The sequence below is a fragment of the Pyxidicoccus xibeiensis genome (genome assembly GCF_024198175.1).
Classification (GTDB): Bacteria; Myxococcota; Myxococcia; order Myxococcales; family Myxococcaceae; genus Myxococcus; species Myxococcus xibeiensis.
This window is the reverse complement of sequence record NZ_JAJVKV010000003.1, coordinates 1,036,488-1,221,745: the sequence shown is the minus strand read 5'-3', so window position 1 is coordinate 1,221,745 and position 185,258 is coordinate 1,036,488. Positions and strand designations below refer to the sequence as shown.

At 71.8% G+C, this 185,258-nt stretch carries 158 protein-coding genes and 1 pseudogene (1 of these 159 only partly in view); 78 read left to right on the top strand and 81 right to left on the bottom strand.

Translation table 11 applies throughout. The features are described from left to right. From LXT23_RS17875 to LXT23_RS17865, 3 genes and pseudogenes are all read right to left on the bottom strand, one after another. A pseudogene (locus tag LXT23_RS17875) lies at positions 1-312 on the bottom strand (RDD family protein); the annotation flags it as partial. A 170-nt stretch (positions 313-482) separates the two neighbouring features. After that, positions 483-749, bottom strand: a complete 267-nt coding sequence (locus tag LXT23_RS17870; protein ID WP_253981376.1) for a GlsB/YeaQ/YmgE family stress response membrane protein — start codon at positions 747-749, stop codon at positions 483-485. Positions 750-860: 111 nt separating this feature from the next. Further along, positions 861-1,595, bottom strand: coding sequence for a 16S rRNA (uracil(1498)-N(3))-methyltransferase (locus tag LXT23_RS17865; RefSeq protein ID WP_253981375.1), 735 nt, complete (start codon positions 1,593-1,595; stop codon positions 861-863). A gap of 131 nt (positions 1,596-1,726) precedes the next feature. On the opposite strand from LXT23_RS17865, the gene LXT23_RS17860 reads away from it, so the two are divergent. Beyond that, positions 1,727-2,725: an asparaginase gene (locus LXT23_RS17860; protein ID WP_253981374.1), complete on the top strand. Its 999-nt coding sequence runs from the start codon at positions 1,727-1,729 to the stop codon at positions 2,723-2,725. 38 nt (positions 2,726-2,763) lie between these two features. After that, entirely contained in the window at positions 2,764-4,089 is a 1,326-nt protein-coding gene (locus LXT23_RS17855) for an adenylate/guanylate cyclase domain-containing protein (protein WP_253981373.1), read from the top strand. Between the two features lie 38 nt (positions 4,090-4,127). On the opposite strand, the gene LXT23_RS17850 is transcribed toward LXT23_RS17855, so the two are convergent. The 5 genes from LXT23_RS17850 to LXT23_RS17830 all read right to left on the bottom strand — a co-directional run bounded on the left by LXT23_RS17850 (position 4,128) and on the right by LXT23_RS17830 (position 7,358). After that, the gene (locus LXT23_RS17850; RefSeq protein WP_253981372.1) at positions 4,128-4,643 is read right to left on the bottom strand and encodes an Mpo1-like protein; all 516 of its coding nucleotides are present in this window, start codon (positions 4,641-4,643) and stop codon (positions 4,128-4,130) included. 11 nt (positions 4,644-4,654) lie between these two features. Continuing rightward, a complete protein-coding gene (locus LXT23_RS17845) occupies positions 4,655-5,143 on the bottom strand; it encodes an Mpo1 family 2-hydroxy fatty acid dioxygenase (protein WP_253981371.1) in 489 nt (162 codons plus the stop codon). 106 nt (positions 5,144-5,249) lie between these two features. Further along, entirely contained in the window at positions 5,250-6,302 is a 1,053-nt protein-coding gene (locus LXT23_RS17840; protein WP_253981370.1) for an AraC family transcriptional regulator, read from the bottom strand. Between the two features lie 65 nt (positions 6,303-6,367). Next, positions 6,368-6,817, bottom strand: a complete 450-nt coding sequence (locus LXT23_RS17835) for a response regulator (protein ID WP_253981369.1) — start codon at positions 6,815-6,817, stop codon at positions 6,368-6,370. An 85-nt stretch (positions 6,818-6,902) separates the two neighbouring features. Further along, the gene (locus LXT23_RS17830) at positions 6,903-7,358 is read right to left on the bottom strand and encodes an HIT family protein (protein ID WP_253981368.1); all 456 of its coding nucleotides are present in this window, start codon (positions 7,356-7,358) and stop codon (positions 6,903-6,905) included. 58 nt (positions 7,359-7,416) lie between these two features. Between LXT23_RS17830 and LXT23_RS17825 the strand changes: the two genes are divergently transcribed. Continuing rightward, positions 7,417-8,541 carry a metal-dependent hydrolase gene (locus tag LXT23_RS17825; RefSeq protein WP_253981367.1) on the top strand — a complete coding sequence of 375 codons (1,125 nt, stop codon included), beginning with the start codon at positions 7,417-7,419 and terminating at the stop codon, positions 8,539-8,541. 3 nt (positions 8,542-8,544) lie between these two features. On the opposite strand, the gene LXT23_RS17820 is transcribed toward LXT23_RS17825, so the two are convergent. Next, the gene (locus tag LXT23_RS17820) at positions 8,545-9,411 is read right to left on the bottom strand and encodes a 50S ribosomal protein L11 methyltransferase (protein ID WP_253981366.1); all 867 of its coding nucleotides are present in this window, start codon (positions 9,409-9,411) and stop codon (positions 8,545-8,547) included. Positions 9,412-9,451: 40 nt separating this feature from the next. Here LXT23_RS17820 and LXT23_RS17815 point away from each other — a divergent pair, with 40 nt between their 5' ends. The 7 genes from LXT23_RS17815 (at position 9,452) to LXT23_RS17785 (ending at position 19,051) form a co-directional block, all read left to right on the top strand. After that, entirely contained in the window at positions 9,452-9,814 is a 363-nt protein-coding gene (locus tag LXT23_RS17815) for a hypothetical protein (RefSeq protein ID WP_253981365.1), read from the top strand. Further along, the gene (locus LXT23_RS17810; protein ID WP_253981364.1) at positions 9,811-10,752 is read left to right on the top strand and encodes a hypothetical protein; all 942 of its coding nucleotides are present in this window, start codon (positions 9,811-9,813) and stop codon (positions 10,750-10,752) included. The genes LXT23_RS17815 and LXT23_RS17810 overlap by 4 nt, the downstream gene beginning before the upstream one ends. A gap of 261 nt (positions 10,753-11,013) precedes the next feature. Next, on the top strand, positions 11,014-11,781 hold the full coding sequence (locus tag LXT23_RS17805) for a pilus assembly FimT family protein (protein ID WP_253981363.1): 768 nt from the start codon (positions 11,014-11,016) through the stop codon (positions 11,779-11,781). Between the two features lie 5 nt (positions 11,782-11,786). Beyond that, entirely contained in the window at positions 11,787-12,383 is a 597-nt protein-coding gene (locus LXT23_RS17800; protein ID WP_253981362.1) for a type IV pilus modification PilV family protein, read from the top strand. Beyond that, a complete protein-coding gene (locus tag LXT23_RS17795; RefSeq protein ID WP_253981361.1) occupies positions 12,383-13,504 on the top strand; it encodes a hypothetical protein in 1,122 nt (373 codons plus the stop codon). The genes LXT23_RS17800 and LXT23_RS17795 overlap by 1 nt, the downstream gene beginning before the upstream one ends. A 3-nt stretch (positions 13,505-13,507) precedes the next feature. Further along, on the top strand, positions 13,508-14,029 hold the full coding sequence (locus LXT23_RS17790) for a hypothetical protein (protein ID WP_253981360.1): 522 nt from the start codon (positions 13,508-13,510) through the stop codon (positions 14,027-14,029). Between the two features lie 69 nt (positions 14,030-14,098). Further along, positions 14,099-19,051 (top strand): pilus assembly protein, encoded by a 4,953-nt coding sequence (locus LXT23_RS17785; RefSeq protein WP_253981406.1) that lies wholly within the window; start codon positions 14,099-14,101, stop codon positions 19,049-19,051. 10 nt (positions 19,052-19,061) lie between these two features. Here LXT23_RS17785 and LXT23_RS17780 read toward each other — a convergent pair whose 3' ends face one another. Further along, entirely contained in the window at positions 19,062-21,665 is a 2,604-nt protein-coding gene (locus tag LXT23_RS17780; RefSeq protein WP_253981359.1) for a M16 family metallopeptidase, read from the bottom strand. A 201-nt stretch (positions 21,666-21,866) separates the two neighbouring features. Here LXT23_RS17780 and LXT23_RS17775 point away from each other — a divergent pair, with 201 nt between their 5' ends. From LXT23_RS17775 to LXT23_RS17760, 4 genes are read left to right on the top strand one after another with little or no spacing between them, the layout of a single operon-like run. Continuing rightward, positions 21,867-24,320 carry a coiled-coil domain-containing protein gene (locus LXT23_RS17775; protein WP_253981358.1) on the top strand — a complete coding sequence of 818 codons (2,454 nt, stop codon included), beginning with the start codon at positions 21,867-21,869 and terminating at the stop codon, positions 24,318-24,320. Between the two features lie 13 nt (positions 24,321-24,333). Next, entirely contained in the window at positions 24,334-25,539 is a 1,206-nt protein-coding gene (gene hemW / locus LXT23_RS17770; RefSeq protein WP_253981357.1) for a radical SAM family heme chaperone HemW, read from the top strand. A gap of 33 nt (positions 25,540-25,572) precedes the next feature. Then, positions 25,573-26,391 carry a hypothetical protein gene (locus tag LXT23_RS17765; RefSeq protein ID WP_253981356.1) on the top strand — a complete coding sequence of 273 codons (819 nt, stop codon included), beginning with the start codon at positions 25,573-25,575 and terminating at the stop codon, positions 26,389-26,391. A gap of 25 nt (positions 26,392-26,416) precedes the next feature. After that, a complete protein-coding gene (locus LXT23_RS17760; protein WP_253981355.1) occupies positions 26,417-27,973 on the top strand; it encodes a DUF4388 domain-containing protein in 1,557 nt (518 codons plus the stop codon). Positions 27,974-28,209: 236 nt separating this feature from the next. Here LXT23_RS17760 and LXT23_RS17755 read toward each other — a convergent pair whose 3' ends face one another. After that, the gene (locus LXT23_RS17755) at positions 28,210-28,881 is read right to left on the bottom strand and encodes a hypothetical protein (protein WP_253981354.1); all 672 of its coding nucleotides are present in this window, start codon (positions 28,879-28,881) and stop codon (positions 28,210-28,212) included. A 205-nt stretch (positions 28,882-29,086) separates the two neighbouring features. On the opposite strand from LXT23_RS17755, the gene LXT23_RS17750 reads away from it, so the two are divergent. Genes LXT23_RS17750 through LXT23_RS17725 form a run of 6 tightly spaced genes read left to right on the top strand, consistent with a single transcriptional unit; the run spans position 29,087 to position 33,820 of the window. Next, positions 29,087-29,848 carry a TadE/TadG family type IV pilus assembly protein gene (locus LXT23_RS17750; RefSeq protein ID WP_253981353.1) on the top strand — a complete coding sequence of 254 codons (762 nt, stop codon included), beginning with the start codon at positions 29,087-29,089 and terminating at the stop codon, positions 29,846-29,848. Further along, positions 29,830-31,380, top strand: coding sequence for a hypothetical protein (locus LXT23_RS17745; RefSeq protein ID WP_253981352.1), 1,551 nt, complete (start codon positions 29,830-29,832; stop codon positions 31,378-31,380). Before LXT23_RS17750 ends, LXT23_RS17745 begins: the two co-directional genes overlap by 19 nt. Next, a complete protein-coding gene (locus LXT23_RS17740) occupies positions 31,377-32,492 on the top strand; it encodes a hypothetical protein (protein ID WP_253981351.1) in 1,116 nt (371 codons plus the stop codon). The genes LXT23_RS17745 and LXT23_RS17740 overlap by 4 nt, the downstream gene beginning before the upstream one ends. Next, positions 32,492-33,349: a hypothetical protein gene (locus LXT23_RS17735; RefSeq protein WP_253981350.1), complete on the top strand. Its 858-nt coding sequence runs from the start codon at positions 32,492-32,494 to the stop codon at positions 33,347-33,349. Before LXT23_RS17740 ends, LXT23_RS17735 begins: the two co-directional genes overlap by 1 nt. Before the next feature lie 20 nt (positions 33,350-33,369). Continuing rightward, on the top strand, positions 33,370-33,651 hold the full coding sequence (locus LXT23_RS17730) for a hypothetical protein (protein ID WP_253981349.1): 282 nt from the start codon (positions 33,370-33,372) through the stop codon (positions 33,649-33,651). Beyond that, entirely contained in the window at positions 33,635-33,820 is a 186-nt protein-coding gene (locus tag LXT23_RS17725) for a hypothetical protein (RefSeq protein ID WP_253981348.1), read from the top strand. Before LXT23_RS17730 ends, LXT23_RS17725 begins: the two co-directional genes overlap by 17 nt. Before the next feature lie 54 nt (positions 33,821-33,874). Here LXT23_RS17725 and LXT23_RS17720 read toward each other — a convergent pair whose 3' ends face one another. Next, positions 33,875-35,080, bottom strand: a complete 1,206-nt coding sequence (locus LXT23_RS17720; protein ID WP_253981347.1) for an ABC transporter substrate-binding protein — start codon at positions 35,078-35,080, stop codon at positions 33,875-33,877. Between the two features lie 186 nt (positions 35,081-35,266). On the opposite strand from LXT23_RS17720, the gene LXT23_RS17715 reads away from it, so the two are divergent. The 7 genes from LXT23_RS17715 to sufT are packed head-to-tail and all read left to right on the top strand — an operon-like array spanning position 35,267 to position 41,573. After that, entirely contained in the window at positions 35,267-35,785 is a 519-nt protein-coding gene (locus tag LXT23_RS17715; RefSeq protein WP_253981346.1) for an SUF system Fe-S cluster assembly regulator, read from the top strand. Next, entirely contained in the window at positions 35,782-37,218 is a 1,437-nt protein-coding gene (gene sufB, locus LXT23_RS17710) for a Fe-S cluster assembly protein SufB (RefSeq protein ID WP_253981345.1), read from the top strand. Before LXT23_RS17715 ends, sufB begins: the two co-directional genes overlap by 4 nt. Positions 37,219-37,221: 3 nt before the next feature. Beyond that, a complete protein-coding gene (gene sufC / locus LXT23_RS17705) occupies positions 37,222-38,013 on the top strand; it encodes a Fe-S cluster assembly ATPase SufC (protein ID WP_253981344.1) in 792 nt (263 codons plus the stop codon). Continuing rightward, entirely contained in the window at positions 38,010-39,347 is a 1,338-nt protein-coding gene (sufD, locus tag LXT23_RS17700; protein WP_253981343.1) for a Fe-S cluster assembly protein SufD, read from the top strand. The genes sufC and sufD overlap by 4 nt, the downstream gene beginning before the upstream one ends. Then, entirely contained in the window at positions 39,344-40,567 is a 1,224-nt protein-coding gene (locus LXT23_RS17695) for a cysteine desulfurase (protein WP_253981342.1), read from the top strand. The genes sufD and LXT23_RS17695 overlap by 4 nt, the downstream gene beginning before the upstream one ends. Beyond that, on the top strand, positions 40,564-41,016 hold the full coding sequence (gene sufU / locus LXT23_RS17690; protein ID WP_253981341.1) for a Fe-S cluster assembly sulfur transfer protein SufU: 453 nt from the start codon (positions 40,564-40,566) through the stop codon (positions 41,014-41,016). The genes LXT23_RS17695 and sufU overlap by 4 nt, the downstream gene beginning before the upstream one ends. A 14-nt stretch (positions 41,017-41,030) precedes the next feature. Next, positions 41,031-41,573: a putative Fe-S cluster assembly protein SufT gene (sufT, locus tag LXT23_RS17685; RefSeq protein WP_253981340.1), complete on the top strand. Its 543-nt coding sequence runs from the start codon at positions 41,031-41,033 to the stop codon at positions 41,571-41,573. 43 nt (positions 41,574-41,616) lie between these two features. On the opposite strand, the gene LXT23_RS17680 is transcribed toward sufT, so the two are convergent. Further along, positions 41,617-42,291: a type 1 glutamine amidotransferase domain-containing protein gene (locus LXT23_RS17680; RefSeq protein WP_253981339.1), complete on the bottom strand. Its 675-nt coding sequence runs from the start codon at positions 42,289-42,291 to the stop codon at positions 41,617-41,619. Between the two features lie 284 nt (positions 42,292-42,575). On the opposite strand from LXT23_RS17680, the gene LXT23_RS17675 reads away from it, so the two are divergent. Next, entirely contained in the window at positions 42,576-43,706 is a 1,131-nt protein-coding gene (locus LXT23_RS17675) for an isoaspartyl peptidase/L-asparaginase family protein (protein ID WP_253981338.1), read from the top strand. 18 nt (positions 43,707-43,724) lie between these two features. Here LXT23_RS17675 and LXT23_RS17670 read toward each other — a convergent pair whose 3' ends face one another. Next, complete coding sequence (locus LXT23_RS17670; protein WP_253981337.1) at positions 43,725-44,594, bottom strand: DUF6463 family protein; 870 nt, start codon at positions 44,592-44,594, stop codon at positions 43,725-43,727. A 123-nt stretch (positions 44,595-44,717) separates the two neighbouring features. Here LXT23_RS17670 and LXT23_RS17665 point away from each other — a divergent pair, with 123 nt between their 5' ends. Beyond that, a complete protein-coding gene (locus LXT23_RS17665) occupies positions 44,718-45,374 on the top strand; it encodes a TetR/AcrR family transcriptional regulator (protein ID WP_253981336.1) in 657 nt (218 codons plus the stop codon). Between the two features lie 574 nt (positions 45,375-45,948). Here LXT23_RS17665 and LXT23_RS17660 read toward each other — a convergent pair. The 3 genes from LXT23_RS17660 to LXT23_RS17650 form a co-directional block, all read right to left on the bottom strand. Next, a complete protein-coding gene (locus tag LXT23_RS17660; RefSeq protein ID WP_253981335.1) occupies positions 45,949-48,579 on the bottom strand; it encodes a PQQ-dependent sugar dehydrogenase in 2,631 nt (876 codons plus the stop codon). Between the two features lie 99 nt (positions 48,580-48,678). Next, complete coding sequence (locus LXT23_RS17655) at positions 48,679-49,740, bottom strand: hypothetical protein (RefSeq protein ID WP_253981334.1); 1,062 nt, start codon at positions 49,738-49,740, stop codon at positions 48,679-48,681. 168 nt (positions 49,741-49,908) lie between these two features. Next, on the bottom strand, positions 49,909-50,940 hold the full coding sequence (locus LXT23_RS17650) for a zinc metalloprotease (protein WP_253981333.1): 1,032 nt from the start codon (positions 50,938-50,940) through the stop codon (positions 49,909-49,911). Positions 50,941-51,148: 208 nt separating this feature from the next. Between LXT23_RS17650 and LXT23_RS17645 the strand changes: the two genes are divergently transcribed. Beyond that, positions 51,149-52,099, top strand: coding sequence for an ankyrin repeat domain-containing protein (locus tag LXT23_RS17645; protein WP_253981332.1), 951 nt, complete (start codon positions 51,149-51,151; stop codon positions 52,097-52,099). 6 nt (positions 52,100-52,105) lie between these two features. Here LXT23_RS17645 and LXT23_RS17640 read toward each other — a convergent pair whose 3' ends face one another. The 4 genes from LXT23_RS17640 to LXT23_RS17625 all read right to left on the bottom strand — a co-directional run bounded on the left by LXT23_RS17640 (position 52,106) and on the right by LXT23_RS17625 (position 59,116). After that, positions 52,106-55,885, bottom strand: a complete 3,780-nt coding sequence (locus LXT23_RS17640) for a tetratricopeptide repeat protein (protein WP_253981331.1) — start codon at positions 55,883-55,885, stop codon at positions 52,106-52,108. Positions 55,886-55,981: 96 nt separating this feature from the next. Continuing rightward, complete coding sequence (locus tag LXT23_RS17635; RefSeq protein ID WP_253981330.1) at positions 55,982-57,826, bottom strand: serine/threonine-protein kinase; 1,845 nt, start codon at positions 57,824-57,826, stop codon at positions 55,982-55,984. A gap of 132 nt (positions 57,827-57,958) precedes the next feature. Next, positions 57,959-58,549: a GAF domain-containing protein gene (locus LXT23_RS17630; RefSeq protein WP_253981329.1), complete on the bottom strand. Its 591-nt coding sequence runs from the start codon at positions 58,547-58,549 to the stop codon at positions 57,959-57,961. A gap of 315 nt (positions 58,550-58,864) precedes the next feature. Next, entirely contained in the window at positions 58,865-59,116 is a 252-nt protein-coding gene (locus tag LXT23_RS17625; RefSeq protein WP_253981328.1) for a hypothetical protein, read from the bottom strand. A gap of 332 nt (positions 59,117-59,448) precedes the next feature. On the opposite strand from LXT23_RS17625, the gene LXT23_RS17620 reads away from it, so the two are divergent. The 3 genes from LXT23_RS17620 to LXT23_RS17610 are packed head-to-tail and all read left to right on the top strand — an operon-like array spanning position 59,449 to position 62,732. Further along, positions 59,449-59,910 carry a hypothetical protein gene (locus tag LXT23_RS17620; RefSeq protein ID WP_253981327.1) on the top strand — a complete coding sequence of 154 codons (462 nt, stop codon included), beginning with the start codon at positions 59,449-59,451 and terminating at the stop codon, positions 59,908-59,910. 48 nt (positions 59,911-59,958) lie between these two features. Continuing rightward, complete coding sequence (locus LXT23_RS17615; RefSeq protein WP_253981405.1) at positions 59,959-61,392, top strand: sensor histidine kinase; 1,434 nt, start codon at positions 59,959-59,961, stop codon at positions 61,390-61,392. Then, entirely contained in the window at positions 61,389-62,732 is a 1,344-nt protein-coding gene (locus LXT23_RS17610; RefSeq protein WP_253981326.1) for a sigma-54-dependent transcriptional regulator, read from the top strand. The genes LXT23_RS17615 and LXT23_RS17610 overlap by 4 nt, the downstream gene beginning before the upstream one ends. Here LXT23_RS17610 and LXT23_RS17605 read toward each other — a convergent pair. Next, the gene (locus LXT23_RS17605) at positions 62,693-63,412 is read right to left on the bottom strand and encodes a hypothetical protein (protein ID WP_253981325.1); all 720 of its coding nucleotides are present in this window, start codon (positions 63,410-63,412) and stop codon (positions 62,693-62,695) included. The genes LXT23_RS17610 and LXT23_RS17605 overlap by 40 nt on opposite strands. Positions 63,413-63,553: 141 nt before the next feature. Here LXT23_RS17605 and LXT23_RS17600 point away from each other — a divergent pair, with 141 nt between their 5' ends. Continuing rightward, positions 63,554-65,218 carry a hypothetical protein gene (locus tag LXT23_RS17600; protein ID WP_253981324.1) on the top strand — a complete coding sequence of 555 codons (1,665 nt, stop codon included), beginning with the start codon at positions 63,554-63,556 and terminating at the stop codon, positions 65,216-65,218. Then, positions 65,215-66,285, top strand: coding sequence for a hypothetical protein (locus tag LXT23_RS17595; RefSeq protein ID WP_253981323.1), 1,071 nt, complete (start codon positions 65,215-65,217; stop codon positions 66,283-66,285). Before LXT23_RS17600 ends, LXT23_RS17595 begins: the two co-directional genes overlap by 4 nt. A gap of 60 nt (positions 66,286-66,345) precedes the next feature. Here LXT23_RS17595 and LXT23_RS17590 read toward each other — a convergent pair whose 3' ends face one another. The 4 genes from LXT23_RS17590 to LXT23_RS17575 all read right to left on the bottom strand — a co-directional run bounded on the left by LXT23_RS17590 (position 66,346) and on the right by LXT23_RS17575 (position 71,448). Next, a complete protein-coding gene (locus tag LXT23_RS17590) occupies positions 66,346-66,720 on the bottom strand; it encodes a hypothetical protein (RefSeq protein WP_253981322.1) in 375 nt (124 codons plus the stop codon). A 95-nt stretch (positions 66,721-66,815) separates the two neighbouring features. Then, positions 66,816-69,083, bottom strand: a complete 2,268-nt coding sequence (locus tag LXT23_RS17585; protein ID WP_253981321.1) for a hybrid sensor histidine kinase/response regulator — start codon at positions 69,081-69,083, stop codon at positions 66,816-66,818. A 175-nt stretch (positions 69,084-69,258) separates the two neighbouring features. Then, positions 69,259-70,827: an SDR family NAD(P)-dependent oxidoreductase gene (locus LXT23_RS17580; protein WP_253981320.1), complete on the bottom strand. Its 1,569-nt coding sequence runs from the start codon at positions 70,825-70,827 to the stop codon at positions 69,259-69,261. Between the two features lie 117 nt (positions 70,828-70,944). After that, entirely contained in the window at positions 70,945-71,448 is a 504-nt protein-coding gene (locus LXT23_RS17575) for a nuclear transport factor 2 family protein (RefSeq protein ID WP_253981319.1), read from the bottom strand. A 148-nt stretch (positions 71,449-71,596) separates the two neighbouring features. On the opposite strand from LXT23_RS17575, the gene LXT23_RS17570 reads away from it, so the two are divergent. From LXT23_RS17570 to LXT23_RS17560, 3 genes are all read left to right on the top strand, one after another. Then, a complete protein-coding gene (locus tag LXT23_RS17570; protein ID WP_253981318.1) occupies positions 71,597-73,060 on the top strand; it encodes a S28 family serine protease in 1,464 nt (487 codons plus the stop codon). Positions 73,061-73,156: 96 nt separating this feature from the next. Next, positions 73,157-74,410, top strand: coding sequence for a peptidase C39 family protein (locus LXT23_RS17565; protein ID WP_253981317.1), 1,254 nt, complete (start codon positions 73,157-73,159; stop codon positions 74,408-74,410). 42 nt (positions 74,411-74,452) lie between these two features. Next, positions 74,453-75,277 (top strand): class I SAM-dependent methyltransferase, encoded by an 825-nt coding sequence (locus LXT23_RS17560; protein WP_253981316.1) that lies wholly within the window; start codon positions 74,453-74,455, stop codon positions 75,275-75,277. Positions 75,278-75,295: 18 nt separating this feature from the next. On the opposite strand, the gene LXT23_RS17555 is transcribed toward LXT23_RS17560, so the two are convergent. Beyond that, on the bottom strand, positions 75,296-76,027 hold the full coding sequence (locus LXT23_RS17555; RefSeq protein WP_253981315.1) for a TIM44-like domain-containing protein: 732 nt from the start codon (positions 76,025-76,027) through the stop codon (positions 75,296-75,298). A 408-nt stretch (positions 76,028-76,435) separates the two neighbouring features. Here LXT23_RS17555 and LXT23_RS17550 point away from each other — a divergent pair, with 408 nt between their 5' ends. Both LXT23_RS17550 and LXT23_RS17545 read left to right on the top strand, forming a co-directional pair. Continuing rightward, positions 76,436-78,418 carry a L,D-transpeptidase family protein gene (locus LXT23_RS17550; protein WP_253981314.1) on the top strand — a complete coding sequence of 661 codons (1,983 nt, stop codon included), beginning with the start codon at positions 76,436-76,438 and terminating at the stop codon, positions 78,416-78,418. Positions 78,419-78,548: 130 nt separating this feature from the next. Then, on the top strand, positions 78,549-79,010 hold the full coding sequence (locus LXT23_RS17545) for a SprB repeat-containing protein (RefSeq protein WP_253981313.1): 462 nt from the start codon (positions 78,549-78,551) through the stop codon (positions 79,008-79,010). Between the two features lie 19 nt (positions 79,011-79,029). Here LXT23_RS17545 and LXT23_RS17540 read toward each other — a convergent pair whose 3' ends face one another. The 3 genes from LXT23_RS17540 to LXT23_RS17530 are packed head-to-tail and all read right to left on the bottom strand — an operon-like array spanning position 79,030 to position 80,952. Further along, positions 79,030-79,443 carry a secondary thiamine-phosphate synthase enzyme YjbQ gene (locus LXT23_RS17540; RefSeq protein ID WP_253981312.1) on the bottom strand — a complete coding sequence of 138 codons (414 nt, stop codon included), beginning with the start codon at positions 79,441-79,443 and terminating at the stop codon, positions 79,030-79,032. 4 nt (positions 79,444-79,447) lie between these two features. Then, positions 79,448-80,197 (bottom strand): alpha/beta hydrolase, encoded by a 750-nt coding sequence (locus LXT23_RS17535; RefSeq protein ID WP_253981311.1) that lies wholly within the window; start codon positions 80,195-80,197, stop codon positions 79,448-79,450. Then, positions 80,197-80,952, bottom strand: a complete 756-nt coding sequence (locus tag LXT23_RS17530; RefSeq protein ID WP_253981310.1) for a peptidylprolyl isomerase — start codon at positions 80,950-80,952, stop codon at positions 80,197-80,199. Before LXT23_RS17530 ends, LXT23_RS17535 begins: the two co-directional genes overlap by 1 nt. 178 nt (positions 80,953-81,130) lie before the next feature. Here LXT23_RS17530 and LXT23_RS17525 point away from each other — a divergent pair, with 178 nt between their 5' ends. Both LXT23_RS17525 and LXT23_RS17520 read left to right on the top strand, forming a co-directional pair. After that, positions 81,131-82,102 (top strand): hypothetical protein, encoded by a 972-nt coding sequence (locus LXT23_RS17525; RefSeq protein ID WP_253981309.1) that lies wholly within the window; start codon positions 81,131-81,133, stop codon positions 82,100-82,102. Between the two features lie 83 nt (positions 82,103-82,185). Further along, positions 82,186-83,280 carry a trigger factor gene (locus LXT23_RS17520; protein WP_253981308.1) on the top strand — a complete coding sequence of 365 codons (1,095 nt, stop codon included), beginning with the start codon at positions 82,186-82,188 and terminating at the stop codon, positions 83,278-83,280. A 10-nt stretch (positions 83,281-83,290) separates the two neighbouring features. Here LXT23_RS17520 and LXT23_RS17515 read toward each other — a convergent pair whose 3' ends face one another. Then, positions 83,291-84,277, bottom strand: a complete 987-nt coding sequence (locus LXT23_RS17515) for a lipase family protein (RefSeq protein ID WP_253981307.1) — start codon at positions 84,275-84,277, stop codon at positions 83,291-83,293. A 110-nt stretch (positions 84,278-84,387) separates the two neighbouring features. Here LXT23_RS17515 and speD point away from each other — a divergent pair, with 110 nt between their 5' ends. Genes speD through LXT23_RS17485 form a run of 6 tightly spaced genes read left to right on the top strand, consistent with a single transcriptional unit; the run spans position 84,388 to position 90,251 of the window. Continuing rightward, a complete protein-coding gene (speD, locus tag LXT23_RS17510; RefSeq protein ID WP_253981306.1) occupies positions 84,388-84,774 on the top strand; it encodes an adenosylmethionine decarboxylase in 387 nt (128 codons plus the stop codon). Beyond that, positions 84,771-86,669 (top strand): DUF4178 domain-containing protein, encoded by a 1,899-nt coding sequence (locus LXT23_RS17505; RefSeq protein ID WP_253981305.1) that lies wholly within the window; start codon positions 84,771-84,773, stop codon positions 86,667-86,669. The genes speD and LXT23_RS17505 overlap by 4 nt, the downstream gene beginning before the upstream one ends. A 25-nt stretch (positions 86,670-86,694) precedes the next feature. Then, complete coding sequence (locus LXT23_RS17500; RefSeq protein WP_253981304.1) at positions 86,695-86,859, top strand: hypothetical protein; 165 nt, start codon at positions 86,695-86,697, stop codon at positions 86,857-86,859. Further along, on the top strand, positions 86,859-87,086 hold the full coding sequence (locus LXT23_RS17495) for a DUF350 domain-containing protein (protein ID WP_253981303.1): 228 nt from the start codon (positions 86,859-86,861) through the stop codon (positions 87,084-87,086). Before LXT23_RS17500 ends, LXT23_RS17495 begins: the two co-directional genes overlap by 1 nt. 43 nt (positions 87,087-87,129) lie before the next feature. Next, positions 87,130-88,626: a polyamine aminopropyltransferase gene (locus tag LXT23_RS17490; protein ID WP_253981302.1), complete on the top strand. Its 1,497-nt coding sequence runs from the start codon at positions 87,130-87,132 to the stop codon at positions 88,624-88,626. Beyond that, positions 88,617-90,251, top strand: coding sequence for an FAD-dependent oxidoreductase (locus LXT23_RS17485; RefSeq protein WP_253981301.1), 1,635 nt, complete (start codon positions 88,617-88,619; stop codon positions 90,249-90,251). Before LXT23_RS17490 ends, LXT23_RS17485 begins: the two co-directional genes overlap by 10 nt. A gap of 59 nt (positions 90,252-90,310) precedes the next feature. Here LXT23_RS17485 and LXT23_RS17480 read toward each other — a convergent pair whose 3' ends face one another. Together LXT23_RS17480 and LXT23_RS17475 are read right to left on the bottom strand one after the other, a co-directional pair. Then, positions 90,311-90,703 (bottom strand): LysM peptidoglycan-binding domain-containing protein, encoded by a 393-nt coding sequence (locus LXT23_RS17480; RefSeq protein WP_253981300.1) that lies wholly within the window; start codon positions 90,701-90,703, stop codon positions 90,311-90,313. Between the two features lie 158 nt (positions 90,704-90,861). Then, positions 90,862-92,052, bottom strand: coding sequence for an acyl-CoA dehydrogenase family protein (locus LXT23_RS17475; RefSeq protein ID WP_253981299.1), 1,191 nt, complete (start codon positions 92,050-92,052; stop codon positions 90,862-90,864). A 50-nt stretch (positions 92,053-92,102) separates the two neighbouring features. Between LXT23_RS17475 and LXT23_RS17470 the strand changes: the two genes are divergently transcribed. Further along, positions 92,103-93,140, top strand: coding sequence for an NADP-dependent oxidoreductase (locus LXT23_RS17470; RefSeq protein WP_253981298.1), 1,038 nt, complete (start codon positions 92,103-92,105; stop codon positions 93,138-93,140). On the opposite strand, the gene LXT23_RS17465 is transcribed toward LXT23_RS17470, so the two are convergent. The 3 genes from LXT23_RS17465 to LXT23_RS17455 all read right to left on the bottom strand — a co-directional run bounded on the left by LXT23_RS17465 (position 93,112) and on the right by LXT23_RS17455 (position 96,259). Continuing rightward, on the bottom strand, positions 93,112-93,423 hold the full coding sequence (locus LXT23_RS17465) for a hypothetical protein (RefSeq protein ID WP_253981297.1): 312 nt from the start codon (positions 93,421-93,423) through the stop codon (positions 93,112-93,114). The two genes, LXT23_RS17470 and LXT23_RS17465, sit on opposite strands and share 29 nt — an antisense overlap. Before the next feature lie 122 nt (positions 93,424-93,545). Next, the gene (locus tag LXT23_RS17460) at positions 93,546-94,154 is read right to left on the bottom strand and encodes a hypothetical protein (protein ID WP_253981296.1); all 609 of its coding nucleotides are present in this window, start codon (positions 94,152-94,154) and stop codon (positions 93,546-93,548) included. Positions 94,155-94,159: 5 nt separating this feature from the next. Further along, the gene (locus LXT23_RS17455) at positions 94,160-96,259 is read right to left on the bottom strand and encodes a BamA/TamA family outer membrane protein (protein WP_253981295.1); all 2,100 of its coding nucleotides are present in this window, start codon (positions 96,257-96,259) and stop codon (positions 94,160-94,162) included. Here LXT23_RS17455 and LXT23_RS17450 point away from each other — a divergent pair. Beyond that, positions 96,248-96,811: a hypothetical protein gene (locus LXT23_RS17450; protein ID WP_253981294.1), complete on the top strand. Its 564-nt coding sequence runs from the start codon at positions 96,248-96,250 to the stop codon at positions 96,809-96,811. The genes LXT23_RS17455 and LXT23_RS17450 overlap by 12 nt on opposite strands. A 260-nt stretch (positions 96,812-97,071) precedes the next feature. Here the strand turns inward: LXT23_RS17450 and LXT23_RS17445 are convergent, their stop codons facing one another. After that, complete coding sequence (locus LXT23_RS17445; protein ID WP_253981293.1) at positions 97,072-97,392, bottom strand: hypothetical protein; 321 nt, start codon at positions 97,390-97,392, stop codon at positions 97,072-97,074. After that, positions 97,389-98,843: a DUF6209 family protein gene (locus tag LXT23_RS17440; RefSeq protein ID WP_253981292.1), complete on the bottom strand. Its 1,455-nt coding sequence runs from the start codon at positions 98,841-98,843 to the stop codon at positions 97,389-97,391. The genes LXT23_RS17445 and LXT23_RS17440 overlap by 4 nt, the downstream gene beginning before the upstream one ends. Positions 98,844-99,104: 261 nt before the next feature. On the opposite strand from LXT23_RS17440, the gene LXT23_RS17435 reads away from it, so the two are divergent. Together LXT23_RS17435 and LXT23_RS17430 are read left to right on the top strand one after the other, a co-directional pair. Continuing rightward, positions 99,105-102,272: a hypothetical protein gene (locus LXT23_RS17435; protein ID WP_253981291.1), complete on the top strand. Its 3,168-nt coding sequence runs from the start codon at positions 99,105-99,107 to the stop codon at positions 102,270-102,272. 64 nt (positions 102,273-102,336) lie between these two features. After that, a complete protein-coding gene (locus tag LXT23_RS17430; protein ID WP_253981290.1) occupies positions 102,337-103,110 on the top strand; it encodes an SIR2 family NAD-dependent protein deacylase in 774 nt (257 codons plus the stop codon). A gap of 15 nt (positions 103,111-103,125) precedes the next feature. Here LXT23_RS17430 and LXT23_RS17425 read toward each other — a convergent pair whose 3' ends face one another. The 3 genes from LXT23_RS17425 to sitI6 all read right to left on the bottom strand — a co-directional run bounded on the left by LXT23_RS17425 (position 103,126) and on the right by sitI6 (position 106,532). After that, positions 103,126-104,478 (bottom strand): sigma-54-dependent transcriptional regulator, encoded by a 1,353-nt coding sequence (locus LXT23_RS17425; RefSeq protein ID WP_253981289.1) that lies wholly within the window; start codon positions 104,476-104,478, stop codon positions 103,126-103,128. Next, positions 104,475-105,677 (bottom strand): sensor histidine kinase, encoded by a 1,203-nt coding sequence (locus LXT23_RS17420; protein WP_253981288.1) that lies wholly within the window; start codon positions 105,675-105,677, stop codon positions 104,475-104,477. Before LXT23_RS17420 ends, LXT23_RS17425 begins: the two co-directional genes overlap by 4 nt. 132 nt (positions 105,678-105,809) lie before the next feature. Continuing rightward, positions 105,810-106,532: a SitI6 family double-CXXCG motif immunity protein gene (sitI6, locus tag LXT23_RS17415; RefSeq protein WP_253981287.1), complete on the bottom strand. Its 723-nt coding sequence runs from the start codon at positions 106,530-106,532 to the stop codon at positions 105,810-105,812. 380 nt (positions 106,533-106,912) lie between these two features. Here sitI6 and leuS point away from each other — a divergent pair, with 380 nt between their 5' ends. From leuS to LXT23_RS17395, 4 genes are all read left to right on the top strand, one after another. Then, entirely contained in the window at positions 106,913-109,432 is a 2,520-nt protein-coding gene (gene leuS / locus LXT23_RS17410) for a leucine--tRNA ligase (RefSeq protein WP_253981286.1), read from the top strand. 244 nt (positions 109,433-109,676) lie between these two features. Then, entirely contained in the window at positions 109,677-110,825 is a 1,149-nt protein-coding gene (locus tag LXT23_RS17405; RefSeq protein WP_253981285.1) for a hypothetical protein, read from the top strand. Between the two features lie 14 nt (positions 110,826-110,839). Then, the gene (locus LXT23_RS17400; protein WP_253981284.1) at positions 110,840-113,008 is read left to right on the top strand and encodes a bifunctional alpha,alpha-trehalose-phosphate synthase (UDP-forming)/trehalose-phosphatase; all 2,169 of its coding nucleotides are present in this window, start codon (positions 110,840-110,842) and stop codon (positions 113,006-113,008) included. A gap of 108 nt (positions 113,009-113,116) precedes the next feature. After that, the gene (locus LXT23_RS17395) at positions 113,117-114,349 is read left to right on the top strand and encodes a serine hydrolase domain-containing protein (RefSeq protein ID WP_253981283.1); all 1,233 of its coding nucleotides are present in this window, start codon (positions 113,117-113,119) and stop codon (positions 114,347-114,349) included. 34 nt (positions 114,350-114,383) lie between these two features. Here the strand turns inward: LXT23_RS17395 and LXT23_RS17390 are convergent, their stop codons facing one another. The 13 genes from LXT23_RS17390 to rsfS all read right to left on the bottom strand — a co-directional run bounded on the left by LXT23_RS17390 (position 114,384) and on the right by rsfS (position 131,421). Then, the gene (locus LXT23_RS17390) at positions 114,384-118,043 is read right to left on the bottom strand and encodes a DUF3857 domain-containing protein (protein WP_253981282.1); all 3,660 of its coding nucleotides are present in this window, start codon (positions 118,041-118,043) and stop codon (positions 114,384-114,386) included. Positions 118,044-118,248: 205 nt separating this feature from the next. Further along, entirely contained in the window at positions 118,249-118,752 is a 504-nt protein-coding gene (locus LXT23_RS17385; protein WP_253981281.1) for a chemotaxis protein CheW, read from the bottom strand. A gap of 171 nt (positions 118,753-118,923) precedes the next feature. Next, complete coding sequence (locus tag LXT23_RS17380; RefSeq protein ID WP_253981280.1) at positions 118,924-119,667, bottom strand: arylamine N-acetyltransferase family protein; 744 nt, start codon at positions 119,665-119,667, stop codon at positions 118,924-118,926. A gap of 69 nt (positions 119,668-119,736) precedes the next feature. Then, positions 119,737-122,463, bottom strand: coding sequence for a M1 family metallopeptidase (locus tag LXT23_RS17375; protein ID WP_253981279.1), 2,727 nt, complete (start codon positions 122,461-122,463; stop codon positions 119,737-119,739). Positions 122,464-122,644: 181 nt separating this feature from the next. Beyond that, positions 122,645-123,748, bottom strand: coding sequence for a chemotaxis-specific protein-glutamate methyltransferase CheB (cheB, locus tag LXT23_RS17370; protein WP_253981278.1), 1,104 nt, complete (start codon positions 123,746-123,748; stop codon positions 122,645-122,647). Continuing rightward, complete coding sequence (locus LXT23_RS17365; RefSeq protein ID WP_253981277.1) at positions 123,745-124,002, bottom strand: CheR family methyltransferase; 258 nt, start codon at positions 124,000-124,002, stop codon at positions 123,745-123,747. Before LXT23_RS17365 ends, cheB begins: the two co-directional genes overlap by 4 nt. 19 nt (positions 124,003-124,021) lie before the next feature. Further along, positions 124,022-125,650 carry a chemotaxis protein CheA gene (locus LXT23_RS17360; RefSeq protein ID WP_253981276.1) on the bottom strand — a complete coding sequence of 543 codons (1,629 nt, stop codon included), beginning with the start codon at positions 125,648-125,650 and terminating at the stop codon, positions 124,022-124,024. 252 nt (positions 125,651-125,902) lie between these two features. Continuing rightward, positions 125,903-126,604 carry a double zinc ribbon domain-containing protein gene (locus tag LXT23_RS17355; protein ID WP_253981275.1) on the bottom strand — a complete coding sequence of 234 codons (702 nt, stop codon included), beginning with the start codon at positions 126,602-126,604 and terminating at the stop codon, positions 125,903-125,905. Positions 126,605-126,682: 78 nt separating this feature from the next. Continuing rightward, complete coding sequence (gene gpmI, locus LXT23_RS17350; protein WP_253981274.1) at positions 126,683-128,224, bottom strand: 2,3-bisphosphoglycerate-independent phosphoglycerate mutase; 1,542 nt, start codon at positions 128,222-128,224, stop codon at positions 126,683-126,685. 81 nt (positions 128,225-128,305) lie between these two features. Then, a complete protein-coding gene (locus tag LXT23_RS17345; RefSeq protein ID WP_253981273.1) occupies positions 128,306-129,127 on the bottom strand; it encodes a GNAT family N-acetyltransferase in 822 nt (273 codons plus the stop codon). 26 nt (positions 129,128-129,153) lie between these two features. Next, positions 129,154-130,308: an RNA ligase RtcB family protein gene (locus LXT23_RS17340; protein ID WP_253981272.1), complete on the bottom strand. Its 1,155-nt coding sequence runs from the start codon at positions 130,306-130,308 to the stop codon at positions 129,154-129,156. A 64-nt stretch (positions 130,309-130,372) separates the two neighbouring features. Then, complete coding sequence (locus LXT23_RS17335; protein ID WP_256560936.1) at positions 130,373-130,837, bottom strand: 23S rRNA (pseudouridine(1915)-N(3))-methyltransferase RlmH; 465 nt, start codon at positions 130,835-130,837, stop codon at positions 130,373-130,375. Beyond that, entirely contained in the window at positions 130,834-131,421 is a 588-nt protein-coding gene (rsfS, locus tag LXT23_RS17330) for a ribosome silencing factor (RefSeq protein ID WP_253981271.1), read from the bottom strand. The genes LXT23_RS17335 and rsfS overlap by 4 nt, the downstream gene beginning before the upstream one ends. A gap of 61 nt (positions 131,422-131,482) precedes the next feature. Here rsfS and LXT23_RS17325 point away from each other — a divergent pair, with 61 nt between their 5' ends. After that, positions 131,483-131,794, top strand: a complete 312-nt coding sequence (locus tag LXT23_RS17325) for a tetratricopeptide repeat protein (RefSeq protein WP_253981270.1) — start codon at positions 131,483-131,485, stop codon at positions 131,792-131,794. Between the two features lie 4 nt (positions 131,795-131,798). On the opposite strand, the gene LXT23_RS17320 is transcribed toward LXT23_RS17325, so the two are convergent. Further along, positions 131,799-132,827, bottom strand: a complete 1,029-nt coding sequence (locus LXT23_RS17320) for a hypothetical protein (protein WP_253981403.1) — start codon at positions 132,825-132,827, stop codon at positions 131,799-131,801. Between the two features lie 157 nt (positions 132,828-132,984). On the opposite strand from LXT23_RS17320, the gene LXT23_RS17315 reads away from it, so the two are divergent. Further along, a complete protein-coding gene (locus LXT23_RS17315) occupies positions 132,985-133,521 on the top strand; it encodes a hypothetical protein (protein WP_253981269.1) in 537 nt (178 codons plus the stop codon). Positions 133,522-133,528: 7 nt separating this feature from the next. Here the strand turns inward: LXT23_RS17315 and LXT23_RS17310 are convergent, their stop codons facing one another. Both LXT23_RS17310 and LXT23_RS17305 read right to left on the bottom strand, forming a co-directional pair. Next, complete coding sequence (locus LXT23_RS17310; protein WP_253981268.1) at positions 133,529-134,587, bottom strand: coiled-coil domain-containing protein; 1,059 nt, start codon at positions 134,585-134,587, stop codon at positions 133,529-133,531. A gap of 174 nt (positions 134,588-134,761) precedes the next feature. Next, on the bottom strand, positions 134,762-136,168 hold the full coding sequence (locus LXT23_RS17305; protein ID WP_253981267.1) for a sigma-54-dependent transcriptional regulator: 1,407 nt from the start codon (positions 136,166-136,168) through the stop codon (positions 134,762-134,764). Positions 136,169-136,329: 161 nt separating this feature from the next. Here LXT23_RS17305 and LXT23_RS17300 point away from each other — a divergent pair, with 161 nt between their 5' ends. The 3 genes from LXT23_RS17300 to LXT23_RS17290 all read left to right on the top strand — a co-directional run bounded on the left by LXT23_RS17300 (position 136,330) and on the right by LXT23_RS17290 (position 140,027). Continuing rightward, complete coding sequence (locus LXT23_RS17300) at positions 136,330-136,911, top strand: NUDIX hydrolase (protein ID WP_253981266.1); 582 nt, start codon at positions 136,330-136,332, stop codon at positions 136,909-136,911. 284 nt (positions 136,912-137,195) lie between these two features. After that, on the top strand, positions 137,196-137,993 hold the full coding sequence (locus LXT23_RS17295) for a TenA family transcriptional regulator (RefSeq protein WP_253981265.1): 798 nt from the start codon (positions 137,196-137,198) through the stop codon (positions 137,991-137,993). Positions 137,994-138,236: 243 nt separating this feature from the next. Further along, positions 138,237-140,027, top strand: coding sequence for a methyl-accepting chemotaxis protein (locus LXT23_RS17290; protein ID WP_253981264.1), 1,791 nt, complete (start codon positions 138,237-138,239; stop codon positions 140,025-140,027). On the opposite strand, the gene LXT23_RS17285 is transcribed toward LXT23_RS17290, so the two are convergent. The 3 genes from LXT23_RS17285 to LXT23_RS17275 all read right to left on the bottom strand — a co-directional run bounded on the left by LXT23_RS17285 (position 140,011) and on the right by LXT23_RS17275 (position 143,252). Then, the gene (locus LXT23_RS17285; protein ID WP_253981263.1) at positions 140,011-141,495 is read right to left on the bottom strand and encodes a sensor histidine kinase; all 1,485 of its coding nucleotides are present in this window, start codon (positions 141,493-141,495) and stop codon (positions 140,011-140,013) included. The genes LXT23_RS17290 and LXT23_RS17285 overlap by 17 nt on opposite strands. A 58-nt stretch (positions 141,496-141,553) precedes the next feature. Beyond that, positions 141,554-142,405, bottom strand: a complete 852-nt coding sequence (locus tag LXT23_RS17280; protein ID WP_253981262.1) for a peptidoglycan-binding domain-containing protein — start codon at positions 142,403-142,405, stop codon at positions 141,554-141,556. Between the two features lie 160 nt (positions 142,406-142,565). Continuing rightward, entirely contained in the window at positions 142,566-143,252 is a 687-nt protein-coding gene (locus LXT23_RS17275) for a DUF4476 domain-containing protein (protein ID WP_253981261.1), read from the bottom strand. Positions 143,253-143,618: 366 nt separating this feature from the next. On the opposite strand from LXT23_RS17275, the gene LXT23_RS17270 reads away from it, so the two are divergent. Beyond that, positions 143,619-144,212 carry a dihydrofolate reductase family protein gene (locus tag LXT23_RS17270; protein ID WP_253981260.1) on the top strand — a complete coding sequence of 198 codons (594 nt, stop codon included), beginning with the start codon at positions 143,619-143,621 and terminating at the stop codon, positions 144,210-144,212. Positions 144,213-144,268: 56 nt separating this feature from the next. Here the strand turns inward: LXT23_RS17270 and LXT23_RS17265 are convergent, their stop codons facing one another. The 4 genes from LXT23_RS17265 to radA all read right to left on the bottom strand — a co-directional run bounded on the left by LXT23_RS17265 (position 144,269) and on the right by radA (position 150,363). Then, entirely contained in the window at positions 144,269-145,450 is a 1,182-nt protein-coding gene (locus LXT23_RS17265; RefSeq protein ID WP_253981259.1) for a PAS domain-containing sensor histidine kinase, read from the bottom strand. A gap of 220 nt (positions 145,451-145,670) precedes the next feature. Then, positions 145,671-147,845 (bottom strand): glycosyl hydrolase family 18 protein, encoded by a 2,175-nt coding sequence (locus tag LXT23_RS17260; RefSeq protein WP_407692892.1) that lies wholly within the window; start codon positions 147,843-147,845, stop codon positions 145,671-145,673. Positions 147,846-148,284: 439 nt separating this feature from the next. Then, a complete protein-coding gene (locus LXT23_RS17255; protein WP_253981257.1) occupies positions 148,285-148,941 on the bottom strand; it encodes a hypothetical protein in 657 nt (218 codons plus the stop codon). A 54-nt stretch (positions 148,942-148,995) separates the two neighbouring features. Next, a complete protein-coding gene (gene radA, locus LXT23_RS17250) occupies positions 148,996-150,363 on the bottom strand; it encodes a DNA repair protein RadA (RefSeq protein ID WP_253981256.1) in 1,368 nt (455 codons plus the stop codon). A 179-nt stretch (positions 150,364-150,542) separates the two neighbouring features. Between radA and LXT23_RS17245 the strand changes: the two genes are divergently transcribed. The 6 genes from LXT23_RS17245 (at position 150,543) to LXT23_RS17220 (ending at position 155,543) form a co-directional block, all read left to right on the top strand. Then, a complete protein-coding gene (locus LXT23_RS17245; protein ID WP_253981255.1) occupies positions 150,543-150,812 on the top strand; it encodes a GlsB/YeaQ/YmgE family stress response membrane protein in 270 nt (89 codons plus the stop codon). Positions 150,813-150,973: 161 nt separating this feature from the next. Beyond that, positions 150,974-152,008: a biotin synthase BioB gene (bioB, locus tag LXT23_RS17240; protein WP_253981254.1), complete on the top strand. Its 1,035-nt coding sequence runs from the start codon at positions 150,974-150,976 to the stop codon at positions 152,006-152,008. 76 nt (positions 152,009-152,084) lie between these two features. Continuing rightward, the gene (bioF, locus tag LXT23_RS17235) at positions 152,085-153,272 is read left to right on the top strand and encodes an 8-amino-7-oxononanoate synthase (protein WP_253981402.1); all 1,188 of its coding nucleotides are present in this window, start codon (positions 152,085-152,087) and stop codon (positions 153,270-153,272) included. Continuing rightward, a complete protein-coding gene (gene bioD, locus LXT23_RS17230; RefSeq protein ID WP_407692888.1) occupies positions 153,214-153,942 on the top strand; it encodes a dethiobiotin synthase in 729 nt (242 codons plus the stop codon). Before bioF ends, bioD begins: the two co-directional genes overlap by 59 nt. Positions 153,943-154,074: 132 nt before the next feature. Continuing rightward, positions 154,075-154,353 carry a hypothetical protein gene (locus LXT23_RS17225; RefSeq protein WP_253981252.1) on the top strand — a complete coding sequence of 93 codons (279 nt, stop codon included), beginning with the start codon at positions 154,075-154,077 and terminating at the stop codon, positions 154,351-154,353. After that, the gene (locus LXT23_RS17220) at positions 154,350-155,543 is read left to right on the top strand and encodes a pyridoxal phosphate-dependent aminotransferase (RefSeq protein ID WP_253981251.1); all 1,194 of its coding nucleotides are present in this window, start codon (positions 154,350-154,352) and stop codon (positions 155,541-155,543) included. Before LXT23_RS17225 ends, LXT23_RS17220 begins: the two co-directional genes overlap by 4 nt. Here LXT23_RS17220 and LXT23_RS17215 read toward each other — a convergent pair. The 3 genes from LXT23_RS17215 to LXT23_RS17205 form a co-directional block, all read right to left on the bottom strand. Next, positions 155,524-156,954: an ABC transporter substrate-binding protein gene (locus LXT23_RS17215; RefSeq protein WP_253981250.1), complete on the bottom strand. Its 1,431-nt coding sequence runs from the start codon at positions 156,952-156,954 to the stop codon at positions 155,524-155,526. The genes LXT23_RS17220 and LXT23_RS17215 overlap by 20 nt on opposite strands. Next, complete coding sequence (locus tag LXT23_RS17210) at positions 156,954-157,778, bottom strand: tetratricopeptide repeat protein (protein ID WP_253981249.1); 825 nt, start codon at positions 157,776-157,778, stop codon at positions 156,954-156,956. The genes LXT23_RS17215 and LXT23_RS17210 overlap by 1 nt, the downstream gene beginning before the upstream one ends. Positions 157,779-157,919: 141 nt before the next feature. Then, entirely contained in the window at positions 157,920-159,713 is a 1,794-nt protein-coding gene (locus tag LXT23_RS17205) for a phosphoenolpyruvate carboxykinase (GTP) (RefSeq protein WP_253981248.1), read from the bottom strand. Between the two features lie 254 nt (positions 159,714-159,967). On the opposite strand from LXT23_RS17205, the gene LXT23_RS17200 reads away from it, so the two are divergent. Beyond that, positions 159,968-161,842, top strand: a complete 1,875-nt coding sequence (locus tag LXT23_RS17200) for an SLC13 family permease (RefSeq protein ID WP_253981247.1) — start codon at positions 159,968-159,970, stop codon at positions 161,840-161,842. Positions 161,843-161,848: 6 nt separating this feature from the next. Here the strand turns inward: LXT23_RS17200 and miaE are convergent, their stop codons facing one another. The 6 genes from miaE to LXT23_RS17170 form a co-directional block, all read right to left on the bottom strand. Then, positions 161,849-162,472 carry a tRNA-(ms[2]io[6]A)-hydroxylase gene (miaE, locus tag LXT23_RS17195; protein WP_253981246.1) on the bottom strand — a complete coding sequence of 208 codons (624 nt, stop codon included), beginning with the start codon at positions 162,470-162,472 and terminating at the stop codon, positions 161,849-161,851. Between the two features lie 83 nt (positions 162,473-162,555). Further along, entirely contained in the window at positions 162,556-163,392 is an 837-nt protein-coding gene (locus LXT23_RS17190; RefSeq protein WP_256560931.1) for a GNAT family N-acetyltransferase, read from the bottom strand. A 39-nt stretch (positions 163,393-163,431) separates the two neighbouring features. Then, complete coding sequence (locus LXT23_RS17185; RefSeq protein ID WP_253981244.1) at positions 163,432-164,085, bottom strand: AgmX/PglI C-terminal domain-containing protein; 654 nt, start codon at positions 164,083-164,085, stop codon at positions 163,432-163,434. A gap of 210 nt (positions 164,086-164,295) precedes the next feature. Then, positions 164,296-165,222: a hypothetical protein gene (locus LXT23_RS17180; RefSeq protein WP_253981243.1), complete on the bottom strand. Its 927-nt coding sequence runs from the start codon at positions 165,220-165,222 to the stop codon at positions 164,296-164,298. A gap of 141 nt (positions 165,223-165,363) precedes the next feature. Beyond that, positions 165,364-166,311: a tRNA glutamyl-Q(34) synthetase GluQRS gene (gene gluQRS / locus LXT23_RS17175; RefSeq protein ID WP_253981242.1), complete on the bottom strand. Its 948-nt coding sequence runs from the start codon at positions 166,309-166,311 to the stop codon at positions 165,364-165,366. Next, positions 166,308-167,531, bottom strand: coding sequence for a PEGA domain-containing protein (locus tag LXT23_RS17170; protein ID WP_253981241.1), 1,224 nt, complete (start codon positions 167,529-167,531; stop codon positions 166,308-166,310). The genes gluQRS and LXT23_RS17170 overlap by 4 nt, the downstream gene beginning before the upstream one ends. 124 nt (positions 167,532-167,655) lie before the next feature. On the opposite strand from LXT23_RS17170, the gene LXT23_RS17165 reads away from it, so the two are divergent. Together LXT23_RS17165 and LXT23_RS17160 are read left to right on the top strand one after the other, a co-directional pair. Then, complete coding sequence (locus LXT23_RS17165) at positions 167,656-168,510, top strand: metallophosphoesterase family protein (protein WP_253981240.1); 855 nt, start codon at positions 167,656-167,658, stop codon at positions 168,508-168,510. Between the two features lie 32 nt (positions 168,511-168,542). Next, entirely contained in the window at positions 168,543-170,168 is a 1,626-nt protein-coding gene (locus tag LXT23_RS17160) for an adenylate/guanylate cyclase domain-containing protein (protein ID WP_253981239.1), read from the top strand. Between the two features lie 20 nt (positions 170,169-170,188). Here LXT23_RS17160 and LXT23_RS17155 read toward each other — a convergent pair whose 3' ends face one another. Next, the gene (locus tag LXT23_RS17155) at positions 170,189-170,566 is read right to left on the bottom strand and encodes a hypothetical protein (protein ID WP_253981238.1); all 378 of its coding nucleotides are present in this window, start codon (positions 170,564-170,566) and stop codon (positions 170,189-170,191) included. 163 nt (positions 170,567-170,729) lie between these two features. Then, positions 170,730-171,809: a 23S rRNA (adenine(2503)-C(2))-methyltransferase RlmN gene (rlmN, locus tag LXT23_RS17150; protein ID WP_253981237.1), complete on the bottom strand. Its 1,080-nt coding sequence runs from the start codon at positions 171,807-171,809 to the stop codon at positions 170,730-170,732. Positions 171,810-171,925: 116 nt separating this feature from the next. Between rlmN and LXT23_RS17145 the strand changes: the two genes are divergently transcribed. From LXT23_RS17145 to LXT23_RS17135, 3 genes are all read left to right on the top strand, one after another. Further along, the gene (locus tag LXT23_RS17145; protein WP_253981236.1) at positions 171,926-173,413 is read left to right on the top strand and encodes a glutamate--cysteine ligase family protein; all 1,488 of its coding nucleotides are present in this window, start codon (positions 171,926-171,928) and stop codon (positions 173,411-173,413) included. 105 nt (positions 173,414-173,518) lie between these two features. Beyond that, entirely contained in the window at positions 173,519-174,949 is a 1,431-nt protein-coding gene (locus tag LXT23_RS17140; RefSeq protein WP_253981235.1) for a hypothetical protein, read from the top strand. A 205-nt stretch (positions 174,950-175,154) separates the two neighbouring features. Further along, positions 175,155-175,979, top strand: a complete 825-nt coding sequence (locus LXT23_RS17135) for a TolB family protein (protein WP_253981234.1) — start codon at positions 175,155-175,157, stop codon at positions 175,977-175,979. Positions 175,980-176,177: 198 nt separating this feature from the next. Here the strand turns inward: LXT23_RS17135 and LXT23_RS17130 are convergent, their stop codons facing one another. The 4 genes from LXT23_RS17130 to hemG form a co-directional block, all read right to left on the bottom strand. Continuing rightward, on the bottom strand, positions 176,178-176,984 hold the full coding sequence (locus tag LXT23_RS17130) for a LytR/AlgR family response regulator transcription factor (RefSeq protein WP_253981233.1): 807 nt from the start codon (positions 176,982-176,984) through the stop codon (positions 176,178-176,180). Next, positions 176,981-178,036: a sensor histidine kinase gene (locus LXT23_RS17125; RefSeq protein WP_253981232.1), complete on the bottom strand. Its 1,056-nt coding sequence runs from the start codon at positions 178,034-178,036 to the stop codon at positions 176,981-176,983. The genes LXT23_RS17130 and LXT23_RS17125 overlap by 4 nt, the downstream gene beginning before the upstream one ends. Before the next feature lie 28 nt (positions 178,037-178,064). Beyond that, positions 178,065-178,190, bottom strand: a complete 126-nt coding sequence (locus LXT23_RS49700) for a hypothetical protein (protein WP_256560825.1) — start codon at positions 178,188-178,190, stop codon at positions 178,065-178,067. A 112-nt stretch (positions 178,191-178,302) separates the two neighbouring features. Next, positions 178,303-179,688 carry a protoporphyrinogen oxidase gene (gene hemG / locus LXT23_RS17120; protein WP_253981231.1) on the bottom strand — a complete coding sequence of 462 codons (1,386 nt, stop codon included), beginning with the start codon at positions 179,686-179,688 and terminating at the stop codon, positions 178,303-178,305. 158 nt (positions 179,689-179,846) lie between these two features. Between hemG and LXT23_RS17115 the strand changes: the two genes are divergently transcribed. Next, positions 179,847-180,536: an SDR family oxidoreductase gene (locus tag LXT23_RS17115; protein WP_253981230.1), complete on the top strand. Its 690-nt coding sequence runs from the start codon at positions 179,847-179,849 to the stop codon at positions 180,534-180,536. A gap of 12 nt (positions 180,537-180,548) precedes the next feature. On the opposite strand, the gene pdxH is transcribed toward LXT23_RS17115, so the two are convergent. Further along, entirely contained in the window at positions 180,549-181,133 is a 585-nt protein-coding gene (gene pdxH / locus LXT23_RS17110; protein WP_253981229.1) for a pyridoxamine 5'-phosphate oxidase, read from the bottom strand. A gap of 77 nt (positions 181,134-181,210) precedes the next feature. Here pdxH and glgA point away from each other — a divergent pair, with 77 nt between their 5' ends. From glgA to LXT23_RS17095, 3 genes are read left to right on the top strand one after another with little or no spacing between them, the layout of a single operon-like run. Then, entirely contained in the window at positions 181,211-182,644 is a 1,434-nt protein-coding gene (gene glgA, locus LXT23_RS17105) for a glycogen synthase GlgA (RefSeq protein WP_253981228.1), read from the top strand. Between the two features lie 35 nt (positions 182,645-182,679). Further along, on the top strand, positions 182,680-183,597 hold the full coding sequence (locus LXT23_RS17100; protein WP_253981227.1) for a serine/threonine protein kinase: 918 nt from the start codon (positions 182,680-182,682) through the stop codon (positions 183,595-183,597). Next, complete coding sequence (locus LXT23_RS17095) at positions 183,597-184,082, top strand: DUF4424 domain-containing protein (RefSeq protein WP_253981226.1); 486 nt, start codon at positions 183,597-183,599, stop codon at positions 184,080-184,082. The genes LXT23_RS17100 and LXT23_RS17095 overlap by 1 nt, the downstream gene beginning before the upstream one ends. A gap of 4 nt (positions 184,083-184,086) precedes the next feature. On the opposite strand, the gene LXT23_RS17090 is transcribed toward LXT23_RS17095, so the two are convergent. Next, on the bottom strand, positions 184,087-185,258 hold the 3' portion of the coding sequence (locus tag LXT23_RS17090; RefSeq protein ID WP_253981225.1) for a hemolysin family protein. The gene runs 226 nt beyond the window's last position; 1,172 of the gene's 1,398 nt are visible here — the last part of the coding sequence; its start codon lies off the right edge, out of view; it ends in the stop codon at positions 184,087-184,089.

Below are 185,258 nucleotides of genomic sequence, written 5' to 3'. Positions count from 1 at the left end.
CGGCTGCGGCGCGGGCGGGCGCGGAGCGGCGACACCGGGCTGGGGCGCGGCGGCGCGGGGCGCGGCGGGCGGCGGCAGCGGCGCGGCGAGCGGGGCCACGGAGGGAGGAGGCGGCGCCTGCGGGCGCAGGTCCGCGAAGGCCGGCAGGTCCTGGCGGGGCTGCACGGCCGCGGTGCGCTCCGGCGTGCGGCGGTCGATGCGGATGTCCCGGTCGAGCAGGCTCGGCACCGGGGTGTCATGGACGGTGATGGCACACGCGGAGCAATCACCCACGGGTGGAAGCGTGGCACCGCACTTCAGGCACTTGGACAACGGATTCCTCCCGGCTGGACGACGGGGGCCATGAAAAGACGTCCACGCGCGGGGAGCAAGAAAAGTGCGAGCCCCTGAGGCCCCTCGCTTGAGGAACCGTCAGGGGCTCGTCAACCGCTGCTTTCAGCACGTCCCCTTGGGGACGTTGCCAGTGTTGGGGGAGTTCACCCCTAGGCATGTACGCGCCGGCGTCCCGCTGCCCCGACCAACAAGAGAACCGCGATTGCGCCAATCACCGACATGATGATGCCCGACGGATGCAGGTCGAACAGCCGCCCGTCACGCTGGAAGAGGGAGCCGACCAGGCCGCCCACGAGCGAGCCCACCATGCCCAGCAACGTCGTGGCCACCAGACCCATGCTCTGCCGTCCCGGAAGGATGGCGCGGGCGATGAGACCCGCGATGAGGCCGATGACGATGAATGCGATGATCCCCATGAGTGTCTCTCCTAGGTTGAGGGACCTCATGAGGTCCCGGACGGCAGAAACCTAGGAATGACCAATGGACATAGGGAACCCGCCCACCCCAGGCGTCAGGTTCCTTGCCTGCTACCCGAGTTCGCCGTCCAGATGCATCATGACGGACAGTGCCGCCAGGGCAGCCGTCTCCGTGCGGAGGATTCGCCGGCCCAGGGTGACACCGCGAGCCCCCAGTCCCTTGAGTGCTTCCACCTCCTCGCGCGCCAGCCCGCCCTCCGGTCCCACCACCAGCGCCACGGGCGTGCCCGGGCCCGCCGCGCGGAAGGCCTCGCCCAGCGGCACCGCGGACTCCTCCTCGTCCAGCACCAGCAGCACCGTGCCCGGCGCCAGCGCGCGCGCCGTCTCCAACAATGGCGCCGGTGTGGCCACGCGCGGCACGTCGTCGCGCCGGCACTGACGCGCGGCCTCCTCCACGATTTTCGTCCACCGCGCGGTGCGCTCCTCCGCGCGCTTCGGCTCCAGCTTCACCACGCTGCGCGCCGTCGCCACGGGGAGGAAGGCCGTCGCGCCCAGCTCCGTGCCCTTCTGCAGCACCCACTCCAGCTTGTCCCCCTTGGGCAGCCCCTGCAGCACGCTCACCGCCCGGCGCGCCGGGGCCACGCGCGCGGTGCCCAGCGTCACCCACACCGCCTCCGCGCCCACGCCCGTCACGCGCGCCTCGAAGGCGCGGCCCTTGCCGTCGAAGACCTCCAGCGAGTCCCCCGCCTCCAGCCGCAGGACATGGAGGAGGTAGTGGCGGCGCTCGCCGGTCAGCTCCACCTCGGCGGGGGCGGGCTCGGGCAACGGGACGAAGAGGCGGACCACGGCGGCTTCCTCCAGCGGTGCGGGAGGACCTGCACCTCCCGCGTCAGGGGGCGCGACTTGAGCACAGTCGGGGCGGCCGGGGGAGTCGCGGGCCGCGCAAAGCGGTGGGGCTCCTGGTATGGCGCCGTGCCATGTCCACGCTCACCATCGAGACCACCCGCTCGGGCCTCGTCGAGTCCGTCCACGCCGTCTCCGTCGCGGTGGTGGACTCGGAGGGCGCGCTCGTCGCGTCGGCCGGGGACCCCCAGCGCTTCACGTTCTGGCGCTCCGCGGCCAAGCCCTTCCAGGCCATGTCGCTGGTGCGCGACGGCGCGGCGGAGCGCTACGGCTTCGGCTCGCGCGAGCTGGCCCTGGCGTGCGGCTCGCACTCCAGCGAGCCCATGCACCGCGCGCTGGCCGCGTCCATGCTGCGCGCGTGCGGCTGCGAGGAGCACCAGCTGGCCTGCGGGCCGCACCCGCCGCTGTCGCAGGCGGTGGCGGACGAGGCGCTGCGCGCGGGCGTCGTCATCACCCCGCGCTGGAGCAACTGCTCGGGCAAGCACGCCGGCATGCTCGCGCTGGCGCGCCACCACGGCTGGAACACCGCGGGCTACGAGCGCGCCGGCCACCCCGTGCAGGAGCGCGCGCTGGACGAGGTGCTGCGCTGGACGGGCGAGCCGCGCGACGCGGTGCGCCTGGGCGTGGACGGGTGCACGGCGGTGTGCTTCGCGCTGTCCGTGCGCGCCATGGCCACCGCGTATGCGCGCTTCGGGACGTCGACGGAGGCGGCGGCGCGCACGCTGCGCGAGGCCATGCTGGCGCACCCGGAGCTGGTGGCGGGCACCGGCCGGCCGTGCACGGACGTCATGTCGGCGGCGCGCGGCGCGGTGGTGGCCAAGGTGGGTGCGGAGGGCATCTACTGCGCGGCCCTGCCCGGGCTGGGGCTGGGGGTGGCGCTGAAGGTGGAGGACGGGGACATGCGCTGCTCGCCCCCGGCGCTGCTCTCGGTCCTCCGGCAGGTGGGCGAGCGGCGGGGGCTCGGGTTGGGAGGCGTGGCGGACTTGAGGCAGCATTCGGAGCCGGTGCTGCGCACCACCCGTGGTGAGCCGGTGGGCGCGCTGCGAGCCACCGGCGCGCTGCGCTTCCATTGAGGCTTCCCGGCCCGGACCGGGCGGAGGAACACGTCAGAATGCGCCGACGCGACAAGGGCCGCCAGCACGGCCGCGACACCACCGTGGCCCGCTTCGCGCAGCGCCGCGCCAACGAGGTGCTGGTGATGGCGGAGAGCTCGCTGAAGGGCGAGCGCCGCGTGGCCATCATCCGCATCGTGCTGGTCGTGCTGCTGACGCTCAGCCAGATGGTCATCGCGCAGTTCTTCGGTGACGAGCGGCCGCCGTTCGACCTGCTGCGCGGCTTCATCATCGCGGCCTACGCGTCGTTCGCCGTGGGGGCCCTCATCGTGCTGCGCTTCCAGCAGCCGCACGCGCGCCGGGCCAAGTGGCTGCCGCTGCCCACGACGGTGGCGGACACCGGCTTCTTCGCGTTGATGGCGTGGCACACCTTCTCGCGCACGAAGCAGTTCGACCCCGGGATGCTGGCCGCCAGCCTGGGCATGGTGCTGGCCTTCTCGGTGGCCCGCTACTCGTGGCTGCACGTGGTGCTGTCCACGACGCTGTCGTCCATCGCGTACCTGACGCTCTCGGTGATGACGGGGCACTTCTCCCCGATGCGCGGCAGCTTCGTCGTCTTCTGCTTCGTGGCCCTGGGCGGGCTCATCGTCCTGACGAACGCGGAGGTGGGGGGCATGTTCCTCATCCTGCGCCGCCGCGATGGTCTCTCGCGCTTCCTGCCGAAGCAGGTGGTGGAGCGGGTCATGCGACTGGGGGACGAGTCGCTCCAGCCGGTGCAGCGCGAGGTGACCATCCTCTTCAGCGACATCCGTGACTTCACCGCGCTGAGCGAGACGCTGCAGCCGCGCCAGGTGCTGGAGCTGCTGGACGAGTACTTCGGGCACATGGGCCACATCGTCATGGCGCACGACGGCGTCGTGAACAAGTTCTTGGGGGATGGGATGCTCGCGTGCTGGGGCGTGCCGGACCACCGCGCCGACCATGCGGAGCTGGCCATGCGGGCAGCGCTGGACATGCGCGCCAAGCTGGAGGAAATCAACGCGCACCGGGAGCAGCAGGGCCAGCCGCGGCTGCGCATCGGCATCGGCCTGCACACCGGCGTGGTGGCGGCGGGCATGCTCGGAGGCGTCGAGCAGTACGAGTACACCGTCATCGGCGACGCGGTGAACCTGGCCTCGCGCGTGGAGGGGCTCACCAAGGTCCACGGCGTGGACATCCTGGTGAGCGAGAGCACCTGGAAGAAGGGCGGCGGCCGCTTCTCCGGCGAGTGCCTGGGGCAGACGAACGTGAGGGGCCGGCGCGAGGCGGTGGTCGTCTACACGCTCGAGGCGCGGCTCCCCGCGAGCGAGGCGCTCCCCGTCCTGGCCGCGGCGAGCGGGACGTAGCGGGCCGTGCGGTGCGCGCGGCCCGGGCCTCACCTCCGTCACGTCGCCAGCGGGGCCACGGGCGCGCCGCCCGCCATCACCCGGGCGTACAGGCCGCGCTTCAGGCCCACCGCGAACAGGGCGAGCGTGAGCAGGTACACGGGCTCGATGAAGAAGAGCTGCGGCCCGCCCAGCGACAGGCCGTGGGTCTTCTTCTCGAAGACGACGTGCGCGGCGATGACGAGCGCGAAGCGCACCACCATGACGCCCACGGCCACGATGGCCACGGTGACGCCGGGCAGGGTGCCCACGGAGGTGGCCGCCGCGAGCAGGGGCGCCAGGGGCAGGGCCATCAGCAGCCCCGCCGTCCACTCCAGGGTGATGGCGTAGAGGACGACTGCCACGACCAGGGTGTGCGCCGCCGTGAGCTCCAGGCCGGCCACCGGCAGGTGCACCCGGCTCAGGGGCACCAGCAGGGCGAAGAGGAACATGTACGCGCCCACGAAGTGCACGGCGCGGCTGACGCCGTTCTCGTGCAGGGGCATCCAGGCGCGCAGCTTGTCGGCGAAGCTCATGGGGGCGGAACCTAGGCGCGGACCGGGGTGCCGGCGGGCTGCTGGGCCTTGAGGGAGTAGTCCCCGAAGAGCACCGCGACGAAGAAGAGCGGCCCCACCAGCGCGTGGACGAGGTTGGTCAGGAACGAGGGGGACTTCTTCTCCCAGACGCTGTGGCCGGCGAGCTGCACCAGCCAGCCGAACACGGCGATGGCCACCACGCTCCACACGGGCATCAGCCGGCCCACGGGGATGCAGGCAATCATGTACACCATCACCACCGAGCCCAGCTTCACGTCGGCGCGCAGGTACCAGATGGCCGTCGTCACCATCGCCACCATGCTCAGCGTGAGGACGCCTCCCGGCAGCGCCGGCACCGTCGCCAGCTTCACCCAGTCCAGCATCGCGACGATGTGCAGCACGATGAGGGGAATCGCAATCTTGTGCGTGAGGCGGTTGGTGGGGTGCTGGTGAGAGGAGTAGTACTCATCGAACAGGGCGACCACCTTGGGCTTGAGCATGGGTCCTCCGGCAGAAAGGGATGTGGGGGGTACGCAAGGTAGGTGAAGTCGCGCCACGTTTCCTGGCCGGACGCGCCAATCTCCTGGCAAGGGACGCCAGCGCGCTTCAGCCGCCCTCGGCGCCTTCACGCCAGACGCGGGGCGTCATGCCCGTCCACCGCTTGAAGGCGCGGTCGAAGGTGCTCAGCTCCGAGTAGCCCAGGAGGAACGCCACCTGGCTGACGCCCAGGTGCGGGTCCTTCAGGTACTGGAAGGACAGCGCACGGCGCACTGCGTCGACCTCGTCCTGGAAGGACGTGCCGTGGTCGGCGAGGCGGCGCTGGAGGGTGCGGAGGCTGACGTGGAGTCCCCGGGCCACGTCGCCTACCTGGGGCGGGCCCTCCTGGAGCGAGGCACGGATGGCGTCGCGCACGTGCTGGACGAAGTCGGGTACCGGCGGGTCGGCGGGAGGGGCGGCTGCCAGGGGCGCACCGGCGGCGCGCTCCAGCACGGAGAGCAGGACGGGGTCGGCGCCCACCACGCGCAGGTCCAGCGTGGCCGCGTCCAGCGTGAGGGCGTTGCGACCGCCGCCGAACTCCGGAGTGACGCCGAAGTGCTCCACCAGAGGGCGGATGTCTGCCGGGGCGGGGTGGGCGAAGGCGACGGCCGCGGGACGGCGCCAGGGCTGCTCGGTGAGCTGGCGACCCACGTGGACGAAGAGGGCCAGGCCGTATTCGCTGGCGTGGCGACCATAGGCCAGCGGCTCGCCGGGGATTCCGTAGGCGAAGGTTCCGCTCCCGTCGGCCGCGTCCTGGAAGGAGGCCTGCCACGCGGGCTCCAGCAGGGCCATGTAGCGGGCCAGGGCGCGGAAGGTGTCACGCACGGTGGCCGAAGCCCGGGCGATGTACTCCACCAGGCCGTAGGTGCCCCGGGGCACCCGCTGCGCCACGTGCAGGCCGAGGAAGGCGTCCCCTGAGAGGGCCTCGGCCGCATCGAGGAAGGCATGCAGCGTGGTGAGGGGGAGGCTGACCTCGGGGAGGGACGCGGCGTTGGCGGGCAGCCCGAAGCGCGCCACCAGCGGCATGGGGTCGTGCCCCGTCGCCCGCAGGTACGCGAGCAGCGGGCCCACGAGCTGGGACCGGACGTCGGCCGGAGGCCGGAAGGGGGGCTGCGTCTCCACGCGGCACGGACGCTACCGCGTCCCGGGCGCCGGGCCCAACCTGTCGCGGCGGTTCCGTGACGTGTTCACGACGGCAGGTCAGCGGCGCCGGTCTGCTCCATCCGCGGCTCCCGGGACAGGCTCTTGCTGGGGGCGTGGCTCAGGGCCTCCTTCACCGCGCCCAGGAACTGGCCGATGTCATAGGGCTTGAGGAGCAACTCGATGACATCTGCCCCCGTATACTCCCTGGCCCCCTCCCGGTTGGTGGTGGTGAGGACGAAGGGGCGGCCGGTGACCTCTGGGCGGCCGGACAGCTCCTGGAAGGTGGCCCAGTTGCGGCCGAAGGGCACGCTGACGTCGAACACGATGACCGACGGGTCGTACTCCTGCACCAGCTGGCGGAAGTCCTCGCGGCCCCGCTCGATGTCGGGGATTCGGACGCAGACCGCGGCCAGGCCCTCGGCCCGGAGCAGCTCGCTGAGGACGTCCAGCAGGTCCTCGTTGCCATTGAGAATCAGCACCGTGGGACGTGTCATGGTGGGGGCAATCTGCGTCGGTCGCGGCGAGGCGCCACCCGGCAACCCCCCTCTTCGTACACCCGCCAACAGGCTGCCCGGCCGCTCAGCCAGCGAGCGCCGCGCGGACGCGCTGCTTCAGCGCCTCGCACTCTCCGGGCGCGTAGACGGGCCCCTTCACCGCGCGGGGGTTGATGGGGCCGCCCTCGAATGCGTCTCCCACGTAGCGGGGGAACAGGTGCATGTGGAGGTGGGGCAGGGTGTTGCCGTGCACCTCGTAATTGAGCTTCACCGCGCCCGTGAGCGACTGGAGGATGCGGGAGACGCGCTGGATATCGTGCATGAAGGCGGCGCCCTCGTCCGGCGTCAGGTCGTGCAGCTCCACGGCGTGCCGCCGGAAGACGAGGCAGCAGTAGCCCTGCATGGGCGACTCCTCGCCCATCGTGACCCAGCACGACTCCAGCTCGGCGATGACGTCGTGGGGGACGCCCTGGCGGCAGATGACGCAGGCCTCGCCGCTGCACAGCCGTGCCCACTCCTCGGGGTTGGTCCACCTGCTCATGCACCCGCTCCTATATGGTGGACGATAGACCTGTCACCACCCGGAGCGACTCGCGCGCATGGACAATCTGGCCCACTCACTCGTCGGCGCGTGGATGGCGGAGGCGGGGCTGAAGCGCACCACGCCGCTGGCCACGGCAACGCTCGTCATCGGCGCCAACCTTCCGGACGTGGACGCCGTCTTCGCCCTCGGAGGCTCCGACGTGTCGCTGTACTGGCGGCGGGGGTGGACGCACGGCGTGCTCGCGCTGTCGCTGTGGCCCTTCGTGCTCGCGGGGCTGATGATGCTCTATGACCGCTACGTGCGCAGGCGCAGGCACCCGGAGCTGCCCCCCGCGCGCTTCGGCCCGCTGCTCGTGTGCTCGGTGCTCTCCGTGCTCAGCCACCCGGCGCTGGACTGGCTCAACACCTATGGCGTGCGCCTGCTGATGCCGTTCGACGGGACGTGGTTCTACGGCGACACGCTCTTCATCATCGACCCGTGGGTGTGGCTGCTCGCGGGGGCCTCCGTCATCATGGCGGACGCGAGGACGCGCAAATCCGCCGCGGGCTGGCTGGTGCTGGGCGCTGCCACCACCGCGCTCATCACCATTCCCCCCTTCGCGCCGTGGCCCGCCAAGGTGCTGTGGGTCGTCGGCGTGGCGGCCATCCTCTGGCTGCGGCTGCGCGGCACGCACGTGCTCTCCGTCCAGCGCGTGGCCACGGTGTGCGGCGTGTCGCTGGTGCTCTACCTGGGCGCCATCCTGCTGGGCTCGCAGGTGGCGGCGCCGGGCGCGCAGGCGTGGCTGCGGGGGCAGGGGCTGCAGGTGGAGCGCACCATCGCGGGCCCGCTGCCGGCCAACCCCTTCGTGCGCGACATCATCGCGCTGGGGCCGGACCGGTATCACTTCGTCCGCGCGGACTTCCTGAAGGGCGGCGGCGAGCGCTACCGCACCTCCGACCCGAGCCAGCCGCGCCAGCCCGAGCCCGGCCCCGTCATCCAGGCCGCGCTCGCGGCGCCGGAGCTGCGCGGCCTGGCCAACTGGCTGCGCCTGCCCACCTTCCGGCAGGAGGAGACGCCGGACGGCTGGCGCGTCACCATCCACGACGTGCGCTACTCGCGCATGCAGAGCGGCGGGCTCGGCTCGGCCGTCGTCGAGCTGGACCGCGAGCTGCGGCCCGTGAAGGTCGGCAGGCCCGAGTAGCCGTCAGCGCTTCAGGTCGATGCGCACCCACTCGCCCTGGCTGTCGCCGGGCAGCAGGGTGAGGCCCAGCTTCTGGTAGGCCGCCTCCACGTCCGTGCGCTGGTGCGCCAGCACGCCGGCGAGCACCAGCCGGTCCTTCACCTTGGCGGCGATGAGGGGCGCCAGCTCGATGAGGGTGTTGGCCAGGATGTTGGCCAGCACCAGGTCGAAGGTGCCGTCCACCGCGGTCAGCTCCTTGCCGGACACCTCGATGTCCGGGGTGCCGTTGTCCGCCTGGTTCTCCTGCGCCAGCTCCACGGAGACGGGGTCGTTGTCGGTGGCCACCACCCGGCCCGCGCCCAGCTTCTTCGCGGCGATGGCCAGCACGCCCGTGCCGGTGCCCACGTCCAGCACGCTCGCGCCGGGGTGGTCCTTCATGTACGCGTCCACCGCCGCCAGGCACAGCGCCGTCGTCGGGTGGTCACCGGTGCCGAAGGCCATCTTCGGTTCAATCACCAGCCGCACCGCGGCCTCCGGCGCGTTCTTCACGTCCCACGGCGGCCCCACCCACAGCCGGCCCACGTGCACGGACTTGATGAGCGACTTCCACTCGTTGCTCCAGTCCTGCTGCGGCTGCTCGCTCAGGCCCACCCGGGCCTCGGGGAAGGCCTCCTGGACCTGCTCCTGCGCGTCCTCGGCCGTCTCCCGCTCGTCGAAGTAGCCGATGACGATGGCCTCTCCCGCCTGGGGGGCGCGCACGCCCGGCATCAGGGGCCCCTCGCGGTCTCGCACCTCGAGGCCCAGGGCCCCGGCTTCATGGAGGAGGTCCTGTACGGACTCGGACGCTTCCTCGGGCAACTCCACGGTGAGTGACAGATAGGTCTGGGACATGCGGGCCCTTTTATCCCGACGTGAGTAGCGTGGAAGCGCCGTGAGATACCCCTTCGCAACGTGGCCCCTGCTCTGCCTGGCCGCCTGCTCCGGCCCCGACGCGCCGGATGCAGCGGTCTGTCAGGATGTCGTCATCCGTCTGTGCCAGACGGCCGCCTGCCCGGGCGTCTCGGACGGGCTCGGCGTCCCCATCCCCTGCGAGTCCACCCTGCTGGAGCGCACCGGGTGTGGCGCGGAGGAGTTCACCTTCAGCACGCCCACGCGCGAGCGCTTCCTGGACTGCCGCGAGCCGCTGCTGAGCCGGGGCACCACCACCGAGCGCCCTCCGGCGTGTGAGGACACGACCCGGTTGCTCACCACCTGCCCGGACGTGGCGGACTTCTTCCGCGGGGGGCAACCATGAAGCGGCTGGGCACGGCGGCACTGGTGCTGGCGGTGGGCTGCGCGCCGCTGGACGTGGAGCGGCGCACGGAGCGCGGGGCGGTGCTGCGCACCTATACCCAGGAGAAGACGCTGGGCGAGCGCCTGCCCTTCGCGGACGTCCAGGCGCAGTGGCCCCAGCTCACCGTGCGCTTCACCACGGCGGACATCTGCCGCACGGAGCAGCACGCCGAGTACGCCGAGGAGGTCATCTCCACCCGCTCGTCGCCGGGCGCGGCGGCCGCCACGAGCAGCGGCGCCGTCCTCGCCGCGGTGGGCGGGGGCCTGCTGCTGGGGCGCACGCTCTTCTCCGACGTGCCGGACCGGAGCTCCATCGACCGCGAGGGGCGCTTTGGCGCGTCCAGCCGCGACGTGGCCACCGGGTGGGGCACGGGGCTGCTCATCCTGGGCGTGCCCGCGCTGGTGGCCGGCATCGTCCAGATGGCCCGGGGCGGCGAGGCGCGCGAGACGCGCAAGGCGGACGAATTGCTCTCCCTGCGCGAGGTGCCCTGCAAGCCCGAGCCCGCCGACGGCGTGGTGGAGCTGGGTGGCGGCAGCGGCCCCCCGCCGCAGCCCCGGATGACCTCCAACGGCGCGCTGGTGCTCACCGCCGAGGAGGTGCGCGGCATGACCTTCACCGGTCTGGTGCTGGACGGTACCCCCGTCCTCCTGGACGACGACGACCGGGACCGGCTGGAGACGTTCCGCACCTGCGCCACGCTGCTGTCCATTCCCGTGAACCCGGAGGCGCTGGCCCAGGAGGCGCGGGGCCACCCGGAGCGGGTGCGCATGCGCCGCGAGCTCACCCGCACCTGCAACACCCTCCCGGGCGCTCCGACGGGGCCGCTGCTGGAGGCCCTCGACGCGGCGCTCGGGGACGCAGCTGACTCCGGGCCGACACCCGCGCCGCCGCCGGGCTGACACCCGCCCCGTCCCACCGGACAGTCACCGTCCTCAAACGCACGCACCTGCCCTCCGGTACGGGGCGCAGCCCGAGCAGCGTACCCACCGTCTGCCTGGGCGAGGCGGTTGGCGTCGGCGAGCGGGCGCGCACGTGGTGGGTGCGCATTCCGCACAAGTCCTACAGCTCGGGGGGCTGGGGCGGGGCGTCGGCGTGACGTGCTCCGGAGGTGTTCCTGTCTCCCGCGGCGGGTCCGGCTGTTCAGCCGTTGCGGAGTGCCGATGCGAAGCCGTCCTGGGGGATTCACACTCATCGAGGTCGCGGTCGTCCTGACCCTCCTCTCCATCCTCGTCACCCTGTCCGTCATGGCGCTGGGCGTGCTGCCCGCGAAGGCGCGGATGTCCGGCGGGGTGATGGAGCTGAACGCGGCGCTGTCCGCGGCGCGCGCGCACAGCCTGGGGCGCGGGGTGCGCACCGCGGTGCTCATCGACACCGCGGAAGGGGCCACTGAAGACGACGCGCGCATCCGCCACTGGACGGTGGTGGACCCGTGGTTCCTGCTGGACGAGGCCATGGCGGCCAGCCCCGCGTGGCGCTCCCCGGAGACGCTGGTGCCGCCGCTGCCCGCGCCGGCCGGGGCGTACTTCCGCCTGCTGGACTCGGGGCACTTCGGCACGGCCGTGCGCCTGGCGCCCGCGGGCTTCCGGCACCTGGCGCGGCCCACCATCCAGCCCGGCTGCGTCGGCGCGGGCGCTCCCGCCGTGGAGCTGACCTCTGGCACGGCCGAGGGCTCGCGGGCCTTTCCTCCCCCGTTCTGCCAGGTGCCGGACGACGCGCCCTGCACCTTCTGCTCGCTGGCCGGGAGCACGATGAGAGGCGCCGTCTTCTTCGAGCCGGACGGGCGCGTGGTGCTCGTCGACGCCGTGGGCCAGGAGGACGCGCGCGGCGCGGGCTCCATCGTCTTCGGTGGGCAGGCCCCGGACGCGGACGTGCGCGCCCTGGTGCTGCTGGACACCGGCCTCTTCCGCTCCTTCGACCGCAACCCGTGAACGCCATGTCCCGACTCCCTTCGCGCCGCAACGCCAGCGGCTTCACCCTCATCGAGGCGATGGTCGCCTCCGTCGTCTTCATGCTGGGCATGGCGGGCCTGCTCGGCGCCATCATCCACGCGCGCGCGTCCACCTCCACCGCCCGCCGTCACACCCACGCCGTCGCGGTGGCCACCGACCTGGTGGCGCAGGCGCAGCTGTGGGCGTACGACGACGCGCGGCTGGTGCCCTCGGCGTCGCCGTGCGCGGAAGACCCCACCGACGCGGCGGGCGCGCTGCTGGACCCGGCGGCGCCGGGCCACGCGGCCTTCCTCGCCTGCCTCCACGCGGAGCCCTGGCTCCAGTCGCGCCCGTGGGGTGGGCTGCCGGAGGCGGACTTCCCGGTGGGGCAGGGCGCGTGGGACCGCTACCGCCGCTACTTCGTGGTGAACGAGGTGGACGCGGCCGGCCGCCCGGTGACGGCGGCGCAGGCGCACTCCGGCGCGCGCAAGGACGTCTGGGTGCTGGTGACGTGGAGCGAGGGCGGCACCGTCCGCCGCGTCACCAGCCAGGTCATCAAGTTCAACCCGGTGGCGCTGACGGGACTCGGGGGAGGTCGGTGATGCGGGCGCGCTCGGGACGGGGCTTCACGCTGATAGAGATGTTGATGGGCACCGCGGTGGCCATGCTCACCGTGACGGCCGTGGCCGCGGCCTTCATCGCCTTCACGCGGGGCGTCTACACGCAGGAGGGCATTCGCGGTGGACAGGCCGGCCTGCGCCAGGGCCTGCATGACCTGACGCGCGAGCTGCGGATGGCCGGCTACGGCCTGGAGCCCGAGTACGCCTTCGGCCTGCCGGAGGGCTGGGCGGGCTCGGGGCCCAATGCGTCGGACCGGCTGGTGGTGCGCTCGAGAGACCTGCGGTTCAGCGCGGCGGTGGCCCAGGACGGCGCGTCCGCCGGCAGCGTGAGCGTGGCGTCGCTGCCCATGGCGCTGCGCCGGGGGCAGGTGGTCCAGGTGGTGTGCCCCGGGGCGCTGCGCTGGGGCTATGCGCGGCTGGCGGCGGACGTGGAGCGCTCCAACGGCCCCACGACGCTGTCGCTGGCGCCCGCCACGGGCACCTTCCCGGACCTGGGCGCGGTGCTCGACGAGCCCTGCTTCGACGGAGTGGCCGGACTGCCCGCGCGCGTCTTCAAGGTGGACGTGCGCGACTACACCGTGCGGCTGCTGGACGACGACGGAGACGCGGCCACACCGGAGCGGCCCTACCTCTTCCGGGGGCACGGGCTGGGCGGGCGGCCGGACGCGCTGGGCGCGCCGGTGGCCGACGGCATCGAGTCGCTGCGCATCACCTTCCTGCGCGAGGACGGCACCGCCTTCGTCCCGGAGTGGAGCGCGGCGCACCCGCCGCCCACGTACGAGACGCCCTCCAGCTCGCCCCTGCGCCGCAACCGCAACCCGGCCAACGTGCGCGCGGTGCGCCTGGGCGTGGTGGCGCGCGCCTCGCTGTCGGACTCCGTGCTGCGCGGCGCGGGGATGGAGGCCAGCATCCCCGCGTTCGGCGGCGAGCCGGAGCTGCCCGCGCCGCCCGGCTTCCGGCGCTTCCTCTACGAGACCACCGTCTTCCCCCGGAACCTCCGCTCCACGGAGCTGCCGCTGCCGTCCTACTCCCAGGACACCACCACGCCCGGCGCGTGCTCGGGCCGCATGCCCGCCGACGGGCTCCTCTGCGCTGGAGGCTGAACCATGAAGAACACCCCCAAGGACGCTGCCCGTGGCTCGGTGCTGCTGCTGGTCGTGGTGCTGCTGGCGGTGGTGACGGTGCTGGCCATGGCCGCCATCGGCTTGTCCGGTGCCGAGCGCGGCGCGGCCAGCAGCTTCCGCTCCAGCGAGGAGCTGGTGGCGTGCGCCGACGCCGGCCGCCAGTACATGCTGTCCCGCTTCCGGCTCCTCGGTCAGTCCCCCACGCAGCTCACGCCCACCAACCAGCGCCTGGACGTGGCGGGCCTGCCCGGGTGCGAGGGCGGCGTGACTGGTGACGACGGGCGCTGCATCCGCAGCGGGCACCTGGGCGAAGCGCCCACCATCAGCGGCGTGAGGCTGGTGCCGCAGCTCACGCTCGGGCGCCGCTCCAGCGCCAGGGACCTCACCAACGTCATTGCCCCGGCGGCCGGCCTCGGCGGGCAGACCTACCAGGTCATCGTCCACTGCGTGGACAGCCGCGGCGCGGAGAGCGAGGTCGAGTTCACCCTCCGCTTCGGCCTGTAGCGCCCACCCGGCCCGGCCTCCCCGCCCCGGCCCGCGTCACTTCCCCAACGTCTCCGCAGGAGCCACCCCATGCGCCTGTCCTCCCCGTTCCTCCGTCATGCCTCGCGCCGCCGCGCCGCCCTCGTGGGTGGCCTGGCCGGCGCCGCCGTCCTGCTCACCGCCGGGCTCGCCGTCTCCGGCGCCATGGACCCGCCGCCCTACGCCGCCTGCTGCACCGGCCCGCTGGCGGTGGGGGACGCGATGCTCCAGCCCCCCTCCGGCGCCGACAAGGAGTTCTTCGAGGCGCAGACGACGCCCCCCGCGGCCATCTTCCTGCTGGGCAACAACGCCACCATGCAGGACTTCCACACGCCGCTGCCGGAGGTAAGCCCGGATGCCACCGGCTGCTCGGACCCGGCGCTGCGCGGGGCCATGTCCTGGTTCGACCTCCAGTCTTCCGATGCGCGCCTCAACGGCTCGCGCATCGCCGACCCGGACGCGCAGTTGGGAGGCGGACGCGGCTTCTTCGACCCGGACAAGTACTACCTCTCCTATGGCACGCGGCTGCCGCTGCAGCGGGACGTCAGCCGCAACGACAACGTCGGTGACTCGCCCTTCAACTACACCGTGCTGCGCGACTTCCAGGGCGCCGAGGGCACCCCGCGGCCGGAGGCCATCTGCGACAACAACTGGGTGGGGAACGCCGCGATGCGGGCGGCCTGTGAGACGTGCCTGCGCACCGTGGGCTGGTTCCGGGGCAACGCGGAGAACGGCGGCAAGCGCCACCGCCGCTGGGTGGTCAGCGGGCGCGTGCTGAACGTGCGGCCGCCCAAGTTCGTCGCCGCGCGCAAGGTGCTCAAGGACGTTATCAACACGGTGCCGGACCTGCGCATGGGCGTGGCCACGTTCAGCCACAGCGATGACCTCTTCGACCCCGCGTGGCTGCTGCGCCCCCTGAAGCCCTCGTGCGAGAAGTCCTGGCCGCTGTTCTCCGAGCAGGACCTGGAGCGCGGCGGGCTGGTGACGCAGGTCAACGCCATCGAGTTCATCAACAGTGAGCGCTCCATCGGCGAGTCGCTCTACAGCCTCGGGGCGTACTTCTCCTCGCAGCGGCAGGACAACGTGTGGGGCCGGTGGTTCACCAACCCGCTGGGCTCCACGGCGGGCTACCCCGGCGCCCCGGGCGGCACGCGAGACGACAGGGATGGGCGCGGTGACACGTGGGCGCGCAAGACGCACGACTTCACCCACCTGGGGGGCGATTACCAGGACCCGCTGCCACTGGAGGGCACGGGCGACGACAAGTCGGTGTGCGCCGCCTGTCAGGCCAGCGCCGTCATCGTCCTGTCCGACGGCCAGCCGGACAACGACAACACCGTGCCCGTCTACAAGATGCTCAGCCTGCTGATGGAGGCGGGCGCGAAGCACCCGGATGGCACGCCGCTGACCTTCAACCCCGGCGTGGATGGGAACCCGGGTGGGGTGAACTACTGCGACCGCTACGGCGCCACCAAGGTGGACTGCGACTACTTCCTCGACACCGATGGTGACGGCCTGGATGACGACGACAGCGGGCCCAAGGGCGGCGACGCGCACAACCGCAACTACATGGATGACGTCGCCTTCTTCCTCGCCAACACGGACCTGCGCGGGGACCTGACCGGGGTGCAGTCGGTGCGCACGTACACCATCGGCTACGGCGACAACAGCCCCATGCTGCGCAGCATGGCGCACGCGGGCGCCGGCCGCTTCTACCGCGCGGACGAGCCGGGGCAGCTGCGCGACGCGCTGATGACGGCCATCGGCGACCTGCGGGAGACGGCGACGTCGTTCTCCTCCGCGAGCGTCGCCAGCGTGCAGGCCGGCAGCGCGCAGACGTCCGCCTACGTGCCGCGCTTCATCCCGCGCCAGGGCCAGCCGTACGAGGGCCACCTGTACCGCTTCTACTTCTATGGCGAGTTCGCCCAGGGCTGCGACGCGGCCCGGGCCCGCACCCAGGACGGAGACCCGCTGGACCTCAACGGCGACGGCGACTGCGATGACTCGTTCTACCTGGACCGGCCCGCGGGCTTCACGCCCGGGCCTGGCGCGGTGCCTTCCCCCACCGCCTTCACCGCGAACAACATCGTGGAGGAGAACGTCTCCGGCGAGTGGGTGAAGGCCGCCAGTGCCCGCCGCAACGCGCAGGGCCGGCTGGAGGGCGGAGACCCGGCGGTGCCCTTCTGGGATTTGGGCGAGACGCTCGGCCGCCGCAGCGCGTCCGCGCCGTGCGAGCAGCTCGGCAACCCGGGCGCGCCCATAAGCGAGACGGGAGGCCGCTGCCTCTTCACCCTGCGGGACAGGGATGGGAACGGGCGCTTCGACCAGGAGGACAACCCGCCGGTGCCCTTCGACGTGCAGCACGCGGACGAGCTGCGCCCGCTGCTGCTGTCGGGCGGTGACGGCTTCTGCTCGGACGTCTTCGCGCGGCTGGACCGGGTGTGGAATGGCGGCGCGGCGGAGGAGGCGGAGTGCGCGCGCGCCGTCATCCGCTTCGTGCGCGGGCAGGACGTCTTCGACGCGGACGGAGACCGGGACAGGGACGAGGACCGGCCGTGCGCCGAGGACAGCGGCCGCTCGTGCAAGCTGGGCGACATCTTCCACTCCTCGCCCATCCTGGTGGAGCCGCCCGCGGAGCCCTTCCTCTGCGACCTGGGCCTGGCCCCGCAATGCCTGCGCACGCTGTACGCGGACTACGTGCAGGAGGGCACGCCGCCCACGTCGGAGCCGGTGTGCGGGAGCGGTGCGTCCGCGAAGCCCTGCTACCAGGCCACGCCCATGCGGCCCCCGCTGAACGTGGGGGACGGGGACTACGGCGCCTATGGCCAGTACCTCCAGGCCCAGGGGCGCAGGGACCGCTTCCTGCTGGTGGGCTCCAACGGCGGCATGCTGCACGCGGTGCATGCGGGCCGGGCCCTGGCGTCACCCGGGCGCACCAGCGCGCTGGAGGACCTCTACGATTTAGGCACCGGCCAGGAGCTGTGGGGCTTCATCCCGCCGGACCTGCTGCCCCGGCTGGGCCTGCTCGTCCGCGGGCACGAGTACCTGGTGGACGGCACGCCCATGGTGCGCGACGTCTGGGTGGACGGGCTCGACGACAACCGGGTGGAAGGGACGGAAGGGGAGGGCCGGGGCGACGGCGTGAAGCAGGCGTCGGAGTTCCGCACGCTGGCCATCCTCACCGAGCGGGGCGGCGGACAGCGCTACAGCGCGCTGGACGTGACGGACCCCTACGGGATGCTGGGCAACGTGGCCGGCGCGGCCGGGCCCTTCCGCTGGATGTTCCCCCAGGCGTGCGATTCGGAGGCGGCCCACATGGGGCAGGCGTGGATGAACTTCGCGCCCAAGCCGCCGCCCATCGGCCCGGTGCGCCTCGCGAGCGCGCGGGAGTCGCGTGGGTGGGAGGAGCGCTGGGCCGTCTTCCTCAATGGCGGCTACAGCGCCGACCTCACGCGCGGGCGCGGCCTCTACGTGCTGGATGCGTGGACGGGGCAGAAGCTCTGGTCCTTCGCCTCGCGTGCGGGCGCCGGGGGCGGGGACAGCTACCAGGCCATGGCGGACCAGCTGATGCCGGTGGCCGCGGCGCCCGCGCTGGTGGACGTGGGCCGGGCGCTGGACCTCAAGGCGGACCAGGACGGCTTCTTCGACACGGTGGTGGTCGGGGATTTGGGCGGACAGGTGTGGACGTTCCGCCTCTTCGAGCCCGGCGAGGACTCCAGCGGCACGGTGACCAACTGGCATGGCGCACGCACCTTCGAGGTGGCGCGAGGCCAGCCGGCGCACCAGAAGACGCCCTTCTTCAACATCGCCTCCAACACGCTCCAGCCGGAGACGGGCTGGCTGCGGACGTACCTGGGCACTGGAGACCGGCAGCACCTGCGCGACACGGAAGGGGAGGCGTGCGGCCCGGACAACCTGCTGGCGTGCGTGCGCATGAAGTGCGACGTGTCCCTCACGCTCGCAGGCGCGGTGTCCGGCGTGTCGCGCACCAGCGTGCTCGAGTACTCCGGCGGTGTGCTCACGCGGAATGAGGACACCGTCACGGGGGCGCCGGTGAACGTGTGCGCCCCGGGCCGGCTGGAGCTGACGCAGCTGTCCATCGACTGCGGTGGCGGCGCGCTGGGCTCCGGCCAGTACCGCTTCCCTCCCAACCCCAGCGTGCCCTCCGGCTCGCGCAGTGAGTGCACGCTCCAGAATGGCCGCTGGAGCTGCGAGTCCCGGCGGCTCGCCACCGGGAGCAAGGGCAACCTGCGGCTGGGGGAGGGGGACCGGAGCCAGGTGCCGCACAACACCTACGTGGGCTTCTACAACTACGGCGGCGCGCGCGCCTTCACGGACAGGGCCTCCGCGCTGGCGCTGGACGGCCGGCGCTGGACGGACGTGGATGACGCCTGCCCCACCGGCCGGGACTGCGGCCTGCGCGACGTCACCATTCCTCCAGCCCAGCTGCGGGCACGGCGGATGCCGGATGGCTCGCTGCAGAGCTACGTGACGCCGGAGGCGCTGGCCGCGCTGCCGCGCGCGTCCACCACGGGGGCCGGCTGGTTCGTGCGCTACGGCGGCCTGGACGAGAAGACGGCCGCGGGCTCCAGCCTCCTGGGCGGCATCGTCTTCTGGCCGTCCTACGCGCCGCCGGTGACGGTGCCCGGGGCGTGCCGGACGACGGGCGCTGGCGACCTCGGCCGCTCGTGGCAGATGGACTTCATCACCGGCTGGCCGGACCAGGCGGAGAGCTTCAAGCTGTACGACGACGACGGCAGCCTCGCGGGCTACCTGCCCTTCAAGACGCGCGACGTGCTGTCGCCTCCGCCGGAGCCGGCCAGCGTCATCACCGTCTCCCGGACGGGCGCCGTCCGCTACACCACGCTGGACACGGGCGTGGGGCAGTCACCCAACCAGGAGACGCTGCGGCAGAACGACCACCCCGTCTCGGACATCTCCTGGGTGGAGGTGCCCAGCAGCGTCCACGTCTGCCGCCACGTGGACGCCAGGGCCTGCAAGTAGGGCCGGAGCCCTACGGACCGACGATGGCGAGCGCGCTGCGGTCGAAGTCGATGACCCGGCGCGCCACCTCGCGCACCTCCGCGGATGTCACCGCGGCCACGTGGTCCGCGTAGTGGAGGAAGTTGTCCAGGCCCAGGCCGTAGCACGAGTCCAGGGCCAGCAACCCCGCGCGCGCGCCGTTGCGCTGCAGGCCAATCTCGTGCGTGCCGATGAGGTGCTGCTTGGCGCGCGCCAGCTCCTCCTCGGGGATGGGCTCGTCGCGGATGCGCTCCAGCTCCGTGCGGATGCCGGCCAGCGCCGCGTCCACCTTCTCCGGGCTGGTGCCCATGTAGACGGCGAAGTACCCCGGGTCGAAGCCTTCAATCGCGAACGAGCTGACGCTGTAGGCCATGGAGCGCTTGTCGCGCAGCTCCACGAAGAGCCGCCCGCCCTGGCCGGACAGCACCGTGGAGAGCACCTCCAGCGCGTGCCGCCACTTGTCCCACAGGCGCGCGCCCGGGAAGCCCAGCACCAGGTGCGACTGGGCGCGGTTGAGCACCCGCTTCTCCTGGCGCGGAGAGGACGGAGGCGCCTCCACCTCCACATGGGGCGGCGGGGCGGCCTTCCCGCGCGGGGTGCCGAAGTACTCGCGCGCCAGGGCCAGCACCTCGTCCACCTTCACGTCACCCACCACGCTGAGCGTCAGCTGCGACGGGTCCATGTGCGCCGCGTGCCACGCGCGCAGCTTCTCCGGGGTGAGCTTCTCCACGGACTCCTGCTCACCCAGCTGCGGCATGCGGTACGGGTGCGCGCGGTACATCGTCTTGCTGAAGAGGTCGAAGGCCAGGCTGGACGGCTTGTCCTCGCGGGTGAGGATGTCCTGGAGCATCAGCGTGCGCTCGCGGGCGACCTCCACCTCGGGGAAGGACGGGTTGAGGAGGCAGTCCGCGAACAGGCGGAAGGCCGGCTCGAAGTGGCGCGTGAGGAACTCGCCGCGCAGGCTCACCGAGTTGCGCCCGCCCTGGCCGCCCATGCTGCCGGCATACGCGTCGATGAGCTGGGAGATGTCCTCCGCTTCGTGCGACGGCGTGCCCCGCGTGAGGCAGCGGGTGAGCAGCGTGGAGATGCCGTTGTCGGCGGGCGTCTCGTAGCGCAGGCCGCCCTGGAAGGCCGCGCGCATGGCGAACAGCGGCACCGCGGGCTCCACGCGCACGACGATGGTCGCGCCGGAGGGCAGCTTCTCGGTGATGATTTCGCTGGGGCCCGCGCCCGCGCTCCGGGCGAGGCGCGGCGAGGGCTCGCCGGCCGGCACCTTGCGCGGCTTGCGCTCTGGCGGCGGGGCCACGGGGCCGCGCTCCACGCCGTCCAGCACCGCGTGAAGCTGCTCCTCGGTGAGCTCGGTGCCCGCGGGCAGCAGGCCGGTGATGACGGCGCGGTCGAAGCGCAGGTAGCGCTCGGCGGCCGAGCGCAGGTGCTCGGGCGTCAGGCCGCGCACGGCCTCGTAGTACCGCGCCTCCGCCTCCAGGCTGCCCATGCCGGACTGGTAGGAGCCCATCTTCCGGGCCACGCCCTGCACCGTCTCGCGCTGGTACACGGCCTCGGCCTCCACCAGCGCCTTCGCGGTGGCCAGCTCGTCCGCCGTCACCGGCGTGACGCGCAGGGTGGCGAGGATGCGCGCCGTCTCCTCCAGCGCGCGCGCCGCGTTACCCGGCGGCGCCGTCAGCGACGCGGAGAACAGGCCCGGGTCCCTCGGCGTGTAGGCGAAGGCGTGGACGTCATTGACCAGATTGTGCTTGCGCTTCACGTGGCGCGTGAGCCGGGACGCGTCGCCCTGGCCGGCAATCATCGCCAGCACGTCCAGCGCGGGCGTGTCCGGGTGGTCCGCCTGGGGAATGGCGAAGGACAGGTGGAGCCAGGCCTCCTTCACGTCGTCCGGGCGCAGCTTCACGCGCCGGCCCGTGGGCGCGGGCTCCACCGGGCGCGTCACGCCGCCCTCGTATGGGCGGCCCCAGTCGCCGCCGAAGATTTCGTCCACCCACTGCCGCAGCTCCGCCTCGCGCAGGTCTCCCGACACGGAGAGCACCAGGTTCTTCGGCGTGTAGTGCCGGTGGTAGAACTCCAGGACCTTCTCCCGCGTGAAGCTGCGCACGCTCTGCTCGGTGCCGATGACGGGCAGCCGGTAGGGGTGCACCTGGAAGGCGGTGGAGAAGAGGTCTCGCGAGGCGCGCCGCGACGGGGTGTCCTGGCTGCGCTTTATCTCCTCGCACACCACCTCGATTTCGCGCGCCAGCTCCTCCGCGTCGAAGGAGGAGCGCCGCACCGCGTCGCCCAGGATGTCCAGGCCCGTGCGGGCGAACTGGCTGGCGATGACGATGTGGTAGACGGTCTGGTCGTAGGACGTCCACGCGTTGATTTCGCCGCCGTGTGACTCCACGTCGCGGGCGATTTCACCGGGCCCGCGGTTCTCCGTGCCCTTGAAGAGCATGTGCTCGTGCAGGTGGGCCAGGCCCGCCTGGTCCGGCCGCTCGTCCGCGCTTCCTACTTTCACCCAGACCTGGAAGGCCGCGACCTTGGCGGCATGCTGTTCCTCGAAGACGACGGTGAGCCCGTTGGGAAGCGTGTAGCGGATGGCCATAAGGAACGTCCGAAGCTGGCACCGGCCCCAGTCGAGGGCAAGGCGAGGTGAGATGTTTTCCCCTACTGGCTAACGTCCGGGGGCCCCCACGTCGAGAGGACTGTATGGCTGCCGTGCGGCCGGAAGTGGGGGCCTCGCACGCTTCCTCCCCCTACGCGTCCCTGGTGATGCGCGCTTCCGGGCGGTAACCTGCACTGGCCCATGCCGTCACCTCCGGAAGAGGTGGATCCTTTCGCGGACCTTCGCGACAGCCTGGGGTTGGACGACACCGTCGCCGGAGCGGCTCCCCCCGCCCCCGTCGCCGCTGCGGCCCGGCCCCAGCCCAAGCCCCCGCCCTCGGCTCCACCACCCGCTGCTCCGCCGCCGCTGCCCCCCCGTCGTCCGGCCACCCCCCTGGCCGCCACGCCCGCCGGGACGGGAGCGCCTGCTTCCCCGGCAGCCCCCGTCGCACCTGCCGCGGGTGCGGCTCCTGGTGCGGCCGCGGCGTCACGCGCCGTGCGGGTGCCTGGAAGCGACCCCTTCGGAGAGCCGCCCGACATCCGGATGCCCATGGGGGGCTCGCCGGACGACAAGCTGGAGTACTTCCGCGCCGTCGTGCGTCAGAAGACGGAGACGCTGGCGCGTGCGCGCACGCTGTACGCGGAGCGCGACGGCGAGCTGAACGGCGTGAAGCAGTCGCTGACGCTGGCGCGCAAGGAGGCGGCGGAGGCGAAGGCGCAGCTGGCGGCGGTGAAGGACGCGCCGGCGAAGCTGTCGCAGGCCGAGACGGCCCTGGCGCGCGCGGAGGCGCGGGCGGCCGAGGCCGAGGCGAAGGTGGCCTCGCTGGAGGCGGAGCTGTCCTCGGCGGAGGCGGAGCGCAAGGACCTGTCCCGCGCGCTGGCGGAGGTGGAGTCGGAGCTGCCGCGCCTCACCGCGGAGCTGCAGGAGGAGCGCGAGTCCCGCGGCTCGGTGGCCGAGGAGCTGGTGGGCGCCAAGGAGGCGCTGTCGCTGGCGCAGGACCGCGTGGCGGAGCTGGCCGCGCAGAAGTCCGAGTCGCAGGGCGCGCTGGAGGCCGTCCAGGAGCAGTACCAGCAGGCCATCGCCGACGTGGAGCGGCTGGGCGGCGAGCTGGAGGCCGTCACCGCGGAGAAGGACTCGCTGGGGCTGCGCACCGAGCAGCTCGAGGCGGCGCTGGCGGAGGCCCAGGCCGGGCTGAGCGCGCTGGAGAGCGAGAGCGAGTGGTCCAAGAGCTCGCTGGAGGAGGCGCAGGAGCGCTCGCGCACCCTCGAGTCCGAGCGGGACGAGGCGCGCAAGCAGCTGGCCGTGGTGGAGGACGGGCTGCGCGGCCTGCAGGCGCAGGTGGCGGAGCTGGAGCGGGCGCTCGCGCTGAAGGACGCCGAAATCATCGGCCTGCGCGCGGCGCTCACCGCTCGCACGGCGGAGGCGGCGGAAGTGCCCGTGCTGCGCCAGGCGCTGGAGGGCCGCACCGCGGAGCTGGCGCGCGCCGGAGAGCGGCTGGAGGCGGAGGTCGCCAAGGCCGCCGAGCGGGCGCAGGCGCTGGAAGAAGGGCTGTCCCAGGCCAGCGAGCGGGCGGCGGTGGCGGAGGGTGAGGCCGCCGCGCTGAAGGAGGCGCTGGAGGCGGCCGAGGTCGAGCAGGTGTCGCTGCGAGACCGGATGGAGTCGGACGCGGCGGCGCTGGGCGAGGCCGTGCACCAGGCCGAGGCCAAGGTGGCCGAGCTGTCCGCGGCCGTGGAGGCCGCCCAGGCCGAGCGCGAGGAGCTGAAGAAGCAGCTCGCGGCGGCGGACATGAAGGTCGCCACCAAGGACGCCGAGCGCGTGGGCCTGTCCGCGCGCGTGTCCATGCTGGAGACGGCGTCCGCGCAGCGCGAGGCAGAGCTGGTGCGGCTGCAGGGCGCGGTGGCCCAGGCCGAGGCCGCCCTGGCCCAGGCCCGCGGCGCGCTGACGCAGGCGCAGCACGCCGCGGCGCAGGCGCAGGAAGAGGTGGCGCTGGAGCGGGTGCGCCGCGAGGCGGCGGAGGCCGAGCGCGCGGACGCCGAGGTGAAGGCGGCGGAGGCCGAGGCGCGGGTGGACACGCTGTCGTCGGGGCAGGGTGACGCCCAGGTGCAGGTGGCCGCCCTCACCGAGGAGCTGGAGGCGGCGCGCTCCGAGGCGGACAAGGCGGAGCGCCTGCAGCAGCAGGTGAAGATGCTGGAGGGCGCGCTCCAGGCTGCCAAGGCCCAGACGGCGGCGGCCGGCAAGACGGACGCGGCCCGCGCGGAGGCGGAGGCGAAGCTCACGCAGGCGGGCCTGGCCCGGGCTGAGGCCGAGGCGAAGCTGACGAAGGCGGACGCCTCGCGCGCGGAGGCCGAGGCGAAGCTGACGAAGGCGGACTCGGCCCGCGCGGAGGTCGAGGCGAAGCTGGCGAAGCTGGAGGCCTCGCTGAAGGCCGAGCAGGAGGCCCGGAAGGGGCTCGAGCAGAAGCTCGCCGGGGCGGCGGCCGCACCGGCGGGAGCGTCGGCGGCTCCGGCGGACTGGGAGGCGGAGCGCGACGGCCTCAAGGCGGACGTGGCCAACCTGAAGCGCAAGCTGATGACGGCCGAGACGGCGCTCGAGACGGCGGCGGGTTACAAGGCGAAGATTGCCCGCCTGGAGGCGCAATTGAAGGGCAAGAAGTAGGGGTTTCCCTCTCATGCCCTTCGACGCACCAGTGGACCCACTCACCGGGATGCAGGCAGCCCGCTTCGGGCTGTACCTGCACTTTCCGTACTGCCTGGCGAAGTGCCCCTACTGCGACTTCGCGGTGGCGGTGGCAAAGCAGGTGCCCGAGGAGCGCTACGCGGACGCGGTGCTGGCGGAGCTGGACGCCCGGCTGGCTATCCACCCGGCGCTCCGGCACAAGCCGCTGCAGTCCATCTTCCTCGGGGGCGGCACGCCGTCGCTGTGGCACCCCCGCCACGTGGCGCGGGTGCTGGAGGGCCTCGCCGCGCGGCTGTCAGTGGCGCCCGGCGTGGAGGTGTCGCTGGAGGGCAACCCGGAGCGCGCGGACGCGGAGCGCTTCAAGGGCTACCGGGCGGCGGGCGTCAACCGGCTGTCGCTGGGGGTGCAGTCCTTCCAGGCCCAGACGCTGAAGGCGCTGGGGCGCGCGCACGACGCGGCCATGGTGGAGGGCGCGGTGGAGTCGGCACGGCGGGCAGCGTTCCCGGTGGTCTCCATGGACTTCATCTACGGCGTGCACGGGCAGACGGTGGCGCAGGTGGAGGCGGACGCGCGGCGCGCGGTGGCGCTCCAGCCCGAGCACCTGTCCACCTACGCGCTGACGGTGGAGCGCGAGGTGCTGGCGGAGGACACGCCGCTGTCGAAGCGGCTCAAGCGCGGCGAGCTGGAGCTGCCCCCGGACGACGAGGTGGTGGCCATGGCGCGGGTGGTGCGCGGGGTGTACGGGGCGGCGGGCCTGCACCGCTACGAGGTCTCCAACCACGCGCGCGAGGGCTTCGGCTCGCGGCACAACGCGCTGTACTGGACGGGCGGCGAGTACCTGGCGCTGGGCGTGGGCGCGTCGGGCATGCTGCTGGAGCCGGAGCCGCACCGGTATGTGAATCTGCGCAGCCCGGAGAAGTACCTGGTGGAGGTGGAGGCGGGCCGGCTGCCGGAGGAGGACCGCGAGGCGCTGGGGCCCCAGGAGCTGTTCGCGGAGCGGCTGGCCATGGGCCTGCGGCTGGTGTCGGGGGTGGACTGGGAGGCGGTGTGCGAGCGGTACGGCCAGCCGGTGGCGCCGAGGCGGGCGGAAGTCGCGCGGCTGGTGGAGCACGGCTTCGCGACGCTGCGGGACGGGCGGCTGGCCTTGACGGAGAAGGGCGCGGACGTGCACAGCGCCGTCTGCGCGCGGCTGCTCTAGCGGGGCGGTCGCCATGAGGACTTCGAGGAGCGCATGAGCAAGTGGATGTTGTGGATGTTCCTGACGCTGCTGACCGGCAGCCCCCTGCTGTCGCTGGGGCTGGTGCTGGTCCTCATCCTCGTGGCGGACCGCTTCACGCTCCAGGTGCTGCCCAGCCCGGTGCGGCTGCTCAAGCGCTTCCAGCGCGCCGGGCACCTGGCGGGGGTCATCCTCACCAACCCGCACGAGCGCCGGGCCCGGCACGAGCTGGCGGACATCCGCGTGGCGCAGAAGCGGTACGCGGAGGCGGTGGACATCCTCAAGCCCAACCTGGAGGCGGGCGACGAGGACGTGGACACGCTGTACCTGCTCGGCGTGGCGTACCTGGGCGCGGGCGACGCGCAGCGCGGCGAGCTGCTGCTGGACGAGGCCCAGAAGCTGGACGCGGACTTCCAGCTCGGCGCCATCCACCTGGAGCGCGGCCGCTTCCGGCTGAAGCGCGGGGACGCGAAGGGCGCGGTGGAGGCGCTGGAGCGCTTCTGCACCGTGCGGCACGGCTCGGTGGAGGGGCGCTACCTCCTGGCGCAGGCGCTGGCCCGGGCGGGCCGCGCGGACGACGCGAAGCGGGCGCGCGAGCTGGCGTGGAACGACTACGCGGTGGCGCCGCGCTTCCAGCGCCGCCGCGAGCGCCGGTGGGCCTGGCGCGCGCGGCCCAGCCGGCCGCTGATGTACGGGGCCGCGCTGGCGCTGGTGCTGGGCCTGGGCGCGGCGGTGCTCAGCCGCATGGAGCCCACCCCGCGCTCTCGGGGCTACGGCCGCTACTACAATGAGGCGCCCTCGGCCGCGGGCCTGGAAGAGGACGTGGGCGAATAGCCCCGGGACGGAAGGCACCTACCGAATGTTCCCCACGCCATCGCAGGTGCTCCGCCAGAGGGACGGGACGCTGGCCGACACGCCCTTCCCCCTGCTCCTGCACTCCCTGATGGTGGAGGAGCGCACCTGCACGCTGGAGCTCAAGGTCCGCCAGCGCGAGAAGCGCATCGTCTTCGAGGACGGCTCGCCGGTGGGCTGCCAGTCCAACCTGCTGCACGAGACGCTGGGCAAGTTCCTGGTGGAGAAGGGGCGGCTGACGGAGGCGGACTACCAGAAGGCCCTGGGGGAGAGCGTGTCCTCGGGCCAGCAGATGGGCGCGCTGCTCATCCAGAAGGGCCTCATCAGCCCCTTCGACCTCTACAAGCAGCTCCAGGCCAACCTCGCGCACAAGCTGCTGGACTGCTTCCGGTGGACGGACGCGAAGTACCGCCTCATCGCGGACGTGGACCCGCCGGACGCCACCGTGCGGATGAACACCGGGCAGCTCATCCTCACCGGCGTGGCCAACGTCATGCCCTTCGACGCGGTGGCCACCCACTTCACCTTCACCGACGAGCGCTGCTTCGGGCAGATGCCGGGCGTGGACGCGGGCCTCAAGCTGTCCTCCAAGGACGCGCGCCTGTTCCAGGCCCTGCGCCAGCGCCCCACCTTCAACGAGCTGCAGGAGCGCACGGGCTTCGACACGGAGACGGTGCTGCGCCGGCTGTACGCGCTGTGCCTGCTGGACGTCGCCGGCTTCGTGGAGGACGTGGACGCCCGCGCGGCGAAGCTGGCCGCGGTGCCCGCGCCCGCCGCCCCCGCGCCGGAGCCCGTCCCCGCGGCGCCTGTCGTCCCCGTCGCCTCGGCGCAGCCCCTGCCGGGCGGGACGCCGTTCTCGGACGAGGACGTGGCCGCGCGCGACGCGCTGGTGAGCGCCTTCCTCGCGCACCGGAGCAAGGACCCCTTCGCGCTGCTGGAGGTGCCGGAGGACGTGCAGCCGGTGCCGCTGCGCAAGGCCTTCTTCGCGTGGGCGGACCGCTACTCGCCGCTGCGCTTCCACACCCCGGAGCTGCGGGAGAAGGCGGAGGCCCTGCTGGCCGCGTACGCCAAGGCCTTCGGCGCGCTGTCGGACGCGGAGCAGAGCCTCCTCTGGCGCAAGCGCCGGGCGGCCCAGCGCGAGAAGGAGCGGGGCTCCACCCGGCCCAGCACCGCGGAGCAGTTCCGCATCCGCACGGACCTCTTGGACGCGACGACGCAGTTCTCCGAGGCGAAGCGCCGGCTGGAGGCCCGCAACTTCGCCGGCGCCTTCGAGTACTTCGAGTACGCGTGCGACATCGACCCGAGGCCGCTGTACCAGGCCCACCGCGCCTTCGCGCGCTACCTGATGAAGCCCGACGCCCACGGCCGGCTGGCCCTCCAGGAGCTGCAGGAGGTGGTGCGCCAGGAGCCGGGCATGGAGGAGGGCTGGGCCTTCCTGGGCGAGGTGGCCCAGGGCGAGAGCCAGTGGGCCCTGGCCGAGGACGCCTTCCGCAAGGCCTTCAAGCTGAACCCGAAGAACCGCCGCTACGTGGAGCTCATCCAGGAAATCGTGAAGCGGCGCTGAGCGGCAGGGCCCTTCGTGTCCCCGATGTGACAATTCCCCGCGGAGGGGGACAGGGCTGGCAGGTTCGCCGCAATCCCTCACATCCAAAACCGGGCCAGACGTCAATACGACAACTGGCCCGCGCAAACCCTGTCACATTTGATTCCGGGCCAGACGTCAATACGACGACTGGCCCGGCGAAGCGCTGTTACATGTCTGCTTTTCTCAAGAAGTGTGACTCGCTTGAGGGGCGGTGTCTACAGGTTCGAGATGAAGTTCCGGTCGCCCGACGTCAGCGACTCGCCCTCGGACAGGCGCCACACCGCCGTCTGGAGCTCCGCGTACTGCTCCTCGGGGTCCAGCGTCTTCTGCTCCAGCAGCCGGTAGAGCTCCTGGAAGTCCGTGTACTGGATGGTGGGCCCCAGCTGGAACGTGGCCGCCGTGCTGCTGGGGTCTCTATTTTCATTCAGGCAGAAAAGATACAGTGGAAGGTAGATTGTCTGGCCCGGAGTCACCACCACAGTCTGCCTCTGGAGGATGATTCCGTTCTGGGTGCTCAGGTTATCCGAGATGACGGTGAAGCCCGGGGGGAGGGTGATGGAGATGGGCAGGGGGTTGCCCGTCGTGTTCGTCGTGTTTCGCAGGGGCAGGCACACCCGCACGAGGGCCCCGGCGCCCTTGGGCTCCTCGGCGGGGAAGCACTTGTCCGGCTCGAACGCGCTGTAGCCCTTGATGGGCCCCGCCAGCTCCACCCCGGTGGGCAGCGTGAAACGCTGTCCTTCCGGGGGTTTATCCGAGCTCCCCAGCCCCGGCCGGTCCTGCTGGCCCGGGGTGCCCGAATCGGGGTTCTGGGTGCCGTCCCCGTCGTCTCCGCACGACCACGCCAGCAACATCAGCCCCACCAGACCGAAAATACGCCATGTCTTCACGTGAATCTCCCGTGCTGTCGCTCGCGACCTCAGCCGCCGAGCGTGCCTGAATGCCGGCCCTCATCCAGGGTGTTGCCCGCTACCTGTGGAATACCAGATAGACTTTCTTTTAATGTCAGCCTCATGATCTGCAATACTCGGAGTGAACAGCAGAGACTTTGCTACAGTCAACCGCTCTGACGAGCTCCGGGAGGCCAGGGTACCCATGAAACGTGAGTCGGGGCAGGCAGCCGTCGAAGCAGCGCTCATCCTGCCGCTCTTCGTGTTCCTCATCCTGGGCATCCTGCAGCTGGGGCTCATGCATCAGGCGCGGCTGATGACGAAGTACGCGGCCTACAAGGCCGTGCGCGCGGGCTCTCTCCACAACGCGAACAAGAACAAGATGGAGCGCGCCGCGCTGGCGGTGCTGCTGCCGCTCATCAGCCAGGGCAGCAGCGGGGCCGAGCACATCAAGACGGTCAACAGCGCCACCGACTTCCAGACCAAGTGGATGTGGCCCGGCGTCGTGGCCAACAGGATGATGGACACCGGCATCCCGTACGCGGAAGTTACCATCTGCGGCCCCTTGAGCAGCGAGCTGCCCAGCGGCCCGGAGGTGGACTTCGATGACCCATCCATCACTTCCAGCGACAACTGGCGCGACAGCCAGCGCACCAAGCTGCGCGTCCAGCTGACCTTCAACTACCGCATGCCCATCCCCTTCGCGAACATGGTCATCTTCAACATCACCCGCGCGCGGGACGTGCCCACCGTCTTGATGATGGGGACGGTGAAGGCCGCGGAGCGCGGCAAGGTGGCCGGCCGCCGCTTCGGCGTGGGGACCTCCGACGCCCTCTACACCGCCGCGGCCGCCAGCCGCACGTACGTGATGCCCATCCGGGCCACGTACACCATGCGGATGCAGTCGAACCTCTACCCCCAGGCCAACCCTCTTCCCTCGAGCAACCAATGCGTATTCGCGTACTGAAGTCGAAGCCGCGGTCGGCGCGGGGCCAGGCGCTGGTGCTCGCCTGCCTGTCGTTCCTGGTGCTGGCGCTGATGACGACGCTGAGCTTCAACCTCAGCCATGCGCTGCGACAGAAGGTGAGCCTGCAGCAGCACAGCGACTCGCTGGCCTACTCCATGGCGGTGATGGAGGCGCGCGCGCTCAACTACTACGCGGTGAGCAACCGGGCCATCGCGGCGTCGTACGTCGCCATGAACAGCCTGCACGCCTACATGGCGGTGGCCAGCGTGACGGGGCAGATCATGCGCGCCTCGCGCAACAACTTCTACATCATCGCGGCCATGGAGTTCGCCCAGTGCGCCTGCTGGACGTGCTTCATCCACTGCATCCACGGCATCCAGGCCATCCGCGTCGCCAGTAAATACGGCAACGCGGGGCGCGACTACGACGGCAAGGCCAAGAACCTGGAGAACAGCTTCAACCAGGCCAACAAGGGCCTGGACATGCTGGTGGAGACGGTCCACGCCTCGCAGATGGCCGTGCACGCGAGGACCGTGCAGTCGGTGATGAACGGCAACGCCAACGGGCTGTCGGAGCTGACCAACTACAACGCGCCGGGCGCCAGCAACGTGCCGGGCGGCGTGGGCGCGCTCAACACCAACGAGTTCAACTGCGCCATTGACGGCATGGTCTGCATGGGCGGCCAGGGCAACAGCTCCAACGAGGCGCTCGCGCGGGTGATGACGGAGGTCTCCAACGCGAGCCGGCCCGGCTGGACGGCCAACCGCGACTTCGACCTGCCCAAGCCCCTCTACCTGCACCCCAGCTTCCTGCAGGAGATGATGATGGACATCCCGGGTGAGGGCCTGCACTACCCCATTCCCTTCGTTCACAAGGGCACCGCCAAGCTGGTGGAGACCCGCTCCAACATCCACGGCCCCGGCCAGGTGGGCGGCAACACGGGCAAGGTGATTGCCGCGGACGAGGAGGGCGCCATGTTCAACCAGTGGAAGCACGGCGTCGGTCCGTACATGCCCTTCAACTCGCGCATCCACAGCGACACCAACGGCGGCGGGCACACCCCGAACGGCGCGCACTCGGACGAGCACGAGTTCGACGGCGTCAACACCCAGTCGTTCATGAGCTGCATCGGCCAGGGCAACTGCTTCATGAAGTTCCGCGCCGACCCCGACGCCAACGACGACTACGGCCAGCCGAGCGTCTACAGCTACGTCACCCGCCAGTTCCGGGTGGGCAACCCCAACCAGGCGCCCTGGGAGCTCAACGCCAACAGCGAGCTGAACTTCACGCACGGCGGCCAGGGCACCGCCCGGCTGACGCTGGCCGCGGGCGAGGGCTCCGGCCTGTCCAAGGCGCTCGTCTACTACCACCGCTTCGGCTCGAACGGCTGGCGCGAGGCGCCCAACATGTTCAACCCGTACTGGCGCGCGAAGCTGCATCCGTTCCGCGCCACGGAGGCGGCCACGGTGCTCGGCGCCGCCGGCAACACCGACGCGGCCCAGCTCGCCGTCACCCCGGGGGTGTCCCTGTGATTCGCCACCCGCTCCGCGCCCGTGCCGCTCGCGGCGCCGCTGCCGTGGAGATGGCCATCAGCCTGTTGGTCATCATCCCGGTGTTCATGTACGCCATCTTCCTGGACGACCTGCTGCGCTACTCGCTGGACGCGCAGGAGGCCGCGGTCTCCACGGTGTGGGACTTCGCCGTGCAGGACTACACCCGGGACCTGAAGCCGGCCGACAGGGCGCCCACCGCGCCCCAGGGTGGCAGCACCATGGTGCAGCAGCACGCGCGCTACATGTTCTGCGACCACGAGTCCGGCAAGGACCGCTACGACGCGTATACCAACGGCGTGCCCTCGGACTGCTCGGACACCGACCACCACCAGGCGCTGGTGGCCCACACCTGCTGGCTCAACGACAACGCGAGGCAGGTGACGTGCGAGGCCCCGGAGCGAGGCGCCGGCAACCTCGGCATCCCCGTCCACAACCAGTTCATGAGCAACTTCACCCGCGGCGGCCTCATCCGCTGCTCGGCCCGGGCCGTGGTGGAGAACTACCTGCTGCCCGAGGGGTTCCTCCAGGAGTTCAGCAAGACGAAGCTGACCGTCAAGAAGTGGGACGGCGACGTCCACGGCAACTCCCAGTCGGGCGTCGCCACCACGAACGGCGTCGACGGCAACGCCTACTTCCTAGGCATGGAGCAGATGGCCATCCTCACGGACACCTGGGCGCTGACGACCAACGCCAACACGATGCCGGGCACCAAGAGCGGTGAGATGTACGACCGGGTGGCCAACGTCTACATGAACCCGCAGAACCTCGGGCACCCCATCCTGCGCGCCACGTCCGCGGCCTTCTTCGGGCAGGCCATCAGCAACAACCTGCTCAACCCGCTCTTCGCCGCGCAGCTCGCGGCGACGACGGGCGACGCGATGGGCGCGGACAACCCGCAGACGCCCAACATCGCCATCGCGCCGCAGGCGGTGGGTGACAGCACCACGCCCAGCAACCGCGTCACCCAGGAGGGCTCCAACCGGCGCTACTTCAACACCGAGTGGCGCGACTGGGACCAGAACAACAACTATCGCTCGTACCAGAACCGGGGCGTCTACTACATGGGCTGCAAGCAGCCGGGAACCTGCTGATGGCCGTGTGGTGGGAGAGGTCGGGCGTCCGGGTGGGGCTGTGGCTGTTCTCGCTGGCCGTGGTGGGCGGGCTCATCGGCTTCGGCTGGGAGCGCGCGGCGTATCCGGAGGAGCCGGTGGAGCTGGAGCAGCTCCAGGCCCGGGCGGACGAGGAGTTCGCGGCCACCGGCCCGCGGCGCACGCCGGAGGAGCAGGCCGTGCTGGCGCGCGCGCTGTCGCACTTCCCGCCGTATCCCAACGCCAATGGCGCCCCGGAGGTGCTGGCGTCCGACTACCTGGGGCCCAACACGCCCATGGCGGTGGCGTGGTTCTCCACCAAGGACACCCCGGACCAGGTGCTGGCGCACTACCAGGGCACGCTGGCGGACGCCGGCCTGCCTCCGCTGAGCAAGCGCTACGGGCAGAATGGCGGCTACGTGGGCTACTGGACGCCCTCCACCAAGGAGGTCCACCTGGTGTCCGTGCTGGCGCAGGGCGGTGAGACGTTCGTCTTCGTCTCCTCGGGGCAGGTGGGGCCGCTGCTGGAGGGCACCGCGTCCGTGCCCGCGTGGGTGCCGCTGCCGCCGGGCGTGAAGGACCCGGTGGTGCTCACCTTCCGGATGGAGGGCGTCACCTACTACACGGTGTCCGGCCAGGTGCCGGAGGGGCGGCTGGCGGACGTGGGCGGCGCCTACCAGGCCACGCTGAAGGAGAAGGGGTGGCAGTCGGGCTCGGCCTCCGAGTCCGGCCACCAGTCGCTCAGCTTCGATGTGAATCACCAGGCGAAGCGCGGGCAGGTGCTGCTGCGCCAGCCCTCACTGCAACCCGGGGTAGAGTTCCAGCTGTCGCTCATGGAGCGGGCAGTGGCCTCGGAATGAGACACACGGAGGATACAACGATGAAGACGCTCGCGACGTGGACCCTGGGGTGGCTTGCCGGTGCGGTGCTGCTGCTGGGGACACCGGCCCTCGCGAATCGGGCCTGCCAGCGCGGCTGCGACGACGACGTCAAGGAGTGCAAGGCCGTGTGCAAGAAGCACGCGAAGGGCATGGAGGCCAAGTGCAGCAAGGCCTGTGACGACGAGAAGCGGGCGTGCTCCGAGGAGTGCTCCGGCCGCCCCGCGCAGCGCGAGAAGCTGAACGAGGGGAAGGAAGAGGAGCACCATGACGACGACCATTGAGCGGCGCCGCCGCCCCGCGCGCGGCCAGGCGATGGTGGAGTACGCCATCATCACCGCGGCGCTGATGAGCTTCACGGTGATGAGCTGGCCGTTCCTCGTCGAGCTCATCAACGGCCTGCACCGCTACTTCCAGTCCATCTATTACATCATCCAGTCGCCCATCCCCTGAGGAGGGCGTCCCGCCCGCGCGGGTGCTTTCCGCGGGCGGGCCCTGGCTGAGCCGCTACGGCTTCACGGTGGTGACGAACTCCGCCTTGCCACCGGACACCTTGAGGACGACGGCCTCCTTCACCGCGTCCCGGTTCGCGTCCAGGGTGATTCGGCCCGAGACGCCCGGGAAGTCCTTCGTCCGGGCAATCGCCTCGCGCAGGGCCGGGCCGCTCAGGTCCGGGGCGCGCTTCATGGCTTCAATGGCCACGCGGGCCGCGTCGTACGCCAGCACGCCCACGCTGTCCGGCACGCTGCCGTAGCGCTCCTTGTACTTCTTCAGGAACTGCTGGAGCGCCGGGTCCGGGTTGTCCGGCGAGTAGTGGTTGGAGAAGTAGCTGCCCTCGAGCGCCGAGCCACCCAGCTCGTACAGCTTGTCGGAGTCCCAGCCGTCGCCGCCGAGCAGCGGCACCTTGAGGCCCACCTCGCGCGCCTGCCGGGCGATGATGCCCACGTCCGTGTAGTACCCCGGGACGAAGACGGCCTCCGGCTTGAGCTGCTTGAGCGCGGTGAGCTGCGCGCGGAAGTCCGTGTCGCCCTTCGAGTAGCTCTCGTCGCCGAGAATCTTGCCGCCGAACTCCGCGAACTTCTGGTTGAACACGTCCGCCAGGCCCATGGAGAAGGCGCTCTTGTTGTCGCGCAGCACCGCCACCTTGTTCAGCTTCAGGTTCTCCCGGGCGAACTTCGCCATCACGAAGCCCTGGAACGGGTCGATGAAGCAGACGCGGAAGATGTAGTCGCCCCGCTTCGTCACCTCGGGGCTGGTGGAGGTGGGCGTAATCATCGGCACCTTCGCCACCTGCGCCTTCTCCGCCATCGCCATGGACACCGACGAGGCCGCCTCGCCGAGGATGACCACCACCTTGTCCTGGGTGATGAGCCGCGTCACGGCCTGGGCCCCCTCCTCGGGCCGGCCCTGGCTGTCGTACACGCGCACGGCCAGCCTCTTGCCCTTCACCCCGCCCGCGGCGTTGGCCTCGTCGATGGCCAGCTCGATGCCATTGCGCGCGGAGATGCCGAACGTCGCCTCGCTGCCCGTCAGGCTGCCGACCTCACCCAGCAGGATGGTGTTGGCGTCCACGGGCGCGGCGCCGGGGGGAGGGGCCGTCGCGGCGGGCGCCTGTCCGCCCGGCGTGGGCTCCGTGGGCGCGGGCGCGGACTTCTTCTCGCAGGCCACCGCGGCCAGGGCCAGCGTGGCGAGCAGCATCAGGGGACGACGCATCGGTGGAATTCCTCCGGGGAGCGGGGGGCTCCCACCCTAGCCCTCTCCCTCCTGCCCTCCAACCAGAGGCTCCCGGCGCCTTGTGTGAAAAGCAATGTGGACTGAAACGGTCCACATTACATATGACGCCCCCGGTGGCCCGGTGGCCCCGGCAGGACTGAATCTGGAGAGGAGACACCCGCACCCATGCTTCGGATGAGCAAGATGACCGACTACGGCATCGTGCTGATGACCGAGCTGGCCCGCGCGGAGGGTGACACGCGCACCACTCGCGAGCTGGCGGCGCGCACCCGTGTGCCGTTGCCCTCGGCCAGCAAGGTGCTCAAGGGCCTGCTTCAGGCGGGCCTGGTGGTGTCCCACCGTGGGGCCAGCGGCGGCTACGGGCTGGCGCGCCCCGCCGCCGAGCTGTCCTTGGCGGAGCTGGTCGCCGCGCTGGAGGGCCCGGTGGCCCTCACCGAGTGCGGCGTCCACACCACGGGCGGTGCGCCCTGCGAGCTGGAGGCCGTCTGCCAGGTGCGTGGGCACTGGCGCCTCATCAACACCGCCATCCAGGACGCGCTGGGCCGCCTGTCGCTGGCGGACCTGGTTGCCCCCGCGCCGCGCGTGCCCGAGCGCCTGGTGGGCCTGGGCGTCCCGTCGCGGCCCGCGCCTTCGGCCAGCACCGCCTCACCTTCCACTGCTTCCGCATCAGGAGTCCGTTCATGACCACCGACACCCTCCAGGAGCTGACCCGCCGGCCGTACGAGGCCGGCTTCGTCTCGGCGGTGGAGTCGGACACGTTTCCGCCCGGGCTGAGCGAGGACGTCATCCGCCAGATTTCCGAGAAGAAGGGCGAGCCGGCCTTCCTGCTCGAGTGGCGCCTCAAGGCGTACCGCCACTGGCTCACCATGAAGGAGCCGAACTGGCAGGCCGTGAAGTACGCGCCCATCGACTACCAGGCCATCAGCTACTACTCGGCGCCGAAGCAGAAGCCGAAGAAGGGCAGCCTGGACGAGGTGGACCCCGAAATCCTCCGCACCTACGAGAAGCTCGGGATTCCGCTGCACGAGCAGAAGCTGATGCAGAACGTCGCGGTGGACGCCGTCTTCGACTCGGTGTCCGTGGCCACCACGTTCAAGGACAAGCTGGCGAAGGCGGGCGTCATCTTCTGCTCGTTCTCCGAGGCCGTGCGCGAGCACCCGGAGCTGGTGAGGAAGTACCTGGGCACGGTGGTGCCGTACTCGGACAACTTCTTCGCGGCGCTCAACTCGGCCGTCTTCAGCGACGGCTCGTTCGTCTACATCCCCAAGGGCGTGCGCTGCCCCATGGAGCTGTCCACGTACTTCCGCATCAACACGGCGGAGACGGGCCAGTTCGAGCGCACCCTCATCGTCGCCGACGAGGGCTCCACGGTGAGCTACCTGGAGGGCTGCACCGCGCCCCAGCGCGACACCAACCAGCTGCACGCGGCGGTGGTGGAGCTGGTCGCCCTGGACGGCGCCAACATCAAGTACTCCACGGTGCAGAACTGGTACCCGGGGGACGCGCAGGGCCGCGGCGGCATCTACAACTTCGTCACCAAGCGCGGAATCGCCCACCGGGCCTCCAAGATTTCGTGGACGCAGGTGGAGACGGGCTCGGCGATTACGTGGAAGTACCCGAGCGTCATCCTCAAGGGGGATGACTCGGTGGGCGAGTTCTACTCCGTCGCGCTCACCAACAACCTGCAGCAGGCGGACACGGGCACGAAGATGGTGCACATCGGGAAGAACTCCCGCAGCACCATCGTGTCCAAGGGCATCTCCGCGGGGCGCGGGCAGAACACGTACCGGGGCCTGGTGAAGGTGCTCAAGAGCGCGGAGAACGCGCGCAACTACACGCAGTGCGACTCGCTGCTCCTGGGTGACAAGTGCGGCGCCCACACGGTGCCGTACATCGAGGTGAAGAACGCGTCCGCGCAGGTGGAGCACGAGGCGTCCACGTCGAAGATTGGCGAGGACCAGCTCTTCTACTGCCGGCAGCGCGGAATCTCGCAGGAGGACGCGGTGTCGATGATCGTCAATGGCTTCTGCCGCCAGGTGTTCAAGGAACTCCCGATGGAGTTCGCGGTGGAGGCGCAGAAGCTGCTCGGGGTGAGCCTCGAGGGGAGCGTGGGGTAGGTCATGGCTTTGCTGTCTGTTCGCAACCTGCACGCCCGCGTGGCGGGCAAGGACATCCTGAAGGGCATCGACCTGGAGGTGCGCCCCGGAGAGGTGCACGCCATCATGGGCCCCAACGGCTCCGGGAAGAGCACGCTGGCCAGCGTGCTGGCGGGCCGTGACGGCTATGAAGTCACGCAGGGCGAGGTGCTGTTCGACGGCAAGCCCCTGCTGGCGCTGTCGCCCGAGGAGCGCGCCACGTCGGGCGTGTTCCTCGCCTTCCAGTACCCGGTGGAGATTCCGGGCGTGGGCAACCTGCACTTCCTGCGCACCGCGCTCAACGCGCAGCGCCGGGTGCGGGGGCTGGAGGAGCTGGACGCGATGGACTTCCTCCAGCTCGCCCGGGAGAAGTCGAAGCTGGTGCAGCTGGACGCGGCCTTCATGAACCGCTCGGTGAACGAGGGGTTCTCCGGCGGCGAGAAGAAGCGGAACGAAATCTTCCAGATGGCGGTGCTGGAGCCGCGGCTGGCCATCCTCGACGAGACGGACTCCGGCCTGGACATCGACGCGCTGCGCACGGTGGCCGGCGGCGTCAATGCGCTGCGCTCGCCGGAGCGGGGCATGGTGCTGATCACGCACTACCAGCGGCTCCTGGACTACATCGTCCCGGACCACGTGCACGTCATCGCGGCGGGGCGCATCATCCGCTCGGGCGGGCGCGAGCTGGCGCTGGAGCTGGAGGAGAAGGGCTACAGCTGGCTGGGGCTGCAGGACGGCAAGACGGCCGCGCCGAAGGGCGGGGAGGCCCGGCGATGACGGCCGGCCTGGCGCACTTCCTGGACGTGGCCTCGCGCTTCCATGCGCGGGAGGCGTCCACGCCGGCGTGGCTGCGGCGCGTGCGCGCCGAGGGGCTGGCGCAGCTGGAGAAGCAGGGCCTGCCCACGACGCGCGACGAGGCGTGGAAGTACACCAACCTGGCGCCCCTCGCGGAAGGAACGTTCATTCCAGCCGCGGAGGCGCGCGGCGCGGGGGACCTGGCGGCGGTGGTGGAGGGGCTCGCCCTGCCAGGAGGGCCCCGGCTCGTCTTCGTGGACGGGCGGCTGGCGCCGGAGCTGTCGTCCGTGGCGGGCCTGCCGCGCGGGCTGACGCTGAAGCCGCTGCGGGACGCGGTGCGCGAGGACGGGGAGCTGCTGGAGTCCATGCTGGGCCAGCGGGCCCCGGCGGGGGAGCACGCCTTCACCGCGCTCAACGCGGCCCTGCTGGACGACGGCGCGCTGCTGCGGCTGGCGCCGGGCACGGTCAGCGAGGTGCCGGTGCAGCTGGTGTTCCTCACCCGAGGGGACGCGCCGGTGCTGGCCAGCCCGCGCATCCTCGTCCTGGCGGGGGAGAACAGCGAGGCGACGCTGGTGGAGACGTACGCGGGCGTGGCGGGTGGCTCCGGACCGGGGGCCACCTTCACCAACGCGGTGACGGAGGTGACGCTGGAGGACAACGCCAGCCTGCACCACTACAAGCTCCAGGCGGAGTCGGACGCGGCGGTGCACGTGGCCGGCCTGCACGCGCGGCAGGGGCGGGACAGCCGCTTCGCGTCGCATGCCTTCTCCTTCGGCGGGGTGCTGGCGCACAACGAGGTGCACTCGGCCTTCGCGGGCGAGGGTGGCGACGCCACGCTGAATGGCCTGTACGTGGGCCGGGGCTCGCAGCACCTGGACAACCGGACGGCGCTGGACCACGCGGCGCCCCGCTGCACCAGCCGCGAGCTGTACAAGGGCGTGCTGGATGACCGCTCGCGCGGGACGTTCCACGGGCTCATCCGGGTGCGGCAGGACGCGCAGCGCACGGACTCGCGGCAGCAGAACCGGAACCTCCTGCTGTCGGAGTCGGCGCAGGCGGACACGCGGCCGCAGCTGGAAATCCTGGCGGACGACGTGAAGTGCGCGCACGGCGCGGCGGTGGGGCGGCTGGATGCGCAGGCGCTGTTCTACCTGCGCTCGCGCGGCATTCCCCGGGCGGAGGCGGAGTGGCTGCTGACGTTCGCCTTCGCGCGCGAGGTGGTGGAGGCGGTGCCGCAGGCCGCGGTGCGCGCCCGGGTGGAGGGCCTGCTGGCCCTGAAGCTGCCGGGCACGGCCCGGCGCGAGGTGACGGCATGAGCGGCTTCGACGTGCAGCGCGTACGGGCTGACTTCCCCATCCTCCGCCAGGAGGTGCGGGGCCGGCCCCTGGTGTACCTGGACAGCGCGGCGACGGCGCAGAAGCCCCAGGCCGTCATCGACGCCATCGTCCACTTCTACCAGCACGACAACGCCAACGTGCACCGCGGTGTCCACGTGCTGTCCGAGCGCGCCACCGAGGCGTACGAGGGCGCGCGGGAGACGGTGCGCCGCTTCATCAACGCGCGGGACGCGAAGGAGATCATCTTCGTGCGCGGCACCACCGAGGCCATCAACCTGGTGGCGCAGACGTACGGGCGCAAGCACATTGGCCCGGGTGACGAGGTGCTCATCACCCACATCGAGCACCACGCGAACATCGTCCCCTGGCGGATGCTGTGCGAGCAGACGGGCGCGGTGCTCAAGGTGATTCCGGTCGATGACCGGGGCGAGCTGGTGATGGACGCGGTGGACGCGCTGATGACGGAGCGCACGCGCATCCTCGCGGTGACGCACGTGTCCAACGCGCTGGGGACGGTGAACCCGGTGAAGGAGCTGACGCGCCGGGCGCACGCCAAGGGCATCCCCGTGCTGGTGGACGGGGCGCAGGCGGTGACGCACTTCCCGGTGGACGTGCAGGATATCGGTTGCGACTTCTACGCCTTCAGCGGGCACAAGACGTTCGGCCCCACGGGCATCGGCGTGCTCTACGGCCGCCTGGAGCGCCTGGAGCCGCTGCCGCCGTACCAGGGCGGCGGGGACATGATCCTCTCCGTCACCATGGAGAAGGTGACCTACAACCGGGTGCCGCACCGCTTCGAGGCCGGCACGCCCAACCTCGAGGGCGCGGTGGGGCTGGCGGCGGCCATCCGCTACCTGGAGGCGCTGGGGATGCAGAACGTCGCGGCGCACGACCGGGAGCTGATGGCGTACGCCACGAAGGCGCTGGAGTCGGTGCCGGGCCTGCGCCTGGTGGGCACGGCGCGCGAGAAGACGGGCGTGCTGTCCTTCATGCTGGAGGACATCCACCCGCACGACGTGGGGACCATCCTGGACCGCGAGGGCGTGTGCATCCGCACGGGGCACCACTGCGCGCAGCCGGTGATGCAGCACTTCAAGGTGCCGGCCACGTCGCGGGCGTCGCTGGCGCTCTACAACACGCGCGAGGACGTGGACGCGCTCGTGCGCGGGCTGCACAAGGTGCTGGAGGTGTTCAAGTGAGCTCGGACCTGTCGGACCTCTACCAGGAGGTGGTGCTGGAGCACTCCAAGCGCCCGCGCAACTACCGGGTGGTGGAGGGGCACAACCGCGAGGCGGCGGGGCACAACCCGCTGTGCGGCGACCAGCTCACGGTGACGCTGAAGGTGGAGGGTGACGTCATCCGCGACATCGGCTTCCAGGGGCAGGGCTGCGCCATCTCCAAGGCGTCCGCGTCGCTGATGACGGGCGCGGTGAAGGACCGGACGCGCGCGGAGGCGGAGGCTCTCTTCGAGCGGGTGCACAAGCTGGTGACGGAGGGGCCGGAGGGCCTGGACGTGGACGCGCTGGGGAAGCTGGCCGTGCTGTCCGGGGTGAGTGAGTTCCCGGCCCGGGTGAAGTGCGCGAGCCTCGCGTGGCACACGCTGCGCGCGGCGCTGGAGGGACGCGGCGAGGCCGTGTCCACGGAGTAGGGAGGGAGGGCGGCATGCGAGGAAATCTGGCGGTGCTTCAGCAGGACGTGTCCGCGACCATCATCCCCAGTGGTGACAGGGTGTCGCTGCCCGCGGGCGCGGAGCTGCGGGTGATGCAGACTTTGGGCGGCAACATCACGGTGCAGGACCCGTACGGGCAGCTGTTCCGCATCGACGAGAAGGACGGCGGCGCGCTGGGCGAGGAGTACGCGCCCAAGGAGAGGGCGGCGGCGGACGACGGCACCTTCAACGAGGAGCAGGTCTGGGAGCAGCTGCGCACGGTGTACGACCCGGAGATTCCGGTGAACATCGTGGAGCTGGGCCTGGTGTACGCGTGCAAGGCCGAGCCACTGCCGGAGGGCGGGCAGCGGGTGGACATCCAGATGACGCTGACGGCGCCCGGCTGCGGCATGGGACCGGTGCTGGTGGACGACGTGCGGCAGAAGGTGTCGTCGGTGCCGGGCGTGAAGGAAGCCAACGTCGAGCTGGTGTGGGAGCCGCCGTGGGACCAGGGGCGGATGACGGACGTGGCGCGCCTGCAGCTCGGGTGGATGTGACGGTGCGGGCCCGGTAGCCCGGGCCCGTCGCCAGGCCGGGACGTCAGCGCATGGCCGCCAGCCTGCGCACGCCGAAGCCGAGCGCCGCCGTGGCCAGGCTGCCGGCGAGCAGCTTCGGCCACCTCCGCCGGGGCGGGGCTTCTGGCAGCGCGCTCTCGAGGCGGCCCTCCACCTCCGGCATCTTCTCCAGGAAGAGCTCCACCATGGCCGCGTTGAAGGCGGGCAGGTCGTGCGGGCCCCGGCTGGACACCCAGTTGCGGTCCCGGACGACGGCCTCGTCCACCCACTCGCCGCCCGCGTTCTTCACGTCGTCATGGATGCCGGGCCAGGAGGTCAGCTTGCGTCCCTCCACCAGCCCCGCGGACACCAGCACCCATGGGCCGTGGCAGATGACGGCGATGGGCAGGTCGAGCATGTCCGCGTCCTGCACGAAGTCCCGCGCCAGCGCGCTCTGCCGCAGGGCGTCGGGGTTCATGAAGCCGCCGGGGATGAGCACCGCGTCATAGTCCGCCGCCTTCACCTCCGGCAGCGTCGCGTCCACGGGCACCTTCTTCCCGGGGTACATCAGGTTCATCCCCCGAATCTTCCCCTTGTGGAGCGAGACGACCGTCACCTCCGCGCCCTCGCGCTTCAGCTTCTTGACGGGGATGGTCAGCTCCACCTGCTCGAAGCCATCCATCGCCAGCACCGCCACTCGCAAGCCCTTCAGCTTCTTCATCACGCGCACCTTCTTGTCCCGGAAGTCTGTCGCTCCTGACCCTGTGCATGCCCCGCGGGCGCGTGAATGCCGGGGGCGGCAGGTCCTCGAGCCGCTCTCTCCCTCCGCTCAGGGGGCAGGCAGGCGACGCAGGCTCTCGGGGCGCTCCGGTTGTACCTCCCTGGAGGGCGTGCTACCGACCGGGCGGTCCGCTCGATGGAAGGTGGCGCGGTGCGCCCCGTCCAGGCGGTTGCGGTTGATGACTCGCGGTCCTCGTCCCCTGGACGCCCCCGGAGGCCCACCGAATGTCCGCTTCGCTCTCTCCCCTTCATCGCGGTCTCATCGCGAGCACCGCGCTCCTGCTCACCCCCGTGGGCTGCACCAGCGTCGAGTCCGCTCGCGTGGACGAGGCCCGCCTCACCACGGGTGACGCGCCGGCCCGGAAGCCGAAGTGGGGCCTGGTCATCCACGGCGGCGCGGGCGTCATCTCCCGGGAGAACCTCTCCCCCGAGCGCGAGGCCGAGGTCCGCGCCGCGCTCACCCAGGCGCTCCAGGCCGGCCATGCCGTGCTGGCCAGGGGCGGCACCAGCCTGGACGCGGTGTCCGCCGCCATCCGCGTGCTGGAGGACTCGCCGTACTTCAACGCCGGCAAGGGCGCCGTGTTCAACCACGACGGCATCAACGAGCTGGACGCCGCCATCATGGATGGGAAGACGCGCATGGCCGGCTCGGTGGCGGGCTTGCGGCACGTGCGAAACCCCATCGACCTGGCTCGGCGGGTGATGGAGCAGTCCCCGCACGTGATGATGATTGGCGAGGGCGCGGAGACCTTCGCGAAGGCGCAGGGCCTGGAACTGGTGGACCCGAAGTACTTCTACACGGAGGAGCGCTGGCAGGGGCTCCAGCGCGCGCTGGAGAAGGAGCGCCAGCAGCAGCAGGCCGCTCCGCCGGGGCAGCCGACGTCGTCGCTCCCGGCGGGGCATGACCCCATCACCGGCGACCACAAGTTCGGCACCGTGGGCGCGGTGGCGCTGGACCAGGCCGGCAACCTCGCCGCGGGGACGTCTACCGGGGGCATGACGAACAAGCGCTACGGCCGTGTCGGTGACGCGCCCATCATCGGCGCCGGGACGTATGCGGACCCGCGCTGCGCCGTCTCCGCCACCGGGCATGGCGAGTTCTTCATCCGCTACACCGTGGCGCGCGACATCTGCGCCCGCGTGGAGTACCAGGAGCTGCCCCTGCCCGAGGCCGCCAACCACGTCGTCAACGACGTGCTGGTGAAGGCGGGCGGCGAGGGCGGCATCATCGCCATGGACCACCAGGGCAACGTGGCCATGCCGTTCAACTCCAGCGGCATGTACCGCGGCTACATGGGCGAGGATGGCCAGCCCCACGTGGCCATCTTCAAGGACGCGCCTGCCACCACGAAGTAGGGCGAGAGGCGTCCCGGGTCAGGCCGGGTGCGCGGCGGGTGCGGTGCTCGCCGCCGCTCGCGCCATGGCGCCCACCACGAGGTGATGGAAGGGCCGGATGACGTTGAAGTACACCGGCCCCGTCCACTTCCGGTAGTGCACCACCGTCACTACGTGGAAGCGCCGCCGGGAGCCTTCGCCCGGCTCCACCACGACCGCCAGCAGGGCCTCCAGGTGCGTGTCGGCCGCGCTCGCCACCCAGACGTGCTCCTCCTCGGCGTGGCGCACCGTGAAGAAGGACGCGGCGCTGCCCTGGGCCATGGGGATGTCCTCGGGACGTGAGCGCAGGGGGCCAGGCATGCCGTGCTGGCGCATCCCGAGCAGCCGGACGAAGACGGCGCGCACCCCGTACAGCGCCGTCACCCACGCGGGCTGGTAGGACAGCAGCCCCGCGAGGAAGGCGCGCAGCGAGGCCTCGGACTCCACCGTCTTCACGTCCACGTGGTCCGCGCCCTCGGTGAAGGGCCGCAGCACCTCCGGCAGCGCCGGCTTCGGAGCCCGGGCCCGGAACAGCGCGAGCACGCCCAGCGGGAAGAGCGTCCAGCCGCCGGTGTCGGGCATGGGCACGACGAAGAAGAGCCCGAGGCCGAGCAGGCCCCAGGCGAAGCCCGCCGGGGGCGGGCGGCCCACCGCACGCTCCACCCAGCGGCACAGCGCTCCGGCGAGAATCATGAAGAGGCCCGTCGCCAGGAACCAGAAGGCGGCCGCCCGGGGGCTGGTGTCCTCGCCGACGGTGTCGAACACGCCTGCTCGCACCATCTCCAGCAGGGGCTCCCGGAAGAGCACCAGCCCCACGGCCTGGTGCAGCGCCCCAATGACCATCAGCAGCGTCCCCGTCGTCACTCGCATCGGCGGCCTCCATTCCTGTCATCGGATACGGTGCCGTATCGCGATACGGTACCGTATAGGACAGGGCTGACGGGGAGACAGCCCTGGACGCCAGGAAAGGGGTCCTCCAGACTGGGTTGAACGATGAGCCGCGCTTCTTCCCGCCCGCCCCCCTCCGCCCCCTTCAGGAGTTTCGAGGACATCCGCGAGCGGCGCCGGGGGCCCGGCCTGTCGGCCGAGGACTGGGCGGATGCCGCGCTCTGGAGCCTCGCGGACGGCGTGGAGGCCCTCTCCGTCGAGAGGCTGGCCCGGCGGCTGGGGGTGACGAAGGGGGGCTTCTACTGGCACTTCAAGGACCGGGCCGAGCTGCTCCAGGCCGCGCTCGCGCGCTGGGAGCAGCTGGCGACGGGGGAGGTCATCGCCCGGCTGGAGGCACTGTCCGACCCTCGGGAGCGGCTGCACCGGCTGCTGGCGCTGACCTTCGAGGACGGCCCGCACGGGAAGATTGAGGTCGCCATCGCGGTGGGCGCTTCGGACCCGCGCATCCAGCCGGTGCTCGAGCGCGTCTCGAAGCGGCGCATCGACTACCTGGTGAAGCTGTACCGGGCGCTGGGGCTGCCGGTGCGCGAGGCGCGCCACTGGGCGCTGCAGGCGTATTCCACCTACGTGGGCCTGCTGCACCTCGCCATCGCCAGCCCGGACACGCTGGGCTCCGAGCGGGCGCGCGCTGAGTACGTCAAGCACGTCGCCCGGTCGCTGATACCGGGCTCCGCCGCGCTTCCGAGCGAGCGAGGCCCGTAGCGGAGCGCGCACGGCGGGCGACCGGACTGTACGCGTCCGTGGAGCAGCTCAGCTGATGGGGGCGTGCCCACGCTGGGGCGGAGCGGGCGGCCAGCTTGGAAGGAGCGTTCCTTCCAGGCCGCAGGGCGGAGCGGGCGGCCAGCTTGGAAGGAACGCTCCTTCCAAGCGGCGGTGGCGCGGACGGTCCGCGTGGAATGAGCGTTCCTTCCAGGTCTGGGGGCGGAGCTGGCGGCCAGCCTGGCATGAGCATTACTGGCGGGCTTGGGAGGCACGGGGGCTGCCCGTACGGAATGAGGGTTCCTTCCAGGTCTGGGGCGCGGAACTGGCGGCCAGCCTGGCATGAACGTTCCTGGCAGGCTCGGGAGGCACGGCGTGCCGCCCGGGCGGAATGAGCGTTCCTTCCACGCGATGGGCCGGAGCGGGCCGAGTTCCTTGGCGGTGGATGGCCCCGCCCGCCGGGGGCGTCTTGTCGTCGGTAACGCGCCTCGGAACGTCCCCGCCAGCGCGTCAGCTTCGGTGTTCCGGGGGCCACCACCCACGGAGCCGGGCTGACGCGCTGGCAGAGCCTTCGCGGCTACTCCTGCTGCTCGACGTCGATGAAGTTGATCTTGTTGTTCGCCGCGCCGCTGCCGCTGGTGAGGCTCAGCCGGCCGTCGGTGACGGTGACGCTCGCGGTGGACGTGAAGAACCGCGTGCTGGTGTTGGGCGTCCCGGACAGCGCCAGCTGCCCCTCCAGCGCCAGCCGGAAGACGCTGTCGAAGTGGTCAGGGTCCCCCGCGGCCAGCGTCACGGAGTACCGGCCCGACGGCACCGCCAGCTCCCACGAGGCATTCGGGTTCTCCGCCTTCTGCAGGTGGTTGAACGTGTCGTAGCGCTGGTCCGGCGACGTCGCGCTGTTCCGGTCCCGCGCCAGCGCGCTGTTGTCCGCGTTCCACCCGTAGCTGAAGCCATTGCCCCGCGCCCCGAAGACGAGGCCCGCGTCGGCGACATAGCCCGCGGGCACCGGCGCACCGGCCGGCTGGAAGTTCACCCGCGCCCGCAGGCCGTCCTTGTACGTGGCGGTGAGGCTGGATGCCCCATCCGGCGTCAGGTAGCCGTGCGCTCGCGCCCCGCCGTCGGACCACGCGCTCCACACCTTCCACGCCCCCGTGGAGTCAGCCTGCGCCGGCGCGGAGACGTTGAGCGTGTAGCCCGGCCACGACTTCACCGTCGCCGGCGTGGTGAAGCTCGTCCCGTTGACCTGGAGCGTCAGCCCCGACGGCACCGAGCCCAGCGCCACGTCCACGATGATGGGCAGCACGTCGCGCGTCACCGTGGTGCTCCGGCCCTGCGAGTCCGTCGCCGTGAGGATGATCTCCACGTAGTTCGTGTTGACGGCGGCCAGGTCCTCCGGCGAGGGCGCGGCGAGGGTGAGGTTGTTGCCGGTGGTGGGCGTGAGCAGCGGGTGGGTGTGCTCGTCATGGTGCAGCAGTGCCTCCCAGCGGAGGCTGCTGTCCGGCAGCTGGCCGTCCTCGGCGTCCGTGGCGCTGCCCGTCAGCACCAGCGTCTGGCCCACCCGGAAGCGCAGGCCGGCGGCCGGCGAGGTGATGGTGACCACCGGCGCCGTGTTGCCCGCGTCGATGCGCACCGTGGCCGCCTGGGTGGACGAGGCCCCCCGCGCGTCGCGCACCGTGAGGGACGCGGTGAACGCGCCCGCCGTCGTGTAGACGTGGCTTGTCGTCGGCGTGGTCGTCTGCACCACCGCGCTGCCGTCGCCGAAGTTCCAGAGGTACGTCAGCGCGTCCCCATCCGGGTCGCTGCTGCCACCGCCGTTGAAGGAGACGGTGAGCGGTGTGGAGCCCGCCGTGGGAGACGCCGTGACGGCGGCCACCGGCGGCCGGTTGGTCGTGCCGCTGTAGTTGATGCGGCGCACCTCGCCGCCATTCGCATAGGTCGTGTAGTAGAGCGCCTGGCCCGCGCTGGAGGGGCCGAAGCGCAGCGTCACCGCGGAGCTGCCGCCCAGGCCGGTGGCGAACGCGCTCACCGACACCGCGCCGCCCGCGCCGCGCGTCAGCTTGAAGACCTTGCCGCAGACGTAGTCGCTGAAGAAGTAGGCGTTGTCGTCACCCGGCGCCCACGCACCCACGGGCGCAAAGGTACCGCCCGTAATCGAGTTGCAGTTCTGGAAGGGCGAGCTCGCGTCGTTGGTGCCGTGCTTGTAGTCGAAGATGGGGTTGGTCATCCCCGCCGGAGGCGCGCCGCAGCTCGTGGTGGAGTTGTTCGCGCAGTGGCCCTCGCGCGTGTTCCAGCCGTAGTCCGCGCCCTTGATGCCCTCGTCGATTTCCTCCCACACGCCCTGGCCCACGTCGTTGATGAAGAACGTGTTGGTGCCGGGCTGGAAGGCGAAGCGGAACGGGTTGCGCAGGCCGGTGGCGTAGTTCTCCTGGCACGGCCCGGTGCCCGTCGGCACGCCCGCGGGGTTGCCGCAGCGGCGGCTGCCAGCGGCCGCGTACCAGGGGTTGTCCGTGGGGATGCTCCCGTCCTTGCGGATGCGCAGCATCTTCCCCAGCATCACGTCCAGCCGGCGCGCGGTGGTGTTCTGCCCCGCGCAGCGCGTCGGGTCGCCCAGTTGGCACCCGCCGTCACCTACGCTGATGTAGAGCAGCCCGTCCTGCCCGAAGTGCAGGTCCCCGCCGTTGTGGTTGCCCGCGGTGGAGGGGATGTTGTCCAGCAGCACCAGCTCGCTGGACGCGGCCACGACGTTGGTGTCCGGCAGCGTGAAGCGCGACACGCGGTTGACGGCCACGTTGGTGATGTTCGTCGTGCACGTGTTGAACTTGTTGAACGTGTAATAGACGTAGATGTAGCGGTTGGTGGCGAAGGCCGGGTCCACCGCGATGCCCAGCAGGCCGCGCTCGGAGTTGGTGCAGAGCCGCGCCGTCAGGTCCAGCGCCGGCGTGGGCAGCAGCGCGCCATTCGCGTAGACGCGGAGCTGGCCAGGCTGCGTGGTGATGAGCAGCCGGCCATCCGGCGTGAAGGCGAGCGCCGTGGGCCGCGCAATCGCCGTCACCTGCGCGTCCGTGTACGACGGCGGCAGGGTGATGGCGGCTTCAGCGCTCTCCAGCTCGGCGCCTTCGGGCACCTCGGGAGAGGGCTCCGGCGCGCAGGCCACGGCCAGCAGGAGCAACCAGGTGAGACGGAGGGGGGACGCCAGTCGAGGTGTCATGGATGACTCCGGTGAGGGTCATTCGGCACCTGTTGTTTTGCTGGTTAGTCCTGCTTTACGCGAGTGTCATTTCAATGCGTGTCGAGCAGTGAACGCTGGTCAGTCGCGACGCCGGTCCCGGTTGCGCTGATGGGAGTTGCCAGGAGACGCGGAGTGGTCCCGGTTGCGAGGCCCGCTCCAGCCGCCGCGGTCGTGATTCCGGGAGCCGTCATCACGGCTCCGGTAGCGGTTGCCAGGAGGGCTCCGGTCGCCGGAGTCGTAGCGCCGCGGGCCGGAGTCATGGCGCCGCGGACCGGAGTCGTAGCGCCGGTAGCCGTAATCGGGACGCCGGTAGCCATAGTCATGCCTCCGGTGGCCGTAGTCATGGCTGCGGTAGTGGTGGCGGACGCGGTAGTCGTAGTAGCGCACCACCGGATAGCGGCGCCACGTATGGGCGAAGTAGTACGGGTGCCCCCAGCTCACGCGCACGCTCGCGTGGCGGTAGACGGGGACGCTGACCCGGACCGAGCCCCGGACGGCCCAGCCGCCGCACGAGAAGAACCAGGACGGCCCGCGCCGCACCCACCGGGGCGAGACGTAGACGAGGTTCGGCTGCGGAGGCGCGACCCACGCACCGTCCACCCAGACATGGGTGGCGCCCGTCCAGTACCAGTAGCCCGGCGTCCAGACGAGGTCCGGCGCGGGTGCCGGAGGAGCCGCCTCCACCCGGACCGGGGGAGGGGCCTGCACGGTGGAGAGCGTCTCGCTCGACGGCGCGACGGGAATCTCCACCATGTTCGAGTCCAGCCGCGCCCACCCTCCGGACACCCAGCGCCAGCCCTGGCTGTCCTGCTCCCAGTAGCCGTTGATGAAGCGGTAGCCCGCCATGGGGGCAATCCACGTCCCCGGGTTGTAGCGCCACTCGTCGCCGTCCCAGAACCAGTGGCCGTTGACCCACACCGCCCCCGCGAAGGGGCGGGGCGTCGGGTTCTCCGCGGGCAGCTCGGGAGGCGCGGTGGGGGCGGTGGGGACGGCGTCCTCCTGGGGCGCGGCGTCTTCGTAGGCGCCCTCGTCCTGGTACTCGGAATACTCGGGGTCCTCATAGGGGACCGGGGTCGTCTGCGCCTGCACCGAGGGCGCCGCCAGCAGCGCCGCGAGGTAGAGCCAGGTTCGAGGAGTCATGACGTCGTCTCCGTTGGATGCGCAACACACTCCGCGCCAGGGCGGGCCCTGACGCGAAGGTGAGACGGACCCGCTCCTGTTCTATTCACGCCCCCCGGAGCCCCGGAGCCCCGGAGCCGGGAGGGGCCGCTCGCCGGCCCGGCGCACCGGGGAGCGCGGGGACGGGGCCTACGGCACGTCCGGGAAGAACGGCGTGACGTACCAGGGCTGCGGGCCGGTGGTGCACACCTTGTCGCCGTTGGCGTTCGGCTGGCAGTAGCCCGTGGCGCACTGGCTGGCGGTGCGGCAGGTGAAGCCGGCGGGGATGGCGGCGGCCTCCTTGGGGTACTGCGCGGTGGGCAGGCACCACAGCCGGTTGCCGCTCCAGTTGCCGCCACAGCGCTTCGTGGCGCACTGGTAGTCGATGCCGCAGAAGGACCAGTTCTCCTGCTTGGCCTGCGTGGCGGGGCTGGCCTCCACCGTGGCCGGCGCGGTGCCGGTGAAGTGCTTGTTCGTGTAGTCGCCGTGGAAGTTCATGATGGAGGCGGGGTCCGCGTCATGTGGCAGCGTGAAGCCGTGCCCCAGCTCGTGCGCCACCGTGCCGTGCCAGAACTCCTGCGTGCACCACCACTCGCCCGCGCACTTCGACTGCTCCACCAGCGACTCCAGCCCGAGGATGGCCAGGCCCCGGCCGTCGTTGTAGCCATTGCCGCCGGCCCAGCCCAGCAGGTCGCGCCCGATGACCAGCGCGATGTGGTGGGACGTGCCGGTGTACGTCCACGGGTTCCAGCCCAGCTTGGCCTGGATTTCGCCTGGGATTTCCGCCCAGACGTTGTTGTTGGTGAGGTAGTACGCGGCCGTCTTGTCGCCGGCCATCGTCACCAGCGGCTCCCAGCGCACGTTCTTGTTGGGCAGCTCTCGCTGGTACCAGCGCCGCACGTTGCCGAGCGCCTGCGTCAGCGTGGTGACCTGCTGCGGGGTGACGGAGCTGCCCTGGGGCACGAGCAGGATGGGCGTGACGACGGACGTCACCGCCAGCTGCGCCCGGGGGCCTTCCGCGCCCGGCGTGCTCTCCAGCACCTCCGGCAGCGGCTGCTCACAGTCCAAAAGCGGCGCGGGTGCGGACGCCAGCTCCGCGGTCTCCGCCGCGGCGGAGCCGCAGGCCGCCAATCCCAACATCCCCAGCGCCGGCACCGCACGAACCCACTTCTTCCAGTTCATTCGCTGCTCCTCGGTTGCACGGACGTGCCCCCGTCCGTGATGCGGGGAGTTGATATGGGATTGGGCTGACACGGCCACCCGCAAGCAGCGAATGGCGCCACGCAATGCCGCCAGCGGGCATTGGAAACGCAGCCGGTCCGGAAAAGACGCACCCCACCTGAAACGGGAGGACTATTGCAAGGCGCCGGTTTCCGGGGAGACTGCCGGCATGTACTACGTCGCCGCGCTGGTGGCCCTGGTGGTCCTGTTCCTGCTCGTTCACCGCGCCCTTCGCTCCCGGAGAGACCTGGTGGCCACCATCCGCCAGGGTGACGCCTCGCGGGTGGAGGCCCTGCTGCGCCGCAGGCCGGAGGCGCTCGTCCAGGCCCGCGAGGCCGTGCGCGGGCCGCTCCAGGCCGCGGCGGCCGTGGGGCGCCGCGACATCGTCGACGTGCTGCTGGCCCGGGGCGTGGACCCGGCGGGCATCGACGGCTGGGGGCAGAGCGCGCTGCACGTGGCGGCGCTGCACGGGCATGCCGACCTGGTGCGGCGCTTCGTGGAGCTGGGCGTGGATGTGAACCAGCGGGCGGGGCGAGCCACCTCGGACAAGGTGCCGGCGCGGCCGGGCGCCACCGCCTTCCACTTCGCCTGCGGCGCCGGCCAGCTCGCCGCGCTGGAGGTGGTGCTGGAGAAGGGGGGCGCATGGGACGCGGTGGACGAGCGGGACCTCACCGGCCTGCACGAGGTGGCGGCCCGCTCCGGCTCGGTGGAGGTGGCGCGGCGGCTGCTGGAGCTGGGCTGTCCCGTGGACGCGGTGGACTGCCTGGGGCAGACGCCGCTGATGCTGGCGCTGGCCTACAAGCGCACCGGGCTGGCCTCCCTGCTGGTGACGCGCGGCGCCAGCCCCCACGCCCGGGGCCCCATGGAGTTCACCCCGCTGCACCTGGCCGCCCTGCGCGGGCTGGAGGACCTGGTCTCCGCGCTGCTCGCCGCGGGCGCGGACCCGCTGGCCCGCAACGACTTGAAGCAGACGCCGCTGGACGTGGCCCGCGCGGAAGGGCACGGGGGCGTCGTGGCCCTCCTCGAGCGGGCCATGCCTCCGGGCGCGGCGGCGGCCCCCGAGGCCGCGCAGCCGGAGGCGGTGCTGGCACCGCCCCGGCCCCGGTCGTCAGAGGGCTAGCGCCGGCTACTGCTTCACCAGCACCAGCTCGCGCGTCTGGATGAGGTCCACGTCGCCGGTGAAGCCGGCGAACTGCTCGTACTTGTTCGGCGCGACGCGGGTGCGCGGCACGCGCAGCGACTCGGTGATGGTGAGGGTGCCGCCCTCCTGCTTCTCCGCGCGGGTGAAGCGGCCGAACGGGCTGTCCACGTTCAGCGACGCCTGCGGGTCCGTCAGCCGCCAGCCGCCCGGCAGCGCCAGCGTCACCTGCGTGCGGCTGGCCTCCGTGTTGTCGATGTAGAGCGGCGTGCGGCGCGAGCTGAGCTGCACGTAGCGCCGGCCCAGCTGCGCGGGGAAGGTGAGGGGCCCCAGCGCCATCCGCTTGTCCCCCTCCAGCCGGCCGAAGCGAGGCACGGTGAACTCGTAGCGCAGCACGAAGGGCGCGCCCACCTGCTCCTGGTAGTCAATCTTCACGCTCGACAGCGAGGCACCGCCGAAGTACCGCGCCACCGCGCCCTGGAGCGCCTGGTTGCGGCTCTCCGCCGACAGCTGGTTGAAGGCCTCCGCCAGCTGCGCCGCCTCGAAGCCCGAGTACACCTCCTCGCCCTTGCCGGTGAGCTTCCCGTCCTCGGCGAGCTGCAGCGACAGCCGCACCTCCTTGCCGGGCACCTCCTTCAGCGGCGGCGTCTCCACCTTCTGCGCCGGCAGGCCGGGCTCCGGCAGCAGGTACGCCTCGCGCCCGCCCATGGCGGACTCCGGCAGCTCGCCGAAGGGGCCGTTGCGCACCGACGTGTCCACCCACACCGGCTCGCCCCCCGGCAGCTCCACGCGCAGCGCCGCGAAGGGCAGCAGGCTGTCGTTGGGGAAGAGGTACTGCGCGGGGTCCACGGTGAAGGTGCGAATGGCCACCACGCGCGCCGGAATCCCCAGCGTGTCCAGCCCGGCCTTCATCACCATCAGCCGGCTGCCCCGGTCCTGCGCCACCGTGGACGCCGCGGACTGGCCCAGCCCCGAGTCCCTGCCGCTGAAGCGCTGGTTCGCCGCCGCGTGCAGCGCCTTCACCGCCTCCAGGCCCTCCTTGCCCTCGGCCGCCTTGCGCGCGAAGGCCTCCACCTCCGCCGTGCGCTGCCACCGCTCCTGGAAGACGTCGCCGTAGATGCGCACCAGCCCGTCGTTGCCCGTGGCCCCGGCGCCCACCATGACGAAGGGCAGGTACTCGTTGCCCGACGGCGGCGAGTCCGGCTCCGCGATGAACGGCGGCACCCGGCGCGCCTCGTAGTGGAAGACCTCCACGTCGCCAGTCACCTTCGGCGCGGGCGCCTTCATCCCGTGCGCGTCCACCTTCATGCCGCTGCCCTTGGGCGCGACGACGGTGTACGTCGTCCAGGCGTTGGGCTGGTTGGCAATCTGGAAGTAGAAGGCGGACGCGGTGAAGCCCGGCTGCGCGGGGCCGCGCGGGTTCTCCGCCAATAGATATTCCACCTCCACGTAGTCACCCACCGCCACGCCGGGCAGGCTCACCGTGTCCTTGCCCTCGATGTTCTCCGGCTCCAGCACCCGGCCGTCCGCCTTCAGCGTGCGCAGCGCCAGCACCTGCGCGCCGCGGGGCACCGTCACCTCCGCGATGTCCTGCACGCCGGACTGCTCCAGCGCCTTCTGCACGGTGTGGATGCGGTTGACGATGCTGCCGTCCGGGTACACGCGCACCGCGGCCGCATCCAGCACGAAGACGGCCGCGCTGCCGCTGGACATGGGCTCGGCCTCGTAGGCGCGGATGGCCTCGCGCCCGTCGATGGCGTGCTCCTGCAGCAGCTCGCGGCCCGTCTTCGCCCGCTCCACCGCGCGGCGCAGGGCCAGGTCGTCTCCCTCCATGGCCAGCGCCTTCTCCCGCAGCGCCAGGGCCTCGGCCGGCTGGCCCGAGTACTCGCGCACGTCCGCCATCCGCTTCACCAGGTCCGCGCTGCGCGGCCACACCTTCGCCAGCTCGCGCAGCACCGCCATGGCGTCGTCGTAGCGGCGCAGGGCCACGTACACGTTGGCCAGCGAGGTGCCCGTGCTCACGCTGCTCGGGTCCTGGGCCACCAGCTGGGCGTACAGCTTCGCGGCGGTCTCCATGTCGCCGCGCGTGCGCGCGTGCTCCGCCTCCCGCACCGTCGTCCCGGGGCAGCCCTGCTGCGCCGCCACCAGCTGGTCGCCGCGCTCCACCGCGTCGCGCCGGCGGGCCAGGTTGTACTGCAGCCCCAGCGCCTCACACAGGCCGGGGCGCACCTCCAGCGCCGCCGCCAGGGACTCCTCGGCCAGCGCCTCCACGTCCAGCGCCAGCGCCGCGCGCGCCCGCGCCATGGACACCGCGGGGCTGACGGGGCCCTGCGTCGAGTCCACCGCCTTCAGGGCCTCCAGCGCCGGGGCATTCTGCCCGTCATCCAGGAAGAGGTCCGTGCGCACCAGCACCGCGGCCACGTTGCCCGGGTCCTTCGCCAGCACCACCTCCAGGTCCCGCGTGGCCCGGCCCCGCGCCACCTTGCTGGGCACGGTGCGGTCCGTCGCCGCCAGCTCCGCGCGCAGCGCCAGCAGGGCCGGCGTGTTGGCGTCCACCGCCGCCATCAGCCGCCGCGCGCCGTCCGCGTCCCGGCCCATGCCGTCACGCACCGCCAGCACGGTGGACAGCAGGTCCCCCGCCTCCTCCGCCAGCGCCGCCTTCAGGCTCTGCGTCGTGGGGTACACGCCCGGCGTCTCCTCGGAGGCGCCATGCGCGCGGCCCCAGGCCTGCGGCGCGGCGCCCGAGGCGGGCGTGACGCGCACGCCCGAGGGCCGGCCATCCGCGCGCAGCAGGGAGAAGGTGAGCACGCCGGAGGTGCCGGCCTTGAGCTGGCGGATGAGGAAGCGGTGCTTGCCCGCGGGCAGCTCCACCGTGCGCGCGGTGATGGTGGAGGTGGCTCGCTCCCAGGAGCGGCGCTCCATCAGCGGCGTGCCGTCCAGCAGCACCTGGTGCGACGTGCCGCTCACCGAGCGGGCCACGTAGGTGCCCGGCTCCGTCACCTCCGCGTCGAAGGCGTGCACGTACAGGTCGCCCTCGCCGGGCTCGCCGCCCAGGTCCAGCCGTCCGTCGGGCGCGCGCAGCGTGCGCACGGCCACCGGGCCGAAGGGGCCGGTGAAGGGGCCCGCCAGCGAGCCGCTCCTGCTCACCGGGTCCGCGTCGTCCCACGCCAGGATGTGGAAGGCCGAGAAGGGCCCCACGAGCGACACCTCACCCACGCCGCCCAGCTCGCGCAGCGCCGCGTCCCGCGCCTTCGCGTCGCCCCGCACCGTGTGCACGGACAGCCGCGCGCCGCGCAGCAGGTAGGCCGCCTCGCCCGTCGCGCCCGCCGCCAGCGCCCGGTCCACGCCCTTGAGGATTTCGTCGTCCTGGGCCTTGGACGCGCCCACCGCGTCCAGCATGTAGCGCGCGGCGAAGACGGCCAGCGGGTGCCCGGGGGCGCGCACCGCCAGCTCCACGGCGGCCGCCAGCGCCCGGTCGCCCCGGGCCGCCCGCCGCGCCATCAGGTGCTGCCCGGCGAGCGCGTACACGTCGCCCGCGTCCTTCGCCACCGCCGCGTCGAAGCGCTGCTGCGCCAGCGTGGCGTCAGCCGCCACCAGGTACGCGTGGAAGCCCGCGAACGCGAGCGTGCGGGCCTCGTCATTGCCCTTCTCCGCCCGCTCCGCGGCGGACTCGAGGACGCGAGGGGTGACGGAGGTGGAGGAACGGGGGCAGCCGGACAGGGCTGCGACGAAGGCGAGCGCGGCGAGTCCGCGGCGGAAGGTGCGCATAGGAGGGCCGAGGGATAATTCAATCCCTCGTCAGTGGCCATATTCCCCTGCGCTGGGATGTCCGCCGCGGGCGCTCGGCCCGGGAGCGCCGCCGTGCTACCGCCTCTTGCCACCCTTCGGGGGCGGCTTGACGGGCTGCTTCTTGGGGGGAGGCGGAGGGGGACGCTTGGGCGTCACCGCCTTGGCGGGCACCGCGTTGGCCACCACGGGCCGGGCCATGGGAGGCACCACCACTGGCGCCGTCGTCCCTGGAGGCGGGGACTTGCGGACGATATAGGTGAAGCCCTCGGCACGGCAGGCGCCCTCGTTGCAGCCGAAGCCGGGCACGGGCGCGTTGCCGAAGTGCTCCATCCACCCCGGGCCCAGGTTCAGGGGCTCGCCGATGGCGCGCTGGTCCTTCCCCTTGCCCACGTACCCCTGGAGGAGGCCCTCGGCGTCCACCTTGAGCTCCAGGTGCGCCTCTCCCTCGGGCGAGGCCAACCCCAGCATGGCGCCCCGGCGCTCACCCAGGACCCACTCCAGTGCCATGGGCTCGCCGGCACCGTTGTAGGTGAGTGCCACATAGCGGCCCGTGCTGCCCGTCAACAGCAGCGCGGCCACGGGGTCCGGCGCAGGGCTGTCCAGTTTCAGCGCGGTGCGCAGGCGGCGCTCCCAGGAGGGAGGTTGGGCGTCTACTCGAACGCGAGCGCTGAGCGAGAGGATGTCGCCCTCGAAGCCCACCACGTCCACGATGGTGCGGCCTACCCGGGGCTGCTCGTCCACCAGCGGGTAGACGAGCGCCTTCCCCTCGAACTGGATCGGCCGGCCCGTCACCAGCAACGCCATCGCGTCCGGTCCATCACCCAGGTTCACCGTGAACTTCTCGGCGCCAGTTTCCTTCCGTCCGGGCCCCGAGCCCGAGCTAGCCGTCCCCAGGTCCGACATGATTGCCACGCCGGGCCTGGCGCGTGAGGGCTGGTTGCCGCGCAGCAGCGCGAGGCCCAGCACGACCGCGGCTGCCAGCACCAGCAGCACGGCCGCCACCTGCAGCGTGCGGTTCACCACCTTGCGCACGCCCTGGCGGAAGCGCTGCATGCGCGTCTGCTTCGTCGGCAGCAGCGAGGGCAGGCTGCCCGGCACCAGGATTTCCAGGTCCGCGATGAGCGCCGTCACCGAGGGGTAGCGGTCATCCGGGTCCGGCTTGAGGCACCGGGTGACGATGGCGTCCAGCCGCGTGTCCACGCCCTGGCGCTTGCGCGAGGGCGGGTCGAAGGTGCCCAGCGGCACCTCGCCGGTGAGCCACTCGTAGAGGATGACGCCCAGCGAGAAGATGTCCGCGCGCGCGTCCGCGTTCTTCGCGTCCACGCGCTGCTCGGGCGCCATGTACGACAGCGTGCCCATGGACACGTGCGTGGAGGTGAGCGCGTAGCGCGAGGAGGGGCTGGCGTCCGCCAGGAAGGAGGCGAGCCCGAAGTCCGACACCTTGGCAATGCCGCCGGCCTGCTGGTCCAGCAGGATGTTCTCCGGCTTCAAGTCCCGGTGGATGACGCCGCGGCCGTGCGCGTACTCGATGGCCCGGCAGATTTCGAGCATCCGCCGCAGCGCGACGGGGACATTGAGGTCCGGTGCGCGGATCAGCTCGCGCAGCGACGGGCCGTCCACGAACTCCATCACCAGGTAATAGGTGGTGTCCGTCTTCCCCTTGTCGACGATGGAGACGACGTGGGGGTGGCTCAGGGCGGCCAGCGCGGCGGCTTCCTTCTGGAAGCGCGCGATGAAGGACGGGTCCTTGGCCAACTCGGGGTTGAGCAGCTTTACGGCCACCGTCCGGCCGAGCGAGAGCTGGGTGGCCTTGTGGACTTCACCCATGCCTCCGCTACCGACCAGCTTCTCGAGGTGGTAGCCGCTGATGAGGTCCGGAGAGCGTGGCCGGCTGATCGCGGTGGGGTCGATTGAGGACATGGCGGTGGGCGAGGGGGGCCGCCAGGGTAGCAGAAACGCGGCAGCGTTCTATCCGCTCGCGTCACGGGTCGTCGCTGCCCCCCCAGGTGGGCAGCCAGGCGTCGTTTCGCAGGACGCCGCCAGGGCCCCGGGTCAGTGCCCGGACGCCGGCGTGCGGCTCACGGCCTGCCGCAGGCTGTTGCGCACCTGGTCCAGCGAGGAGCGCATCTGCCCGTGACGGATGGACGCCGCCACCGCGCGCGCCAGCGACTTGAGCAGGTTGACCTCCTCCGGCTTCCAGGCGCGGGGGCCGCGGCAGTCCTCGAAGGCTACCACTCCCCACCACTGCTGCCGGGAGGGGTTGATGGGGCACAGCAGCACCGACTGTGTTCCCTGGCGCTCCAGCAGCTCGCGCATCGTCGGCGGCGCGTCGCGCGTGGGGCACGCCACCACCATGCCCGCCTCCAGCATGTCCACCCAGCCCGGCGCGAAGTCGCGGAAGGAGAAGGCGCGCAGCACCGGGTTGGCCAGCGCCGACGGCGTGGGCGGCTCCGCCCAGGCGTAGCGCATGTCGGTGATGAAGCGGCCGTACGTGCCCTGCGTGCGGTTCTCGAAGATGTAGGCGCGGTGGATGCCCAGCGCGTGGCCCACCATGCTCAACGCCTCGACGCCGGTGCTCGGGCCCAGGCCCTTCTCCAGCAGCAGCTTCGAGGCTTCGGACACCTTCGAGAAGGCTTCGATCATTTGAGAGGGCTCCAGAAGTACGACTGTCTCGATGAGTTCCGTCACTATCCGGAACGGTCTGTCATCCGCTTAAGTCACATTAAGCAGGATTCTTCTATCTCTGTCAAATCTCAAACTCACTGAAGACGCCGGAATCATCGCGGCAGCAATGACTCGGGAGGGGTGTAACCGACCTCCAGCCTGTTTTCGAGGGAAGCCCCTCCAGAGTTGCGAGCGTGGGTGAAAGGACACCCGGAAAAGGTCACGGGGGTGCCCCCCTTGGAAAGGGCACCCCCGTGCGTGGGGTACTGCGGTCCGGTAATCAGTAAATCAGGACTACTTGGTGTCCGCGGCCGTCTCGGCCTTGGGAGCGGCCTTCTTGGCCTTCTTGGCGGGCTTGGCCTCGGCCTTGGGGGCCTCGGCGGCGGGGGCGGGAGCAGCCTCGGCGGCGGGGGCGGGGGCAGCTTCGGCCTTCGGAGCCTCGGCGGCGGCGGCCGGCTTGGTCTCCGCGGCGGCGGCGGCCGGGGCGGGGGTGTTGGCGAACGCGGTGGCGGCGGCGAGGAGGGCGGCGGCGAAGACGGTCTTCATGGAAAGCTCCGTTCGGGGGGGACGACGCTGGATTGCGTCGCTGTTGGTGGGCAGTCCCCTGAGCAGCCGGCGTGCCAGGGGCCCCTCCAGAGGGAAGCCGGGGTGCAAGGGGCCGCGGTCTGGGGAGAAACTCCCCGGTTGGCCGCAAGACAGTGGGGGCCTGCTCCCCAGGCAGGCACTTGTCGCTTTGACGACACCGGAGCAGTTGAGCAAGCTGCACGCGCTACCGTGTTGCGCGGCGGCGGGCCCAGGCCCGCCATCCCGTTGCAGGGTGGCAGGCCCGGGCCTTTCGCCGCGCATGTCGCGCAGCCACGGTACGGGAGAGACGGTGTATGCGGTACCTGCGGGTCGCTACGGCGGTGGCATGGCTGGGAGCCGGATGTGCGGGAGTGCCGCCCGCGCTGCACGAGGCCCAGGTGCTCGAGACGGAGCGGTGGCGCCGCGAGTACGAGGCGGAGCGCGAGCGCACCGAGCAGCTGGCGGCGCGGCTGGCGGCGCTCGAGTCCACCATGGAGCGGCTGGCGCTGGAGCGCGCCGAGGCGGAGCAGGGCCGCGCGGTGATTCTGGAGGAGCTGGTGCGCACGGAGGCGGACCGGCACGCGCTGGAGGAGCACAACCAGCAGCTGCTGGCGCTGGAGCGCGAGCTGAACGAGCTCAAGGCCCTGAAGGAGGTCCACGAGGAGCTGTCGGACGTCTGGTACGAGTCCGCGCTGGAGCGCGCCCGGCGGCGCGTGCAGCCTCCGCAGCCGTCCGGCCCCACCCCGGAAGGGGCCAACGGGGCCGCGGCCCCATGAAGGACGGGCGGTCCCGCGACGCGGGGGCGCCGTGGTAGAGGACTCGGCCTGGTGAGCTCCCGCACCCCCATCCGCGGCTACCGCGCCGGCTTCTTCTTCGTGGTGGCCCTGCTGTCCGCCGTCACGGCCTTCACGCTGTGGACGGAGGTCCGCACGGGCCAGCAGGTGGACGCGCTGGTGCGCGAGGCGCTGGAGCGCGCGAGCCTCATCGGCCGCATCCGCGTGGACGCGCTGTCGCTGGAGTCGGCCATCGAGGCGCACATCCGCGCCACGGACGACGCCGAGCGCCGGGCGGCGGACGCGGTGATGGAGGAGATTCTCGGGGACATCCGCGCCGCGTCGGAGGCGTACACGCGCAACCTGCCGCCGGGTGACACCGCGGCATGGGAGCGCTTCAACGCCGCGTGCCAGGGGCTGGCGAACCAGGTGCGCGCGGCGGCCGTCTTCTCGCAGCGGCGCGAGGCGGAGCGGGCACGGCGCCACCTGGCCGAGCGCATCCGCCCGCTGGCGGCGGAGCTGGACGCGCTGGCCGGCACGCTGTCCCGGGAGAACGCGGACGAGGCCCAGTCGCTGGTGGGCCGGCTGGCGGACCTGCGCGTGGGCAACACGGCGCTGGGCGCGAGCGCCACGCTGCTGGCCATCCTCGTGTCGCTGGCCGTGGGGCTGCAGATTACGTCCGTGCTCAAGCGGCAGGACGCCACCATCCAGGGGCAGCTGGAGGAGCTGGGCCGGCACAACCAGGAGCTGGACGCCTTCACCCGGCGCGTGGCGCACGACCTCATCTCCCCGCTGGCGCCGCTCAAGGGCTACCTGACGCTCATCCGCCGCACCGGCGCGGTGAAGGACGCGGGGGCGCTGGAGATGCTGGCGCAGTGCGAGTCCAGCGCGGTGCGCATGGGCGAGCTGATTGAAGCCCTGCTGCGCTTCTGCCGGGCGGGCACGCGCGGGGAGCGCACGGTGGGGGAGCTGGACACGGCCGTCACCACGGTGCTGCTGGAGGTGGCGCAGACGGCGGCGGCGCAGGGTGTGGCGCTGGAGCGGCAGCTGGAGCCCGGCGTGGCGGTGGACTGTCCGGGCCAGCTGCTCCAGGTGAGCGCGCGGAATCTGCTGTCCAACGCGGTGAAGTACACGGCGGGGCGGCCGGAGCCGAAGGTGACGGTGCGGGTGGCCACGGAGGGGAGCGACGCGGTGCTGGAGGTGACGGACAACGGCCTGGGCATGTCGGCGGCGACGCAGGCCTCGCTGTTCCAGCCCTTCTTCCGCGCGCCCGAGGTGCGCGGGTTGCCGGGCCACGGCCTGGGGATGGCCACCACGAAGCGCGTGGTGGAGGCGCACGGCGGCACGCTGGTGGTGCGCTCGGAAGAGGGGAAGGGGACGCACGTGGTGGTGCGCTTCCCCCGCGTGGTGCGCCCGGTGGCGGCGGGGAGCACCGGTGAGCCCATGACTTCGTCCGCCGCTTCGATGCGCAAGGTGGGGACATGAGCACGGCCCGCATCCTCGTGGTGGACGACGACCCCCAGGCTCGCGACCTGCTCCAGCGGCTGTTGGGCACGCTGGGCGCGGTGACGCAGGCGCCGGACCCGAAGCGGGCCGCGGAGCGCATCGCGGAAGGGCCGTTCGATTTGGTGATGACGGACATGGCCATGCCCGAGCCGGGGGATGGCCTCAAGGTACTGCAGGAGGTGAAGTCGCAGCTGCCGGACACGCCGGTCATCGTGGTGACGGCGTTCGGCAACATCGAGGGCGCGCTGGACAGCATCCAGCAGGGCGCCTTCGACTACCTGGCCAAGCCGTTCGACGTGGACGCGATTCTTCGCGTGGCGCGGCGGGCGCTGGAGCAGAAGCGGCTGGTGGAGGAGAACCGCTCGCTGAGGCAGCAGGTGGAGCGCACGTCGCTGGTGCTGGTGGGGCGCAGCCCCGCGCTGCTGGAGGTGTACAAGCAGGTGGCGCGCGCGGCGGCGAGCAACGTGCCGGTGCTGATTACGGGCGAGACGGGGACGGGGAAGGAGATGGTGGCGCGGGCGCTGCACAAGCGCTCGCCCCGGGCGCCGGGGCCGTTCATCCCGGTGGACTGCGGAGCGATTACCGAGTCGCTGATGGAGAGCGAGCTGTTCGGCCATGCGAAGGGCAGCTTCACGGGCGCCTCGGGCGCGCGGCGGGGCGTCTTCGAGGAGGCCAACGGCGGCACGCTCTTCCTGGACGAGATTGGCGACGTGGGGATGAAGGTCCAGTCGCAGCTCTTGCGCGTGCTGCAGGAGGGCGAGATTCGCCGGGTGGGCGAGAGCCTGCCGGTGAAGGTGGACGTGCGGGTGGTGGCGGCGACGAACAAGGACCTGAAGGCGCGGGTGGTGGAGGGGCTGTTCCGCGAGGATTTGCTCTACCGGCTGGACGTGGTGCACCTGCACCTGCCGCCGCTGCGGGAGCGGCGCGAGGACGTGCCGGCGCTGGTGGAGCACTTCGCGGGGCGGCACGCGCGGGGCGGGGTGCGGCCGGTGGTGACGCCGGACGCGATGGCGCGGCTGACGGGCTACGACTGGCCGGGCAACGTGCGGCAGCTGGAGAACGTGGTGGCGCGGGCGCTCGCGCTGAACGTGACGGGCGTGCTGGGCCCGCAGGACTTCCCGGAGCCCATCGGCGATGCGACGCAGAAGCTGACGGGGCTGGCGGGGGACCTGCCCAGCCTGGCGGAGCTGTCACGCCGGTACGCGGCGCACGTGCTCCAGCACGTGGGTGGCAACAAGAGCGAGGCGGCGCGCCTGCTCGACGTGGACCGGAAGACGCTCTACAAGCTGCTGGAGACGCCCGAGGCCGGGGCGGAGTGAAGCCAGTAGAACGCGTGGATGCGCTCATCCTCGTGGAAGTCGAACATGCAGCCGTCGCGGTGCCGCGCGCCTGGAACCCAGATGACTTGCATTCCGAAGTGGGGGACCACCCGGTACTCCACCCCTCGGGACGTCAGCGCCTGTTCGAGCTGACGCCTCGTCGTCGATGGCTCCAGGAACCAACCCCCGAGGTGCAGGCTGGTGAACTCGCCCAGCCCATCGTCGATTTCGAAGTAGAGGAGTGCATCGTCCTGCAGGTACAGCTGCACGGAGCCGTAGAGCCAGCCGACGAAGCCGGGCCCAGACAATGGCGTGACGCCTTCGGGAAGTCCCAGCAGCGCCACCAGGGCGTCGGCTGACATTCCCGCGCACAGCGGCTCGAGGGTGCCCCGCTTCAGTGCCTCCACGAAGTCGATGTCCACGCGGCGTCCCAGGTGGATGTCCTGGAACGCGCTCGCCTCGACTCGCAGCGTCCGGTGGACCTGCTCCAGCGCCTCCTCCTCCGATGCGAACTCCTCCGGAAAGCCCCTGGGGAGGGGCAGCTGTCGGGGAGCTGGCGTCAGGTAGTCCCGGTACAGGGTGACCTCATGGCTGGGGGACTCTCCCGGCGACTCGAAGCTGCGGAGGAGGACGGTCTGCCCTCCAGGCATCGTGGCGAACAGCGTCCTGCGGCAATCCATGGGCAGCTCCGCCTTTCCTGGCCACCGTACGCAAGTGAAGGAGTCGCGACGAGGCCTCGGCACTGACGGGTGCCGGGCCACCCACTGACAGCGGGCCCTCGATTGCGCGATGCTCCCCGGCACAGAGGGGGACTCCAGAACATGGGTCGTCTGCGTATCACCGGGCCCGCCCTGGCGCTGCTGGCGCTGGGTGCGTGCCGCGACAAGGAACTCGAGCAGAAGCAACAGGAGGTCGCCGCGGCGGAGAAGCAGCTCGCCGAGGCCCGCTCCTTCCGGGAGGGACTCGAGCGCGAGAAGGCGCTCCTGTCCCAGAAGCTCTCGGAGACGCGCACCCAGACGGATGCCACCGTCGCCGCGTACCACCGCACCCTGGCCGCCAGCTCCTGGCTGGTGGAGCCGGACGCCGAGGCCCGCCTGGACGGGCTCGACGCGTCCCTGCGCTCCGCCCGGGCCGGCTTCCTGCTCGAGGAGGCCACCCGGAAGAAGGACGCCAAGGCGCTGCACGCCCTGGTCTCCGGGCTGCTCGCCTCCGAGCGCCCCTGCGTCGAGGTTCCGAAGCAGGAGTCCGAGGAAGGCGAAGGGGAGGGCGACGCCGAGCCCGAGTCCGCCAGCAGCTGCGACCCCAGCTGCGATGCCGAGCCCTACGAGAACAGCTGCGAGGACGTCCCCGAGCGGCTGTCCCAGTGGCCGGACTGGAACTGCGAGACGCTGGCCCGCACGGGCGAGGGGCTGCCACCCGCCGCCTTCTGCCGCGCCACCTTCGAGCACCCGGAGCCCTCGGACGCCCGGGAATCCCCCCATGCCATCAATTACCTGCCCACCTCGCGGGAGGTGGTGCGCATCGCCTTCGAGCACGGAGGGAAGCTGTACGCCAGCGACTGGCCGGAGCCCGACGTCGACCTCTACCACCCGCCCAACACCCTGGGGCTCGCCAGGTGCGAGGCGGCCAACGGCGAGCTCTCCTGCACCCACCAGTGCGACCTGAAGTTCGGCCGCTACGAGGACCCGTGCGCCTGCACGCCCGGGGATGACCCCGACGACTTCGACCACTCGGACGACGAAGAAGTGGGGGAGACCAACGAGTCCCCCGACGTCTATCAGGCGCGCCGTGCCGCCGAGGCGGCCGAGGAAGAGGCCGCCGACGCCCAGCGCCGCGCCGAGGAGGCCGCGCAGGAGCTGAGCTACCAGGAGTGTGTGGCGTCGTGTGTGCCGGACACCCCAATGATGTCGGACTCCGAGGCCGGCGATTCCGGCGAGCCGACGCCCGCGCGCATGACGCGCACCGCCCGGCTGGAGGCCACGCCCGCCCCGGGCATCTTCGTGGTGGCGGTGGACACGCGCACGCTCGCGGCGGACGGCAAGGAGCTCCTGAAGGTCTCCACCACGCACGTGCTCGAGCACACGGTGCTGCGCTCGGTGAAGGGGCTCAAGCCCAACGAAGCCCCGCCGGACGCCGTGAAGCTGTCCTCGCTGACCGAGCACCTCGAGTTCGATGACGTGCTCCGCCAGGGCGGCAAGGTGTCCCTGGCGCCGCTGTCCGGCCTGAAGGAGCAGGGCCCCATGGTGGTAGGCCTCTTCACGGGACGGGTGGTGGCCGTCAGCTTCCCTACGGACCCGGAGAAGGACGCCGTCGAGATGTGGGAGAGCAGCGAGGTCTGCGCGGCGCTGGAGAAGGAGCCCGCGCGCCTGCCGGCCGCCTACAAGGAGGCCTGCGCGAAGAAGCCCGAGCCACCACCGGCGCCCGCCGTCACGGCGCCAGCGGATGCGGGGACTGATGCCAAGGTGGCTGGAGAGGTGACGCCATGAAGCGCCTGTTCGGAGTGTGCGCGGTGGGGCTCGCGCTCGTGGGCTGTGGGGGAGAGGCCGCGCGCGCGGAGGCGCGCAAGAAGCTGGAGGCCACGCAGGCCACGCAGCGCGAGGAGGAGGCCCGCGCGCAGGCGCTGTCCGCCGAGGTGGAGCGGCTGAAGACGAAGCTGGACGAGGCCGGCACCACCCGGGCCACCGAGCGACGCACGCTGGAGGAGCTGCAGAAGCGGCTGGCCGCGGGCTGGCGGGGCGACGCCTCCATCCTGAAGACCCAGGTGGAAGCCGCGGACATGCCGGCGGCCCTGGCCGCGACGCTGGAGGAGGCGCAGAAGGCCATGGGCGGCGAGGCGCTGGAGCAGCGCTACCGCCAGGGCGTCGCCAAGGGCGACCTGGCGCTGGTGTCGACGGTGGTGTCCCAGTGGTCCTCGGCCGACGGCGTGACGCCCGTGCCGGAGGAGGCCGCCGAGCCGGAGGCTCCCCAGGCCGAAGCGGCGGAGGCCTGCGAGCAGGTGAAGGGCGACTTCCGCTGCTCGGTGCTGCCGCTGGGCGGCGCCGGGGACGGGGTGACGCAGGTGTGCCGCCTGGAGGGGACGGGGCGGGCCTGGGTGGTGCGCTCGGACCGCGGCCGGCTGGCCTCCGCGCAGCTGGTGCCCGGGGACCGCGCCGCGCGCTACCGCCCGGTGCGGATGCTGGGGCCGGACGTGTGGATGCTGCGGGACGACGCGGGCGAGGGCAAGCCGGGCGTGCTGGACGTGTTCCAGGTGTCCGGGACGCAGGCGCTGCGGCGACTCTCGGTGGACCTGCTGCGCAACGGGAAGACGGCCTCGCTCGTGGACCTGGACCTGGACGCCGACGGCGTGACGGAGACGCTGGTGGTCGCCGGCAACGAGGTCGAGGCCGTGCACCTCGACAGCGGCTCCGGCGCGCTGTCCCTCTGGCGCGATGCCGTCCTCTGCCCGCTGGTGGAGAAGCGCACGGAGAAGGAGCTGGAGGGGGCGCTGGCGGCCTGCGCGACGTGGCGCAAGTCGCTTCCCGCCGCACCCGCGCCGGCTCCGGCCACGCCGTAGCGGACGCTCCGGGGCCTCACGGGAGCGGGCGGGTGCCCGCTCCCACCGCCGTGGAAGGCCTCAGTTCGCCAGGTACGTCGTGTGGAGGATGCCCTTGCCGTCGGTGCCCTCGACGGAGAGGGTGACGCGGGTCTGCTGGGTCGCCGCCTGCTTCGCCTGCTCGAAGAGCTGGAGCCGCTCCGCCTCGCTGTACTGGTACCCCGCGAAGGCCGCGCTCTCCCCCAGGTAGTAGTAGTGGCCGAGGTCGGCCCCGGTGCACCCCACCCCGGAGCGCACGGTCACCCCCACGAAGCCCTGGAGGCCCAGGTTGAGATTGGGCTGCCTCGTGTACGACGCCGAGCAGATGTAGCCATTCACCGTGATGGGGGCCGCGTCGGCCGCTCCGGCGAAGAGGGTGGACAGCAGCACCGCGGAAAGAACTGACACTCGCTTCATGACTTGCCCCCTGGGCCGTGGGCCCGACTGCGTTCCTGCGAGTCATGACGGAGGCCGGCGCCGGAGTTCCTCACCCCTTTCTTCGCGAGCCGCCCTCAGGCGGCGCCGCGGCGTGACTTCCGGTGCTGCTCCAGGAAGGCCACCAGCTCCTCCAGCCTCACGGGCTTCACGAAGTGGTGCTGGAAGCCGGCGGCCTCGCTGCGGGAGCGGTCCTCCCGCTGGCCGTAGCCGGTGAGCGCGGCGAAGACGGGGCTCGCCTCGCCCAGGCGCTCGCGGAGGCTGGCGGCCACGCCATAGCCGTCCACCTCCGGCAGGCCGATGTCGAGGATGGCCACGTCCGGTGTGAAGGACTCCAGCCGCTGCAGCGCCTGACGGTGGTCATGCGCCACGGCGACCGGGTACCCGGACATCTCCAGCAGGTCCGCCAGCGCCTCGGCCGCGTCCACGTTGTCGTCCACCAGCAGCACCCGGGGCTTCGCCGCCAGGGGCGCCTCGGCGGCGACGGCTTCCTGCCCCGCGCGCTCCTCCCGTGCCGGAGGCGCCTCGGCGGGCGGCTCGGCGGCCGTGTGGCGGGGCAGCCAGACGGTGAAGGTGCTGCCCGTGCCGGGCCCCTCGCTGTGCAGCTCGACGCGGCCACCGTGCGCCGTCACCACGCTCTGCACCAGCGCCAGCCCGATGCCGAGCCCGCCCACGGTGCGGTCCACCGAGCGGGGCCCCTGGACGAAGGGGGCGAAGATGCGCTCCGCGAGCTCGGGGGCGACGCCCTCGCCATTGTCCTCGACGGAGAGGCAGACCTGTTCGGGGAGCGCCTCCACCCACAGCTTCAGCATTCCCCCGGGAGGCGTGTACTTCGCCGCGTTGGTGAGCAGGTTGCTCACCACCTGGGTGAGCCGGTCCGCGTCGCCGAAGACCGTCAGTCCGGAGCGCGGCACCTCCAGCTCGAGCGTGTGCTTGCGCTGGGAGATGAGCGGCGCCACCGCCTCCGCCGCCCGGGCGACCACGTCCGCCAGCTCCACCGGCTCGCGGTGCAGCGACATCTGCCCGCGGACGATGCGCGCCAGGTCGAGCAGGTCGTCCACCAGCCGCACCACGTGGTTGAGCTGGCGGCCGATGACCTCGTGCTCGGGCGTCTCGGCCAGCCCGCGCAGGCGCAGCCGCTCCATCGAGCTGACGATGGGGGCGAGCGGGTTGCGCAGCTCGTGCCCCAGCATGGCCAGGAAGGCGTCCTTGGCCCGGGTGGCGGAGATGGCCTCGGCACGGGCCACCTCGGCCTCGGCCAGGAGGGCGTCGCGCTCGCGCTCTCGCGCCTCCAGCAGGCTCCCGGAGCGCTCCAGGGCCTCGTTGAGCCGCGCCAGCTCGCGCACCTCCGCCAGCCCCATCCGCACCGGGGTGCCGCGCGCGAGCGCATCCGCCGCGTCCGCCGCCTCGGAGATGGAGCGCTCGATGCGCCGGGCGAGGGCCCAGGCCCCGATGATGCTCAGCAGCAGCATGGCCAGGCCGAGCAACCCTCCCGCCAGCAGCGAGCGCCGCGCGGCCGCATCGAGCACCCGCCGCGGGCTGACGACGGTGGCCGTCCACCCGGACTCCGTCCGGCTGAATGCGGCATGGACGGGCTCGCCCTCCAGCGAGCGGTCCGCGTAGACGCCCTCGTGCGAGGTGCGCGTGCGCTCCAGGAAGGACGGCGTCGCCTGCCTGCCCACGAAGCGGGCGGGGTCCCGGGTGCGGGCGGCCACGTAGCCCCGGCCATCCACGAGCGTGCGCGTCCACTCCACGTCGTCGGAGGCCTGCCGCGCCACCACGTCGCCCAACGCTTCGGCGGCGACGACGGCCGTGAGCACGAAGCGCAGCTCGCCGTCGCGCAACACCGGAACGCGCAGGGGGACGGCGAGCCGCTGCTGGGGGCCGCGCCCGGAGGCGAGGTTCCCCACCACGGGGCGCAGCGTCTGGCTCACCCGCGCCAGGCTCTCCGGCTCCGCGACGGGGGGCAGGGGGCTGCCCCACGGGAAGCTCGTGTTGAGCAGGGGGGCGCCGTCGGGAGTGGCGAGGATGACGGTCAGCCACCCGCGCTGCGTCTTCAGTACCCGCGCGCACTGCTCCTGGAAGTCCTGGAGGTGGCCCGCATCCAGCAACGAGGAGGCGGCCAGCGCCTCCAGCGTGCTCACCGAGCCGGCCATGTCGCTGTCGAACGCCTCCGCCAGCGAGCGCGCCGAGGTGAGCACCCGCCGCTCCGCGGCCTCACGCTCCGCGCGGGCGAAGAAGAAAAAGAGGCCGCAGGCGAAGGCCACGATGGGCAGCAGCGTGCCCACCACCAGCCGCACCAGGTGCCAGCGCAGCGGCAGGGAAGGGCGGGGGCGTGAGGGCATGGGCGGAGCGCGGCGGGTCAGCGGGAGAGCGCTCCAACGCGGGCCAGGCCCGGAGCGACCGGAGCGGAGCACCCAACCGGGTCCGGCTGCAAGTCGGCGACACCCCGGGTGGGATGCCGCCGCCTCCTGCAACGGCATTGCACACCCGGAGTACGGGTGTGCGAGGGCGCCGCACTCACCAGGCGGTGTGGCTGTAGTCCTTGAAGAAGTTGCCGAACACGAACTGGCCGCTGTTCTCCGAGGCGATGACGGGGTCCACCACGCGCGCCGCGCCGTCGACGATGTCCAGCGGGGGCTGGAAGTCGAGCTCCTGCACCTTGCGCTCGGCGTGCATGGCCGGGTCCTCGTCGGTGACCCAGCCAGTGTCGACCGCGTTCATGAAGATGTTGTCCTTCGCGTAGTCGGGCGCGGCGGTCAGCGTCATCATGTTCAGCGCGGCCTTGGCCATGTTCGTGTGCGGGTGCTTGTCCGTCTTGGTGCCGCGCGAGAAGCTGCCCTCCATCGCCGAGACGTTGACGATGTGGCCGGGCGTGGAGCGGTCTCGCAGCATCAGCGGCTTGAGCTTGCCGCAGAGGATGAAGGGCGCCACCGCGTTGACCAGGTGGACCTCCAGCATCTCCGCCGTCTGGACCTCCGCCAGCTTCAGCCGCCAGGAGTTCGTCTCCCGCAGGTCCACCTGCTGCAGGTCCGCGTCCAGCCGCCCCTGCGGGAAGAGGGCCTGCACGTCACCCTCCTGCTCCGTGGTGTACGGCAGGAGCGACAGCGCGGCGGACGAGTGGATGCCGAGCGCGGGGTCGTTGCTGCGCCACGTGGTGGTCAGCGCCGAGCTGCCGCCAGCGCCGAGCAGGGGCTGCAGCGCGGAGATGCAGGCCTCGTGGCCGGCCAGCAGCGGCCGCAGCTTGGAGGGGAGCGCGTCGAAGCCGCGCAGCTCGCCGTCCAGCAGGTGCGCGTAGAAGCCGGGCGGGCGGCGCACCGTCTGGGCCGCGTTGTTGATGAGGATGTCCAGCCTGGGGTGCGTCTGCTCGATGTACTTCGCGAACAGCTCCACGCTGGGGGCGTGGCGCAGGTCCAGGCCGTGGATGTGCAGCCGGTGGGACCAGTCCGCGAAGTCGGGCTCCTGCGCGTAGCGCTCCGCGGAGTCCTTGGGGAAGCGCGTGGTGGCGATGACGCGCGCGCCCGAGCGCAGCAGCATCAGCGAGGCCTGGAAGCCAATCTTCACGCGGGCGCCGGTGATGAGCGCCACCTTCCCGTCCAGCGACGCGCGCTGGGTGCGCTTGGCGTAGTTGAAGTCCGCGCAGGGGATGCACATCGAGTCGTAGAAGAAGTGCAGCTTCCGGTACTCGGCCTTGCACACGTAGCACTTGCGCGGGACGGCGAGCTCCCGCTCCGGCACGTCGGTGGGCGGCGGCGGCGGGAGCATCGGCACGGTGAAGATGGCGGAGCGGCGCAGGGTGCGAATCTCCGTCGAGGCGCGCACCTCGCGGTCATGCTGCTGCTTCGCCTGCTTGCGGCCGCGCCGGAGCGCCTTGGCCATCCGCGACTTCGTGGTGCGGTCCGGGTTCACCACCCGGCCGGCGGCGGCGAGGAACGCGATGCGGTCATCCTCGGGGAGGCTGGCCAGCAGGTAGCGGTCCTCGGCAATCCGCTCGAGGAGGTTCGTGACCTGACGCACCTCGTCCGGGGAGAGGGGCGTGGCGGGGGGAAGTGACTCGGGGAGGCGCTGGGCTGTCTCTGCGTGCTTCATTCCGAAGGTGCATACCTGCCGGGGCGCCGCAAGGAAAGGGCGGAGGCGGGTGCGGGCCTGGCGGGCGGGTGGGATGCCGTGCGACCAGGCTCGGCCGCCCGGCCAGCGGCGGAGCACTCACGGCGCGGGAGGCGCGGTGGGCTTTGCCTCCTTCGGAGCCGCCTCCTTCGGCGGCGCCTCCTTCGGCTTCGGGCGCGGGGACACGTGGGAGGCGACGATTCGCCACTTCCCGTCCTGCTTCACCAGCGTGTCGGTGAACTGGAGCTCGGCGGCGAAGGGCTTGCCCCCCGAGGTGCCCTTCACGGTGGTGATGCCATTGACCACCGCCGTGGTGCCATAGAGCCGCACCTTCATGTCGTGGTTGCGGAAGACCTCGTAGCGGGGCTCCTTGTTCCGTATCTCCGTCAGGGTCTCCTCCCGCGTCGTCACGTTCCCGGACGAGTCGGTGAGGGTGAAGCCCTCGCCCAGGAAGTCGTTCACCAGGCGCACGTCGCCGATGCGGAAGGCCTCACACCCCGCATGGAGCGCGTCGAGCACGGCGGTCTCCTCGGTCGGCGAGGCGGCCACGGCGGGCGCCACGAGCGCGAGCAACACGAGACAGGCGGCGGCGGGCTTCATCATCGGCTCATCCTCCTTGCTGCGGTTGGGGGTGAGCCTACTCCGGGCCCCGGCCAGATGACGGCTGGCCGCTCCAGACGACGCTGGTACCGTGGGTGGCTCCAACAACAGGGTTGCCATCGGGCATGGGCGCCCTCTCGAGGAGACACGCATGCGGAACGGGTGGTGGTTCGACGAGGGACGCCGCTGGGGGGGAGCGCTGCTCACCGCGGCGCTGGTGGCCTGCGGTGGCGCGGCCGGGCCGGAGTCGCTGGCGCCGGAGGCCCCGGGCCCGGAGCTCCAGACGGAGGCACCGGCACTGGAGGCAGGAGCCGAGGACATCCGCGTCCAGCTGGAGGCCATCCCCGGCCTCACGGTGCTGGACGACATCTGGGTGAACGGGTTCCGCTTCTTCACCCTGGACTACGAGCAGCCGGTGGACCACCTCCGTCCCGGGGGCGCACGCTTCCAGCAGCGCATGACGCTGATGCACCGCTCGGCGGCGGCGCCCATGGTGCTCGACACGGAAGGGGCCACCATCTTCGCCGAGCCGGTCCCCAGCGAGCCCGCGGACCTGCTCCAGGCCAACCAGCTCACGGTGGAGCACCGCTTCTTCGGCACCTCGCGGCCGCAGTCGCTGGACTGGAGCAAGCTGAACGTGTGGCAGGCCGCGGCGGACATCCACCGCGTCGCCCAGGCCTTCGAGCCGCTGTACCCGGGCCGCTGGCTGTCCACCGGCGTCTTCAAGGGGGGCACCGCCGCGCTGACCCACCGCTTCTTCTTCCCGGACGACGTCCACGCCACCGTGCCCTACTCGGCACACCGCAGCCGGGGCCTCCGGGACGAGCGTCACGTGCGCTTCGTCCGGACGCAGGTGGGGGACGCGGCCTGCCGCGAGCAGCTGGAGACGGTGCAGCGGGAGACCCTGTCCCGGCGCGAGGCGCTGCGGCCCTTCCTCGAGGCGCTGGAGGCGCAGGGGCTCACCTTCGAGGTGCTGGGCGCGGACCGGGCCCTCGAGTTCGCCGTCGTGGAGCTGCCCTTCCACTTCTGGGAGTTCTACGGCTTCGGCTGGACGTGTGAGGACGTCCCCGCGGCGGACGCGTCCGACGAGGAGCTGTTCGCCTTCTTGAACTTCGTCTCCGCGCTGGACTTCGCCTTCTCCGACCAGGGCCTGGAGGAGGCGGCGCCCGGCTACTACCAGTCCGCCACGCAGCTGGGCGGGCCCGGCTACGCGGAGGCGCACCTGCGGCCGCTGCTGCGCTACCCGGGCGAGGACGTCGCCACGCGCTTCCCGCCGTCCGGCGTCCGCAAGCACTACGAGCCGTGGACGCTGGCCGCGGCGGAGGTCTGGACGCGCTACGAGGCGAAGCGCGTGCTGCTCGTCTACGGGGACCTGAGCCCCTGGTCCGCGAGCGCCTTCGACGTGTCCGCGCGCAAGGACTCGTACCGCGTCATCGCCGGGGACAGCATCGGGTTCTACTCGACGCTGAGCCTGCTGCCGGAGCCCCAGCGCGGCTTCCTGCTGGGCCGGCTGTCCGAGTGGGCCGGCGTGCCCGTCCACCTGCCCGACGAGCAGGAAGCCGGCAAGCACCCCGCGGCTGGCGCCCCGCTGCTGAAGGCGCGACGGGCGCGGTAGGCGCGAGCGTCCCCGGACTGTCCGTGGCGGGCGGACGCTCTCTTCCCGGTGCGATGCGTCTTGTCCGCGGACTGCAGGCCTTACACACTTCGCGGCATGAACGTCCGTCCGCTCTCCACTGTGGGTCTCCTGCTTGCCTCGACACTGACGGCCTGTGTCTCGCCGCCCAAGGGCCCCGAGGCCGCGCCGGAGGAGGTGGGGACCCCGGCCCGCCTGTGGCGGCGCAGCGCGGCGGAGCGGGACTTCGAGCGCTTCACCCGCGAGGGCACGGCGCTCGCGGCGGACGGCGCGCTGGAGCTGGATGCCACGGCACGCACGGGCAGCGAGCCGGTGCCCGCCGGCCCGGCGGCGGACGGCGGCACGCGCTTGCACACGGAGGGCTACCGCTACGGCGTCGCCGTCTCGGACACGCAGCTCGTCCCGGGAGGCTTCACCACGGTGGTGCCGTCCTTCGACGCGCTCACCCCGCCCGGGACGTGGCTGAAGGTGACGCTCGCCGCGCGCATCGAGGGCACCTGGACGAAGGACTACGAGCTGGGCGTGTGGGCCTTCGACAAGGAGCCCGTGGCGCGTCACAGCGTGGACGGGCAGGAAGACGCGGACGGAAGGGTCTCCACGGACACGCTCAACCTCCGCCGCCGGGCGGACGCGCTGCGGATGACGGTGTGGCTCTACTCGTCGCGCCCGGAGGCCACGCCGCGCGTGCGGGCGCTGTCGGCGGCGGTGAGTGACAAGCACGGCCTGCCCCAGGACGCCGCGTCGGAGCGCGTGGCGTGGGGCAAGGTGCTGGACGTGCCGGGCTACTCGCAGATGCTCTATCCGGAGGGCGGGCCGGTGTGGTGCTCGCCCACGTCCACCACGATGCTGCTCGCCTACTGGAGCCGGAAGCTGGAGCGGCCGGAGCTGCTCACCACGGTGCCCGCGTCGGCCGACCGGACCCATGACTACGTCTACGGCGGCACGGGCAACTGGACCTTCAACACGGCCTACGCGTCGGCCATGGGCGGCGGCGCGTTGCACGGCATGGTGCTGCGCCTGGACGGCTTCGCCCAGGTGGAGCGGCTCATCGCCGTGGGCATCCCGGTCAGCATCAGCATCGCCTACGAGGAGGGGACGCTGAAGAGCTCGCCGGTGCGCCGCTCGGATGGGCACCTCATCGTGGTGAAGGGCTTCACGCCGGAAGGCGACGTGGTGTGCAACGACCCCGCCTTCAAGACCGACGAGACGGTGGAGGTGACCTACTCGCGCGAGGAGCTGTGGCGGGCGTGGCAGCACTCGCGCGGTGCGGCCTACGTGGTATGGCCGGCGGGCACGTCGCTGCCGGCGGACGTGGTCGGACTCCTGAAGTAGCAGCTGGCGACGACGCTTCCCCATTCTCTTCGTGAGGCCCCCATGTCGACGTCTTCGCCCCTCGCCGTGCCCGAGCCCTGGGACCTCGTCGCGCCGGAGTACGCGCGCGAGCTGATGCCCGTGTTCGAGACGTTCTCCGCCGACGCACTCGCGCGCACGGGCGTGGGGCGGGGGACGCGCGTCCTGGACGTCGCGGCCGGCCCCGGGACGCTCGCGCTGCTGGCGGCGCGGCGCGGTGCGCGGGTGACGGCGATTGATTTCTCGCCCCGCATGGTCGAGCTCCTGCGGGAGCGGGTGGCAGGGGAGCGACTCGAGGTCGAGGCGCGCGTCGGCGATGGAATGGAGCTTCCATTCCAGGACCGGGCGTTCGACGCGGGGTTCTCGATGTTCGGGCTGATGTTCTTCCCGGACCGGGCGCGCGGCTTCCGGGAGCTGCACCGGGTGCTCGTCCCGGGCGGCCGGGCCGCCGTGTCGAGCTGGCTTCCCCTGGAGCGCTCGCCGGCGATGAACGTGGTCTACAAGAGCTTCGCCGAGCTGATGAGCGCGGGAGGGGGCAGCAGCGGGGCCCCGCGTGACGGCATGATGCCGCTGTCCGACGCGGAGACCTGCCAGCGCGAGATGTCCGAGGCCGGCTTCGTCGACGTGGCCGTGCACGAGGTGGTGGGCAGCGTGGAGTACCCGTCGACGGTGGCGCTGGTGGATGCGATGGCGAGGTCGGCCGCGCCCATCGTCCTGGCGCGCAAGGCGATGGGGGCGCAGTGGGACGGCGTGGTGCGGGCGTGGCGCGAGCGGGTGGAGGCGACGCTCGGCACAGGCCCGCAGACGAGCCTCTTCAACGCGTACCTCACGGTGGGCACGCGGAAGTGACTCCGGGGCGCGGAGCGCCTACCGCGCGTCCCTGGCCCGGGTGACCTGGCTGCTGGGGGCCAGCAGGGCCTCCAGCTCGTTCCCGACGCTCGCGTAGGTGAGCGTCATGGCGTCCGGCTCGATGTTGTTCACGCGCCAGCGGCCATCATGGAGGACGAACGTCCACACCGTGGTGGCCTCGGTGAAGCCCTTCTTTCCCTCCACGATGTGGCCGGTGATGCAGGACTCCAGGTAGTCCTCCATCTCCGCGGTGATGGCCACCACCACGCGTGAGCCGCCGCCCTGGCCGTCCTCGTTCCGGCACGCCACCATGAGGGGCCGCACGCGCTTCACCTCGTTCACCGTGCAGCGATTCACCAGCCCCTCCCGCTCCCAGCGGTCCAGGTGGACGAGCTGCTGGTTCTGCCAGTACCAGTCGGTCATCCAGTCGGAGGCCTCCCGCATGGCCGCGCGCCGCCAGGCGGAGTGGATGCGGTGGAAGCACTCCACGACGCGGTCGTTCAGGGTCAGCCAGTCGAACTCCGGCCGGATTGCCCCCAGCGTCTTCAGGGCCGCCCGGGTCCGCCGCTCCGCGCGCCACTCCTTCACCGCCACGTACACCAACAGCGGCAGCAGGATGAGGGCGAGCGCGATGAGCACCACCCTCCCCAGGGGCGAGCGGAAGGCCGCGGAGACAATCTTCCCGCCCGGCCCGGCCAGCGCGGGCAGGGGGAGCAGGACGGTCAGGAAGACCAGGAGGCGCAGGAGCATGCCGGGACTCCAAGAAGGATGGTGGGGTGGAACGCTAACATCTCCCCCCTCGTATTCGAGACGGGGCGCTGGCCCTGGTCGTGGTGGATTCGAATAGCCGGCTCGATGCCAGCTGCGAAGCCGTGGCCTCCGACGGCCCGGAGCGTCTCGAACGCTCCCAGGCGGGAGTGGGCTGACGGAGCGTCCGGGCATTTGAGACATCATTTCCGTTACATGTGACAACCGCCGTTGCAGACGCACGGAATGCGCACTCGCGCGGAGTCCTACGCAGGCGATCTCACCTGTGACGACGTTGAGTCCCGCCGCACTCCTCCGTACCGTGCGACATACATGCGTCGTTGGCTTCCGCTCGTTCTCCTCCTGTCCGCTCCTGCCTGCGCTCCTCCGTCCCATCCGGAGGTATCACGCGTGGATGGCGGCGTCGGCGTGCAGGGGCCGGTGGCCCTGGAGGCGCGGGATGGCGCCGCAGGCGCGGGTGGGCAGGGGGTGGCGGGTGCGTCGCCTGCCGTCCACGGCGCTCTTCCCGGCGCAATGGCCGCTGAGGCGGGAGGCGCTGGTGCGCCTTCAGCCACGAGCGGCGCTCCGTCGGAGGCCCTGCTCGCGGATGCCGGTACGCGGGTCGGTGAGGCCAGCCCGACAGCCGCTGGAGCCGTCACGCCGGTGGAGGCCGCCGATGGTGGCGCTTCCGCCAGCGCAGCGTCGGAAGCGCTGCTCGCGGAGTGGCAGCGGACCGGGGCTGCGACGAGCACGGACGGCGGTGTGGAGCCCGAGCCCGGGCCTCGTCCCATGCAGGACCTCGCGGAGGTCGCCGCCTTCGAGTCGGCAGCCGCGCTCGTGGTGGCCTCCGCGCTGCCGGGCTTCGACGGCTCGCGCGCCCATGCGCCCGCGCTCTCCAGCGACCCCGCGATGAACGTCATGCCCAAACCCCCGCCCCGCGACGAGGCCGGCGAGGGCGCGGAGCCTCCTCCCGCCGAGCAGCTCGTCGTCATCTCCGACCGGAAGAACCCGGGCGTGGAGCTGGTGCTCGGTCCGGACGGGGAGCCGCTGGAGGACTCCACCCTGGTGCTCGACGACATCGACCCGTCCCTGGACCCGGAGGACTACGAGCCCGGCCTGGAGCCCGCGAGCGGCGCGGACGCGGGGACGGAGCTGGCGCCCTACGCGGTGCCCTATGCGCCGGACGCGGGCTCGCTGCGGGTGCGGCGCTCCATCGCCGTGCGCCAGGAGCCCCGCCGGGACGCACCGCCGCTGGGCACGGTGGCCCAGGACATGCGCGTGCGCTGGAAGGGCACCACGGCGATGCGCGGGCCGGACTGCGACGCGTGGGTGGAAATCGAGCCGCGCGGCTGGGTCTGCGAGCGCTACCTGGAGCCCAACTTCCGCGAGCCCCGCGTGAGAGACCTGCCCAAGCTTCGCGAGGGCGAGCTGACGCCGGGCATCTACGCGCGCGTGGTGGGCAAGCGCGTGCGCGCCTTTCCGAGCCTCGCCCTGGCCCGCGCCCGGAGGAAGGGCGTGCTGCTGAAGGGCTCGGTGACGGTGCAGCTGCGAGGGCAGGTGCGCGTGGGCCGCCGGACGTTCTGGCGCACCACGGAGGGCCAGTACCTGGAGGCGCGCGTGCTGCGCGAGTACCGGCCGTCCTCCTTCGAGGGCGTGGATGCGGAGGCGCTCGCGGAGCTGTCCACCCCCTTCGCTTGGGCCCAGTCCCGCACCCGGCCCGGGGCCGACGTGGAGGTGCGGGTGGCGCCGGATGCGAGCGCGGCGCGCGAGACGGTGCTGCCGCCTCGCACGCTGGTGGCGGTGCGGGAGCTGTCGGCGGATGGCAACTGGGTGCTCATCGCGGAGGACCACTGGGTGGCGCGCGAGGACCTGCACGTGGCCTGGTTCACGCCCGCGCCTCCCGGAGTCGAGCCGGGAGACCGGTGGCTGGACGTGGACCTGGATGCGCAGGTGCTGGTGGCCTACGAGGGCGAGCGGCCCGTGTACGCGACGCTCATCTCCTCCGGGAAGGCGGGCACGGACACGCCGGAGGGGCTGTTCCGCATCTGGATAAAGTTCGCCGAAGCCGACATGACGGGCAACGGCACCGCGGGCAACGACACCTACCGGGTGGCCACGGTGCCGTGGACCATGTTCTTCCAGGACGACTACGCGCTGCACACCGCCTACTGGCACGACCGCTTCGGCGAGCCGATGAGCCATGGCTGCATCAACCTGGCGCCGAAGGACGCGAAGGCGCTGTACACGTGGGCGGCGCCGGAGGTGCCCACCGGCTGGTCCATGGTCCACGCGACGCCGGACGCGCCCGGCTCCTGGGTGCGGATTCGCGGCCAGGCCCGGCCGCCGGAGAAGGCGCGCAAGGTGGTGGTCGCCGCGACGCGGCACGGACGCTAGGGAAGGCAGACGTGTCGGTTCGCCAACCCCGAACCGAAACGTGCTCGCGGTTTCCTTGAGTTAATGACTGGTCGTGTTTTCATGCGCCTGGAGCGCATTCCCGCGCTCTCATCTGTCTGGAGTTGACTCGATGCGGCGCTCCGCGATTCGTGACTGGCTTTGCCTGGGTTCGGCCGTACTGCTGTTGGGGGCTTGCGGTGGTGCTCCGGAAGACCTGCGGGAGTCCAGCGAGCCGGTGGCCGATTCCGCGGCCGCGCAGGCTGACGGGGAGGTCGCTTCGCTGTCGGCTCCGACAGTCTCCATCTCGTGCGCGCGTCCGGCTGCCTCGAACGTGACCTGCACCGCGTCGGCCTCGGGGGGCGTGCCTCCCTACAGGTACTTCTGGTCACAGACGACTTACCGGTACGACACCAACAGGAACTACCACGGGGTCGCCCAGGAGGGAGGCGCGAGCAGGACCTACTTCATCTGCACTGAGCCCAACGACATCTGGCCCGCGGAATTCAACATCAAGCCGTGGGTCTATGTGCTCGATGCCACGGGAGTGCAGTCGATGCTTGCCTACAATGCCCAGTGGTTCACCTGCATGTGATTCGCGCGCCTGACGCCCCTCAGCCCACCACGGACACTGTGACGCGGCGGCGGTGCGGTGACGTGCGGTGCTCCCAGACGTAGACGCCCTGCCACGTCCCCAGGTCCGCCGCCCCGTCCTTCACGGGGATGCTCAGCGAGTTCTGCGTGAGCACCGTCCGCACGTGCGCGGGCATGTCGTCCGGCCCCTCCGCGTCGTGCACGAACAGCGGGTCCCCGTCCTTCACCAGGCGCGCGAAGAAGGACTCCAAATCCTTCCGCACGTCCGGGTCCGCGTTTTCACACAGCAGCAGGGACGCGCTGGTGTGGTGCAGGAAGACGGTGCACAGCCCCTGCCGGGCGCCGCTGTCCGCCACCGCCCGCTGCACGTCGCCGGTGATGTCGGTGAAGCCGCGCCCCCGCGTGGACACCGTCAGCTCCCTCGCGTGGTACATGCCCTCAGCGCCCTCCCAGCCGCGCCACCAGGAACGAGGCCAGCCGCTCCAGCTCCTCCGGCGCAATCGTGTGCGGCCCGTCGAAGGGCAGGAAGTCCACTTCCAGCCCTGACTCCACCAGCACGTCGCGCAGGCGCTCGGCGGTGGCGATGGGCAGCAGGTCGTCATACCGGCCGTGGCCCTGGAACACCGGCAGCCCCTTGCGGGCCTTCGCCTTCTGCCGCCACTCCGGCTCGGACGTCAGCGTCCCGGACAGGATGGCCAGCCCCGCGGGCGCCTCCTCCAGCCGCAGCGCCACGTCCGTGGTCACCATGCCGCCCTGGCTGAAGCCCCCCAGGACGATGCGGCCATAGGGCAGCTTCATCGACGTGGACAGGGCGTCCACCACGCTCATCAAGGCCCGGCGCGCCGCGGGGAGGCCTGGAGGCACCTCGCGGGCGAACAGGTCCCAGTCCCGCAGCTGCCCGCGCATGATGGCGTCGGGCAGGTGGAACCAGGCACGCCCCTGCGGCATGCCATACGCCTCCATCGTCAGCGGAGCACCTGGGAAGACGAAGCGCACCCGGTCGGCCAGCGCCGCCTCCAGCGACATCAACTCCGGCGCCAGCGGCACCAGGTCCGTGGCCGGCGCGCCGAGGCCGTGGCAGAGCACGACGGCCAGGTCGGCAGTGGCGCCCTCGGGGAGCGCGTCCACGACGTGGCAGTCCAGCTCCCCCAGCCGCGTGGCGATGCGTCGCGCGGTGCGGCTGCCCATTACTTCTTGCCCGCCGGGGCCTGGTCGCTCATCACAACCTTCTGGATGACCACCGGCTGCAGCGGCCGGTCGTTCCTGTCGCGCTGGACGTTGGAGATCTTCTCCACCACGTCGTAGCCCTGCACCACCTCACCGAAGATGGTGTGGCGGTTGTTGAGGAAGTCCGGCGTGGAGGTGGTGATGAAGAACTGGCTGCCGTTGGTGCCGGGGCCCGCGTTGGCCATGGCCAGCAGACCGGTCTTGTTGAAGGTGCGGCCGCTCTGGAACTCGTCCTCGAAGCGATAGCCCGGGTCGCCGCGGCCGGTGCCCGTGGGGTCTCCACCCTGAATCATGAAGCCCGGAATCACGCGGTGGAAGATGACGCCCTCGTACAGCGAACGGCCCCGCTCGAGCTTGTTTGTGTCCGGGTTCGTCCACGGCTTCTCGCCCGTGGCCAGGCCCACGAAGTTGGCCACCGTCTTCGGCGCGTCCTTGGAGAACAGGCGCACGACGATGGCACCCTGGTTGGTGTCCAGCGTGGCGTAGACGTCCTGGCCGGCTTCCACCTTCTTCATCCACTCGCCCGAGGCGGCGGCCTCGGTCGGGGGCGGCTTGGCGGCGGGCGGGGCCGGAGGCGGGGTGGCCGGCTCGGCGGGCTTCACCGGAGTGGTGGGGGAAGGCGTGGCACCGCTGGCGGGCTCCTTCTTCTCGGAGTCCTTGGTGCAGGCGGCGAGGGACAGGCAGAGGAGGACGGTCGTCAGGATTCGGGTACGCATGGCGGGGGCAGACTAGCGCAACTCCGCCGGATTCCAGGGGCTTGCGTGGGCCCGCGCCTCCCTGCCGTGCCGCACGCATGGTAAAAAACACACGACAAGCCGCTCACGACGCAACTCGTCGTCAGAAAGAGCGATGATCCGGGTCCAGATTCGCCAGAAGACCCTCTTTGGAGCTGCCATGGCGCCCGTCCGTCCCACCTCCGGTTCGACCGCGCGCCCGGCGCCCACCACGATTCGCGCGGAGGGCCGCGCTCAGCAGCCGGCTTCGCGGTCGGACAGCTTCGAGCAGACCCACAAGCCGGTGAGCCAGGCCACCAGCGGCTTCGGCCCCCTCTCCGACGGCGGGGCCTCCACACAGGTGCGCCGCGCTCCCGGCCCGCAGCAGCTGGGCTCCTTGGACGTCCCCGGCCGGGCGAACAGCGGCACCGTGGAGGGCGTCAACACCCGGGGCGCGCGCTGGGCCAGCGCCGAGGGCACCGCCGCCAGCGTCTCGCAGCTGCCGGGCGCCGGCTACCTGACCTTCCGCGACACGCGTGACTTCTTCCGCAACCCCTCGGGCGTCATCGCCAACAAGGCGTCCGGCGCCGTGGCCAGCCCCACCTCCACCGGCCCCGGTGTGGCGAAGGGCATCTTGGAGCCGGCCGGCAACGTCAGCGCCTACCGCGCCGCCGCCAACGCGGCTCGCACCGCCCTCGCGCAGGTGGCTCCGGACGTAGCCAACGCGGCTCGCACCGCCATCACGCAGGCGGCCCCGGACGCGGCTCGCGCGGTGGCCAGCCGTGTCGCCACCTCCGCCGCTCGCGAGGCGCTGGAGGGCGGCTCGCGCGAGATGGCGCGCGCCGCGGGTGAGGGCCTGGAGGCCGCCGGCCGCCTGGGCGCCAACGCCGCCCGCGCCGCCGTGCATGGCGATGGCACCGCGGTGGCTCGCGCCGCCAGCCGCTTCGCCCCGGGCCTCAACATGGCCATCGCCGTGGCGGACACCTCCGCTGCCGCGAGCACCATCGCCGACCCGAGCGCCGCCGCCGGCAGGAAGGTCACCGCTGGCATCACCGCGCTGGGCTCCATCGCCGCCGGCACCCATGTCCCGGTGGTCAGCCAGGTGGGCGCCGCGGCCTCCACGGTGTCTGGCTTCATCGGCTCCTTCGTCTAGCGGACGGCCAGGTGGGCTCGTTGCTCCGGAGCTTCGGTGCTCCCTGACGGGTGTGCTATCCGAGGCGGCTGGAGCGAGCGACCATGACCACGAAGGATGACCCGAAGGGCGGTGGTGCCGCGCGCTCCCTGGCCGAGCTCCATGCGCTCGGCATCATGAAGCGGATGCCCGCCGCCTACTCCCTGGACAGCACGGAGCCGGTGGACCTGCCTCAGGTGACGGCGCCCTCGCTGGACGGGCTGACGGTGCCCCGGGTGGCCCCCGTCCCGCTCGCCGAGCAGGACCTGGTCGACCGCTTCGATGCGCTCCGCCGCCAGCACGCCGACCGCCGCAACCGGGCGCCGGGCGAGGACGTGGGCGCGGACGACGAGGTGCTGCTGGACGTGCTCGGCTTCGCCAACGGCCGGCTGATGCCCTTCTCCACGCGGGAGAGCTGGTGGGTGCAGGTGACGCCCGACCCGCTGCTGCCGGGCTTCTTCGAGGCCCTCGTCGGCGCGAAGGTGGGCCAGTCCTTCGGCATCGAGCTGAAGCTGCCGGACACCTACGTGGTGGAGTCCCTGCGCGGCCAGACGGCCCGCTTCCTCCTGGACGTGAAGCAGGCGCGGCAGCTGAAGCTGCTGGCGGACGACTCGCCGGAGCTGCTGAAGCGGCTGGCCCTGGGCACCCTCACGGACGTCATGCGCCACCTGGCCAATGACGTGGCTCGCGAGCACACCGAGGCGGCGGACCGTCTCACCCAGGAGCGGGTGCTGGACGCCCTGGTGGAGCGCGCCCAGGTGGGGTTGTCCAAGGCGCTGGTGGACGAGGAGATTCGCCGCCGCTGGGCGGACACCGAGCGTCCCATCCTCGCTCGCAAGAGCCTCCAGCCGGACGAGCTTCAGGAAGCGCTGGAGGGCTGGCTGCAGGAGCCGCTCACCCGCGCGGACGCTGCGCGGCGGCTGACGCTGGCCCTGGTGCTGCGCGCCATCGCCTCGCGGGATGGCGTCCAGCCCGAGCGTGCCACCACCGACGCGCTCATCGACGACCTGGCCCGCCTGTCCGGCGTCACCCGTCAGGAACTGGGGAGGACGGTGAAGGAGGACCCCGCGCTCGCCCGGCGGCTGTACGACCTGGCGCTGCACCTGGCCACCGTCGACCACGTGATGAGGCAGGTGAAGCTGACGCCGCCCGTGACGTGAGGTGGGGCGCTCAGCGCGCGCCCAGGGCCAGCGCCACCATCACCTCGGTGAGGTCCCCGGGGTGGTAGCGGTTGAAGCCCGGCAGGGCGCGCAGCGCGGCCTCCGCGTGGTCCAGGTCGTCCAGGCGCACCACCGCCGCCCCGGGCACCTCCGAGTCCACCGCCGTCACCATGCCGTCCGCCGCGTAGCCGTACCTGTCGTTCAGGTAGCGCTGCAGGGGGTACAGGCTGGACAGGCGCGACAGGCGCGAGCTGGCCAGGGACACCGTGGGGATGCCTTCGGGGTAGGGGTGCTTTCGGATGAACTCCATCCGACTTGTATAGGAGAGCTCCTCCACGGACCGGGACACGCCATGGAAAAGCAGGGGAAAGGCAAAGTCGATGAGCCGCCGCAGCTCCGGCGTGGTGGCCAGGTCATGGGCGATGGAGGAGCCCCCATAGGGCGCCTGCAGCGTCACCACCGCGCGCACCACCCGGCGCAGCTCCGGGTACAGGGCCAGCACGGCGGTGACTTCCACGCCCCCCTTGCTGTGGCCCACCAGCACCACCGAGCGGCCGAAGTGCTCCGCGTCCAGCAGGGCCTCGCGCAGCACCGCGACGTTGTCCGCCAGCAGCCCCTCGGTGTCCACCGGCGCTTCCCGCACGTCCAGGCCCCGGCGCTCCAGCCGCTGCACGTTGTCCAGGAGGTAGCCGGGCAGCTCGTCGCCCAGCATTCCGCGCACCAGCACGTACTGGTGCCGCTTCGCCTCGTCCGGCAGCACCGGCTCGCCCTCGCGCACCCGCCCCAGCAGCGTCCGGAAGCGCGGGGTGAGGTCCTCGGGGGGCAGCGCCAGGGCCGCCCGCTTCAGCCAGCCCGCCAGGCCTCCGCAGCCGGGGCCCCACCACCGCTCCGCCGGCGGCAGGCCGCGCAGGGCCCGGGACAGCCGGGCAATGGCGCCGGACTGGCTGGCCGGGGCGGGCGTGGGGGTGGGCGCGGGCGGCAGGGGGACTTCGGGCACGGACGGCGTCATCTCACCCCGCAGCGTACCGGGAAGGTGGCGGAGGGGGCCAACGGGCCGGGCGAGCCTGCCCGGTGGCCGGCACGGGCCCACCCCCGGGGGCAGGGCCCATGCTAAGAAGCCCCCACGCAGGAGGGAGTGAGACGCTGACCACGGGACAGGAGTGGCTGGTTGACGCGAGTGGCTGCTCTCCCGAGCGGCTCAAGGACGCGGCCGCGCTCGCGGCGCTCTTCGAGGAGTTCATCGTCTTGCTGGAGCTGAAGGTCGTCGGCCAGCCGCAGTGGCACGTCTTCCCGGAGCCCGGAGGCATCACCGGCCTGACGCTGCTGGCGGAGAGCCACCTGACCATCCACACCTTCCCGGAGCACGGCTTCGCCGCGTTCAATCTCTACTGCTGCCGCCACCGCCCGCGCCCGGACTTCGAGTCCATCCTGGCGCGGCACCTGGGCGCGGCGTCCTGCAACGTGCGTGAGCTGAAGCGGGGGGTGACGGCGTGAGGCAGGAGGGACAGTGCCCGTCCTGTGGGGCGGAAATCGTCTTCACCGCAGGCCTGGCGCAGGTGATTGTCTGCGACCACTGCCAGACGGTGGTGGCGCGCAACGGCGCGGAGTTCGAGTCCCACGGGAAGATTGGCCGCATCGTCCCCACCGACTCGCCGCTGCAGCTCATGGCGGAGGGCCGCTACGGCAAGGTGGGCTACCGCATCGTCGGCCACCTCCAGAAGGACCATGGCGCCGGCCCCTGGGACGAGTGGTACGTGGAGTTCGACGACGGCCGCTGGGGGTGGATCAGCGAGTCCGAGGGCGCCTTCCACCTGCTCTTCGACGCCGGCGTCGAGGAGGGGCTGTCGCTGGACGACCTGCACCCCGGCGAGCGGCTGCACCTGCGAGACCGCGGCTGGGTCATCGAGGAGCGGGGCCACGGGCGCGTGGTGTCCGCCGAGGGCCAGCTCCCCAGCGACGTGGACCCCACCCAGGACGCCTGGTACGTGGACGCCACCGGGCCCAAGGGCTCCTTCCTCACGCTGGACTTCGGCACCCGTCGCTCGGGCCCGGAGGTCTTCACCGGCCAGGCGCTCAAGCTGGAGCAGCTGGGCATCCCCGCCGGCCAGCTCCGCCCGCGCGCGCGCAAGGTGGAGCTGAAGCAGGCGCGCTGCACCAACTGCAACGGCCCGCTGGAGCTGCGCGCACCGGACAAGTCCCTGCGCGTGGCGTGCCCCTACTGCGGCGCGCTGCTGGACGTCAGCCAGGGCAAGCTGTCCTTCCTCCGCCTGCTGGAGAAGCCCGCCGACGCGCCCCTCATCCCCCTGGGGGCGAAGGGCAAGCTCGAGGACACCGAGTGGATGTGCATCGGCTTCCTGGTGCGCTCGTGCACGGTGGAGGGCGTGCGCTACCCGTGGGAGGAGTACCTCCTCTACAACCGCTCGCGCGGCTTCACCTGGCTGATGCAGTCCAACGGCCACTGGGTGTTCCTCAAGCCGCTGCCCGCCGGTGACGTGTCCCTGGTTCCGCACGTGGCGGCCTTCTACGATAGCCGCCGCTACAAGGCCTTCCAGGAGGTCACCGCCGTCACGGAGGCGGTGCAGGGCGAGTTCTACTGGGAGGTGACGGCCGGCGAGGTGGCGCACGCCACCGAGTACGTGGCGCCGCCCTACTCGGTGAGCGTGGACGCCACCGACAACGAGGTCTCCTACACCCATGGCGAGTACCTGGCGCCGCAGGTGGTGAAGGAGGCCTTCAACCTGAAGGAGGGCATGCCCGAGCCCCACGGCATCGCCCCCAGCCAGCCCAACCCGCACAAGGCGGGCCTGCGCTCCACGATGGTGTGGACCGTCATGTGGATGCTGGGTCTGCTGCTGCTGTCCGGCTTCTTCGCCGTGCGCGCGTCCAACGAGAAGGTGCTGGAGCAGGCGGTGGTGGTGGCCCCGGAGGCCCAGCCCGGCACGCCGTCGGCCATGAACTTCAGCGAGCCCTTCGAGCTGCGCAAGCGGGGCAACATCGAGGTGGAGGTGTCCGCCTCGCTCAACAACGACTGGCTGGGCATCCAGGGCGACCTGGTGAACCAGGACACGGGCGAGGTGGTGACCTTCTACGAGGAGCTGAGCTCCTACAGCGGCAGCGACAGTGATGGCACCTGGAGCGAGGGCTCCAACTCGGGGACGAAGAAGCTGTCCGCGCTGCCGGCCGGCAAGTACGTGCTGCGCACCACGGCGGCCTTCGAGGCGGGCCAGACGCGCCCCCGGACGTTCAACGTGCGGCTGACCCACGACACGCCCAACGGAGGCTGGTTCTGCTGCGCGTTCATCCTGCTGCTGCTGGGCCCGGCGTGGGCCCTGTTCCGCTCGCACGGCTTCGAGACGCAGCGGTGGGCAGAGAGCAACTTCGAGGGCTAGGGCCCATGAGTCACGGAGGCACGGCATGAAGTACTTCGGTGGGCTGGTGCTGGCGGGCTATGCGGCGCTGATGTTGACCGGCTGGTCGCCCTTCAGCGACGAGCAGCGGGGGCAGGTGCAGACGGGCAACGTGCGTCGCGGCCCGGGCGGCACCCTGCTGTGGTTTGGCGGCTTTCAGGGAGGAAAGTGATGCTGTTACTCGGCGCAGTGGTGAGCGTGCAGGGAGTGCTGGCGAGCGTCATCTACTCGCTCATCGGCCTGGCGGTGTTCGTGGCGGGCTTCTACGTCATCCGCCTCATCCTGCCGTTCGACGTGCACAAGGAGCTGGAGGCCGACCAGAACACGGCCGTCGGCGTCGTCATCGGCTCCTTCATCATCGGCCTGGCCATCATCGTGGCCGCCGCCATCAGCGGGTGAGCGGGCCCCTCCCGCTCTTCATCGTGCGAAGTGAAGTGACGACTTGAACAGGACGCTGCTGTACATCACCGTCATCGTCATCGCGACGTGCGGGCTCATCTACGAGCTCGTCGTCGGGGCGCTCGCCAGCTACCTGCTCGGCGACTCCATCACCCAGTTCTCCACCGTCATCGGCGGCTACCTGTTCGCCATGGGGATTGGCAGCTACCTGTCGCGCTACATCGAGCGCGGGGTGGCGCAGCGCTTCGTGGAGGTGGAGCTGGCCGTGGCGCTGCTGGGCGGCCTGTGCGCTCCGCTGCTGTTCCTCACCTTCACGCTGACGGACCTGTTCCGGGTGGCGCTGTACGGCAGCGTGGTCATCATCGGCACGCTGGTGGGGCTGGAGATTCCCCTCCTGCTGCGCATCCTGAAGGACCATCTCAAGTTCAAGGACCTGGTCAGCCAGGTGCTGTCGCTGGACTACCTGGGCGCGCTGGCGGCCAGCGTGGCCTTCCCGCTCTTGCTGGTGCCCAAGCTGGGGCTGGTGCGCACCTCGCTGCTGTTCGGCGTGCTGAATGCCGCCGTGGGGCTGTGGAGCACGTGGCTCTTGGCGCCGCTGCTGGGCAACCCGCTGCGGCTGCGCATCAAGGCGGCGGTGCTGACGGTGCTGCTGCTGGTGGGCTTCGTCCTGGGGGACAGGCTCACCACGTTCTACGAGGACCAGCTCTACACGGACGACGTGGTGCACGCGACGAGCTCGCCGTACCAGCGCATCGTCCTGACGCGGGGCAAGCGGGGCTTCTCGCTGTTCCTCAACGGCAACCTCCAGTTCGCCAGCATCGACGAGTACCGCTACCACGAGTCGCTGGTGCACCCGGCCATGGTGCGCGCGGGGAAGGTGGAGCGGGTGCTCATCCTCGGCGGCGGGGACGGGCTGGCCGCGCGCGAGGTGCTGCGCTACCCGGGCGTGCGCTCCGTCACGCTGGTGGACCTGGACCCGGCGATTACCGGGCTGGCCGCCAACTACGCGGAGCTGGCGAAGCTCAACGGGCACTCGCTGAAGGACTCGCGGATGCGCGTGGTGAACGAGGACGCCATGCGCTTCCTCTCGGAGGGGGACGAGCTGTACGACGTGGTGGTGGTGGACTTCCCGGACCCGAACAACTTCGCGCTGGGGAAGCTGTACACCACGGGCTTCTACAAGCTCTTGAAGAAGCGGATTTCACCGGACGGGGTGGCGGTGGTGCAGAGCACCAGCCCGCTGTTCGCCCGGCGCTCGTTCTGGTGCGTGGCGGAGACGCTGAAGGCGGCGGGCTACTGGACGGAGCCGTACCACGCGCTGGTGCCGTCCTTCGGTGAGTGGGGCTACGTGCTGGTGGCGCACGAGCCGCCGGGCCGTCACCGCCCGCTGCCCGAGGGGCTGCTCTTCCTGGACGAGCCCACCCTGGAGTCGCTCACCCGCTTCCCTCCGGACATGAGCCGCCTGCCCGCGGAGGTGAACCGGCTGAACAACCAGGTGCTGGTGCACTACTACGAGGAGGAGTGGCGGCGGTGGAACTGACGCGGCGGGAGCTGGTCGCCGCGTTCCTCGGCTCGGCGGTGGCGGCCAGCGCGTGCCGGCGCGAGCGGCCCCGTGAGCCCGTGCCGGGCGCCATCGTCGACCGCGCGGTGGAGGTGGGGCACAAGCTGCGCGGCGGGCCGCTGCCTCGCGCGCAGGTGCTGGAGCCCGTGGACGTGCTGGTGGTGGGCGCGGGCGTGGCCGGCCTGTCCGCCGCGTGGCGGCTGGCGGGCGCGGGCGTGAAGGGCGTGCGGGTGCTGGAGCTGGAGGCGGAAGCCGGCGGCACGTCCCGCTCCGGGCGCAACGCCGTCACCGCCTATCCCTGGGGCGCGCACTACCTGCCGGCGCCGCTGGAGGACCGCGGCCCCGTGGTGCGGCTGCTCAAGGAGATGGGCGCCGTCACCGGCGTGGACACGCACGGGTACCCCACCTTCGAGGAGTCGCTGCTCATCCACGAGCCGGAGGAGCGCTTCTTCTACCGGGGCCATTGGTACGAGGGGCTCTACCTGCGCGCGGGCGCGAGCGCGGAGGACCTGGCGGAGCTGGAGCGCTTCGAGGCGCGGATGAATGGCTTCGCCGCCGCGCGCGACGCGAAGGGGCGCAAGGCCTTCGCCGTGCCCTCGGGGCTGTCCAGCGACGACGCGGAGTGGACGGCGCTGGACGGCCTCACCATGGCGGCGTGGCTGACGCGCGAGGGCTTCCGCTCGGAGCGGCTGAAGTGGGTGGTGGACTACGCGTGCCGCGACGACTACGGCACCACGGCCGAGCACGTGTCCGCGTGGGCGGGCATCTGGTACTTCGCCGCGCGCCAGGACGGGAAGGGGGAGCGCAGCGAGGGCTTCCTGAGCTGGCCCGAGGGCAATGGCCGGCTGGTGTCGCAGCTGCAGGCCGGGCTGCCGCCCGGGACGGTGGAGCGCAACGTGCTGGTGCACACGGTGGAGCCGGGTGAGGGCGGCTGCCGGGTGGACGCGCTGGAGGCGGGCACGGGGAAGCCCCGGGCCTTCCTGGCCAGACAGGTGGTGCTGGCCTGCCCGCGCTTCGTGGCGGCGCACGTGGTGGCGCCGTGGCGGCGGCAGCGGCCGGAGTGGCTGGGGGCCTTCTCGTATGGGCCGTGGGTGGTGGCCAACCTGACGCTGGCCTCGCCGCCGCGCTCGCGAGGCTTCCCGCTGGCCTGGGACAACGTCTTCTACGAGAGCCGCAGCCTGGGGTACGTGGTGGCCACGCACCAGCTGCTGCGCCAGGACGAGAATGGCCCCACGGTGCTGACGTGGTACCTGCCCATGGACGGCGCGGACGTGAAGGCGGAGCGGGAGAAGGCGCTCTCCGCGACGTACGCGGACTGGGAGGCGCTCGTCATGGCAGACCTGCTGCCGGCGCACCCGGGCATCGCCGAGCAGGCGCGGCGGCTCGAGGTCCAGCGCTGGGGGCACGCCATGGTGCGGCCGTCGCCGGGCTTCATGTGGGGCGCGGCGAAGAAGGCGGCGCAGGAGAGCCTGGGGCGGAGCCTGCACTTCGCGCACTCGGACCTGGGCGGCATGGCGCTCTTCGAGGAGGCCAACTGGTTCGGCGTGCGCGCCGCGGAGCGCGTGCTGGTGGAGCTGGGACGGCGCGAGGCGAGCTGGCTGTGACGCCAGCCACCGGGCCTGGGGCATGTGGCCCAGGGCCCGGGGCATTCAGTGGCGTCGCTTCACGCCTGGGCGATGGACTTGGGCGGCAGCTTCAGCACCTGGCCCACCTTGATGGTGTCCGGGTTCTTCAGCTGGTCCTTGTTGGCCTCGAAAATCTTCGGGTAGAGCTTCATGTCCCCGTAGATGTCCTTGGCCAGCTTGCTCAGCGTGTCACCGGACTTCACGGTGTAGAGGCCATAGGGCTCGGCGTTGATGACGTCGAGCATGACCATGACCTCGTTCTGCCAGCTCGGGTGCTTCGCCTTGATCTGGTCCCAGATGCGGTCCCGGTCGAAGGCGTGGTTCACCTTCCCCTTGATGATGAGCTTGCCATTCTCCTCGCGAGACTCGACCTGGGCGCCGACGTTCTTCGCGACCTCGAGCACGTCCTTGTAGCTGTCCTGCAGGGCCATGGCTCCTCCGTACGTGAGGCCGGGCAACGTAGGGAGGTCCCACGCGGGGCTCAATCGACACGTGTGGAACGTGCGCTGGCATGCTCGGCGCCCAACGCTTCACAGCGAGCGCCTGACAAGAAGTCATCGCGAGGAATATTCCGGGGCGTCTTCGCCGACTACAGCGTGAAGGTGGGCAACTCCTGGCCCAGCAGCAGCCCGCCGGTGAGCTCCAGCGTGGCGGGGGCCACCATGGCGTGCTGGGTGGCGGTGTGGACGTCCCGGAAGCAGCGCTGCAGCGGGCTGGAGCGGAAGACCGCGGTACCTCCGGCGGCCTCGTACATGCGGTCCACCGCGCGCGCGGCGCTCCGGGTGGCGTGCGTCATCGCCAGCCGCAGCTCGGCGCGGGAGCGTACGGAGACGGGGCCCCGCGTGGACTCGGCGTAGATGGCGTTGATGGCCTCCAGGAGGAAGGCGCGGGCGGAGCGCACGGTGGCCTCGGCATCCGCGACGGCTTCCTGGGCCGCGGGACGCGCGGCCAGGAGGCGGCGCTCCAGCATCAGCGTCTTCTGGCGGGACAGCGCCATCAGCTCGTCGATGGCACGGCGGGCGAGGCCCAGCGCCACGGCCGGGATTCCCAGTCCCAGCAGGCCGAAGGGGAAGCCGTAGAGCGGCGAGGCGATGCGCGGGCGCTGGCCCACGAGCGCGAACGTGTACTCCTCCGGCACGAAGACGTCCTTCACCTCCATGTCACCGCTGCCCGTGCCGCACAGGCCCGAGGCGTACCAGGTGTCGTGCAGCACCACGCTCTGGATGGGGAAGAAGAAGGTGCGCGTCTCGGGCACGCCCTCGCGCACCAGGCGGGGCTTGCCGCCCTCGGTCACCACCCCGCCGCCCACCAGCCACTGGCAGTGCTGCGCGCCGCTCGCCCAGGGCCAGCGGCCGGAGACGCGGTAGCCACCCTCGACGCGCTCGGCCCGGCCGATAGGCGCCGCCACGCCTCCGGTGATGGCGTCCGCGGGGCCGTAGATGCTCCGTGCCGCGGTCTCCGGCAGCCAGGCGGAGACGAGCGCGGTGGCCGCGCCAATCATCACGCACCAGCCCGTGGCGCCGTCCGCCTTCGACAGCGACTCGATGGCCTGGAAGGACAGGGCCGGGTGCAGCTCCAGGCCGCCCAGGGCCTGGGGAATCATCATGCGGAAGAAGCCCTCCCGGGCCAGCTCGGCGGCGAGGTCCGGCGGCAGGCGGCGGGCACTCTCGATTTCGTCGGAGCGCGCGGACAGGCGCGGGAACATCGCCTCGGCGGCGGCCAGCAGGGGATGCACCACGGGAGCTTCGGAGGGGGCCTCGGCGGGACGGGCAATCGTCATGGCCCGAAGCCTATGAAGAGAGGGGCCCGGGTTGCTAGGAAGCCCCCTCCATGAGCCCTCTGCCCAGCCGCCAGGTCGTCCTGGCCCGCCACATCCCCGGGTTGCCCTCGCCGGAGGACTTCCGCGTGGAGCCGGTGGACGTCCCCGACCCGAAGGAGGGCGAGCTGCGGGTGCGCACGCACTACGTGTCGGTGGACCCGGGGACGCTTTCCCGCCTGGGGGGTGTGGCCTCCTATGCGCCGCCCCTGGCTCCGGGCGACGTCATCCACAGCGCCGCGGTGGGAGAGGTGCTCGAGTCGCGCCATGCGAGCTTCGCCGTGGGGGACCTCGTCCTCGGCGCGTGGGGCTGGCGGGCGCACGCGGTGGTAGGTGGGCGCGGCTTGCGGAAGGTGGAGCCAGGACCCGAGCCGCTGTCCGCCGAGCTGGGCGTGCTCGGCATCCCCGGACTGACGGCGTACTTCGGCATCCTGGAGCTGGGGCAGCCGAAGGCGGGGGAGACGGTGCTCGTCTCGTCCGCGGCGGGCGCGGTGGGCTCCATCGCGGGGCAGCTGGCGAAGCGGCGGGGCGCGAGGGTGGTGGGCACCGCGGGCGGGCCGGCGAAGTGCCGGTGGCTGGTGGAGGAGCTGGGCTTCGACGTGGCCGTGGACTACCGCGCCGAGCCGGACCTGGAGGCGGCCCTCCGCCGCGCCGCGCCCGAGGGGTATGGCGTGTTCCTCGACAACGTGGGGGGCACCACGCTGGATGCCGCGCTGGCGTGCATGGCGCAAAGAGGCCGCGTGGTGGTGTCGGGGCTGGTGGCCGACTACGGCGTGCCGGCGAAGCAGCGCGCGGGGCTGAAGAACACGCCGTACCTCATCACCCACCGGCTGCGCATGGAGGGCTTCGTGGTGCTCGACTACGCGGAGCGCTTCCCCCAGGCGCGGGCCGAGCTCCGGCAGTGGCTGGCCGACGGGACGCTGCGCCACCGGGAGCACGTGGTGGAGGGGCTGGACGCCGCGCCCGCCGCCTTCGCCGGCCTCTTCCGGGGCGAGAACTTCGGACGCGCGCTGGTCCGCGTCCTCAAGACTCCAGGTCCACCGTCACGATGACGATGTCCTGGCGCCGCAGGAGTGACACCAGCTCGCTCGGGCGGGGCACCACCGCGTGTCTGGCGTCACCCGCTCCGGAGGGAAAGAACAGCGCGTGTCCCTCTTCGAGGTAGAGGAGGGGAAGGTCGCTGCCGGCGAGCTCGGCGCCGGGTGGAACGTGGACCCGGACGGAGCGTTGCGCGTCCCACGTGATGGAGCCGAGGTCGAAGGGGCGGGAGGTCGGCTCGATTCGGAAGCCGCATGCCGCGGCCATGACGAGGAGCAGGGGCATCCAACGGCGCATGAGGGTTCTCCTGGCCTCGGCCAGCAGGCCGGGCAGTTTGTGATTGCAGGGCCCACGCATGGCGCGGGCGAGACTTCGATGTCCTTCTTCCGTGCCCGCGCGCGGGCTGCGTCTGCCCCGGCTCAGGGCGGGCGGGTGACCTCACAGCGGGCCGAGGCCGCTCGCGACAAGTCCTCGGCCACCGAGCGCAGCACGGTGCCCGTGAGGCCGGAGCGCTCCTCGCCGGCCGCGTTCTTCTCCTGCGTCAGCCACGAGGCCACCCGGCCCAGGCTCGCGGCCGTCACCACCTGCAGCCGCACCTCCACCTGCACCACGAAGCGGTCCCCTGCCTCCGGGCGCTCCTCCAGCGTCCAGGCCACCCGCTCCAGCTCCAGCGCGCCGGGGCCTCCCGGCAGCGGCCTGCCATCCAGCACGTAGCCGGCGCGCGTGAAGGCGAGCACCTGCGTCAGCCGCGTGCCGTCCACCCGCGCGTCGAACCAGAGCGAGCGGCGCTGGAAGAGGGTGACCTCCACCTCCACCCTGCCCGCCATTCCCAGCCGCACCAGCCGGTCCAGCTCCGGTGAGACGAAGGAGAAGGCCTCCAGCCTCGCCACCACGCGCCTTCCGGAGAGCGTGGCGGCGCAGGAGGCCCGTGGGTCTTCCTCTGCTCGGACGGTGGGCGCGAGCAGCCCCGCCGCGGCCACCAGCGCCGCACCGAGGCTGCTCTTCGCCCGTGTTCCAGGACGTCTCATGCGCGTCAGAACGTCCTTACGAAGAGCAGCCGTGCTTCCGGCGTGGCCGTGGCCTTCTCGTCGGTGCGCCACGCGACGTCCAGGCGCACGTCATCGCCGAAGTGGAAGCTGCCACCCAGACCCAGCCGCGCCTCCGTCCACGCGTCGTCCGCGCGCACCGAGCCCACGTCCGCGAAGATGCCGAAGAACTGCCAGCGGTACTCCGCCGTGGTGAGCAGCGACACGTCGCCGCGGAACTCCTTGAAGCCATGGCCCCGCAGCGCCGTCCAGCCGCCCAGCGCCTCGCGCTTCTGCTCGGGCAGGTCGTCGCCGCCGGCGGTGCGCACGCGCAGGCGCAGCCCCGTGTCCCAGCCCATGGGTACGTCCAGCGACAGGTCACTCACCAGCTTCCAGAACCGCGCGTCAGCGGCGCCGGAGGCACCCGGGCCGTCACCCACCTCCAGCGTGAGCAGCCCGCGCAGGGAGGCGCGCTTCTTCGAGTCGCTATCCCGGTCGAAGAGGGTCGTCTCCGGCGTACGGAAGAGGGAGCCCACGTCCGCGGCGGGTGACGCGTCGCTGGCGTACTCCAGCCGGAGCACCACGGACTTGAAGCGGCCCTCGGTCACCGGCGAGTTGGTGAAGGGCGCCGAGTCACGACGGAACACGGTGAGCGGCGGGGTGAAGCTGCGCATCGACTCGTAGCGGTCCGAGCGGAACTCGGCGCCCGCGAGCCAGTCGTCCGCCCAGCGCCAGGTGGCGAAGGCGGTGAGGCCCTTGCGGCGGAAGTACTCGCGGTCCGGCCGGTTGATGAGGAACGAGTAGATGTACGAGTCGATGTCTCCCAGCCGCCAGCGGTCCAGCGTGTCGGTGAAGTCGTACACCTGGGCGCCCAGCTCCGCGAGCCGGAGGGCGGGCACCCGTACCTTCGCACCGCCCAGCAGGTTCAGCCGGCGCTGGCGCTTCGTCCCCTCGGGGTCGTCCGGCAGGCGCTGGCCTCCCAGCCGCAGCGGGATGAAGAGGGCCGCGTCCACCGTGACGTGGGCCCGGTCCTTCGGGTCCCAGATGCGCAGGTTGCCCGACACGCCCGGCGCGAAGCCCGTCACCTGTGTGTGGACCGGCAGCAGGTCCAGGTCCAGGTCCGGGGGACGCGGGCGCACGTGCACCACCAGGCGCTTCCCGTCGAGGGTGATGCCCTCTCCCTCGCGCTCGTGCTCCCACCACTCGGTGAGCTGGCGCAAGCTGAGCTCGAACTCCACCTGCTCGCGCCGGCGCTTCTGGCGGCGCTCCTGCTCCTGCGTGCGGTAGCGCCGTGTGCCGTCGGCCTCTCGCTCCTCGACGACGCGGGCCCGGCGGTGCAACCCGTCGTCGTCATCGTCCAGGTCCACGGGCTTCAGGAAGGGCAGGCGCGTCTCCAGGCGCTCCATGGCCCGCCGCGCGTCACTGCGCAGGAAGACGTCGCCGGGCTTCAGGTCCAGCTCCTCACGCACCCGCGCGGCCATCTCCGGGCCCACGCCCTGCACGTCCACGCCCTCCAGCCGGCCCTCGTCCACCGTCACCACCAGCCGGCCATCCGGGTGCAGGGTGCCGGACAGGCTCGCGAGGAGGTAGCCGTCGTCACGCAGGTCCTTCAGCGTCTGCTCCAGCGCCTGGGCCACGCCACCCAGGACGATGCCGGGCCGGAACTCGTCACGCTCCAGGCGGGCCACCCACTCGCGCGGGGGGCGCGGAGGCGGGCACGAGCGGATGACCGACAGCGTGCCGCGGCGGGTGTCGAGGCGCAGGGTGGCGATGATGTCCTCGTCCTCGTCTTCGTCCTCGTCGGGGAAGTAGTGCGGGAGGCGGAACAGCTCCTCCAGCAGCTCGGGGGCCTGGAGGTCCTGGAGTCCCTCCAGCTCCACGGAGGTGACGGTGGGGTTCTCCTCCAGGTGGACCTCCAGCACGGCGGGCCCCTGCTCGGGGACGCGCAGGCGCGGCTCCACGCGGGCGAAGAGGCCCGTGCGCGCGAGCCGGCGGAGGAACGTCTGCGCCTCCTTCGCGGTCAGCGTGCCCTGGGGAGGCGTGTCGGACGCTCCGATGAGCGCGCGCACCTGCTGCTCCGTCAGTCGCTGGAGGCCGTGAAGCTCCATGCTGCCAGGAGTGAGGGGCTTGCCGTCCACGCTGAGCTGGAGCGGCTCGAGAATGCCGGTGTCGTCCTCGTCTTCCTCCTCGTCTTCGTCTCCGTAGTCGTCGGGGCACGCGTCGCGCGCTTCCTGTCCGTCCTCTGTGGCTTTGGCGTGGGCCTTGTTGCGTCCCCTGGCGCCGTGCCGCGAGTCCTCGTCGCGGTCGTCGTCCTCTCCACGGTCGCGGCTTCGCTTTCGATCATCGTCCCGGTCGCGGTCGTCATCGCGGTCACGGTCGTCATCGCGGTCCTCACGCCGGTCTGCGGAGCGGGGCGGGGCAGGAGGCTCGGCCGGGGAGGGCGGCGTGCCGACGACGTCACCCGCAGCGGGTGGGGCGGTGCCGTCCGGAGGCGTTCCGGGGGCCTTCGCGGGTTCAGTGGCGGTGGCGGCGGGACCCGCCGGGGTGCCGGCATCCGGTCCGGGCTGCGCACCGGAGGCGAGGGAGACGAGGCAGAGGAAGAGCGCGAAGCGGTTCATGTCCGGAGGGGAGAGCACGTGCCGTTCCAATCGATGGTGTGAGGCAAGTGCTCGAAAGGACGAGGGGCAGCCAGGCCGCTCGATGTCACGGGCACATCCTGATGTCGAGCCGTGATGTGATACTGACATCGAGCGGGGCGATTGCACGAGGTCGCGCGCGGGCTTGCTGCCCTCCGCACGAAGCCGCGTTCGCGATGTCTCACCCGGGACTGGCGAGGGCTGACGGCACGGCACACCGGTGCCCCAGCGGAGTCAGGACTCCGCGGAGCACGGTGGGGCCAGTCATCCTCGTTGGAAGGTGCTCAAGACGCGCGGCCGGTGAAGCTGGCCTGATTGACGTCCCACCACTTCAGCCAATTGCGCCGGGTCTCCGAGAGGTTGCCCACGACGCCATCTCCGAAGGTGCTCACGCCGGTGATGCGCCGGAGGGCGGCCCCCCAGAAGAGGCTGCCCTCGCGGTAGCGCTCGATGATGAGGGGCACGGCGGGCCGGCCCAGCGCGACGAGCGCCTCGAAAGAGGGGTGGTTGAGGAACACGTAGGGGTTGGACGCCTCGCGGTGTGCCGCGCAGTGCGCCTCCCAGTCCTTCGCCAGCCCTTCGAAGCGGGCACCGACATCGCTCATGAGTTGTTCACCGCGGGCTGACGGGGACGCACGTAGACGCGCACGGGCTCACCATACGAAGGACCGGTGAGGTCGTCAGCGCTGTTGTGACGGATGAGCGGCTGGGTGCCAATCTTGCTCGTCAGGCGGCCCTGCTCGTCCATCAGCGCGCCGTGCGTCACTTCAACCTGGCCCCTCCCGTTCTTCGGCTGGAGGCCGTAGACGACAATCTTCTCGAGGCTGGGGTCGTTGCTCAGGTCCAGCTCGGACATGGGCTTGTAGCCCTGCGTCGCGTACAGCTTGTCGAAGTCCTCCACCTTCGTGCCCGGCCACACCCACTGGTCCTGGATGCCCATGGTCCAGGCGATGCAGTTGTAGCGCTGCGACGAGGGGCCGATGCCGACGAAGTCCTCTTCCTTCAGGTTGGGGAAGCTGGTGCTGCGCAGCATCTCCGCCTTCCAGGAGGGGTCGGCGTCGTCCCGCGCGTGGCCGACCTTGAACTTGTAGTTCTGCCCGAAGGACGAGTCCCAGCCCGTGTTCCCCTCGCCCTGACCCTTGAACCAGAGCGACATCTCCGTCGCCTCAATCGGCACCTTGAGGGAGGGCATGAACATGCCGCCCGGCTTGCCGCCCTCGCCCGGCTGCATCGTCAGCGGCACCTCGATGGGAGGCTCGCCGTTGAAGGAGACGCAGGCGACGACGTCCGAGGGCTCCCGGCCGCCGAGCAGCTCGGTGAGCCGGTCCTTGTCGTACGCAATCTGGAGCTTGTCGCCCGCGCGCAGCTTGCCGTCGAGCTGGGTCTTCCAGTCGTCGGAGAAGACCACCGTCGCGCCCTCGGGCGGGGCGATGGCGGCATCGGAGCTGGGGTCCCACTGGTTCGACACCCGGCCGCCCGCGTCCGTGGTGCGGATGGACAGCCGCAGCAGGCCGAAGGCGTTCTCGGGGACGTCAATCTTCGCGGGCAGCGTGTTCAGCCGGCCGTCCGCGTCGCGCGAGCCGTCGGTGAGGGGGATGGCGACCTCCGTGCCACCCGGCACCATGCGCCACACCAGCTCCGCCTTCTCGGACGTCTTCGACAGGCGCGCCGGGTCCACCGTCACGGTCAGCGGCTTGCCGGCCTCCGCGTGGAACGACGGGCCCCGGCCGTTGCCGCCGGGCAGCGTGACCTGGCCCTGGCCCTCCACGGTGGCGCGCGCCTTGCGGCCGCCCGGGCCCGTGCCGAAGTGGGCCTCGTAGCCGGAGGCGCTGTGCACCTCGGGCTGGAGCCCGGCGGCGCGGGAGGGAATCGGCGTGGGCGCCAGGGTGCTGGTCAGCAGGGGCGCGCCGGTCCGGGTGGCGCGCGAGTCGAACCCGTCGCCCCGGGCCGTGGGGGCGGCGGGCTTCTCGCCTCCGGACGGGCGCACCGTGCGGTCCGGGGTCGCCACGGTCGGCGGAGTGGGGGCGAAGGTGGGGCGACCAATGCGGTTCGACATGAAGCGGCTCTCCCGGTGGGGGCATCCGGTGTGCGTCTGAGCCCCTATTATCGACGCGTCGCGGCCATGGTTGCTTGTGGGGGCGTGTGCGCACTCCCAGTGTGCCTTTCCGCCCTCCAGCCTGGGGAGCGGCTCTCCGCATGAGCCAGTCCCGCGCCCTTTTTCGCATGAGCCATCGGAACCACCGGAGCGCCGAGCGCTGACCGGGGGACCGGGGCCGCGCGGGGCGTGGCCCCTCTTTCGTGGAAGAGGGAGTCGGTGATGCGGAACAAGACAACGAAATCCATGGGCGCCCGCGTGGGGCGCCAGGGCACATGGGCCCTATTGGGCGTGCTCACACTGAATGCCTGCGGCGTGCCCCTGGAGCAGGAAGGGGCCGAAGCCGAGGTGGCGGGGGAGACCTTCAGGAGCGCCAGGGCGGCGCTGGAGGACACCACGCCGGTCCTCATGCCGGCGCAGCAGGTCAACCGGCGCGTCTTCACGGCGGCGGCGCGGCACCAGGCGAAGCCCCGTCACCACATCGTCGCGGGCGCGGCGCACGCGCTGGCGCGGGACAACCCGGGCATGACGGACGTGGAGCTGGCGGCGGCGCTCGACACCGTGTCCGCCGCGCTGTCGACGTATGCGTTCGACCCGGTGAAAGACACCAGCGGGCCCGAGGTGCGGCTCATCCTCCGCATCGTCGCGAAGGCCGAGCAGGCACTGGTGCCGTCCTCGCCCGGGGGCCGGGCGCTGCGCTCCTGGGCGCAGGAGCTCCTGGCCAGCATGAGCCAGGGGCTGGACACCGAGCGCGCGCTGTCCTCGCCACACCCGCAGGTGGACCGGTACGTCCACGCCGAGGCATTCCTCTCCACCACGTGGGACCGGCTGTATGACCTGGCCCAGGTGAGCCCGATGCTGCCGTCCGCGCTGGAGCTGAGCGAGCTGGGCGCCGCGCTGGACGTCAAGCCCACCGACAGCACCCAGCACATCCTCGCGATGCTGCCGCTGGAGCCGCTGGAGTCCTTCGTGCTGGCGCACCTGCAGCCCGACGGCAGCCTCGTCGCCACCGCCGCGCAGGCGCAGGCGCTGGTGACGTCGGTGGCCACGAAGGGGCTCAACGCCGCGCAGCAGTACGCCAACATCCTCTATGCGCTGGATGACGCCGAGCAGGCGTACCACGACAGCATCTCCCTGCAGTCGGTCGCCGGTACCTCGACGGCACTGGCCACGGCCGCGACCCCTCCGCCTCCCGCTCCCAACCCGAAGCTGGAGGCGCTGAAGACGGCCATCACCAAGGCGAAGGAGGACCGGGCGAAGCTCAAGAAGCAGCTCCAGAGCGTGGGCGAGGACGTGGACACCGCGCTGGGCCTCGCCGCGGAGCTGATGGACCTGCTGGGCAAGGAGGAACTGGCGAAGGACACCGTCAAGTACACCAAGGCCCTGTCCACCACGCTGAAGGCGGTGGCGGGCTACACGGACAGCTCCATCAAGCTGGCCGAGCGCATCACAAAGCTCACCGGGGTGGGGGAGACGGGCTTCAACATCGTCAGCGGCGCCATCCTCACCGGGCAGCTCCTGGGCGCCGCGGTGCAGCTCTTCTCGGTGCTGACCGCCGGGCCCGGCTCGCCGCCGGTGGAGCAGGTCATCCTGCAGGAGGTGGGCAAGCTCAAGGAGCTCATCGTCCAGGTGCAGCAGCAGCTGAACCAGCGGTTCGACCGGGTGGACCGCAACATCAACAAGCTCCACGAGGCCATGGACAGCCGCTTCGACGTGGTGGACTGGAACCTGGGCTACCTGAACCAGAACGTGGAGGAGCTGCAGGAGGCGTTGTTCACCGTCCACTCGGACCTGAACCGGATGGACCACGACATGTACGCGTACCTGGCGGACCTCAACCGGGACCGCTTCAACGACGGCGTGTCGCTGTACCTGGGCTGGGATGCGCGCAACCCCGTTCCCATGGTGTACGACCCGCACTACGTGACGGCCGAGGCGCTCTTCTATACGTGGGCCACGGTGGACTCGAAGCAGGACCTGCTGGCGGGGCCCGTGACGCGGGACTACTCGGACGTGGGGCTGGTGTCGGAGCTGGCCACGCGGCCGCTGTCCTACAACATCAACTACCTGTCGCAGCTGCCGCTGCAGAAGCTGGGGCTGCCGGCCCTGTCCACCGCGCGGCTCGCCAGCCCCATGGAGTGGATGGCGGGGGCGGAGGCCTACGCCCGGCTCTCCGAGGAGCAGACCGCGCACGTCGCGTCCCAGCTCTCCACCCGGCACGTGGAGGTGGGGCAGCCCGGCATGGAGCTGCACGTGGCGCTGAAGCGGATTGGCAAGTCGCTGTTCACGAGGCTGCATGAGCGCTACGTCAGCCAGTGGAACACGCTCAGGGCGCTCATCGACGCCGCCGAGCAGACGTGGGAGACGAACCCGAACAAGAAGCTCTACGGCATCGACCTGTGGGGCGGGGCGGACCAGGAGCCGACGCGGAACTACCTGAAGACGACGCCGGTGGTGCTCCGCTGCAGTGGCGGGAGCTGGCCGGACACGAGCCTGGACCTGACGCTCAACCTGGCGCGGTGGAACCACGACGTGCTGCGCCCGCTGGTCATCGCGGACAACCTGGACCTGAAGGAGGCCCTGCTGGAGACGTGCGCGAAGGGCAACTGGGTGCCGTGGAGCGCGGAGCCCACGGGCTTCGGCGGGCTCATCGAGTACACATACCGGCTCAGGGCCACGGTGTACGTGCGCTACCGGCACGTCCCCGTCAGCACGGTGGAGACCCAGCAGGTCTACGCCCACACCTTCACGTCCAGCACCCTCATCAAGAAGCGGGTGATGCGGGAGAGCGAGGCGGGGAGCTTCGACCCGGACACCTACTTCGAGGCGGACAAGTCCATCCAGCAGAACTGGGGGGCGCTGACGAGCGTGCCGGGCACCACCTTCGTGATGGCGGACGCCTTCCGGGCGCTGGTGCGCAACGACGTCGCGGCGGCGCTGAGGACCCACCAGAAGGACTTCTATGCCTCCATCGCCAGCCGCCTGGTCAAGGCCGGGGACCCGCTGCACGTGGCCTCGGAGAAGCTGACGGGGACGCGGCTGCTGTGGGACGCGTATGTGGCGCTGGCGCTGCCGCTGTCGCTGGAGAACGACGAGGAGCTGCGCGCGCTGCTGTACGGCGAGGACAGCGTGCTGATGGGCCGCGACACCGATGGCGAGGACGACCAGGTGGATGACCTGAGGGACCTGTACGGGCTGTTCGGCATCATGGTGACGCCGCCCGCGGCGAACATCCTGCCGGACGTCGACGCGGTAGTGGTGGACCGGGTGAATCGACTCCGGGACGTGGTGCACGCCATCCTGGACCGGCAGGCGACGACGGGCGGGCCGGAGGTGGGAGTCTGGACGGACGCGACGCGGATGCGCGTGCGGCTGAGCGACCCTCCGTAGTCGCGAGAGCCTGGGGTGGAAGGAGCGTTCCTTCCACCCCGGGCTGCCGGGTTAGGGTCCACGCATGGTGGACTCCTTCACGAGTGACGACGAGCTGCGGCGGCTGCGCGAAAGGCTGAGGTCGACTTCGTGGCGCCAGGTCGTGGTCCTCACCGGCGCGGGCATCTCCGTTGCCTCTGGACTGCCCACCTACCGCGGCCCGGGCGGGTTGTGGACGCGGCCGGAGGCGGCGGAGGTGCCAGACGCGGCGATGGTGGCCGGGGAGCCGTCACGGGTGTGGAGCTTGTTCGGGCCGCTTCGCGGGCCGCTTCGGGGCGCGGCTCCGAATGCGGCGCACCTCGCGCTGGCGGAGTGGGAGTCGCGGCTCGGTCCGGGGCAGTCCTTCACCCTGGTCACCCAGAACGTGGATGGGCTGCACACCCGGGCAGGCAGCCGCAATGTTGTCGAGCTGCATGGCTCGCTGCTGCGCACCCGCTGTGGCAATCCGGAGTGTGGGCTGCCGCCGTTCGAGGACGTCGCCGAGCGCGTGCGGGCGGAGCCGTGCGAGCGGTGTGGACAGCCGCTGCGACCGGACATCACCCTGTTCGACGAGCCGCTGCCCGTGGACGCGGAGTGGGCTGCGAAGAAGGCCCTGCGCGAGTGCGACCTCTTCCTCGCGGTGGGGACGTCCGGAACCGTCGCTCCGGCGTCGAACTTCGTCCGTGGAGCGAAGTACGCGGGGGCCTGGACGTTGCTGGTCAACCTGACGCCGATGCAGCCGCGCCACCCGGACTTCGACGTGGAGGTGCTGGGGCGCGCCGAGGAGTTATTGCCGTTCCTGCTGGGCGAGGGGACCTGAGCGCCGTGCCTGGACTCAGGGCACCGGAAGTCCGAGTGCCTTGATGCGCCGGTAGAGGTTGCCCCGGTCCACCTGGAGCAGCCGCGCGGCCCCGGCGATGCTCTCGCCCTGCTGGAGCGCGGCGCGGATGAGGTCTCGCTCGAAGTCCTCCACGTGCTCGCGGTAGCTCTTGTCTCCCAGCGAGGGACGCGCGGGCGCGGCCGTCACGGAAGGCCCGTGGATGACCTCCGGCCCCAGCGTGAGCGGACCGTCGCCCCGCAGCAGGTTGAGCCGCTCGATGAGGTTGCGCAGCTCGCGCACGTTGCCGGGCCACGGATAGGCGCGCAGCGCGGCTTCGGCTCCCGGAGCCAGCACCAGCGGGACGTTCGGCCCCGCGAGCTCGGCCGCGAAGGCGCGGACCAGCGGGAGCAGGTCTTCGGGACGCTCGCGCAGCGGCGGTATCTGCAACGGCATCACATTGAGGCGGAAGAACAGGTCCTGCCGGAAGCGGCCCTCGCGCACGGCGCGGGCGAGGTCCTGGTGCGTGGCCGCGAGGATGCGCGCGTCCACCGGCACCGGCACCGAGCCTCCCAGCCGCTCCACCTCCTTCGTCTCCAGCACGCGCAGCAGCTTCGCCTGGAGCTCCAGCGGCATGTCGCCCAGTTCATCGAGGAACAGCGTGCCGCTGTGCGCCTGCTCGATGCGGCCCGCGCGCCGGCTCACGGCCCCGGAGAAGGCGCCCTTCTCGTGGCCGAACAGCTCGCTCTCCAGCAGCGTGGAGGGGATGGCCGCGCAGTTGACGGCGACGAGCCGCCCCTTGCGTCCCGACGCCAGGTGCAGCGCCCGCGCGACACGCTCCTTGCCCGTGCCCGTCTCGCCGGTGATGAGCACCGCGGCGTCGCTCGGGCCCACTCGCGCGATGAGGTGGCGCAGTGACTCCATGCCCGGGCTTTCACCCACGAGGTGCCCGGGCCGCGCCAGCGCATCCAGCAGTCGCTCGCGCTCCTCCTGGAGCAGGCCCAGCGCCATCGCGTTGCGCAGCGCGGTGATGAGCCGCTCGGGAGACGGCGGCTTCTCCACGAAGTCCGTGGCGCCCAGCTTCAGCGCCTGCACGGCCTCCGCCGGAGAGGCTTCACCCGACAGCACCACCACCGGCGCGGGCAGGGGCTTCGGCAGGCGCGCGAGGAACTCCAGGCCCGTCTCTGCCGGCATGCGCAAATCCAGCAGCATCACCGCGGGCGGGCCCTCGGGTGCATCGAGCAGCTTCGTGGCCTCGGCGGTGGAGCGCGCTTCCACCGGGGTGAAGCCCTCGTCCGCCAGCAGGCCGCGCAGGGCCTTGAGGACGCCAGGGTCGTCATCGACGACGAGAATCCGGGGGCCGGGCTTCATGCGGAGGCCGGGGGAGTGAGGGGGAGGTCCACGCGCGCCAGCGTACCGCCTCCGGGCGCAGGTTCGAGCCGCAGCGTGCCGCCGTGCTCATGGACGATCTTCGCCGAGATGGGCAGGCCCAGGCCGCTGCCCTCGGGCTTGGTGCTGAACAGGCCCCGGGTGAGGGCAGAGCCTTCCAGGACGCTCGGGACGCCGCTGCCACCGTCCGTCACCGTGACTCGCACGGCGCCGTCCTGCACGGGCTCCAGCGCGACGCGCACGGGTGGAGCCCCGGCAGGAGACGCCTCGGTGGCGTTCTTCACCAGGTTGCCGAAGAGGCGGCGCAGGCCGTCCGGGTCCGCGCGGAGGGTGGGCTCGGGACCGGGCAGCAGCTCCACGGGGACGGGCGAGGTGCCCGCGTAGAGGGCGCACACCTCGGACAGCAGCGGGCGCAGGGCTACGTCCTGGAAGCGCGGGGCGGGCAGCCTCGCGAAGGTGGAGAAGCTCTGGGTCATCCGCATCAGGAGGTCCACCTCTTCCTGGAGCAGGGCCACGGCCTCGGTGATGCGGGTGGCGTCGGTGGGCATGCTCGCGTCCGTGCGGGACAGACGTGCGAGCGAGAGCTTCATTGCGGTGAGCGGGTTCTTCAGCTCATGCGCCAGGGCGCGGGCCACGTCCTGCCACGCGGCAATCTGCTCGGCGGACTTGAGGCGCTCGCGCTGGACGAGCAGCTCCTGGCCCATGCGGTTGAACTGGCCCAGGAGGAACTGGAGCTCGTCGCGCGGAGGCTCGGGGGCGGCGAGGCGCACGGACAGGTCCCCGCGTGCGTAGGCCCACATGCCCTCGGTGAGGGTGACGACGGGGCGGGTGAGGGCGCGGCCGAGCAGCACCGCCGAGAGGGCCAGCACTCCGCCGGAGACGAGCACCAGGGCGGCGATGAACGCGGGCACGCGGCGCACCAGGGCCCGTCGCGCCAGCTCCGCCTGGGCGAGGTTGAGCCGCGCCTCGTTCAGCGCGTCCTGGGGCACGCCCCGGCGCTCCAGGTCCGCGGAGACGGTGTCGAGCACGCCCTCCACGGGGGCAACGGAGACGGACAGCACCCGCTCCAGCGCGCTCTGGGCCAGCAGGCCGAGCAGCACCAGCGGCACCAGCCCCGCGAGCAGCATCACCACCAGCAGCTTGCGGCGGAAGCGGGGTGGGGGAGGGCGGGGCGACCCCATCCCCGAGGCATGCTGGGGTGGCGGAGCAGGAGTGTCGGAGCTCGCCTGCGGAGGCGGGGGGCTGCGCATGATGCGGTGGTTCATATCGCATCAGCGGGGCGGCCTCGCTGACGGGCCTCGTTCAACCCACGTCTAGCGTGTGGGCAGCTCGCGGAAGGTGATGCCGTCCAACTCCAGGCGGCGCACGGCTTCTACGAAGGGCTCAGTGCCGATGATCATCGTAGCGAAGTTGCCGACCCGGAACAGGTCCCGGTCCGTGGGCAGGGACGCCGCGTCGAGAATGGGTTCATCGGGCCGGCTGAAGCCGTGCCGGCCGCATGTCGGGCAGGGGGGAGGCACGTCCGGCGGAATGCAGTCCGGATGCAGCTGGCCCCGGGGTTCAATTTGAAGCTCCAGCAGCTCCGGCGAGTCCTTCCGCCGGAACCGCACCTCCGTCGGACAGGCCAGCAGGCCCTTCACGCCCCCTGTCTGGAGACGCTCCAGCGCATCCCTGCTCACGAGGAGCTTCAGGCCTCCCACCCAGGCGATGGGCCCGAACTCTCCGGAGGCTGTTCCCGCCAACAAACCGAAGCCCGTACCCGGTGGTAGCTCGGCATTCGGGGGAGCCAGGGGACGTACCAGCTCGCGCAGGCGTGCGAACTCGGAGAAGGGCTCGGGCCTTGGCTTCTCGAACTCCCTCCGCTCTGGAAGCTGGGACAGGTCGACAGAAGGATAGTGGTGCCCCGCATTGCTCCATGTCGCGCCACACGTGTGGCACTTCGCTCCCGGCAGCGCCAACTTGTGCCACGCGTCGAAATACCCGCCATGCTTCGCTGCTGCTGCCATGTCCTCATCCAGCCAGAAGTAGCGGGGCATCGGTTCCAGGTCCTCACGTTCCAGGCCGTGAATGGTAGAACTGAATGGGACCTCCCACGAGCTTGGAATCGGTGGATGAGCTCCCTGCGTGCTTGTAGATTCTCCATGGGAGTAGCCGTTGGCTTCGCCCTCATGTCTAGCGCAGGGAGGAATTGGAGCCCGTCGCGCGGATACTCGGGCGCGGCGAGGCGCACGGAGCTGTCCCCGCGAGCAGCCTCACTACCAGCAGCTTGCGGCGGAAGCGGGGTGGGGGAGGGGAGTCGGGGCCGCCAGGGGCGGCGGAGAACCGCGCATGATGCGGCTGTTCATATCGCATCATCGGCCCGTGGCAGGCTGTGACAGGTCAGGAATGCCGCGCCAGGAGCGTAGAAAATACCACCATGCCCTTTGACCCCCGTGAAGTGGAACCGAAGTGGCAGGCCCGCTGGCGCGAGGCCCGCCTGCACCGGACGACGTTCGACTCGAGCAAGCCGAAGTTCTACGCGCTCGACATGTTCCCGTATCCCTCCGGCGCGGGGCTTCACGTGGGTCACTGCGAGGGCTACACGGCCACGGACGTCCTGACGCGGTGGAAGCGGATGCAGGGGTGGAACGTCCTGCACCCCATGGGCTGGGACGCCTTCGGACTGCCGGCCGAGAACTACGCCATCAAGACGGGCATCCACCCCCGCATCACCACCGAGAAGGCCGTCTCCAACTTCCGCCGGCAGATTGACTCCGTCGGCTTCGCCTACGACTGGGAGCGCGAGGTCAACACCACCGACCCGCGCTACTACAAGTGGACCCAGTGGATCTTCCTCCAGCTGTTCAAGAAGGGGCTCGCGTACGAGAGCGTGATGCCCATCAACTGGTGCCCCTCCTGCAAGACGGGCCTGGCCAACGAGGAGGCCGCCGGAGGGAAGTGCGACCGCTGCGGCTCCCAGGTGGAGCGCAAGGACCTGCGCCAGTGGATGCTGCGCATCACCGCGTACGCGGACCGCCTGCTGGAGGACCTGGCCGAGGTGGACTGGCCCGAGTCCACCCTGGCCATGCAGCGCAACTGGATTGGCCGCTCCGAGGGCGCCGAGGTGGTCTTCCGCGTGGCGGATGGCCCGGCGGCGGGCGCGGAGCTGCGCGTGTTCACCACGCGCCCGGACACGCTGTACGGGGCGACGTACCTGGTGCTCGCGCCCGAGCACGCGCTGGTGGAGCCGCTGACGGCGCCGGAGCAGCGCACCGCGGTGATGGACTACCAGGCCGCCGCGCGGCTCAAGAGCGACCTGGAGCGCACGGAGCTGGCGAAGGAGAAGACGGGCGCCTTCACGGGCAGCCACGCCATCAATCCCATCAACGGCGAGCGCATCCCCATCTGGATTGCCGACTACGTGCTGGCCACCTACGGCACCGGCGCCATCATGGCCGTGCCCGCGCATGACCAGCGAGACCAGGACTTCGCCGTGAAGTTCGGCCTGCCCGTCCGGCAGGTGGTGCGCCCCGTGGACGATGCACCCGCCGAGCCCGGCAAGGCCTTCACGGGCAATGGCGTCGCGGTGAGCTCCGGCGAGCTGGACGGTCTGCCCACGGCGGAGGTGAAGCAGCGGGTGGTGGCCTCGCTGGAGGCGAAGGGCCAGGGCCGGCGCACGGTGAGCTACCGGCTGCGCGACTGGATTTTCTCGCGCCAGCGCTACTGGGGCGAGCCCATCCCCATCGTCCACTGCGCGAAGTGTGGCGCCGTCCCCGTGCCCGAGGACCAGCTCCCCGTCACCCTGCCGGAGGTCGAGCGCTACGAGCCCTCCGGCACCGGCGAGTCCCCGCTGGCCACCCTGCCCGAGTGGCTGGAGACGCGCTGCCCGACGTGTGGAGGCCCCGGCCGCCGCGAGACGAACACCATGCCGCAGTGGGCCGGCTCGTGCTGGTACTACCTGCGCTACCTGGACCCGACCAACGACAAGGCGCCCTGGTCGAAGGAGGCCGAGCGGCAGTGGATGAACGTGGACCTGTACGTGGGCGGCGCCGAGCACGCGGTGCTGCACCTGCTCTACGCCCGGTTCTGGCACAAGGTGCTCTTTGATTTGGGCCACGTCTCCACGAAGGAGCCCTTCAAGAAGCTGCGCCACCAGGGCACGGTGCTGGCCTACACGTACCAGGACGCGGCGGACCACTACCACGAGCTGTCCGAGGTGGAGCTGCGCGGTGACACCGCCGTGCTGCGCGCCACGGGCGAGACGCTGAAGGTCCAGGTCGAGAAGATGGCCAAGTCCAAGCTGAACGGCGTCAGCCCGGACAACGTGGTGGCCGAGCATGGCGCGGACGTGCTGCGCCTCTACGAGCTGTTCATGGGCGAGTTCGAGCTGTCCAAGCCCTGGGACCCGAGGGCCATCGAGGGCTGCGGCCGATTCCTCCGCCGCGTCTGGCGGCTGGTCGAGGAGTTCGAGCCGGCGCGCGCCCCCCAGGACGACCCGCACCAGCGGCTGCGCCACAAGACAGTCCAACGGGTGACGGCGGACCTGGAGCGCCTGCAGTTCAACACCGCCATCGCCGCGCTGATGACGTACACGAACGAGCTGACGAGCAAGGGGAGCACCCGCGAGGACCTGGTCACCCTCGTCAAGCTGGTGGGCCCCTTCGCGCCGCACCTGGGAGACGAGGCGTGGGAGCGGCTCGGCGGCACGGGCTTCCTGCTGGAGCAGGCCTGGCCCGGGTTCGACGTGGCGCTCACGGTGGACGCCCTGGTGACGTACGCCGTCCAGGTGAACGGCAAGCTGCGCGGCAACCTGGAGCTGGCGCGCGGCACGCCCGAGGCCGAGGTGCGCGAGCAGGCCCTGGCCCTGCCCAACGTCGTCCGCCAGCTGGAGGGCGGCAAGACGGTGAGCAAGGTCATCGTCGTGCCCGACAAGGTGGTCAACATCGTCGTGCGCTGAGCCACCGGCGCCGGGGCCGTTCCGCGAAGCGTGCAGCGGCCCGAGCCATCGGCCCCGGCCGTGGGGCCCCTGCGTGGAGCTGCCCCGGGCTCGCCTGGGTGCTTCCCTCGGGGCGAGGACACGCAGCGGCCCGAGCCATCGGCCCCGGCCGTGAGGCCCCCTGCGTGGAGCTGTGCCCGGCTCGCCCGGGTGCGCCCTTGGGGGCTCGGGCGCGGGCCGCGAAGCTGCTAGCCTGCGCCCTCCGATGCCCCGTCTCCTCGCGCCCTCCCAGGGCTGGCTGTTCGGTCCGGGAGTGGACCTGACCGTCTTCGCCGGCAGCGCGCTCGTCTCCGTCGCCTTCGTGCTCGCCGCGCCGTGGCTCGGCGCCGTGGGTGACACGCCGCTGTGGGCCTGGCTCCTCTTCGTCGTCTGCGTGGACGTGGCCCACGTCTGGTCCACCCTGTTCCGCACCTACCTGGATGCCGACGAGCTGCGCCGCCGTCCCGGCCTCTACCTGGGCGCGCCGCTGCTCGCCTACGCCGCGGGCGTCGTCGCCCACCTCGCCTCGCCCCGCGCCTTCTGGACGCTGTTCGCCTACGTGGCCCTGGCCCACTTCGTCCGCCAGCAGTACGGCTGGGTGGCCCTCTACGGCCGCAAGGCCCGCGCCTCCACCGCCGAGCGTCGCCTGGACGCCGCCGCCATCTACGCCGCCACCCTGGGCCCCGTCGTCTGGTGGCACGCCAACCTTCCCCGCGCCTTCTGGTGGTTCGTCGAGGGCGACTTCCTCGCTGGCCTCCCCCGCGTGGCCGGCACCATGGCCCTGGCCCTCCATGCCGTCGTGCTCGCCACCTGGGCCGGCTTCCAGGTCGTCCGCGTGGCGCGCGGCCAGGGCGTGCAGGCAGGCAAGGTGCTCCTCGTCGCCGCCACCTGGGGGGCGTGGTTCGGCGGCATCGTCCTGGCCCGGGATGACTTCGCCTTCACCGTGATGAACGTCGTCCTTCACGGTGTGCCCTACTTCGCGCTGCTGTTCCGCTATGCCCGGGGCCGGCACGCGGAGGGCGGCTACGGCGCGGGCGGCGCCCTGCTGCGCGCGGGCCTGCCCGGCTTCCTCCTGTTCCTCGTGGCCCTGGCCCTGGCGGAGGAGTTCCTCTGGGACCGCGTCATCTGGCACGAGCGCTCCCTCCTCTTCGGGCAGGGTTCTGTCGACCTTCCGCCAGATGTACTCGCGCTGCTGGTGCCACTGCTGGCACTTCCCCAGGCCACGCACTACGTCCTGGATGCCTTCATCTGGAAGCCCGGCCGAGAGCCCGCGCTGCTGGCCCGCCTGGGCTGGGGCCCGCCCCCCACCGGCGAGGGTCCACCACTCAGCACGCTGCCCGATTCGGCCATGGCCATTCCCGGAAGGAATGACTAACGGTCAGGACGCCTATGTCCCGACTCCTGCTCGTCTCGAATCGCCTCCCCGTCACCGTCAAAGGGGAGAAGGACAGCGTCTCCGTGGTCCGCAGCGCGGGAGGGCTGGCCACCGGCTTGAGCCGCCCGCATGAGCGCTCCGGGGGCCTGTGGCTCGGCTGGCCCGGGGACGTGTCCCGCCTGTCGGACACCCAACGCGCCAAGGTGGAGTCCCAGCTGGCCGACCTGCGCTGCGTGCCCCTGTACCTCAGCGCCAGTGAGCTGAGCCGCTACTACGAGGGCTACGCCAACCGCGTCCTCTGGCCGCTGTGCCACTACATGCTGGACCGCATCCCCCGCCAGGACCGGGACTGGGAGGTCTACCGCAAGGTCAACGAGCGCTTCGCCGACCTGGTCGTCCGCCACTACCAGCCGGGCGACACCATCTGGGTCCACGACTACCAGCTCATGCTGGTGCCGGGCCTCCTGCGCCAGCGGCTGCCCGAGGCGCGCATCGGCTACTTCCACCACATCCCGTTTCCCTCGTCCGAAATCTTCAGCACGCTGCCCCGCCGCCACGAGCTGCTCAAGGGCCTGCTGGGCGCGGACCTCATCGGCTTCCACACGGTGAGCTACGTGCGGCACTTCTCCGGCTCGCTGCTGCGCCAGCTCGGGCTGGACACGGACATCGACCGCATCATCTGGGAGGGGCGCGACGTGCGCGTGGCCGCCTTCCCCATGGGCATCGACGCCACGGCCTTCGAGTCGCTCGCGAAGGAGCCGGGCGTGCTCGAGGAGGTGGCCACCCTGCGCCGGAAGGCGGAAGGGCAGCGCATCCTCCTGGGCATCGACCGGCTCGACTACACCAAGGGCATTCCCCGCAGGCTGCTGGCGGTGCAGCGCGTGCTGGAGCGTGAGCCGTCCTGGCGCGGGCGCCTGCGCTTCATCCAGGTGGCCGTGCCCAGCCGCACCCAGGTGGAGGCGTACGCCGCCTACCGCGAGCAGGTGGACGAGCTGGTGGGCCGCATCAACGGCCTCTACGGCGGCGTGCACAACGTGCCCGTGCACTACCTCTACCGCTCCTTCAACGAGAAGCAGCTGGTGGGGCTGTACCGCGCCGCGGACGTCATGCTCGTCACGCCGGTGCGCGACGGCATGAACCTGGTGGCCAAGGAGTTCTGCGCGGCCCGGCCGGACGACGACGGCGTGCTGGTGCTCAGCGAGTTCGCCGGGGCCGCCGCCGAGCTGACCAGCGCCCTCATCGTCAATGCGTACGACGTGGAGTGCATGGCGGACGCGATTGAGCAGGCGCTGGAGATGTCCGAGGACGAGCGCCGCACGCGCATGCGCGCCCTGCGCACCCAGGTGAAGGCGAAGGACGTGCACTGGTGGACATCCAGCTTCCTGGACCGGCTCCAGGGGCTGCCCGCCGTGTCGGAGCGGAAGACGGGCAACGCGCCGGAGGCGCTGGAGCGGATGAAGGCCGCACCCCGGTTGCACCTGCTGCTCGACTACGACGGCACCCTGGTGGGCTTCGCGCCCCGGCCGGAGCTGGCCCTGCCGGACGACGCCCTGCGGGCCCTGCTGGCGAAGCTGCTGGCGCGGCCGGGCACGTCGCTGAGCATCGTCAGCGGCCGGCCCCGGGAGACGCTGGAGGAGTGGTTCGGCGAGCTGCCCATCAGCCTGCACGCCGAGCACGGCCTCTGGTCCCGCCTGCGGCCGGGCCAGCCATGGCGGATGCTGGAGGGCGTGTCCTTCGAGTGGAAGGTCCGCGCGCGGCCGGTGCTGGACTCCTTCACCCAGCGGGTGCCGGGCTCATTCGTGGAGGAGAAGACGGCCTCCCTGGCCTGGCACTACCGGCTGGTGGAGGCGGAGTTCGGCGCCCTCCAGGCCCGCGAGCTGCGCCTGCTGCTGTCCGAGGCCTTCGAGGGGCAGGGCATGGACATCCTTCCGGGAGACAGGGTGGTGGAGCTGCGGCCTCGCGGCGTGCACAAGGGGCGCGCGGTGGGCGAGGCCACCCAGGGGCTCGCTCCGGGCACGCTGGTGGTGGCCATCGGCGATGACCGCACGGACGAGGACCTCTTCGCGGCCATGCCCCCGGGCGGGCTCACCCTCCACGCGGGCAACAAGCCCACCCGCGCGGGCTTCCGGGTGAACGGGCCTGGTGAGGTGCGCAAGCTGCTCTCCGCCCTGGTGGAGCCCTAGTCGAGACGGTGTTGGCGCGGTGCTGTTGCCTCGTGGTGACAGCAACGTGAGGCCTCGGTGTTCCACTTCCCGGCCGGCCCCTCCGGCCCCTTCACCGGGAGATGGAACATGGCTGGACTGAATCGCGGACTGCGATTGGGCGCTGCGCTACTCGTCGTGAGCTCCACCGGCGCCTGCGGTCCCGAGGCGCCAGCGTCCACCAATGAGCTGGAGGAGAGCGGTCAGGGACTGGGCGGCCATCACCCGTCCCCCCTGGCGCCGCTGGACCGCGAGGCACTGCGTCAGGCCATCGCCGGGCTGCCGGACACGAAGGTCTCCGGGGCCATGGTGCGGGTGAGCGGCCCCGCCAGCCACTGGCTCGGCACGTCCGGAGTGGCGGACATCCGCACCCAGGCGCCCGTGCCCGCGGACGGGCGCTTCCGCGTCGGCAGCATCACCAAGGTGTTCACCGCCACCGTGGTGCTGCAGCTCGCCGCCGAGCGCCGGGTGGACCTGGACCGGCCCGTTCAGCACTACCTGCCGGGCCTGCTGCCCGCCGGCGTCTACGAGCCCATCACCGTCCGGCAGCTGCTCAACTTCACCCATGGCCTGCCGGGCGTGCCAGTGCCGCAGAAGGACTACGAGTGGTTCAAGGAGAACCGGTTCCGGCACTTCACGCCGCTGGAGCTCGTCTCGCTGGCGGTGGCGCAGGGGCCCCGCTTCCGGCCGGGTGAGGCGCAGGAGTACGGCAACATCGGCTACCTCTTCCTGGGGCTGCTCATCGAGAAGGTGACGGGGCGCCCCTACGGGCAGGCCGTGCAGGAGCGCATCCTCCGCCCGCTGCACCTGCGGGACACCTTCGTGCCCGGCAGGGACACGGTGCTCCCCGGCCCGCATGCCCGGGGCTATGAGCTCGTCCCCGTGGGGGAGGAGGGCTGCCCCACCGGCGCCATCCCCTACGAGACGGGGTGCCTCGTCGACGTCACCGACGCCAGCCAGTCCGTGCCCTGGGCGGCGGGGGAGATGATCTCCACCTCGGCCGACCTGGACCGCTTCCTCGTCGCCCTCTTCCAGGGGCGGCTGCTGCCCCGCGCGCAGCTGGAGGAGATGTTCACCGTGCCGGACCTGCCCCTCGCGAGCGGCGGCCGTGCCTTCCACGGCGGCGGCCTCACGCGCTTCGACGCGAACGGCATCACGGTGTGGGGCAAGACGGGCGACCGGCACGGCTACAACAACGGGATGGGCGCCACGCGGGACTTGCGCCGCCGCCTCGTGTACTCCGTCAACACGCTCCGCATGGGACAGGAGCCGCCCGCCATCACCAACCACATCGTGGGCATCGCCTTCGCACCCCGCGAGTGACGTCGCACCCGCGGGGCGCAAGGCCCCTTGCCGGCTACTGCCCCGCGGACGCGGTGCGGTTGCCGGGGCCCTGCACGAGGACGCGGCGCCCGAAGGCCCGGTCCACGCGGCCGAGGAACTCGCGGAACGCGCCGTAGTCCTCCGCCTTCACGCGCGCCTCGGTGAGGGCCATCTCGCCCTCGGCCACCAGCTTGCCGCCGTCCACCTTGTAGCTGAGCTTCACGTAGCCGAACTTCGTGGTCTCCTCCACCGGCTGCGGCAGCTCCGCCACCGTCCAGCCCGCGGGCAGGGTGTAGCGCAGCGTGAAGCTGTTGAGCCACGGGCCCTGCATCACCAGGTCGAAGCGGCGCTCGGCCAAGGACGCGTAGGCCTGCTGGTACGTGCGGCCGGTGCCGAAGGGCAGGAAGCGCATGCCGTTGGGCAGCACCTCGGCGTAGCGGGGAATCGTCATCTTGAAGTCGAGCGCCACGTCGTCGTCCAGCCGCGAGGTGTCGTTCAGCTTCACGTCGTGCACCGTCAGGCCCGGGAAGCTCTGCGCCCAGGCGCGCTCGAAGGTGGACTTGCGCGTGGCCTCCGGCCGGTACGCCCGGCGGTAGTCCGGCGCGCTCTGCCCGCCCACGGTGCTGAAGCCCGACACCTCGGCGCCGCCCGTGGCGCTCATCACCACGTCCAGCGTCAGCCGCGTGGCGTTGTCCTGCGCCTTCGACTCGGGCGTGGTGAGGAAGGTGCTGCGGCCGTCCGGCTCCACCACCAGCACGTTGGCGACGCGGTCCGCGCTGGGCAGCTCCTTGGCGCCGTGGAACTCCGCCGTGCCGTCCAGGTACAGGTCGTACTTGGGCACGTAGGCAATGGCGTGGTTGAAGGCCGCGAGGCTCGCCGGCTCCTCGCCGATGGCGCCCAGGTTGCGCATGCGCAGCAGCACCAGCCGGCTGTCCACGCCCGCCACCCGCAGCATGGAGTGGATGAGGCTCGCCTTGTCCTTGCAGTCGCCGAAGCGGCGCGCCAGCACCCGGTCCACCCGGTACGGCTTGTAGCCGTGGATGCCGAACTCCAGCGCCACGTAGCGCGTGTTCGTCACCACGAAGTTGTAGATGGCGCGCACCACCGCCAGCTCGTCCTTGCGGTCCACGCCCTTGAGCACCGTGTCCACCGTCTGCCGCAGCTCGGCGTTGGGCTGGAGCTGGTCTCTCACCAGGCCCCACCAGTAGCGGCCCACCTGGTCCCACGTCTGGTACGTGGAGACGTGGAGGTTCTGCGCGACTTCCGCCCAGCCCGGCATGCCCGGCTCCGGCACCACCTTGGAGACGTGCTTCGCGTTCCACCGGTACAGCATGCGCCCGTCCTCCAGTGCCTCCTGCGAGCCCTGGATGCCGGTCAGCTTGCTCTTGTTCCAGTACAGGGGCCGCTCCTTCGGCATGTCCACCAGGTACTGGAAGCGCACCTTCGGGTAGACGCCCTGCACGCTCTCCACGTCACCCCAGTAGTCGGAGAGCAGGTTCTCCTGCGCGGTGTCGTCCAGGCGGTACGTCAGCTCCAGCGTGTCGCCGGCCGCCAGCGAGGGGAAGGACAGCACCTTGGCGCGGGCGTCGTAGTACATGCCCGTCCACGGCTCGTTGATGTTGCGGTCGTTCTCCCCGTAGCTCTCCACCACGGAGCCGTCCGCCTTCACCACGCGGGCCTTCAGGATGCGGACCTCCTGCCGGTCCGGCGAGTAGGTGACGGGCAGGGTGCGGAACGCATCCACGCCGCGCGCGTTGAGCACCTTCACCACCATCTGGTGCAGGCGGCTGGACAGGCCGCTCTTCTGGACGCGCACGTAGGTGCTGTCCACCAGGTAGAGGGCGTCCTCGTGGACGTAGGCCTCCGCCTCCTTGTCCAGCCCCTTGCTGTCCACCAGGTACTGCAGGCCCGCGCCGGACGTCTCTCCCTTGAGGGTGCGGAGGACTTCCTTCAGCGCCGGGTTCTGCGGGCGCAGGGCGAGCGAGCGCTCGAAGGCGGCCAGCGCCGGCTCGCGGCGGCCGGCGGCCAGCAGGGCGCGGCCCTCGCGCTCGTAGATTTCGGGCTCGTCCGGCGACAGCGCGCGGGCCTCGTTGAAGAGGGCGACGGCCTCCGTCACCGCGCCGTTGTTGGCCTTCAGCTCGGCCAGCCGCACGCGGGCGCCGTTGTCGAAGGGGTTGAGGGCCACCAGCTGCGAGTACTCGCGCTGCGCGGCCTCCACCTGGCCGGCGTCCGCCAGCAGCGAGGCGAGCGCGCGGCGGGTGCCGCCGTCGTCGAAGCGCAGCGCCAGCACCACGCGCATCCGGTCCATGGCCTCGCGGTTGCGGCCCATCTGCCGGGACGCCTGCGCCGCGGCGCGCACCGCGCGGGGCACGCGCGGGGCACGGCGGAAGGCCTCCTCCATGAGGGCGTGCGCGCGGGGGCGCTCACCCAGCGCCTCGTGGGCGCGGGCCAGCACCAGCCGGGCGCTCGAGGAGTCCGGGTCCTTCTCCAGCACGGGCGCCACCAGCTCCGGCACGCGCTCGGGGTGGCCGCGGTCCAGCTCGTGGTCGGCCAGCGCCACGCGCGCCTCGGAGAAGCCCGGGTCGGCCTTCAGCGCGGCCTCCAGGAAGCGGCGGCGCTCGTTCAGGTCGTCCCGCTGCTGGCCGGCGGCGAGCAGCTGCAGGCGCGCGTTGGCGGGGGCGGCCTCGGCGGCGCGGGTGGCCTCCACCGTGGCGGTGTGCTCACGCTCGTCATAGGCGCGGAAGAAGCCCAGCACGCGGGCGTAGTCGCCGCGCAGCTCGGCGTCGTCGGGGTTCTTCTCCACCAGGGCGCGCAGCGCCGAGGTGAGGGTGGGCAGCAACTGGGGCGCCGGGGCCGCGCCGCGCTCCAGGGCAGGGGCCTTGGCCGGCAGCGACGCGCGCACGGAGGGCGACTCGTGGCGCAGGTAGAAGCCCAGCGGGCCGGACTCCTGGCACACCTTGAGGAGGACGCGGTTGAGGCCCTTGCGCAGCTTCACGGACACGCGGGACTGGTCCGGGCGCGGCAGGTTGTAGCGGTCCTCCTTCGCGGCGAGCTGCCCGTTCACCCACATGCGGAAGGCGCCGGAGGTGCCCACGCCCATGGACACGCGCGTCTCGCTGGGAGCCTCCAGCCAGGTGACGGCGTAGGCCACCGCCTCGCGGTTGGGGCGCACCGCGGTGGCGAGGTCCACGTAGCCGTCCGCCGTGTGCGCGGACAGCTTGCGCCAGGACACCTCGCGGCCCTTGGCGCCGGGGAAGGAGGCACCCAGGTCCAGGTTGGCGGCCTCGGGGCCGAAGTCCGTGTCACAGCCGGCCTTGCCCTCGTTCTCGAAGCCACCGACGACGTAGTAGTCGCCGACGAAGCCCAGCCACTGCTTCACCTCGTTGGCGCGCACCAGCCGGCCGCGGGCGCGCTCGATGTCCAGCAGGAGCAGCTGCGCGGTGGCGCGCGTGCTGGGGTCCGACGTGCGCCGCGAGGCAATCTGCGCGTAGGTGCTCAGCAGCGGCGTGAGGTCCTCCACGTCGTCCACCAGCGAGTGCATGCGCAGCAGCGTGGCGGCGCCCCGGGGGGAAGCGGCCTGCTTCATCGCCTCGGCCGCGAACACGCGGGCCGTCTCGTCCGCTGCCGGCCTCGCCTGGACCCAGAGCGGGCAGGTGAGCACGAAAACCGCGGCCAGCCATGTGAAGCGGGACATCCGTTCTCCTCGTTGACGTCTACGGTAGGGGCACCGGCCTGGAATCCTGGAGCAACAGGGGGCGCCGACGCCGATGAACAGGTGACCCTCTCAGGGCCTTCCCCTGCATGCGGCCCCGGGTGGCGGGCAGGCAACCGAAAACGTCACCGAGGGTACGCCGTGCGCAAGGCGCACGAGGGTCCGATGAAGGACGAGGTAGGATACCTCAGCTCCCGTGAGCACCCGCAACGCCGGTGCGTGGGACGAGCTCCAGGGCGGCGTGCAGCTGCGGCTCGGAGAGGATGCGCTCCACGTCCACCAGCAGCACCAGGCCCTCGCCGTGCCGGCCCATGCCCACCAGGAAGCCCACCGGCAGGGCGGCGCCGAAGTCGGGGGGCGGCACCACGTCACGCGAGGACAGCTGCAGCGGCGCGCCCACGCCATCCACCGCGAAAGCCAGCCGGAGCGGCTCACCACAGCAGCTCACCCGCGCCACCACCACGGTGGGACGCGCACGCACCGTCCGCAGCGCCTGGCCCAGCAGGTGGGACAGGTCCACCACCGGCACCGCCTGGCCTTCGTGGAGCAGCACGCCACGGAGGTGGGGCGGGGCGTCGGGCACCGGCGCGAGGCGCGCGTCGGGCACCACCTCGGCGACTCGCGCGTCGGGCACGGCGTAGTGCTCACCCCCCACGACGAAGTGGAGGTAGGGCTCGGTGTTCCCCGGCATGCCCGTGTTCATCAATGGTGTCGATTCTGAGGTGGATTCCACTGCTTCCGGATGCGGCCCGAGGGGTACCGCTTTGACAGGGGGATGACAAGGGGCAGACCTCGCATGCCGCCGCATGGCCACGTGGGAAGGGGGCTTCAGCGGAGGCCAGGCCTGGAGCCCGGCCTTCACTCAGGGGGTGAGGCCGAAGTGCTCGGCGAGTGCCCGCCGCCAGGCGTCCTCGTCCGCGAGGGGCCGCTCCTCGCGGGCCCCGTCGCGGGTGATGAGGAGCGCGCCCTCCTTGAGGGTGATGCGGCCGCCGGGCGTCGCGCGCGAGCACAGGCGGCGCCGCGTGAAGTGGGACTCCGGTGAGGTCTGGTGGAAGTGGCACATGCCGGCGAAGTCCGCGAGCGCGCGGGGCACGAGGGACAGCGCGTACTCGACCTCCCAGCCGGACTCGGCCTCGCTCCAGTAGAGGAGGCCGTCCCCGTCCGGGGTGAGCCGGTAGCGGCGGCCGAGCCGTGTCTGGACCTCGCGCACGTCCAGGCGCAGCGGCTCGCGGAAGCACTCTCCGAAGCCCACATCGGCGAGCCACGTCCCGTGTGCGTCCTCGACCTGGAGCGCCAGGTGGTCGAACTCGGGGCCGTAGGCGCTGCCGTCGGGCGAGGTGGCCACGCGCGCCGACAGCAGCGTCACCGGGTAGCCGAGCGCCTGGAGCAGCCTCGCGAAGAGGCCGTTGAGCTCGTAGCAGAAGCCGCCGCGCCGCTGGACGACGACCTTCTCGAAGAAGGCGTCCGTGTCGAGCCGGATGGGCCGCTTCTGGTGGATGTCCAGGTTCTCGAAGGGCACGGACTCCAGGTGGGCCCGGTGCAGCTCCGCCAGCGAGGCGCTCGCGCTGGCGCCGATGCGCTCGAGATGCCGGTTGGCGTCGAACATGCCGGCCTGTCTAACGCAGCGGGCGCGGCGGGGCGACCCCATCTGATGGAGGGGCCGCCCGCGCTCGCTTCAGCGCGTCCGGGGCGGCGCGGGCACGGTGGGCGGTGAGCGCACGAAGGTCTCCACGCTCTTGCGGTGGAGGCGGTCCGACTCGGCGCACAGGCGGATGGACTCCTGGGCGCGGGCGAGCGCGCGGGGCGCCCCTTCCAGGCGCGTGACGCGCGGCCCCAGGAAGGCCTCCACCTCCCGGGCGTGCTCCGCGCCGCAGAGGTTGCCCGTCAGTCCGATGAACCAGCCCAGCTCGTCCGAGCGCAGCCGGCCGGCGAGCGCGTCGAAGTTCTCCTTGTAGAAGGCCCACGCCAGCTCGCGCGTCTCCGGCGTGCTGAAGGCCCCGATGACGAGGGGCCGCGTGTCGCGGATGTCGAACTCCGTGCCCGTGACGAGCGCCAGCCCCTCGCGCACGAGCGCCGGGTCCCGGAACGCCGCGAGCGTGGACAGCATGCGGGCGCGCTCGTTCCGGTCCTGCGTCTTGCGCGCCTCGGCCACCAGGGTGTCGAAGAGGGTCCGGTCCCCGTTGCGCGCCGCCACGACGAGCGCCAGCGACGCGGCCTCCGGGTCGACGGACTTGCGGTCCTTCAGCCACGCCCGGGCGAGCCGGTTCCCCTCGCGCACCAGGGTCGGGTCCTCGCCGCGCATCGTCGCCAGCTCCAACAGCCGCGCGCGCGTCTGCTTCACCTCGTCGCTGTCACCCGGCTTCGGCTCCCAGCCGAGCTGCCGCGCCCTGGGGCCGTACACCTGGCCCACCCAGGTCCGGTAGCGCGCCCGGTCGGCCGCGGACAGGCCGTCTTCGTTGACGAGCTGGAGGAGCCGCGCGCCACGCTGCACGACGAGGCGGTGCTTGTCCGTGGCGGTGGAGGTGACCAGCCGCAGGGCCTCGCCGAGCGGCAGGTCCCCACGGCGCACCGCCGCCTCCACGTCCGCCAGCAGCGCCAGCCGCTCCGCTGGCGTCAACGCGCTCGGGGGCGCGGCCAGCACCTGGGCCAGCTGCTCGCGCGTGTAGCCGGCGCGGTAGTAGCCCGTGCCGCCCGCGTTGAGCAGGAGCCAGCGGGGGCACTGGCGCATGGGCAGGTCCAGCTCGCCCGTGGCCTCGGTGAGCAGCGTGCAGCTGCGCACGGCGCTCGTGCCGCTCCCCGCGCGCACGCAGACGGGCACCGACCACTTCTGGGCGGAACCGGCGGTGGAGCCGACTGGCAGGAAGCGCTCCTGGGAGAGCTTCAGCTTCGCGGGCGTGCCGGGCGCGCACTGGAGCTCGGCGGTGATGCGCGGGGCGCCCGGCTGGTCGATGAAGCTGCGGAACGCGGTGGCCACCTCCGGGCCCGCGGCCTCGGAGAGCGTAGTGGCGAAGTCGTCCGACGTCGCCACGCCCCACGCGTGCTTCCGGACGTGGACGCGCAGCAGGTCGCGCATGCGCTGCTCGCCCAGCCACGCCTCGAACATGTGGATGATGGCCGAGCCCTTCGCGTAGGTGGTGCCGTTGTCGAAGGCGCCGAGCACGTCGTCATGCGTATCGGCCGGCTTGCGCACGGGCAGGGCCGCCGCGAGCGCATCCGTGTCGAGCGCGAATGACGCCGAGTTCATGGTCGCTTCCAGCCCGAAGCCCCAGCTCGGGTCGAAGCTGTCCACCGTCTTGCGGTCCAGCCACGAGGTGAGCGACTCGTTGAGCCAGATGTCGTCCCACCAGCGGCAGGTGACGATGTTGCCGAACCAGTAGTGGCCCAGCTCGTGGTTGGCGATGGTGACGTACGACTTGCGCCGCGCCAGCGTCTCCTCGCCGGGGCGGATGAGCGTGAGGGGCTGCCCGAGCGCCACGATGCCCGGGTGCTCCATGGTGCCCCAGTAGCGGGGCACCACCGCGACGTCGAGCTTCTCGTACGGGTAGGGCTGGTCGAAGTAGTCCTCCAACTGCGTGACGATGCGCGGGGTGACGCTGGCCGCGTACGCCGTCTCCGGGCCGCGCCCCTTCGGGACGATGAAGCGCAGCGGCACGGCGTTGCGTCCGGCCTTGCCCGCGTCCACCACGTCGAAGGGGCCCACCACGAAGGCCACGAGGTAGCTGGGCATGGGGACGCTCTGCGCGAAGGACACACGCTCGAGGCCGTCCGGCAGCGGCTCGCGGGAGACGATGGGGTGGTTGGCGAGCGCCACGTGCCCGGCCTTCACGGTGAAGCTCAGCTTCCAGGGCACCTTGAAGGCCGGCTCGTCGAAGCAGGGGAAGGCTCGGCGCGCGTCCACCGGCTCGAAGAAGGTGTAGAGGTAGTGCTCGCCGCCTTCTTCCTGGCCGTAGATGCCCCGGCTGCGCTCGCGGTCCACGCGGCCCGTGAAGGTCAGGTGGATGCGGGCCCTGCCCGGCGCGAGCGGCTCGGGGAGCAGCAGGCCCAGGCGCCCCTCGCTCGCGGTGGCGGTGCGGGCCTCCAGCGTGCGCGAGCCGGTCTCCACCCGGGCCTGCGTGACGTCGAGGTCCTGGCCGTGCAGCCACACCTGCCGCACGGGCTCGGTGACGTCCACGTCGATGGCGACGGTGCCCGAGAAGGTGGGCTCGGCGGGGATGAGCTTGAGGTCCAGCGTGTAGAGGACGGGGCGCACCGTGTCGGGCAGCCGCAGCGCGGGAGGCTGGGGCTCGGGCCATTCAGGCGCGGAGGCCACGGGGGCTGGAGCGGGGGCGGGTGCCGCCGGCTCGGGCGCGTGGGCACAGCGGAGGGCGAGGAACGCGAGGGCGAGGAGGGGGGACCAGCGCATGCCGCGAAGCTAGCGCGCATCTCCACGGCATGGGGGCACGGGATGCGGGTGCGACCCCACGCGACATGCTTCCTCGGACCCTCGTGGAGCGGGCTCCCGTGCGGTGGCGGACGTTCGCCAAGGTCCAGCACTCCGTGTCACGGCGCGGGCGCAGCCGTCGTGCGCCACGCCCCGTGACACGCTACCCCGCATCCTCGTGGAGTGGACGTGCGTGCGCCGGGGAGGGGCCTCGTCGCGAGGCCGCGTCGAGGATGGCCGCCGGCAGCGCGTCGAGCGGCAGCGAGTGCTCCGCCGCGCCCCGCAGGACTGCCGCCCGTGGCATGCCGTACACGACGCTGGTGGCCTCGTCCTGGGCGAAGGTGGCGGCTCCGGCGCGCAGCATGGCCATCAGCCCGTCCGCGCCGTCGTCGCCCATGCCGGTGAGCAGCACGCCCACCGCGTCCGGCCCGGCCACCTCCGCCACCGAGCGGAAGAGGACGTCCACGCTGGGGCGGTGGTGACGGAAGGGGGGCTCATCCGACAGCTCCACCGCGAGGCCTCCGGTGCACGCGACGAGTCGCAGGTGCTGGTCTCCCGGCGCCATCAGCGCCGTCCCGGGGCACACCCTGTCGCCGGACTCGGCCCGCCGCACCGTGACGCGGCACTCCTCCGCCAGGTTGCGCGCGAAGGAGGTGGCGAAGGGCTCCGGCATGTGCTGCACCACCAGCAGGCCGGGGGCGTCCTCGGGCAGCGCGCTCAGCAGCTGGCGCAGGGCCGCCGGCCCTCCCGTCGACGCGCCCACCGCCACCACCTGGCGCGCCCAGGTCCGGGCGAGCACCGGCCGGGGGCGTGGCTCCACCGCCACCGCCGTGCCCTGGCGGGCGGGCGCCCGCGGAGAAGGCCTTCCGGCCGACAGGAGCGTGACGGCCAGGGCACCGGCCACGACGGCCAGGTGCGCCCGGAGGCCCGCCACGGGCCAGTGGAGGAGGGTGGACGCGCCCGCGCGCAGCGCCTCCCTCGCCACGACCTCGTCTCGCACGCGGGCCTTCACGCACACCACCACCGGCACGCCGCGCGTCACCAGCTCCCGCAGCAGGGGCAGGCCCGCGGTGTCCGGGGGCTGGATGCAGAGCAGGACGACCTCGGGGCGGACCCGCTGCAGCTTCTGGAGCGCGGCGGGCGCGTTGGCCGCTGCCGACACCTCGAAGCCTCCCGCCGCGCGCAGCAGCGCCGCGACGTCCTGGCGCACCACCGCCGAGGCATCCACCACCAGCACCCGCAGCAGCGGCGCTCCGGAGCCCGTCATGGACGGCGCGCGGGCGGCGCGGGACGCCGGGCATAGGTGGATGGGTGGACGGCACGCAGCGCGCCGCGCGCGCCGTGCATGCCCTCCACGTGGCCCAGCAGCAGCAGGCCGTCCGCGGCCAGGTGCTGCTCCAGCCCGCGCACCACGCGCTGGGTGGACACGGCGTCGAAGTAGATGAGCACGTTGCGGCACAGCACCAGGTCGAACGTCCCCAGCTCCGTCGGTCGGGGGCCGATTCGGATGTTCCTGAGCATTATTGGGCGCCTGGAGAAGTCACCGGGTGCCTCGGGGGGCGGGCACCGCGGATGAAGAGGGGATGGAGAGGGAGGAGCGCAGGAGGGAGGGAAGGTCCAGCAGCAGCGCGAGCCTTCCATCCGGAAGGACGGACGCACCGGCCAGGCCCGGCTGGCGCCGGAGCAGGGGGCCCAGGGGCTTGAGGACGACGTGGCGCTCACCGAGCAGGGCATCCACGACGAGCGCGACGCGGCCGGCGTCCGTGCGCACCACCACGAACTCCTCGCGGTGGGACGGCATGCCGCCGGACGGGAAGGCCGCGCGCAGGCGCAGGAAGGGCACCACCCGCGCGCCCAGGTCGACGACTCCGCGCGCCGCCTCCGCCCGCGTGATTCCGGGAGGCAGCGGGCCGCACTCCTCCACGGCCTCCAGCGGCACCAGGTAGGCGGCTGCGCCGACGCTCACGGCGAAGCCCGGGACGATGGCCAGGTGGAGCGGCAGCCGCAGCGTGAAGGTGGTGCCCTGGCCTTCCTGGCTGCTGACGCTCAGCGCGCCGCGCACGGACTCCACCTCCTGGCGGACGGCGTCCAGGCCCACGCCGCGGCCGGAGAGGGCCGTGACGGCCTCGGCCGTGGAGAAGCCCGGGGCGAAGATGAGCGCGTCCAGCTCCTCGTCGGAGGGCCGCGCGTCCGGGGCCACCAGGCCGCGCTCGCGGGCGCGCGCGAGGATGCGGCCCCGGTCCAGCCCGCCGCCATCGTCGGAGAGCGTCACCACCAGGAAGCCCCGCTGGTGTCCGGCGCTCAGCGTGAGCGTCCCCTCGGCGGGCTTGCCGCGCTCGGCGCGCGTCTGCGGCGCCTCGATGCCATGGTCCACGGCGTTGCGAAGCAGGTGCACCAGGGCCGAGCGCAGCGGGCGGATGACGCGGGTGTCCACGTCCGCCCCGGTGGCGTCGATGCGCAGCCGCACGCGCTTGCCGCACGCCTCCGCCGCGTCCCGCACCGTGCGCTGCGGGTCCTGCAGCACGGACTCGACGGGCACCAGCCGCGCCTGGAGCACCGCGGCTTCCAGGCTGCGCAGCCGCTGCCCCAGGTCCTCCAGCCCCGACAGGAGCGTCTCGCGAGAGGCGCCGCCGCGCACGTGCTCCATCAGCCGCCCGTGGCCGAGGCTCAGCTCGCCCGTCACGTCCAGCAGCCGGTCCAGCCGCTCCTCCTCCACGCGGACCGCGGCGGCGGGCACGGGCGCATCGTCCCCGGCGTGCGGGTGGGGCAGCGGCTCCGAGGCAGGGCCGGCAGGGGGAAGGCCCGTGCGCCCCCGGAGCAGGTCGAGCTCCGCGAGGATGCGCTCCATGTCCCCCGTCTCCTCCGGTTCTCCGAGGCGGGTGTTGCGCGCCATGTGACGAAGCCCATCCACCGCGCGCAGCAGGCCGGAGACGAGCGCGGCGTCCGCCACGAGGCGCCCATCCCTCAGCGCCTCCAGGGACTCCTCGAGCGAGTGGGTGAAGGCGGGCAGCCGCTCCAGGCCGAGCGATGCCGAGCTGCCCTTGAGCGTGTGCGCCGCGCGCAGCATGCCCGGGAGCACGTCCCGAGCACTGGGATAGGCCTCCAGGGCCAGGAAGCCCTGCTCCAGGCACCGGAGCAGTCCGTCGGCTTCCTCGACGAAAATGTGCACGACGGCCTGCAGGTCCACGCAAGTGTCCTGTGATTGCCGGGCCGGGCAACCGGGTGGAGCGTCAGCCGCTCCGGGCGCGTTGGTGAGTGTGTTTGAAATTCTACATTCGCAACGGATGCGTCACAACCGGTGTCCGTTGACCCAGCCTGGGTGGTGAGCACCCAGCCGTGCGGCACTCCGCGGGGGAGAGCCCGCCTCAGAGCGGACCCCGCGAGGGCATTCCTGGCCACGGCGCCGCCCGCGCAAGGGCCGTCAGCTCAGACTGAAGGCCCGAGCCAGCGTCAGCACTTCGACGTGCGAGGCCCCGGCTTCGCGCAGGGCGTGGGCAGCGGCGCGGGCGGTGGCACCGGTGGTGAAGACGTCGTCCAGCAGCAGCACCTCGCGGCCGGCCACTCTGGAAGTTGCGTTGAAGGCGCTGGCGACGTTGTGCGCGCGCTCCGCCTCGTTGAGCCCCACCTGCCGCTCCGTCTCGCGGGTGCGCGTGAGCCAGCCCACCGGGGCTTCGCGGCCGGTGGCCTTCGCCAGCGAGCCGGCCAGCAGCTGCGCCTGGTCGTACTTGCGCGCGTGGTAGCGGCGGGTGTGCAGCGGCAGCGCCACCACGAAGGCGGGCGCCCGGGCGAGGAAGCCCTGCGCCTCACCCGCCAGCAGCGCTCCCAGGGGTCCGGCCAGCTCGGGGTGGTCCTCGTACTTGAAGCGGTGGATGGCACGGGCCAGGGGCCCCTCGTGCGCGAAGGGCGCCCAGGCGCGAGAGAACGGGGGCGGCGCCGTGCGGCACCGGGGGCAGGTGGCGCCGGGAAACGTCCCCGGTTCCGCACAGGTGCGGCAGCACGCGGGAGGCAGCCGCTCCAGCGCGGTGTCGCACGGCTCGCAGAAGAAGGCCCCGGGGCCGGGCAGCACCTTCGCGCAGGCGAGGCACGCCGGCGGATAGAGCAGGTCCAGCAGTGCGCTCAGCACCGGTGCACGCCCACGTCCGTCACGGCGCCAGGTCCCGCCGGCTCAGCTCCGTCGACCCCGCGGTCCCCGCGTGGCTGCTCACGGCAGCAGGCCCTGCCGGTTCATCTCCTTCGAGGTCGGCAGCCCCATCACCTTGCACAGCGTGGGGGCGATGTCCGCGAGGATGCCGGGGCGCAGCTTCTGCCCGCGGAAGTCCGGGTGGATGAGGTGGAAGGGCACCGGGTTGAGGGTGTGCGCGGTGTGTGGCTCACCCGTCACCAGGTCCACCATCTGCTCGCAGTTGCCGTGGTCGGCGGAGATGGCCAGCACCCACCCGTTGCGCTCACACGCCTTGCCGAGCACGCCCAGGCACTCGTCCACCACCTTCACCGCCTGCATCGCCGCGTCCAGCCGGCCGCTGTGGCCCACCATGTCCGGGTTGGCGAAGTTCACCAGCGCGAAGTCGTACGTCCCGGAGTCGAGGCGCTTCACCAGCTCCGCCGTCACCTCGCGCGCGGCCATCTCCGGCTTCAAGTCGTACGTCTTCACGTCGCGCGGGCTGGGCACCAGGTGCCGGTCCTCGCCCGGGTAGACCACCTCGCGGCCGCCGTTGAAGAAGAACGTCACGTGCGCGTACTTCTCCGTCTCCGCCGTGCGCAGCTGGCGCAGCCCCTGCCGCGACAGCAGCTCCGGGAAGATGTCCTGCGGCTGGTCCGGCGCGAAGGCCACCGGCAAATCGAAGGTCTCGTCGTACTGGGTCATGCACACGTACCGCCCCAGCCGCAGCCCGCCCCGGTCGAACTCCTTGAAGTCCGGGTACGCCAGCGCCTTGGTCAGCTCGCGGGCCCGGTCTGCGCGGAAGTTGAAGAAGAGGACGGTGTCGCCGTCCTGGATGCGGCCCACCGGCGTGCCGTCTCCGCTGGCCAGCACCGTGGGCTTCACGAACTCGTCCGTCACCTTCTCCGCGTAGGACGCGCGGATGGCGCTCAGCGCGTCCGGCGCCTTGGGCCCGCGGCCGAACACCAGGGCCTCGTAGGCCAGGTGCACGCGGTCCCACCGCTTGTCGCGGTCCATGGCGTAGTAGCGCCCGCTCACCGTGGCGATGCGGCCGGCGTGCGTCTCGTGGAGGAAGCGCTCCAGCTCCTCCACGTAGCCCAGCGCGCTCTGCGGCGGCGTGTCGCGCCCGTCCAGGAAGGCGTGCACGTAGACGTGGGGCACGCCCCGCTCGCGCGCGGCGCGCAGGAGCGCGTACAGGTGGTCCATGGACGAGTGCACGCCGCCGGGCGACACGAGCCCCAGCAGGTGCAGCGCCTTGCCGTCCGCCTTCACGCCGTCCATGGCCGCGCGCAGCACGGGGTTCTGCCCCAGCTCACCGGACTCGGCGGCGCGGTTGATGCGCACCAGGTCCTGGTAGACGATTCGGCCCGCGCCGATGTTGGTGTGGCCCACCTCGGAGTTGCCCATCTGCCCCTCGGGCAGGCCCACCGCCAGGCCGGCGGTCTGCAGCTCGGTGAAGGGGTAGGGGCTCGCCAGCTTGTCGAGCTGCGGGGTGCCGGCCAGGAGGATGGCGTTGTTGTCTCGCTCCTGACGGATTCCCCAGCCATCCAGGATGCAGAGCAGGACCTTGTGCGCGGGAGTCATGGCCGAACCCTAACCACGCGGGCGCCCCGGCGGAGAGCACAAAAAGCGCCGCACCCCGGCCCGCCAGGGGCTCCGGCCCGCCTACGTCCGGGGGCCTGTCGGCTGGTACACGCGGAAGACGCCGCGCGGCTCGAAGCCGAGCCGGGCGTAGACGGGCTGGCCCTCCGCGGAGGCCTGGAGCGTCGCCGTCCGGTAGCCTGCCTCCCGGGCGTCCAGCAGCGGCGCCAGGGTGAGCGCGGCGCCCAGGCCCCGCCTCCGGAAGGCCTTCAGCGTGGAGACGGAGTAGAGCCCCGCCACGCCGTGAGACAGGTGACACTCGCTGGTGGCCACGGGCTCACCGTCCAGCAGGCCCAGGAAGAAACGCACGGGGCTGTCGTGCGCGAGCGAGGCGCGCGCCGTCCGGACGTAGAAGTCCAGGACGTGGGGGTCCAGCGGCTCCCAGTTGGAGGCCACGACGCGGGCGAAGTCCGCCAGCTCGCGCTCGGTGGAGACGCGGCGGACGGACACGCCCGGGGGCAGGGTGGGGGCCGGCAGCCGCGACAGGTCCATGGCCATGCCCTGCTCCTCTTCGGCGCGCACCAGCCCATGGGCCGTGAGGCGCGCGTCGAGGTCCTCCGGCGCGGCGCCCGGGCCCACCCACCAGGCGAAGGGGAAGGCCTTTGCGCGGAAGTGCGCCACGGCGGCGGTGATGCGCGCGTCCGCGTCCTGCGGCCGCAGCCGGGTGCGGCACACCACGTTGAATGTATCGGTGGGCAGGCCGCAGTCGACGAGCAGCAACCCGGGCTCGTCCCGCACCGTGGCGCCGGGGAGCCGTCGCGCCAGGTACGTCATGTGGTCCACCTGGTTGTCCTCCATGGCGGACGACACCAGCGGGGAGCCGGGCTCGACGAAGCTCTTCATCATGACGTCGTCCTCCTCGTGCGGCGGGGCTACTCCGCCCTGGAGCGCGTCTTGTACGTCAGCACGGGGGCCAGCGTGGCCACCACGCGCACCAGGCCCGCTTCCACCAGGTCCGTCACCACGCGGTCGATGGGCTTGTACGCCTGTGGTGCCTCCTCGAAGAGGAGGTCCTTGTTCTCACACACCACGTGGCTCTTGAAGGAGGTGCGCGTGAGGGACTCCGCGGTGAAGCGCTCGCGGATGCGCTCCCGGGCGGCGGTGCGCGTCCACTTGCGGCCGGCGCCGTGCGCCAGACTGTGCGCGCTGCCCGCGCCGTCTCCCACCGGCGTCACCAGGTAGCTCAGCGCGCCGCGACTGCCGGGAATCACCACCGGGCCCTCGTCCGAGGGCGCCGCACCCTTGCGGTGCAGCCACTGCGTGCGCCCGTCTTCCTTGCGCGGGGTGACGCTGTTGTGGCTCACGTCCAGCACCCGCCGCCCCAGCGCGCCGATGCCGTCCAGCATCCGCCGCGCCACCAGCGCCCGGTTGGCCCGGGCCCACTCCACGGCGTGGTCATGACGCGTGAGGTACGCCCGCGCCTCCGCCGAGTCGTCCACCAGCCCGCCCGCCGCGTGCCGGTCCACGTGGGCCCGGAGAATCGCCTCGCCCAGGCCCCGCGAGCCGGAGTGCACCAGGAGCAGCAGCCGGTCCGCCCCGAGCCCCAGCGCCGCGAAGGCCTCCGCGTCGTGCACCGCGTCCACCCGCTGCACCTCCGCGAAGTGGTTGCCGCCGCCCACCGTGCCCAGCGCCGCCTCGAAGCCCGAGGCCTTCACGCCGTGCTCCCCCAGGAAGCCCTCCGCGTCCCCGCTCCACGGCCCCTCCAGGTCCAGCTTCCCCGCCCAGCGCTCCGGTTTCGCCTTCCGGGCCAGGAGGTCCACGTCCCACAGCCCCATCCCACAGCCGATGTCGTTGCCGACGAGATAGGGATACAGGATGCCCTCGGAGGTGAAGGCGGCGCCCACCGGAGCGCCCTTGCCGGGGTGCAGGTCCGGCAGCCCTACCGCCAGGCGCATTCCGGGCAGGCGCGCCATGGCTTCCAGCTGGCGTACGGCCTCACCCTCCACCCAGGACTGGGGCGAGGCGATGACGCGCACGTGCGCCGGAGGCGCGGAGGGAGGAGCGAGGTTGGAGGCAGCGGTACTCATGCCCCCGCTGACGCGGACCCGGGGAGTGCCCTGACGGGCTGCCCCGGGCCCCAAGCCTGGCCGCCTACTTGTGGTAGGGCTCGCCCTTGAGGATGGTGAAGGCGCGGTAGAGCTGCTCGATGAGCACCACCCGCGCCAGCCGGTGCGGCAGCGTCATCTTCGACAGCGACAGCGACAGGTTCGCCGCCTCGCGCACCCGCGTGTCCAGCCCCTCGTCACCGCCGATGACGAAGAGCAAATCCTTCGCGCCCGTCTGCGCCTTGCCCACGTAGCGGCTCAGCTCCACCGAGTCGAGCAGCGAGCCGCGCTCGTCCAGCGCCACCAGCCAGTCCTGCGGCTTGCGCTTGGCGAGAATCGCGTCGGCCTCGGCGGCCTTCGCGTCCCCGGGCTTGAGCTTCTTTCCACTGGCCTCCGGCAGCTCCACCAGCTCGAAGCGGGTGTAGTGGCCCAGGCGCCGGGCGTACTCCTGGACCGCGGGCTCGTACAGGCCCGAGCGGTCCTTGCCAATGGAGAGGAGCCTGACTTTCAGGCCACCTTCTCCCGCGCGGCGTCCGCCCAGAGGCCCTCGAGGTCATAGTGCGCGCGCAGGTCCGTGAGGAACAGGTGCGCCACCACCTCGCCGTAGTCCAGCAGCACCCACTGGCCCGTCTCCAGGCCCTCGGTGCCGATGGGGCGCAGGGTGTTGTCCTCCGTCTTCAGCTGCACCTGGACGTTCTCCGCCATGGCGCTCACCTGGCGGTCGCTCTCCGCGGAGGCGATGACGAAGTAGTCCGCGTAGGACGTCATGCCCCGCACGTCGAGGATGACGACGTCCAGCGCTTTCTTGTCGAGGAGCAGCTGGGCGATGCGCTGCGCCAGCGCCTTTGCCTGGGGGTTCTCCGCGGGGCCGGTGGGCTGTGACGGGGCGACTGGCAGCTTCGCCTTCTTGCGCGCCGGGGCCCGGCCCGCAGTCTTCTTGCGGGCGGGGGCCTTGCCCGCGGGGGCCTTGCCCGCCTTGCCGGCCTTGGGGGCCTTGCCGGGCATCGTCCGGCCCGTCGCCGTCTTCTTGTTCCGGCCCGCCGGGGCCCGGCTGCCGCTCTTCTTGCTCGCGCCTGTCTTCTTCTTCGTGGCCATGTGCGGCGCACCCTACCGCACCCTTGGCAAGGGGACAGCGGTCCTCTATCTGCTGATGTCCATGACTGACGCCCGGCTGGAGCAGTTCAAGAAGATGGTGGCCGACTTCCCGGACTCCCCCATGAGCCATTTCTCCCTCGGGAAGCTGTACCTGGAGCGCCGGCAGTACGTGGACGCCGCCCGGGCCCTGGAGGGCGCCGTCCGGCTGGACCCGACCTATGCCGCCGCCCTGGTGGCCCTGGGTGACGCCTGGGCCGGAGCGGGGGAGGCCGACAAGGCGCGCGAGGTGCTCGGCCAGGCGAAGCAGCACGCCCTGGCCCAGGGACACCCGGGGCTCGCCGAGGAGATCGACGAGCGCATCGCCGACCTCTGAGCGCTCAGTCCCGCCAGGTGAAGCCCAGGCCGAACACCTGGCGCGCATACGTGAGGTCGTTGCGCGGCAGCCGCGTGCTCCACAGGCCCCAGGACAGCTCCACGTCCAGCTTCGCCGTCACCGGGCGGGCCAGCCTCAGGGAGAGGGAGTTCTGCCCCTCGTCCTCCTCCACGAGGACGATTTCGGGCGACAGGTAGATGCCGTCCGGGTACGCGCTGAGGCCCAGCGAGCCCTGCGCCAGCAGCGTCAGCCGCCAGGGCAGCCGCACCCCGGCGTTGCCGGTGACGCGGTGGCGCAGCACCGTCTCCCCGAAGCTGTTGGAGGAGACCTCCTGGTACACGTACGTCAGCCCCAGCGCCAGGGGGCCGCGGTAGTTGTAGCTGGCGCCCGCCGTGAGGGCGCCGTCCTCGCGCCGGCCCTGCGGCGGCTCGGGCGCGGGCCCGGGGCCCACCGGCGGGCGGCTCCGGGGCCGCGTGCCGTAGCGGCGCGAGCCCCAGTCCCCGAAGACGGACACGCTGTGGCGGCGGTCGAAGCGGTAGCGCCCCAGCACGCCCAGCTCCGGCGCGCCGAAGTTGGCGGTGGCGTCCGGCCGGTACACGAAGCGCCGCGCCCCCGCGCGCACGCGCAGCGCCAGGCGCACGTCCGGTGCGTACTCGGCGAAGGCGCTCGCGCCCAGGTCCGAGTACGCCCGCGTGCCACCGCGCCTGTCCTTCGCATGGCCCTCCAGGCCCAGCCCCCACTCGCTGCCCAGCGCCAGCGAGCCCTCCAGCGCGCCGGCCTGCACCAGCGTGTCCTCCTCGGAGAAGCCGAGGTACTTGCGCGCCCCCAGCTCATAGCGGCCCACCAGCTGCGAGCGCTCGAAGGTGGCGCGCCCCTCGGCCGAGCCCAGCAGGCTCACGGCCTGGTCCAGGCCGCTGGAAGAGGTGCTGTCGTCGGAGAAGTCGCGGGAGGCGTTGGTGTCCACCAGCAGCCGGCTGGAGCCCTTCAGCGAGCCCTCCCACTCGGCCGCGGACACACGGCCGGCGGCGAGCATGACGAGGGCGCACAGGAGGTGTGGACGGAGGCGGGCCACGACGCGCGCACCATAACCAACCTCGTGCCTGCACGCCCCACTCGCGGGAGGGCGGGCCCGTTTGTCTGGCCGATGCCAACGGTGCGCGGCGCCGCGTGAGACAGGCTACACTTGGGACATGCGCCTCGCGTCCATCCTGGCGGCGGCGGGCCTCGCGCTGACCGCCTGCGCCCCCTCGTCCTTCATCACCGAGGTGAAGGGCGAGTCGACCGTGCCCGCGGGCCCTGCTGGCGTCACCACGCCCCTCAACGCCTTCCCCGCCATCAGCAGCTTCGCGGGGATGGACTTCGACCAGAACCAGGACTTCAAGAACCGGGGCGTGGCCAAGGCCGACGTGACGTCCGTCAAGGCCCGCACGCTGACCCTCAAGGTCCTCAGCCCCAACAACCAGGACTTCGGCTTCCTCTCCTCGGTGGAGTTCTTCGCCAGGGCCGGGGACCGCGAGGTGCGCATCGGCGGCCGGCAGGACATCTCCCGGCTGGACCTGGGGTCGACCAACCCCGTCCTCTCGCTGGACGTGGAGGACGTGGAGCTGCAGCCCTTCGTCTCCGCGCCCACCATGAGCATCATCGTCCGCGGCCGGGGGGACATGCCGGAGCGCGAGGTGCGCCTGCAGGCCGTCGTCGCGCTCGAGGTGGAGGGCGGGCTGCTCTAAGCCTGCTTCAGCGCGCTTCCAGCTCGTGGGCCCGGCGCTCCAGCGAGGAGGCGCGGTCCTCCAGCTCCCGGGCGAGCGCCTCCAGCTTCGCGGCCTCGGCCTCCATCGCCGTCAGGTCCACCGGGCCGCCCGCGGCCAGGGCCTGGGCCCGCGAGGTCTCCACCTGCGGCCGCCGGTCGCTCGCGCGCGCCGAGGGCGCCGACGTGGGCGGCGGAGCGGTGACGGTGCCCGGGTCGTTCCCGTCGGTGGAGGGGGAGGCCGGAGGGACGGCTTCGCCGGGCGCGTCCTGGAACATGGGCTCGCCACCGCGGCGGCCGTTGGTGCTCCGCTCCACCTGCACCCGGTCGCCGCTCAGCCGCAGCCGCAGCCGCCGGTCCTGCTCGTCGAACATCGACTCCTCGCCGAGGAAGTCGTTCATGCGCCGGTCCAGGTCGCGCTCCTCGCGCACCTCGGTGATGCGCCCGCGCAGCGCCTTCAGCCGCTCGCGCACCTTGTCCTCGGTGTCGCGCAGCGTGTCCGCCTGCTCCAGCAGGTCCTCGGGGTCGTCCCCGCCGGACGCCGTCGTCCTGTCCAGCGCGGGCACCCGCGAGGCGGGCAGCGCCGAGCGGACCGCGTCACGCTCCGCGCGCGCCGAGCGCATGGCCTCCAGGAGCTTCGTGCGCCAGGCCCGGTCCGTCGTCCCGTCCCACGCCGTGCGCAGCCGCGCCAGCTCCTCGGACAGCGCGGTGTGCAGCGCCAGGTGCGCCCGCTCCGACTCGCCCTCCGCCGCGGACACCGACTGCGCCAGCCCGGTGAGCGAGCCGCTCAGCTCCTGCGAGCGCCGCAGCGCCGCCTCCAGCTCCGGCCCCGCCGTCAGCCGCCCCTGGCGCTCCGCCTTCAGCGCCTCGATTCGCGCCGCCAGCCCGTTGAGCTCGTCGCGCAGCGCCTGCTGCTGGGAGCGCAGCGAGCGCACCTCCGTGCGCGCCGTCTGCGCCTTCCCACGCACCGCGTCCAGCCCGGACGCACCCCACGCGGGCGCGCCGAGCACCAGGCAGAGCAGCAGGAGGGCAAGAGGGCGGGGGCTCATCAGTGGGGCTTTCGGAGCAAGGCGGATGCCAGCCCCGCCCCGGCGCCCAGGGCCGCGCCGCCGCTAAAAGCCGAGTGATTCCGGACGCCTGGGGAGGGCATGGGGGAGTGGGAGGGGGTGGGACGGCAGTGGAAAATCACGGTGGCGTGTCTGGGTGTAACGGATTTTCGAGGCTCAACCCTCCTCGGGTTGCGTCCCCTTGGGGAGAAAGCCGTACTTCTCCAGCTTGTAATACAACGCGGACGTCTTGATGCCGAGCAGGCGCGCGGTCTCCGTCTTCACGCCGCCTGCCTTCTCGTAGGCGCGGGCGATGAGCTGCCGCTCCAGGTCCTCGAGGATGTCGGGCAGGGGGCGGTCGCCGTGGGGCACCGGCAGGCCCGCGTCCATGCGCGGCGTGCTCCCGGTGAGGTGCGGGGGCAGGTCCGCGTCGGTGAGCACCTCGCCCTCGGCGAAGACGAGCGCCTGCTCGATGACGTTCTCCAATTCGCGCACGTTGCCGGGCCACGCGTGGCGGGCGAGGGCGCGCAGCGCGCTGTCGTCCAGTTCCGTCACGCGGCGGTTCACCTTGGGCGCGTGCTTGGCCACGAAGTGGCGCGCCAGCACGGCGATGTCCTCGGGCCGCTCGCGCAGGGGCGGCAGCGTCAGCGGGACGATGTGCAGCCGGTAGTAGAGGTCCTCGCGGAAGCGGCCCGCCTTCACCTCGGCCTGCAAGTCCCTATGGGTGGCGCTCACCACGCGCACGTCGACCTTCAGCGTCTCCTCGCCGCCCACGCGCTGGATTTCCTTCTCCTGCAGCACGCGCAAGAGCTTCGTCTGGACGGAGGCGGGAATCTCCCCGATTTCGTCCAGGAAGAGGGTGCCGCCGTCGGCGAGCTCGAAGCGGCCCAGCTTGCGCTTCACCGCGCCGGTGAAGGCGCCGCGCTCGTGGCCGAACAGCTCGCTCTCCAGCAGCGTCTCCGCCAGCGCCGCGCAGTGCACCACGACGAAGGGCCCGTCCTTGCGCGGCGACAGCGTGTGGACCATGCGGGCCACCAGCTCCTTGCCGGTGCCGCTCTCGCCGCGCACCAGCACCGTGGCCTCGCTGTGCGCCGCCTTGCGCACCTGGGCCACCAGCCGCTGCATGGGCTCGCTGTCGCCCACGAGGCTGCCGTGCGAGCGGGCCGCGTCCGCGTCGTGCGCGGCGGTGCGCGCCGTCAGCCGCTCCACCTGCCTGCGCGTGCTGGCCAGCTCCAGCCCCTTGTCCACCTTGGCGCGCAGCACCTCGGGCGGGAAGGGCTTGGTGATGAAGTCGTAGGCGCCCTCCTGCATGGCGCGCACGGCCGTCTCAATCGTCCCGAAGGCCGTCACCACCATGACCACGGCGCCGGCGTCCAGGCCCCTGAGCGCCTTCGTCACCTCGATGCCGTCCATGCCGTCCATCTTCAGGTCGGTGACGACGAGGTCGAAGGGCGCCTTCTTGTAGGCGGCCAGGCCGTCCGCGCCGCTGCGCACGGCGGAGACGGTGTGGCCGGAGCGGGTGAGGGTGACGGCCATGCCCTCGCGCAGGGTGTCGTGGTCGTCGATGACGAGGATGCGCGCCATGGGGGTGCTCGGTTCTCCATGCTCCACGGGCGCCGGCCGCGCCCCGGGTGTGCCCGCATGAAGGTACACCCGGCCGGCACCCTACACCGGCCCGCGCCGCCTGCACGCACGGCGTGCGAAGGCGCTGGCGCGTCGCGGGACGGGACGGTACGTGAGCGGGCATGACCTCCGACGCCTCGGCCACCACCGCCCTGCGGGCCCTGCTCGCCCATCATGTCGCCACGGACGACAAGGAGCGCGAGGACCTGGAGCGCATGCGCCAGTTCGCCTCCACGCTGCAGGCGCCCTTCTCCCGCGCCCAGGCCTCGGCCCACTTCACCGGCAGCGCCGTGGTGGTGGACCCGGCGGGCGAGCGCGTGGTGATGCTGCACCACGGGAAGCTGAAGCGCTGGCTGCAGCCGGGCGGACATGCGGACGTGGCCGACGGTGGCGACATGCTGGCCACCGCGCTGCGCGAGGCGCGCGAGGAGACGGGCTGCCGCGTCCACCCGCACCCCGCCGCGCCCCGGCCGCTGGACGTGGACATCCACACCATTCCGGCGCGCCGTGACGAGCCGGAGCACCACCACCTGGACGTGCGCTTCCTGGTGGCGGCGGAGAACCCGGAGGCGCTGGTGCACGACCCGGCCGAGTCCACCGGCGTGCAGTGGCTCACCTGGGACGAGGCGCTCACCCGCGCCGACGAGGCGCCCCTGCGCCGCATGCTGGAGAAGGCCCGTGGAGTCGTGGCCCGCTCCCGATAGCCAGGCCTCGCCGGAAGCAACACGCGGGAGCGCCGCCACGCGGTTCGGCGGCGCGTTCCCGGGCAGACCTACGGGATTGTCCCTAGGGGACAGGTGCGCTGTGCCGCCCAGGACGTTCTCCATCCACGGACATCCTGATTTGAAACAGAATGGGAAAAACACAGCCATTCGCAATTTAGGGAATGGTGTTGGTGGAAAGTTATGGCAACAATGAGTCCTGCTTGGGCTGGTGAGGGAGGCCATGGCGGCCTGTCACCGGTCGGGAAGCAAGGAACGGTACCCCCATGTCGTCGCTCACCCAGGAAGTGGTAGCGCCCGTCAGCGTCCTTGTGGTTCCGGTGTCGGAAGTCCCCACCCGCCGTTACAGTCCTCCGCCGCTGAAGCCCACGCCGCACCCCCTCTGGCTGGAGTCGATGCTGGCGTCGCTGAAGCCGGACTGGGACGCCGCCTGCTGGCCCTCGCTGTTCCGCGAGACGGCGCAGGGCCGGCACCCCCCGCTGCGCTACTGGCGGCGCGTGCTGTCCCACTTCTTCGTCATCGTCGAGAACTTCCCCAAGTACATGGGGCTGTCGCTGGCGAAGACGACGTACGGCAAGCGCGACGGTGACGCGAGCTGCCGCCGCTGGCTGCTGCAGAACCTGGGCGTCGAGGCGAAGCACGCCGAGTGGTACATCGACTGGATGCGCGCCATCGGCCTGCCGCCCGAGCAGGTCTTCGCCCAGCAGCCGCTGCCGGAAATCCAGGCCCTGCACGAGCACCTGCTGGAGACGTGCGCCCACGGCACCCTGGCCGAGGGCGTGGCCGCCTCCAACTGGGCCATCGAAGGTGTCACGGGGGTGTGGACGGAGCAGTGCGCGGAGCCCTTCCGCGCCTATGCCGCCGACGGGGCCCGCATCGACGCCTACTCCATGATGTGGCTCAAGGCCCACGCCCGCTACGACGACCTGCACCCGGAGGAGGCGCTCGAAATCATCAAGCTCTCCACCGACGCCCACTCCGACGAGCCCGCGCGCGTCCAGGCCGCCGCCCAAAAGACGCTCCGGCTGTACACCGCCGCGCTCCACGCCTGCTGCGAGGACTGAAAGCCGCTCCTGCGCGCGGGCTCCCACCTCGGCACCCCGGGGCCTTCATGGACCGGGGTTGAAAAGCTTTGTGTTGATGTCGACGTGCCCCTGTTTTCCGTGAATCGGGTGTGTCCGGAAGACTGCAGCTCCCACCTCGCGTCGTGTCAGTGAACGGCGCAGAATGTCGAAGTCAGGCATTGAGGCTGGGTGGCACCGCATCCGAGCGGTGTCACACGGGGGAGCCTCGGGGGGAGTCACCAGATGAGTGCCGAAGACAGAGACATCCGTGATTACAGGTGGCGCGCGCTCAGGGTGTTCATGGTGTGGGTGCTGCCGGTAGCGCCCATTGCCGCGTACCTCAATGGGATGACCATGGGGGTGGCCGGCTGGGAGGGCGTGAAGGCGGTGGCGTGGGTGCTGCCGCCCATCGTCGTGGGCCTGGGCATCGTCTACCCCGCCATGGTGATGCGCCTGCTGGTGGGCAGCGCGCTGCGCGTGGGGCCCGAGGACCGGCCCGGTGCGCGGCTGGAGCGCATCCTCCGCCTGCCGCTGCGCGCGGCCATGGCCTCCTCGTGGGTGGCGTGGACGCTGGGGGGCTTCTGGTTCAGCCTCCACGTGTGCCTCCTGTGGGAGAAGGAGCTGTTCCTCGTCGTGCTGGGCACCATCATCGGCACGTGCTGCGGCGTGCTGCTGGGCTTCCCCATCTGCGTCACGCTGGAGCGGCTGCTGCTGCCGGTGGCGCTGGAGGAGCAGCGCAAGGACCCGACGGTGGCGCTGCGGGGCGGCGGCTTCTTCTGGCCCCGGCAGGCGTGGTTCCTGCCGTTCACCTTCGTGGGCTCCATCCTCTCCGCGCTGGTGCTGAGCGGGTGCGTGGTCATCGTGAAGCTGCTGGGCGTGCGGGACGCGCTGCGCGCGGAGCTGCTGGCGGAGGGCGCGACGCGCTCGGCGGACAAGCTGATGGGCATGGGCGGAACGCTCGCGGGCGAGCTGTCCTTCGCCCTGGCCTGGGTGGGCGGCCTGCTGCTGCTTCCGGCCATCACCACCTGGCTGCTGGCGCGCCGGCAGGCGAACGGCGCGGGCGCGGTGGGCGTGGCCATTGAGTCGCTGTCCGCCGGCAGCGTGACGGCGCCCGCGTGGGTGTCCACCGACGAGATTGGCGACCTGGCCTCGGGGATGAACGCGGTGCTGGCCAAGCTGCAGAAGCTGCCCCGGGCGCTGCAGGCCTCCGCCATCCTGCTGGGTGACGCAGGCAGCCACCTGCGCCTGGCCAACGACGAGCAGCAGCAGAGCCTGGTGCGTCAGGCGGCGGCGCTCCACGAGGCGCAGGTGACGTCCGAGGAAATCAAGCGCACGTCGCTGATGGCGGCCGACCGCGCGGAGGCGGTGCTGCACGTGGCCCGCCGCGCGGAGGAGCTGGGGCAGCGGGGTGAGACGGCGGTGGAGCAGAGCGTCACCGGACTGGCGGACATCCGCCGCGCGGTGGACGGCATCCAGCAGCGGCTGATGCGGCTGGCGGAGAGCACCACGCAGATTGGCGACATCACCGAGACGGTGAAGGACCTGGCGGACCAGTCGCACCTGCTGGCGGTGAACGCGGCGATTGAAGCGGCGCGCTCGGGCGAGCAGGGCAAGGGCTTCGCGGTGGTGGCCCGGGAGATTCGCGGGCTGGCGGACCAGTCCATCCAGGCCACGCGGCGCATCCGCGGCATCCTCCAGGAAATCAGCCACGGCATCCGCGACGCGGCGATGATGGGCGAGCAGGGCGTGCAGACCATCGGCGCCGGCCTGGACCAGATGCGCGCCTCGGGCGAGTCGCTGCGCGAGCTGTCGCGCATCTCCCAGGAGAACTCGGCCGCCGCGCGCCAGATTGCCGCCGCCGTGACGCAGCAGAACGCCGGCTTCTCGCAAATCTTCACCGCCATCGGTGACCTGTCGCAAATCATGGACTCCACGCTCAAGCGCCTGGAGTCCACGCAGGAGGCCACCGCCACGCTGTCCACCGTCTCCCACGAGGTGGGGGAGATGGCGCGGCAGTTCAGCGCGACGGGGTGATGGCCGCGTCCTGCGCGCCCAGCGGCAGCGTCAGGATGAAGGTGGTGTCTCCCGGCGCGGAGGCGAGGCGCAGCTCGCCTCCGTGCGCGAGGGCAATCTTTCGCGCCAGCGGCAGGCCCAGGCCGGTGCCCTTCTCGCGCGTGGTGAAGAAGGGCTCGAAGATGCGCTCGCGCTCGGGCTGGGGCACGCCGGGCCCGGCGTCGCGCACCTGGATGGTGTAGCGGCCCTCCGCGGCCGCGCCGGACACGCGCACCCGGCCGCCCGGGGGCGAGGCCTGCACCGCGTTCTTCACCAGGTTCACGAGCGCGGCGGTGAGCAGGCTCCCGTCCGCCTCCAGCACGGCGGGCGCGGCCTCCACCTCCACCGTGACGTCGCGGGTGCTGGCCTCCATGGCCAGCAGCTCGCAGGCGCCGGACAGGAGCGCGGGGGCCTCCACCGGCGCGCGGGCCAGCGGCTGCTCGCGGGCGAAGGCGAGGAAGTCCTCGACGATGCGCTGGAGGTAGGCCACCTCGCGTTGAATCCGCGCCACGTGCTGGCCGGCCTCGGCGTGCGCGCCCGCCTGGAGGTCCTCCTGGAGGATGCCGGAGAAGAGGGCGATGCCGCCAATGGGGTTGCGCACCTCGTGGGCCACGCCGGCGAGCATCATCTTGAGCTGCCGGTCGCGGCTCTCCAGCGCGCCGCGCATGACCTCCAGCTCGCGGGCCAGCACGCCGATTTCGCGCGTGGGCTCCGGGGGCACGGGGGTCGTCAGGTCGCCCCGGCCGATGCGCAGCGCGGAGTCCATGAGGCGCCGCAGCGGCCTGGCGAGCCCGCGCGCGGTGACGAGGGCGATGATGGCGAGCGCGCCGAGCGCCACCGCGCCCATGATGGCGAAGGTGCGCGACAGCCGCTGGAGCGCGACGAAGAAGACGGCGCTGCCCTCCACGCCCACGGCGCCCACCACGCGGCCCTCGTGGCGCACGGGCGCATAGCCCGTCTTGTAGAGCAGCCCGTCGGTGCCGGTGAAGAGCACCTGGCTGGCGGCGCGCTCCCCGGCGAAGACGCGGGTCAGCTCCAGCCTGTCGCGGGCGAGCTCCGGCACCTCCACGCCCACCGGCAGCGCGCCGCCCACGTCCACGCGCACGCGGCCCTGCACGTCCACGGCGTAGACGCGGCGCACGCCGCTGGCCTCGCGCACGCCTTCCAGCGTGCGGACCAGGTTGCGCCAGGTGCGGGTGCCGGCCAGGTCGTCGCCGGGCTCCACGGTGAGCATGCGCTCGCCGTTGACCTGGCTGGCGGTGGCCGCGGCGATGGCGGACAGGTGGGTGCCCAGCTCCTCCTCGAGAATCGCGCGCGCCAGCTGGTACACCGCCGTGCCCGCCACCGCGACGAAGAGCAGGGTGGGGACGAGGAACGCCACCAGCAGCCGCGCCGAGAGCGAGCCCAGCGCTTCCGTCCACCGCGAGGTGTGTCGGGCTCGGTCGGCCATGTGCGCGCCGGACTCTAGCCGAGCCCGGGCGCCGGGGCCCTCCTGTCCGCGGCGGGCGTCAGTGGATGACGGGTTCCCGCACCGCCTCCCGCGCCAGTCCGCCCTCGCTGGGCCCGTCCGTCTCGCCGCTCACCTGGGCCTGCGGGGCCGTCCTCATGCCGCGCAGCTGGGGCGCGGCCTCGCGGGCTCCGTCCACCGAGGGCAGCCGCAGCCAGTGGACGCTGGCGCCCGCGTGGTAGCGGTTGGAGGCGGAGAAGCGGACGGTGTAGGGGCCGGACTCCTCGCCGTGGGAGATGAGCAGCGGGTCGCTGCCCGGCTCCAGCACCATGGACACGTGCTCGCCCTTGCCGTTGCGGGCCCAGAGGCACAGGTCCCCTGGCTTCACCTGCGACTGCGGGACGCCGGTGAGGTGGCCCAGCAGCGTGCCGGTGTAGCCCTGGCCGTTGTAGCCCAGGCCGTTGGGGTCCGCCGCGCCCGCCCACTTGTAGCAGAGCGTGACGAACGCGGAGCAGTCCGTGTTCAGCGGCAGCTTGCGGCGCTGGCCGAGGCCGTCCATGGGGCGCAGCTGCTGGTAGTGGATGCCGCCGGCATTGGCGACCGCCCACTGCGCCTCCGCGACAATCTTCGAGCGCAGGCCCGTCACCGGCGCGGGCGCGGGGGCCCGTAGCGCCTCCCAGGTGCGCGAGCCGACGATGCCGTCCGCCACCAGGCCCCGCGCGCGCTGGAAGTCCATCACCGCCGTCTTCGTCCTCGCGCCGAAGTCTCCGTCGATGGTGCCGGGGCTGAAGCCCGCCCGGGCGAGCAGCGTCTGCAGCTCGATGACGGCGGCGCCCGTCGCGCCCTGTTGCAGCGTGGGGTCGGCCCTGGGGGCTCGGCCCGTGCCCGCGATGTACGTCTCCTGGTCTCGCATGATGGCTCCTCGTGGTCGGAGGAGCGCCGGTGCCCCCTCGCGGGCGGACAGCGCGGGCGGACGTTGTGACGCGCCGCCCGGTGTGAAGGGCCGGGAAGGCGAAGGGCCCGGCACCCTCCCGAGAGGATGACCGGGCCCCGGGCATGGAGGCGGCGGCTGGCTACTGGGCCGTCATCAGCTCGACGTACTCGTCGCCGGAGATGGAGTTGTTCCACTTGGAGGCGAAGCCCAGCGAGTGCTGCGGGTTCACCACGTGGGGCGCCGCGGTCTTCGCCACGTCCAGGCGGGTGATTTCGTTGTTGAACAGGTCCAGCACCAGGCCGAACTGCTTCGCGGTGAGGTAGTTCCGCTTGAACATCTTCTCCGCCATCTCCTCGCGGGTGATTTCGTTGCCCGTGCTCTTCAGCGCCTGCAGGACGCCGCGGAACGTCTCCGCGTCCATCGCGAGCTGGCCGTCCCGCCTCAGGGTGCAGCCCGGGTCCTCGCCGGTGCCACAGTCGCGGAAGGCGGGCTCGGACGCGTAGCCGCGCACCGGCCGCGCCTCGCGCTCCTCGTGACGCACCTCCTCGCGGCGGTCTCGGCGCTCCCGCTTCTCCTCGCGCTCGGGATAGGGCCGCTCGCCACCCTTCACCTTCATCTCCACGCCCACGTGGCTGCCGCCGGCCTGGACCTTCATGTCCACGCCTTCCTCCTCGCCATTCGGACCCATGCCCTTCACCTTGATGCGGGTCGAGGGCATCTCCGAGTCGTCGACCTGCACATCCATGTTCATCTCCACGTCCTGCGCGAAGGACACGGAGGAGAGGAACAGCGAAGAGGCAATCACGGCGCGGGCCAGCGGGTTCATGCGGAGTCCTTGGATTGAGGCGGGGTGTGCGGAATCAGGGGCAGCGGTGTTTCATCGGGCCGCGCTTGTCTGGACGCACTGCCATTGAAGATATTCACGCGCCTCCCCGTGCGAGCTTGCGGATGGTTGGGGTTGCGCCTGCACGGAAGGTGTGGTTACTGTTTCTTCCGGCGCCTCACGGCGTCGCCCCATGATCTCCTCCCGCTAACCAGCGCTTCGTGACCGCCCCCTTCGCCCCGGCAACCTGGCCGTGGCTGCGTCGTGGGCTGCCTTCCGAGTGTCTGGCTCCCGTCCGAGTCCCGCAGCGAATCCATTCCCATGTCGCCCTGTGTTCCGGGCGCACGCGCAGCCTTTGGAGCTTTCTGTATGCGTAAAGTCAAATACCACGTCGCTTCCAGCCTCGACGGCTTCATCGCCCACGAGGACGACAGCTACGGCGCCTTCCTGCAGGAGCGCCTCGTGAAGGACAGCGAGCACATCAGTGACTACATCGCTTCCTTCGCCACGTACGACACCGTCCTGCTGGGCCGCCGCACGTATGAGCTCGGCCTGAAGCAGGGGGCGGCGGACCCCTATCCGAACATGGTGCCGTATGTCTTCACGCGCACCATGAAGGAGCGCCCGCACCCGAAGGTGAAGCTCGTCTCGGAGAATGCCACGGGCGTCGTCCGGGAGCTGAAGGTGCAGGAGGGCAAGGACATCTACCTGTGCGGCGGCAACCAGCTCGCGTCCCTCCTGCTGGAGGCGGGGCTCGTCGACGAGGTGCTGGTGAAGCTGAGCCCGCTGCTGCTGGGCTCGGGTGTCCCCCTCTCCTCGAAGCTGAAGGGCTTCAAGAGCCTCGAGCTGCTGTCCACCAAGGTCTACAAGAATGGCGTGCTGCTGCTGCGCTACGCCGTGCTGCCCGAGGGCGCGCCGGGGACGAACGTCGTGACGCCGCCGGGAATGCCCCCGGCGGAGTGAGTCCTCCATGAGGCGCGGGGCCCGGTGACGTCGCGGAACGGACGGCGCCGGGCCCGTCAGTTGCCGCGCGGAGGAGGGGCGAGTGGCAGCCGGAGGATGAAGGCCGCGCCCTGGCCCGGCTGGCTCTGGACGTCGATGCTCCCGCCGTGGGCCTCGACAATCTGCTGGGTGATGAAGAGGCCCAGGCCCAGCCCGCCATAGTTGCGCTCGGAGACCGCGCGCATGAAGCGCTCGAAGATGCGGTGCTGATGCTCCGGGGCGATGCCGATGCCCTCGTCCCGCACCCTCAGCACGGCCAGGCCCTCGTCCACGCCGACCCGGACGTGGATGGGCTTGCCGGCCCCGTACTTCATCGCGTTGGTGACGAGGTTCGTCACGGCCTGGTCGAGCCGCCGCCGGTCCCACCGGCCCTCGATGGGCCCCGGGGCCTCGACGTCGATGAGGCAGCCGGCCTGCGCCGCCTGGGGCCCGTAGCGCACCAGCACCTCGCGGGTGAGCGCGGTGAGGTCCACGGGCTCGGGCTCCACCAGGAGCTTGCCCACGCTGAGGCGCGACACGTCCAGCAGGTCCTCGATGAGGTCCGCGAGCTTGCGCACCTGGCGGTTCGCGACGTCCAGGTCCCGGGCCAGCCGCTCCCCGGACAGGGACTCCGGATTGTTCTCGAGGGTGCGCTGCAGGCTGGTCAGCCTGAGCTGCAGGGGCGTGAGCGGCGTCTTCAGCTCGTGGGAGGCGACGGACAGGAACTCGTCGCGGATGCGCAGGGCCTCGCGCAGGCGGTCCAGCTCGCGCTGCTCCTCGGCTTCCTTCCGCTGGGTGAAGTCGCGCGTCACCTTGCCGAAGCCGCGCAGCAGCCCGTCCTCGCCGAAGAGGGCGGTGATGACGACGTTGGCCCAGAAGCGGGTGCCGTCCTTGCGCACGCGCCAGCCCTCGTCCTCGAAGCGGCCCTTGCGGACGGCCTGCTCCAGCTCCCATCGGGGCTTGCCCCGGGCCACGTCCTCCGGCGGGTAGAACCGGCTGAAGTGCTGGCCCAGGATTTCCTCGGCCCGGTAGCCCTTGATGCGCTCCGCCCCCGGGTTCCAGCTGGCGATGTAGCCCCGCTCATCGAGCGTCAGGATGGCGTAGTCGGTGACGCTGGCGATGAGCAGCCGGAGCTGGTCCTCCGTGTCCCGGGCGGGGGACATACCTCGGGTGTAGGTGATGCCCCCGGTGCCCGAAGCGAGGTCGTGGCTGTCGTCCAATGTTCTCCTCGTCCGTCGCTGAGGAGAACACACAACCGTGCCGTGGCCACCTTTCATCGCTGCCGGCCGTCCGATGGCCGTGTGCGCCCAACGCCTGTGGGAGCGGCCGGGCGGGCGTCCCCTCGCCGCTCAGGAGAGGGGTGGGGAGGCGCTCCGCCAGCGGGTGTGGCGGCTGTGTCCCGGGCCGGCGCTTGCGCCAGCCCGGGACTGGGGACTTCCGCTACTTCAGGAAGGCGTCCTTCACCGCGCTCAGCAGCGGGTTGGCGCCGGTGACCGGGTCGGTGCAGCCCTGGTTGATGGTCCAGATGATGGTGCCGCCGTAGCCGTTGTCGCGGGCGTACGCGCCCTTGGCGGCGATGGCCTGCGGGCTGTCATAGGAAATCCACCGCACGGTGCCGTCCTCCACGGGCGTGTTGAACTTCACCCAGCTGGCGCCGGCCACCGCGTCCCACTGGTACGTGCCGGAGGCGGAGAGCTGGAGGATTTTCTTGTACGTGAAGGAGTTGTCGCTGCCCACGTAGTCGGACCAGTTGGTGAAGTTCTGGTAGGGGCCGGTGATGTTGCGCCAGGCCATCCCGTAGAAGGGGATGCCCATGCCCAGCTTCGCCTTGGGGATGCCCGCGTTCGCCCAGCCCTGGAGGCTGGCGGAGACGGACGTGGGGCGGTTGCCGGCGTGCGCGTACAGCGCGGAGGTGTACCAGGACTGCCAGCCGTCCCACGGGCCAATCATCTCGTAGGACATGACGTTGATCTGGTCCAGGTAGGGCGCCAGCTGCGCGAACCAGGGGTCCGCGTCACCGGGCATGTTGGTGTTGATCCACCCGATGGGGAAGGTGAGCAGCATGTTGGGCCGGGCCGCGCGCAGCTCCTTCACCAGCGCGAGCAGGTTGGGCTTGTCGGCCGCCTCCACGGGCTCCCAGTCGATGTCGAGCCCGTCGTAGCCGAGGCTGTCCATGGCGGAGAGGAGGTTCTGCACGAACTTCGCGCGGTTCGCGTTGGAGGCCGCGCCCACCCAGTTGGCGTGCTCACCGGCGCCGCCCACCATGATGATGGCCTTGCGTCCGGCCGCGTGGGCCCGCGTCGACAGCGTGCGCGCCATGGCCGGGCCATTCGAGTTGTCGAAGGCGGTGCTCAGCGTGCCGTCCGGGCGGGGCGTGGCGCGGCCGACCATGATGTGCGTCATCGCGCTGAAGTCCACCTTCTCCGGCGGGTACATGTCCGCGTTCCAGCCGGTGTAGTAGCCGGACACCCACTTGCCGGTGCCACCCGGCGTGGGCGCGGTGACGGTGACGGTGGCGGTGGCCCTCTTGGTGGTGTCCGCCTGGGCGGTGGCGGTGACCTGGTAGGTGCCCGCCGTCCCCGGCGCGGTGTACTGGCCGGCGTTGGTGATGGTGCCGCCCGTGGCGGACCAGGTGACGGCGGTGTTGGTGCTGCCCGTCACGGTGGCCGTGAAGGCGCGCGTGGCGCCCGTGGTGAGCGACGCGCTGGTGGGCGTCACGGCGACGCTGACCGTCTGCTGCGGGGGCCGGACGACGACGGAGATGGCCGTGGTGCGAGCGCTCTCTCCGCCGGTGCCCACCGCGGACACCGCGTACCAGTACGTGGCGCCGGAGGAGACGGCGGCGTCACGGTAGGCCGCGGTGGTGACGGGGGCCGCGGTCAGCTTCGTGTACGTGCCCGTCTGCGTCGGCGAGCGATAGACGTGGTAGCCCGTCGCGCCGGTGACGGTGTTCCACGACAGGGCGACGTCCACGGCGGACGGCGTGGCCGTCAGCCCGGCCGGCACCGACGGCGCGGTCGCGGCGGCGCCGAGGCGGAGGTTGTCGAAGTACACCACCGGCAGCGTGCGGCCGGCGCCCTCCATCAGGACGATGCCGTCCAGGGTGACGTTGGCCGCGCCGAGCGCCGACAGCGGCACGCGGCAGCGCGTCCAGGCTCCGGCCTTGATGGTGCCGCCGTCACAGTACCGGTTGACGCCCACCGTGGGGCGCGCCTGGTTGGCGACGCTGGCATACGCGGTGAGGGTGGGATTGGCCGTCACGCCGCCGTGGACCTGGAGCTCCAGGAACTCGAGCCCGGCGGTGGGCACGCCCGCGTTGTGGAAGTAGAGGCCCGTCCAGGGGCCGAACGTCGCGGAGAGAGCCCGCGTGCCGGAGGCCACGGGCGTCGTCACCGCGAGGTTGCGCGTGGCCCAGGACCAGTCCGCCCAGCCCGTGCCGAGCGCGTCGGCGTACAGCGTCGTGTCGCCCACCGCGGCGGCTTCGACGGTGCGGAGCGTGGCGTCGGGAGGAGAGGCTTCGGGGGCGGGAACTTCCGGGGCGGCGCCCTCCGGAGTCATGCCTTGAAATTCGGATGCGCCACCGCATGCGGCGGCCTGAACGCCAACGGCCAACATGAACCACTTGAGCTGCTTTCTCATGGGGCTCCAGCAGCCAGGGATTGTGAGCCGACAGAAGACCCCGCTGCTCCGCCATCAACGGGCGGAAGGGGTCCCTGTCTGCTCAACCGCCGCGCCGGAGATGGCGGGCGTGCAAGGGGTGCCTGGCAAGTGGGACCACAAACACCAAACCCGGCCGTCGACTTTCAAGGAGCGTTGTGAGTCATTTCGGCACTTCGCACGGTGGTCAGCAGGGAAGCCAGCCAGGAGTGCAAGGCACTGGTTCTCATTCGAGACAGCGCCTGGGGACCCCGGGGAGGGCCAGTGTCTTCCTTGCCTGCTGTATCAGCGTTGCAGTGATACGGCGCACGCCCGTCCGCTCGCCGGGCCCCAAGGCTGCAATCGTGCACCGTGGCCATCCCTCGAATGCAGCGCACGAAGGAGTCGGGCGCGCGTTTCAGAACACAATGAGGTGGTCCACGGACAGCCCTGTGAGGCTGTCCGCTTCGAAGCTCAGCTTCGAGGTGATGCACTCCGTCCCGGTGCCAACCCTGGGGGGCCCTTCATAGGGAACGCAGCGGCTCAAGCCCTCGGGCTCTTCGGAGGAGCTCAGCCGCTCGACGCTCTGATACGGCAGGGTGCTCTCCCGCAGTTCCTTTGCCGAGAAGGGCACTGCCTGCCGCACACGCTCAGCGGACAGCCCCAGGCGCAAGTTGCTCGCAGTGGTGAGCTTGCGATGCACACGAGGAGTGGCCGTGCAGTCCGCTTCGGCCAGCTCTGCCGGCCGCTGGTGGAGCAGGACGAAGCCCGTCAGCTCACGTCCATGACTGCGACTGAAGAGCAGGGTCGTGGTGTCGCCCTGGTGACTGGACGCGTAGCAGAGCCGCTGGGTGTGCCCGCAGTCGCTTCCATGGTCGAGCACCCGGGTTGGCCCGAACTCACGCTGGACTTCCTCGAAGGAGGACTTCCCCAGGGTGATGCCAAGAAGGGTGCGGTAGTCGGGCCGCAGCAGCCGTACGGGAGCGGCGTCGGAGCCGGGGTGCGGCTCTTCGGCCACGGCGATTTGCGTGCTCAGCGTGGTCAGGAAGACGCAGGCAAGAGTCAGTGCTCTCATCCCGTGCCGCGACTGCACGGAGGATGCCGAGCCATGGGGCGCTGATGGCCCTGGTCAGTCGAACATCGCCGACAGCGCCTCGCCGAGCGTCTCCACGCCCACCACCTGCATCTTGGAGGCGCCCTTCTCCAGCCGCCGTGCGCTGCCCGCCGGCATCACCACGCGCTGGAAGCCCATCTTCGCGGCCTCCGCCAGTCGCGGCTCCACCTGGCCCACCGCGCGCACCTCGCCCGCCAGGCCCACCTCGCCCAGCACCAGCGTCTTCGCGTCCAGCGGCCGGTTCTGCAGGCTGCTCACCAGCGCCGCGCACACCGCGAGGTCACACGCCGGCTCGTTGAGCTGCATGCCGCCCGCCACGTTGACGAACAAGTCGCAGCCCACCAGCGGAATCTCCTCCTTCTTCTCCAGCACCGCCGCCAGCAGCGCCACCCGGTTGCCGTCCACGCCGATGGCCGTGCGCCGCGCGGTGCCGTAGCCCGTGGGCGCCACCAGCGCCTGGACCTCCACCAGCAGCGGCCGCGTGCCGTTCAGCGTGCTCGTCACCACGCTGCCGGACTTGCCCACCGGCCGCTCCGACAGGAAGAGCGCGGACGGGTCCGCCACCTCCACCAGCCCCGCGCCCTTCATCTCGAAGACGCCAATCTCGTTGGTGGAGCCGAAGCGGTTCTTGTGCGCCCGCAGGATTCGGAACGGGTGCCCCCGCTCGCCCTCGAAGTAGAGGACGGTGTCCACCATGTGCTCCAGCACGCGCGGGCCCGCGATGGAGCCCTCCTTCGTCACGTGGCCCACCAGGAAGGTGGGCACCCCCGAGCGCTTGGCGTACGCCATCAGCCGGCCCGCCACCTCGCGCACCTGGGTGATGCTGCCCGGCGCGTTGCCCAATTCCGGCAGGTACATGGTCTGGATGGAGTCCACCACCAGCGCCTGCGGCTTCAGCGCCTCCGTCGCCGCCAGCACCCGCTCCGCGTCCGTCTCCGCGAACAGGTGGATGGCGTCGCCCTCCACCCGAAGCCGCTCGGCGCGCATCTTCGTCTGCCGCAGGCTCTCCTCACCCGACACGTAGAGCACCGGCCCGTGGCGCGCCAGCTTGTCCAGCGCCGCCAGGAGCAGCGTGGACTTGCCGATGCCCGGGTCTCCGCCCAGCAGCACCAGCGAGCCGCCCACCACGCCGCCGCCCAGCACCCGGTCGAACTCGGCGATGCCCGTGCGGCGGCGCGTCTCCGTCTCGCCGCTCACCTCCTTGAGCAGCACCGGCCGCGTCGCCCCGCCCGAAGCGCCCCACGCCGGGCGCTTGTCGTCCACCTTCGCTTCCGTCTCCTCCACCAGCGAGCTCCACGCGCCGCAGTCCGGGCACTTCCCGAGCCACTTCGCCGTCTGGTACCCGCACGCCTGGCAGGAGTAGTGCGTCTTCGCCTTCGCCATGGGTGGTGTGTAGCGCGAACCCCTGACGTTTTTACGCCCTTACAGGTAGGCATGAACGGAGAGCAGGCAGGCTCGCTGTCAACCCCCTGCTGTCAAGTTGTACCGGCGGGAGGCACGGAACACTTTGCTAGCCATGAGGGCACGCACGAAGCGCTGCCCGCTAAGCAAGGGAGGAAGTCATGGGGATCATTGCTTTCCTGGTTATTGGCCTTCTGGCCGGCCTCATCGCTCGCGCGCTCATGCCGGGCAACCAGTCCATGGGGCTCATCGCCACCACGCTGCTGGGCGTCGCCGGCTCCTTCGTGGGTGGCTTCATCGCCTCGCTCTTCCGCAGTGACGGCCGCATCTTCGACCTGCACCCGACGGGCCTCCTGTTCTCCGTCCTGGGCGCGCTCCTGGTCCTGTTCCTGGTGGGCATGGCCGGAGGAAGGCGCCGCGTCCGCGTCTAGCCTGAAGCTGTCCCTCTCCTGGTGAGGACAAGGGCCGGTGTCTCCTTCGTGGGGCGCCGGCCCCGTTTTTTCAGAGGAGTCGTCAACCACTCAGCTCAGCGGCGTTGACAAGTCCCCGCCGCCCGCGCACCTTCGCGCTCCTCCAACCCGCCGAGGAGCCCATGCCCGACACCTCCGCCCCCAGTGAGTCCTTTCACGGCCACTCCCATACGGCCGCGCCGCCGCCGCCCGGCGTCGACGTGCGCCATGACTGGGCGCTCGCCGAGGTGCGCGCCATCTACGCCATGCCCCTGCTGGACCTGGTCCACCGGGCGCAGACGGTCCACCGGGCGGTGTTCCAGGACAACAAGGTGCAGCTGTGCTCGCTGCTGTCCATCAAGACGGGCGGCTGCTCCGAGGACTGCGCGTACTGCCCGCAGGCGGCCCGCTACAAGACGGGCGTGAAGGCGGAGAAGCTGATGGCGGTGCCGGAGGTGCTGGAGGCCGCGTCCCGCGCCCGCGCCGCCGGGGCCACCCGCTTCTGCATGGGCGCCGCGTGGCGCGAGGTGAAGGACGGCCCGCAGTTCGACAGCGTGCTGGAGATGGTGCGCGGCGTGCGCTCCCTGGGCATGGAGGCGTGCGCCACGCTGGGCATGCTCACCGACAGCCAGGCCAGGCGCCTGCGCGAGGCGGGCCTGTCCGCGTACAACCACAACCTGGACACGTCGCCCGAGCACTACGGCGACATCATCTCCACCCGCACCTATGACGACCGCCTCCGGACGCTGAACCGGGTGCGCGACGCCGGCATCTCCGTGTGCTGCGGCGGCATCATCGGCATGGGCGAGTCCGTGGACGACCGCTGCAACCTGCTGCGCACGCTGGCCAACCAGGACCACCACCCGGAGTCGGTGCCCATCAACGCGCTGGTGCCCGTGGACGGCACGCCCCTGGCGGGCCAGCAGCGCGTGGAGACGGTGGACATGGTGCGCACCATCGCCACCGCCCGCATCCTCATGCCCCAGGCCATGGTGCGCCTGTCCGCGGGCCGCCAGCAGATGAACGAGGAGGCGCAGCTGCTGTGCATGATGGCGGGCGCCAACTCGCTCTTCTTCGGCGAGAAGCTGCTCACCACCGGCAACCCCGAGTACAGCCAGGACATGGCCCTCTTGGAGAAGGCCGGCATCCGCCCGCTGGAGCCCCGGCGGGAGGGGTAGGTCCGGCGTGAGCGGCCCGACGTCAGCGCTCCCCCTCGAGGCCGGGGAGGGGAGCGCGCAGGAAGTCCCCGCCCCGGTGGCGCCCGAGGCGGCGGGAGTCGCCTCCGCCTGGGCGCGGGAAGACTTGCAGTCCCTCTCCGCGCGCGGCCTGCGCCGGTACCTGGAGCCGCTCGACTCGCCCCAGGGCCCCGTCGTCCAGCTGGGCGGCGAGACGCTCGTCAACTTCTCCTCCAACGACTACCTGGGGCTGGCCGCCTCGCCGTCCGTGCGCGCCGCCGCCGCCGCCGCGCTGGAGCGGTACGGCATGGGCACCGGCGCCAGCCGGCTCGTGGTGGGTGACACCGCCGCGCACCACCGGCTGGAGGCGCGGCTGGCCGCCTTCGAGCGCGCCGAGGCCGTCCTCCTCTTCAACAGCGGCTATGCCGCCAACACCGGCATCCTCCCCGCGCTGGTGGGGCCCGGCGACGCCGTCTTCTCCGACGCCCTCAACCACGCGTCCCTCGTCGACGGCTGCCGCCTGTCGCGCGCCCGCGTCGTCGTCTACCCGCACTCGGACGTGGAGGCGCTGGCGCGCGCCCTGGCGGACACGCCCGCGCGGCGCAAGCTGGTCGTCACCGACACTGTGTTCTCCATGGACGGGGACGTGGCCCCGCTGCGCGACATCGTCGACGTGTGCCGGGCCCACGGCGCGGCGCTGATGGTGGACGAGGCCCACGCCACCGGCGTGCTGGGCGCGCGCGGCGCCGGCCTGTGCGAGGAGCTGGGGCTGGAGGCACAGGTGGACCTGCGCATGGGCACGCTGAGCAAGGCGCTGGGCGCCATGGGCGCGTACGTGGCCACGTCGCGCGCGGTGGCGGACCTGCTGGTGTCCCGCGCGCGGCCGTTCATCTTCTCCACCGCGCTGCCCGCCGCGCTGTGCGCCGCCGCCGAGGCCGCCGTGGACGCCGTGGAGGGCGACCCGGACCTGCGCGAGCGGCTGTGGCGCAACATCCGCCGCTTCGCGGAGGGCCTGTGCGCCCTGGGCCTGCGCGCGGAAGCACGCAGCGCCGTGTTTCCCGTCATCCTCGGCGAGCCGGAGCGCGCCCTGGATGCCGCCCGCCGCCTGCGCGAGGCCGGGGTGCTGGTGAAGGCCATCCGCCCGCCCACCGTCCCCGAGGGCACCAGCCGCCTGCGCTTCTGTCTCTCCGCCGCCCATACCCTGGGCCATGTCGACCTGGCGCTGGACGCGCTGCGCCGGGTGGGGGTGCACCACCGTGGCGAGTAGCAAGCCCTTCCAGGTCTTCGTCACCGGCACGGACACGGGCGTCGGCAAGACGCAGGCCTCGTGCGCGCTGCTGTCGCTGCTGGCGGACGCGGGCCTCGGGCCCCAGGGCTTCAAGCCCTACGAGAGCGGCTGCGCCTCCCTGCGCGCCCCCGCGGACACGCTGGCCCTGCGCGAGGCGGCGGGCAGCGCGCTGCCGGTGGACGCCCTGTGTCCCCACCGCTTCCGCCTGCCCGTGGCCCCCGGCGTGGCCGCGCGCCGGCTGGGCCGGGAGCCGGACTGGGACGTCACCCTGGCCGCCTGGGAGCGGCTGCGCCACGGGCCCGTGGTGGTGGAGGGGGCCGGTGGCCTCTTCGTGCCCCTGGACTCGCGGCACGACGTCATCGACCTCATCGCCGCCCTGCGCCTGCCCGTGCTGCTGGTGGCCCGCGCGGGCCTGGGCACCCTCAACCATACAGCCCTGTCGCTCCAGGCCCTGGCGGCGCGCCGCATCCCCGTGAAGGCCGTGGTGCTGTCGCGCGGCACCGCCGCGAGGGACGCCTCCGAGCGCGACAACCGCCTGCTGCTCCAGGAGCGCCACGGCGTGCCGGTGCTGGGCCCGGTGCCGCACCTGCCTGACGCGCGCCGACGGCACGCCGCGTTCCGCCGAGCCCTCCGCCCGTTGGTGCCCTGAGCGCGCGGAGGCCGGAAAATCGGCCTCCGGCGCGTTCGCGCCGCTGCGCGAGTGCTACAGGTCGCGCAAGTTTTCGGGTGACGCGGCCGTGAAATGGACGCGCCGTTTTTTCCGCGCGAGAACCCCGGGCGAATGGCGGACATCATCGACCTCACGTTCCTCGCGGACGTCCGGCGCATCTTCAAGAAGCTCATCGACCAGAAGGGCCTCTCGTACTTCCTCCAGAAGGAAGGACCGCGGCTCTTCCACATCGAGCCCTCCAAGGTCGAGCTCGTCTTGAGGACGGCCCTGCGCACCCGTGATGCGGAGCTGCCCCGGCCGCACGACAAGGCCATCGACCACTGCCGCAAGGAGGTCCGCCGCGAGCTCATCCGCCGCGTCGCGAACGCCATGCTGCAGACGGGGCTGTGAGCCGCTTCTCCGCACGGAGCGACTTCCCGCGCGCGCCCAACCCGCTGGCCCTGGCGCTCGCCCGGCACCGCGCCCTCGGGCGCCCCCTGCTGGACCTCACCGAGACCAACCCCACCCGCGTGGGGCTGCCCGCGCCTCCAGAGGGCCTGCTCGCCCCGCCCGGCGCCATGGCCTACGCCCCGGAAGCACTGGGCCTCGCTTCCGCGCGCCAGGCCCTGGCCGCCCACCTCGGGGCCCGCGGCGCGGCTGTCTCCCCCGAGCACCTGCTGCTGACGGCCAGCACCAGCGAGGCCTACAGCTGGCTCTTCAAGCTGCTGTGCGAGCCGGGGGACACCGTGCTCGTCCCCGCTCCCTGCTACCCCCTCTTCGAGCACCTGGCGCGCCTGGAGGGCGTGCAGACGCGTCCGTACCGCCTGCCCCGGGCCCACGGCTTCGGGCTGGACGCGGGGGAGGTGGAGGCCGCCGTGGACGCCGGCGCCCGCGCGGTGCTGGTGGTCAACCCCGGCAACCCCACCGGTCACTCCCTGCACGAGGGCGAGCTGGCGGCGCTGGCGGACGTGTGCGCGCGCCACGGGCTGGCGCTGGTGTCCGACGAGGTGTTCTCCGACTTCGCCTGGGACGCCGCCGGGCCGGGCCGCGTGGCCACGGTGGCCGGGCGCGCGCTGCCCATGCTCACCTTCGCGCTGTCCGGCCTCTCGAAGGTGGCCGGCCTGCCCGGCCTCAAGCTGGCCTGGACGCACGTGGGCGGCCCGCCGGAGGTGCGCGACGAGGCGCTGGCGCGGCTGGAGTGGGTGGCGGACACGTACCTGCCGGTGGCCACGCCCGTGCAACTGGCCCTGCCGGCGCTGCTGGCCCACGCGCCCGTCTTCCAGGCCGCCGTGCTGGAGCGCGTGCGGGGCAACCGGCAGCGCCTCGTGGCCGCGCGCGCGCCGGGCGCCACCTGGGACGTGGTGCCCGCCGAGGGCGGGTGGAGCGCGGTGCTGCGGATTCCGAGGGTGCCCGGCGAGGAGGCCACCTGCCTGGCCCTGCTGGACGCGGGCGTGCTGGCGCAGCCGGGCTGGTTCTACGACTTCGGCGGCGGCGCGTACCTCGTGCTCTCGCTGCTGCCGGAGCCCGAGGTCTTCGCCGCCGCCGTGGAGGTGCTGGCGCGGGTGCTGGGGGAGGCCCCCGTCAGTCCGCCGCCGGGTTGATGAGCTGCACCGTCTTGAAGGTGCCGTTCTCCACCTTCCACAGCTCGTACTCGGAAGGGGCCTCGCCCGTCGCGTTGTCGAAGTCCAGGTCGCCGCTGGCGCCCGTGACGTTGATGATGGTTCCCCGGCTCATCTCCTGGCGGGCCTCGAGGAAGTTCTGGAAGCCCAGCTCGAAGGCCGGAGCGGCGACGCCCGCGGCCGGCGTCACGCGCGTCAGGCCCTCCGCGATGCGGGCGCCGGTGATGGGCTGCGGGTTGTTGGCGTCCGCGCCCACTGCGTACGCCGTGCCCAGCGCCACCAGGTACATGGCGTCATAGGCGTGCGCCGTGAACGAGAACTGGCCCGGGTCCGCGTTGTTGTACGTGGAGCCGAAGCGGGAGCGGAACTGCACGTACGCGTTGGAGTTCAGGCGGGCCTGGGCCGGCGCGGTGCCGTACGCGCCCTCCACCTGGCTGCGGTTGTTGCCCAGGGAGGTGAACAGGCCCGGGTCCTTGCTCGCGTCCGTGAAGAACCACTTCAGCCCCGTGCGGCCCCGGGAGACGAGCTGGCTGATGATCTTCGCGTTGTCCTCGGAGAAGCCCACCATCACCGTGATGTCGGGGTTGCGGTCGTTGATGACCGACACCGCGGCGCTGACGTCCTCGTTGCGGTTGTACCGCGCCGTCACCACGGGCGTCGGCGTCAGCGCCTCGAGCGTCTCGCCGGAGAGGCCCTGCCCGTACGGGTCATCCACGTAGGCGATGACGGTGTTGTCGATGCTGACGAAGGGCTGCGTCGGCTCATTCACGGTGCGGTTGCCCTTCAGCAGCTCGCCGATGATGCGGCCCTGCAGCGTGTCGGAGGGGGCGGTGCGCCAGACGAGGCCCGGGCCGCCCTGGGACGGCCTGTCGGAGAGCGTGGCGAGGTCCGGGCTCGTCGCGGTGTGGGTCATCAGCAGCGCGCCCGCGGGGATGGTGACGGCGGAGGCGGCAATCGTCTGCCCGCTGCCGGAGGCGAAGACCACCGGCACGTCCTTCTCGTTCACCAGCCAGTCGGCCTGCTCACGGGCGCGGTTCGGGTCCGAGCGGGTGTCGCAGATGTAGAGGAGGAACTGGCGGCCGTTGATGCCCTGGCGCTGGTTGACCTCGCCAATGGCCAGCTTGATGGAGTTGAGCGCCTGCACCTCCGACTCGTCCGCGCCGTCGGAGTTGGTCAGCGGGAGCGCCGCGCCGATGGCGATGGGGTTGGTCGCGTTGGCGGGGCCGAACACCTCGCCGCAGCCCTCCGGCTGGGGCAGGCAGAAGCCGCTGCTGCACACCTGGTTGGCGTTGCAGTCCACGCTGGTCTCACACTCGGTGAGGCCCCCCGCGGTGGTGAAGCTGCAGCCGGCCAGCAGCACCGTGCAGCACGTCATCAGTCCGAGCGCGCGCATCAGAAGCTCACCTCCATGCCTGCTCCGGCGCCCCTGGGCGCCAGCGTCACCCGCACCTCGCCGGCCACGGGCGGTCCTTCCTTGGGGTAGAGGATGATGGCGGTAATCGCGCCGGCCAGGCCCACGCCGAAGCCGATGTCCGCCAGCAGCGCCTTGCTCTTCGTGTCGTCCGCGCGGGCCTGCTTGTCCTCGAGCCGGGTGGCGAGGTCGAACTGCTCGCGGCTGTCGCGCGCCTGCATGCCGAAGAGCACGCCCGCGCCCACGCCGGCCACCGCCACGCCGCCGATGGCGAAGGCGGCGATGCGCTGGCGCTTGTAGGACTTCATCGCGCGCTCGTACTCGGCCTGCCGCTGGCGCTGGTTCTCCTCCTCCGCGCGCCGCGTCGCCGCCTGCTCCTGCTCGGCCCGCTGCCGCGCCGCCTCCGCCTCTTCCTGGAGCTTCTGGCGCTCGGTGTCCGCGCTGGCCTGGGCCTGCTCCTCCTTCTTGATGAGGACCTGGAGCCGGTCGATGCCGCGCGCGCTGCGCTTGAGCAGCGTGGGGTCCGTGCCCTCCGTGCTGCCGACGTACTGCTGGTACCAGGAGAGCGCGTCGCGCAGCTCGCCCGCGTTCTCCAGGGCGAAGGCGATGTTGTAGATGAGCTTCGGGTTGGGGGCGAGCTCGTGCGCCTTCTTCAGCGCCTCCGCCGCCTCCTTGTACTTCCCGGCCTGGTACAGCCGCTCACCTTCCTTGATGAGGGCGGGGGCATTCTTGGAACCGCCGCGCTGGGCGAGCGCGACCGGAGGCGCCAGCGCGAGGGCCGCCGACAATACAAAAGCCAGTCTCATGGTCCCCGGAGCCTAGCGCGGAGCCCCCCGGACGGCGAAGAGGGTGGCTTCACTTCCCGTGAAAACGGCTCGGGGCCGCCCCACGCCCGATACCGGCAGGCGGGGAAGCGGCCCCGAGGGCTTCAGGGTGCTACAGGCGGCTCAGGTCTCCAGGCGGGAGATGAGCAGCTTGCGCTGGAGCATGAGGGCCTCCGGCGCCTTGGTGCCCAGCTGCTCGAAGAAGACCTCCTGGCTCTTGAGCTCGGCCTTCCACTCGTCTTCCTTGATGGCGGTGGCCTCGGTGATGGCCTCCGGGGACAGGTCCAGGCCCTTGAGGTTGAGGCCCTCGTCGGCGCGCGGCACCCAGCCCAGCAGCGTCTCCTTGGTGGGGACGCGGCCGTGGACGCGGTTCACGATCCACTCGAGCACGCGCATGTTGTCCCCGAAGCCCGGCCAGATGAACTTGCCGTTCTTGTCCTGCCGGAACCAGTTGACCTGGAAGATCTTCGGCAGCTGGGGGATGGACTTCTGCATGTCCAGCCAGTGCTGGAGGTAGTCGCCCATGTGGTAGCCGCAGAAGGGCAGCATGGCCATGGGGTCCCTGCGCACCACGCCCACCTTGCCGGTGGCGGCGGCCGTCGTCTCGCTGCCCATGGTGGCGCCGAGGAAGACGCCGTGCGTCCAGTTGAAGGCCTGGATGACGAGCGGGACGGTGTTGGAGCGGCGGCCGCCGAAGATGAGGGCGGAGATGGGCACGCCCATCGGGTCATTGGCCTTGGAGCTGAGGACCGGGTTGTTCGACATGGGCGCGGTGAAGCGGCTGTTCGGGTGCGCCGCCTTCTCCGTGCTGCCCTTCTTCCAGGGGCGGCCCTGCCAGTCGGTGAGCTCCTCGGGGACCTCGCCGTCCTTGCCCTCCCACCACACGTCGCCGTCGGGCGTCATCGCCACGTTGGTGAAGAGGGTGTCCTTGGCGATGGTCTCCATCGCGTTGGGGTTGGTCTTGTAGTTGGTGCCGGGCACCACGCCGAAGTAGCCGGCCTCCGGGTTGATGGCGTACAGGCGGCCATCCGGACCGGGGCGCATCCAGGCGATGTCGTCGCCGACCGTCTCAATCTTCCAGCCCTTGTACTCGGCCGGAGGAATCAGCATGGCGAAGTTCGTCTTGCCACACGCGGACGGGAAGGCGGCGGCCACGTAGGTGGTCTCCCCCTTGGGGCTGGTGACGCCGAGGATGAGCATGTGCTCGGCGAGCCAGCCCTCCTCGCGGCCCAGGTAGCTGCCGATGCGCAGCGCGAGGCATTTCTTCCCGAGCAGCACGTTGCCGCCATAGCCCGAGCCGAAGCTCCAGATGGTGTTGTCCTGGGGGAAGTGGCAGATGTAGCGGCGGTCCGGATTCACGTCGCCGGTGCTGTGCAGGCCGCGGTTGAAGTCGTCGCTGTCGCCCAGCATGTCCAGCGCCTGCTTGCCCATGCGGGCCATGATCCGCATGTTCAGCACGACGTAGACGCTGTCGGTGATCTCCACGCCAATCTTGGTGAAGGGGCTGCCGATGGGGCCCATGGCGTAGGGCACCACGTACATGGTGCGGCCCTTCATGCTGCCGTCGAAGAGCTGGCTCAGCTTGGTGTACGCCTCGTCCGGGTCCATCCAGTTGTTGGTGGGGCCGGCGTCCGTCTTGTTGGGCGTACAGATGAACGTGAGGTGCTCGACGCGCGCCACGTCATTGGGGTTGGAGCGGTGCAGGTAGCAGCCGGGCCGCTTCTGCTGGTTCAGCGGGATGAGGATGCCCTCCTTCACCGCCTGGTCCGTCAGGCGCTTCTTCTCCTCCTCGGAGCCGTCGCACCAGACGATGTTGTCCGGCTGGGTCAGCTGGGCCATCTTGCCCACCCAGGCCAGCAGCGTGGGGTTCTTCGTCGGGGCCTTGTCGCCCACCGCCGCCACTTGCGTCGAAGCCATCGAAGTATCCTCGTGTCGTCTCGAAATAGGGGGTCCCGCCACCAGTCCCCGGGGGGACGAAGCTACCAGCGGGAGAGACAGCAAACCTTCTGGATGGAGGGCTGGAATGCAACTGGCGTCCGGCAGTCAACCGGCCTTCCAGACAGGCCTCTCCTAATTCCACTTATCAGCGACCGGGCATCCAGTAGTTGACGGCGCAGTGCGCCAGGGACTCACCCCGGGCGAGGGGCGGCCCCACGTTGGTGGCGGACTCCATGACCATCGCCATCGTCCTCGGCATCGTCGTCGTCGCGCTGGTGCTGTTCTCCCTCGACACCATCCCCATCGAGGTCAGCTCGCTGGTGGTGGTGTGCCTGCTGGCGCTGACGGGCGTGCTGACCCCGGGCCAGGCGTTCGAGGGGTTCAGCAACGACACCGTCATCTTCATCTTCACGCTGCTGGCGATGACGCAGGGGCTCGCCTCCACGGGGGTGGTGCAGCTCGTCGGGCAGCGGCTGGCCTTCTTCGCCCGGTTCGGCCATCAGACATTCGTCATGGCGATGATGGTGGCGGTGGCGACCTTCTCGTCCGTCATCTCCAACACGGTGACGACGGCGGCCTTCCTGCCGGTGGCCATTGGCGCGGCGAACCGGGCCAAGGTGCCCACGAGCAAGGTGCTGCTGCCCCTGGCGTACGCGTCGATGCTGGGCGGGATGATCTTCCTCTACGGCACGTCCACCAACCTGGTGATGTCCGCGGCGCTGCAGCGCATGGGGATGCCGGGCATCGGCGTGACGGAGCTGGCGCCGCTGGGGCTGCCGCTGGCCATTGTCGGCATCCTGGTGGTGGTGCTGCTGGGGCCGCTGCTCTTGCCGGCGCGCCAGGGCGCGGGCAGCATGGAGGACTGGACGCTGCGCGACTACCTCACGGAGGCGGTGCTGCCCGCGGACTCGCGCTACGTGGGCCGGGAGCTGGCGGACATCACCGAGGGGCTGGGGCTGCGCGTCATCGGCATCCTGCGCGACGGCAAGGCGCAGTCGGCGGTGCCGGGCTACCGGCTGCAGGGCGACGAGCGGCTCATCATCGAGGGCAACCGCGAGGAAATCCTCCGGGTGAAGGACCTGCGGGGAATCGAAATCCGCCCGGACGTGAAGCTGTCGGACGCGGAGCTGAGCGACAAGGACACCGTCCTCATCGAGGCCACGGTGCCCCAGGGCAGCCAGCTGGTGGGGCGCAGCCTGAAGGAGACGCTCTTCCTGGAGCGCTACGGCATGGTGGCGCTGGCGCTGCACCGCAAGCCCGCCATCCAGCGCGTCACCAAGCTGCAGCTGCTGGGGCGCATCTTCGGCGAGCGCTCGCTGGCGCTGCTGCCGCTGTCGGTGGGTGACGTGCTGCTCTTGCGCGGCCCGAAGGAGAAGGTGACGGAGCTGGCGAAGGGCACCAACCTCCTGGTGCTCAGCGGCCACGACTACCAGCCCCCCCGCCATGGCAAGGCGCTGCTGGCGGTGGTGCTGTTCCTGGGCGCGCTGGCGGCGGGCTCGCTGGAGCTGGTGCCGCTGTCGGTGGCGGGGCTCACCGGCATGCTGGCGATGATTGCCACCGGCTGCGTGGACGCGCGCATCGCCTTCCGGGTGGACTGGCGCGTGGTGCTGCTCATCGGCTCCATGATGGCGCTGGGCCTGGCCATGGAGGTGAGCGGCGCGGGGAGGTTCATCGGCGGCCACGTGGCGGAGCTGGGCGCGTACGGCGGCCCGCGCACCGTTCTAGGTCTGCTGATGGTGCTGACCATCATCCTGTCGGCGCCCATGAGCAACCAGGCCGCGGCGCTGGTGGTGCTGCCGGTGGCGCTCAACGCCGCGGCGCAGCTGGGCGTGGACCCCCGGCCCTTCGCCATGGGCGTGACGCTGGCGGCCAGCTGCTCGTTCATCACCCCGCTGGAGCCCAGCTGCGTGCTCGTCTACGGCCCGGGGCACTACCGCTTCACCGACTTCTTCCGCCTGGGCACCCCCCTCACCGCGCTGCTGCTGGCGGGACTGGTGGTGGGCGTGCCGTGGGTGTGGCCGTTCGAGAAGGGCGGCCGGGAGCAGCCCGCGCGCGGGGCTCCGGTGAGCGCCGTCGTCCAGCCGGGCCCGGCCGCCGCGGGGCCCTGACGCCTTTCAGTGGATGGCGGCGCGCAGGCCCACGTCGGTGATGACCTGCGCCTCGCGCTCGAGCATCCACTCCAGCCGCTCGCGCACGGGGGCCTCGTCGCCCCCGGCGGCGGTGACGGCCAGCCGGAAGAAGAGGGACTGGTGCCCGTCCTCGGACTGGGCCAGCTCTCCGTAGAAGCGCGCGAGCGCCGGGTCCGTGAGCCCCTCGGCGAGCAGCGACAGGCGCTCGCAGGAGCGCGCCTCGATGATGGCGGCCACCAGCAGCCGGTCCACGCGGCGCTCGGCGGACGGCGTGCGCACCAGCTTCTGCAGCCCCTGCGCGTACGGGTCTCCCGCGTCCCGCGTCAGCGTCAGGCCGCGCGCGTCCATCAGCTCCAGCACCTTGGCCAGGTGGGCGCTCTCCTCGCGCGCCAGCCGCGCCATCTGCGCGGGCAGGCCCGGCAGGTCCGGGTACACCTGGAGCAGCGACAGCGCGTTGGCGGCGGCCTTCTTCTCGCAGTGGGCGTGGTCCACCAGCACCTCGTCGAACCGCTCGAGCGCCAGCGGCAGCCAGCGCGGGTCCGTGGCGGCGTGGAGGATGACGGGGCCCTCTCCAGAGAGGGGACGGCGGGAAGGCGTGGGACGGCTCATGAGCGCGGGCACTCTATGGCATCCGCCGGGGCGCGGGGCATGCCGGAGTGAGGCGCGAGCCGGGAGGCCGGGCTGCTCCCCGGCTAGTCGACCAGGACGAGGCGCCACGTGCGGCCGGCCAGATAGCCGACCTTCCGGGCGATGCGGGCGGTGCTCTCGTCCCGCTCGTCCACGCGCATCGTCAGCCGGGGCAGCGAGGACAGCAGGTGCCGGGAAATCTGGCCCAGGCACAGCGTGGCGATGCCCTTCCTGCGCTCGGCGGGCACCGTGTACAGCCCCTCCAGCTCCGCGCCGAACTGGGAGCGGCTGCCGATGTCCACCTTGAACACCAGGGCGCCGTTCTCCTCCAGCACGTAGGTGCGGCGCTGGCGGACGCGCTGGATGACTCGCGCCTCGTAGCCCCGGGGGTCCTCGGCCAGCGGGTCTCGCTCCATTGCCTCGCGCACGTAGCCCTGGGACAGGGGCAGCAGGCGCGGCAGGTCTTCTTCACGCGCGAGCCGCAAGAGCGGGTTGGTGAAGGGGCCCAGGTCATCCGCGGAGACGCTGAACAGCCGCTGCGTGCGGGACAGCCTCGGCTTGCCCTGGCACAGGCTGCGCACCAGCGCGTCCACCGCGGACTTGTCTCCCACCGTGCCGCGCAGCTTCAGCGACGAGGCCAGCGCGTCGGCGATGACGCTGGTGGCGGTGGCGTCGCTGGCGCTGGGCACCACCAGCCCGCCGTCGCCGCCCACGAAGACGGCGGCCGTCAGCACCGCGTTGTCGAAGCGCCCGTAGAAGGCGAAGGGCACCCGTCCTTTCGGCGCGATGCCGAACTCCTCCAGCAACCCCAGCAGGTAGAGGTTGTGGACCGGGTCCTTCGACAGCAGTGCACGCAGGGCATCCGCGTCCTGGGAACCAAGCTGTTCGACGGTGACGGGCATGAACGGTGGGGGCAGCGGCACCTTAAGCAAATCCCGGCCCTACCGGCCAGCCTCCCCCAGTACGCGGAACTCGAAGGGGTAGACGACCGTTGCCTTCCCCCCACCCGGTGGAGCGGGAAACCGGGCGTCCAGCAGCGAGTCCAGCACACACGCCTGCACCATCGGGTCCGGAATCGTGCTGTCCAGCAGCTCCCCCGCCTTCATGGCCCCGCCGCCCTCTCCCGGCTCCACCGTGAAGCGCAGCCGCACCGTCTGCGGACCCCGGTTTCGCTGTGCCGCGTCCTCGAAACATTGCTGCACGAGCGGAGTCACGGCCCGGATGGCGACGCGGACGTCCTCGGTGTCGATGCGGCCGGTGGTGGACTCGATGACGGGCTCTACCTCGGCCACGCGGCGGGCCCCGTCCGAGGCGGAGGCTGGCGGCGTGGGCACTGGCACGGTGCCCTGGGGCGACGGGAAGGCGGGCGGCGGCACCACCGGGGCCGGCTCCAGGCGGGGCGGGGAGGGCTCGGAAGGGGGCTCGGGCGGAGGCCCGGACGGCGGGGTCGGGAGGGCTTCCGGTGGCGGGGCTTCCGGAGGCAGCGGGGGCTGGGCTGGCCGGATGAGCCAGTAGGAGAGGGCGGCGCTGAGGATGAGCACGCCCAGGCTCAGCCCGGGGATGAGGACCCAGCGGATGATGGAGCCGCGCGCCATGACCCGTGGAGACTATGTCCGCGCGTGAGGCGGTGGCGCGACTTCCGTGCTGCCCGGTCGCTCCCTGGCCCGGTGGAGACGCCGGTGGCCCGGGGGCTGGAGTGGGCCGGGAGGGTTGCTGTTCGGAAATGTCGGGACATTTCGCGTCGCAAAACCCCCGACATTTCCGAACAGGGAGGTGCCGGGCCGGGTCGGAGCGGGCCCCCGTGCCTACGTGCGCACCTCGCGGCGTGCCTCGGGCACCACGACGCCTTCCGCGTGGACGCGCTGGCGGCGGCTCACGCCGAGCGTGGCGCCGAGTATCGAGGAGACGAGCCCGAGCAGCAGGGCCCCGAAGACGCCCCAGAAGACGCGGCCGGTGGTGTCCGCGGCCTGGAGGGCGCCCTGCTGCACCTGCTGGCCCACCTGGCCGAGCTTGCCCTTCGCGGCGGTGAACTGCTGCTCGACGCGGCCGGCGACGACCTCCGCGTCCTGGCGGGTGAGGTCGGTCTCCTTCACGATGGAGCCGATGAGCACCTCGCGGTCCAGGTTGCCGGTGCGCAGCGCGGTGTTGAGCACGTCGCCGGTGGCCTTCTGGAGCTGGTCCGCGGTGATGGGCGGCGCTCCCTCCTCGGCCAGCCGCTGGTTGATGGGGCCGAGCGCATCGTTGGCATCCAGCCCGAAGGTGCTGGCGGCCTCACCTCCCTGGGACGCGGCGCCGACCACGGCCGAGCCGGTGGCGCCCACCACGGAGCTGGTGGCGCGGAACGCGGTGCCGAGCAGCGACGAGAGCGTCATCCCCAGGAGGACGGTGCCCGCCAGCGTCGTCAGGCCCCACAGCACGGCGCCGTGCAGCGCGCCGCCGCCCTTGTCCAGGACACCCGCCGAGCGCGCCGCCACGAAGCCGCCGATGAAGAGGGCGATGAGCGGCGCGATGAGGCTCCAGATGCCGGTGCCGATGCCCGCCGAGCGCGCGCTGCCGGGGTCATTGGGGTCGACCGAGGACAGCCCGAGCGCGAGGCCGAGCGTGTACAGGAGAATCCACACGCCGAGCGCGACGAAGGCGCCTCCGAAGATGGCGCTCCAGCTCAGCTTGAAGGGCGTCCCCGCGACGGCTGAGATGACGCCGGGTCTTTCGTTCTCCACGATGGCTGCCATGGTGTTGTCCCTCCTGGTTCAGGGAGCGCCCCGAAGGCAGGCCTGGGACGCTCGGGCCTTCTTCAAGATGGACACGTATTCGTGGATGCACGGTGCCCGTGCGCCTGGATGACTCCTGGGAGAGGTGCGCGGGTCAGGAGCTCACCGCAGGCCGAGTGCTTCCAGGAGCACCGCCTCGCGAGCGACCACCGGAGCGCGGGGCAGCGCGCTGGCGTGGAACCTGCGCACCAGCTCGTCCAGCGGCACCGGGCTGCCATCTCCCAGCCCGCTCCACGCGGCGAGCAGGCCCAGCACCCGCTCGGGAGGAAGACCCCGCTCGCGCAGCTCGGCGAGCGCGAAGGCACCGTCGCGCTTGGCGAGCCGCTTGCCGTCTTCGCCGAGCACCAGCGGGACATGGAGGAAGGCGGGCGCGGAGAGCCCGAGCGCCTGGTAGAGCTGGAGCTGCCGGGGCGTGGACGACAGCAGGTCGTCGCCGCGCAGCACGTGGGTGATGCCGCTGGCCGCGTCGTCCACCACCACCGCGAGCTGGTAGCTGGCCACCCCGTCATTGCGACGCACCACGAAGTCGCCCACCACTCCTTCCACGTCCTGCACGTACGGGCCCAGGAGCCCGTCCTCGAAGCGCACCTCGCCGGGGCGCGTGCGGAAGCGGTACGCGGGGGCACGGCTGCGGGCGCGCTCGGAGATTTGTCCGGCGGTGAGGCGCGCGCAGGTGCCGGGGTAGCGGGGGCCCTCCTCGGAGAGGCCGTGGGGGGCGCTGGCGGCGCGGGCAATCTCGCCGCGCGTGCAGAAGCACGGGTAGACGAGCCCCGCGCGCTCCAGCTGCGAGAGGGCGTCGCGGTAGACCTCGTCGCGCCGACTCTGGAAGAGGGGCGTCTCGTCCCAGGTGAGGCCGAGCCACTCCAGGTCGCGCAGCAGGTCGTCCACGTGCTGTGGCTTGCAGCGGGCGCGGTCCAGGTCCTCGATGCGCAGCAGGAAGCGGCCCCCGGCGGCACGGGCCTGGAGCCACCCGAGCAGCGCGCTGCGGAGGTTGCCCAGGTGCATGCGTCCGGTGGGGCTGGGCGCGAAGCGGCCTCGGAAGGGACTCATGGGCGGGTGAGCGGCTTGCGGACGGGCGCCAGGGGCTTGCGGTCCGACTGCTGGGGGGCGGGCTTCTCCGTCGTCCGCACTCGCTCGGGGCTCTTCGGATACGCCACCTGCGAGACACGGGGTGGCGAGGAGGTGCTCGCGGCTGGCACCACGGGCAGCGGCTCTGTCACCCCGGCCTCCACGCCGCGCGCGGCGAGGGCGGCAACCTGGGCCCGCAGCGGTGTGCCGGCCTCCAGCAGCTCCACGTCCACGGACAGGCGCGGCAGGCGCCGCGGGGCCTTGTCTCCCGGAGCGAGGACGAAGGACTCCAGCGTGAGCCCGGAGCCCGCGCGCGACACGGTGCCGAAGACGACGAGGTCCGCGCCCGCCGCCCGCCCGAGCGCCGAAGCGGCCTCCAGCGCGGCGGCGTCCACCCGATTGCCCGCGAGCGCCAGGGCGAGCGCGGCTTCGGGGCCGGTGCCGGCGGGGCGCACCGTCACGGTGGCCTCGCGTTCGGAGGCCACGTCCACCACGCCACCCACCGCTTCACCCGAGGGCAGCACCGCGCGCCACAGGTGCGCGCCCGGAGGCACGCCCGTGACACGCACGGGAGCCAGGCCCACGGGCTGGCCGTCGAGTGTCACGGCCAGGCCATGAGGCACCGAGTCGAAGCGCACGCCACCTCGGGGCTGGGCCTGCTGGGCCTCGCGGACGTTGTCGACCATGCGCGCGAAGAGCGGCGAGGACTCCGCCAGCGGCAGGGGACGCCCGGGGGCGATGGTGAGCGCCTGGGTGAGGCTGGCGGCGGCCTCCGAGTCGCGGCCGGTGGCGTAGCGGACGGCGGCGCGCAGGGCGTAGGCATCGGCGAGCTCGGCGGTGTCGGTGAGCGCCGCCGCGCCGGCGGCGTAGGCCTCGACGGCGCGGGTCAGCGCGGCATTGGCGCGGGGGAAGTCACGGGCCGCCCGCGCGGCGATGGCCTCCTTCACGGCGGCCCTCGCGGTGACGAGGGGCGGCTCGGGTGGCGCCTCCCCGGGAGCGCGCGCCGGCGTGGCGACGGTGAGGCCCTCGGTGGCGTGGACCTCCGAGACGAGGCGCGCCGTGACACGCGGCCCGGCGCGGGCGGGCACGTCGGCGGAGACGGCCTGGAACGGGAGCACGGCCACCTTGCGCGAGGCGCCCGGCTGCGCGGAGGCGGGGAGGGCACCGAGGAGGAGGGCGAGCAGGAGCGCGGTCCGCGTCATGATGACTCGAACAGTACCGTGCCGGGCACGCCGCGGTGAGCACCTTGCGAATCACTTCCCCCCGCCGGGCATCTGGGGAGAAATGCCAGCCCCCGGCCGGCCGTTGCCCAGGCGAGACACCCCGATGCGCTTCGTCCACTGCTCCGACGTCCACATCACCGAGGACTACTTCGCGCTCCCCCTGCGCCGGCTCGGCTGGCGGCGCTGGGTGGCCCTGGCCGAGCTCACCGTGGGAGGGCGCGCGAAGCGCTACGCCCGGGCCCCCCAGGCGCTCTCCGCCATCGTCCGCGACGCCCAGGCCCACCGGGCCGACCACTTCATCCTCTCCGGCGACCTCACCGCCTACGCCCTCGAGGGTGAGTTCTCCGGCGCCCGTCAGGCCCTGGGCCCGCTGGCGGATGACCCGCGCCGCTGCACCGTCATCCCCGGCAACCACGACGTCTTCACCCCGGGCAGCCACCGCACCGGCCGCTTCGCGCGCCACTTCGGCCACCTGCTGGAGAGCGACCTGCCCGAGCACCGTCGCGAGGGCTCCTTCCCCTTCGTCCGCCTGCTGGGCGACGAGGCCGCCGTGGTGGGCCTGCTGTCCGCCCGGGTGCCCGCCACGCCGGGCCTGTCCTTCGGGACCATTGGCCCGGCCCAGCTCGAAGGGCTGGCGGCCGTGCTGGCGGACTCCCGGCTGGATGGGCGGGCGGTGCTCGTCGTGGTGCACCACGCGCCCCTCACGTCCAAGGGCCGCGCGGACCGCTGGCACCACGGGCTGCGCGACGCCGAGGCCCTGCTGCGCCTGCTGCCCGGCCCCCGCTTCGCCGTGCTGCACGGCCACATCCACAAGCGCTACCACCACCCCGCCACCGCCGACCGGCCCCACATCTTCGGCGCCGGCTCCTCCACCGAGGCCGGCCACGAGGGCTACTGGCTCATCGAGGTGGCCGGGGGACGCGTCCTGGGAGGCCAGCCCCACACGCCCTCCCTGTGACAGCACCGCCCGGCGGCGGTAGAACCCGGGCCATGTCGACTCCGTCGCAGCCGCACCCGTCGCCCACGGACATCACCCTGGAGGAGTACAAGGCGCTGCGCGCCCTCCAGCGCGCCGTGGACGACCTCCTGGAGGAGAGCCTCCGGGAGCGAGAGAACCTCACCCAGTCCTTCCGCCGCTGCTTCCCGTCCGTGCTCGCGCTCACCGGGGCCCGCGCCATCGCCATCACCACCCGCGACGAGGAGCTGGTCGAGCAGACCTGGGGCGAGGGCGACTGGGCAGAGCGCTACCCGGGCTCGCTGCTGGAGGGGCCCTCCGGCGCGCGGAGCCTGGACGGCGACACGCTCGTCACCCAGGCGCTGGACGTGGCCGGCACCCGCGTGGGCACCCTGGGGCTGCTCTTCCCGGGAGACCACACCGCGCCCGCCGCCACCGCGCGCGCCCTGCGCGTGCTGGACCTCGTCGCCGAGCAGCTCGACACGGTGCTGTGCCTCGTGCACACCGCGTCGGAGAAGCACCAGCTCATCCTCCAGTGCAACGGCCACCTGGCCAACCCCGTCTTCGAGGCGGGCATGGACCAGGCCGTGCTGACGCTGGCGCGGCGCGTGCGGCTGCCCGGCTTCCTCCTGATGTACCGCGACGCGGTGCAGCCCCAGGTGCTGCACTACCGCACCTACCGCAACGGGCACCTGGAGTTCGAGAGCGGCGAGCAGCCCAGCCCCGCGCTGGAGAAGGCCATCCGCCAGCACGGCCCCCGGCTGCTCGCGGGCGAGGAGTCCGTGCTGCGCGGCCTGTTCGTCGGCCGCACCACCGAGGCGGTGCTCATCTCCGGCTCGGCCAGCAGCGAGCCACTGGGAAAAATCGTCCTGTGGAGCGACGAGGGCTTCTCCGCCTACGCCATGGACCTCATCCGCGTGCTGGCGTCCACGCTGAGCCAGCGCCTGCTGGACTACAACCGCGAGCGCATCCACCTGTCGCAGTTCTTCCCCAACGCCGTCATCGACGCGCTGCTGCAGGACCCGGACTACGCGCAGCACCTGCGCGCGCAGGACCAGGAGGTGGGCATCCTCTTCGCGGACATCAACGGCTTCACCCGCATCTGCGAGCACGGCTTCGACAGCCCGCGCAACATCGGCCGCTTCGTGGACGAGTGGAGCGAGCGCGCCGTGGCCTGCATCTGGGAGCACGGCGGCGTCTTCGACAAGATGGTGGGCGACTGCGTCATCGGCCTCTTCGGCCCGCCCTTCTTCAAGGGCTCGCGGCTGGAGCGCGCGCAGGCGGCGGTGCGCGCCGCGTGTGACATCCAGGCCTTCACCGCGTCGCTCGGCGCGCGCGAGGAGGTGGCCGCGCTGTGCCAGCGGGTGAAGCTGCCCGGGCTGGGCGTGGCCGTCGGCGTCAACCTGGCCAACGCCAACTGCGGCCTCTTCGGGCCCAACCGCCAGTACACCGCCTTCTCCAGCGGGATGAACCAGACGGCGCGCCTGCAGTCGCTGGCGGGCTTCCGGGAGACCTTGGTGATGGAGAGCGTGCGCGACGTGCTCGGCGGCTCACGCGAGCCCTTCTTCCAGGGCCTGCGCTTCGGACCGCTGACGGAGACGCCGGTGAAGAACGTGGCGCAGCCGCTGCGCCACTACCAGCTCACGCCGCTCAAGCCGTGAGCTGCCGGCCTGAGCCGCCCTCAGGCCTTGAGGTGCGGGGCCGCGTAGCGCCGGGAGAAGTGGATCCACCGGCGCTCGTCGACCTCCACCTGCCACTCGGAGTTGGGCGTGAGCGGCAGCCGCTGCTTGAGGAAGCTCTCCAGGTGGTCCGCCGCCTTCACGGGCGTGAGGCCGGGCGCGCGGAAGGCGATGTGCAGGTAGACGTCCAGCGTGGCGCCCACGTCCACGGAGGCGCAGATGCGCAGCGTCCCCACGCGGCGTTGGTACACCGTGTTCTGACCGGGCCATGCGGCGGGGTCTGTCTGCGCCAACGAGAGCCAGTTGAGCGGCTCGAGGATGAAGTCGAGCAGGTCGCTGCTCGCCTCGTCCATCGTCGTGTGCTCCTGGATGGAAAGCATCGCCCACCTCCCCGGGAACCGAAGCCGATGGAAAGAATGTGCCCACGTCCACCTCGCGTGCAAGGGGCACCAACCGCTTTCACCGCGGGTGTCCGTCAGCGACAGGACGCACACACGTGGGTGTGGTGCCGTGCCCGCACCTGGGTCAGCTCCACCCGTGCGCTCAGGGGCTGGTGGGAATTGAACGGCGCGAGCGCCGCTCCACCGTGGACTTGAGCTGCCCGCAGCCCGCGTCGATGTCGATGCCGCGGCGTTGACGCACGGTGCTGGGGACTTCGTAGGAGGCGAGCACGGCCTGGAAGGCGCGCACGGACTCCGGGCGGCTGGGCCCGCCGTCGTAGCCCACCGTGGGATTCAGGGGGATGACGTTGACGTGCGCGTCCATGCCCTCGAGCAGCTTGCCCAGCGTATGCGCGTGCTCCGACGTGTCGTTGCGCCCCTCGATGAGCGTCCACTCGAAGAAAATGCGCCGTCCGCGTTTCTCACTGTAGTACCGGCACGCATCCATCAGCTCGTCCAGGGGCCAGCGCCGTCCGGCGGGCACCAGCGCGGCGCGCTCCGCGTCGGTGGCGCCGTGGAGGCTGACGGCCAACTGCACGGGACGCGCCTCGTCCGCGAGGCGACGGATGCCGGGCACCACGCCCACCGTGCTGAGGGTGATGAAGCGCGGCCCCAGGGCCAGCCCGAGCGCGTCCACCAGCACGTCCACCGCGGCCAGCGTGTGCTCGTAGTTGTGCAACGGCTCGCCCATGCCCATCAGGACGACGTTGCGCAGCGCCTCGCCAGACTCTCGGAGGATGCGACTCACGTGGAGCACCTGGCCCACGATTTCGCCCGGCGTGAGGTGGCGCGACAGGCCCATCTGCCCGGTGGCGCAGAAGACGCACCCCATGGCGCAGCCCGCCTGTGTGCTGATGCACACGGTGGCGCGGCCCTTGAAGCGCATCAGCACGGTCTCAATCGTCTGGCCGTCGTCCAGGCGCAGCAGGAGCTTGTGCGTGTAGCCGTCGCTGCTGAAGCTCTCGTGGTGCGTGGCGAGCTGCCCCAGGCGGGCGCGCTGGCGCAGCGTGGCCAGCAGCTCTGGCCGCAGCCCCTCGACCTCGTCGAGCGAGCGGACCTGCTTGCGGTACAGCGCGCTCCAGAGCAGGTCGCGGTGGTAGGGGCCACACCCCCAGCCGGAGAGCAGCTCGCCCAGGGCGGGGCGCGTCAGGTCGTACAGGTTGATGGGCGTGTCGGACGTCATGGCCAGGGTGGGAGATAACACACGAGTCCGGCCGGCCGCTCCAGGCCCGACGGGCAGGCTGGCGAGCCCCGCCATCCCGGTGCCGGGGCAGGCGGCCATGCCCACCTTCGCCCCATATGGGTCTGGCCATCGAACAGGAGGAGTTCCGCCCGGAGGACTACGAGCGCTTCTCGCGGCGGCTCGAGGAGAGCCTGGAGGCGCTGCGCGGGCTGCTGGCGCGTCCGGGCTTCGGGGTGGGGAAGTGCACCATCGGCGCGGAGCTGGAGCTGTACCTCGTGGATGCCGGAGGCTTCCCGCTGCCGGTGAACCGGCAGGTGCTGTCGCAGACGGTGGACCCGCGGGTGACGCTGGAGCTGGACCGCTTCAACCTGGAGGTCAACCTGCGCCCGGGGCCGCTGGCGGGCCGCCCCTTCACCGCGCTGCGCGCCGAGTTCGAGGACACGCTGGGCGAGGTGCGGCGCGCGGCGGCCACGCAGGGCGCGCGCGTGGCCGTCATCGGCATCCTCCCCACGCTGCGCGAGGCGGACCTGGGCAGCGGCGCGCTGACGGGGATGCCGCGCTACCGGGCGCTGTCCGCCGCCATCCGCAAGCGCCGCGCCGCGCCCTTCCAGGTGTCCATCAAGGGCGAGGAGGCGCTGACGCTCACCTGGGACGACGTGACGCTGGAGGGCGCCAACACGTCGCTCCAGTACCACCTGCGCGTGACGCCCGCGCACTTCGCGCGCATGTACAACGCCGCGCAGCTGGCCACCGCCCCCGTGCTGGCGGTGTCCGGCAACTCGCCGCTGTTCCTGGGACGGAAGCTGTGGGACGAGACGCGGGTGGCGCTGTTCCGGCAGGCGGTGGACGACCGGGGCGAGCCGGGCGAGGGCGGCTTCCAGCCCCACGCGCGCGTGACATTCGGTCATGGCTGGGCGCGCGAGGGCGCCCACGAGCTGTTCGCCGAGTCGGTGGCGCTGCACCCGCCGCTGCTGCCGGTGCTGGGCCGCGAGTCGCCGCTGGAGCGCGTGAAGGCGGGCGCGCTGCCGGGCCTGGACGAGCTGCGGCTGCACCAGAGCACGGTGTGGAGCTGGAACCGCGCCATCTATGACCCCAAGGACTCCGGCCACCTGCGCATCGAGCTGCGCGCGCTGCCGGCGGGCCCCACGGTGGTGGACATGGTGGCCAACGGCGCCTTCCTCCTGGGCCTGACGCTGGCGCTGTCGGAGCAGGTGGACGCGCTGCTGCCCGCGCTGCCCTTCGTCCACGCGTGCGGCAACTTCATCCGCGCCGCGAGGCAGGGGCTGGACGCGGAGCTGCTCTGGCCCTCGGGGGTGGCGCCGAGCCCCCGGCCCGTGCCGGCGCTGGAGCTGGTGCCCCGGCTGCTGCCGCTGGCCCGGCGGGGACTGGTGTCGGCCGGGGTGGACGCCGCCGAGGCGGACGCCATGCTGGGCATCATCGAGCGGCGCGTGGCCCTGAAGCGCACCGGCGCGCGCTGGCAGCGGGAGGTGCTGGCGCGGCTGGAGGCGAACATGCCCCGCCAGGACGCGCTGGCGGCCATGCTGGAGCGCTACCTCCACCACGCCGCCTCCGGGGAGCCCGTGCACACCTGGCCCGTGGAGTGAGCCGGAGGTAGATAGGCGGGGTGAAAGGCGCGGATGAATATCCGCCTGCCTGCTGCGTCAGCGGACTGGCTGTGCCCCCGCCACGTCCCGCCTCCGGCCCCGCCCATGGTCCGACCCGTCCGACTGCTGCCCCTGCTCCTCCTGAGTGCCCTCTGCGCCTGCACCACGCTGCGCGGGCAGGCCGATGCCCTGGCCCGCCAGGGGCAGTACGTGGAGGCCGCCGCCCTCTACGATGACCTCATCCGGAAGAGTCCCCACGAGCCGGAGCTCGTCACCGTCCGGGATGACCTGCGGTGGAGGGCGCTGGAGCAGCTGCTGGGCAACGCCCGGCGCTTCCGGCTGGAGGGGCACGACGAGAAGGCGGAAGACGACCTCTTGCGCTTCCTCCAGCAGCGCACCGAGTGGAACGCCCGGCTGAACGGCGCCCTGGAGAGCTCGCTCCTGGAGGAGATGGAGGGGACGCACCAGCACGTGCGGCGGCTCATCGGCGTCCCCGCGCAGCAGGGGCTGGCGCTGACGGCGCAGCAGTCCCTCATCCGCAAGCGGCCGCTGCTGGCCTACCGGGAGATGGCCGTCATCCAGCGGGAGATGGAGTCCGTGGTGCTCCAGGCCGGCAAGGACGCCTGCCAGCGGCTGCGGTCCACCACCTCCGACGACACCGTCCACTGGAAGGAGCTGGTGTTCCGCTACTGCGGCCACTGGGGCGAGTACGCCCCGAGGCCGCCCCCCGCCCCGGAGCTCCATGGCCCGCCCGGCTTCCAGGCCGAAATGGAGGGGCTGAACGCCGCCCAGCTGGCACGCATGCAGGACCGGCTCACGGCGGCCTTCGAGGCCTCACCCTGGTTCTCCCCGGGCGCGCCGGCCCGCCCGGAGTTCTCCCTGAAGGGCCACTTCTCCACCGAGCGCGACAGCACCTCCGTCCAGCTCACCGCGCCCTATACCGAGAGCATCCCGTACACCGACCACGAGGAGCGCAAGGAGACCATCGAGGAGCCCTACACCGAGGAGGAGGAGTACACCGACAGCGAGGGCAAGAAGAGGACGCGCACCGTCACCAAGACGCGCACCTACACCCGCACCTACACGGTGCCCGTCACCAAGTACCGCGAGGAGTCGAGGACCTTCGAGTACCACGCCCTGCGCCTGTCGGTGGCCCACCGCGTCTCCCTGTCGGCCTCCGGCGTGCTGGACGCGGGGCGGGGCCCCGTCGTCTCCGTGCTGCAGGACCAGGCCTCCGAGTCCGCCTACGAGCACGACGTCACCTTCTCCGCGGGCAACGTGTCCCCCCAGCGCGCGTCCTTCACCCCGCCCCACGCCTGGCTCGACGGGAGGGTGGACGCGCTGGCGGCGCTCTTCTCCCGGCGGCTCGGCGAGCACTGGCGGGAGGCCTGGTGCTCGGGGCCCATGCCCACCCTGGAGGACGCGGCCCGGTGTGCCCGCTCCGGCGCCACGCTTCCCACTCCTGCGTACCGTGCGCTCTCAGAGGTCCTCGGGGAGGACGCGGCCCGGGTGCCCTCCCTCTTCGCGGCACCGTGACGCAGCGCACACCACGCGTTGGGTAGGTGCCGGTGTCATGACCGACCGTGTGGATTGTTCAGGAAATCTGACGTGAAATGTCAGGGGGAGCGGGCATAACGACACTGTCAAGCCCGCCCTCCAGTAGGGCATTGCCCACCCAGAGGACCTTATGCATCCAACCGATGTCCGAAGTCGTTCCAACCGAAGGACCCTCGCGATGTGGATGGTTTCATCTCTGGCGCTCGCGGGTTGCGGCGAGGCAGGGACGGAGGCCACCGCGTCCGAGGCGCTGAGTGCCGCGCGGACGCAGGCGCTGGAGACGTCCGAAGAGGGCATCGCCACCGAGCGGCGCATCATCGTCTACCCGTCGGCGATGGAGACGCCCGAAGAGGGCGTGGCCACCGAGCGGCGCATCATCGTCTACCAGCTGTCGGCGTCGACGTCGCTGTACATGGTCGACACGAAGGGGACCACGAGGCTGCTGGCGCTGCGCGCCGGCACGCCGGTGGTGTCTCCGGACGGCCGCAAGGTGGCGTACGCGAAGCTGCCGGACACGTGGGTGGTGGGCAGCCCGGTGCAGTCCGCGGAGCTGCACGTCGTCGATACGCGCAACGGCGTGAAGGACCGGCTGACGAGCGGCTATGACGACACCGAGCCGGTGTGGACGCCGGACGCGCGCAGCCTGTTGTTCCAGTCGACGCAGCGCACCCAGGGGGTGCCGGCGCTCTGGAAGGTCCGTGAGAACGGCAGCGGACTGCAGCAGGTGACCAACGCGAACTGCTCGCCGGCCGAGGCGGCCTTCATCCCCAACCCGGCCTCGAACACCACCGTGCAGTGGGGGCCGAACCAGCGCCGCATCATCGTCTACAGCACCACCGCCGAGACGAACGGCGACGTGCGCGTCATCGACTTCGACGGGCTGCTCAACGTGGAGAACGCCTACAGCCTGGGCCAGGGCTACGGGCCGAAGTGGACGGACCAGAACACCGTCGTCTACTCGCGCAAGGAAGGCTCGCAGGTCGTCCAGGTCGAAGTGAGCGTGGACTGAGTCCACGGGTTCTTGAAGTCACAGGCGTCGTCGCAGGGCAGTGAAGCGGTGGAGTGAAGCAGGAGTGGCCGCAGGCGGGCCGGCGCGGAAGCAGCGGAGCGCAGGCGCCCGAGGGGAGGGGCAACGGAGGCCCTCCCACGCCGCGGCCCGGCTTCACCCTCCACCGGAAGGTGGTTTCCTCCCCGCGCCGGCGAGGCTTCAGCCCTCGTCCTCGGCGCCCCGGCGCAGGCCGAGCATCCGCCGCAGCTCTCGTGCGGACTGGCGGCTCACCTCCACGGTGTGGCCCCGCAGGGTGCGCGCCAGGTAGCCGCCCGTCTCCAGCGGCTCCAGCCGGGCGACGTGGGAGAGGTTGAGCAGCGCGCGGCGGTGGACGCGGTGGAAGCGCTCCGCGGGCAGCTTCTCCGCCAGCTCGTTGAGGGTGAAGTCGGTGAGGAAGTCGCCCTGGCCGGTGAACACCGTCACCAGCTCGTCCTCCAGCGCCGCGTGCGAAATCGTCTCGGGGTCCACCAGGACGATGCCCTGGCGCGTGGGGATGGGCAGCCGCCCCAGGCCCTTCGGAGCCGAGGCCACCGCGGGCCGCTCGGCGCCCGTCGCCAGGGGCTCTCTCGGAGCGTCCTTCGCGGCCACCGTGGTCTCCGTCCCCAGGCGGGCGCGGGCGCGCTCCAGGGCCTTCTGCAGCCGCGCGGGCTCCACGGGCTTGAGGACGTAGTCCACGGCGCCGTGGTTGAAGGCCTCCACGGCGTGCTCGGCGTGGGCGGTGCAGAGCACGACGCGCGGGCGCCCCTCCGGCAGCAGCGCCAGGGCATCCAGGCCGCTCAAGCCCGGCATGTGGATGTCCAGCAGCACCACGTCCACGCCGCCGGCGCGCACGGCGGTGAGCACGGCCTCGCCGTCGGCGGCCTCGCCGCACACCTCCACGTCGGGGAGCGCGGCCAGCAGGCGCGACAGGCGCTTTCGGGCGAGCAGCTCGTCATCGGCGATGAGGACACGCAGGGGCGGGCTCACGTGAGGACTCCAGGCAGGGGGCCCGAGCGGGGCAGGGTGACGGTGACGCGGGTGCGGCCTTCATGGCTGGCGAGCGACAGCCGGGCCCGGCCGCCATAGGCCAGCGCCAGGCGGCGCTCCACGGTGGGCAGGCCGGCGCTGCCCTCGCGGGGGCCCTTGGAGGCGCCGGGGTTCTCGATGGCCACCTCCACCTCGCCCTCGCGCACGGAGACGTCCAGTGACAGGCGCCCGCGGTGGCCGGCGGCGGGGCCGTGCTTCACGGCGTTCTCCGCCAGCGGCAGCAGCACCAGCGGCGGGACGTGGACGTCGCCCGTGTCGGAAGGAACGTTCATTCCGAGCTGGAACAGCTCCGGGTCCCTCAGGAGGTGCAGGTCGAAGAGGGTGCGCATCAGCTCCAGCTCCTGGGCCAGGGGCCAGGTGGCGCTGCGCACGCCGGCGAGCACGGAGCGGAGCATGGTGGACAGCCGCAGCACGGCGGCCTCGGCCACGGCGCCGTCCTCGCGGCACCACTCGGCGATGGCGTTGAGCGTGTTGAAGAGGAAGTGCGGGTCCAGGTGGCTGCGCAGGGCGAGCAGCTGGGCCTGCTCGGCCTCCAGGGCGAAGCGGGCGGCGCGGGCGCGCTCCTTGGTGAGGCTCTCCTCGAAGCCGATGTCGCGGCCCAGGCCCCAGCCGCCCACCAGGAAGAGGGCGCCGCAGATGGCCAGGTTGATGCGCTGCGTGAGGAAGGTGGGCCCCATGCCCAAGAGCTGCGGCACCACGAAGCCGGAGGTGAGCACCACGCCGCAGCCCACGGTGGCGTAGAGGAGCAGGCGGATGCCGCCGTGGCTCAGGTCCAACCCCTCCGGGAAGAGGACGCGGTAGGACACCGGCGCCACGGCCACGAACAGCAGGCACATCAGCACGCCCAGGTAGACGGCGAGCGGCTCCCGGCTGAAGCGCGCCTGGGCCACCACCAACGGGGCCGCCACCAGGAGGATGGGCAGCAGCCGCCTGGGCTCGACGAGGGCCCGCAGGGTGGCGCGGACGATGGAGGCTTCCGGAGACTCCGACATGCTCCAGCGGAAGCCTACACCGCCCCGCTCAGGACTGCCCGGGGGCCTCCTCCAGCTCGGCCTCTGTGGCGTCGAGCAGGATGCTCCCGATGAGGACGACGGGGAAGAGGAGGATGGCGGCGAGGACGAGGACGGGGGTAGGGAGGGTGAGCATGGTGGGCTCCGGACTCCGGGAAGCATGCCTGTGCAGTCTGACGTGCTTTCCCTGGCTTCGCTGACGCCCCCGGCCCGAGCGGTCGCTACCGGACAACGAAGGGTCGCCCGGCCTATGTCGCGGCCAGCGCGTCCCCCAGCTGCGCCCCGTTGCGGATGCAGTCGTTGAGGCCCACACCTTTATATGCGTTCCCGGTGAGGTGCAGCCCGGGCCAGCGCTGGAGCGCCGCGTCGATGGCGGCCATCCGCTCCAGGTGCCCCACGTTGTACTGGGGAATGCCCAGCGGCCAGCGGATGACCTCCCGGAAGGACGGGGTGGCCGTCACCCCGGCCAGCGCCCTCAGCTCGTCGCGGGCCAGCGCCACCAGCGCGTCCTCGTCCAGCTTCACCAGCTCCGGCTGACGCGCCCCGCCCACCATGCACGTGTAGAGGATGCGGCCGCCCTCCGCGCGGAAGGGGAACACCGTGGATGCGTGGATGGCGCCCAGGAGCCGCCGCTTCTCCCCGGAGGGCACCAGGAAGCCGAAGCCGTCCGGCGCCGGCGTCGTGCCCGGCTCGAAGCCCAGCTGCACCACGGCGACGGGCGCGTAGGCAATCTCCCCCACCTTGTCGGCCAGCGGCGCATCCAGCGGGCGCAGCAGCGCCACCGCCACGTGCGCGGGCACCGCGAGCACCACCTGGCTCGCGGCCAGCTCCGCGCTCCGGCCGTGCTCGTGCACCTGGAGCTTCCAGCCGCCCTCCACCCGGGCCAGTCCCTCCAGCCGCGCGCCCGTGTGCGCGGCGTCTCCCAGGGACGTGGCCAGCGCGTCGATGAGCGTCTGCAGGCCCCCGTCGAACGTGCTCAGCGCGCCGCTCAGCTTCGGCGGTGCGGACGTGTCACCCGCGGGCAGGGCCTTCTGCTGCGCCTTCTGGGCCTTCTGCGCGCGGATGGCGCCGAGGATGAGGCTGCGGTGCTCGCGCTCCAGCTTCACCAGGGGCGGGAAGGTGGCCGCCACGCTGAGCCGCTCCACGTCGCCCGCGAAGATGCCCGTCTGCACCGCGTCCAGCAGCACCTCCGTCGCCCGGCGTCCCAGGTGCCGGCGGCCGAACTGCGCGAGCGACTCGTCCACGCCTTGGGGCGCGCGGCCGGTGAACAGCTCCCCCAGGACGCGCAGCCGCGCGCCGAGCGGGAGGATGTCCGACGTGAGGAACGCGGGCGGCGACGCCGGCACCGACCGGAGTCTGCCCTGCGTGTAGACATAGCGACGCTTCGCCGCCGGGTCCGCCACGCGGATGCGCCCTTCGACGCTCAGCGCCTTCGCCAGCTCGCGCGTGGCCGGCTCGCGGTCCAGGAAGCTGTTGGGGCCCTGCTCCACCAGGTACCCGCCCCGCACACGCGTGCCCACCGCGCCCCCGAGCCGTGCCGAGGCCTCCAGGAGCACCACATCCCTACCGCGCGACCGCAACCGGTGAGCCACCACCAGTCCGGAAATCCCACCTCCCACGACGGCGACCGTCATTTCCTGTTCCTTCGCGAAGACTGCATTCAACCGCCACGGTGCAATCCTCTCATGAGAGCAATGTATTCGCTGACCACCGTGCATTCCCCTCCCATACCCGCCACTCGTCAACAGCCGCCTTTTGCCAGCAGGGTTCATTCGGCGCGTTAATGCACCTCATGCGCTACGTCATCACTGGTGCCAGCAGAGGGATTGGTCTCGAGTTCGTCCAGCAGCTTCTCCGGCGCGGAGACACCGTGGAGGCAGGGGTCCGCTCTCCCGAGGGCGCGCGCCGGCTGGAGCCGCTCGCGCGCGAGTCGGGCAACCGCCTGCGCATCCACGCGCTCGACGTGGAGAGCGACGCGAGCATCCGCTCCTTCGCCGCGGATGTCTGTGCTTCACCGGTGGATGTGCTCATCAACAACGCGGGTGTCATCGGCCTCTGGTGCGCACTGACGGACGTGGACTACGCGGACATGGCGCGTACCTTCGCCATCAACGCCCTGGGGCCCCTGCGCGTCACCAGCGCGCTGTTGCCCGCCCTCCGCCGGGGCGCCGTGCGCAAGGTGGCGCACGTGTCCTCGAACATGGGCTCCGTCACCAACAACACCGACGGTGGGGCGTACGCGTACCGCATGTCCAAGGCCGCGCTGAACATGGGCGTGCGCACCCTCGCCAATGACTTGCGCGCGGAGGGCTTCGTCACCGTGGCGCTGCACCCCGGCTGGGTGCAGACGGACATGGGCGGCCCGCAGGCGACGCTGCCGGCGCCGGAGTCCGTGCGCGGCCTGCTGCGGCTCATCGACGGGATGGGGCCGGAGCACAGCGGCCGGTTCTTCGACTACCAGGGCGCGGAGCTGCCCTGGTAGGAGGCTGCCGCGCTACGGGTACAGCATCTGCGTGCGCCAGCCGTCGCCCTCGCGCAGGTAGACGTGCCGGTCATGGAGCCGGCTGGGGCGCGAGTGCCAGAACTCGATGCGCTCGGGCACCACGCGGAAGCCGGACCAGTGCGGCGGGCGGGGCACGGCGGCGCCATGGTAGCGCTGCTCCACCTCCGCCACCCGCGCGTCCAACTCCTCGCGCGTGGGCAAAGGGCGGCTCTGGAGGCTGGCCCATGCGCCCACCTGGCTGCCGCGCGCGCGGCTCTGGAAGTACGCGTCCGCTTCCTCCTCGGACACGCGCTCCACGCGCCCCTCCACCCGCACCTGCTCCTCCAGCGGCTGCCAGAAGAAGCACAGCGCCGCGTACGGGTGGGCCAGCAATTCGCGGCCCTTGCGGCTCTCGTAGTTGGTGAAGAAGACGAAGCCGCGCGCGTCGAAGTCCTTCAGCAGCACCACGCGTGCGCTGGGGCGTCCGTCCTCTCCCACGGTGGCCACCACCATGGCGTTGGGGTCCACGGGAATTGCCTGCTTCGCCCGCTCGAAGTGGGCCGCGAAGCGCTGGATGGGGTCCGGAGGAATCTGCACGCGCGCAACATATGGGACGGACGTCCCAGGCGCACGTTCGCGGTTGACTCGCCCGTGCCACACGTCAATGTGGGCGCATGAAGATTCTCTTCATCTCCTCGGAGGTGGCCCCGTTCTCCAAGACGGGGGGCCTGGGAGACGTGGCCGGGGCGCTGCCCGCCGCGCTCGCCTCGCTGGGCCATGACGTCAAGGTCGTCACCCCGCGCTACCGCGGCCTTCGCGACGCGGCGCGGCTCACCCCCACCGGCCAGTCCCTCGTGGTGCGCTTCCCGTCCGGCGAGGCCTCCGGCCCCATCCTCTCCGCGCGCCTGTCCGACAACCTGGAAGTCCTCTTCCTGGAGAACGCGTTCTTCTACGGCAACCGCGACGGCCTCTACGGTGACGGCGCGGGCGAGTTCGGCGACAACCCCCGGCGCTTCGCCTACCTGTCCGTGGGCGCGCTCCAGGCGGCGCAGCGGCTCGGCTTCGTGCCGGACATCGTCCACGCCAACGACTGGCAGACGGGCCTGGTGCCCGTGGCGCTCCAGCGCGCCTTCCGCGCCACCGCGCTGGGCCGCGCGAAGAGCGTCTTCACCATCCACAACCTCGCCTACCAGGGGCAGTTCCCCAAGGACACCATGGGGGACCTGGGCCTGCCGTGGGACTTGTTCACCGCCGAGGGCGGCCTGGAGTTCTACGACGCGGTCAACTTCCTCAAGGGCGGGCTCGTCTTCTCCGACGCGCTCACCACCGTGTCCCCCACCTACGCCCGGGAAATCCAGACGGCGGAGCAGGGCTACGGGCTGGACGGCCTCTTGCGCCGCCGCGCCCACCGGCTGCACGGCATCCTCAACGGCATCGACGCGCACGAGTGGGACCCTCAGACAGATTCCTTCCTCCCGGCGCGCTACGGCCCGCGGAGCCTGGAGGGCAAGGCCGTGTGCAAGCGCGATTTGCTGGCGCGCTTCGGGCTGCCCCCCGGGGACGCGCCGGTGTTCGCCATCGTCAGCCGGCTGGCGTGGCAGAAGGGCATGGACCTGCTGCTGGACGTGCTGCCCACCGCGCTCCAGGCGGACATCCGCTTCGTCGGCGTGGGCAGCGGCGAGCGCCACCTGGAGGAGGGGCTGGCCGCCCTGCAGGCCCGCTTCCCGGAGCAGGTCTCCATTCGCGTCGGGTTCGACCCCGGGCTCTCCCACCAGGTGGAGGCCGGGGCGGACTTCTTCCTCATGCCCAGCCGCTACGAGCCCTGCGGGCTGAATCAGATGTACTCGCTGCGCTACGGCACGGTGCCCATCGTCCGGGCCACGGGCGGGCTGGCGGACACGGTGGAGGGGGGCCTGGACGGCAACGGCATCCTCTTCGAGGCCTTCCACCCGGCCGCCCTGCTGGGCGCCATCCGCCGGGCCCTGGCCCTCTACGCGGACGCCCCCCGGCTGGACGAGTTCCGCCGCCGGGGCATGGACAAGGACTTCTCGTGGACCGTCTCCGCCCGCCGCTACGAGAGCCTCTTCCGCGAGCTCCTTGCGGAATAATGGGTGCGGACGGAAATTCGCAGTAGGATTGAGACGTGGCGGAAGCTCCGGACCTGGGCGGTTATGAGGTGGTCGGCCGGTTGGCAGTCGGCGGCATGGCCGAGGTGTACCAGGCGCGCGCCCGGGCCACGACGCAGCGCTCTCCGGGGGAGCCCGAAGAGGTCGTCATCAAGCGGCTGCACCCGTCGTTCCGCGCCGACACGGCCTATGTGAAGGCCTTCGTCGACGAGGCGAAGCTGACGGTGCGCCTGCGCCACCCGAACATCGTCCGCACCTTCCGCCTGTTCAAGGCGGGGGCGGACTACCTGATGGTGCAGGAGCTCGTGAGTGGCCGGACGCTCGGCTACATGCAGGAGCTGCTGCTCAAGGCCGGCGCGGCGATGCCGCCCGAGTCCGCCTGCTACATCGCCTGGTGCCTGCTCAAGGCGCTGGACTACATCCACCGGGCGAAGGTGGGGGAGAACGGCGCCACCATCGTCCACCGCGACGTGAACCCGGCCAACATCCTGCTGGGCATCAACGGCGACGTGAAGCTGACGGACTTCGGCGTGGCGGAGGTGGAGGGGCTGATGCGCGGCGACGCGGGCGCGCTGCGCGGCACGCTGCCGTACATGAGCCCGGAGCAGGTGCTGGGGCAGCCGGTGGACGCGCGCTCGGACCTGTTCTCGGTGGGCGTCATCCTCTGGGAGCTGTGGGCCAGCCGGCGCCTGCACACGGGCGACAGCGAGGCGGACCTGATGCACCGGGTGCGCGACGCGCGGGTGCCGCTGCTGTCCACGGTGACGCCGGACCTGCCGGACTACGCGGTGCAGGTGGCGCGCAAGGCGCTCTTCGCGGACCGGGCGCGGCGCTTCCAGACGGCGGCGGAGTTCATCAAGGCGCTGGAGGCGCTGGCGCGCCGCTCGGGCTGGCCCCTGACGGTGGAGGCGCTCCAGCCTCTGCTGGGCGGCTGATGCGCTCGCGGCGGGCCGTGCTGGCGCTGCTGGCGGGCGGCGTCCTGTCGGGGTGTCTGGGCGCGGTGCCCTTCCGGCCCCGGGCCTACGACGCGGCGGTGCGCGTGGAGGCGGTGGCCGTGGACTTCCGGCCGGACGGCTCCGGCGTGCTCGACCTGGCGCTGGAGGTGGGCAACCCCGCCTCGGACGCGGCCTCGGTGTCCTCGGTGGACTTCGAGCTGTGGGTGGACGGGCGGCGCGTGGCGTCGGGCGCGCAGCAGGTGGCAGTGGCGCTGGCGGAGGAGGGGCGCATCCCGCTGCGGGTGCTCTTCCCGCTGGCCAGCGAGCCCATCACCGCGGGCACGGAGCCGGTGGCGCGCGCGGTGCGCGTGCGGGGCGGGGTGGTGCTGCGCTTCGGCGGCACGGAGCGGCGCGCCCCGTTCCAGGACGAGCGCGTGCTGCGCCTGGCCTACGTGCCGCCGCTGTCCGGGCCGGACGGGGACTGAAGGCTCAGGACGTTCCGCTCTTGGCGGCGGCCTCCGGGCGCGGCTCCCGGGGCGTGGGCTCCTTGCCGTCGCGCGGCAGGCCGTCCTTCGGCTCCTTGCCGTCCTTCCCGTCCTTGGACGTGCTGGCCTTCAGGCGCGTCATCCGCACCCGGTCGATGCGGGGGCCTTCCTTGGAGGCCACCACGAACTGCCAGCCGGTGTAGGTGAAGCGCTCGCCCACGTCCGGCAGGTGGCCGGCGAGCGACGAGAGGAAGCCGCCCAGCGTGTCGAAGTCGCCCTCGGGCAGGGGGAAGCCGAAGGCCTGGGTGAAGGCGTCCACCTCGAGCGCGGCGTCCACCAGGAAGCTGCCGTCGGCCAGCTTCTCCACCTGCTTCTCCTCCACCTCGAACTCGTCGCCGATGTCGCCGACGATTTCGCGGAGGATGTCCTCCAGCGTGACGACGCCCATGAAGCCGCCGTACTCGTCCACGACGATGGCCATGTGAATCTTGCGCTTCTGCATGTCCCGGAGGAGGTCGCCGATGGGCTTCATCCACGGCACGAAGTGCGCGGGGCGGATGATGTCCTGCAGGACGATGAGCTCCGGGTGCTGGAGCAGGGGGATGATGTCGCGCGCGTGCAGCACGCCGATGATGTGGTCCACGTCGTCGCGGTAGACGGGGATGCGCGAGTGGTTCTCCTCGGCGAGCAGCCGCAGCAGCTCCTCGGACGTGATGGTGATGTCCACCGTCACCACCTCCGTGCGCGGCACCATGACGTCGCGGCAGCGCTTGTCGGACAGCTCGAAGATGGAGCGGATGAGCTGCGGGGCGCTCTTGTCCACCTCGTTCTTCGCGGCCTGTGCGGCCAGGAGCTTCTCCAGCTCCTCCAGCGGCGGAGGCGGGGGCTCGAAGCGCAGCGTGCGGCCGAAGGTGCGCGCCACCAGGTTGAGCACCCCCAGCGTCAGCCGCATGGGCGGGTAGAGCAGGAGCACCAGCATCGACACCAGGCCGGACAGCCGCATGGCCCAGCGCTCCGGGTTGGCGTTGGCCAGGCCGCGCATGGTGACTTCCATGAGGCTGGCGAGCACGCCCACGAAGAGGGCGCCCGCGGCCACGGTGGCCACCGGCAGCCAGGCGGCCTCGCCGTAGCGAGTCATATCCAGCATGCGCGGCGGCACGAAGGCGCCGATGGCGG

Bases quoted from the DNA above. Each gene is read 5' to 3' on its own strand.
- LXT23_RS17165 (WP_253981240.1), top strand. From the start codon at position 167,656: ATGCGCTTCGTCCACTGCTCCGACGTCCACATCACCGAGGACTACTTC.
- LXT23_RS17850 (WP_253981372.1), bottom strand. From the start codon at position 4,643: ATGAGCTTCGCCGACAAGCTGCGCGCCTGGATGCCCCTGCACGAGAAC.
- LXT23_RS17800 (WP_253981362.1), top strand. From the start codon at position 11,787: ATGTCCCGACTCCCTTCGCGCCGCAACGCCAGCGGCTTCACCCTCATC.
- LXT23_RS17300 (WP_253981266.1), top strand. From the start codon at position 136,330: ATGACCTCCGACGCCTCGGCCACCACCGCCCTGCGGGCCCTGCTCGCC.
- LXT23_RS17555 (WP_253981315.1), bottom strand. From the start codon at position 76,027: ATGCTCCTGCGCCTCCTGGTCTTCCTGACCGTCCTGCTCCCCCTGCCC.
- LXT23_RS17725 (WP_253981348.1), top strand. From the start codon at position 33,635: ATGACGACGACCATTGAGCGGCGCCGCCGCCCCGCGCGCGGCCAGGCG.
- LXT23_RS17310 (WP_253981268.1), bottom strand. From the start codon at position 134,587: ATGAGCCCCCGCCCTCTTGCCCTCCTGCTGCTCTGCCTGGTGCTCGGC.
- LXT23_RS17390 (WP_253981282.1), bottom strand. From the start codon at position 118,043: ATGTCCCGCTTCACATGGCTGGCCGCGGTTTTCGTGCTCACCTGCCCG.
- LXT23_RS17845 (WP_253981371.1), bottom strand. From the start codon at position 5,143: ATGCTCAAGCCCAAGGTGGTCGCCCTGTTCGATGAGTACTACTCCTCT.
- LXT23_RS17870 (WP_253981376.1), bottom strand. From the start codon at position 749: ATGGGGATCATCGCATTCATCGTCATCGGCCTCATCGCGGGTCTCATC.
- LXT23_RS17140 (WP_253981235.1), top strand. From the start codon at position 173,519: ATGGTCCGACCCGTCCGACTGCTGCCCCTGCTCCTCCTGAGTGCCCTC.
- LXT23_RS17475 (WP_253981299.1), bottom strand. From the start codon at position 92,052: ATGACGATTGCCCGTCCCGCCGAGGCCCCCTCCGAAGCTCCCGTGGTG.
- LXT23_RS17665 (WP_253981336.1), top strand. From the start codon at position 44,718: ATGAGCCGCGCTTCTTCCCGCCCGCCCCCCTCCGCCCCCTTCAGGAGT.
- sufC (WP_253981344.1), top strand. From the start codon at position 37,222: ATGGCTTTGCTGTCTGTTCGCAACCTGCACGCCCGCGTGGCGGGCAAG.
- miaE (WP_253981246.1), bottom strand. From the start codon at position 162,472: ATGAGCCGTCCCACGCCTTCCCGCCGTCCCCTCTCTGGAGAGGGCCCC.
- LXT23_RS17660 (WP_253981335.1), bottom strand. From the start codon at position 48,579: ATGACACCTCGACTGGCGTCCCCCCTCCGTCTCACCTGGTTGCTCCTG.
- radA (WP_253981256.1), bottom strand. From the start codon at position 150,363: ATGGCGAAGGCGAAGACGCACTACTCCTGCCAGGCGTGCGGGTACCAG.
- cheB (WP_253981278.1), bottom strand. From the start codon at position 123,748: ATGACGGGCTCCGGAGCGCCGCTGCTGCGGGTGCTGGTGGTGGATGCC.
- LXT23_RS17570 (WP_253981318.1), top strand. From the start codon at position 71,597: ATGCGGAACGGGTGGTGGTTCGACGAGGGACGCCGCTGGGGGGGAGCG.
- sufT (WP_253981340.1), top strand. From the start codon at position 41,031: ATGCGAGGAAATCTGGCGGTGCTTCAGCAGGACGTGTCCGCGACCATC.
- LXT23_RS17315 (WP_253981269.1), top strand. From the start codon at position 132,985: ATGCGCCTCGCGTCCATCCTGGCGGCGGCGGGCCTCGCGCTGACCGCC.
- LXT23_RS17680 (WP_253981339.1), bottom strand. From the start codon at position 42,291: ATGAAGAAGCTGAAGGGCTTGCGAGTGGCGGTGCTGGCGATGGATGGC.
- LXT23_RS17180 (WP_253981243.1), bottom strand. From the start codon at position 165,222: ATGGCAGCCATCGTGGAGAACGAAAGACCCGGCGTCATCTCAGCCGTC.
- LXT23_RS17590 (WP_253981322.1), bottom strand. From the start codon at position 66,720: ATGAAGCGAGTGTCAGTTCTTTCCGCGGTGCTGCTGTCCACCCTCTTC.
- LXT23_RS17780 (WP_253981359.1), bottom strand. From the start codon at position 21,665: ATGGCCATCCGCTACACGCTTCCCAACGGGCTCACCGTCGTCTTCGAG.
- LXT23_RS17765 (WP_253981356.1), top strand. From the start codon at position 25,573: ATGAGCAAGTGGATGTTGTGGATGTTCCTGACGCTGCTGACCGGCAGC.
- LXT23_RS17160 (WP_253981239.1), top strand. From the start codon at position 168,543: ATGTCGACTCCGTCGCAGCCGCACCCGTCGCCCACGGACATCACCCTG.
- LXT23_RS17420 (WP_253981288.1), bottom strand. From the start codon at position 105,677: ATGGGGTCGCCCCGCCCTCCCCCACCCCGCTTCCGCCGCAAGCTGCTG.
- LXT23_RS17190 (WP_256560931.1), bottom strand. From the start codon at position 163,392: ATGCCCGTCACCGTCGAACAGCTTGGTTCCCAGGACGCGGATGCCCTG.
- LXT23_RS17655 (WP_253981334.1), bottom strand. From the start codon at position 49,740: ATGACTCCTCGAACCTGGCTCTACCTCGCGGCGCTGCTGGCGGCGCCC.
- LXT23_RS17775 (WP_253981358.1), top strand. From the start codon at position 21,867: ATGCCGTCACCTCCGGAAGAGGTGGATCCTTTCGCGGACCTTCGCGAC.
- LXT23_RS17620 (WP_253981327.1), top strand. From the start codon at position 59,449: ATGCGGTACCTGCGGGTCGCTACGGCGGTGGCATGGCTGGGAGCCGGA.
- LXT23_RS17205 (WP_253981248.1), bottom strand. From the start codon at position 159,713: ATGGCTTCGACGCAAGTGGCGGCGGTGGGCGACAAGGCCCCGACGAAG.
- LXT23_RS17855 (WP_253981373.1), top strand. From the start codon at position 2,764: ATGCGCCGACGCGACAAGGGCCGCCAGCACGGCCGCGACACCACCGTG.
- LXT23_RS17830 (WP_253981368.1), bottom strand. From the start codon at position 7,358: ATGAGCAGGTGGACCAACCCCGAGGAGTGGGCACGGCTGTGCAGCGGC.
- LXT23_RS17275 (WP_253981261.1), bottom strand. From the start codon at position 143,252: ATGAACCCGCTGGCCCGCGCCGTGATTGCCTCTTCGCTGTTCCTCTCC.
- LXT23_RS17810 (WP_253981364.1), top strand. From the start codon at position 9,811: ATGAAGCGGCTGGGCACGGCGGCACTGGTGCTGGCGGTGGGCTGCGCG.
- LXT23_RS17185 (WP_253981244.1), bottom strand. From the start codon at position 164,085: ATGGCGCGCGGCTCCATCATCCGCTGGGTCCTCATCCCCGGGCTGAGC.
- LXT23_RS17460 (WP_253981296.1), bottom strand. From the start codon at position 94,154: ATGAGACGTCCTGGAACACGGGCGAAGAGCAGCCTCGGTGCGGCGCTG.
- LXT23_RS17380 (WP_253981280.1), bottom strand. From the start codon at position 119,667: ATGTTCGACGCCAACCGGCATCTCGAGCGCATCGGCGCCAGCGCGAGC.
- LXT23_RS17820 (WP_253981366.1), bottom strand. From the start codon at position 9,411: ATGTCCCAGACCTATCTGTCACTCACCGTGGAGTTGCCCGAGGAAGCG.
- LXT23_RS17575 (WP_253981319.1), bottom strand. From the start codon at position 71,448: ATGATGAAGCCCGCCGCCGCCTGTCTCGTGTTGCTCGCGCTCGTGGCG.
- LXT23_RS17280 (WP_253981262.1), bottom strand. From the start codon at position 142,405: ATGCGAGACCAGGAGACGTACATCGCGGGCACGGGCCGAGCCCCCAGG.
- LXT23_RS17365 (WP_253981277.1), bottom strand. From the start codon at position 124,002: ATGCTCAGGAACATCCGAATCGGCCCCCGACCGACGGAGCTGGGGACG.
- LXT23_RS17270 (WP_253981260.1), top strand. From the start codon at position 143,619: ATGCGTAAAGTCAAATACCACGTCGCTTCCAGCCTCGACGGCTTCATC.
- LXT23_RS17795 (WP_253981361.1), top strand. From the start codon at position 12,383: ATGCGGGCGCGCTCGGGACGGGGCTTCACGCTGATAGAGATGTTGATG.
- LXT23_RS17560 (WP_253981316.1), top strand. From the start codon at position 74,453: ATGTCGACGTCTTCGCCCCTCGCCGTGCCCGAGCCCTGGGACCTCGTC.
- sitI6 (WP_253981287.1), bottom strand. From the start codon at position 106,532: ATGCCCCGCTACTTCTGGCTGGATGAGGACATGGCAGCAGCAGCGAAG.
- LXT23_RS17295 (WP_253981265.1), top strand. From the start codon at position 137,196: ATGTCGTCGCTCACCCAGGAAGTGGTAGCGCCCGTCAGCGTCCTTGTG.
- LXT23_RS17605 (WP_253981325.1), bottom strand. From the start codon at position 63,412: ATGGATTGCCGCAGGACGCTGTTCGCCACGATGCCTGGAGGGCAGACC.
- sufD (WP_253981343.1), top strand. From the start codon at position 38,010: ATGACGGCCGGCCTGGCGCACTTCCTGGACGTGGCCTCGCGCTTCCAT.
- LXT23_RS17255 (WP_253981257.1), bottom strand. From the start codon at position 148,941: ATGAGAGCACTGACTCTTGCCTGCGTCTTCCTGACCACGCTGAGCACG.
- LXT23_RS17170 (WP_253981241.1), bottom strand. From the start codon at position 167,531: ATGACGCGGACCGCGCTCCTGCTCGCCCTCCTCCTCGGTGCCCTCCCC.
- LXT23_RS17650 (WP_253981333.1), bottom strand. From the start codon at position 50,940: ATGAACTGGAAGAAGTGGGTTCGTGCGGTGCCGGCGCTGGGGATGTTG.
- LXT23_RS17600 (WP_253981324.1), top strand. From the start codon at position 63,554: ATGGGTCGTCTGCGTATCACCGGGCCCGCCCTGGCGCTGCTGGCGCTG.
- LXT23_RS17225 (WP_253981252.1), top strand. From the start codon at position 154,075: ATGGCGGACATCATCGACCTCACGTTCCTCGCGGACGTCCGGCGCATC.
- LXT23_RS17540 (WP_253981312.1), bottom strand. From the start codon at position 79,443: ATGTACCACGCGAGGGAGCTGACGGTGTCCACGCGGGGGCGCGGCTTC.
- gluQRS (WP_253981242.1), bottom strand. From the start codon at position 166,311: ATGAGTCCCTTCCGAGGCCGCTTCGCGCCCAGCCCCACCGGACGCATG.
- LXT23_RS17785 (WP_253981406.1), top strand. From the start codon at position 14,099: ATGCGCCTGTCCTCCCCGTTCCTCCGTCATGCCTCGCGCCGCCGCGCC.
- LXT23_RS17215 (WP_253981250.1), bottom strand. From the start codon at position 156,954: ATGCGCGCGCTCGGACTGATGACGTGCTGCACGGTGCTGCTGGCCGGC.
- LXT23_RS17440 (WP_253981292.1), bottom strand. From the start codon at position 98,843: ATGTCGAACCGCATTGGTCGCCCCACCTTCGCCCCCACTCCGCCGACC.
- LXT23_RS17385 (WP_253981281.1), bottom strand. From the start codon at position 118,752: ATGCCGGGGAACACCGAGCCCTACCTCCACTTCGTCGTGGGGGGTGAG.
- LXT23_RS17760 (WP_253981355.1), top strand. From the start codon at position 26,417: ATGTTCCCCACGCCATCGCAGGTGCTCCGCCAGAGGGACGGGACGCTG.
- LXT23_RS17290 (WP_253981264.1), top strand. From the start codon at position 138,237: ATGAGTGCCGAAGACAGAGACATCCGTGATTACAGGTGGCGCGCGCTC.
- LXT23_RS17565 (WP_253981317.1), top strand. From the start codon at position 73,157: ATGAACGTCCGTCCGCTCTCCACTGTGGGTCTCCTGCTTGCCTCGACA.
- gpmI (WP_253981274.1), bottom strand. From the start codon at position 128,224: ATGACTCCCGCGCACAAGGTCCTGCTCTGCATCCTGGATGGCTGGGGA.
- glgA (WP_253981228.1), top strand. From the start codon at position 181,211: ATGAAGATTCTCTTCATCTCCTCGGAGGTGGCCCCGTTCTCCAAGACG.
- LXT23_RS17585 (WP_253981321.1), bottom strand. From the start codon at position 69,083: ATGCCCTCACGCCCCCGCCCTTCCCTGCCGCTGCGCTGGCACCTGGTG.
- LXT23_RS17835 (WP_253981369.1), bottom strand. From the start codon at position 6,817: ATGACACGTCCCACGGTGCTGATTCTCAATGGCAACGAGGACCTGCTG.
- LXT23_RS17470 (WP_253981298.1), top strand. From the start codon at position 92,103: ATGAGCCCTCTGCCCAGCCGCCAGGTCGTCCTGGCCCGCCACATCCCC.
- LXT23_RS17790 (WP_253981360.1), top strand. From the start codon at position 13,508: ATGAAGAACACCCCCAAGGACGCTGCCCGTGGCTCGGTGCTGCTGCTG.
- LXT23_RS17340 (WP_253981272.1), bottom strand. From the start codon at position 130,308: ATGAGTACCGCTGCCTCCAACCTCGCTCCTCCCTCCGCGCCTCCGGCG.
- LXT23_RS17245 (WP_253981255.1), top strand. From the start codon at position 150,543: ATGGGGATCATTGCTTTCCTGGTTATTGGCCTTCTGGCCGGCCTCATC.
- LXT23_RS17325 (WP_253981270.1), top strand. From the start codon at position 131,483: ATGACTGACGCCCGGCTGGAGCAGTTCAAGAAGATGGTGGCCGACTTC.
- LXT23_RS17625 (WP_253981328.1), bottom strand. From the start codon at position 59,116: ATGAAGACCGTCTTCGCCGCCGCCCTCCTCGCCGCCGCCACCGCGTTC.
- LXT23_RS17750 (WP_253981353.1), top strand. From the start codon at position 29,087: ATGAAACGTGAGTCGGGGCAGGCAGCCGTCGAAGCAGCGCTCATCCTG.
- LXT23_RS17695 (WP_253981342.1), top strand. From the start codon at position 39,344: ATGAGCGGCTTCGACGTGCAGCGCGTACGGGCTGACTTCCCCATCCTC.
- rlmN (WP_253981237.1), bottom strand. From the start codon at position 171,809: ATGACGTCCGACACGCCCATCAACCTGTACGACCTGACGCGCCCCGCC.
- LXT23_RS17200 (WP_253981247.1), top strand. From the start codon at position 159,968: ATGACCATCGCCATCGTCCTCGGCATCGTCGTCGTCGCGCTGGTGCTG.
- LXT23_RS17825 (WP_253981367.1), top strand. From the start codon at position 7,417: ATGGACAATCTGGCCCACTCACTCGTCGGCGCGTGGATGGCGGAGGCG.
- LXT23_RS17595 (WP_253981323.1), top strand. From the start codon at position 65,215: ATGAAGCGCCTGTTCGGAGTGTGCGCGGTGGGGCTCGCGCTCGTGGGC.
- LXT23_RS17520 (WP_253981308.1), top strand. From the start codon at position 82,186: ATGACCACGAAGGATGACCCGAAGGGCGGTGGTGCCGCGCGCTCCCTG.
- LXT23_RS17285 (WP_253981263.1), bottom strand. From the start codon at position 141,495: ATGGCCGACCGAGCCCGACACACCTCGCGGTGGACGGAAGCGCTGGGC.
- LXT23_RS17430 (WP_253981290.1), top strand. From the start codon at position 102,337: ATGGTGGACTCCTTCACGAGTGACGACGAGCTGCGGCGGCTGCGCGAA.
- LXT23_RS17745 (WP_253981352.1), top strand. From the start codon at position 29,830: ATGCGTATTCGCGTACTGAAGTCGAAGCCGCGGTCGGCGCGGGGCCAG.
- LXT23_RS17670 (WP_253981337.1), bottom strand. From the start codon at position 44,594: ATGCGAGTGACGACGGGGACGCTGCTGATGGTCATTGGGGCGCTGCAC.
- LXT23_RS17860 (WP_253981374.1), top strand. From the start codon at position 1,727: ATGTCCACGCTCACCATCGAGACCACCCGCTCGGGCCTCGTCGAGTCC.
- LXT23_RS17645 (WP_253981332.1), top strand. From the start codon at position 51,149: ATGTACTACGTCGCCGCGCTGGTGGCCCTGGTGGTCCTGTTCCTGCTC.
- speD (WP_253981306.1), top strand. From the start codon at position 84,388: ATGCTAAGAAGCCCCCACGCAGGAGGGAGTGAGACGCTGACCACGGGA.
- LXT23_RS17395 (WP_253981283.1), top strand. From the start codon at position 113,117: ATGGCTGGACTGAATCGCGGACTGCGATTGGGCGCTGCGCTACTCGTC.
- LXT23_RS17115 (WP_253981230.1), top strand. From the start codon at position 179,847: ATGCGCTACGTCATCACTGGTGCCAGCAGAGGGATTGGTCTCGAGTTC.
- LXT23_RS17260 (WP_407692892.1), bottom strand. From the start codon at position 147,845: ATGTTGGCCGTTGGCGTTCAGGCCGCCGCATGCGGTGGCGCATCCGAA.
- LXT23_RS17405 (WP_253981285.1), top strand. From the start codon at position 109,677: ATGCCCCGTCTCCTCGCGCCCTCCCAGGGCTGGCTGTTCGGTCCGGGA.
- LXT23_RS17720 (WP_253981347.1), bottom strand. From the start codon at position 35,080: ATGCGTCGTCCCCTGATGCTGCTCGCCACGCTGGCCCTGGCCGCGGTG.
- LXT23_RS17630 (WP_253981329.1), bottom strand. From the start codon at position 58,549: ATGATCGAAGCCTTCTCGAAGGTGTCCGAAGCCTCGAAGCTGCTGCTG.
- LXT23_RS17425 (WP_253981289.1), bottom strand. From the start codon at position 104,478: ATGAAGCCCGGCCCCCGGATTCTCGTCGTCGATGACGACCCTGGCGTC.
- LXT23_RS17210 (WP_253981249.1), bottom strand. From the start codon at position 157,778: ATGAGACTGGCTTTTGTATTGTCGGCGGCCCTCGCGCTGGCGCCTCCG.
- rsfS (WP_253981271.1), bottom strand. From the start codon at position 131,421: ATGGCCACGAAGAAGAAGACAGGCGCGAGCAAGAAGAGCGGCAGCCGG.
- LXT23_RS17500 (WP_253981304.1), top strand. From the start codon at position 86,695: ATGAAGTACTTCGGTGGGCTGGTGCTGGCGGGCTATGCGGCGCTGATG.
- LXT23_RS49700 (WP_256560825.1), bottom strand. From the start codon at position 178,190: ATGCTCACCCTCCCTACCCCCGTCCTCGTCCTCGCCGCCATCCTCCTC.
- LXT23_RS17375 (WP_253981279.1), bottom strand. From the start codon at position 122,463: ATGCGCTGGTCCCCCCTCCTCGCCCTCGCGTTCCTCGCCCTCCGCTGT.
- LXT23_RS17535 (WP_253981311.1), bottom strand. From the start codon at position 80,197: ATGGGCAGCCGCACCGCGCGACGCATCGCCACGCGGCTGGGGGAGCTG.
- hemW (WP_253981357.1), top strand. From the start codon at position 24,334: ATGCCCTTCGACGCACCAGTGGACCCACTCACCGGGATGCAGGCAGCC.
- LXT23_RS17320 (WP_253981403.1), bottom strand. From the start codon at position 132,827: ATGCTCGCCGCCGGCCGTGTGTCCGCGGCCGAGTGGGAGGGCTCGCTG.
- LXT23_RS17135 (WP_253981234.1), top strand. From the start codon at position 175,155: ATGGTTTCATCTCTGGCGCTCGCGGGTTGCGGCGAGGCAGGGACGGAG.
- LXT23_RS17715 (WP_253981346.1), top strand. From the start codon at position 35,267: ATGCTTCGGATGAGCAAGATGACCGACTACGGCATCGTGCTGATGACC.
- LXT23_RS17805 (WP_253981363.1), top strand. From the start codon at position 11,014: ATGCGAAGCCGTCCTGGGGGATTCACACTCATCGAGGTCGCGGTCGTC.
- LXT23_RS17580 (WP_253981320.1), bottom strand. From the start codon at position 70,827: ATGAAGCACGCAGAGACAGCCCAGCGCCTCCCCGAGTCACTTCCCCCC.
- LXT23_RS17675 (WP_253981338.1), top strand. From the start codon at position 42,576: ATGTCCGCTTCGCTCTCTCCCCTTCATCGCGGTCTCATCGCGAGCACC.
- LXT23_RS17730 (WP_253981349.1), top strand. From the start codon at position 33,370: ATGAAGACGCTCGCGACGTGGACCCTGGGGTGGCTTGCCGGTGCGGTG.
- bioD (WP_407692888.1), top strand. From the start codon at position 153,214: ATGTCGACCTGGCGCTGGACGCGCTGCGCCGGGTGGGGGTGCACCACC.
- hemG (WP_253981231.1), bottom strand. From the start codon at position 179,688: ATGACGGTCGCCGTCGTGGGAGGTGGGATTTCCGGACTGGTGGTGGCT.
- LXT23_RS17155 (WP_253981238.1), bottom strand. From the start codon at position 170,566: ATGCTTTCCATCCAGGAGCACACGACGATGGACGAGGCGAGCAGCGAC.
- LXT23_RS17635 (WP_253981330.1), bottom strand. From the start codon at position 57,826: ATGTCCTCAATCGACCCCACCGCGATCAGCCGGCCACGCTCTCCGGAC.
- bioB (WP_253981254.1), top strand. From the start codon at position 150,974: ATGCCCGACACCTCCGCCCCCAGTGAGTCCTTTCACGGCCACTCCCAT.
- LXT23_RS17145 (WP_253981236.1), top strand. From the start codon at position 171,926: ATGGGTCTGGCCATCGAACAGGAGGAGTTCCGCCCGGAGGACTACGAG.
- leuS (WP_253981286.1), top strand. From the start codon at position 106,913: ATGCCCTTTGACCCCCGTGAAGTGGAACCGAAGTGGCAGGCCCGCTGG.
- LXT23_RS17640 (WP_253981331.1), bottom strand. From the start codon at position 55,885: ATGCGCACCTTCCGCCGCGGACTCGCCGCGCTCGCCTTCGTCGCAGCC.
- LXT23_RS17455 (WP_253981295.1), bottom strand. From the start codon at position 96,259: ATGGAGCTTCACGGCCTCCAGCGACTGACGGAGCAGCAGGTGCGCGCG.
- sufB (WP_253981345.1), top strand. From the start codon at position 35,782: ATGACCACCGACACCCTCCAGGAGCTGACCCGCCGGCCGTACGAGGCC.
- LXT23_RS17465 (WP_253981297.1), bottom strand. From the start codon at position 93,423: ATGCGCCGTTGGATGCCCCTGCTCCTCGTCATGGCCGCGGCATGCGGC.
- LXT23_RS17435 (WP_253981291.1), top strand. From the start codon at position 99,105: ATGCGGAACAAGACAACGAAATCCATGGGCGCCCGCGTGGGGCGCCAG.
- LXT23_RS17610 (WP_253981326.1), top strand. From the start codon at position 61,389: ATGAGCACGGCCCGCATCCTCGTGGTGGACGACGACCCCCAGGCTCGC.
- LXT23_RS17525 (WP_253981309.1), top strand. From the start codon at position 81,131: ATGGCGCCCGTCCGTCCCACCTCCGGTTCGACCGCGCGCCCGGCGCCC.
- LXT23_RS17530 (WP_253981310.1), bottom strand. From the start codon at position 80,952: ATGCGTACCCGAATCCTGACGACCGTCCTCCTCTGCCTGTCCCTCGCC.
- LXT23_RS17545 (WP_253981313.1), top strand. From the start codon at position 78,549: ATGCGGCGCTCCGCGATTCGTGACTGGCTTTGCCTGGGTTCGGCCGTA.
- LXT23_RS17480 (WP_253981300.1), bottom strand. From the start codon at position 90,703: ATGGCCCTGCAGGACAGCTACAAGGACGTGCTCGAGGTCGCGAAGAAC.
- LXT23_RS17125 (WP_253981232.1), bottom strand. From the start codon at position 178,036: ATGTCGGAGTCTCCGGAAGCCTCCATCGTCCGCGCCACCCTGCGGGCC.
- LXT23_RS17735 (WP_253981350.1), top strand. From the start codon at position 32,492: ATGGCCGTGTGGTGGGAGAGGTCGGGCGTCCGGGTGGGGCTGTGGCTG.
- LXT23_RS17445 (WP_253981293.1), bottom strand. From the start codon at position 97,392: ATGAGCGATGTCGGTGCCCGCTTCGAAGGGCTGGCGAAGGACTGGGAG.
- LXT23_RS17095 (WP_253981226.1), top strand. From the start codon at position 183,597: ATGCGCTCGCGGCGGGCCGTGCTGGCGCTGCTGGCGGGCGGCGTCCTG.
- LXT23_RS17495 (WP_253981303.1), top strand. From the start codon at position 86,859: ATGCTGTTACTCGGCGCAGTGGTGAGCGTGCAGGGAGTGCTGGCGAGC.
- LXT23_RS17305 (WP_253981267.1), bottom strand. From the start codon at position 136,168: ATGGCGCGCATCCTCGTCATCGACGACCACGACACCCTGCGCGAGGGC.
- LXT23_RS17345 (WP_253981273.1), bottom strand. From the start codon at position 129,127: ATGATGAAGAGCTTCGTCGAGCCCGGCTCCCCGCTGGTGTCGTCCGCC.
- LXT23_RS17400 (WP_253981284.1), top strand. From the start codon at position 110,840: ATGTCCCGACTCCTGCTCGTCTCGAATCGCCTCCCCGTCACCGTCAAA.